Source organism: Paenibacillus canaveralius (assembly GCF_047238265.1).
Lineage (GTDB): Bacteria > Bacillota > Bacilli > Paenibacillales > NBRC-103111 > Paenibacillus_F.
This window is the reverse complement of the sequence record NZ_JBDFMM010000001.1, coordinates 1,468,776-1,692,500: the sequence shown is the minus strand read 5'-3', so window position 1 is coordinate 1,692,500 and position 223,725 is coordinate 1,468,776. Positions and strand designations below refer to the sequence as shown.

General features: G+C 54.9%; 221 protein-coding genes, 2 tRNA genes, 1 other RNA gene, 5 pseudogenes and 1 riboswitch (1 of these 230 cut by a window edge). Of the genes and pseudogenes, 86 read left to right on the top strand and 143 right to left on the bottom strand.

Going from position 1 to position 223,725, the window contains the following annotated elements:
* A pseudogene (nagA, locus tag ABC395_RS07900) lies at nt 1-531 on the bottom strand (N-acetylglucosamine-6-phosphate deacetylase) (its annotated part extends 383 nt beyond the left edge of the window); the annotation flags it as partial.
* Between the two features lie 313 nt (nt 532-844).
* Here nagA and ABC395_RS07895 point away from each other — a divergent pair.
* Nucleotides 845-2,734 (top strand): leucine-rich repeat domain-containing protein, encoded by a 1,890-nt coding sequence (locus tag ABC395_RS07895; RefSeq protein WP_413002087.1) that lies wholly within the window; start codon nt 845-847, stop codon nt 2,732-2,734.
* 147 nt (nt 2,735-2,881) lie between these two features.
* Here ABC395_RS07895 and ABC395_RS07890 read toward each other — a convergent pair whose 3' ends face one another.
* Both ABC395_RS07890 and ABC395_RS07885 read right to left on the bottom strand, forming a co-directional pair.
* Nucleotides 2,882-3,724, bottom strand: a complete 843-nt coding sequence (locus ABC395_RS07890; protein ID WP_413002085.1) for an aldo/keto reductase — start codon at nt 3,722-3,724, stop codon at nt 2,882-2,884.
* 554 nt (nt 3,725-4,278) lie between these two features.
* Nucleotides 4,279-6,903 (bottom strand): adenosylcobalamin-dependent ribonucleoside-diphosphate reductase, encoded by a 2,625-nt coding sequence (locus tag ABC395_RS07885; RefSeq protein WP_413002084.1) that lies wholly within the window; start codon nt 6,901-6,903, stop codon nt 4,279-4,281.
* Nucleotides 6,904-7,442: 539 nt separating this feature from the next.
* Between ABC395_RS07885 and dat the strand changes: the two genes are divergently transcribed.
* Entirely contained in the window at nt 7,443-8,282 is an 840-nt protein-coding gene (gene dat / locus ABC395_RS07880) for a D-amino-acid transaminase (protein WP_413002082.1), read from the top strand.
* 256 nt (nt 8,283-8,538) lie between these two features.
* Here the strand turns inward: dat and ABC395_RS07875 are convergent, their stop codons facing one another.
* Nucleotides 8,539-9,357, bottom strand: a complete 819-nt coding sequence (locus ABC395_RS07875; protein ID WP_413002081.1) for an AAC(3) family N-acetyltransferase — start codon at nt 9,355-9,357, stop codon at nt 8,539-8,541.
* Between the two features lie 33 nt (nt 9,358-9,390).
* Nucleotides 9,391-10,233 (bottom strand): lipoate--protein ligase family protein, encoded by an 843-nt coding sequence (locus tag ABC395_RS07870; protein ID WP_413002079.1) that lies wholly within the window; start codon nt 10,231-10,233, stop codon nt 9,391-9,393.
* Between the two features lie 339 nt (nt 10,234-10,572).
* Here ABC395_RS07870 and ABC395_RS07865 point away from each other — a divergent pair, with 339 nt between their 5' ends.
* The 3 genes from ABC395_RS07865 to ABC395_RS07855 all read left to right on the top strand — a co-directional run bounded on the left by ABC395_RS07865 (nt 10,573) and on the right by ABC395_RS07855 (nt 14,597).
* Nucleotides 10,573-12,372 carry a DEAD/DEAH box helicase gene (locus ABC395_RS07865; RefSeq protein ID WP_413002078.1) on the top strand — a complete coding sequence of 600 codons (1,800 nt, stop codon included), beginning with the start codon at nt 10,573-10,575 and terminating at the stop codon, nt 12,370-12,372.
* Nucleotides 12,353-13,393: a YqhG family protein gene (locus tag ABC395_RS07860; RefSeq protein ID WP_413002077.1), complete on the top strand. Its 1,041-nt coding sequence runs from the start codon at nt 12,353-12,355 to the stop codon at nt 13,391-13,393. Before ABC395_RS07865 ends, ABC395_RS07860 begins: the two co-directional genes overlap by 20 nt.
* Before the next feature lie 115 nt (nt 13,394-13,508).
* The gene (locus tag ABC395_RS07855; RefSeq protein WP_413002075.1) at nt 13,509-14,597 is read left to right on the top strand and encodes a hypothetical protein; all 1,089 of its coding nucleotides are present in this window, start codon (nt 13,509-13,511) and stop codon (nt 14,595-14,597) included.
* A 157-nt stretch (nt 14,598-14,754) separates the two neighbouring features.
* On the opposite strand, the gene ABC395_RS07850 is transcribed toward ABC395_RS07855, so the two are convergent.
* The 7 genes from ABC395_RS07850 to ABC395_RS07820 form a co-directional block, all read right to left on the bottom strand.
* Entirely contained in the window at nt 14,755-14,955 is a 201-nt protein-coding gene (locus tag ABC395_RS07850; protein WP_413002073.1) for a YqzE family protein, read from the bottom strand.
* A gap of 344 nt (nt 14,956-15,299) precedes the next feature.
* Nucleotides 15,300-15,953, bottom strand: a complete 654-nt coding sequence (locus ABC395_RS07845) for a Bax inhibitor-1/YccA family protein (RefSeq protein WP_103997670.1) — start codon at nt 15,951-15,953, stop codon at nt 15,300-15,302.
* Nucleotides 15,954-16,127: 174 nt separating this feature from the next.
* Nucleotides 16,128-16,211, bottom strand: a tRNA-Leu gene (locus tag ABC395_RS07840).
* A 156-nt stretch (nt 16,212-16,367) separates the two neighbouring features.
* Nucleotides 16,368-17,054, bottom strand: a complete 687-nt coding sequence (locus tag ABC395_RS07835; RefSeq protein WP_413002071.1) for a YidC/Oxa1 family membrane protein insertase — start codon at nt 17,052-17,054, stop codon at nt 16,368-16,370.
* The gene (locus tag ABC395_RS07830; protein ID WP_413002069.1) at nt 16,984-17,352 is read right to left on the bottom strand and encodes a hypothetical protein; all 369 of its coding nucleotides are present in this window, start codon (nt 17,350-17,352) and stop codon (nt 16,984-16,986) included. The genes ABC395_RS07835 and ABC395_RS07830 overlap by 71 nt, the downstream gene beginning before the upstream one ends.
* Nucleotides 17,353-17,696: 344 nt before the next feature.
* The gene (locus ABC395_RS07825) at nt 17,697-18,632 is read right to left on the bottom strand and encodes an adenosylcobinamide amidohydrolase (protein ID WP_413002068.1); all 936 of its coding nucleotides are present in this window, start codon (nt 18,630-18,632) and stop codon (nt 17,697-17,699) included.
* Nucleotides 18,633-18,636: 4 nt separating this feature from the next.
* Nucleotides 18,637-18,885 carry a hypothetical protein gene (locus ABC395_RS07820; protein ID WP_103997685.1) on the bottom strand — a complete coding sequence of 83 codons (249 nt, stop codon included), beginning with the start codon at nt 18,883-18,885 and terminating at the stop codon, nt 18,637-18,639.
* A 279-nt stretch (nt 18,886-19,164) separates the two neighbouring features.
* Here ABC395_RS07820 and ABC395_RS07815 point away from each other — a divergent pair, with 279 nt between their 5' ends.
* Nucleotides 19,165-19,476, top strand: a complete 312-nt coding sequence (locus ABC395_RS07815) for a hypothetical protein (protein WP_009674764.1) — start codon at nt 19,165-19,167, stop codon at nt 19,474-19,476.
* A gap of 47 nt (nt 19,477-19,523) precedes the next feature.
* On the opposite strand, the gene ABC395_RS07810 is transcribed toward ABC395_RS07815, so the two are convergent.
* Nucleotides 19,524-19,850 carry a hypothetical protein gene (locus ABC395_RS07810; RefSeq protein WP_103997667.1) on the bottom strand — a complete coding sequence of 109 codons (327 nt, stop codon included), beginning with the start codon at nt 19,848-19,850 and terminating at the stop codon, nt 19,524-19,526.
* 99 nt (nt 19,851-19,949) lie between these two features.
* Nucleotides 19,950-20,522 carry a xanthine phosphoribosyltransferase gene (locus ABC395_RS07805; RefSeq protein WP_413002066.1) on the bottom strand — a complete coding sequence of 191 codons (573 nt, stop codon included), beginning with the start codon at nt 20,520-20,522 and terminating at the stop codon, nt 19,950-19,952.
* Between the two features lie 341 nt (nt 20,523-20,863).
* Here ABC395_RS07805 and ABC395_RS07800 point away from each other — a divergent pair, with 341 nt between their 5' ends.
* The gene (locus ABC395_RS07800) at nt 20,864-21,520 is read left to right on the top strand and encodes a hypothetical protein (RefSeq protein WP_413002064.1); all 657 of its coding nucleotides are present in this window, start codon (nt 20,864-20,866) and stop codon (nt 21,518-21,520) included.
* Between the two features lie 51 nt (nt 21,521-21,571).
* Here ABC395_RS07800 and ABC395_RS07795 read toward each other — a convergent pair whose 3' ends face one another.
* On the bottom strand, nt 21,572-22,183 hold the full coding sequence (locus tag ABC395_RS07795) for a DedA family protein (protein WP_413002062.1): 612 nt from the start codon (nt 22,181-22,183) through the stop codon (nt 21,572-21,574).
* A 109-nt stretch (nt 22,184-22,292) separates the two neighbouring features.
* Here ABC395_RS07795 and ABC395_RS07790 point away from each other — a divergent pair, with 109 nt between their 5' ends.
* On the top strand, nt 22,293-23,183 hold the full coding sequence (locus ABC395_RS07790; RefSeq protein ID WP_459564675.1) for a YkvI family membrane protein: 891 nt from the start codon (nt 22,293-22,295) through the stop codon (nt 23,181-23,183).
* Between the two features lie 89 nt (nt 23,184-23,272).
* Here ABC395_RS07790 and ABC395_RS07785 read toward each other — a convergent pair whose 3' ends face one another.
* The 5 genes from ABC395_RS07785 to ABC395_RS07765 form a co-directional block, all read right to left on the bottom strand.
* Nucleotides 23,273-23,599 (bottom strand): hypothetical protein, encoded by a 327-nt coding sequence (locus ABC395_RS07785; protein WP_413002061.1) that lies wholly within the window; start codon nt 23,597-23,599, stop codon nt 23,273-23,275.
* A 121-nt stretch (nt 23,600-23,720) separates the two neighbouring features.
* On the bottom strand, nt 23,721-24,245 hold the full coding sequence (locus ABC395_RS07780; RefSeq protein WP_413002059.1) for a hypothetical protein: 525 nt from the start codon (nt 24,243-24,245) through the stop codon (nt 23,721-23,723).
* 199 nt (nt 24,246-24,444) lie between these two features.
* Nucleotides 24,445-25,419, bottom strand: a complete 975-nt coding sequence (locus tag ABC395_RS07775) for an ROK family protein (protein WP_413002057.1) — start codon at nt 25,417-25,419, stop codon at nt 24,445-24,447.
* 18 nt (nt 25,420-25,437) lie between these two features.
* Nucleotides 25,438-26,226 carry a DeoR/GlpR family DNA-binding transcription regulator gene (locus ABC395_RS07770; RefSeq protein ID WP_413002055.1) on the bottom strand — a complete coding sequence of 263 codons (789 nt, stop codon included), beginning with the start codon at nt 26,224-26,226 and terminating at the stop codon, nt 25,438-25,440.
* A 24-nt stretch (nt 26,227-26,250) separates the two neighbouring features.
* A complete protein-coding gene (locus ABC395_RS07765) occupies nt 26,251-27,309 on the bottom strand; it encodes an SIS domain-containing protein (protein WP_413002053.1) in 1,059 nt (352 codons plus the stop codon).
* Between the two features lie 91 nt (nt 27,310-27,400).
* Between ABC395_RS07765 and fba the strand changes: the two genes are divergently transcribed.
* The 5 genes from fba to ABC395_RS07740 all read left to right on the top strand — a co-directional run bounded on the left by fba (nt 27,401) and on the right by ABC395_RS07740 (nt 33,530).
* Nucleotides 27,401-28,270 (top strand): class II fructose-1,6-bisphosphate aldolase, encoded by an 870-nt coding sequence (gene fba / locus ABC395_RS07760; protein WP_413002051.1) that lies wholly within the window; start codon nt 27,401-27,403, stop codon nt 28,268-28,270.
* A 24-nt stretch (nt 28,271-28,294) separates the two neighbouring features.
* The gene (gene pfkB, locus ABC395_RS07755; protein ID WP_413002049.1) at nt 28,295-29,224 is read left to right on the top strand and encodes a 1-phosphofructokinase; all 930 of its coding nucleotides are present in this window, start codon (nt 28,295-28,297) and stop codon (nt 29,222-29,224) included.
* 642 nt (nt 29,225-29,866) lie between these two features.
* Nucleotides 29,867-31,378, top strand: a complete 1,512-nt coding sequence (locus ABC395_RS07750; protein ID WP_413002047.1) for a spore germination protein — start codon at nt 29,867-29,869, stop codon at nt 31,376-31,378.
* The gene (locus ABC395_RS07745) at nt 31,375-32,463 is read left to right on the top strand and encodes a GerAB/ArcD/ProY family transporter (RefSeq protein WP_413002045.1); all 1,089 of its coding nucleotides are present in this window, start codon (nt 31,375-31,377) and stop codon (nt 32,461-32,463) included. The genes ABC395_RS07750 and ABC395_RS07745 overlap by 4 nt, the downstream gene beginning before the upstream one ends.
* A complete protein-coding gene (locus ABC395_RS07740; protein WP_413002043.1) occupies nt 32,460-33,530 on the top strand; it encodes a Ger(x)C family spore germination protein in 1,071 nt (356 codons plus the stop codon). The genes ABC395_RS07745 and ABC395_RS07740 overlap by 4 nt, the downstream gene beginning before the upstream one ends.
* 78 nt (nt 33,531-33,608) lie before the next feature.
* On the opposite strand, the gene ABC395_RS07735 is transcribed toward ABC395_RS07740, so the two are convergent.
* Together ABC395_RS07735 and ABC395_RS07730 are read right to left on the bottom strand one after the other, a co-directional pair.
* Nucleotides 33,609-36,983 (bottom strand): AAA family ATPase, encoded by a 3,375-nt coding sequence (locus ABC395_RS07735; RefSeq protein WP_413002041.1) that lies wholly within the window; start codon nt 36,981-36,983, stop codon nt 33,609-33,611.
* Nucleotides 36,980-38,167 carry a metallophosphoesterase family protein gene (locus ABC395_RS07730; RefSeq protein WP_413006810.1) on the bottom strand — a complete coding sequence of 396 codons (1,188 nt, stop codon included), beginning with the start codon at nt 38,165-38,167 and terminating at the stop codon, nt 36,980-36,982. Before ABC395_RS07730 ends, ABC395_RS07735 begins: the two co-directional genes overlap by 4 nt.
* Here ABC395_RS07730 and ABC395_RS07725 point away from each other — a divergent pair.
* Nucleotides 38,151-38,318, top strand: coding sequence for a hypothetical protein (locus tag ABC395_RS07725; RefSeq protein ID WP_413006809.1), 168 nt, complete (start codon nt 38,151-38,153; stop codon nt 38,316-38,318). The two genes, ABC395_RS07730 and ABC395_RS07725, sit on opposite strands and share 17 nt — an antisense overlap.
* On the opposite strand, the pseudogene ABC395_RS07720 reads toward ABC395_RS07725, so the two are convergent.
* Nucleotides 38,271-38,375: pseudogene (locus ABC395_RS07720) on the bottom strand (hypothetical protein); the annotation flags it as partial. The gene ABC395_RS07725 and the pseudogene ABC395_RS07720 sit on opposite strands and share 48 nt — an antisense overlap.
* A gap of 100 nt (nt 38,376-38,475) precedes the next feature.
* Complete coding sequence (locus ABC395_RS07715) at nt 38,476-39,600, bottom strand: glycosyltransferase family 4 protein (protein ID WP_413002039.1); 1,125 nt, start codon at nt 39,598-39,600, stop codon at nt 38,476-38,478.
* Between the two features lie 278 nt (nt 39,601-39,878).
* Here ABC395_RS07715 and ABC395_RS07710 point away from each other — a divergent pair, with 278 nt between their 5' ends.
* Nucleotides 39,879-41,006 carry a GGDEF domain-containing protein gene (locus ABC395_RS07710; protein ID WP_413002037.1) on the top strand — a complete coding sequence of 376 codons (1,128 nt, stop codon included), beginning with the start codon at nt 39,879-39,881 and terminating at the stop codon, nt 41,004-41,006.
* Between the two features lie 90 nt (nt 41,007-41,096).
* Here the strand turns inward: ABC395_RS07710 and ABC395_RS07705 are convergent, their stop codons facing one another.
* Entirely contained in the window at nt 41,097-41,303 is a 207-nt protein-coding gene (locus tag ABC395_RS07705; protein WP_413006704.1) for a helix-turn-helix domain-containing protein, read from the bottom strand.
* A gap of 156 nt (nt 41,304-41,459) precedes the next feature.
* Between ABC395_RS07705 and ABC395_RS07700 the strand changes: the two genes are divergently transcribed.
* Nucleotides 41,460-41,870, top strand: a complete 411-nt coding sequence (locus ABC395_RS07700) for a helix-turn-helix domain-containing protein (protein ID WP_413002035.1) — start codon at nt 41,460-41,462, stop codon at nt 41,868-41,870.
* Nucleotides 41,871-42,130: 260 nt separating this feature from the next.
* Nucleotides 42,131-42,538: a helix-turn-helix domain-containing protein gene (locus tag ABC395_RS07695; RefSeq protein WP_413002033.1), complete on the top strand. Its 408-nt coding sequence runs from the start codon at nt 42,131-42,133 to the stop codon at nt 42,536-42,538.
* A gap of 107 nt (nt 42,539-42,645) precedes the next feature.
* Here the strand turns inward: ABC395_RS07695 and ABC395_RS07690 are convergent, their stop codons facing one another.
* A complete protein-coding gene (locus ABC395_RS07690; protein ID WP_413002031.1) occupies nt 42,646-42,915 on the bottom strand; it encodes a hypothetical protein in 270 nt (89 codons plus the stop codon).
* A gap of 356 nt (nt 42,916-43,271) precedes the next feature.
* Here ABC395_RS07690 and ABC395_RS07685 point away from each other — a divergent pair, with 356 nt between their 5' ends.
* The gene (locus ABC395_RS07685; protein WP_413002029.1) at nt 43,272-43,904 is read left to right on the top strand and encodes a nitroreductase family protein; all 633 of its coding nucleotides are present in this window, start codon (nt 43,272-43,274) and stop codon (nt 43,902-43,904) included.
* Nucleotides 43,905-44,058: 154 nt separating this feature from the next.
* Nucleotides 44,059-44,376 (top strand): thioredoxin, encoded by a 318-nt coding sequence (gene trxA / locus ABC395_RS07680; protein WP_413002027.1) that lies wholly within the window; start codon nt 44,059-44,061, stop codon nt 44,374-44,376.
* 135 nt (nt 44,377-44,511) lie between these two features.
* Here the strand turns inward: trxA and ABC395_RS07675 are convergent, their stop codons facing one another.
* The 4 genes from ABC395_RS07675 to ABC395_RS07660 all read right to left on the bottom strand — a co-directional run bounded on the left by ABC395_RS07675 (nt 44,512) and on the right by ABC395_RS07660 (nt 49,027).
* The gene (locus tag ABC395_RS07675; protein WP_413002025.1) at nt 44,512-45,546 is read right to left on the bottom strand and encodes a hypothetical protein; all 1,035 of its coding nucleotides are present in this window, start codon (nt 45,544-45,546) and stop codon (nt 44,512-44,514) included.
* Nucleotides 45,547-45,774: 228 nt separating this feature from the next.
* The gene (locus ABC395_RS07670) at nt 45,775-47,289 is read right to left on the bottom strand and encodes an MDR family MFS transporter (protein ID WP_413002023.1); all 1,515 of its coding nucleotides are present in this window, start codon (nt 47,287-47,289) and stop codon (nt 45,775-45,777) included.
* 56 nt (nt 47,290-47,345) lie between these two features.
* The gene (locus tag ABC395_RS07665) at nt 47,346-48,161 is read right to left on the bottom strand and encodes a Cof-type HAD-IIB family hydrolase (protein WP_413002021.1); all 816 of its coding nucleotides are present in this window, start codon (nt 48,159-48,161) and stop codon (nt 47,346-47,348) included.
* 80 nt (nt 48,162-48,241) lie between these two features.
* Nucleotides 48,242-49,027, bottom strand: a complete 786-nt coding sequence (locus ABC395_RS07660) for a pseudouridine synthase (protein WP_413006703.1) — start codon at nt 49,025-49,027, stop codon at nt 48,242-48,244.
* A gap of 357 nt (nt 49,028-49,384) precedes the next feature.
* Between ABC395_RS07660 and ABC395_RS07655 the strand changes: the two genes are divergently transcribed.
* Nucleotides 49,385-49,894, top strand: a complete 510-nt coding sequence (locus tag ABC395_RS07655; protein ID WP_413002019.1) for a thioredoxin family protein — start codon at nt 49,385-49,387, stop codon at nt 49,892-49,894.
* Between the two features lie 65 nt (nt 49,895-49,959).
* Here ABC395_RS07655 and ABC395_RS07650 read toward each other — a convergent pair whose 3' ends face one another.
* The 4 genes and pseudogenes from ABC395_RS07650 to ABC395_RS07635 all read right to left on the bottom strand — a co-directional run bounded on the left by ABC395_RS07650 (nt 49,960) and on the right by ABC395_RS07635 (nt 53,341).
* A complete protein-coding gene (locus tag ABC395_RS07650; RefSeq protein WP_413002017.1) occupies nt 49,960-50,583 on the bottom strand; it encodes an ABC-2 transporter permease in 624 nt (207 codons plus the stop codon).
* Nucleotides 50,567-51,442, bottom strand: coding sequence for an ABC transporter ATP-binding protein (locus tag ABC395_RS07645; RefSeq protein ID WP_413002015.1), 876 nt, complete (start codon nt 51,440-51,442; stop codon nt 50,567-50,569). Before ABC395_RS07645 ends, ABC395_RS07650 begins: the two co-directional genes overlap by 17 nt.
* A complete protein-coding gene (locus ABC395_RS07640) occupies nt 51,439-51,825 on the bottom strand; it encodes a GntR family transcriptional regulator (protein ID WP_413002013.1) in 387 nt (128 codons plus the stop codon). The genes ABC395_RS07645 and ABC395_RS07640 overlap by 4 nt, the downstream gene beginning before the upstream one ends.
* Before the next feature lie 156 nt (nt 51,826-51,981).
* Nucleotides 51,982-53,341, bottom strand: a pseudogene (locus tag ABC395_RS07635) (aminotransferase-like domain-containing protein).
* Between the two features lie 133 nt (nt 53,342-53,474).
* Between ABC395_RS07635 and ABC395_RS07630 the strand changes: the two are divergent.
* Entirely contained in the window at nt 53,475-54,419 is a 945-nt protein-coding gene (locus ABC395_RS07630; RefSeq protein WP_413002011.1) for a DMT family transporter, read from the top strand.
* A gap of 171 nt (nt 54,420-54,590) precedes the next feature.
* Here the strand turns inward: ABC395_RS07630 and ABC395_RS07625 are convergent, their stop codons facing one another.
* The 7 genes and pseudogenes from ABC395_RS07625 to ABC395_RS07595 form a co-directional block, all read right to left on the bottom strand.
* Nucleotides 54,591-55,073, bottom strand: a complete 483-nt coding sequence (locus tag ABC395_RS07625; RefSeq protein WP_413002009.1) for a GNAT family N-acetyltransferase — start codon at nt 55,071-55,073, stop codon at nt 54,591-54,593.
* Nucleotides 55,074-55,395: 322 nt separating this feature from the next.
* Nucleotides 55,396-55,815, bottom strand: a complete 420-nt coding sequence (locus ABC395_RS07620) for a DUF309 domain-containing protein (protein WP_413002008.1) — start codon at nt 55,813-55,815, stop codon at nt 55,396-55,398.
* A 1-nt stretch (nt 55,816) separates the two neighbouring features.
* Nucleotides 55,817-56,621, bottom strand: a pseudogene (yjbM, locus tag ABC395_RS07615) (GTP diphosphokinase).
* Between the two features lie 21 nt (nt 56,622-56,642).
* On the bottom strand, nt 56,643-57,746 hold the full coding sequence (locus ABC395_RS07610) for a quinone-dependent dihydroorotate dehydrogenase (RefSeq protein WP_413002006.1): 1,104 nt from the start codon (nt 57,744-57,746) through the stop codon (nt 56,643-56,645).
* 387 nt (nt 57,747-58,133) lie between these two features.
* Entirely contained in the window at nt 58,134-59,135 is a 1,002-nt protein-coding gene (locus ABC395_RS07605; RefSeq protein WP_413002004.1) for a L,D-transpeptidase, read from the bottom strand.
* A gap of 705 nt (nt 59,136-59,840) precedes the next feature.
* Nucleotides 59,841-60,077 (bottom strand): ferredoxin, encoded by a 237-nt coding sequence (locus tag ABC395_RS07600; protein ID WP_009674781.1) that lies wholly within the window; start codon nt 60,075-60,077, stop codon nt 59,841-59,843.
* Nucleotides 60,078-60,236: 159 nt separating this feature from the next.
* Nucleotides 60,237-61,517, bottom strand: a complete 1,281-nt coding sequence (locus ABC395_RS07595; RefSeq protein WP_413006702.1) for a DNA polymerase IV — start codon at nt 61,515-61,517, stop codon at nt 60,237-60,239.
* Between the two features lie 258 nt (nt 61,518-61,775).
* Between ABC395_RS07595 and cimA the strand changes: the two genes are divergently transcribed.
* The gene (gene cimA, locus ABC395_RS07590) at nt 61,776-63,392 is read left to right on the top strand and encodes a citramalate synthase (protein ID WP_413002002.1); all 1,617 of its coding nucleotides are present in this window, start codon (nt 61,776-61,778) and stop codon (nt 63,390-63,392) included.
* A 138-nt stretch (nt 63,393-63,530) separates the two neighbouring features.
* On the opposite strand, the gene ABC395_RS07585 is transcribed toward cimA, so the two are convergent.
* Nucleotides 63,531-64,067, bottom strand: a complete 537-nt coding sequence (locus tag ABC395_RS07585) for a TlpA family protein disulfide reductase (RefSeq protein WP_413002000.1) — start codon at nt 64,065-64,067, stop codon at nt 63,531-63,533.
* A 183-nt stretch (nt 64,068-64,250) separates the two neighbouring features.
* Between ABC395_RS07585 and ABC395_RS07580 the strand changes: the two genes are divergently transcribed.
* Both ABC395_RS07580 and ABC395_RS07575 read left to right on the top strand, forming a co-directional pair.
* Nucleotides 64,251-65,555 (top strand): MFS transporter, encoded by a 1,305-nt coding sequence (locus ABC395_RS07580; RefSeq protein ID WP_413001998.1) that lies wholly within the window; start codon nt 64,251-64,253, stop codon nt 65,553-65,555.
* A 42-nt stretch (nt 65,556-65,597) separates the two neighbouring features.
* Nucleotides 65,598-66,245 (top strand): M67 family metallopeptidase, encoded by a 648-nt coding sequence (locus ABC395_RS07575; protein ID WP_413006701.1) that lies wholly within the window; start codon nt 65,598-65,600, stop codon nt 66,243-66,245.
* Between the two features lie 90 nt (nt 66,246-66,335).
* Here the strand turns inward: ABC395_RS07575 and ABC395_RS07570 are convergent, their stop codons facing one another.
* The 3 genes from ABC395_RS07570 to ABC395_RS07560 are packed head-to-tail and all read right to left on the bottom strand — an operon-like array spanning nt 66,336 to nt 69,676.
* Nucleotides 66,336-67,064 (bottom strand): exonuclease domain-containing protein, encoded by a 729-nt coding sequence (locus ABC395_RS07570; protein WP_413001997.1) that lies wholly within the window; start codon nt 67,062-67,064, stop codon nt 66,336-66,338.
* Nucleotides 67,065-67,084: 20 nt separating this feature from the next.
* Complete coding sequence (locus ABC395_RS07565) at nt 67,085-68,209, bottom strand: DUF294 nucleotidyltransferase-like domain-containing protein (protein ID WP_413001995.1); 1,125 nt, start codon at nt 68,207-68,209, stop codon at nt 67,085-67,087.
* 42 nt (nt 68,210-68,251) lie between these two features.
* Nucleotides 68,252-69,676, bottom strand: coding sequence for an ammonium transporter (locus ABC395_RS07560; RefSeq protein ID WP_413001993.1), 1,425 nt, complete (start codon nt 69,674-69,676; stop codon nt 68,252-68,254).
* 306 nt (nt 69,677-69,982) lie between these two features.
* On the opposite strand from ABC395_RS07560, the gene ABC395_RS07555 reads away from it, so the two are divergent.
* Together ABC395_RS07555 and ABC395_RS07550 are read left to right on the top strand one after the other, a co-directional pair.
* Entirely contained in the window at nt 69,983-70,414 is a 432-nt protein-coding gene (locus tag ABC395_RS07555) for a helix-turn-helix domain-containing protein (RefSeq protein ID WP_009674805.1), read from the top strand.
* A gap of 40 nt (nt 70,415-70,454) precedes the next feature.
* A complete protein-coding gene (locus ABC395_RS07550; RefSeq protein ID WP_103997622.1) occupies nt 70,455-71,141 on the top strand; it encodes a zinc metallopeptidase in 687 nt (228 codons plus the stop codon).
* 127 nt (nt 71,142-71,268) lie between these two features.
* Here the strand turns inward: ABC395_RS07550 and gltC are convergent, their stop codons facing one another.
* Nucleotides 71,269-72,198: a glutamate biosynthesis transcriptional regulator GltC gene (gene gltC / locus ABC395_RS07545; RefSeq protein ID WP_413001990.1), complete on the bottom strand. Its 930-nt coding sequence runs from the start codon at nt 72,196-72,198 to the stop codon at nt 71,269-71,271.
* A gap of 184 nt (nt 72,199-72,382) precedes the next feature.
* On the opposite strand from gltC, the gene tpx reads away from it, so the two are divergent.
* On the top strand, nt 72,383-72,901 hold the full coding sequence (gene tpx, locus ABC395_RS07540; protein WP_103997621.1) for a thiol peroxidase: 519 nt from the start codon (nt 72,383-72,385) through the stop codon (nt 72,899-72,901).
* 103 nt (nt 72,902-73,004) lie between these two features.
* Here the strand turns inward: tpx and ABC395_RS07535 are convergent, their stop codons facing one another.
* The 4 genes from ABC395_RS07535 to ABC395_RS07520 all read right to left on the bottom strand — a co-directional run bounded on the left by ABC395_RS07535 (nt 73,005) and on the right by ABC395_RS07520 (nt 75,601).
* A complete protein-coding gene (locus ABC395_RS07535) occupies nt 73,005-73,415 on the bottom strand; it encodes a DUF1499 domain-containing protein (RefSeq protein ID WP_103997620.1) in 411 nt (136 codons plus the stop codon).
* A gap of 231 nt (nt 73,416-73,646) precedes the next feature.
* On the bottom strand, nt 73,647-74,303 hold the full coding sequence (fsa, locus tag ABC395_RS07530; RefSeq protein ID WP_413001988.1) for a fructose-6-phosphate aldolase: 657 nt from the start codon (nt 74,301-74,303) through the stop codon (nt 73,647-73,649).
* 204 nt (nt 74,304-74,507) lie between these two features.
* Nucleotides 74,508-74,688: non-coding RNA, 6S RNA (gene ssrS, locus ABC395_RS07525), on the bottom strand.
* A 109-nt stretch (nt 74,689-74,797) separates the two neighbouring features.
* Nucleotides 74,798-75,601 carry a YesL family protein gene (locus ABC395_RS07520; RefSeq protein ID WP_413001986.1) on the bottom strand — a complete coding sequence of 268 codons (804 nt, stop codon included), beginning with the start codon at nt 75,599-75,601 and terminating at the stop codon, nt 74,798-74,800.
* 139 nt (nt 75,602-75,740) lie between these two features.
* Between ABC395_RS07520 and ABC395_RS07515 the strand changes: the two genes are divergently transcribed.
* On the top strand, nt 75,741-75,833 hold the full coding sequence (locus ABC395_RS07515; protein WP_103997617.1) for a sporulation protein YjcZ: 93 nt from the start codon (nt 75,741-75,743) through the stop codon (nt 75,831-75,833).
* 93 nt (nt 75,834-75,926) lie between these two features.
* On the opposite strand, the gene cshA is transcribed toward ABC395_RS07515, so the two are convergent.
* Entirely contained in the window at nt 75,927-77,537 is a 1,611-nt protein-coding gene (gene cshA / locus ABC395_RS07510; protein ID WP_413001984.1) for a degradosome RNA helicase CshA, read from the bottom strand.
* Nucleotides 77,538-77,838: 301 nt separating this feature from the next.
* Here cshA and ABC395_RS07505 point away from each other — a divergent pair, with 301 nt between their 5' ends.
* From ABC395_RS07505 to tatA, 6 genes are all read left to right on the top strand, one after another.
* On the top strand, nt 77,839-78,372 hold the full coding sequence (locus ABC395_RS07505; protein ID WP_103997615.1) for a DUF4178 domain-containing protein: 534 nt from the start codon (nt 77,839-77,841) through the stop codon (nt 78,370-78,372).
* A 153-nt stretch (nt 78,373-78,525) separates the two neighbouring features.
* On the top strand, nt 78,526-79,239 hold the full coding sequence (locus ABC395_RS07500) for a DUF4247 domain-containing protein (RefSeq protein ID WP_413001982.1): 714 nt from the start codon (nt 78,526-78,528) through the stop codon (nt 79,237-79,239).
* Nucleotides 79,240-79,481: 242 nt separating this feature from the next.
* Entirely contained in the window at nt 79,482-79,898 is a 417-nt protein-coding gene (locus tag ABC395_RS07495; RefSeq protein WP_413001980.1) for a DUF2188 domain-containing protein, read from the top strand.
* A gap of 159 nt (nt 79,899-80,057) precedes the next feature.
* Nucleotides 80,058-80,879 carry a YitT family protein gene (locus tag ABC395_RS07490; protein WP_413001978.1) on the top strand — a complete coding sequence of 274 codons (822 nt, stop codon included), beginning with the start codon at nt 80,058-80,060 and terminating at the stop codon, nt 80,877-80,879.
* 156 nt (nt 80,880-81,035) lie between these two features.
* Nucleotides 81,036-81,224, top strand: a complete 189-nt coding sequence (locus ABC395_RS07485) for a hypothetical protein (RefSeq protein ID WP_413001976.1) — start codon at nt 81,036-81,038, stop codon at nt 81,222-81,224.
* Between the two features lie 130 nt (nt 81,225-81,354).
* Nucleotides 81,355-81,576 carry a twin-arginine translocase TatA/TatE family subunit gene (tatA, locus tag ABC395_RS07480; protein WP_413001974.1) on the top strand — a complete coding sequence of 74 codons (222 nt, stop codon included), beginning with the start codon at nt 81,355-81,357 and terminating at the stop codon, nt 81,574-81,576.
* Nucleotides 81,577-81,738: 162 nt separating this feature from the next.
* Here tatA and ABC395_RS07475 read toward each other — a convergent pair whose 3' ends face one another.
* Genes ABC395_RS07475 through ABC395_RS07465 form a run of 3 tightly spaced genes read right to left on the bottom strand, consistent with a single transcriptional unit; the run spans nt 81,739 to nt 83,441 of the window.
* Entirely contained in the window at nt 81,739-82,635 is an 897-nt protein-coding gene (locus ABC395_RS07475) for an aldo/keto reductase (RefSeq protein ID WP_413001973.1), read from the bottom strand.
* A gap of 26 nt (nt 82,636-82,661) precedes the next feature.
* Nucleotides 82,662-83,204, bottom strand: a complete 543-nt coding sequence (locus tag ABC395_RS07470) for an NADPH-dependent FMN reductase (protein WP_413001971.1) — start codon at nt 83,202-83,204, stop codon at nt 82,662-82,664.
* Nucleotides 83,205-83,222: 18 nt separating this feature from the next.
* Nucleotides 83,223-83,441 carry a DUF3906 family protein gene (locus ABC395_RS07465; RefSeq protein ID WP_009675021.1) on the bottom strand — a complete coding sequence of 73 codons (219 nt, stop codon included), beginning with the start codon at nt 83,439-83,441 and terminating at the stop codon, nt 83,223-83,225.
* Between the two features lie 212 nt (nt 83,442-83,653).
* Here ABC395_RS07465 and ABC395_RS07460 point away from each other — a divergent pair, with 212 nt between their 5' ends.
* Complete coding sequence (locus ABC395_RS07460; protein WP_413001968.1) at nt 83,654-84,610, top strand: D-2-hydroxyacid dehydrogenase; 957 nt, start codon at nt 83,654-83,656, stop codon at nt 84,608-84,610.
* Between the two features lie 155 nt (nt 84,611-84,765).
* Here the strand turns inward: ABC395_RS07460 and pfkA are convergent, their stop codons facing one another.
* The 4 genes from pfkA to ABC395_RS07440 form a co-directional block, all read right to left on the bottom strand.
* The gene (gene pfkA / locus ABC395_RS07455; RefSeq protein ID WP_413001967.1) at nt 84,766-85,734 is read right to left on the bottom strand and encodes a 6-phosphofructokinase; all 969 of its coding nucleotides are present in this window, start codon (nt 85,732-85,734) and stop codon (nt 84,766-84,768) included.
* A gap of 42 nt (nt 85,735-85,776) precedes the next feature.
* Entirely contained in the window at nt 85,777-86,802 is a 1,026-nt protein-coding gene (locus ABC395_RS07450) for a tetraprenyl-beta-curcumene synthase family protein (protein WP_413006700.1), read from the bottom strand.
* Between the two features lie 37 nt (nt 86,803-86,839).
* Nucleotides 86,840-87,469, bottom strand: a complete 630-nt coding sequence (locus tag ABC395_RS07445) for a hypothetical protein (RefSeq protein ID WP_413001965.1) — start codon at nt 87,467-87,469, stop codon at nt 86,840-86,842.
* A gap of 176 nt (nt 87,470-87,645) precedes the next feature.
* The gene (locus tag ABC395_RS07440; protein WP_413001963.1) at nt 87,646-87,960 is read right to left on the bottom strand and encodes a hypothetical protein; all 315 of its coding nucleotides are present in this window, start codon (nt 87,958-87,960) and stop codon (nt 87,646-87,648) included.
* Nucleotides 87,961-88,377: 417 nt separating this feature from the next.
* Here ABC395_RS07440 and ABC395_RS07435 point away from each other — a divergent pair, with 417 nt between their 5' ends.
* The 7 genes from ABC395_RS07435 to ABC395_RS07405 all read left to right on the top strand — a co-directional run bounded on the left by ABC395_RS07435 (nt 88,378) and on the right by ABC395_RS07405 (nt 94,622).
* Nucleotides 88,378-89,571: an MFS transporter gene (locus tag ABC395_RS07435; protein WP_413001961.1), complete on the top strand. Its 1,194-nt coding sequence runs from the start codon at nt 88,378-88,380 to the stop codon at nt 89,569-89,571.
* Nucleotides 89,564-90,346 (top strand): ABC transporter ATP-binding protein, encoded by a 783-nt coding sequence (locus ABC395_RS07430; RefSeq protein ID WP_413001959.1) that lies wholly within the window; start codon nt 89,564-89,566, stop codon nt 90,344-90,346. Before ABC395_RS07435 ends, ABC395_RS07430 begins: the two co-directional genes overlap by 8 nt.
* Nucleotides 90,343-91,740: an ABC transporter permease gene (locus ABC395_RS07425; RefSeq protein ID WP_413001958.1), complete on the top strand. Its 1,398-nt coding sequence runs from the start codon at nt 90,343-90,345 to the stop codon at nt 91,738-91,740. Before ABC395_RS07430 ends, ABC395_RS07425 begins: the two co-directional genes overlap by 4 nt.
* A gap of 17 nt (nt 91,741-91,757) precedes the next feature.
* A complete protein-coding gene (locus ABC395_RS07420) occupies nt 91,758-92,468 on the top strand; it encodes an efflux RND transporter periplasmic adaptor subunit (RefSeq protein WP_413001956.1) in 711 nt (236 codons plus the stop codon).
* Entirely contained in the window at nt 92,440-92,853 is a 414-nt protein-coding gene (locus ABC395_RS07415; RefSeq protein WP_413001954.1) for an efflux RND transporter periplasmic adaptor subunit, read from the top strand. The genes ABC395_RS07420 and ABC395_RS07415 overlap by 29 nt, the downstream gene beginning before the upstream one ends.
* 142 nt (nt 92,854-92,995) lie before the next feature.
* Nucleotides 92,996-93,643 (top strand): nitroreductase family protein, encoded by a 648-nt coding sequence (locus tag ABC395_RS07410; RefSeq protein WP_413001952.1) that lies wholly within the window; start codon nt 92,996-92,998, stop codon nt 93,641-93,643.
* A 157-nt stretch (nt 93,644-93,800) separates the two neighbouring features.
* Nucleotides 93,801-94,622 carry a GNAT family N-acetyltransferase gene (locus tag ABC395_RS07405; protein WP_413001950.1) on the top strand — a complete coding sequence of 274 codons (822 nt, stop codon included), beginning with the start codon at nt 93,801-93,803 and terminating at the stop codon, nt 94,620-94,622.
* 212 nt (nt 94,623-94,834) lie between these two features.
* Here the strand turns inward: ABC395_RS07405 and ABC395_RS07400 are convergent, their stop codons facing one another.
* Nucleotides 94,835-97,078: an MMPL family transporter gene (locus tag ABC395_RS07400; RefSeq protein WP_413001948.1), complete on the bottom strand. Its 2,244-nt coding sequence runs from the start codon at nt 97,076-97,078 to the stop codon at nt 94,835-94,837.
* Nucleotides 97,079-97,338: 260 nt separating this feature from the next.
* Here ABC395_RS07400 and ABC395_RS07395 point away from each other — a divergent pair, with 260 nt between their 5' ends.
* A complete protein-coding gene (locus ABC395_RS07395; RefSeq protein WP_413001946.1) occupies nt 97,339-97,968 on the top strand; it encodes a TetR/AcrR family transcriptional regulator in 630 nt (209 codons plus the stop codon).
* 110 nt (nt 97,969-98,078) lie between these two features.
* Here ABC395_RS07395 and ABC395_RS07390 read toward each other — a convergent pair whose 3' ends face one another.
* Both ABC395_RS07390 and ABC395_RS07385 read right to left on the bottom strand, forming a co-directional pair.
* Nucleotides 98,079-98,276, bottom strand: a complete 198-nt coding sequence (locus ABC395_RS07390) for a cold shock domain-containing protein (RefSeq protein WP_009675016.1) — start codon at nt 98,274-98,276, stop codon at nt 98,079-98,081.
* Nucleotides 98,277-98,364: 88 nt separating this feature from the next.
* Entirely contained in the window at nt 98,365-99,081 is a 717-nt protein-coding gene (locus tag ABC395_RS07385) for a class I SAM-dependent methyltransferase (RefSeq protein ID WP_413001944.1), read from the bottom strand.
* Nucleotides 99,082-99,348: 267 nt separating this feature from the next.
* Between ABC395_RS07385 and ABC395_RS07380 the strand changes: the two genes are divergently transcribed.
* The 5 genes from ABC395_RS07380 (at nt 99,349) to ABC395_RS07360 (ending at nt 103,597) form a co-directional block, all read left to right on the top strand.
* Nucleotides 99,349-99,591, top strand: a complete 243-nt coding sequence (locus ABC395_RS07380) for a hypothetical protein (protein ID WP_413001942.1) — start codon at nt 99,349-99,351, stop codon at nt 99,589-99,591.
* A gap of 325 nt (nt 99,592-99,916) precedes the next feature.
* Nucleotides 99,917-100,753, top strand: coding sequence for a TerC family protein (locus ABC395_RS07375; protein WP_413001941.1), 837 nt, complete (start codon nt 99,917-99,919; stop codon nt 100,751-100,753).
* A gap of 160 nt (nt 100,754-100,913) precedes the next feature.
* On the top strand, nt 100,914-101,102 hold the full coding sequence (locus ABC395_RS07370) for a hypothetical protein (RefSeq protein ID WP_042230884.1): 189 nt from the start codon (nt 100,914-100,916) through the stop codon (nt 101,100-101,102).
* 235 nt (nt 101,103-101,337) lie between these two features.
* Entirely contained in the window at nt 101,338-103,128 is a 1,791-nt protein-coding gene (gene pepF, locus ABC395_RS07365; RefSeq protein ID WP_413001938.1) for an oligoendopeptidase F, read from the top strand.
* A gap of 79 nt (nt 103,129-103,207) precedes the next feature.
* A complete protein-coding gene (locus ABC395_RS07360) occupies nt 103,208-103,597 on the top strand; it encodes a LapA family protein (protein WP_413001936.1) in 390 nt (129 codons plus the stop codon).
* 104 nt (nt 103,598-103,701) lie between these two features.
* Here ABC395_RS07360 and ABC395_RS07355 read toward each other — a convergent pair whose 3' ends face one another.
* Nucleotides 103,702-104,595 (bottom strand): DUF92 domain-containing protein, encoded by an 894-nt coding sequence (locus ABC395_RS07355; protein WP_413001934.1) that lies wholly within the window; start codon nt 104,593-104,595, stop codon nt 103,702-103,704.
* 162 nt (nt 104,596-104,757) lie between these two features.
* On the opposite strand from ABC395_RS07355, the gene ABC395_RS07350 reads away from it, so the two are divergent.
* Nucleotides 104,758-105,090: a hypothetical protein gene (locus ABC395_RS07350; RefSeq protein WP_413001932.1), complete on the top strand. Its 333-nt coding sequence runs from the start codon at nt 104,758-104,760 to the stop codon at nt 105,088-105,090.
* Nucleotides 105,091-105,171: 81 nt separating this feature from the next.
* On the opposite strand, the gene ABC395_RS07345 is transcribed toward ABC395_RS07350, so the two are convergent.
* From ABC395_RS07345 to ABC395_RS07335, 3 genes are all read right to left on the bottom strand, one after another.
* Nucleotides 105,172-106,497, bottom strand: a complete 1,326-nt coding sequence (locus ABC395_RS07345) for a CapA family protein (protein WP_413001930.1) — start codon at nt 106,495-106,497, stop codon at nt 105,172-105,174.
* 46 nt (nt 106,498-106,543) lie between these two features.
* Entirely contained in the window at nt 106,544-107,170 is a 627-nt protein-coding gene (locus ABC395_RS07340) for a fumarylacetoacetate hydrolase family protein (protein WP_413001929.1), read from the bottom strand.
* A 154-nt stretch (nt 107,171-107,324) separates the two neighbouring features.
* Entirely contained in the window at nt 107,325-108,608 is a 1,284-nt protein-coding gene (locus tag ABC395_RS07335; protein WP_413001927.1) for a spore coat protein, read from the bottom strand.
* A gap of 244 nt (nt 108,609-108,852) precedes the next feature.
* On the opposite strand from ABC395_RS07335, the gene ABC395_RS07330 reads away from it, so the two are divergent.
* The gene (locus ABC395_RS07330; protein WP_413001925.1) at nt 108,853-110,067 is read left to right on the top strand and encodes an MFS transporter; all 1,215 of its coding nucleotides are present in this window, start codon (nt 108,853-108,855) and stop codon (nt 110,065-110,067) included.
* Between the two features lie 195 nt (nt 110,068-110,262).
* On the opposite strand, the gene ABC395_RS07325 is transcribed toward ABC395_RS07330, so the two are convergent.
* The gene (locus tag ABC395_RS07325) at nt 110,263-110,937 is read right to left on the bottom strand and encodes an O-methyltransferase (protein WP_413001923.1); all 675 of its coding nucleotides are present in this window, start codon (nt 110,935-110,937) and stop codon (nt 110,263-110,265) included.
* 273 nt (nt 110,938-111,210) lie between these two features.
* On the opposite strand from ABC395_RS07325, the gene ABC395_RS07320 reads away from it, so the two are divergent.
* Nucleotides 111,211-112,371, top strand: coding sequence for a THUMP domain-containing class I SAM-dependent RNA methyltransferase (locus ABC395_RS07320; protein ID WP_413001921.1), 1,161 nt, complete (start codon nt 111,211-111,213; stop codon nt 112,369-112,371).
* Nucleotides 112,372-112,836: 465 nt separating this feature from the next.
* Nucleotides 112,837-113,061 carry a hypothetical protein gene (locus ABC395_RS07315; protein ID WP_413001920.1) on the top strand — a complete coding sequence of 75 codons (225 nt, stop codon included), beginning with the start codon at nt 112,837-112,839 and terminating at the stop codon, nt 113,059-113,061.
* A gap of 209 nt (nt 113,062-113,270) precedes the next feature.
* Here the strand turns inward: ABC395_RS07315 and ABC395_RS07310 are convergent, their stop codons facing one another.
* From ABC395_RS07310 to ABC395_RS07300, 3 genes are all read right to left on the bottom strand, one after another.
* Nucleotides 113,271-114,500, bottom strand: a complete 1,230-nt coding sequence (locus ABC395_RS07310; RefSeq protein ID WP_413001918.1) for an MDR family MFS transporter — start codon at nt 114,498-114,500, stop codon at nt 113,271-113,273.
* Between the two features lie 317 nt (nt 114,501-114,817).
* Nucleotides 114,818-115,765, bottom strand: coding sequence for an aminopeptidase (locus ABC395_RS07305; protein WP_413006699.1), 948 nt, complete (start codon nt 115,763-115,765; stop codon nt 114,818-114,820).
* A gap of 133 nt (nt 115,766-115,898) precedes the next feature.
* Nucleotides 115,899-116,834 (bottom strand): GNAT family N-acetyltransferase, encoded by a 936-nt coding sequence (locus ABC395_RS07300; protein WP_413001916.1) that lies wholly within the window; start codon nt 116,832-116,834, stop codon nt 115,899-115,901.
* 237 nt (nt 116,835-117,071) lie between these two features.
* On the opposite strand from ABC395_RS07300, the gene ABC395_RS07295 reads away from it, so the two are divergent.
* Nucleotides 117,072-117,977, top strand: a complete 906-nt coding sequence (locus ABC395_RS07295) for a TIGR01777 family oxidoreductase (RefSeq protein WP_413001915.1) — start codon at nt 117,072-117,074, stop codon at nt 117,975-117,977.
* 62 nt (nt 117,978-118,039) lie between these two features.
* Here ABC395_RS07295 and ABC395_RS07290 read toward each other — a convergent pair whose 3' ends face one another.
* Together ABC395_RS07290 and ABC395_RS07285 are read right to left on the bottom strand one after the other, a co-directional pair.
* Nucleotides 118,040-118,261 carry a YuzB family protein gene (locus tag ABC395_RS07290; protein ID WP_413001913.1) on the bottom strand — a complete coding sequence of 74 codons (222 nt, stop codon included), beginning with the start codon at nt 118,259-118,261 and terminating at the stop codon, nt 118,040-118,042.
* Nucleotides 118,261-118,563 (bottom strand): iron-sulfur cluster assembly accessory protein, encoded by a 303-nt coding sequence (locus ABC395_RS07285; RefSeq protein WP_413001911.1) that lies wholly within the window; start codon nt 118,561-118,563, stop codon nt 118,261-118,263. The genes ABC395_RS07290 and ABC395_RS07285 overlap by 1 nt, the downstream gene beginning before the upstream one ends.
* A gap of 108 nt (nt 118,564-118,671) precedes the next feature.
* Here ABC395_RS07285 and fosB point away from each other — a divergent pair, with 108 nt between their 5' ends.
* The 6 genes from fosB to ABC395_RS07255 all read left to right on the top strand — a co-directional run bounded on the left by fosB (nt 118,672) and on the right by ABC395_RS07255 (nt 123,044).
* Nucleotides 118,672-119,106, top strand: a complete 435-nt coding sequence (gene fosB, locus ABC395_RS07280; protein ID WP_413001909.1) for a metallothiol transferase FosB — start codon at nt 118,672-118,674, stop codon at nt 119,104-119,106.
* 316 nt (nt 119,107-119,422) lie between these two features.
* Nucleotides 119,423-120,169: a type I methionyl aminopeptidase gene (gene map, locus ABC395_RS07275; RefSeq protein WP_413001907.1), complete on the top strand. Its 747-nt coding sequence runs from the start codon at nt 119,423-119,425 to the stop codon at nt 120,167-120,169.
* A gap of 180 nt (nt 120,170-120,349) precedes the next feature.
* A complete protein-coding gene (gene ytvI / locus ABC395_RS07270; RefSeq protein WP_413001905.1) occupies nt 120,350-121,456 on the top strand; it encodes a sporulation integral membrane protein YtvI in 1,107 nt (368 codons plus the stop codon).
* Between the two features lie 137 nt (nt 121,457-121,593).
* A complete protein-coding gene (gene lepB, locus ABC395_RS07265; protein ID WP_413001903.1) occupies nt 121,594-122,148 on the top strand; it encodes a signal peptidase I in 555 nt (184 codons plus the stop codon).
* Between the two features lie 208 nt (nt 122,149-122,356).
* Nucleotides 122,357-122,536 carry a hypothetical protein gene (locus ABC395_RS07260; protein WP_103997304.1) on the top strand — a complete coding sequence of 60 codons (180 nt, stop codon included), beginning with the start codon at nt 122,357-122,359 and terminating at the stop codon, nt 122,534-122,536.
* Between the two features lie 304 nt (nt 122,537-122,840).
* Nucleotides 122,841-123,044, top strand: a complete 204-nt coding sequence (locus ABC395_RS07255; RefSeq protein ID WP_413001901.1) for a DUF2524 domain-containing protein — start codon at nt 122,841-122,843, stop codon at nt 123,042-123,044.
* Nucleotides 123,045-123,295: 251 nt separating this feature from the next.
* Here ABC395_RS07255 and ABC395_RS07250 read toward each other — a convergent pair whose 3' ends face one another.
* The 6 genes from ABC395_RS07250 to ABC395_RS07225 form a co-directional block, all read right to left on the bottom strand.
* Entirely contained in the window at nt 123,296-123,529 is a 234-nt protein-coding gene (locus ABC395_RS07250; protein WP_103997307.1) for a hypothetical protein, read from the bottom strand.
* A 248-nt stretch (nt 123,530-123,777) separates the two neighbouring features.
* Nucleotides 123,778-124,281 (bottom strand): hypothetical protein, encoded by a 504-nt coding sequence (locus tag ABC395_RS07245; RefSeq protein ID WP_413001899.1) that lies wholly within the window; start codon nt 124,279-124,281, stop codon nt 123,778-123,780.
* 254 nt (nt 124,282-124,535) lie between these two features.
* Complete coding sequence (locus ABC395_RS07240) at nt 124,536-124,745, bottom strand: hypothetical protein (RefSeq protein WP_413001897.1); 210 nt, start codon at nt 124,743-124,745, stop codon at nt 124,536-124,538.
* Nucleotides 124,746-124,842: 97 nt separating this feature from the next.
* Complete coding sequence (locus ABC395_RS07235) at nt 124,843-126,045, bottom strand: M14 family zinc carboxypeptidase (protein ID WP_413001896.1); 1,203 nt, start codon at nt 126,043-126,045, stop codon at nt 124,843-124,845.
* Between the two features lie 209 nt (nt 126,046-126,254).
* A complete protein-coding gene (gene racE, locus ABC395_RS07230) occupies nt 126,255-127,064 on the bottom strand; it encodes a glutamate racemase (RefSeq protein ID WP_413001895.1) in 810 nt (269 codons plus the stop codon).
* 208 nt (nt 127,065-127,272) lie between these two features.
* A complete protein-coding gene (locus tag ABC395_RS07225) occupies nt 127,273-128,001 on the bottom strand; it encodes a polysaccharide deacetylase family protein (protein ID WP_413001893.1) in 729 nt (242 codons plus the stop codon).
* Here ABC395_RS07225 and ABC395_RS07220 point away from each other — a divergent pair.
* Nucleotides 127,991-128,332, top strand: a complete 342-nt coding sequence (locus ABC395_RS07220) for a hypothetical protein (RefSeq protein ID WP_413001891.1) — start codon at nt 127,991-127,993, stop codon at nt 128,330-128,332. The two genes, ABC395_RS07225 and ABC395_RS07220, sit on opposite strands and share 11 nt — an antisense overlap.
* A 148-nt stretch (nt 128,333-128,480) precedes the next feature.
* The gene (locus ABC395_RS07215; RefSeq protein ID WP_413001889.1) at nt 128,481-129,932 is read left to right on the top strand and encodes a YcdB/YcdC domain-containing protein; all 1,452 of its coding nucleotides are present in this window, start codon (nt 128,481-128,483) and stop codon (nt 129,930-129,932) included.
* A gap of 193 nt (nt 129,933-130,125) precedes the next feature.
* Here the strand turns inward: ABC395_RS07215 and ABC395_RS07210 are convergent, their stop codons facing one another.
* From ABC395_RS07210 to ABC395_RS07170, 9 genes are all read right to left on the bottom strand, one after another.
* A complete protein-coding gene (locus tag ABC395_RS07210; RefSeq protein WP_413001887.1) occupies nt 130,126-131,364 on the bottom strand; it encodes an acyltransferase family protein in 1,239 nt (412 codons plus the stop codon).
* Between the two features lie 57 nt (nt 131,365-131,421).
* Nucleotides 131,422-132,468, bottom strand: a complete 1,047-nt coding sequence (locus tag ABC395_RS07205) for a Gfo/Idh/MocA family protein (protein WP_413001886.1) — start codon at nt 132,466-132,468, stop codon at nt 131,422-131,424.
* Between the two features lie 201 nt (nt 132,469-132,669).
* The gene (locus ABC395_RS07200; RefSeq protein WP_413006698.1) at nt 132,670-132,933 is read right to left on the bottom strand and encodes a TIM barrel protein; all 264 of its coding nucleotides are present in this window, start codon (nt 132,931-132,933) and stop codon (nt 132,670-132,672) included.
* Complete coding sequence (locus ABC395_RS07195; protein ID WP_413001884.1) at nt 132,863-133,519, bottom strand: sugar phosphate isomerase/epimerase family protein; 657 nt, start codon at nt 133,517-133,519, stop codon at nt 132,863-132,865. The genes ABC395_RS07200 and ABC395_RS07195 overlap by 71 nt, the downstream gene beginning before the upstream one ends.
* Before the next feature lie 71 nt (nt 133,520-133,590).
* On the bottom strand, nt 133,591-134,505 hold the full coding sequence (locus ABC395_RS07190; protein WP_413001882.1) for a carbohydrate ABC transporter permease: 915 nt from the start codon (nt 134,503-134,505) through the stop codon (nt 133,591-133,593).
* Nucleotides 134,506-135,450, bottom strand: a complete 945-nt coding sequence (locus ABC395_RS07185; RefSeq protein ID WP_413001880.1) for a carbohydrate ABC transporter permease — start codon at nt 135,448-135,450, stop codon at nt 134,506-134,508.
* 180 nt (nt 135,451-135,630) lie between these two features.
* Complete coding sequence (locus ABC395_RS07180) at nt 135,631-136,893, bottom strand: ABC transporter substrate-binding protein (protein WP_413001878.1); 1,263 nt, start codon at nt 136,891-136,893, stop codon at nt 135,631-135,633.
* A gap of 358 nt (nt 136,894-137,251) precedes the next feature.
* Nucleotides 137,252-138,553, bottom strand: a complete 1,302-nt coding sequence (gene melA / locus ABC395_RS07175; RefSeq protein ID WP_413001876.1) for an alpha-glucosidase/alpha-galactosidase — start codon at nt 138,551-138,553, stop codon at nt 137,252-137,254.
* A gap of 148 nt (nt 138,554-138,701) precedes the next feature.
* Nucleotides 138,702-139,136 carry a disulfide oxidoreductase gene (locus ABC395_RS07170; protein WP_413001874.1) on the bottom strand — a complete coding sequence of 145 codons (435 nt, stop codon included), beginning with the start codon at nt 139,134-139,136 and terminating at the stop codon, nt 138,702-138,704.
* Between the two features lie 111 nt (nt 139,137-139,247).
* Between ABC395_RS07170 and ABC395_RS07165 the strand changes: the two genes are divergently transcribed.
* Together ABC395_RS07165 and ABC395_RS07160 are read left to right on the top strand one after the other, a co-directional pair.
* Complete coding sequence (locus ABC395_RS07165) at nt 139,248-140,108, top strand: AraC family transcriptional regulator (RefSeq protein ID WP_413001872.1); 861 nt, start codon at nt 139,248-139,250, stop codon at nt 140,106-140,108.
* 551 nt (nt 140,109-140,659) lie between these two features.
* Nucleotides 140,660-141,235: a GNAT family N-acetyltransferase gene (locus tag ABC395_RS07160; RefSeq protein WP_413001870.1), complete on the top strand. Its 576-nt coding sequence runs from the start codon at nt 140,660-140,662 to the stop codon at nt 141,233-141,235.
* Between the two features lie 243 nt (nt 141,236-141,478).
* Here ABC395_RS07160 and ABC395_RS07155 read toward each other — a convergent pair whose 3' ends face one another.
* From ABC395_RS07155 to ABC395_RS07145, 3 genes are all read right to left on the bottom strand, one after another.
* Nucleotides 141,479-142,792: an ABC transporter substrate-binding protein gene (locus ABC395_RS07155; protein WP_413001868.1), complete on the bottom strand. Its 1,314-nt coding sequence runs from the start codon at nt 142,790-142,792 to the stop codon at nt 141,479-141,481.
* Between the two features lie 174 nt (nt 142,793-142,966).
* Entirely contained in the window at nt 142,967-143,803 is an 837-nt protein-coding gene (locus tag ABC395_RS07150) for a carbohydrate ABC transporter permease (protein WP_413001867.1), read from the bottom strand.
* On the bottom strand, nt 143,800-144,684 hold the full coding sequence (locus ABC395_RS07145; RefSeq protein WP_103997326.1) for a carbohydrate ABC transporter permease: 885 nt from the start codon (nt 144,682-144,684) through the stop codon (nt 143,800-143,802). The genes ABC395_RS07150 and ABC395_RS07145 overlap by 4 nt, the downstream gene beginning before the upstream one ends.
* A gap of 235 nt (nt 144,685-144,919) precedes the next feature.
* Here ABC395_RS07145 and ABC395_RS07140 point away from each other — a divergent pair, with 235 nt between their 5' ends.
* Both ABC395_RS07140 and ABC395_RS07135 read left to right on the top strand, forming a co-directional pair.
* Nucleotides 144,920-146,737 (top strand): cache domain-containing sensor histidine kinase, encoded by a 1,818-nt coding sequence (locus tag ABC395_RS07140; RefSeq protein WP_413001865.1) that lies wholly within the window; start codon nt 144,920-144,922, stop codon nt 146,735-146,737.
* A complete protein-coding gene (locus ABC395_RS07135) occupies nt 146,734-148,359 on the top strand; it encodes a response regulator (protein ID WP_413001863.1) in 1,626 nt (541 codons plus the stop codon). Before ABC395_RS07140 ends, ABC395_RS07135 begins: the two co-directional genes overlap by 4 nt.
* Before the next feature lie 129 nt (nt 148,360-148,488).
* On the opposite strand, the gene ABC395_RS07130 is transcribed toward ABC395_RS07135, so the two are convergent.
* From ABC395_RS07130 to selD, 4 genes are all read right to left on the bottom strand, one after another.
* Nucleotides 148,489-148,830: a YtxH domain-containing protein gene (locus tag ABC395_RS07130; RefSeq protein WP_413001861.1), complete on the bottom strand. Its 342-nt coding sequence runs from the start codon at nt 148,828-148,830 to the stop codon at nt 148,489-148,491.
* A gap of 249 nt (nt 148,831-149,079) precedes the next feature.
* On the bottom strand, nt 149,080-149,601 hold the full coding sequence (locus ABC395_RS07125) for a DUF948 domain-containing protein (RefSeq protein WP_413001860.1): 522 nt from the start codon (nt 149,599-149,601) through the stop codon (nt 149,080-149,082).
* Nucleotides 149,602-149,791: 190 nt separating this feature from the next.
* Nucleotides 149,792-150,862 carry a tRNA 2-selenouridine(34) synthase MnmH gene (gene mnmH, locus ABC395_RS07120; protein ID WP_413001858.1) on the bottom strand — a complete coding sequence of 357 codons (1,071 nt, stop codon included), beginning with the start codon at nt 150,860-150,862 and terminating at the stop codon, nt 149,792-149,794.
* A 39-nt stretch (nt 150,863-150,901) separates the two neighbouring features.
* Nucleotides 150,902-151,963, bottom strand: a complete 1,062-nt coding sequence (gene selD, locus ABC395_RS07115) for a selenide, water dikinase SelD (protein ID WP_413001856.1) — start codon at nt 151,961-151,963, stop codon at nt 150,902-150,904.
* Between the two features lie 448 nt (nt 151,964-152,411).
* Here selD and ABC395_RS07110 point away from each other — a divergent pair.
* Together ABC395_RS07110 and ABC395_RS07105 are read left to right on the top strand one after the other, a co-directional pair.
* Nucleotides 152,412-153,072: pseudogene (locus tag ABC395_RS07110) on the top strand (bifunctional 4-hydroxy-2-oxoglutarate aldolase/2-dehydro-3-deoxy-phosphogluconate aldolase).
* A complete protein-coding gene (locus ABC395_RS07105; protein WP_413001854.1) occupies nt 153,060-153,845 on the top strand; it encodes an MBL fold metallo-hydrolase in 786 nt (261 codons plus the stop codon). The pseudogene ABC395_RS07110 and the gene ABC395_RS07105 overlap by 13 nt, the downstream one beginning before the upstream one ends.
* A gap of 117 nt (nt 153,846-153,962) precedes the next feature.
* Here ABC395_RS07105 and ABC395_RS07100 read toward each other — a convergent pair whose 3' ends face one another.
* The 4 genes from ABC395_RS07100 to ABC395_RS07085 form a co-directional block, all read right to left on the bottom strand.
* Nucleotides 153,963-154,601 (bottom strand): helix-turn-helix transcriptional regulator, encoded by a 639-nt coding sequence (locus tag ABC395_RS07100; protein ID WP_413001852.1) that lies wholly within the window; start codon nt 154,599-154,601, stop codon nt 153,963-153,965.
* A 111-nt stretch (nt 154,602-154,712) separates the two neighbouring features.
* Complete coding sequence (locus ABC395_RS07095; protein WP_413001851.1) at nt 154,713-155,144, bottom strand: DUF86 domain-containing protein; 432 nt, start codon at nt 155,142-155,144, stop codon at nt 154,713-154,715.
* A 5-nt stretch (nt 155,145-155,149) separates the two neighbouring features.
* Complete coding sequence (locus ABC395_RS07090) at nt 155,150-155,374, bottom strand: hypothetical protein (RefSeq protein ID WP_413001850.1); 225 nt, start codon at nt 155,372-155,374, stop codon at nt 155,150-155,152.
* Nucleotides 155,375-155,445: 71 nt separating this feature from the next.
* Complete coding sequence (locus tag ABC395_RS07085) at nt 155,446-156,111, bottom strand: tetratricopeptide repeat protein (RefSeq protein ID WP_413001849.1); 666 nt, start codon at nt 156,109-156,111, stop codon at nt 155,446-155,448.
* Nucleotides 156,112-156,313: 202 nt separating this feature from the next.
* Here ABC395_RS07085 and ABC395_RS07080 point away from each other — a divergent pair, with 202 nt between their 5' ends.
* Nucleotides 156,314-156,607: a hypothetical protein gene (locus ABC395_RS07080; RefSeq protein WP_413001847.1), complete on the top strand. Its 294-nt coding sequence runs from the start codon at nt 156,314-156,316 to the stop codon at nt 156,605-156,607.
* Between the two features lie 131 nt (nt 156,608-156,738).
* Here ABC395_RS07080 and ABC395_RS07075 read toward each other — a convergent pair whose 3' ends face one another.
* The 3 genes from ABC395_RS07075 to ABC395_RS07065 all read right to left on the bottom strand — a co-directional run bounded on the left by ABC395_RS07075 (nt 156,739) and on the right by ABC395_RS07065 (nt 158,085).
* On the bottom strand, nt 156,739-157,104 hold the full coding sequence (locus ABC395_RS07075; protein WP_413001845.1) for a hypothetical protein: 366 nt from the start codon (nt 157,102-157,104) through the stop codon (nt 156,739-156,741).
* 65 nt (nt 157,105-157,169) lie between these two features.
* Nucleotides 157,170-157,673 carry a VanZ family protein gene (locus ABC395_RS07070; protein ID WP_413001843.1) on the bottom strand — a complete coding sequence of 168 codons (504 nt, stop codon included), beginning with the start codon at nt 157,671-157,673 and terminating at the stop codon, nt 157,170-157,172.
* 64 nt (nt 157,674-157,737) lie between these two features.
* Nucleotides 157,738-158,085, bottom strand: a complete 348-nt coding sequence (locus ABC395_RS07065) for a hypothetical protein (RefSeq protein WP_413006697.1) — start codon at nt 158,083-158,085, stop codon at nt 157,738-157,740.
* A gap of 191 nt (nt 158,086-158,276) precedes the next feature.
* Here ABC395_RS07065 and ABC395_RS07060 point away from each other — a divergent pair.
* Nucleotides 158,277-158,349: transfer RNA gene (locus ABC395_RS07060), tRNA-Ala, on the top strand.
* 321 nt (nt 158,350-158,670) lie between these two features.
* On the opposite strand, the gene ABC395_RS07055 is transcribed toward ABC395_RS07060, so the two are convergent.
* The 4 genes from ABC395_RS07055 to ABC395_RS07040 all read right to left on the bottom strand — a co-directional run bounded on the left by ABC395_RS07055 (nt 158,671) and on the right by ABC395_RS07040 (nt 162,474).
* On the bottom strand, nt 158,671-159,651 hold the full coding sequence (locus ABC395_RS07055) for a BtrH N-terminal domain-containing protein (RefSeq protein WP_413001841.1): 981 nt from the start codon (nt 159,649-159,651) through the stop codon (nt 158,671-158,673).
* On the bottom strand, nt 159,635-160,207 hold the full coding sequence (locus ABC395_RS07050) for a PadR family transcriptional regulator (RefSeq protein ID WP_413001839.1): 573 nt from the start codon (nt 160,205-160,207) through the stop codon (nt 159,635-159,637). Before ABC395_RS07050 ends, ABC395_RS07055 begins: the two co-directional genes overlap by 17 nt.
* A gap of 223 nt (nt 160,208-160,430) precedes the next feature.
* A complete protein-coding gene (locus tag ABC395_RS07045) occupies nt 160,431-161,291 on the bottom strand; it encodes an Rpn family recombination-promoting nuclease/putative transposase (RefSeq protein ID WP_413001838.1) in 861 nt (286 codons plus the stop codon).
* A gap of 181 nt (nt 161,292-161,472) precedes the next feature.
* Nucleotides 161,473-162,474 carry an oxidoreductase gene (locus ABC395_RS07040; RefSeq protein ID WP_413001836.1) on the bottom strand — a complete coding sequence of 334 codons (1,002 nt, stop codon included), beginning with the start codon at nt 162,472-162,474 and terminating at the stop codon, nt 161,473-161,475.
* A gap of 146 nt (nt 162,475-162,620) precedes the next feature.
* Here ABC395_RS07040 and ABC395_RS07035 point away from each other — a divergent pair, with 146 nt between their 5' ends.
* Together ABC395_RS07035 and ABC395_RS07030 are read left to right on the top strand one after the other, a co-directional pair.
* The gene (locus ABC395_RS07035; RefSeq protein WP_413001834.1) at nt 162,621-163,055 is read left to right on the top strand and encodes an Lrp/AsnC family transcriptional regulator; all 435 of its coding nucleotides are present in this window, start codon (nt 162,621-162,623) and stop codon (nt 163,053-163,055) included.
* Nucleotides 163,056-163,469: 414 nt separating this feature from the next.
* On the top strand, nt 163,470-164,126 hold the full coding sequence (locus ABC395_RS07030; RefSeq protein ID WP_413001832.1) for a FusB/FusC family EF-G-binding protein: 657 nt from the start codon (nt 163,470-163,472) through the stop codon (nt 164,124-164,126).
* Nucleotides 164,127-164,285: 159 nt separating this feature from the next.
* Here ABC395_RS07030 and ABC395_RS07025 read toward each other — a convergent pair whose 3' ends face one another.
* A complete protein-coding gene (locus ABC395_RS07025) occupies nt 164,286-164,621 on the bottom strand; it encodes a ribosomal protein L7/L12 (RefSeq protein ID WP_413001830.1) in 336 nt (111 codons plus the stop codon).
* A 186-nt stretch (nt 164,622-164,807) separates the two neighbouring features.
* Here ABC395_RS07025 and ABC395_RS07020 point away from each other — a divergent pair, with 186 nt between their 5' ends.
* Complete coding sequence (locus ABC395_RS07020) at nt 164,808-165,260, top strand: DUF441 domain-containing protein (protein WP_413001829.1); 453 nt, start codon at nt 164,808-164,810, stop codon at nt 165,258-165,260.
* A 107-nt stretch (nt 165,261-165,367) separates the two neighbouring features.
* Here the strand turns inward: ABC395_RS07020 and ABC395_RS07015 are convergent, their stop codons facing one another.
* The 4 genes from ABC395_RS07015 to nrdR all read right to left on the bottom strand — a co-directional run bounded on the left by ABC395_RS07015 (nt 165,368) and on the right by nrdR (nt 167,483).
* Nucleotides 165,368-166,015 (bottom strand): FMN-dependent NADH-azoreductase, encoded by a 648-nt coding sequence (locus ABC395_RS07015; RefSeq protein WP_413001827.1) that lies wholly within the window; start codon nt 166,013-166,015, stop codon nt 165,368-165,370.
* A 189-nt stretch (nt 166,016-166,204) separates the two neighbouring features.
* Complete coding sequence (locus ABC395_RS07010; RefSeq protein WP_413001826.1) at nt 166,205-166,408, bottom strand: YuzF family protein; 204 nt, start codon at nt 166,406-166,408, stop codon at nt 166,205-166,207.
* 34 nt (nt 166,409-166,442) lie between these two features.
* Complete coding sequence (locus ABC395_RS07005) at nt 166,443-166,814, bottom strand: hypothetical protein (protein WP_413001824.1); 372 nt, start codon at nt 166,812-166,814, stop codon at nt 166,443-166,445.
* Nucleotides 166,815-167,000: 186 nt separating this feature from the next.
* The gene (gene nrdR, locus ABC395_RS07000; protein WP_103997350.1) at nt 167,001-167,483 is read right to left on the bottom strand and encodes a transcriptional regulator NrdR; all 483 of its coding nucleotides are present in this window, start codon (nt 167,481-167,483) and stop codon (nt 167,001-167,003) included.
* A 109-nt stretch (nt 167,484-167,592) separates the two neighbouring features.
* Here nrdR and ABC395_RS06995 point away from each other — a divergent pair, with 109 nt between their 5' ends.
* Entirely contained in the window at nt 167,593-167,823 is a 231-nt protein-coding gene (locus ABC395_RS06995) for an alpha/beta-type small acid-soluble spore protein (protein ID WP_413001822.1), read from the top strand.
* A gap of 69 nt (nt 167,824-167,892) precedes the next feature.
* Here the strand turns inward: ABC395_RS06995 and ABC395_RS06990 are convergent, their stop codons facing one another.
* From ABC395_RS06990 to polA, 5 genes are all read right to left on the bottom strand, one after another.
* Nucleotides 167,893-168,471, bottom strand: coding sequence for a lytic transglycosylase domain-containing protein (locus ABC395_RS06990; protein ID WP_413001820.1), 579 nt, complete (start codon nt 168,469-168,471; stop codon nt 167,893-167,895).
* A complete protein-coding gene (gene coaE, locus ABC395_RS06985) occupies nt 168,471-169,064 on the bottom strand; it encodes a dephospho-CoA kinase (protein WP_413001818.1) in 594 nt (197 codons plus the stop codon). The genes ABC395_RS06990 and coaE overlap by 1 nt, the downstream gene beginning before the upstream one ends.
* A gap of 43 nt (nt 169,065-169,107) precedes the next feature.
* Nucleotides 169,108-169,878 carry an MntP/YtaF family protein gene (locus ABC395_RS06980; RefSeq protein WP_413001816.1) on the bottom strand — a complete coding sequence of 257 codons (771 nt, stop codon included), beginning with the start codon at nt 169,876-169,878 and terminating at the stop codon, nt 169,108-169,110.
* A gap of 63 nt (nt 169,879-169,941) precedes the next feature.
* Nucleotides 169,942-170,802 carry a DNA-formamidopyrimidine glycosylase gene (gene mutM, locus ABC395_RS06975; RefSeq protein WP_413001814.1) on the bottom strand — a complete coding sequence of 287 codons (861 nt, stop codon included), beginning with the start codon at nt 170,800-170,802 and terminating at the stop codon, nt 169,942-169,944.
* Between the two features lie 46 nt (nt 170,803-170,848).
* The gene (gene polA / locus ABC395_RS06970; RefSeq protein WP_413001812.1) at nt 170,849-173,515 is read right to left on the bottom strand and encodes a DNA polymerase I; all 2,667 of its coding nucleotides are present in this window, start codon (nt 173,513-173,515) and stop codon (nt 170,849-170,851) included.
* Nucleotides 173,516-173,723: 208 nt separating this feature from the next.
* On the opposite strand from polA, the gene ABC395_RS06965 reads away from it, so the two are divergent.
* Nucleotides 173,724-174,473 carry an HAD family hydrolase gene (locus tag ABC395_RS06965; protein WP_413001810.1) on the top strand — a complete coding sequence of 250 codons (750 nt, stop codon included), beginning with the start codon at nt 173,724-173,726 and terminating at the stop codon, nt 174,471-174,473.
* Nucleotides 174,474-174,906: 433 nt separating this feature from the next.
* On the opposite strand, the gene phoU is transcribed toward ABC395_RS06965, so the two are convergent.
* The 5 genes from phoU to ABC395_RS06940 all read right to left on the bottom strand — a co-directional run bounded on the left by phoU (nt 174,907) and on the right by ABC395_RS06940 (nt 179,262).
* A complete protein-coding gene (phoU, locus tag ABC395_RS06960) occupies nt 174,907-175,566 on the bottom strand; it encodes a phosphate signaling complex protein PhoU (RefSeq protein ID WP_009671365.1) in 660 nt (219 codons plus the stop codon).
* A 16-nt stretch (nt 175,567-175,582) separates the two neighbouring features.
* Entirely contained in the window at nt 175,583-176,350 is a 768-nt protein-coding gene (pstB, locus tag ABC395_RS06955; RefSeq protein ID WP_103997399.1) for a phosphate ABC transporter ATP-binding protein PstB, read from the bottom strand.
* A 17-nt stretch (nt 176,351-176,367) separates the two neighbouring features.
* Complete coding sequence (gene pstA / locus ABC395_RS06950) at nt 176,368-177,225, bottom strand: phosphate ABC transporter permease PstA (protein ID WP_413001807.1); 858 nt, start codon at nt 177,223-177,225, stop codon at nt 176,368-176,370.
* A complete protein-coding gene (pstC, locus tag ABC395_RS06945; protein ID WP_413006696.1) occupies nt 177,222-178,088 on the bottom strand; it encodes a phosphate ABC transporter permease subunit PstC in 867 nt (288 codons plus the stop codon). Before pstC ends, pstA begins: the two co-directional genes overlap by 4 nt.
* Before the next feature lie 277 nt (nt 178,089-178,365).
* Nucleotides 178,366-179,262, bottom strand: a complete 897-nt coding sequence (locus tag ABC395_RS06940) for a phosphate ABC transporter substrate-binding protein (RefSeq protein ID WP_413001805.1) — start codon at nt 179,260-179,262, stop codon at nt 178,366-178,368.
* 275 nt (nt 179,263-179,537) lie between these two features.
* Between ABC395_RS06940 and ABC395_RS06935 the strand changes: the two genes are divergently transcribed.
* Both ABC395_RS06935 and ABC395_RS06930 read left to right on the top strand, forming a co-directional pair.
* Complete coding sequence (locus ABC395_RS06935) at nt 179,538-181,265, top strand: methyl-accepting chemotaxis protein (RefSeq protein ID WP_413001803.1); 1,728 nt, start codon at nt 179,538-179,540, stop codon at nt 181,263-181,265.
* Between the two features lie 514 nt (nt 181,266-181,779).
* Nucleotides 181,780-185,766: a glycosyl hydrolase family 18 protein gene (locus ABC395_RS06930; protein WP_413001801.1), complete on the top strand. Its 3,987-nt coding sequence runs from the start codon at nt 181,780-181,782 to the stop codon at nt 185,764-185,766.
* Nucleotides 185,767-185,847: 81 nt separating this feature from the next.
* Here the strand turns inward: ABC395_RS06930 and ABC395_RS06925 are convergent, their stop codons facing one another.
* Both ABC395_RS06925 and ABC395_RS06920 read right to left on the bottom strand, forming a co-directional pair.
* Nucleotides 185,848-187,176, bottom strand: a complete 1,329-nt coding sequence (locus ABC395_RS06925; RefSeq protein ID WP_413001799.1) for an ABC transporter substrate-binding protein — start codon at nt 187,174-187,176, stop codon at nt 185,848-185,850.
* 24 nt (nt 187,177-187,200) lie between these two features.
* Entirely contained in the window at nt 187,201-189,888 is a 2,688-nt protein-coding gene (locus tag ABC395_RS06920) for an EAL domain-containing protein (protein ID WP_413001797.1), read from the bottom strand.
* Nucleotides 189,889-190,017: 129 nt separating this feature from the next.
* Nucleotides 190,018-190,099: riboswitch (cyclic di-GMP riboswitch) on the bottom strand.
* Nucleotides 190,100-190,846: 747 nt separating this feature from the next.
* On the opposite strand from ABC395_RS06920, the gene ABC395_RS06915 reads away from it, so the two are divergent.
* From ABC395_RS06915 to ABC395_RS06890, 6 genes are all read left to right on the top strand, one after another.
* Nucleotides 190,847-192,391, top strand: coding sequence for a catalase (locus tag ABC395_RS06915; protein ID WP_413006695.1), 1,545 nt, complete (start codon nt 190,847-190,849; stop codon nt 192,389-192,391).
* A gap of 511 nt (nt 192,392-192,902) precedes the next feature.
* Nucleotides 192,903-193,802, top strand: coding sequence for an oxygen-dependent tRNA uridine(34) hydroxylase TrhO (gene trhO / locus ABC395_RS06910; protein WP_413001795.1), 900 nt, complete (start codon nt 192,903-192,905; stop codon nt 193,800-193,802).
* 169 nt (nt 193,803-193,971) lie between these two features.
* A complete protein-coding gene (locus ABC395_RS06905; RefSeq protein ID WP_413001793.1) occupies nt 193,972-194,895 on the top strand; it encodes a Gfo/Idh/MocA family protein in 924 nt (307 codons plus the stop codon).
* A gap of 272 nt (nt 194,896-195,167) precedes the next feature.
* Nucleotides 195,168-195,719, top strand: coding sequence for a GNAT family N-acetyltransferase (locus tag ABC395_RS06900; protein WP_413001791.1), 552 nt, complete (start codon nt 195,168-195,170; stop codon nt 195,717-195,719).
* A gap of 139 nt (nt 195,720-195,858) precedes the next feature.
* Nucleotides 195,859-196,866 carry a TIR domain-containing protein gene (locus ABC395_RS06895; protein WP_413001789.1) on the top strand — a complete coding sequence of 336 codons (1,008 nt, stop codon included), beginning with the start codon at nt 195,859-195,861 and terminating at the stop codon, nt 196,864-196,866.
* A 1-nt stretch (nt 196,867) separates the two neighbouring features.
* Entirely contained in the window at nt 196,868-197,068 is a 201-nt protein-coding gene (locus ABC395_RS06890) for a hypothetical protein (RefSeq protein ID WP_413001787.1), read from the top strand.
* A gap of 449 nt (nt 197,069-197,517) precedes the next feature.
* Here ABC395_RS06890 and ABC395_RS06885 read toward each other — a convergent pair whose 3' ends face one another.
* The 5 genes from ABC395_RS06885 to fucU form a co-directional block, all read right to left on the bottom strand.
* A complete protein-coding gene (locus tag ABC395_RS06885) occupies nt 197,518-198,048 on the bottom strand; it encodes a DinB family protein (protein ID WP_413001785.1) in 531 nt (176 codons plus the stop codon).
* A 344-nt stretch (nt 198,049-198,392) separates the two neighbouring features.
* Nucleotides 198,393-199,055, bottom strand: coding sequence for a class II aldolase/adducin family protein (locus ABC395_RS06880; protein WP_413001783.1), 663 nt, complete (start codon nt 199,053-199,055; stop codon nt 198,393-198,395).
* A complete protein-coding gene (locus tag ABC395_RS06875; protein WP_413001781.1) occupies nt 199,048-200,568 on the bottom strand; it encodes a rhamnulokinase in 1,521 nt (506 codons plus the stop codon). The genes ABC395_RS06880 and ABC395_RS06875 overlap by 8 nt, the downstream gene beginning before the upstream one ends.
* 26 nt (nt 200,569-200,594) lie before the next feature.
* Nucleotides 200,595-202,385, bottom strand: coding sequence for an L-fucose isomerase (locus ABC395_RS06870; RefSeq protein WP_413001779.1), 1,791 nt, complete (start codon nt 202,383-202,385; stop codon nt 200,595-200,597).
* Nucleotides 202,386-202,451: 66 nt separating this feature from the next.
* A complete protein-coding gene (gene fucU / locus ABC395_RS06865; RefSeq protein ID WP_413001777.1) occupies nt 202,452-202,877 on the bottom strand; it encodes an L-fucose mutarotase in 426 nt (141 codons plus the stop codon).
* A 126-nt stretch (nt 202,878-203,003) separates the two neighbouring features.
* Between fucU and ABC395_RS06860 the strand changes: the two genes are divergently transcribed.
* Complete coding sequence (locus tag ABC395_RS06860; protein WP_413001775.1) at nt 203,004-204,032, top strand: LacI family DNA-binding transcriptional regulator; 1,029 nt, start codon at nt 203,004-203,006, stop codon at nt 204,030-204,032.
* Here ABC395_RS06860 and ABC395_RS06855 read toward each other — a convergent pair.
* Together ABC395_RS06855 and ABC395_RS06850 are read right to left on the bottom strand one after the other, a co-directional pair.
* Nucleotides 204,027-205,082 (bottom strand): CotH kinase family protein, encoded by a 1,056-nt coding sequence (locus tag ABC395_RS06855; RefSeq protein ID WP_413001773.1) that lies wholly within the window; start codon nt 205,080-205,082, stop codon nt 204,027-204,029. The two genes, ABC395_RS06860 and ABC395_RS06855, sit on opposite strands and share 6 nt — an antisense overlap.
* A gap of 118 nt (nt 205,083-205,200) precedes the next feature.
* A complete protein-coding gene (locus tag ABC395_RS06850; RefSeq protein ID WP_413001771.1) occupies nt 205,201-205,743 on the bottom strand; it encodes a hypothetical protein in 543 nt (180 codons plus the stop codon).
* Nucleotides 205,744-206,137: 394 nt separating this feature from the next.
* On the opposite strand from ABC395_RS06850, the gene ABC395_RS06845 reads away from it, so the two are divergent.
* The gene (locus ABC395_RS06845) at nt 206,138-206,896 is read left to right on the top strand and encodes a hypothetical protein (RefSeq protein ID WP_413001770.1); all 759 of its coding nucleotides are present in this window, start codon (nt 206,138-206,140) and stop codon (nt 206,894-206,896) included.
* 163 nt (nt 206,897-207,059) lie between these two features.
* Entirely contained in the window at nt 207,060-207,725 is a 666-nt protein-coding gene (locus tag ABC395_RS06840; RefSeq protein ID WP_103997379.1) for a DUF2642 domain-containing protein, read from the top strand.
* Nucleotides 207,726-207,901: 176 nt separating this feature from the next.
* Here ABC395_RS06840 and ABC395_RS06835 read toward each other — a convergent pair whose 3' ends face one another.
* Genes ABC395_RS06835 through ABC395_RS06825 form a run of 3 tightly spaced genes read right to left on the bottom strand, consistent with a single transcriptional unit; the run spans nt 207,902 to nt 210,273 of the window.
* Nucleotides 207,902-208,768, bottom strand: coding sequence for a MetQ/NlpA family ABC transporter substrate-binding protein (locus ABC395_RS06835; protein ID WP_413001769.1), 867 nt, complete (start codon nt 208,766-208,768; stop codon nt 207,902-207,904).
* 54 nt (nt 208,769-208,822) lie between these two features.
* A complete protein-coding gene (locus ABC395_RS06830; protein ID WP_413001767.1) occupies nt 208,823-209,491 on the bottom strand; it encodes a methionine ABC transporter permease in 669 nt (222 codons plus the stop codon).
* On the bottom strand, nt 209,488-210,273 hold the full coding sequence (locus tag ABC395_RS06825; protein WP_413001766.1) for a methionine ABC transporter ATP-binding protein: 786 nt from the start codon (nt 210,271-210,273) through the stop codon (nt 209,488-209,490). Before ABC395_RS06825 ends, ABC395_RS06830 begins: the two co-directional genes overlap by 4 nt.
* 276 nt (nt 210,274-210,549) lie before the next feature.
* Here ABC395_RS06825 and ABC395_RS06820 point away from each other — a divergent pair, with 276 nt between their 5' ends.
* A complete protein-coding gene (locus ABC395_RS06820; RefSeq protein ID WP_413001764.1) occupies nt 210,550-211,899 on the top strand; it encodes an LLM class flavin-dependent oxidoreductase in 1,350 nt (449 codons plus the stop codon).
* A 427-nt stretch (nt 211,900-212,326) separates the two neighbouring features.
* On the opposite strand, the gene cysK is transcribed toward ABC395_RS06820, so the two are convergent.
* The 12 genes from cysK to ABC395_RS06760 form a co-directional block, all read right to left on the bottom strand.
* Nucleotides 212,327-213,292 (bottom strand): cysteine synthase A, encoded by a 966-nt coding sequence (gene cysK, locus ABC395_RS06815; protein ID WP_413001763.1) that lies wholly within the window; start codon nt 213,290-213,292, stop codon nt 212,327-212,329.
* Between the two features lie 34 nt (nt 213,293-213,326).
* Nucleotides 213,327-214,031: an OsmC family protein gene (locus ABC395_RS06810; protein WP_413001761.1), complete on the bottom strand. Its 705-nt coding sequence runs from the start codon at nt 214,029-214,031 to the stop codon at nt 213,327-213,329.
* 72 nt (nt 214,032-214,103) lie between these two features.
* Entirely contained in the window at nt 214,104-215,429 is a 1,326-nt protein-coding gene (locus ABC395_RS06805) for an LLM class flavin-dependent oxidoreductase (protein ID WP_413001759.1), read from the bottom strand.
* 24 nt (nt 215,430-215,453) lie between these two features.
* Nucleotides 215,454-215,936: a DinB family protein gene (locus tag ABC395_RS06800; protein WP_413001758.1), complete on the bottom strand. Its 483-nt coding sequence runs from the start codon at nt 215,934-215,936 to the stop codon at nt 215,454-215,456.
* A 20-nt stretch (nt 215,937-215,956) separates the two neighbouring features.
* Nucleotides 215,957-217,117 (bottom strand): N-methyl-L-tryptophan oxidase, encoded by a 1,161-nt coding sequence (gene solA, locus ABC395_RS06795; protein WP_413001756.1) that lies wholly within the window; start codon nt 217,115-217,117, stop codon nt 215,957-215,959.
* Nucleotides 217,114-218,307: an amidohydrolase gene (locus ABC395_RS06790; RefSeq protein ID WP_413001755.1), complete on the bottom strand. Its 1,194-nt coding sequence runs from the start codon at nt 218,305-218,307 to the stop codon at nt 217,114-217,116. Before ABC395_RS06790 ends, solA begins: the two co-directional genes overlap by 4 nt.
* 88 nt (nt 218,308-218,395) lie before the next feature.
* On the bottom strand, nt 218,396-219,451 hold the full coding sequence (locus ABC395_RS06785) for an LLM class flavin-dependent oxidoreductase (RefSeq protein ID WP_413001753.1): 1,056 nt from the start codon (nt 219,449-219,451) through the stop codon (nt 218,396-218,398).
* A gap of 336 nt (nt 219,452-219,787) precedes the next feature.
* Nucleotides 219,788-220,540 (bottom strand): amino acid ABC transporter ATP-binding protein, encoded by a 753-nt coding sequence (locus ABC395_RS06780; RefSeq protein ID WP_413001751.1) that lies wholly within the window; start codon nt 220,538-220,540, stop codon nt 219,788-219,790.
* A complete protein-coding gene (locus ABC395_RS06775) occupies nt 220,537-221,247 on the bottom strand; it encodes an amino acid ABC transporter permease (protein WP_413001750.1) in 711 nt (236 codons plus the stop codon). The genes ABC395_RS06780 and ABC395_RS06775 overlap by 4 nt, the downstream gene beginning before the upstream one ends.
* Nucleotides 221,237-222,019, bottom strand: a complete 783-nt coding sequence (locus tag ABC395_RS06770) for an amino acid ABC transporter permease (protein ID WP_413001748.1) — start codon at nt 222,017-222,019, stop codon at nt 221,237-221,239. Before ABC395_RS06770 ends, ABC395_RS06775 begins: the two co-directional genes overlap by 11 nt.
* A 33-nt stretch (nt 222,020-222,052) precedes the next feature.
* The gene (locus ABC395_RS06765; protein WP_413001746.1) at nt 222,053-222,922 is read right to left on the bottom strand and encodes a transporter substrate-binding domain-containing protein; all 870 of its coding nucleotides are present in this window, start codon (nt 222,920-222,922) and stop codon (nt 222,053-222,055) included.
* 209 nt (nt 222,923-223,131) lie between these two features.
* A complete protein-coding gene (locus ABC395_RS06760) occupies nt 223,132-223,671 on the bottom strand; it encodes a GNAT family N-acetyltransferase (RefSeq protein ID WP_413001744.1) in 540 nt (179 codons plus the stop codon).
* Nucleotides 223,672-223,725: the final 54 nt, after the last annotated feature.

Sequence of the window (223,725 nt, the reverse complement as noted above, 5' to 3'; positions counted from 1 at the left end):
GATGACCGGATGCAAATGAACCCCGTCAACGGATGGCCTGCAGGCTGACATGCCCTTCTTCAAAAGCGGCCACGACAAGCCCCGGGTCACGGTAATGAATGGGCCGCATGCCGTTGAAGCAGTGAGTCACGTGGCTAGCCCCCGCCGAAAAAGCCGCCTTGGCCTCCTCATATGTCGCATCCGAATGGGCGATGGCGACGACAACCTCCTGCTCTTTTAAAAACTGGAGGAGTTCCATCCCGCCCGGAAGCTCCGGTGCGATCGTCACCATTTTAATCAGGCCCTCCGCCTCACGGAAAATGGATTTCATTTCTTCGACATTAGGATGCCGCAAAAATTTCTCGTTCTGCATTCCTTTTCTCTTGGGATTGAGATAAGGCCCTTCCAGATGGATGCCGGCGATCTTTGCTCCCGCTTCCCTTCCGATGACTTGTTTTACACGCGAAATCATCCGGAACAGTCTTCCAGGGTCGACGTGACCGAAGTCACTAAAAAGGAGGTACAGCCCGTTGCCGCGAATGTTCTGGAAACATTTCTTGATTTACCAAGTTGTTAGACTTTAGAACTACATAGTGATAATTAAAAGTATGAACGGGAAAACAATAATGGGTAGGGGAAGGATTCTCCCAACCGGCTTTCTTTATGTATTATCTTATCGCTGTTGCGATCGAACGAAGAAAGCATAGATGGGCTCATGATTTAAGGCAGTTCTTAAATATTATTTAATTCTGACAGAAGGAGATAACCGAATACCAATAGAAACTAGATTACCGAGAGATCTGGTTGTTTTGGTTGAAATCATTAAGAAAAATGAAACTTGAGGTTATCTATGGGAGGGAATTATTTGAAAAGAGCCGGTTTTGTCTCTTGGTTGTTAAGTATGGTGCTTTTGTCGGTTTTAATTTTCCCGATAAAAATCTTTGCTGCTGAATCCCCTGAAGTAGAAATCGAGGATTTCGCACTTGAAAACGTGATCAGAAAAGAACTTCATAAAAATGAAGGTCCGATAACGGTAAGGGACATGGAAAGCCTGAAAACGATAGGGCCCGCTGATTGGCAGGGTATTAAGACGCTAAAAGGCTTAGAATACGCCAAAAATTTGGTGGAAGTTAAACTAATGCAAAATAAAATCGAAAACATCTATGCTTTAAGCGGATTAACAAAGCTGGAGAAGATTAACTTGAGGCAAAATCAAATCAGTGACATTCACGCTCTCCGCAATCTTCCCTCTTTAGTTAATCTGGATATCAGTCAGAACCATATTACAGACGTAAGCCCTCTTAGAAATTTAAAGGAACTGAAAGTACTTAACTTATCTGAAAATCAGCTGCAAAATATTGATCCATTAGAGAATCTTGAAAACTTATCCGCTTTTGACGCCTACAAGAATCAAATTCAGGATATATCCTCCATGCGTAATTTCAAAAAATTACTTTCTACTAATTTGCAAGAAAATAAAATCTCAGATATTTCGCCTTTACGTAATCTGTCTAATCTTGATTTCATAGGCCTTAAATACAATCGGGTTAAAGATTTGAGTCCATTAAAAAATCTAACTCATCTGACCGGCCTTGAATTGACTGGAAATCCGGTTGAAGATTTGAGTATCCTTAAACATTTTCCTAAGCTTAATTTGTTAAGTATCGGTTCTCTTCATATTTCCGATCTAAACTTTCTCGAAAACCATCCCGATCTGAAATGGCTCCAGCTTGAAAACAATCAAATAACCGATATAAGAAGCCTTCAAAAGCTTACTGACTTACAGGATCTTGATCTTTCGAATAATCAGATTTCGGATGTTTCTCCTTTGTCTCAAGCGAATAATCTCGAGTTATTAAGAATTAACCAAAATCGGATTTCAAACATTATACCTATTGTTCAATTACCAAAATTGTCGTTGTTATCGCTTAACGGCAATTCCATTACCGATCCGGAATCTTTGAGCAGCTTACCTGAATTACGTTCTCTATATTTAGGGTCAAACGGAATTGCTTCGCTTCAATTTCTGAAAAGCTTGCCTCCGCTCGCTCTGCTCTCTCTGGACGGAAATTTTATTAGTGATCTGCGTGGACTAGAGGCTCAAAATGAGATCTATCAACTTGATTTAAGCAATAACCAACTTACCGATCTTAGTCCGATTAAATCGCTGAAAATGTTAGATGTCTTGTATTTGGATGGCAATGCTCTTTCGGATATATCCGCACTATCTCAAATAACTCCGAGAAAGATCTCATTGAACAATAATCAAATCCAAGATATACGTTCACTGGATAACCAAACCGATCTGTGGGAAATTTATTTGGCCAACAATCCGTTAAATAAAGGATCCATAAGTAAACTCGAAGATAGAGCTTTACGAGGAGCGGCGGTTTCCTACGGTGAACGAATTTTTGTAAAAATCAATGACGAAGCTCAAGACTATACACAAGAGGAAGCTCCGCAGAATATATCCGGCTCTGTTTATGTCCCCATGAGAAAAATCTTTGAAGCGTTAGGCGCTGATGTTACTTGGGACAGTAACACGCAAACCGTGACGGCTCAAAAATTGGATATCTCTTTAAAATTACAAATCGGATCGAATAAAGCTATAGTAAACGGAAAAGGCACGCTCTTGGAATCTCCCATACAGATAGTGAACGGATCTACTTTGGTTCCTGTAAGAATGGTAAGCGAAACATTGGGAGCACAAGTACAATGGAACTCCAATACAAAAACAGTCCATATCAGACAATAGGCTGGTTAAGAAACAAAAATTTTTAAACATCCTCGTCCATAGGTAAACTAAAACAAGCTGACGCCGATGAAGTATCGACGCCAGCTTGGCTTTTTTCATTTTCCTTTAACGAGTCTTGATCCTACATTTTTAACAAGTTTTTCTTTATTAAAAATCAAAATTGTCCGGGTCTGGACCTACACGGTGATTTTGATTCAATTCATCAATAAGTTTCATATCTTCCGTGCTCAGTTCAAAATCAAAGATGGCGGCATTTTCTACAATACGATGCTCTTTGGTTGATTTTGGAATCGTAATAATACCGTTCTGTACATCCCAGCGTAAAATCACTTGGGCTACGGATTTATTGTATTTGGCAGCAAGGGTAGTCAAAACTTCATTGTCTAAGAGTTCGCCTTGCATTAACGGAGACCAAGCTTCCAATTGAATGCCATGTTTTTCACAAAACGTCCCAAGCTCTTTTTGGGTTAAACGCGGATGACATTCCACCTGGTTGATAACCGGTTTAATTTCTGCGTCTTTCAACAAGTTCTCAAGATGGTGAATTTGGAAATTACTTACCCCGATCGCTTTTACCCGGCCTTCTTTATAAAGGGTTTCTAACGCACGCCATGCTTCTTTGTATTTACCTTCCACTGGCCAATGAATTAGATACAGATCCAAATACTCCAACCCGAGTTTTTTTAGGCTTGTTTCGTAAGCCGCAATTGTCGAATCATATCCGAGATCAGCATTCCATACTTTTGACGTGACAAATACCTCTTCTCTTGAGATACCTGCTTCTTGTAATCCTTCACGGATACCTTGACCTACTCCTTCTTCATTTCCATAAATCGCTGCCGTATCGATACTCCGGTAACCATGCTTGATAGCTGTTTTGACAGCATTTACGAGCTCCGGACCTTCTTCTACTTTAAATACTCCAAGGCCGAATCCCGGCATGTTTACACCATTGTGCAGAGTCACTGTATCTTGTAAATTCTTTATCATTAAAATCCCTCCTAAACCGAGTTATTTATCTATTAAAATTTTGTCTCTCCTTGCCGGCAAAACCTATTATGTTACAGGCTAGCCCAAAAGAAAAGTACGTACTTTTTTGTGCTATAGGTACTTAAAAGTTCCCTTTCCTATTCAATTTCCGGCAATTCCATTTGGAGGGAAATGTTCCAATAAAAAATCCAACTCTCGCCTTCATGCACGTACCGGGTCTGCAGCTATATATTGTTCAATTTGCCGGTAAATATGTACCTTGGTCTATAGACATTGCTTCTGCGAGACTGCGTTTGATATTGCATGAACGAGGAGAATACGTATTGCCGCATTCCCCTCCCATGAAATCAGTGATTGTAAGAGATGTGATCATATGATCATCGAATTTTGGGACTAAAATTCGAGATATTAAACCAGGAAAAGTAGAGTCTGCCAATAATAGTACGCGTTTGGACGATAAAAAAGGAATACTTGAGCCGAGGCTTCAAGTATTCCCGAGAGAGTAGCGGGGGCAAAATGCAATAATAAAGCAGCCCCGCCTACAAGTATGATTTTTACGAGCAGCGGCTGTATCCACAGTTCGTGCAGTTTTTGCAGCCTTCGCTGTTCACGAGCGAGGCGGAACCGCAGGACGGGCACAGGTCAAGCGACGTCAGCCCGGCGGGCGCGGCACCCGCGGAAGGCGCAGCATGACTAAGAGCAGCAGGCTCTTCATGCATGACTTCTTTCGTGGCCGTCACGTAAGCCTCCGCTCCCGTTTCGCCGGCCATCGCTTCCTCATGCATTTCCAGCGCTTTGGCGACCGCATCGGCGATGGACTCGACGCGGTTGGCGCCGAAGCCGATGGCACCCGAACCGCCGATGCCTTTGAGATGCTTGATCAGCAGGTTCACTTTGTTCCCGTGGTCGCCGTAGCGCAGGAACAAGGAACAGACGCGGCCGAGCGCTTCCGCCATGGCGAAGACGTCGGAGCCCGCTTTTCCCACGTTCAAGAAAATTTCGCTCGGCGAGCCGTTCATGTCGTTGATCGTAATATACGCCATACCGAACGGCGTGTTGATTTTATAGGTCGCGCCGCGCAAAATTTGCGGACGGCGTTTATATTCTTTATCGAAGACGTTGCCGGAAAGAGCATCGGTCTGAACGACTGACGGTTCCTGGGCAATTGCCACGGCCGGAGGAGTCTCGATCGGCACTTCAGGAGCAGGAACGGCCGCTTCGGCCTTCGTCTGGTCCTTCTTATCCTTGTCCGCTCCCGTGCTGAGTACCTGTACGTCACGGCTGCCGTCGCGGTAGATGGTCACGCCCTTGCACCCCAGATCGAACGCAAGCTCGTACAGCCGCTCGGTTTCTTCAACCGTGAAATCGGCCGGACAGTTCGCCGTCTTGGAGATGGAGCTGTCTACCCAGCGCTGGATAGCGGCTTGAACGCGGATATGATCCTCGGCGGACAACGTCATGGAGGTCACGAAATAATCGGGCAAGTCCTGATCCTTGTTGGCGTCCTTCCATTCCTGCGCAATCGGCACGAACTGCTTATCGTAGCCGAGGCGGCTTTGGCGGAAATATTCGAAGGCAAAATAAGGCTCGATACCGGTGGATGTTCCCACCATCGTTCCCGTGCTTCCCGTCGGCGCCTGCGTAATAACGGTCACGTTGCGCATGCCGTTTTTGCGGACGGATTCCGTCACTTCCGGATAAACCTCATGCATGTTCTTCATAAAACCGCTCTGCAGGAATTTCTCGGTGTCGAAGTGTTTGAAAGAGCCCTTCTCCCCCGCAATTTCAGAGGAAGCCAGGTATGCTTCGCGTGCCATAAAGCCGTAGATTTTATCCAGGAACTCGAGAGATTCCGGGCTGCCGTAACGGATGCGCAGCTTGATCATCAGCTCGGCCAAGCCCATCGTTCCGAGCCCGACACGGCGTTCGCCCTGCTGGTTCTCACGGTTTTCCTCGAAGTGGTAAGGCGTCTTGTCGATGACGTTGTCCAGAAAACGGGTGGAATAACGGACGGTTTTGCCCAGCTCGTCCCAAGCGACATCGTCATTCTCCTCGTCGTAAAACTTGGACAGGTTAACGGCGGACAAGTTGCATACGCCCCAGGCCGGAAGCCCCTGCTCTCCGCAAGGATTGGTACAAATGATCGGGTTGAAGTACCAGCTGTTGGACATCTGATTGTAGTACTCCATAAACACGACGCCCGGCTCCGCGGAACGCCATGCGGATTCGATGATCGTGTGCCAGACTTCGCGGGCTTTTACGGTACGGTACACTTTTACGGCTTTTCCGAGTTTTTTCCACTCATTGAGATCGCCGTTCCAAACTTCATCGTATTCCGGATCTGTCGTATCCGGGAACACGAGATCCCAATCCAGGTCCTCTTTTACGGCTTTCATGAAACCGTTGCTAACGCAAACGGAAAGATTGGCGTTCGTAATCTGGCCCATCGTCGATTTAACGGTGATAAAATCAAGCAGATCCGGATGCCAGTCGTTGATCATAAGCATCAGGGCACCGCGGCGGCTGCCGCCCTGCTCGATCAGACCGGTCGTATAGCTGAAAAGGCCTCCCCATGATACGGAGCCGCTGGAAGAACCATTCACGCCTTTGACGATCGCGCGACGCGGACGAAGAGACGACAGGTTAATACCGACGCCGCCGCCGCGGGACATAATTTCCGTCATCTCGGACAAAGTCGCCATAATGCCGCCGCGGCTGTCATGCGGAGACGGAATGACATAGCAGTTGAACAGCGTCAACTCGTCGCTGGCATCCGCGCCTGCCGCGATACGGCCGCCGGGAACAAGCTTCCAATCGTCCAGGATGTAACGGAATTTTTCCGTCCATTCCTTCTGTTTTTCCGGTGTCGCTTCTACGGAAGCCATCGCCTTGGCCAGGCGGTCCCACAGCTCATCCGGCGTTTTTTCTATATTAAGAGTTAATCTGTCGATGTTCGACTCGATCGTTTCACCGCTGCGCAGCTTAACGGTCACATTACGTCCATCGCGTGCCGTGATTTCCCCGACTTCCTTGGCCGGAAATTTCGGGTCGTCCTTGGTCAGGACAAGCACCACGTCTCCGACTTTCGTATTGTTCGTGTCCGCATCTTTTAACGCGTAACGATCCAAAAAGATTTTCTCGCTCAAACCTTCCAAACTTTTCCGCTGCATCGTCTTCAAAACGGCAACACCCTCCCAAATCAATGTACCTGCACCGGGAACCCGCACCACTGCGCGTAATTCGCGGTATGTACGTAAGCACTATATATAGTGTCCTTAAAAGATTATACAACACTAGATATTGTGTTACGAATAAACTACGAATGAATTCAACGGGATAATAAAATCCATGAGCTTGTTTTCTCGCTTTTTCTTCGCCTTGCTCTTTATTTCGTTCGCGGTAGTTTTATAAAAAACGACATTTTTCGACAATTTGAAGCGAAAAAAGTACGAGTCCCAGCGCTTAACCGACAACCCTTATGAAAATGTGTTCCTGCCGGTTTCCGTGCATACAGACCAACGGCTTGTTATTGTGTAAGGTATTCTTTCCCCTATATACTATAAACAGATCCGCCGAAAAAAGAAACGGACGTTCGCCAGTTGGGTAATTTTTCGTATTATCCGTACATAAGCTCAACCAACAGGCGCACGACCCGGCCACAACAGCGCTCTACGCATATTCTGGCGTTAGAAAGATGACTTAAAGGAGATCATACCCGATGATGCTTTTCGGAAATCAGCTTGTACCGGACGAAGAAGTCCGGATTTCTCCCCTGGACCGGGGTTATTACTTCGGGGATGGAGTCTACGAAGTATTCCGTATTTACGAGGGACGGCTTTTTGAAGTTCAGGGGCATATGGAACGTTTCAGCCGCAGCATGTCGGAAGTCCGGATCGGACTTCCATATCCGCTTGAAGAGCTGGAGAAGCTTCTGGACCGGCTTGTGAAGGCTGCCGGAATTCCCGAAGGAGTCGCTTATGTGCAGATCACACGCGGCCCGGCACCCCGTTCTCACCCGTTTCCGGGCGCGGCCGAACCGGTCGTGACGGGCTGGTGCTCCCCGTTTTACCGTCCGCTGAAAGATCTCGAAAGCGGGATCTCCGCCATCGTCAGGGAAGACATCCGCTGGCACCGCTGCGACATCAAATCACTGAACCTGCTCCCTAACGTGCTGCTGAAGCAGGAGGCTCTTGACAGCGGAGCGGGAGAAGTGATTTTCAACCGCGGCGGCATCATCACCGAAGCCAGCGCGTCCAACGTGATGATCGTTAAAGACGGTGCCGTGAAAACACATCCCGCCGATCATCATATCCTGCGGGGCGTCACCCGCACGCTCGTTCTCCGGCTCGCCGAGGAGCTGGGCATTGCCGTGCGCGAGGAAGCTTTCACGGCCGAGGAACTCGCAGCGGCCGAGGAAGTCTTCATCACGAGCACGGGCTCCGAAGTCATGCCGGTCGTTCTGCTGGACGGCTCTCCCATCGGAGACGGCAGGCCCGGCCCCGTTACCAGACGGCTCCAGCAGGCCTTCGAAGCGACGATTCCCGCCGGAAGCCGCTGATACCACCCGGACGCCAAAAGCCTCCAAACCGCACTCTCTAGTGGGTTTGGAGGCTTTTTTGAACGGCTGGCGGGAAGCGGAGTCCGGCGCAGCAGCGCTAAGACCGCCGGTTCGGTCGGCGCCTTTGATGCGCATCCGGCCTGCCCGCCTTGTTGCCGGGACTGCCCTTGGCGCGCGAATGCCGATTCCCGCCGGGTAACCGTGCAGCGCGAAAGCGCGGCGTCGCTCCGCGTTAAGCGGGCGGCGGCACTTGTCGCTACCGATTAAGGCTCAGCCATGCGACCGCATAATCGACAAGCGGACGCTGCGGCATCAAGGCCGCTTCGGCCGAGCCCACTCTACCGCGGATGACCGGCGAGTGCCCGACTTCGAAATCCGCGCCCGCCCGCTCAAAATCGTCCGAGTCGATTCCGACATCCGGAAATTCCACCCATCGGCGGACGCCTTCTCCATCAAGAACGGGAGCCCCGTTCTTGATTTCCTTTTTGGAAGCATACGCCGCCCGGTATTCCGCCAGATGGATGGACGTGTTGGAGTCGTGGCCGACTCCCAGCAGCAGCACATGACCATCCAGCTCGTACAGCCGGGCAAGCGGGGAACCCTCACCGAGCCCGTAAGCCAGGGAATGGCCCCCGGTCAGCTTCTGCGCCTGCGGTCCGGCCGCCGCAAACGAAACCTGGGGATGATTGCTGCGGAGAACACCCGGGTACGTTCTGAACGCTTCCGGCACGGCTCCCATAAAATACGTGCGGGTCTCTTCCGCTTTGTAGGCCGGCATCGAGCTGCGGATGACCTCCCACCATTCCTCCGGCACGGGCGGATTGCTCCAAGCCGAAGGCTCCGACAAATCACCGCTGTGCGTGGGCATCATCAGCGTACCCTCCTTGCCCAGTGCGTCACGTAGAGCGGTTATGACCGCCTGCGTGCCCCCGCATACCCAGCCGAGTGAGCTTAGGGAGGAATGCACCAGGAGGGTCATCCCCTCCTTCACACCGAGTTTTCGCAAATCCTCCGCGAGGCTTTCCGCCGTATGCGGACGCTTCCCCGTCCGTTTTATAATCGTCTTGATCGACATCGCACACTCACCTCATTACAAAAATTACCGCCGCTACCGCTTCAGATTCCATTCGCCGGTGCTGTATTTATCGCGCGCAAGCTCTTGCGCAAGCTCCAGCTCGTACGGAGTCAGCTCTCCGTCTTCAAGCTCAATGCCCATGCCTTCGGCCACGCCGGCGCGGAATGCGGTCTCCACGTCTCCCAGCGTTACCGGGGCAAGCCCCGCAGTCCGGAGCAGATCGTTGATCGCTACCGCCTTCTGCACAAAGCTCTGCTTCATCCGCTCCGCAATCCGCTCGTTGGAGAAAAGCAGCAGGCCGAACAACTGCTCGACGTCCAGTTCCAGCAAAATGGAGCCATGCTGAAGCACGACATTCTTCTGCCGCACTTGCGCGCTTCCCGCGACTTTGCGGCCTTCCACCACAAGCTCGTACCACGAAGGTGAATCGAAGCAGGCCGCCGAACCCAGCGACTCGTATTTGCGCTTCTCTTCTTCGGTTGCCAGATTGACCATCTCGGCCGCCAGCCCCAGCTTGCGGAATCCGAGCAGCAGTCCTTCGCTGAGAACACGGTATGCTTCCGTTACGCTCGTCGGAATTCCCGGATAGCGCTCCGAAACGATGATGCTGTAAGTAAGTTCGGCGTCGTGAAGTACCGCCCGTCCGCCCGTCGGACGGCGTACGAATCCGAGACCTTCGCCGGCGACTTTGTCCAGATCGATCTCCTTCCGCGCTTTCTGAAAATAACCGATGGAGAGCGCTGCCGGCCCCCAGCCGTAAAAACGGACCGTAGGCGGGACCCTGCCTTCGCTGTGGGCGATGAGAATCGCCTCGTCAATCGCCATATTTTCAGCCGCCGTCCGGTTGCCCGTATGCATATACCGCCATGTTGTCATGTTCCTCTTCCCTTCTTATCAAAAACGCCGGGCGTGGAGAACCCCTCCCGTACGCGTTGTTTATGAATGCCCCATCATTCCTTTATCATAGCACAGGAGTTCTCCCGATTACATTCGATAGAGCTTCCGCTGAAGTTATAAATGCCCCGGTAAACCGCGGGAGTCCCGGAAATACGAACCCGTTATGAAACCTCCTTCTTTGGATCATACTAGTTACAAAGTTGCAGGCCGGCCGTGCCGGACCGCTATCATTTTTAAGCGGCAAGATAACGAGGGGCACAGGGGACGAAATCAAGCGCCCCGGATAAGGCCCATTTTCGAGAAGGAGGCAGAGCCTAGATGAACAACCAGACAACGGAGCACATCCGCCCTATTCATGAAGGGCTGAGCATGCACACGGATCGGGAATGGTTTCTGGACTGGGAGTCGCGTGTCGTCCGCAACGGCCCCTGGGATAACTGGACCTTGTACCAGCTCGCTTACGAGGCGGAAAAATCCAACCTGATCCACTCCTTCGACGAGCTCCTGTGCCTGAAACATGTAAACGGGATCGAACCCATGACCCACCAGATCGAAACGGCCAAGAAAGTGCTGTACGACATGCGCGGACGGGCCATTCTGGCCGACGAAGTCGGACTGGGCAAAACGATCGAAGCCGGACTCATTTTAAAAGAATACATGATCCGCGGTCTTGTCCGCAAAGCGCTCATTCTGGTTCCCGCCTCGCTTGTCCTGCAATGGGTCCGTGAGCTCAATCAGAAATTCGGGATCGCGGCGGCCGCCCAGAAAAAATCGTATATGTGGCAGACGTGCGACGTGATTGTCGCCTCCATGGACACCGCCAAGCGTGATCCGCACCGGGAAATCGTACTCGGTCTGGATTACGACATGCTTATCGTGGACGAAGCCCATAAGCTGAAAAACAAAAAGACGACCAACTACCAGTTCGTCGGAGAGCTCCGGAAAAAATACTGCCTCCTGCTGACCGCCACGCCCGTACAGAACGATCTTAAAGAACTGTACAATCTGATTAATCTGCTGAAACCCGGTCAACTCGGGGCTCATACGAATTTTCAGGCTAACTTTGTTATGGCCAAAAGGATGCCGAAAAACGAAGGCGTTCTCCAGCAGGAGCTATCCAAAATTATGATCCGCAACAGGCGCGGGGACGGAAATGTCGAGTTTAAAAAACGGATCGTGAAAAATATTACGCTTACGCTTTCTCCCGAGGAGCAGGCGCTTTACGACGGCGTCACGGATTTTATCCGGAGCCAGTATGAACAAAATCAGGGCCAGACGAGCAATACGCTTGCGCTTGTTACCCTTCAAAGGGAAGTGTGCAGTTCCCGTGACGCGGTTTTTATCACCCTGGTCAACATGTTCAAAAAAACGGAAGAAAACTCTCCGGTCCGGGCCAAAATATGGGAGCTGGTCGAACGCATCCGCAGCATTCAGGCGAACACGAAAGCCGAAACCGTTCTGAATCTGATCCGGGAAATCAATGACAAAGTGATCATTTTTACCGAATACCGGGCGTCCCAGGAGTACTTGCTGAATTATTTAAGAGAAAATAAAATCACGGCCGTCCCTTACCGCGGGGGAATGAACCGGGGCAAAAAAGACTGGATGATGGACCTGTTCCGCACCCGGGTACAGGTGCTGGTCGCTACAGAAGCGGGCGGCGAAGGAATCAACCTTCAGTTCTGCCATCATATGATCAACTTTGATCTGCCCTGGAATCCCATGCGTGTAGAACAGCGGATCGGACGGGTACACCGGCTGGGTCAGACGGACGACGTAAGAATTTACAACCTTTCTACCCGTAATACGATCGAAGAGCATATTCTGAACCTGCTGCACGAAAAAATCAATATGTTCGAGCTGGTCATCGGCGAACTCGATTCGATTCTGGAGCGGCTGGAGAAAAAATCGACCTCGCTGGAAAGCTCGCTCTTCAAAATGATGATGGAGTCGCGTTCCGATGAAGACATGCGCCGGCAGATCGACCGGCTTGGCGATTCGCTGTCCGGCATCCGTGAGGAGCTGGAGCCCGAAAACGAAAGGAAAGCCAAAATCGGTTCCATACTCAGCGCCATCGGGCAGAATGTCGGGGTGAACCATGAATACCGCCCAGGTTGAACGCTTTGTCATGCGGTTTCTGGAAGCGTACAACTGCCGCATTATCGAAAAAACGAAGCACGCCGTCATCGTGAACCTCTCTCCGGAAGCGGATAAAGAACTTACCGGCCGCTCCTACTATTGGAGCTTCGTCGAGCGCACCGGAGTCGAACCCGAAACGATGACTTACCGTTTCGTGTTCGATCCGGAAGGGGATGCGGCAGCCGCGGCGGCGTCCCGTCCCGTACCGGCCGGTCCCCGGAACGGGCAGCCGGGGGCCTCTCCCGTGCCGGGAGCCGGTCCGGGGGCTTCCGCCGGTGCCGGTCCGGCCGCCAGCGGGGGAAGCCCGCCCGAAGCGATCCGCTCCGCGGACAGCATCCTCGGGCGGTACTTCGGCACGGCCCCCGCTCCGCCCATCGGCCGGGTCCCCCGCGACGAGGTTACGTTCGGCAGCCGCCGCCTGCAGCAGCTCTTCGCGACCGCCTTGAACAACGGGCGGTTCACCCGGTTGTTCGAGGCTCCGCCGCCGGCACCCGGCAGCCCGGTGCCGGCCCGCTCCGCTCCTCTCACCTACTGCACCTGGATGAATGTAAACTACAAGGTGGAGTATGCCTGCGATATGAAGCGCAGCGAGGTCCACTCCTTGGCCATTCAAATGACGACGGGAGAAATACGCGAGGAGTTTCATCCTTCCATGCTGACAAAGAAGCTCGCGCCGAAACTGCCCGCCAATATTCATCTGCTCGGCGATAACTTGACCCTGTCGAGAGCCGCCTCGATCCTGGAAGATTACCTGGAGCAGAAAATCCGCCGCACCGACCACCGCTGGGCGGACCGCGCCAATCAGGTGCTGGCCGAAGAGCATCAGCTCGTCCGCTTGTATTACGAAGGCATGCTTGCGGCAGCCGAGCCGGAAGCCCGGGAAGAGCTGGAAACCCGCTATGCGGCCCGGCAGGCGGAGGTAGACTGGCAGTACCGGCCGAGAGTGCATGTTTCCGTCATCAATTGCGGATTATTTCATTTAAGGGCGGAGGAAAGGTGAAGATGCGACGAAAGTCGCTAAAAGTTCCTATGGGCCCGCCTACACGTTTTAACAAACTTTTTATCAGGATTGCTTTACACTAGATTTATAGAATGAACGGCAGGCAGGTGAACGAATGAACCGCAAAGCTCTATGGACGGCAGCGCTTCTGGCGCTTGTTGTCTGGCTATCTGCCGGGCCCCCTTCTTTCTCGCAGGGTGAATCCCTCTTCGCAACTGAAGCTGGAGAAGTCTTTGACAGCTTGGAAACACGAACCGAGCCCGAAACCGGACAAGCCTATTTGGACAAAAGGTACACGGTTCTTCCCGGAATCAGACCTGCCGATGTTCTGGCGGACGTTTCGTCCGGTCAGCGGTCTGGTAGTGCTTCAGGCGCATCAAGCAAGAGCCCCGATAAGGTGCTGAACGAACATATTGTCCGCTGGATCGACAGTCTTGCCTCACAAAAAGGCTTCGAATCCTGGAGCCGCGCCCGATGGACAGTCGCTCCTCTCGGACCGGGCACGCACGGCTGGATCGTCCTGTTGACGGACGACGACGGACTTGAAGCAGGCTATCTGATCGTTTCAGCCGCCGAGAACGGCACCCTGCAGCTTATCGAATACGGAACGGGCGAACATCCCCTGTTCAGCACCCGGACGCTGTACCGCATCTTGGTGCAGCATGCCATCATCCCTTCATCCATGTCCTATAAAACTTGGCTGGATACTTCGGAAGCAAGGCTGCAGCGTTTTTATACGGATGCCTTCCATGCGGTCTGGACCGTTCCTGCCGGGAACAATCGTATTCTCATCGATGCCAAAACCGGCGAAATCCGGACCTTCCGGAATTATTCGCCCGCCAGCGCTTCAAGTTTGCTCAGGCTGCATGGCGCAGCCTTTGAACTTATACCCGGAACGCCGCTTGAGGTCCCGCCGCACGATCCTTACGAAGAGATCAGCTGGCTGACCCGTAACGCGCTCCCTATCCGTTCGTACGAAGAGTTGATTCCTTACCTTGCGGCCGGCAAGTCACTGACCTTCGTCTGTGAATGCTTCGACGGCAGACTTACGCTGCCGCTCTCCGTAACGGGCGCGCTGCGCTGGACAGGCGGTGCCGCTTTTATCGCCTTCGAGCAGGAAGGCAGGCGTTACGTGCTTCTGGGCGCCGCGGTTTCGCTGGGAAAGTTTTACCCGACTGACGGTATCTCCTCCTCTTTCCCATAGAAAAGCTTCCCCGGGTTCCCGGAACGGTTTACCGTTTCCTTGAGGAACCTGAGGAAGCTTCTTTTTTTGATATATGCTCTGAATTCTCAATTTCCCGGCAGCGGCACAGGCGAATTCCACATCGCTTTTTTGTTTCAAAGTAAAGCATGCAGAACATTCAGTCTCTGTTCCGGCGTTTTACGGCCTTCACGAGCATGGAGAGAGAGAGGGGAATCATTCCGAACCAGTGGACCGACCAGCTTTCTCTGGTTTCCTTTTGCCGGACGCGCGCTTCCTTTCGTACTTGTCTTGGAGTTTCTATATAGTGAACCACCTGCTCCGTTATATATTTCACAAGTTCTTCTCCGCCTTTTGCCATTGTCAGGTCTCCTTTTCCGCGTAAGGAATGCGATTCTTTAGGTCTAGTATTTCCCGGCTGCCTTTCCGTAAAACCCGCCACGCGCACATTCACGGGACAGGTCTCTTGCAACTCCCCTTCCCCGATGATCCAGACAGCCATCCAAGCAGATCTCGAACACCGTAAGCAATACGGAAACCTTTATCCAGGGATGAGCAAAACGGATCTGGCCCGCAAGTGTAAAATCGCCTGCCATAAAGCCAAAGACAAATAGAGGGAGCTGCCGAGAAGCGGCGCACAAAAAAACGGCTAACGCTCTCAGAGCATCAGCCGTTTTAGGTCTATGTGGTGTGAGCCGTAAGGCCTCAATCGCGGCTGATGCCGACAATCGAAGCGATAAAACGCAGAATATACAGGAACAGGTTAATGAAGTCGAGATACAGATTCAGTGCGGCGAGGGGGACTTCTTCCGCTGCAACGCCTTCGCGGTATTGAGCGACATCATACAGCACCCAGCCGCTGAAGATCAGAATTCCGCCGACGGACAGCAGCAGATTCAGGGTCGAACCGAAGTTGACGAACAGGGAGAGCACACCCATCAGCACAAGGCCGATTGTTGCGGCGAACAGAAATCCTCCCAGGAAGCTGAAGTCCTTTTCGGAACGGGCCGCGTACCAGGCAAGTCCCCCGAATATAACGGCCGTGGCCAGAAAAGCGCCGGACACAAGGTTGGCACCGATCAGCGAACCGTACGACATAATGACCGGGTACATGGTTACGCCCGAAATGGCCGTAAAGGTGTACAGGAACCCGTAACCGATGTTTTTGCCGCGCATACGGACCACGATGGCCGCGACGATCATGACGAGCTCAACGACAATAAACAGCGGGACGATCGACGGCGGGACGATCATGGCACCCGCCAGCATGCCTACGAACGAGATCAGCAGAGAAAGCGCAAAGGTCCGCAGAATGTGTGATAAAGATCCTTGATGGGAATACGTCATCGTTCTTTCCAAATTACAACACTCCTTTTCAATTACTACCCATTTTCCACTTATTTATAAATCGTTATACGAAAAAGGCCGGGCATCCGTTTCATTTTAAAGAAGGTTTTTTTCTTAAAAACTTAAAAAACAAAAAAGCCACCTGCTCCGGTTGACCGGTAGCCAGTGGCTTTCCTGTTTTGCTGATGCGGTCGAGAGGACTCGAACCTCCACGGCTGTTACACCACTAGAACCTGAATCTAGCGCGTCTGCCAATTCCGCCACGACCGCGTGCTTTGTAAGAACGAGATTAAATATATCATGCCCCAAAACGTTTGTCAAACAAATTATTAATCTTTTTTTGAGAAAATCCGACGGAATACATTTTGACCAAAATAAAGAAAGGAAAACCTCTAAGAGGCTTTCCTGTTTTCCTTCAGCTGCGTTTTAATCGTTTACCGTTTCCGGGGCCGGAATTCCTTTATGGAGCAGTTTCTGACCGATGGAAGAGCGGAAAAACAACCGTTCCAGTATCGTAATGACCCCGCTTCCCGCCCAGTATAGGACGAGGGCGGCCGGAGAGCGCCACATTACCGCTAATGAAACGGCCGTGATGACAAGCGGCATTCCCGCCTTAAGCAGCGCTGGCTGAGATGCCGTCTGATCCGGAACGAGGCTGATCAGCATCCCCAGCCATCCGACTATCCCGTACAGTACGGGAAGCGCGTGCGACGGATCGGGCACACCCAGCATTTGCATCCATGGAATCAGCATGGAAGTCATCTGGGCGCCATGCTGAGCAAAATACGGATATAGGCTCATGAAAATGGGCATCTGAATTAGTCCTGCCGCGAATGCAAGCCCAGGTTTGATTCCATAGCGGGAATACAGCCGGAGCATCTCCTCGCCCAGTTTGCCGGATTGGTCCGCATACCGCTCCCGGAGCTGCCGGATGGCCGGCTGCATTCGAATTTGTCTCACCTGCTGCCGGGCGCTGAGCAAATTTAAACGGAATAACAGACTGCGTACAAGCAGGGCAAGCAGCAGGATCGCCAGCCCCCAATCAGTCGTAAAGGCGGCTAAAGCGTTTAGAATAAGGTCCAATAAAGAAATAATAGGTTGTAAAAGTGACATGAAGAATTCCCCCGTTTTTGTGATAGCGGCCATACTGGCAGTAACTTGCAACGCTACAACGGGAGGAATCCGGTTCACCGGAATGATGATCGCTCCGGGCAGGGATTTTCCGCCGGGTCCTGAGTAATCCGAATCGGATCGGCCGGATGAGTACCGGCGCACCGCTCTTGTCCGAAGAGAGCTGCGGAACGGGGAATGCAACGGCTTTGAGAGGGGTCAGCGAAATCCACTCACCCAGCCACCAGCAGGTAAACCCGAGTGCCAGAAACAGCACCGGAATATCCAAACTCCATTCCAAGGCAATCCCCCTCTCTTTTTCTTCATGATACGGCCGGAGTGCTCAGCGGTTTCAGAAACTTCGGCTCACGTACCGAAAAGAGGTTCAGGCTTATTTACGCTTACTTCATACTTATTACCGGGCTTTTTCATACATGCGACGGTCAAAAAGAAACAGCGACATCCAAGGAAAGGATGCGCTGTATGCCGGGACGAAACCTTACGTTTCGTTTCTTATCATTGTGTATCGGCGAACCGCCGCGTAGGGCGGACTGATGTGTGACGTTGGGCTGCGGCCTGCCACGTCATGAGACGCCGCCGGAACGGCAAGCCGTGAGCCGCAGGCTGTGTTAGGCGGCCCTTACCCTACGGGAGCGCCAAGGCCTTCTTGTAAGCCAAGCCGGACTGCATGGCGGCGTCGTACACCGTGCGGCCGATCATGTGGCCGAGGTAAGTGGCCGTTCCGGCGTAGCGGTGAAGACGGCCTCTCTGCGTGGCTGCGATCAGCACGGCGTCCGTCGTCGTGCCCGTCGCCCCGCTGCCGTCCTTGAGCGCGACGCCGAGGTCCTGGAGAGCCGCCGCCTTCGCTTCGGTGGCGGTAATGACGGCGTTGACCATAGCCTCATCGGTCAACTCGCCCTCCACGGCCACGATAATATTGATCGTGCCGGGAAAAAGCGCCGAAGCCGGAAGCCCGCGTCCGGCCCGCGCCATGTTGGAATAGCCGACGGTCACCCAGGCACTGACGGCTATTCCGGTGTCCGCCGCGGAAGCGGCCGCGGATTCCGCTGCGCCCGTGTCAGCGGCGGCCGGAAGCCGCATTCCTCCGGTCACCGGGGTGCCCGGCTTTGCATCAGACGTACCGGGGAGACGGTGTGCTTCCCGGCCGTTTTCGGCGAAATCATCCGGCTCACCTTCGGACGTACCCAAAGAATCGAATCCAATTTCGCCGGCTACTGTCACGGGAACAGGATCGTCCATTCGAAGATGACTTTCACCGAGGCCGCTCATATGTACGGAAGTAAGCAGGCAGGCGGTTTCCTCGCTGTTCAGACCGACCGTCCCCAGAAATTCATTCATCTCCGCGACCGGATCGCCGCAGGCATACGTTTTATCCACCTTGCGGTTGATGATATTGCGGTGGTACCCGAAACCGCCGCCCCAGGGTGCGGAGCTTAACGTCCTCAGAGGTAAATGAGCCTCCAGCAGAAGATAGCTTCCCGCTCCGCCTTCGTTTACGCCTGCGGTTATTCCTGCGGCCGGGCGGCTTTCCGAGTAGATGAGTGATTGCCGATTGTTCAACGGATCAGGCCTCCTCACCCTCATTAGTTTCCCGGGGCAGCGTATACTCGGCGGGACGACTTTCCGTATAAGGCTGATAGACATACTTTCTATCCAGCTGAACCAGCTTGCGGCTGCGTTTGCGAATGGCGACGGACGACTCGTTCCATGCCACCACATAGCCTCGTATATCGTTGCGCGGATCCGCATCCCTGACGATTCTGAGCAGGGTGCCGTCAATCCGGTATCGGTCTAACTGCTCGTCGCTGATCATGACAAGCCCTCCTTTTGCTCCAAAAAATTTCCTGGGCAATTGTATCTTAAGCCTGCTCCCCCGCAAAAGGCAAAGCCGGCATCCCTACTAGCATACACAAAAGCCGGCGGCAAGCCAAGAAGCCCTTAGATCGGATGGAACCGCCTGATTCATTTTTTTCGGGCTCCGGGTAATAAAATCTGCAGCCTGCGTGGTTTTAGAAGCCGGCTAGTTGGGCAATCCTTTTAAGATGAAGGGGTAAAACCTGCGGTCAGGCTTATATGAAGGGAGCGAAAAGCGATGGACGGCAAAAAAACATTTTACGTCAGCGTAGGTTCCAAACAAATCGTCGACGAAGCGGACGAGATCAACTTCGATTTCGAAATAAAGGCAACGGATGAGGAAATCGACAAACTGGCCGAGCTTTTCGAGGTTATAGACGAGTCGGACGAACAGACGCATTTCCGGGCTCTCCTGCCTTTTAAGGAATATCACAAGGATAAAGAAAACGACGCCTACGACTATGATCTCAAGCAGATCTACCAGACGCTTTACAATTTGGGGACGGAAGAAACCCGCAAACATATCGAAGAAATGAATGTGTTGAATTAAAAAAAGACCTGCCGGCTTCCCGGCAGGTCTTGCTTATGAGGAACACGTCAGCCGACGTGTTCTTTGGAATCCGTATTTTCAAACCAGCAATCCAATACTTTGCTCGACATGACGCGTTTCTTGATATAATCGACCTGCTGAACCGTAAACTGGGATTCCCATGGAACGGAAAGTTCCATAAAGAATTTGACCACCGTAAGAAGTTCAGACCATGCCACGTATCGTTTATACCAGAAAAATTGAGGGTGTTCAATCATATACGGGTACAAATCATCAAACTCGGTGTGTTTGCAGTCTAGGGCGCGTTCGAAATGGTTCTTCGCTTCGGACAGCTTCTCCAGCAAATATTCGGCTGGAATTTGCTCATTTCCCATAGCGATCCCTCCTCTCCAGTTACCTTCCTCTATTATATCGAATTTACCCCTTCCAGGAAAGCATTGAAGCAGAATGAAAATGTTTTCATAAAATAACGGTCAATCTGCGAACACAATATGTCCTTGTTCAAGGGAAGTTATCGTTACGAGAGACTCCGTACGGATCCCCTGTTCACGGATCGCCCGGCCTCCGGCTTGAAACGCCTTCTCTACCGCGATACCGACTCCGACCAGTTCGGCTCCCGAGCGCTCCACAATTCGGATCAGGCCCCTGGCCGCATCGCCGTTGGCGATTATGTCGTCTATGATTAAAATCCGGTCGTTTGCGGTTATATATTGGGAAGAAACCATAATATCCGTCACGATTCCTTTGGTGAAGGACGGTACGCGTTCACAATAAGTATCCTCGCCCATAGTCACCGACTTTTTGCGTCTGGCGAAAATAAACGGGATGCCCAGTTCGCTGGCGACGGCAAAAGAAAGCGGGATTCCGGACGATTCGACAGTCAGCACTTTGGTAGGCGAGCTTTCTACAAAGCGCCGTGCGAATTCCCTGCCCATTTCCTTAATCAATGCAGGATCGACTTGATGATTCAAGATGGCATCCAATTTAACGACTTGGTCGGAAACGACGCTTCCGGCTTCTAAGATACGTTGTTTCAACAGTTCCATAGCTTCTCCTCCACCTTTGAATATGTGTTAACGTACCACAAGCCAAACATAGGTTTCAAGTCCCATTTTACGCCTTAGGTCCTTTCTCCCGGAACTTTTCGGCCCTTTGACCAGTCTGTATAAATAGCGGGACATCAACTCCTACTTCCTGCCGCCGGCAGAACGAGAAAAGCCGGCTTAAAACGTGCAAAGCAGATTACGGAGGCGTTACACCGGCGTCAGTCTCCGCTATCCCCTCATCTAAGCCGATATGAAATTTGAACGAATCGTCCCTAGGGCGTATGATAAGGAATGTCGCTCCGCGTCCGGAACCGGTGCGGCAGAAGAAAGGAACGATTGCAATGAAGAACAAACTCCGCAGAGCAGCGATGATCGGTCTTCTGATCTCCGTTCTGCCGGCGGCGGCGGGCTGTGAAGCTGTACATACGTTTTGGGGGAAAGAACCTGCCGGCTCCTCCGCAAATCAGGCACAATCTGACGGAAACGCGCAGCCTTCGCCTTCCGGTGCAGCCGGACAAACACCGGTTCCCGACCGCCCGGCTGCCGTTTCTTCCAACGAAAATACGGAAGGGCCGGTCAAAGCCAAGCCGGTGGTTACTCCGGAGAATACATACCGTGCCAGCAATCCGGCCTTGATGGGCGTTACGCTGGGAACGCCCAAAGACGAGGTCCTGAACCTCTTCGGGAAAGCGAAGAACATGTTCGTCATGGATGAGGATCCCCAGTCCGTCACGGTATACGAATACGGGTCCTTCTCCGTCGGCTTTAATGTGTTCGACCGCCTCGAGTTCGTCCAGATTCAATCGGCCGATATCGATCCCGGGCTGGGCGGGCTTCGTCTCGGACAATCCGCCGATGAGGCCGCGAACGTTCTGGGCAAGCCCGACAACCGCACGGATTACGTGCTGACCTATAAAGCCCGCAACACCGTATTGAAGCTGGATCTTGACCCGGAAAGCCATGTGATTCAATCGATCAAATTGTTCCCGGCCAGCTAAGCGCCGGTGCAAGAACAGTTAAAAACCCGCAGCCCTAAGGCCGGCGGGTTTTTAACTGTTCTTTTTTCTTTTTTTGCGGATGAGATAGAAAATAAGAAAACCGACTGCCGCGGCAACGGCAAGCCATAAGAGACAGATGCCGAGGTACGAGTGAATCCCCTTTAGCACCGCTTCAAAATTGGCCCCGATAAAATGTCCGAGCGAAAGAAACGTACAGCACCACAGCAAAGCGCCCGATCCCGCAAAAAGCAGATAACGCCAGAGGGTAATTCCGCTGACTCCCGCCAGATAACAGGTAAAATGCCGGAGCCCCGGAACGAAATAGCCGAAAAAGACGGCCCACATGCCGTATTTCTGAAACCAAAGTTCCGTACGGGTGATCCGCTCCTGCTTGATGCGCACCCACTTTCCGATTTTGTAAAGGAAGGGTTTGCCGAGCCGGAGTCCGACCGTATAGGAAATCAGCATCCCCGTCATCGTCCCCAGGTAGGAGACGATAAGCGAATGCGTAAAATTCAACGGACCGTTGTCCATCGTGAGAGAGCCGACAAACGTCATCAGCGTCTCGTCGGGAATCGGCAGGCCGACTATGCCGGCGGCAAGCAGAGCGTAAAGAGCCGTATACCCGTAATTGGAAATCAGCTCAAAGATCGTTTCTTTCACTACATAACACTCCTAACGGGGTTGTTCCTGCGCGTTTCTTATGTTGCTGTCATGCCCGTCCGGTCCGAAACATACCTTGTACTAGTACGAAACGTGAAGGGTGAGAACAATGGCTTCTAAAACATGGACGCAAACCGCACAGGTTGCTTTTACGTATGTCGGGACGGTCGTGGGAGCGGGTTTTGCCTCAGGTCAGGAGATCCTGCAGTTTTTTACCCGCTACGGCGCGGCGGCTTCCTTGACCATCGCGCTCGCGAGCGTCTTATTCGTATGGCTGGGCATCAAAATGATGCTTATGGCGCACGATGTCCGGGCGGAGTCATACGAAGATTTGAATATCGCTTTATTCGGCCCGAAACTCGGCGGATGGATCAGTTTGTTCACTTTATTCGTTCTTTTCGGGATCTCGTCGGTCATGCTGGCCGGCGGAGGCACGGTTTTCTCCGAGCACTTGTCCCTGCCCTTCCAGAGCGGATTGCTCGTCACCGCGGTCCTGTCCTATGCGGTAATCACACGCGGTATCGGTGCGATTATGGCGGTAAACACAATCGTCGTGCCGGTTATGGCCGCATTCAGTCTTATTCTGGTGCTTTACACAAACAAGCTCCCCACTTCGCAGGCATGGCTGACCCTCGGCACCGACCATTCGCCGCTCAGCGCCTGGACCGCGCCCCTGCTCTACGTCGGCTTTAACCTCGCTACCGCCCAAGCGGTTCTCGTGCCGCTCGGCGCTCAAATCAAAGACCGGCGCGTACTCTTCCGGGGCGCTCTGCTCGGCGGGATCGGAATCGGCCTGCTGCTCTTCGCCGCGCATTATGCCCTGAGCGCGCAGATGCCGGGAATCCGCCAGTTCGGCATTCCGATGGCCCGGATTATGAACGGGATGGGAACTTTCATCCCTTTAGCGTATCTTCTTGTCATCTATGGTGAAATCTTTACGACGTATCTTTCCAATACTTACGGGCTTACCCTGCAGCGCTGCAGCAGCGGACGGGCCTGAGCCGCAGAACCGTTCTTCTCCTGCTTATCGTGCTCAGTTATGTCGTCAGCCTGATCGGCTTTAAGCCGCTACTTGCGGCGCTTTATCCGTTATTCGGCCTTGTCAGCTCGGTGTGGCTGGCCGTGATGATGTGGAAAAGCCGCGCCGCCTGAGGAGCGCCATGCCCGGACCGTCAGAAGCAGACGGCCAAAGCTCATCAGCATACCCAGAAACACGAACAAAAATCCGCACAGCAAATAGCCGATATGATAATCGGGAAAAGCATCCGCATCGCGCAGTACCGCAACAAGATCGGCAAGAAGCATCACCATTCCGATCGCAGTAAGCGCAAACTGCCCGTAATCAAGCGGGGTTATCCGCTGCAAAAATTCCGCCGTATGACCGGGAGCGGCACTCCGCAGATCCCGTTTCCGCATCCGGTGCAGCATCCAGGCGGTATATGCGGAAGCAGCGGTGACGAAAAAACCAAAAAAGGCTGTAAAAACGGCCAGAATCGTAAATAATTGAATTGGAATCCTCTCCCTTATGGCAGGCTGTTCAGCCGAATGATAAAAGTTTCGACACGGCCCAGACCGTACACGCCGCGGCGGCGGCTGGCAGAACCCAATTTATTAGGGCCGCGGCCCGCCGTCCGGGCAGCGGAGTCGACCGCCACAGAAGCTCCATAAGCCGGCTGTTCTCCCCGGCAAGTTGAGCCGCCTGCGTTTCCGGTTTCGCCGGAACTACCGGTCCGGACGGAGGACACTCTTCGCGGTACGTGCTTTCGCCGGAAACAGCCGCAGGGAAAGGATTGCTCGCAAGTTCTATAGACTCAGACGCTTCCGCAGCTTGCATCCCTTCAACTTGTTCGGTCCGGGAATGCGCATGATCGGCCGCAATCTTTCTTTTGTCGCTTGTATGTGATGAGTTTGTCGAATGAATGTGCTCCCGCTTCGGTCCGGAGTTCTTCTCTTTCTGCGCGGAGCCTTTTCCTTTTCCGGTACGGATACGGCCTTTATGGCGTCCGACCTGATAAGTAATTTCCCGTTCTCCGGGTTTTGCCGGCTTTTTCTTCTCAGACAAGTGTCTGTCCCCCCAGTTCCTCGGAACCTCTTCGTACCGGTCTTCTATTTAGACGACGATTACGGCAGACAAGTTGTGCCGCAGCAAAAAAAAGACCTTTCCGTCCTACTTCGACATAGGGAAAGGTCTTTCCTGTTTTTTACATGCTTAAATAATGACTTTATACCTAGAAAAATCTCGAATATCTCCGAAAAAAGGCTTAGACGATTCCTGCCGCGCGGTTAGCGGCGAAAGCCGCGCTGCCGATGACGCCGCCGTCGTCGATAAGGGTGCCGGGATGGATGGTGAGACGTTCCCAGTAGCCTTTGTAAACGGACTTCTGAAGTTCTTCGCGCATAGGCTTGAACAGACGCTCGCCGGCCAGGGATGCTCCCCCTCCGATAATCAACGCGTCGGGGCTGTACATGGTTACGGCATATGAAAGTCCGCGGCCCAGCAGCTTGCCGGTATGGTTCATAACCTCGATTGCCAGGCGGTCGCCTTCGTCATACGCGCGGGATACGTCCGCGGCCGTAACGGAAGCCGCTTCCTCACCCGGGAACCACTCGGCCAGGATGCTCTCGCGGCCTGCCGCAAGCGCTTCCCTGACCTGGCGGACGATACCCGTGGCGGATGCGATCGTTTCGAGACAGCCGACGAGTCCGCAGCCGCAAGGCGTCGTTTCCGCATCGTCGACGCGAATATGTCCGATTTCGCCGGCCATGAAGCCGCCGCCGTAATACAACTGGCCGTTATTGACCAAGCCGGCCGACATCCCGGTCCCGAGCGTAATTCCGAGCACATGCTCGTAGCCGCGGCCAGGTCCCTTCATGGCTTCGCCGTAGACGTACATGCGGACGTCATTGTCGATAAAGACCGGGACGCCCAGTCTTGCTCCGAGCTGGTCGGATACCGGCACTTCGCTCCAGCGGAGATTGCTGGCGAATACGCACACGCCGCGAACCGGATCGATAAAGCCCGGCGTTCCGATTCCGACCGCTTTCAACTGCCCGAACGCAATATTCTGCTCTCCGAGCAGCGTTTCCACCATAACCGCAATCTTTTCCAGCACATAGTCGCTGCCTTTGGCCGCTTCCGTAGGCTGTTTGCTTTTGGCGAGGACGTTAAATTCCTCATCCAACAAGCCGCACACAATATTCGTTCCTCCGAGATCAACGCCGATGAAAAAGCTCATTCCCGTCCGTCCTTTCCCTTATGCGTTCGCATACAAAGTGGTAATGCCGTGCTGCTCAAGAACCTTCTCCATGTCAGGTTCCAACCTCGCGTCTGTCACACACACGTTTACGTCCGCAAGCGGAGCTATGGAGAACAAGGAGGCTTTCCCCACCTTGGTATGGTCAAACACTGCTATCGTATGCTGGGTGCGGCTCATCAACAGACGGGCTGTCTGGGCTTCGAGCTCGGAGAATGTCGTTATGCCTTTGTCCGCGGAAACGCCGTCCACACCGAGAAAGAGCTTCTCGATGTTGAGATGCTCGATCGTCTTCTCGGCCAGCGGCCCGCTGAGCTCGAAGCTTTTGCTGCGCATGACGCCGCCGACGACGACCACCTGCAGACCTTCGCTGTCGGCCAGTTCCATGGCGATATTAACGGCATTAGTCACGACCGTAATCCCTTGGCGCTGCTTCAGTTCGCGGGCAATAAGGAAGGTTGTGGTGCCGCCGGTCAGGCAGACGCTGTCCCCTTCCTCGATAAGGCCGGCCGCCCTGCGGGCAATCGCTTCCTTCTCCAGCCAGAGCTGCTGCTTTTTCTCGGCGAACGAGGTTTCGCGGACCGCCGTGAGGCCCTCGAAAAGGGCTCCGCCGATGGTGCGGACAACCTCGCCTTTTTTCTCCAGAAGGTCCAAATCACGTCTTGCCGTCGCTTCCGAACATTGAAAATGCCCGATGATCTCCCCAATGGTAATGCGCCCCTGCTGCTTGAGGATCGTCATAATCTGCTGGCGCCTGAGATCTCCTTTGGAAGGAGTCGTATCATTCATTTCAACTGTCACTCCGTCACAAGGTTAAATTTCGACGAACTGGGTAAGGTTACGCGGATCGTCCGGATTCAGCCCGCGTTTCATCGCGTTGTAATAGCCGTTGTACTGGACAGCGGGCAAATACAATACGCTGCGCGCTTCATCGCTGATCGCGGCTCCGCCGAGTTCCAGAACCAGATCCGCAAAATCCGTGTCTTCCCCGCGCTCCGCGGTCAGAAGCAGGATCGTCGCCCCGTATTCCTTCAGCTCCCTGGCTACCTTCAGCTCATAATCGCGGGCGGACTGTGAAAGCAGGAAGCAGACAAGCGTACCCGAGTCGACGATGGATTTGGGACCGTGTCTGAACTCAAGCGTGCCGTACGCTTCCGTCCACGTATACGTCATTTCCTTCAGCTTGAGGCAGGCTTCAAGCGCCAAACCTCCGAGTGCTCCGAGTCCGAGATAGACCGTTTTGTTGAAGTCGTGCGCCGACACCCATTCTTTGATGCCCGTATCCGAGGCTTTGACCAGTTCTTCGTCTAATTCTAACACAGTTTTAAGCTCTTGTAAGTATGCCTCGCTGCCCGCCGCCATCGCGATTGCGGCCTGCATCATAAAGGTCATGGAGCTGAGCGATTTGCTCATCACCGTGCTCTTCTCTTTGCCCAGCGGAGAAAGCAGACATTCCGTCATCCCGAACAATTTGCTCGTCTCGTGGCAGGTAATGCCGCACGTATCGATATGAGCCGCATTTTTGACGGAATCAAGCGCAAGAAGTACCTCGTGGGATTCTCCCGAACGCGATACGCCTACAATCAGAAGCTTCTTCTCTCTCGGGAGGGTAGCGTCGCGGAGCAGGAAAATGTCGGAGGAAGGCTGTGCGGATGCGCTGCGTCCGGTCCATTTGCGGAACGTCGCCGCCATCGTGATCGACTGATAGTAAGAAGAGCCCGATCCGATAAAAACGACTTCCTCGTATTGATCGTTTCTTATATAACGGCTCACCCAGTCGGACTGCTTCTGGAGCTGATCCCACGCGGCCTGGAGAGCGGCGGACTGGGCACTGATTTCGGTGTAGGTTAATTGGCCTTGAACGTTTGACATCTTCTAATTTCCTCCCTTATAATCAACTTAATGACATTATAAATCATTATTTTGATCGTTTCAATCATTTTATACGAAGGGGTTTTTCAAAATGGCTCATTTGATTTCTTCTACGCACCTGCTTCAAACGGCCCGTCAAAACGGTTACGGCATTACGGCCTTTAACGTGCACACGCTGGAAATGCTGCAGGCCGTCGTTGAGGCGGCCGAGGAGCTTCAGGCTCCGCTGATTCTGCAAACCACGGTCGGCACGGTGAAGCACCTGGGCCCCGACTATATCGTTGCGGCCGCAGCCGCCGCCGCCAAACGGTCTTCCGTCCCCATCGCGCTTCATCTCGATCATTGCACGGATTACGAGCTTATCGTACAATGCATCCGGGAAGGCTATACATCGGTTATGATTGACGCTTCCATGCATCCGTTCGAAGAAAACGTACGGCAGACGCGGGAAGTCGTGAAAGTCGCCCGGGCGGCCGGCGTAAACGTGGAAGCGGAGCTTGGCAAAGTGGGCGGCGTCGAAGACGATATCGTCGTTGCCGACGAGGATGCCCTCCTCGCCGATCCCGACGAATGCGTACGCTTCGTAGAGCTGACCGGCGTGCCGACGCTTGCCCCGGCCATCGGAACCGCTCACGGCATTTACAAAGGCGAACCGAACATCGCATTCGGCAAGCTGGAAGAAATCTACCGCAAAGTGAGCCTTCCTCTCGTTCTGCACGGCGGCTCCGGCATACCGGAAGAGCAGGTCAAACGGTGCGTATCGCTCGGCATGGCCAAGATGAATGTCGCTACGGAGCTGCGCATTGCTTTCTCCGATGCCATCAAGAAAGTCTTCCAGGCCAACCCGGATGAAAACGACCCGCGTAAATATATGGTTCCGGCCAAAGCGGCCGTCAAAGAACTGGCTCAGACGAAAATGCGCCTTACCGGCTGCGTAGGCCGCGCCAAAGATTTCATTTAATTCAGTCAAGACAGGAGAACCCGGATGATTACCACCGTGACCCTCAATGCGGCAATCGATAAAACCTACCAAGTAAAAAACTTCGAAATGGACCGGGTTTCCCGCGTATCGGACATGATCGCCGTCCCCGGCGGCAAAGGAATCAATGTCGCCCGGGTGGCGCGTCTGCTCGGCGAACCCGTCACGGCCGCCGGTTTCGTGGCCGGCTTCAACGGACGGTTTATCCGCAGCGGGCTCGACGCGGAAGGCATTCCTCATGACTTCACGGAAGTCCCGGGAGAATCCCGCCTCTGCCTCACCGTCCTGGATGCGGATAACGGCACGCAGACGGAGCTGCTGGAACCCGGACCCGCCATCGCCGAAAGCTCTCTTCAGTCCCTGAAGCAGAAGGTGAAGGCGCTCGCGGCGAGGTCCACGCACGTGTGCTTCTCCGGCAGTCTCCCGCTCGGATGCCCTCCCACGCTTTATGCGGAGCTGATCGCGCTTGCAAGAGAAGCGGGCGCCGAGGCCGTCCTCGACGCGAGCGGCGACGCCCTGGCTGCCGGGCTCGAAGCGATGCCCCTGCTCATTAAGCCCAATGAGCATGAAATCGTGCGGCTGCTCGGCAAGCCCGCTTCCTCCGACGACGAGCTGGCCGCCTGCATCCGGGAACTGATGCAGCGCGGAATCCGGCATGTCGTCGTTTCGCTCGGCGCGCGCGGAGCCCTCGCGGGCAGCGGCGGCCGCGTGCGGCGGGTCGCCATCCCGGCGATCCGGGCCGTAAACCCCGTCGGCAGCGGCGACGCGATGGTGGCCGGCATGGTTACGGCTCTCCGCCGGGGAAGCAGCGACTCCGACGCGGTCCGATTCGGCGCGGCATGCGGAAGCGCCAACGCCCTGCAGATGCAGGCGGGAGTCGTCACCGCGGAAGATGTCGAGCGGATCTACCGCTCCGTCACGGTGACGGATTACTGATCCGGGCGGCTGGTGCGGGCGGTCGAAACAGCCTGCTGGTGCGATCTGCTGATGCGGCCTGCTGATACAGTCTGCTGGCGCGGTCTGCTGATGCGGAAGACCGATACAGTCTGCATGCCACCGCGGATATGTCGACCGGTGCAGTTTGCTCATGCGACCGGCTGATACGTCGGCGTATACGTCCGCCGATGCGGATTGCCGGTGCAGTCTACCTTCTACTGATGCGACCTGCCGATATAATCTGCTAATAAGGGCTGCCCATGCGGCCTGCCGATGCAGTCTGCCTATTCGGTCTACCCATGCGACCTGCCGGATCCAGTCTGCTCACGCGACCGGCTGATACGGCCTGCCGATGCCGACGGACGCATGAGAAACCGGCTGCTGTCCCGTTCCATGCTCGGCGCCCGACCACCCGGCCCGGCACACTCAACAAACAGGCGTATTCCCCCGCAGCGGGAGAATACGCCTGTTTTGTGTATGCCGATACCGTCGGAATGGTCTTCAGGCAACCTCCGATACGCCGCCCGCCCTTTCCCGTCTGTCCGTTGCCGTCCCCCTTCCTCCGATTCGGGTTCCGCATGGTAATTTTCCGGTGATCTGGGAAGTCTAACCTTAAAGCTCTAGCACGAGTGGAGGGAGATTATGACCGACCAGAACGACAGCCGGAAGCCTCATGGACATCCTACGCTTCCGGCGGCGCCTACACTGAACGCCGACCAGTGGGACATCCCCCTTGCCGCTGACACGGACGCGGTTATTCAGCTTTTCCAGGAGCTTCTGCCGACCGACGAATTTCAGTGGATTCTTACGGACAACGGCAATTCCGGCTGTATGTATATCAGTACCGCGATCGACAAAAGCCTGTTTCAAAATGACGTCGCCCCGCGTCTAAGCCGCTGGGAATCGCAGCCGGACGACTGGCCGACCCTTTTCCCGACGGGAACCGAGATCCGGAACGTATCGGACGCTTTGAAGCGCATGCTTCAGGGAGACGTCATTCTGCTTCATAACCGGATGCCGCACAGCGCGCTCTCGTTCCCGGTGCCTTTTCAAAAAGGACGCGCCATTGAGCCCCCCAAAGTCGAACGGGTGATCCTCGGTCCTCAGGAATCGTTCGTGGAGGATATCGACGTTAACCTTGGGCTCCTGAGAAGACGAATGCGGGATCCCAACCTGATCGTTCATTACTATGAGGTAGGAGAAAGGTCCAAAACGACCGTAGCCGTAGTATATCTGAACGATGTCGCCCGGCAGGAGTGGGTGGACGAGATCGAATCCAAAATTGAAGGCATCCAGACGGATTCCGTCGTGCTGATGAAAGAATTGATGGAATTCGTAAGCGGCCCTAATCTGACTCCCTTCCCTTTATATGAAAAAAGCGAGCTGCCGGCGCGTTCGGCCCTGAATCTCCTCAAAGGAAGAATCGGGATTCTCATGGACGGTTCTCCCTTTATCGCTTTCCTGCCGAATACCGTGCTCACCAGCTTTATCGGGGGGGAAGCGGTCATGCAAGGCTCGCTTATTCCGACATTCGTCCGGCTTGTCCGGATTCTAGCTTTTGTCATCGCCATTTACGCGCCTGCCGTCTATCTGGCCCTGGTTACGGTAGACTCGTCCATTCTTCCGACCGTATTCGCCATCTCCATCGCCCAGGATCAGGCCGGAATCCCTTATACAAGCCTGTTTGAAACGCTGATGATGATGATCGTCATGGATGTGCTTAACGAGGGGATGACCTACGTCCCCGGCAATGTCGGCTCCGCTTTGAATGTCGTCGGAAGCCTGATTATCGGCCAAGCGGCGGCCCAGGCGGGATTGACCAGCAAATTTATGATTATCGTCGCCTCCATTTCCGCAGTGGGAGCCTATATCGCTTCGTATCAGATCTCTTATGCGGCGCGCCTGTGGAAATACCCGTTTATATTGGCGGCGGGACTGTTCGGTTTTTACGGAATCACCGTGTGTTCCGTCCTGCTGCTAGGGCATCTCGCCTCTACCAAGTCGCTCAGTATCCCGTACACGGCGCCTTTCAGCCCGCTCAGCCTAAAAGCGATCCGGATGCAGTTTTTCAGGCCGAGCGCGCAGAAGTTGAAGGACCGGGACCCGGTCTTTAAACCGGCGGACAAACACAGCCAGAGAGGGGATTCGTCATGACCAAGCCGAGCATCTCGGGGCTTCAATGGTTCGTCATACTGGCAGTTGCCTCGATTGCGATGGGTCCCCTGAGATTCCCGGCTTATTTGTCCCAGCAGATGGATCAGCACGGCTGGGTGCTGCTTCTGCTTGCGCTGGCCATTTCCTTGTGGAACACCTATGTCGCGGTCCGCTTATCGAGCCGGCATCCTCGCAGCGATATCGGGGAGTGGTCCCGGCTCTACCTCGGCAAATTTTTATCGGCCGTATATGTCGGCTGCATTGCCGTTTACTTTTTCATCTGGGGGGATCTGACTTTCGGTGAACACTGGCTGCTGGTTTCCTATCTACAGTTGAAATATACGCCGGTTTACACGATCGTGCTCCTTGTTATGCCCGTGGTGCTTTACATGGTTTGGAAAGGGACAGAAGCCTGGGCGCGGCTTTTTCTGCTGCTCGGCTTTGTGATGGCAGTCTGGCTGCTCAGCATCAACTTGCCCCAGCTGCGCAACATGGATGTCACCAACCTGCTGCCGCTCGGAAATCTCGGCCTGCCGAGGCTGCTCGGCAAAAATATGTTGACGATTTTCTACCTGTTTAAAGGCTTCGCCGTCCTCTATTTTCTGTATCCTTACATCCGGTCGGATAAAAATCTGCTTCGTCTGTCGGCAGCCGCTACCGTTACGGCCGGGGCCGAAGTTATGCTATCCTATCTGCTGCCCATTATGGTCTTCGGTTACGAGACCGCCAAAACGTTCACTTTCCCGTATCAGGAGTCGATGGAAACCGTGCCTTTTCTCCTTCTTCCTTTTGAAAAGCTCAGCTTCCTGGCCCCTCTGTTTTTCGTGCTGGTGAACATCATGATTCTGATCGTTTGCGTAACCTGCTGCTCCCAGGCGCTTTGCAGGCTTTTCAACACCCGGCGGATCAAACGGATGTATGTGATCGTCTCGGTCCTCATGTCTCTCGCTTTTCTCCGGACTCTGACCGTGAACGAAGTCGATCGGCTGGTCTACATCACCGCGCTCGTGTTCGGCATTATTTTCGTCCTGATTCCCAATTACATGTGGATCGTCAGCCTTTTCAGAAAGGAGAAGACGGGATGAGAAAATGGCTGCTTGTTCTCATGCTTGTGACCGGAGCCGCAGCGCTTGCCGGATGTTTGAGCATTTCGGAGATCAGGGAACAGTCCTTTATCGTCGGGATGGGAATCGACCGTGCGGATGATGGCGAGCTCGAAATCAGCATGATGGAAATCGACATGGACGGAATGAAAAGCGGAGGCAGTGAGGGCAGCTCCGGCGGAAAAGCACCCAAATATATTATCCGTCAAGCGACCGGATCGAATATTCCCGACTGCCTGAGGCAGATCCGGACACGCCTGCAAAAAGAGCTGTCCCTCGATAAAGTCAGCTTTATCATGTTCAGCGACACAATCGCCAGAGAAGGCATCTATCCCTATATGGATTTTCTGGTGAGATCGCCGAACATCGACCAGACGGTTCATATGTTCGTCACCACCGACAAAGTAAGCGAACTGTTCCGGAAAGATAACGGGGGTCTGACGAATTTTTCGACCAAAGGCTACGCGTTTGTCCCGACCTTTCTCGCCAGCCGCCTCTGGCAGGTGAACAAAGCGGTCATGAGCCCTCTGCACAGCATCCATCTCAACCGCTTCAGCTATGAAAATAACGAATTAAACTTTATGGGTGAAAGCTTTCTCCGCCGGGACCGGCTTCTTTATCATTTGAACGGAATCGAGTCCAGAGAGTTCAACGTGCTCGTAAACCGGCAGGGAAAAGAAGTCATTCTGCATGCCGATCCCGGGAAACGCAACGCTCTGCAAATTAAAGAAGTCCGGCGGAAAACGGAGATCACCCGTAAACAGGCCACTTTCATTTACTTTATTCAAGCCACTATCCTGGAAAGCAAGGACCACAGTCCGTACCTTCATGTGGACGACATCGAAAAAGAAGGCAGCCGGCTCTGGGAGAAAAACTTCACGAGACTGCTGAACGGCACCAAAGAGCAGGGCCTCGATATTCTCGGGATCGGCGAGCAATTCCGGATGAGAGGCTGGGATACGGCAAACTGGGAAGAACAAATCAAAAAACTGGAAGTTAAAGTCCGTATCCATCTCAAAGTTCTTTCTCCCGAAGGCAAAAGAGAATAGAACGTATCCATGCAGGACACATACGATGAAAAGCCAAAAAGACCCTTCTTTTAGAGAAGAAGGGTCTTTCGCTGTCTCTTAAACATTAAGCACACCTGCCGCGGGAGCAGTCCTTCTCACCGCGTCTCTTACATGCTCATGGCAAGTAAAAAGCAAAACCTGCCGATTACCGCCGAGCTGCCCGATAATCCGCAGCGCCCCTTCCATCCGCTCCTTGTCGAAATTGACGAAAATATCGTCAAAAACGAGCGGCAGGGAAGCTCCGCCGGTAAATTCTTCGACGAGTGCGAATCTCATCGACAAGTATAGCTGCTCCGCCGTTCCGCGGCTCAGCTTCGATGAATCCACCTGACGCCCGTCCGGCCGTACGGCATAGAGCCGCTGCTGACCGAACGGCGCGACCACCTGTGTGAACCGGCCGCCCGTCATTGCCGCAAAGCAGGCCGAAGCCCGGCGGAGCACGCCCGGCTGGCGCTCGCGTTCACAGCGTTCACGCGTCCGCTTCACGAGCAGGGCGGCCATCGCGAGCACCGCGTATTTGCCGCCGAGCTCCCGCACCTCGGCCAGCTGCTCCTCGGTGCGCTGGAGCAGATCCCCGCGCTCGCTCCCGCCTTCGAGCTTCTCCAGCTCGCCGGCCAGGCGGCCGCGCCTGTCGCGCAATCGGTTCGCCTCGGCCTCCAGGCCGCTCAGACGGCCCGACAGCTCGTCCTCGCGCGAAGCGAGGCTCCCTTCGTCGGCACCGGCCAAGGCCTCATCGAGCCGCTCCCGCCGGGCGACGCCGGCATGCGCATCGAGCGCGCCGGAGAGAAGCCGCGCTTCGGCGGCGAGCCCGGCACGGCGCTCCTGGAGGGCCGCCTGGCGGAGGAGCTCCTCTTCGCCGGCGGCCTGCGCTTCGCTCAGAAGCGCTTGCAGCCGGCCGGCCGCGTGCCGCGCCTTCTGCGCGGCAGCCGTCTCCCGGCGGCGGAGATCCGCGGCTTCGGCCGCCATACGCTCGCGCCTTGCGAGCAGTTCGCGCTGCTCCGCAAGACGCTCGGCCCGGCGCCGCAGTCCCAGCAGCGGGTCCGCCGCCTCGGCGGCGCCCAGCAGCCGGACCGTACGCGCCTCGAACGCGGCGGATGAAGCATGCAGGGCGGCCAGCTTCGCCTCGCAGCCGGCAAGGCGCTGGAGCAGGTCATGCCCGCGGGCGATCAGCTGCAGCGAATCCAGCGCCGCTTCGGGAGACAGGTGCGCCCGCAGCTTGCGCTCACGCAGCCAGGCGCTCCAGCTCTCCTGTCCGGCCGCCGCCCGTTCCTCCAGCGAGCGCATACGGGCCGATGCCGCCTCCTGCTGTTTCTCCAGCGACTGAATGCTCTGTTTCAGCTCTTCCAGCTTGGCCCGGCGGCGCTCCATTTCGGAGCGGTGCTGCGCCCACAAATCGGTGCCGGTCAGCCAGCTTTCCAGCTCCCGTTCCAGCCAGTTCAGCGTCTCGGGCCAGGACGGCAGCGGCATCCGGCCCGCAGCGGCAGCTTCATCGGATAAGCCGGGCGCACCGGGCGCACGGGCTGCTGCGGCTTCTCGGCTTCCCGCTCCGCTGCCGCCCAGAAGAAGTGCCAGATTTTGCTGAAGCCGCTGCCGGAGAGCCGCCATGTCTGCCTCCAGGCGGGCATCGGCGCCGTCTGCCGCAGCGTCCGCTTCGCCCGGCTGTGCGGCAGCGGACAACCACGCGCCGGAGGAGGCCGCTCTTCCCCTCCGGGTACGCCCCCTTCCCTCCGTCCGGGATTCCGGCGGAAGGGTATGCGGGCTGCGCCCGTTTTCGCGGACGCCGTCACGCGAACTCAGCATCAACCAGGCCGTACCGGCTGCCAGCACGGCGAATACGGCGGCAGCGGCAGCCTTCTGTCCGCTGACGAGCAGCGCCGCGGGCAGAAGAATCGCGACCGCCGCCGCGGCGTAAGCGGTCTTTTTCCTTAAACGCTCGGATTCGCCCCGGCCTCTGTCCGACCAGGCTCCGAACTCCGCCTGTCTGCGGCGTTCTTCTTCCCGGAGCCGTTCCCGTTGATCTCCTTCGCTTTTCAGCACTCTCCACTCCGCGTAATCGGCGGATAAACGCCGCAGAAGCCCAGATTCCGCGGCAGTCCTTGCTCCCGGCGCGTCTTCCCGGAGTCCCGACAGCGTCAGCCATTCGCCCCATTCCAGCTGGCGCTCCGCAAGCTCGCCCTGCTGCTCTTCCAGGCGGCCGAATACCCGGCTCAGTTCGCTGTCGAGCAGTGCTCTCTCCCCGTCCCATTTGGCGAAAGCATCCCGCGCTTCCCGGATATGCTCTTTCATGCCGACCGATACGGGGAAATCGGCCAGATCCTGCCGCGTCCACTGCTCATCGAGCTGCCGCAGAAGACCCGCCAGCGCGTCGCTCAGCTGAGTTCTCTCCGTCTCCGCGGAAGCCGCCGCAAGCTGCCCGCTGCGGTACGAACCCGCCTCTTCTTCAAGGGCGGACAGTTCGGCCGCGTCTTCGAGCAGCTCTTCGCTGAGGGGCAGGACTTCGAGAGCCCGCAGAAGCGCTGCGCTCTCTTCCTCGTACTGACGCCGCTCATTCTCGAATTCGTCCCGTTCCTGACGGATGGCTTCATACCGTGCGGCGGCATGCAGCGGAAATCCTGGAATTTCACGGATTTCCCCTATCTCTTCCTGAATCCGGCGCAGTTTCAGCCACGGCTCGAAGGCCTTCACGCAGCGCCGGGTCCATTCCAGCTCTGCGGCCGTCTCCGCCCGGGCGGAGTCCAGCTCGTGCAGCCGGTCTCCGAGGCGGTTCCATTCCGCCGTCGCTTCTTCGTACCGGCTGATCTCGTCGGCGGAACGGCTCCGGCTGGAGCGGAGCTCCTCGTACGCCCGGATGCTGCGGTTCAGCTCCTGGGTCCGGCCTCTGGGCCTGAACAAGGCGTCGGCCCGGGCGGCGAGTTTGCGCTCCGCTTCCACTACGGCGCTCCCGCTCACGCCGAAGCCCGCTCCGTAAAGGTAGCCGCCGATGTCGTCTCCCTGGAGAGTCCGCAGCTCTTGAAGCTCGCCCAGCCCGAAGGCGAACAAGCTCCGGAAGAGCTCCGCGGACAATCCCCCGAGCAGCTGCCGGAGAAGTTCCTCACCGCCTATCGCGCCCCCTTCGAGCGTTACTTTGACGGCCCCGGCTGCGGGAGGGCGTCCCGGACCGCCGTGATCCGCGTAGCGTTCGATCAGGACGGTCCGGCCCTGCTTGTCCTCCAGCAGCAGCGCGCCTCCGTGGGGACCTCCGCCTTCGGGCTCATACCGGTCGGCCGCCTGCGCGCGCGTAGGAAACCCGAACAGGACGGCGCGGATGAAACCGAGCAGAGTGCTTTTTCCCGCCTCATTGGGCCCGTACAGCACGGTAACGGGCGAATCGAACCGGTATGTACGGTCGTGCAGGGAGCCGAACCCGCGGACTCTTATTTCGCGGATCATCATTTGCTGCCCCTCCCCTCCGGCATCAGCTGATCGACGGCGAGTTCCCGCGCCGCCTCCAGCCATTCCCCTATGTCAACGGGAAGCCCGTCGGCTCCCGCAAAAAGCCTGGAGGCTCCGTTCTGGCCCAGCAGGGGACCAAGTGCCTCTCCCGCGAATTCCCTCAGCTTTGTCTCATCCGCCGCCAGCTCTTCCGCCAACCGGAGGAGGTCGCCTATGAAGCTTTCCTCCCGGAGAAGCCCTTCAAAATCGATATCCTGCCCGGTCCGGGCTTCTACAGATTCAATCCAGACGAAAGGAGGGTGCGCTTCCACATTGCGGGAGACATCGCCGGAGAAAGATTCCCCACGATAGGAGTCCGGGGCTTCTTCCTTGCTGTACTCACCAGGGAACGGCGCTTCCGTATGACCGCCGCCCGCTCCGAAGCTGCTTGTGCCGATGCCGTATCCGCCGGCCGAACGTCCCGCCAGCGCCAGAAGCTCGCTCTCGCGGAGTTCCCGGAGCAGGTCGGAGAGGGTGCTCCCCGTTTGCAGCTTCAAATGAAGAGGTCCCCGGCCTTCCAGAATGATCCGGGCGACGGACGGTCTGCCCTCGGCCTTCTCCCTGACCCGGGCCAGCAGATCCTGCAGGCTTTCCTGCAGTTCCTGTTCCGAGCCGATGCCCGCGATAGAGAGAGATTCCTCCTGCCATCGTACCCCGTCGAGCGCGTGAAAATCCAAAACAGGGCTTCCGTCCTCATCCACAGTCACGATATAGCACCCTCGCGGGCCGCATTCCCTTATGCTCCTGCCCTGTATGTTGCCGGGATAGACGACGGCGGGTTTCGCGTCCATGAGAATTTCTCTCGTATGGATGTGGCCCAGAGCCCAGTAGTCGATTCCCCGCCCTGTAAGATCTGCTCTGCTGCAGGGCGCGTAGTTGTCATAGCCCGGGTGTCCGTCTACATTCGTATGAAGAAGAGCCACCTGAAAAACCGAAGCGTCCCCGCCCCGGAAACGCAGGGCTAGGTTTTCCGTTACGGCTGCGGACGCATACGAGATGCCGTGAACTTCTGCGATAAGCCCGCGGTTTTCCTTCACGATCCGCACCGTCTCGACCTTGTCCGCCGGAAATACGTGTGCGCCCGCCGGCCAATCCAGGGACGCTCCCCGGCCGTCGAGCGGATCGTGGTTGCCGTGGATAATCAAGGCGGGAATTCCCGCCCGCTCCAGCTCCGCAAGGGCGCTGCGGAAGCGCAAGCTGAGCCCGGAGGGAACGGTCGCCGGCGTCGTAAATATCGCCGCTGAAAACAGCGAAATCGACCTTCTCCCGGACCGCCAGCCGGACGAGACGGCTTAACGCTCCGAAGGTCGATTCCCGGATCACTCCGCGGATCCGGTCGGGAACCGAGTTCATTCCCTTGAACGGACTGTCGAGGTGAAGGTCGGCGGCATGGAGAAATTTCAGCGCCTTCATGCGTCCGCCTCCTTCGTCTGTCTTATACAGGTATGCCGCTTCATTTCCCGTACCTCTCATACACTCCGCGCAGTTGACGGATGACACGGTTCAGCGAGTACGATTTCTTCGCTTTCTCGGAAGCCGCACGGGCCAGCTGATACCGGTAGGTCGGATCGACCACGACCTTCTCCAGCGCCTGGCCGAGCGCGGAAGCATCCCCCGGTTCTACGAGCAGACCGTTGCGTCCGTTCTCGATCTGCTCGGCAATCCCTCCAACATTGGTGCCCACGAGGGCAAGGAGGCAAAGAGCCGCCTCCGCGAATACGGAGCCGAACGCTTCGGCCTTCGATGGGAGGACGAAAATATCGAAGAACGGCATAAACTCTTCCGGATGAAGCATGTACCCGTAAAAAATAATATCTTCATATAAGTTCAACTGCTTCGCCAATTCTTCCAGTTCAGTCCGTGAAGGGCCGTCGCCGATAATATGGAGGACGAAAGGATGTCCCCGCTCCTTGAGCATCGCGCACGCCTGAAGAAGCGTTTCGAGCCCTTTGGCCGGAACGAGACGGCAGACCGTAATGAGCTGAGCCACTTCGTTCTCGTGGGAAATCGGCCGGAAACGCTTCTCGTCGTAACCGTTGGGAATAACCCCGATCCGGTCGGGGTCCTGGATATATTCGCTTATATAGCCTTTAAATGAGTTCGAAACCGTTAAAATCTGATCCAGCCGCGCTTCCATTTCACCGTATATCGACGTCAGAAAGAGCTGTTCGGGACCGCCTTCCTCTATTTTTCCGTTCAGCAGAAGCTCTCCCTCGTAGCTGGAGTGAACCGTTACGATGACGGTCGTGTCCGGAAATACTTCCTTGATAGCGAGCGCGGCAATCGGATGATGGGCGTGAATCAGATCGTAACTCTTGCGGATACGAAGCTTTGTCCACCATACGTAGTCTTTGTAAGTCTGGATATATTTGTCCACGACCGGATTTCCCGCATAGCGGGTCCAATCGAACGTGCTGAAGGTAACAGGCTCGGTTCCCTTGCCCCTGACCCTTCTGGGAAGGGAAAACAGTTCCATGTCCCAGCCTCTTTTATTAAATTTTTCGGTGATATACGGGACCATGGAAGAAACTCCGCCCGGCTGCTCCGGCGGGAAGAATAACGCTTGCAAAATGTTCATCGGTGCACACTCCTGATCCTCCGTCCGCTCTTGCGGCGCAAATCCGGCTTACAGCATCATACGCTCAGCCTTTTCTTATTGTACCTTCTGCCCGGCCAATAGAAAAGAGAACACGTCCCGTCCTGCCAGGACGGCATTTCAGACTTCGGGGAAATTTCCGAAAAAAGTTGTTCTTGTCCCCGCCCTATTTTGCTATAATGAAGTCGCCTGAAATGCGAACGTACATTTGAATCCGGACCCCGCAGGACGGGACGGACAACTTCGGAGGAATGTTGAACTTGTGGAACGATCCGATTGAAACATGGGGTCCGGAAACGGCCAGCTCCATGATGCTAGTCATTATTACCCTGATGATTTTCATTTCAGGAAGGCTTTACTATACGCGCAGGAAAAAAGGCTATCTCTCGATGACCGTTTCGCTCATCCTTATGCTCGTCCACAACCTCCTGCGGATTTACTGGCAGGCCTCAGGCCAGCTTCAGGGGATGTCCGGCTTTGCGGACAGTCTTCTGCAGGCGGTTACTTTTGTACTCGTCAATCTGGGCATTTATCAGCTGTATAATCCGACGCGGCGGCGTCATTATTTATCGTTTTACGGCTTGATCGCGGTCGCTCTCGGCGTTTCCGCTTTTCATTTTTATCCGCCGTCCGGCGGAAGCCCCGAGCAGGCCGCGCTGCTGGCCGATCTGCCGCTGGAGCTGTATATGTTCGTGCTGATCTTTTTGTGCGCTTACACCATTACGCCTCTGATCGGGCAGCAGGGAAAATTCCAGGCCGTGATGACCTTGTATTTCGCCAGACAAACGGCACACATGGTCAACCTTTACCTGTTTCAGGGGGATCAGAAATGGCTGATGCTGGCGGAATGGTTTATTCCGGTGATCTACGCGACGATTCTTTTTTTCCTGCTGTTCGACCGGGTCGTCGAGCTTATGCAGGCGATTTACCAATCCTCGATCACCGACGGACTGACCAAAGTGTATAACCGCAAATATTTCGATAAACGGGTTTCGCAGTACATACGGCTGAATTTGACCGTTTCCGTCCTGTTCAGCGACATAGACAATTTCAAAAAGCTCAACGATACCAAGGGCCATCACATGGGAGACGAGATGCTCAAGCAGGTAGCGAGCATCATGCGTCAGGAAGCGGACGAAAGCGGTATCGTGGGACGGTACGGCGGCGAGGAGCTGGTCATTCTGCTGACCGATCCCGATGTCAAACCCGCCGAGCTCGCGGAGAGAATCCGCAAGCGCATCGAAGAAGAGACCATCGTCACGGTCAGCATGGGTTTCAGCACGTACAAGAAAGGCCTTACGGGAGACAAGCTGATCAAACAGGCCGACGAAGCGATGTACAAGGCCAAAACGACCGGGAAGAACAAAGTAGTCAAATTCGGCGCCTGACTCTTCCCCGCCCGGTTTTCCGGCAGGAAAAACAAGGCACGGCAGGTGATAACGAAAAGGAGCGGCCTCTGGCAAGACCGCCCCTTCTCCTCACTGAATATGGAACAGCTCCTCAACCTGCTTTCCGAGAACGATACTTAGACGCTTGGCCGCTCCGGGACCGACCGATTTCATCGAACGCTCCAGCAAGCTGATGTACGCATGGCTTAATCCCGTCTGTTTGGCAAGCTCCCGCTGGGTCAGCCCCAGGGTCATTCTTCTGCGGATAAATTCATCCGATTTGGCGATAATTCTCATCAAAAATCACGGCTCCCATTTCCTAATTAATTCCATAGTAGCATTATAATTTACTATTGTAAACACCAATATTTACTATAGTTGATATTATCTCTTCTTTCTTTTACCCCCGATTGAAAAACCACATTTTCCCTGCTATGATAAGCATGTTAACTAATGTTTACCAGAAATGCGGGTGCTGCAATTATGTATTTCTATGACAAGCTTAAAGATCTCCGCAAGCTCAAAGGCTACACGATCCGCGAACTGGCGGACCGTTCCGGCGTATCGGCCGCATACATTTCCCAGCTTGAGAACGGCAACCGTAATATCCCGTCACCCGATGTGCTCATGAAGCTGTCCGAAGGCTTAAATATTCCTTACGCCGAGTTGATGAAAATTGCCGGGTATCTCGACGAACCGGATAGAAGCGTGGACAAGCCCAAGGCCCCGGTCAATCTGCGCCGGTTTCTTCATGACAACGACCTGACTTTCGACGGCATCGAACTGACGGAACAGGATAAAGAATGGGTGGACCGTATACTCAGCGCCCTGTTCTGGAAAGAACGGAACAACCGCAAGGAATAATCCTTATCCACCTTTCATATCCGAACTTACCTAAGCAAATCAGACAACCCGCGGGGGCCGAATCGTCCCTGCGGGTTTATTTTTGGTGGTGCCGGCTTGTTCCGGCACCGTCAGCCTGCCCGGCACACACCTACTCCGACAAACGGAGTTGGCCTCCCGGAACGGAGGTTCATTGCGGTCCGGCGGCCCGTTTTGGAAGCTTGACCCAATTTTCCCTTTGAAAAACCACATTTTCCCTGCTATGATAAGCATGTTAACTAATGTTTACCAGAAATGCGGGTGCTGCAATGTATTTCTATGACAAGCTTAAAGATCTCCGCAAGCTCAAAGGCTATACGATCCGCGAACTGGCGGACCGTTCCGGCGTATCGGCCGCTTATATTTCCCAGCTTGAGAACGGCAACCGAAATATCCCTTCACCGGATGTGCTCATGAAGCTGTCCGAAGGCTTGAATATCCCTTACGCCGATCTGATGAAAATTGCCGGATACCTCGACGAACCGGACAAAGGCACGGACAAGTCCAAAGCCCCGGTCAATCTGCGCCGGTTTCTTCATGACAATGACCTGATCTTCGACGGCATCGAGCTGACGGCGCAGGACAAGGAATGGGTAGAACGCATGCTCAGCGCCCTGTTCTGGAAAGAACGGAACAGCCGCAACGGATAATTCTAGGCAGCTGCCTCCCGTGACTTCCGGCCTTACATAAGCAAATCAAACAACCCGCGGGAGCCCGAGTCCCTGCGGGTTTAATTGGTTTATATGATTCCCGGCCGCTAAGCGATTGAATTGGGTTTAGCCCGCCCGCCGAGATTTGCCTGTATCTCCTGAATCCGATCGTTCTCCTGCCGCAGCTTGTCCTCTATACGTTCCGTCAAATGAGCGATCTGTTCTGCAACACTGTCCGGCACTTCAACTTCGGGCAGAGACTTGATAATATACAGCAGACACTGCAGCGTATCTTCCATCACTTCTTTTTTGCGGCTTGCGATTACGACCTCCGCCAGAAAGATAAGGTGCGTCAGTTCATTTTGCAGGACACTCATTCAGGTTCCACTTCCTTCCACTTCCGATTATGACTGAAATTGTCGAATGTGAAAAGTTGCTCTTGACAGTTTTAACTGTAATATTTATTATACTAGATATAGCGTAACTAATTTAGTTACAGTTTAGTCCACCCAGACGGCATCCGTTATGCCCGGATATCCGTCCTTCTGCCGGCGGGCCTGTCAGGTTCCCCATTTTCGCCGGACGGCCGGCAGCCCGCTTTTTTTCATTTTTTGACCGGAACATGTTTGGCCTGAAAAAATTGACTACGCGGAGCAAGCGGAAACCAGACTTGTTTTCCGTAAAACCGCACACATTACCTATAACGTCGCGAACCGTCAAAAGGAGGATATTTATGACCCAACAGCTTTTTCCCGAAACCCTGAAAACCATTGCGGAGCGTCACTCCGTAAAATCGTACGATCCGGATTTCGTATTCCCCGAGGAGCATAAGGAACTCATCCTGAACGCGGCCAATCAGGCGCCGTCCTCCTGGAATCTGCAGCACTGGAAATTCCTCGTGATCGAAGATCCGGCCGCCAAGCAGCGTCTGCTCCCCATCGCAAACAACCAGAAGCAGATCGCGGAAAGCTCCTTTGTCGTCGCCGTCCTGGGCGACCTGCAGGCGAACCTGAACGCCGAAACGATCTACGGAGCGGCTGTTGAAAACGGGTTTTTGACGCCGGAAATCAAGAATACGCTCGTGTCGCAAATTAACGGCGCCTACGCAAGCGGCGGCAGCATCCCCCGGGATGAAGCGATCCGCAACGCCTCGTTCGCGTCCATGCAGCTTATGCTCGCGGCTAAAGCGCTGGGCTACGACACATGCCCGATGGGCGGATTCAATCCGGCCGCGTTCGTACAGGAGTTTAACGTTCCCGAGCGTTACATCCCTACTCTGCTGATTTCCGTCGGCAAAGCGGCGAAACCGGCTTATGCTTCCGGACGCTTCCCTCTGGAGCAAGTTGTCGTCAAAAATTCGTTCTGACCTGTTTACCCGGCAGCCCGAACCGTTTAAAGACACACAGATCCAACCCCGTTTGATCCCATTTGGGGCGGGCGTGCTCTACGGCTTTGCGCATCATAGTTAACGCGTGAGTCAACCGTCTTACACTCAAAATTTCACACATGGAGGGATTCCTATGTCTTTGCTAAACGTATCCGATCAAACTTTCCAAGAAACGCTGGATAACAACAACCTCGTTCTCGTAGATTTCTGGGCGCCATGGTGCGGTCCCTGCAAAATGCAGAGCCCGATCCTGGACCAGTTGACGGAAGAAGCCGGCGAAGCGGTAACGATCGCCAAAATCAACGTCGACGACAACCCCGAAACGGCTTCGAAATTCGGCGTGATGAGCATTCCTACTTTGAAGCTGTTTAAAAACGGCAGCGAAGTCAAAACAATGGTAGGCGTTCAATCGCTTCAAACTTTGCAAGAACTGGTTAACCAAAACAAGTAATTGTCCCGATTGTCCGGCAGCTTTCCCCCCAAAGCCCGGCAAAATAAAAAAAGAGGTCCTTTTCGTCATCCGGCGAAGAGGACCTCTTTTTTTTACATGCAAAACGCGGAACGCGAACGCCGCGCCGTATCGTTATCAAACCGTAACATTTTCGAACAAAAGTTCATCGATCAGCTTGTTGCGGTACAGCATGGACAGATGCAGCGAATCGTAATCCTGCTCCTTGTCCAGCTCCTCCATCAGCAGCCGGGCAATTTCCTGCCGCTGGCGGGAATCGTCGGTTTGCCGGAAATCGATAAATCCAGTCAGCTGGTCCTCGCTTACGTCAATAGTGGCCGTTCCGATCGGAATGCCGCCGTATTCCTGCTCGTAAATCTCATAGGTCAGCGTATCCCCGTCGTCCCTTGCCAGAATGATCGAGTATTCGTCTTCTCCGCCGTCGAGCTCGCTCAGCTCGTCCGCCTCTTCCAGCGAGATTTCGATCGAATCCACGATTTCCCCGTCAAAGCGGCTGTGGAACAAAAAGTTTTCGGTTTCTTCTTCCTGAAAATCGGCGACGATCAGATTCGACGCAAGTTCCATCTCTTCCTCAAGCGGATCGAATACCCAGTCGAGCATACAGACGGCTTCGCTGCCGTAGATCCGGCATGACGCTTCCGCAACCAGACGGGAGCCCGGATCAAAAAGCTGGTATTCCACCCGGCCCCGCGTATCTTCCAGGAGCACCAGCTCGTAATCCGGTTCGGCATCGTAGGCATCCTCTTCCATGGAGATGTCATCGAGTTCTTCTTCGTCGTAGTCTCCGTATACGGAGTCGTCACCGGCCCACTCCGCCGTCGTTTCATCGTCCTCATAGTCCACCGCCGGGGAGTTCTCCGGAAGCAGCGGAGTACCGATAATATGGTCGTAGCTGCCATAAGTCAGTACAACGTCGCATTCCCGGATATTCATCGCATCGACCAGCCATTGGATATGGTTGCGCACGAATGCGTCCACTTCTCTTTTGCCGGCAGGGGATAAAACGGCATCTTCAAGCTGAATACCCCCGGTCATCCGGTCCCCCTCGCGGTACACCAAACTGATAATTCCGGCAAAACGGCCGTCCACCAAGATTTCCGTCACTTCTCCGCCCGCCGTTTTGAGGTCGGGTCTTAGTACTAGCTGGGCCATTCGCTCTGCCTCCCTTATCGGTATTTTCCGGACGATGCAGCAAGTTCTGGCCAGGCCAAAACGGCTTACCCGGAAGATTCTGCTCCTAGCGTACCCGGATTCCCGGAAATATATGTGACAAGCGGGAGGCGGGCCCATAGCAAAAAAGGCCAACCCGGAGTCTGCGAAGCAGTCGGGTTGGCCTTTTTGATCTGTCTGAACGAAAATGATCCGATCAAGCCGTTACATTTATTGCGGGGTTTCCGCTGCCGGTGACGGCTCCGGCTCGTCTTCGACCTTAAACCGTTTCGGCAGCAGCAGCGTAAGCACGATGCCGATGGCCACCAGAACGAGCAGGGACCAGAAGATGCGGCTCAAGCTGAACGCGAACAAATCGCGGATGCCCGCCATCGTTTCCGGCGAGAACGCGGAACGTCCGTGGGCGTCCAGCGCTTTGTTGAGGTCGATGCCTCCGACCTCTTCGGGATGGGCCTGCTGATACGAATGCAGCGAGGTGTTGTAGAGCATCCCGAACACCGCGATCCCCAGCGTCTGGCCCAGCGTACGGATGAACGTGTGCGAGGACATGGCGGCTCCGCGCAGCTTCCAGCCCACGGCGGACTGCATCGTGATCGTATACGCCGTGAAGGCGAAGCCGAAGCCGATCCCGAACAGCGCCGTGTACACTTCAAGCGCCCATCCCGGAGTCGCGGACGTCATCAGGGCCAGGGCGACGGAACCCGCCGTGATTCCCCCGACGCCGATCAGGACGGCTGTTCTTACGCCCAGGCGTACGAAGCCTCTTCCCGCCAGGGCTGCGCCGACGGTCCAGCAGATGGACAGCGGGATCAGCGCGAAGCCCGAGCCGGTTGCTCCGCCGCCGTTCACGCTCTGCACCCACAGCGGCAAATAAATCGTGACCGCCACGAGGATCGCGCTGAGAATGAAGCCCGACGAGTTGATGAGCGTAAGAAGCCGGTCCTTGAACAGGTCAAGCGGCAGCATCGGCTCCGGTGATTTTTTTTCGACCCTGATAAAAATAAACAGGAAGACGACGGAGACGAGCAGCAGGCCGAGAATGACAGGCGAGCTCCAGGCATACTGGACGCCGCCGCTTAGCAGGGCATAGATCAGTGCCGTCATACTGACCGTGAACGTCACGATGCCCGGATAATCGATCGGCCGCTTCGTTTTTTCCAAATTTTCGTGCAGGTAGGCGGAAATAAGCAGCATGGAAATAATACCGAACGGAATGTTGAAATAGAAAATCCATCTCCACGACACATAATCGACCATAAGACCGCCGGCCAGTGGTCCGAGTATGCCCGAAAGCCCCCAGATGCCGCTGATCCAGCCCTGGATCTTCGCACGTTCTTCGAACGAATAAATATCCCCGACGATAATCATCGTAACGGGGAGAATGGCACCGGCGCCGATCCCCTGGACCGCCCGGAAGAAGATCATCATTTCCATGGATTGCGCGATTCCGCACAAGGTCGAGCCGATCAGGAACAAACCGGTTCCGATCATAAAAATTTTCTTGCGTCCGTACAAATCGGACAACTTGCCGAATATCGGGGTAGAAACCGCCGTCGTGAGCAGGTAAATGGAAATTACCCAGCTCATCAAGTCCAGACCGCCCAAATCGCCGACGATTCGGGGAATGGCGGTCGACACGATCGTGCCTTCAATGGAAGACAGGAAGGTCACGACCATGATCGCCAGCAGGACTTTCGTTTTGTCGGTGTTACCGTTCCGAGTCATGGGCAGCACCGCCTTTTCTTTTAGTAGTCAACCGCCCGGGATGTCCGTTCAATCGTTTAATCGCGGCGGACCGCTTGCAGGACGTGCGTTTCCAGCGCTTGCGCCACGCCGTCTTCATTGTTGGACGCGGTAATTCGGTCCGCCTGCTCCAGAACGCCTGCCGGAGAATTGGCCATCGCGATTCCGAGACCCGCGAAGGAGATCATCTCCAGGTCGTTATAGTAATTGCCGATGGCAAGCACTTCGTCCGGAAGGACCCCGAGACTTGTGCACAAGCTGCGCAGCGCGTTGCCTTTCGTCGCATCCGCGTGCATCACATCGATAAAGTGATCCCCGCTGCGGATCATGCGGAGATCGCCGTACAGCCGGGAAACCGACCATTCCCGCTCCACGCGGTCCATAACGGCAGGATCCGCGCTGTAAAGCGTAAATTTGACGAGCGGGACCGTCAGAGCCGTAACGTCCGCAACGAGATGCGGAGTGACGAAAAACTTTTTGTACATCGCCTCTTCGACCTCGGTCAAACGCTCCAGGTACATGTCAAAAGGGGCGCACATGTCGAAGTGGACTCCGTGCTCGCGGCAGTAAGCGATCATAGGGGCGATTTGGCTCACCTGAAAGGCATACTGGTGAATCAGTTCCAGCCCGGGAGACTGAACGGTGGCGCCGCCGTTGTGCGTAATAACCGTCCCTTCCAGTCCCAGTTCCTCCAGAACCGGAATGGCGCTTGCCGGCCCGCGGCCCGTACAGAGCACGATAGAGCTTCCCTGCTCATGCGCACGGCGCACGGTTTCCCGGGTCCGTTCGGTAAGGAGATAGTCGTCATTCAGAAGCGTGCCGTCAACATCCAGGGCGATCAGTTTGTAAGTCATGGGGCAGGTCTCCTTTCCACTCCGTTGTCATCTGGTATTAGTACTAGCTATGCCGTGCCTTCCAGCGTCTCCGCTTCGTCTCACTTTTGTAAATCGTCGCGGGCACCGGTGGGGGAATCAAGCGAAGGCTTGCCCTGAAGCAGATCCAGTTCTTCCGGGGTCAACTCCCGGTACTCGCCCCGTCCCAAAGCGGGATCGAGCTGAAGGGGCCCCATCGAGACGCGCTTCAAATAAACGACCCGCTTGCCTACCGCCTGGAACATCCGTTTCACTTGATGAAACTTCCCTTCCTGAATGGTCAGCTCAATCTCCGAGCGCGCCGGTTCGGCGGATGTATCGCATGACAGAACGCGAAGCTGTGCCGGCATCGTCACATACCCGTCATCCAGCTCGACGCCCGCCTCAAACGCCCGCTTGTCGCTATCCCCGACCGCTCCTTCTACTTTGGCGTAGTACGTTTTCGACACGTGTTTGCGCGGAGAAAGGAGATTGTGGGCCAGTTTGCCGTCGTTGGTAAGCAGCAGAAGCCCTTCCGTATCTTTATCCAGCCTGCCGACGGGAAATACGTCAAAAGGCGCATAAGTATCGCCGAGCAGGTCCACTACCGTGCGGTCCCGGTTATCTTCCGTAGCGGAAACGACGCCCTGCGGCTTATTCAGAAGAAGATAGACGAATTCACGGTAAACGATTTTTTCCCCGCTTACGGTGATCTCGTCCCCCTCCGGGTCCACCTGGATTCCGCTGTCTTTAACCCGGATGCCGTTCACTTCGATGAGGCCGTTTTTGACCGACTTTTTCAAATCGGACCGTGAACCGTAGCCGAGATTGGCCAGCACCTTGTCGAGCCTCTGTGTTTTTCTTTTAATCGCCCTTCCGCCTCCTTCCAGGCAATAATTGATGGATCCTGCATGTGTTTGCTGCTTTTCCGCCCTATGAATAAAAGCCCTCTCGCCTCCTTGAATCGGGGCCGGGGCATGTTCGGTAAACTGCCTTTTATGCGAATCGGGGTCATCGTTCGAAGCGTTCGGGTAAAGCATACCGGGCGGAATTAGTGCGGCTCCCCGTATTATAGACTATTCCGGGCCTGCTTGCACCTTCGGTCTGACAAAAAAACAGGAATTCTTTCACGATTTTCTCATTTTTTCATGAAATACAAGCAGGATTTGCGCTCTTTCGTCTCGAAATTATTCTAGCTAAACAAGTAACCTTACAAGGAGTGAATTATGAAAAAATTAGCGATTTACTTAGGCATTATCGTTGTCCTTTTCGCCGCTATCTTCATGCTCACGAAATCTTCCAACAAGGGCAGCGACGAAGCGGCCAACAAGCTGTACGGCGTATCCGCCTCCAAGCTGAAACCGGCCACTCAGAAACTGCTCGAAGATCCGAATTACCAGAACCTGATCAAACCCGAAGAGCTCGACAAACGCATCGCGAACAAAGAAAGCTTCTTCTTGTACTACTACGGCGCGGATTGTCCTCACTGTAAAGTAACGACGCCCGTACTTGTCCCGCTGCAGCAAGAGCTTGGAATCGACGTAAAGCAGTTTAACCTGCTTGAATTCCAGGACGGCTGGAAAAAATACAACATCGAATTCACGCCTACACTCGTATACTACAAAGACGGCGTAGAGGTAGAACGCATGGTCGGCGGCGTGCCGGAAAACGGCGCAACCGAAGGCAACACGCCTGCGAAGTTCAAAGAATTTTTCCTTAAACATAACGGCAAGTAAATCAAAGAAGCAGCGGAGCTTATCCGCTGCTTTTTTTAGTGCGCTCGCAATTTCGGGCCTGCCGGTTAAAAATCTTTCTTCTTCATGATTCCAAGTGAAATTACATAGGACACGAGAAGTGCCGCAACTCCCGCCGCCGCGATACATATGCCCGCCGCGGGGGAAGGAAGCCCCCATTTGTCCGTCGCACCCACAACAAAGCCCAGCATCGAAGTCGCCAGAAACAGCAGAATCATCATGATGACGCTGATCATTTGCTGATGTCTGTCGCCGAGCCAGTAGTGCAGCGGAAGATAAATCGCCGCATAAACGAAGAGCATCACGCCGAGGAGGCCGGAAGTTCCCCAGGAGAAAGAGGAGGCGGCGCCCGTTCCCTGTATAAGAGCGGTTACGGTGCTTACGGCGAAACCGATCGCGACGCCCAGGACACCGAACACGATTACGCTCATGTACCTGGCCCGCACAAGGTCCGAACGCTTCACTGGAAGACTGCCCAGCAGGAGGAAATTGCGGTTCTTCACGTCATGATTGGCCGATATGAACAACAGCATGATGGAGGGAACAAGCTGAACCAGTACTCCGCCCATCGAAGAACTGGAGAAATAGAAGGCAAAGAAAATGACATAGACCCCCATTATCAGAAGTTCTCTTCTCATCACACGGAAATCTTTGCTAAGCAGTGCCAGCATGGCTGTTCCCTCCTTTGACCGTGTAGACCATAATGTCTTCCAGCGTGGCAGGCTCGATGACCGCATAGCCTCCGAACAGCTTTTCCGCCTGCAAGCGGTTATAAACCAGGCCCTGGAAGCCTACGGACGTTTCCCGGATGGAAACGAACTGCTTGCGGATGTCCGCATCGAGCAGCTCCGTCCCTCCTTTTACGACGGCATACCGGTCCTGGACGTTATCCTTGCTCTCGCTGAATACGAGCTTCCCCCGGTTCATAAAGGCGATGTAATCCGCGACGCGGTCCAAATCCGTCGTAATGTGCGTGGAGAACAGAATCGTATGCTGTTCATCCTGCATCAGATCGGCCAGCAGATCGAGCAGCTCGTGCCGGAAGACGGGATCGAGCCCCGCTGTCGGTTCGTCCATCACCAGAAGCTTGGCGCCGTGGGATAAGGCCGCGGCCAAGCCGAATTTCATCTTCATGCCTTTGGATAAGTCGGAAATCTTCTTGCCGGCCGGGAGCTCGAACTGCTCCACATACGTTTGAAACTGTGCCTCGTCCCATTTCCGGTAAAAAGAAGCGAGCATCCGGCCGGTCTGGCGGACGGTCAAATGCTCGTAAAAGTGGCTTTCGTCCGATACGAAACCGATCGTTTCCTTAATCTCCTTCTCCCGCTGCGGCATCTCCATTCCTTCTATAAAGACGCGCCCCTGTTCCGGGATAACGAGATGGAGCAAAATTTTGATCAGGGTGCTTTTACCCGCGCCGTTAGGCCCGATCAGACCCGTGATGTATCCTTTCGGAACCGTAAAGGACAAGTCCTGAATGTTGAAGTTGGGATACGTTTTGGAAATATGCTGAAATTCCACCGCATTCATCGAATGTCTTCCTCCTCTTCATACAGCGCTTTGACGGTCTCGACCGTTTCTTCCACGGTTATTCCCAGGTGCTTCGCTTCCCGGACGGCTTCCGCCAATTTCGCTTCGAACTGCTTCAGCTGCTGTTCCCGGATATATTCCCGGTTAAGACCGGAGACGAAGGAGCCTTTACCGACGACAGAGTCAATCAGTCCTTCCTTCTCCAGCTCCTCGTAAGCTCGCTTCGTAGTGATTACACTGATTTGCAGGTCTTTGGCCAGCTGCCGGATCGACGGCAGACCTTCACCGGGAAGCAGCTCCCCCTGCAGAATTTGGCGCTGAATCTGCTGTCGGATCTGCTCATAGATCGGCTCGCCTGAACTCTGCGAAAGAATAATGTTCATAGTTCACCCGCTTCGCGTCTGATCTGTTTATATTGTATATGTATAATATATACACTATATACAATAGTGTCAATGCTCTTTTGAGCCTATAAAAAAACGGCAGACCGCTTGGTGCAGTCTCCGTTTTTTACCTGACGGCCGCCGTTGCAGGAGGCATTAGCGGCTTCCGTAACGTCCCAGCTCTTCCATGAGCAGCCGGACCCCTTTTTGAATTTCATCCTCTCCCACTTGGGAGACATTCAGCTTTAAATAATTGTCGCGCGGAAAATCCGGCAGATAGTGCTTGCCGATCGGTTCGATCACCACCGATTTTTTGCGCAGCCTCTCCGTCAGTCTGTGTTTGGGGTACGGACGCGTTCAGCAAAAGGTGCGTATGGACGGGAGATTGCTCCTCCCCTTCCGCGATCCCCCGCACCGCACCGCGTGCAAGCGGCCCATACTCCGCAAGCATTCGCCGGAGCACCCGCGACCTGGCCGCGTAAGCGGCTTTGATTTTGTGCTTGTGACGTTCGAACATGCCGCTTCTCAGGTAAATTTCCAGCGCTCCCTGGGAAATCATCGAGCTGTCGATGTCGGCAATCCGTTTGTAGCGGCTGAAGAGGTCCACAAGGTTTTCGGGAATAACCGCCATGCCGATGCGGAGACCCGGGAACATGATTTTGGAAAAGCTTTTCAAATAAATCACGCGCGCCCCTCCATCGTAAGCATGAATCGGATCGGCTTTGCCGTCCGGCTCCAAGTCGGCCAGATAGTCGTCCTCCACCACATAAACATCGTACTTGCGGGCAAGGGCCGCGATTTTCTTCTTTACTTCCGTACGGTACGAGCTGCCTAGCGGGGCGTGAAACCTCGGCATCGTATAAAAGAACTTGACCGGCTCCGTCCGGAAAAGCCGCTCCAGCTCGTCCAGATCGATGCCTTCCCGCGTACGCCGTATTCCCATGACCGGAACTCCGTGCGTCACGAGCTGTTCGATGAACAGGTGGTAGCCGGGCTGCTCGATCAGCACTTTCGTTTTCCCGTTCGGGAAAGGAAGCGCGGCCAGAATGGCCAGCGCCTGCTGCACCCCGGATACGACAAACAGGTTCGGGACGTTCGCAAACACCTGATAATCCGCAAGCAGCTTCTGCATTCTTACAAGCAGCGCGGGCAGTCCTTGCGGCGTTCCATATACAAACAAATCGTTTTTGTACGTATCGATCGCTTTGTTTATGCAGTGCTGGAAATCGAGATATGGGAAAAAGGCCGGATCCGGGGCCGAAACGGCAAAGTTGATATCGTCAGCCGGAACCGGAACGGAATCACAGGACATTTTAACGACGAAATATCCGCTTTTGGGCATGGAATAGACCAGATGCCGGCGCTCCAGTTCCTCCAGCGCACGAATAACGGTGCTTTTGTTGACCCGGTAGCTTTCGGAAAGCTGCCTGATGGAGGGAAGTTTGCCGCCTTCCTTGTAGCGCCGGTCCGCGATCTGCCGTTCCAGATCGGTTAAAATTTCTTCATATTTGTGCATGGCTCTTCTCCGTTTCAATCTGTACCGGTACAGATCATCTTTTTCACCATTGTAGCACAAGTACAATCCCCTTAAAATCTAAGTAAGGACCTTAATAAAACGCTCTGCATGCAAGCTCAAGGAATAGATCGCCATGAAAACCGCACCGCTTACCAAAGCTTATTTTTCCGCCGTACTGTACGCTCTGATCATCGGCTTCTCCTTTATATTCGTAAAAACCGCCCTCGTTTCCACGGGGCCCTTCGACCTGCTGGCTCACCGGTTTACGATTTCTCTGGCCGCCCTGCTCGTGTGCCTTGCGATCAGCGGAAAGCGGCTGAACATCCGGAAGCGGGATTATTTAGCCATCCTCCCGATGGCCGTGCTGTATCCCGTTCTGTTTTTTGCTTTTCAAACCTTCGGTCTGGTACAGACGTCGGCTGCCGAAGCCGGAATCATTCAAGCCGCAGCTCCCGTGTTCACCATGATGCTCGCTTCGGTTATGCTGAAGGAACGAACAAGCATGCGGCAAAAGCTGTTCATCGCCCTCTCGGTGGCAGGCGGCGTTTATATTTTCGCCATGAAGGGGCTGGATTTTCGCACACTGAACGGGGCCGGACTGTTCCTGATTCTGCTGTCCGCTCTTTCTTCCGCCGGATACAGCGTGCTCGCGAGAAAATTAAGCCGCAGCTACTCGCCGCTCGACCTGACGTTCGTATCGCTGCTTTTCGGCTTTATCGCGTTTAACGGATTCGCGGTCATCCGCCGCACCGCCCAAGCCACGCTTCCGCTCTATTTCGAGCCATTCGGCGATCTCACGTTCACCGTCTCGGTTGTTTTTCTCGGCGTACTGTCCTCGCTGGCGAGTTCATTCCTGTCCAACTACGCGCTCTCGCAAATGGAGGCTTTTAAAATCAGCATTTTCAGCCAGTTGGCCACAATCGTTACCATGGCGGCCGGCGTAGTCATTTTGCATGAGAAATTGGCGTATTTCCACCTGATCGGCGCCGCCCTGATGATTGCCGGTGTGGTCGGCGTATGCCTGCCCGCTTCTCCCCGGAAAATGTCCGGACAGCCGGCAAAAAAATCGGATGCTTAATTCCGCGGATTTCGCGGATTTCACAGACACCGCCGACTCTGCAGACTCCACAAAATCCGCCGGCAAAACAAAAAGGCCGTGACACTCACGGCCTTTTCTTCGTCTTCCTTGCTACGGATTGCCCGCTTCCGGCCGGCTGCGAGGTACCGGCTCCTTGTCCCGAATCCCGCCTTAAAGAGAGACGCGCATATGTATGCCCGCCAAACACTCCCCGTCCGGTCCCGTTTTTTCCGACACGTCAAAAGGGCGGAAACCCAGCTTCGTATACAAAAGAAGCGCGGGTGTGTTCGTGTTATGGCAGATAAGGTTGAGATAAGGGGCATCAAACTCCCGTTTCGCTTTGTCCATCATCGTCCGGATCAGATGGGAGGACGCTCCTTTCCCCCGGTAGCCCGGCGCCACAATCACGTTTCCGAGCCAGCATTCCGTCCCCCGGATGCAGTCGTACAAATTGGCGTATGCGGCGATTTCCCCGCCTTCGGCCGTTATGACAGTCGGGCAAAACCGGGTTTTCAGCGTTTCGCGAATCTGCTCCGGCGTTAACGGATACACGCCCTTCGGATACATATAAAACAGCTCTCCCGCATGCCGGGGCAGCCCGCTTATCACATCAAGATCGTCTGGCAACAAAGGTCTGCTCTGATAATCCGCCATTCTTACCCCCTCCTCTTCTTATGTATCCTATCGCACCGCGAACCTCGCACCTCGTACCGGCTACCACGTACCACGTACCGAGTACCACGTACGCGTAAACCTTTGCCGGAGAACCCCGCTGTCCCGCCCGTTCCCGTTCTCTGTCCCCGCTTGCAAAAAAACCGGCCGGGCTTTATGCCTGCCGGTTCCTTTTCCGCCGCTTCGTTCAATACCCGAGCCGCCTATAAAATGCAATCCAGTCAACGAAACGGGCCGCTGCACAAAAACTATTCGAAGCCGGAAATCATCATCGTAACTTGCGCATGATGCCTGCCGGTAATCATCATGCTTCCCCGCTGTCCGTTTCCGGTCCCGCTTGAAACTGCCTGACCCGTCCCGCAAGATCCTCATCCACGATGCGGATATCCAGCGGATAAGGGTCGAACGGTCCCGCGCAGTGATTCCGGAGCTTGACGAGATACTCCCCCGCATCCCGCAGCAGCAGAGCGAGGTCTATTCCGAGCAGCCTGTCCGGGTACCCCCGCAGCTTCGCGATCCCCGATTCCATCAGTTTAACGGCTCCCGATACGTTAGCGTTCTCATGATGATACAGCCCTACGGCAATCTGGAGCAGCCCCTGGTAAAACGGCTTCCGGCCTTCCTCCAGCCAAAGGGTTTCCATCACTTCATGACATTCGTAGTAATCCCGGTTCACATTGAATTCGCGTAAAAAAGCGATGTACAAAGGATCGTAGGGACGCAAATCAGCGCTCCCCTTTTTTCGCCCGCTTGATGGCTTCCTGGATTTCATCCTGGAGTTCGCGCATGGCCCGCGTATCGTCCTTTTCGAAAATTTCGTTGAACCGCATCTGGAATTGAACGGCTTCCCGAACCCGGTGATAGAAGTACAGCACCTGAATGCAGTTCAGAATAACGGTAACCAGATTCGAATTATCTTCGAACAGCTTCTGCGCTTCGACGATTTCGCCGCGGATGTTGGACATCTCCTGGTCCAGCAGATAAGCGGCTTCGGCCGCCCGGCTTAGTCTCGTACGCACTTCCTCCGGGAGCATGCTTTCCTTGTATTTATAATTCAGGGAATGCTCGATGGTCGCCCAGAAATTCATCGCCAACGTACGCAGCTCGAATTTCGCCAAGCACCTTTTTCATCCCCAGAGAGGTTTGCACCGGGTATTCGATAATAATATGAAAGCTGCGATAACCGCTTTCCTTCTTGTTGGCGATATAATCTTTCTCGTACAGCACTTTCATATCCTTACGCTGGTGGATCAGCTCGCGCATCGTTTCAATATCTTCCACGAACTGGCACATGATGCGGATGCCCGCGATATCCTCGATGCCGGTTTCAAGTTCGTCCATCGGCACGTTCAGCTTTTTGGCTTTATCCAAGATGCTGGAGATTTTTTTAACACGCCCGGTCACGAATTCGATCGGAGAATATTCCTCGCGGTTTTTGAGTTCCGCCCGGAGCGTTTTGAATTTAATTTTGAGTTCCTCTACGGTCTGTTCATAAGGAAACAGAAATTTCTTCCAATCTCTTCCATCCATAAGAACTGCCTCCACTTCCGGTCAAAGTCGACGTTGATCTGCCCCGATCGCCTCGGAAATATGGGTAAAGCCGTCTTTTTTAAGCAGGGTCGACAAACCTTCATTCAATTTCTTCAAAAGGCCCGGGCCTTCGTATATAAGCGCCGTATATACCTCGACGAGGCTCGCTCCCGCCCGGATTTTGTCGTAGGCATCCTGCGCGGTGAAAATCCCGCCGGAACCGATAATCGGGATGCGTCCCTCCGTCATCCGGTACACGCGCGAAATAAGCTCGGTCGACCGGTTTGTCAGCGGACGTCCGCTCAGGCCCCCTGCCTGATCCCGGTTGGGATGATTCAAACCGTCGCGTCCAAGCGTCGTATTCGAAACGATAATTCCGGAAACCCCGCTGCCGCCGATGACGGCAATCGTATTTTCAAGCTCGGCATCGGTCAGGTCGGGCGCGATTTTGACGAGAACCGGCTTGGCTGCGCCGCCGTTCCGTTCGTGTTGAATCTTCATCTCGCCCGTGACCGCATGAAGCAATCTCTGCAGATCATTGCCATGCTGCAAATTACGCAGATCCGGCGTATTCGGTGAAGAGATATTAACGACGAAAAAATCGCCGTGCCCGTACAAAGTCCGGATGCAGGAGCGGTAATCTTCCTCCGCCTGCTCGTTGGGCGTCGTCTTGTTCTTCCCGATGTTGACCGCCACCGGAATCGGACGGCTGCCGAGCCGGCTCAAATTTTGCGCCATCGCCTCCGCGCCGATATTGTTGAAGCCCATCCGGTTGATCAGGGCTTCATCCTGCGGAAGCCTGAACAGCCGCGGCTTGTCGTTGCCGCTCTGCGGCTTCGGGGTAACGGTACCCACTTCCATAAATCCGAATCCCATTCTGGAGAACCCTTCCACCGCCTGGGCGTTCTTATCCAGACCGGCAGCAAGTCCTACCGGATTCGGGAACGCGATTCCCCACAGCGTGCTGTGCAGCTCGGGAGCATGCCCGGACCCCCAGGCAGCGCCGATAACGGATGTCAGTCCGGGAATTTTGGCAGCCGTTTTAAGTCCGTTAATCGTCAAATGGTGCGCCTTCTCCGCGTCCAGACGAAACAGGACCGGCTTGGCGATCTTCTTGTATACCATACAGTTGACACTCCGTTCCTCAGTACTCTCATCTGTCAGTTTATCGCGTTCCACGCGAGAATGCAAAGATTTTTACCCGTACAGAAACCTGTGACGATGGTGTATAACTCCCTTTAAACCGCATTAAACACGAACGAAATATATTATAGCATAAAAATCGTTCGCTTTATCACTCAATCCGTACAAATGTTTGGTTATTTGGACCTCTAATTGCGGCAGAACCTATTTATATAAACCGGATCGTTTTAATCGGTTTTAAAAAAGGCGAATTCAAGCCGCGCTTCCTCGTCTCCCGTACAACGGAGAATTTGCTCTCTCATGACAAAAAGCGCCTTTCCCGCACAAAGCAGGGAAGGCGCTTTCGCATCCGTCCTATACGGACGGGATTTAATCCAGCCAGCGGTACACTTTACCGGGATTGGCCTCCTGAACCTCCGCAGGAAGCTTGAAAGCTCCCTTCGGGCCGAATCCGGCCCCGGGTGCCCCGCTTCCTTTGGCTGCACCCGCGCCGCCCGGGCCGTCTCCGACCAGCCCCGCGGGGAGCAGCCCGCTGCCGATGGTGACTTTCGTCCCTTTCGGCGCCATATCGAAAAGCTCCTCCACGTCTTCCTGCTTCATCCGGATGCAGCCCAGCGATTCGTCCTTGCCGATCGAGGACGGGTGCCTGGTCCCGTGGATCGCATAGTCCGTGTCGGACAGCGTCATCCCCCGCGTGCCGAACTCGCCTTTCGTCCGCCCCTTGGGATTGCGGACTTTTTCGGAGACGGCGAATTCGCCGAGCGGCGTCCGCGCGCCTCCGAGACCGACCTCGTAGCTCCGCACGACGGTCCGGCCGCTCACCAGCGCCAGCCGGTGCAGCTTCGTGTCCACGACGATGGCCAGCGGCTCCCGCAGCGCCGCCTCCGCGGCGGCGGAAGTGGCGGGCGGCTTCGCGCCCGAAGCCGCTTCCGTGCCGGCTGCCCCGCCTGCGGCCCCTCCGCCCGCGGCAGCCGCCTCCCGTACAAGCGGGAACGCTTCCCGCATGTACGGCGTCAATCCCGACATCACGTTGTCGGGATACGGTCTCAGCAGCTCCTCCGGGCGCTCCGGCAGCTTTCCGCTCATCGCGCGGTAAGCCTCCATCGCCGAGCGCAGCACGAGGAGCTGCTCCTGGCGCTGCCGCCAGGCTCCGGCGGGCTCCGCGAAGCGGCCCGGGTCGTCCGGGCGGCAGTTGCAGGCGGCGGCGTCGAAATAGGCGATCGCCGCCGCCTCGCCGGGCCCGCCGCTTGCGACCGCCAGGAGCGGCTTCAGCGGCCGGTGCCAGGCGATCCAGCCGCCTCCGGGCCCGTCCGCGCCCTGCGCGGACAGGAGGACGGCTTCGCCGCCTGCCCGCCTGTCGCGCAGCAGCATCCGCTCGAGCGCTCCGCTCGCGGATTTTTCTGCGGCGGAGGAGTTCTCCGCCGCCAGGTAGACGCGGAGTCTCCCCGTCCGCAGCGGGGAGCTCCGCCGTTGCGGCGGCGCTTCCGCCGAGGCGCCCGTCTCCTGCGTCCGGCCCCGCCGGGGAAGGCAGCAGCGCGATTAGGGCCAGCAGGGCGGCCGTAAGCGCGGCTTTTCTGCGGCGGCTCCGCTTCGCCGCCGTCTTCAGCTCCTGCGGCCAGGGTACGGAGGAATCGAGCGCCGACCAGTCGACGGTTATTTTCCGCTTCTCGAACGCTTCATAGATTTCCCCCGACTGCGCGTAACAGTAAGCCGCTTTCCCCCTGTCCCCCCGGGCCGCATACTCTCTGCCGAGCAAGTACCACGCCATCCGCTGGTCGGGATGATCCCGGACATATTCTTTCAGGTAAACCCGGTCTTCAATGGGATTGTGCCGCAAAAATCGGGCCAGTTTCTCGTCCGGTTTTTCTGTGCTCACTTTTTTCACCGCCTGCTTTAAGGATTACCGGTGCTTCTTTTCCTTTTATCGGCAGGAGAACTCCTTCCGTTGAATTTCCTTCTAAAAAGGTTTCTTTTCCTGTTCTTTTCTCTCTTTATTGCGTTTTTTCGACATTAACAGACAAAAAAGCCCTGTTTCCTATAGGGAAACAAGGCTTTATTTGTATAAAGAAAGAGAGCTTACATATTGAAAGGAGTATCGGCCACTTTGATCGAATCGGTCGGGCAGCCGTCTTGCGCATCCTGCAGATCGTCGTACAGATCTTCCGGAATTTCGGTTACGCCGTGGTTACCGTCGTTTTCGTAAATCACTTCCGCAATACCCTCGTCATCGTAGTCGTAAATATCTGGAGCAGTTGCGCCGCAAGCTCCGCACGCAATGCAGGTGTCTTTTTCCACCCATGTATACTTAGCCATATATGAATTCCTCCTCTAATAGTCCTCCATTGTCCACTATAATATAAAGTATTCGAAAGTTCAACGGAAAGTACAAGTGGAAAGCCAGCCGCCGCGCGGTGTCCGGCTCTTCCCCTTTAAGATTTCATTCCGGGCCTGATGTTATTCGGCTTCCGTCTTTTATAACGGGAATGAATCTCCGTCGGGGTCCTTCTGCAATGAAGTTCCTCTCCGTTTGCGGTTGCGGATATGCGCCGAAGGATTGTCTCCGATCATCCCCGCGGTTAGCACCGCATCTTCGCCGAACTTATCCCGGAGCGCGTCCATGATTTCGCTGAGCTTATCCTTCTTCGGCTGCTGCTCGTAACTGAACAGATCGAGCTGGATGGCCGCCTCCTCCTTCGGAGTCAGGTTCTGGCCCGTGATGCCAAGCAGGCGGATCGGCTTTTCCGGCTCCCAGTGCCGCTCGAACAGCTCGCACGCGGCTTTGTACAAATCCTCGTGATGATCTGTCGGAACGGGAAGCGTCACATTCCTCGTGATCGTCTTCATATCGGGGTCCCGGATCGTGATCTGCACGGTCGAAGCCATCAGCTTCTGGTGCCTGAGCCGGCGTCCGACCTGATCCGCCAGATTCAGGAAAACACGGAACACTTCCTTGCGGTCCGTATAATTGTAAGGAAGCGTCGTCGTATGGCCGACCGATTTATTCGGCTCGCGCTCCGGGTTTACTTCCGAACGCGAGATGCCGTTGGCGGCCTGCTTGAGAGCGGGCCCGCTAATGCCGAACGACTTGCGGAGAAGCCCTTCGTCGGCGGCCGCCAATTGGCCGATCGTGTGAATCTGCAGCTTTTGCAGCTTCTCTGCCGTCTTTCTGCCGATGCCGTACAATTCTCCGCACGGCCGGTCCCACAGCACCTTCGGCACGTCCCGCAGACGAAGCACGAACAACCCGTTCGGCTTTTTCATATCGGAAGCCATCTTGGCCAGAAGCTTATTGGGCGCCACGCCGACCGAACAGGGCAGTCCGAGCTCTTCGCGTATCCGGGTCTGAATCTCCTCCGCGATCTGAAGCGGGGTTCCGAACTGTTTGGAACCCGTTATGTCCACATAACATTCATCAATGGACATGGTCTCGACCATCGGTGAATAATCATAGACTATACGGCGGAAACCGCGGGAAAACTGCCGGTACAAATCGAAGTTCGGCTTGATGAGCACCAGCTCCGGACAAAGCCTCATCGCCTGCCGGACAAGCATACCCGTTTTGACGCCGCGCGCCCTGGCGGGATAGGAGGAGGTTACGATGATGCCTTTGCGCTGCTCGACGCTGCCCGACACCGCGATCGGCTTGCCCCGGTACAGTTCGGGCTCCATGACTTCGTGTACGGAACAGTAAAACGCGTTCATATCGATATGTAAAATGACTCGTCCGTTTTTGGGATACCCTTCCTGGGCCATCATCTTCGTCCCCTCCTTCCCGCGGGACGCGTTAAGTCCCGAATTGTGTATCAAAAAGCACGTACGGCGCACTTTGTCCTCGTTATTTCTTCACATTCTTAGTCTATTCCTGTACGCCTGCGGAATCAAGAACGGCTATCGTCCAAAATTTGCGAAAATTCATTCTTTATGGGTGAAATTATGGTATAATCGTGCATTATACATTCGAGAAAACATTCGAAAAATGAACAGCCACACGTTTAGAGGGGGAGCACCGAAATGTCCGATTCAATCAAAATCTTTGACACTACGCTTCGTGACGGAACCCAGGGCGAGGGAATCAGCCTGTCCGTGGAGGACAAACTGAAAATTGCCCAGAAGCTCGACGAGCTGGGCGTTCATTATATAGAAGGCGGCTGGCCCGGAAGCAACGGCAAAGACATTGAGTTTTTTAACCGTGTTCAGGAACTGAATCTTAAGCATGCGAAAGTAACGGCATTCGGCAGCACCCGCCGCAAGAACACCAGGGCCGAAGAAGATCCCAATCTGACGACGCTGGTGGCGTCGGGCGTTAAAGTCGCGACGATTTTCGGAAAATCGTGGGATTTTCACGTACACACCGCCATCCAGACGACACTGGAAGAAAACCTGGCGATGATTTTCGATTCCGTCCGCTATCTCAAGAGCTGCGGTCTTGAAGTGATTTACGACGGCGAACATTTTTTTGACGGCTACAAAAATAATCCCGACTACGCGATCCGGACGATCCGTCAGGCGCAGGAAGCCGGTGCGGACTGGATCGTGCTTTGCGATACGAACGGCGGATCGATGCCGGAGGAGATTTTCGAGATCGTCACGGAAGTCAAGAAACAGATCACGACTCCCGTCGGCATCCACGCCCACAACGACTGCGAGCTGGGCGTCGCCAACTCCCTGGCAGCCGTAAGGGCCGGCGCCCGTCAAGTTCAGGGCACGATGAACGGATACGGCGAGCGCTGCGGCAACGCGAATCTGTGCTCCGTCATTCCGAATCTGCAGCTTAAGCTCGGCTTCACCTGCATTTCCGATGAGCAGCTGGAATCGCTGGGCCCCGTCGCCCGTTACGTCAGCGAGATCGCGAACATGCACATGCCGATGAACCAGCCTTACGTCGGCAGCGCGGCTTTCGCCCACAAAGGCGGCATCCACGTGTCCGCGATCCTCAAGCACGCGAGCACGTACGAGCATATCGTTCCCGAGAAGGTCGGCAACAAGCAGCGCGTGCTCGTTTCGGAGCTGGCGGGACAGAGCAATCTCGTGTCGAAGGCGGCCGAGCTCGGCCTCAACCTGGAGCAGCAGGACGGCAAGGCGAAAGAAATCATTTCGCGCATCAAAGACCTCGAACACGAGGGATACCAGTTCGAAGGTGCGGATGCTTCGCTTGAACTGATGATGCGTGAAGCTGCCGGCGAGCTTCAGGAGCCGTTCGTGCTGGAATCGTTCAAAATTTTCGTGGAAAAATCGGCGGATCGCCCGGTCAGTTCCGAAGCTTTCGTCAAGGTGAACGTGCACGGCGAATCGATGTATACCGCCGCGGAAGGCGACGGTCCCGTCAACGCGCTCGATAACGCGCTGCGTAAAGCGCTGCTGCCTTTCTACCCGGACATTCACAAAATGCACCTGTCCGACTATAAAGTGCGCGTACTTGACGACAAAGGAGCTACCGCTTCCAAAGTCCGCGTTCTCATCGAATCCCGCAATTTCGAGAACGAATGGAATACCGTCGGCGTTTCCTCCAATATTATCGAAGCCAGCTGGCATGCGCTTGTGGACAGCTTCCGGTATGCGTTAATCGGCAAGTCCTGCGTTGAGAGAGAATCGCTCGATCCAAGACCGGTCGGTCTTGTGAACCATTAATTAATATACCTTACACAAAGATAAGCCCCGTTTCTGCCGTGCCGGCCAGCCTGGCCTTTACACACGGATCCGAAACGGGGCTTTTTTTGCGTTGCGAAAAATCGTGACGGGATTAAACGCCTCAGATTCCCTTACCTTCTAGCTCGCCTTAATCAAAGCCTTGATTTTCTTCTCCCATTCCGCCTTCGGAAGAAGGTTTACCACTTCTTGAACGACTCCGTTTCTGTCTACGAGAAAGCTCGTCGGGATGGCCAGGAACTTGAACGATTCCGAAACTTTACCGGGCTCATCGAGCAGCACCGGAAAATTGATGCCGTACTCCTTGGCGAAAGCCCTCGCCTTTTGCTCGTCATCCTGACTCGTAACATTTATCGCCACCAGGTCCACTTTGTCCCCGTATTTTGTTTGAAGATCAATCAAATCCGGCACTTCCATCTTGCACGGTCCGCACCAGGATGCCCAAAAATTCAAAATAAGCGGCTTATCACGCGCTCCACCGACCTCGTAAAGCTTACCCTCCAAGTCAGGCAGGCTGAAGGAAGGCACAAGCATGCCCGGCCGGGGTCCCGTTTGGGTAGGCGCAGCCGTTTGTTTTTCGTCTTTTTTGCCCATTTGCACAAGTATTGCCGCGGCCAGAAGAAACACGATGGCCAGAATCGCTGCATTCCGTTTCAAATTCAGCCCTCTTTTCCGCATCATTCGCTTTTTATTCTATCACACGGGAAGCTCAAAATCAGGTACATACACGGTCAGTATCCCCAACTTTATCCGATTCCAACATTATGAACGGCTTAAATAGTATGATCTTCCGACCCGGGGAAACCCTATCCGTACCAAGTCAGAAGAGAGGTCAACCACATGGAAAAATCGAAATCCCGAGGGCTTGACATCATTTTCGAGAGTGATCAGAACGACGACTATCAGTTTACCGCCGAACAGACGGCTGAAGGCGGCAAACAAGAAGGCGGCGGCAAAGGCCGGCTTCTCGAATTTATGGCTATTGCAACCGTACCGCTGGTGCTGGTGCTCGGCAACTCGATGCTGGTCCCTATTCTCCCCCAACTGGAGACCGAACTGGGCATTACCCAATTCCAGAGCAGTCTGGTCATCACTCTGTTTTCGATAACCGCAGGACTGATCATCCCTATCTCGGGCTATTTATCCGACCGGTTTACAAGGAAATCGGTGATCATCCCGTCTTTAATTATTTATGGGGCGGCCGGAGTTTTAGCGGCGTTCGGAGCCATCTGGAAATCCTATACGATCCTGATTATAGCCAGAGCCATTCAAGGAATCGGCGCAGCCGGAACGGCCCCCATCGCGATGGCGCTCGTCGGCGATTTATATAAAGGGGGAACGGAGAGCAAAGCCCTTGGCCTGACGGAAGCATCCAACGGGTTCGGCAAGGTGCTCAGTCCCATCCTCGGTTCTCTGCTTGCCCTTATCGTCTGGTATATGCCTTTTTTCGCCTTTCCCGTCTTTTGTGTTCTGGCCCTGCTGGCCATGATGTTTCTCATTCACGAACCTAAAAGCAAGAAGGAACCGACGAAGCTGAAGCCTTATCTTCACAAAATCGGGACCATTCTGAAAGATAAGGGACGCTGGCTGATCACTTCGTTTTTCGCGGGCTCACTTGCGCTTTTTATCTTGTTCGGCGTCTTGTTTTATCTGTCCAACATCCTGGAAGAGCCTCCCTACAATATTGATGGCGTCAAAAAAGGGCTCATCCTGGCAATTCCGCTTCTGGGCATGGTCATTACCTCTTACACAACCGGAGCTCTGATCAAGAAAAACGGCACCCTGATGCGCTGGCTGATCAACATCGGCCTGTTAACGATGACGCTCTCCCTGGCATCCACGATTTTCGCTTTCCAGAACTTGTATCTGTTTATCGGGCTGCTTACCCTGAGCGCTATCGGTACCGGGCTGCTACTCCCCTGTCTCAACACGATGATCACCGGATCCGTGGAAAAAAGCGAACGCGGTATGATCACGTCCATTTACAACAGCCTCCGGTTCATCGGTGTGGCCTTCGGTCCGCCCATTTTCGGCTGGCTGATGGATAAATCCGACCGGCTCATTTTTATTACCGTCGCCTCTTTGGCCGGCGTGACGCTTCTTCTCGTGTTTTTCCTTGTTAAGCCGCAGGGAAAAATCAGCTGATCCGTTGAGTGCGGCATGGGATTTCGCTATAATTAGCGCATGATGAACGTGAAACGGTTAACCGAAATCAAAGTAAGCCCATCCCTGTACGCGGAGTGGCTGGAGCGTTTCGGTAAATTTCCCGGTGAAGAAGCGTGCGGATTCGTCTATGGCAAAATTCGCAGACAGACCGCCTATGTCTCCTCTTTTGTGTGGGTTCCGAATGTTTCGGAGCGCCCCTCCCGTTCTTTCCGTATGTCTCCCTCCGATATTATGATTCATTTAGGCGGCGGAAAAGCAGGAAATGACCGGCGGGCAGAGGCTTCGGAAGCTCCCGTACTGCTGGGACTGTTCCACTCCCACCCCCGTACGCCCGCTACGCCGTCTCTCGAAGACATTTCAGCCTTTAGGCTGTGGCCGGAGGTGGCCTCTTTCTGGATTGTCTCCCTCGAGCGTCCCGTCCCCCGGATCGCAGTTTACGCTTGGGAGGAACCGCAGGAGAGCGGTAACGGTGCTTCGCCCGTCCCATCGGGAACGTCTGTACCCGCCGGTAAGGCCGCTGCGGGGCAGATCGCAATTGGCAGTCCCTCCGGCACGGGCTGGCCCGACCGGATTGAACAGCGTGAGGCAAGGATTCCGTCTGACGGGACCGATCAAACACCAAGTCTCTCAACGCTCCGTACAATCCCGCTTTATGTAGAAGCGTTATGAACCAAACAAAGCAAGCAGGTACTCGCGGCTTTCCGCAATCCTGCTTGCTTTGTTCGTTTACGCGCCTTTATGATCATTATTTTTTAGATCCTAAGTTTTACTGAGCCGCGCATACAGATCGCCAAGCGTATCCACGCCCATTTCACGGATGTCTTCCAGAAACTTCTTCCACAACTCGGCGGTCATCAGAGAGTCGTCCAGTGCGTGATGTCTTCTCAGTACAGGAAGCTTGTAAGCCTCAAGCAAAGAATCGAGGGTATACTCTTTACGCCGGGGCATCAGCCATTTGGCCACCATCATCGAATCCAATACACGGTGGGAGAGGCTGACTTTGGAAGTTTTCCAGAGCGCCGCATTCAAAAACGCTCTGTCATGGGCCGAGCCGTGCGCCAGCAAAACCCTCGCGCCGACAAACTCGAAAAATTCACGCAGGGCTGAAATCAGGTCCGGCGCTTCGGCCGTCTCCGCCGTTCGGATTCCCGTCAGTTCTTCGATATGTGGGGGAATCGGCCGGTTGGGATTCACGAGGGTGTAAAACGTCTTTTCTTCGAGCAGGTTCCCGGTCATCGATACCGCGCCGATCGAAATGATCTCGTCCGCCGACGAGGAGAAGCCCGTTGTTTCCAGATCAAAAACAACCACTTTGAGATTGTGCAGATGTGTGTCCAGCAGCGAGTGTCTGCGCTGATCCTTCAGAAGCTGGCGGATAAACGCCATCTGCTGGGCATTGCGCGGGTTAAACACCGATGTAATCGCCGGGGTCAGTCCGCCCATCTTGTAAAGCCTCCACATACCGCCGCCGGGACCGCTCTCTTTCATCGTTTTACTCCTTTCCCTTCCTATTGCCCGGCATAACCGCGCGGCTTGCCTTCGGAAGCAACCCTGCCTTTCGCGGAATCCCGCACCTTCCGGACAACCTTCCGCTGAAGCGATCTGCCGAATTTAAGGCCGTTTTTCAGTTCCTTCCGGCATTCGCGGGTCAGCTTCTCGGCTGGCAGTATGCCCACAGTCGCGAAATGTCCGTTTTTCCTGTAAAAAGGCGTCATCAGTCTCATTTTCATTGAGCTCAGAAACACTTCGCGGCAAGCGGTGCCGGCCTCTTCCGAGAGAGCCCCTCTTTCCATGAGCGCTGTTATTCTTTTGAGAGTAGAGGAGTGGGATACGCCATTCTCCAGGGCCAGCAGACGAACCGCGTTCACCAGCGGGATATAAAGCCCGTATTTGATGTCTACACCTCCCGCGTAAGGTCCATACCGCTCCGTCACCAGACGCCCCAGGAGGCCCATGGGCACTTTGTGGTGCAGTGTGTTAGCCAGCAGCGGCTGAAGCAGTCCGGGGCTGCGGGAAATGGTCTCCAGGAAGGCCTGTTTAAGCCTTTCTGCCAGAACTTCGCTGCCGTATACACATCTCAAGTCAGCCGCGATCAGCAAATAACGGACATTTTCCCAAACGGGCTCCGCAAACCAGCCGCCGAGCTGTTCTTTCCAGCCGGACTCGCTTCTTCTCCACATCGAGTTCTCGGCAAGCACCCTCCCCGTGCACGGAGGGTATCCTGCCAGCTCCAAGCCTTGGCGGATAAGCTGTGCCAGCTTGCTGAAATATCCGTCCGCCGCAGCTTCCATCCCTTCCGGCGGATCTTCATATACCAGTCCGTTGTCCTGGTCGCTCCACGGCGTCTGTTCCTCCCGTCCGCCGCTTCCCATAAGCAGGAACGCGTAAGGGAGCGGGCGCTCCCCCGCTCCTTCCGCCGCCAGGCGGTTTTCCGCCAATGAAACCATTTTCCGGATCAGGGTATCGTGTGTAAAGTTCAGCTCCTTGTACATTAAAACCGTCGTTCCCCCGCCGGATTCTTTACTGAACAAATCCTGCATATCCGCGCGGATCAAAGCCAGTTCATCCGAACCTTCGGCACGGTTGATCCGAGTGCGAAGCATCTGCCAGGCCGAGCCGATTGTCAGTTCCATGACGATTATCTCCTTAGATGAGTCGGGTCCGGGACGGGCTCATTAAACCGGTACCGAACGGCCGCCTTCATTGGACTGTTTTGCCGATGAGTGCGCTTCGATAGCGTGATTCATCTGCTCCGGATACCCGTAAGTCCCGTGCTCTGCCAGATCCAGTCCCATGATTTCTTCTTCTTCCGTAACGCGCAATCCCGTCGTCACCTTAATCAGTCCGAGAACGATGAAAGAAATGGCAAGAACGAAGATCAGTGCGCCCGCAACTCCGATAAATTGCACCCACAGCTGTTGAAAACCGCCCCCGTAGAACAAGCCCGCTCCGCCTACGTTGACCGTTTTGGCCAGCTCCGGCGTGGCGAAAAACCCTGTGGACAGCGTGCCCCAAATCCCCGCGATCCCGTGCACGGAAAATGCGTAGACCGGATCGTCGATGCCTTTCTTTTCGAACCAGATCGCCGTAAAGAAAGTGACTCCTCCCGCAATGGCTCCGACAGCGATCGACGCCAGAGGCGTAACGAAGGCGCAGGAAGCCGTAATCGCGACTAGTGCCGCGAGCACTCCGTTCAGCATGCTCGGTATATCGGATTTGCCGAAATAAATCCACGACACCACCATAGCGGCCACGCCGCCCGCCGCCGCCGCGAGGTTAGTCGTCAGGGCGATATAGCCGAAGAACCCGTCTCCCATCGCGCTGAGCGTGCTGCCCGGGTTAAACCCGAACCATCCGATCCAGATGATGATGACGCCAAGCACGGAAAGCACCTGGTTGTGTCCCGGGATCTTATTGGGTGAGCCGTCTTTATTGAATTTTCCGATACGCGGTTTCAGAAGGATGGTTGCCACCAGTGCGGCAGTGGCTCCCTGCAGATGCACAACCGTGGAGCCCGCAAAGTCCTGCATGCCGATTTTGGACAGCCAGCCTCCGCCCCACACCCAGTGAGCCACGACCGGATAAATCACCACGGTGAAAAGCAGGCCGAAAATAAAGTAAACCGGCAGCTTGGCGCGTTCGGCGAAGCCTCCCCACGCGATTGCGAGGGAAACACCCGCAAAGGCCAACTGGAATAAAAACTTGATCGTGATCGGAACATCCGAAGCGCTCAGGGAAACGAATGCGTCGGCGTTGACCCCGTCCATGAAAAAACCGGTCAGACCGAACAGGTTGTTGTTGAACAATCCGGACCCGTCTCCGAAGGCAAGACCGAAACCGAACGCCCAGAATGCGATTGCGCAGATTCCGAAAGTAAGAATGGTTTTACCCGCCACGTGACCGGCATTTTTCATCCGGGTCGAGCCTGCTTCCAGCAGAGCGAAACCGGCCTGCATAAAGACGACCAGCATAGCGGCGACCAGCACCCACACCGAGTTGATAGCGGCCTGCAATTGTTCGGGTGTCGGCCCTTCCGCAAACGCCAGAGTCGGGAAAACCATACTGAGCAGCGCTAACCCGATCAGTGTCTTTTTAATCATAGATACCAGCCCTTTCGTGTTAGATTTATTAACATACAGTTTGATTATTGTCATTATACGCGAACATTTCTCAGGATTACAATAGGTTTTGTTCACTTTCCCATGATTTTTTAGGTGAAAATCCATGGATTTTCTAATAATTTTAATTTAATTATCATAATGTGTTATGTATATGTAATGTATGTTTATGTTCATCAAAATGTCAAAAGCATTACGTTTGACTGTACGGTTTAGGATCGGGTATCATTAGGCTGAGGTAAATACGTGCGAACATTAAATTTTAAAGGAGGGGCAAATCATGGGGATATGAAGCTTCATAGAATCGGAGAATTGTCCCGGTTGGCGGGAGTCAGCCCCAGGACGATCGATTATTACACCAAGCTGGGTCTGATTCATCCCGAGAAAAGATCGGACACCAATTACCGCCTGTATTCGGATGAAACCTTGCTGCGGCTCAAACGTATTGAAGAAATGAAAAAAGAGAAATATACGTTGGAAGAAATCCGTACAACGATGCTGAAACTGGACAAAGCGGCCCACGACGAACATGTGACCGATAAGCTGACATCCTATCAGGTGCTGCTCGGCCAACTGCAGAAAGAAATCAAGGAACTTGATCCTATGATTCAGCAGTTAAAACCGAATCAGCTTAAGAAGATTTATAATCTGATCACTCAGCCTACCGCCGCATGCGTCGAAGCACTGCTCTACCTGCTCGGCAAAGGTCCCTTTACGTAACGGATCCCCGCGACTATCTTGACTTTGGAGGTCTGCAGCTATGTTTTTTCATCCTATGGATTTTCTTATTTTCATCGCATTCGGCTTATCCATATGGGCTTCGTTCCGGGTACGCGGCACGTTCAACCGGTGGTCTCAAGTACCCGTTCAATCCGGTATGACCGGATACGAGGCGGCCCGCCGCATGCTCGATGCGGAAGGACTCTACGATGTACCGATCGAGCCGGTTCCGGGAGCTCTTTCGGACCACTACGATCCCATCTCCAGAACGGTGCGTCTTTCCGAACCTGTCTACTATGAGAGCACCATCTCGGCCGTTTCGGTAGCTTGTCACGAAGTAGGCCACGCGATCCAGCACCAGGTACATTATCCGATGCTGGTTGCACGCCACAAGATGTTCCCGGTCGTCAATTTCGCTTCCGGCGTAGCTCCGCTTCTGCTTATCGCAGGCCTTATTTTTCAGCAGTTTGATGTTCTGCTTCTTCTGGGTATCATCTTCTTCTCCGCCGCCGTACTTTTCCAGCTCGTGACCCTGCCGGTCGAGTTCAATGCCAGCAACCGGGCCCGCGAGCTTATGATCGCAGGCGGTTTTATCACTAACGAAGAAGAGCAGGGCGTAGCCAAAGTGCTTAACGCGGCCGCCTTGACTTATGTGGCTGCGGCCCTTATCTCGCTGCTTGAGCTCGTTAAGTATGTCATGATTTTCAACAGCCGTTCCGACGATTAACGCGGCTGTAACATTTCGGCACAGCTTTCGCTGTACACTCAAAAAGCTTTCGTCTTCAACGACGAAAGCTTTTTTCTGTTTATAAGAGGAAAATCAGCCGTTATCCGCAGGGGGTGCCGATAAGGGGCTAATTTTCATACAATTCGTCCTTGGTCTTGCTCGGATTAAAACCCGCGGCAGGCTGAAATTCCATCAGAAACCGGCTGAAAAGCTCGGTCACGAGGGGAAGCTTCTCGTCCCTGCGGCGGATAACGCCTACGGTACGCGTCACTTTCGGATCAACCTTCACTACACACGGCTCGATATGCGTCGAATAACGCAGCGCCAGCTCGGGAAGAAGACTAACGCCCATCCCCGCTGCGACAAGCCCGCGGATCGTGTCCGTTTCCTCCCCCTCGAATTCGATCTTCGGCACGAACCCTGCCTTCAGGCAGGCGTTCATAACGATCGGACGAAGCGAATACTGCTCGCCGAACATGACAAACGGCTCCTCCTTAAGCTGCTCCAGCCGGATGCTTTTGCGGCCGGCCAGCGCATGGTTAGGCGGAAGCACCGCCAGCAGTTCCTCCGTAAGCATCACTTCTCCCTTCACAAGCTCGTGCGTCTCCGGACACGGCGATATGATCGCAAGATCGATTTCGCCTTCCGTAACGTCACGAATAAGACTCGTGTACGTCCCCTGCTTTAAGCGGAATTTAACGTTGGGATGTTCTTTCTTGAAGCGGGATATAAACGCGGGAAGAATAGAAACGGATACGCTATGGGGAAAACCGACCCGGATCTCCCCGCCTTCGGGGTCCAGAAATTCACGGACTTCCCCCACCGCGCGTTCCAAATCGGTCAAAATGTGTTCCGCCCGGCTCAGAAACAGCCTTCCCGCTGGAGTCAGCTGCAGATTGCGGCCTTTCTGGACAAACAAGCGTACACCAAGCTCCTCCTCCAACTGGCGGATTTGCCGGCTTACGGCAGACTGGGCCACGTGAAGCTCTTCGGCCGCCTGCGTCATATGCTGTTTTCTGGCCACTTTCACGAAATACTGCAGTTGTCGTAACTCCACGTGTTCCTCCCCCATAGCAGGTACTTCCATCTCTACCTATTATAGCCGATTTGGGGGTTGCCGAGAACCGCTTCCGCATGACCTTTCGGCTCAAGAAGGTTGGACAACCCCTCGAACGCGAGGGTATAATAGGGAGGGCTGGAATTTCCAGTTCTTTTCGGATAATCGATAAGGAGGAATACATATGACACAAGAACGCAAGGGTGCAGCCACATTCAAGGGCAACCCGATCACACTCGTCGGCCCTGAACTTAAAGCGGGCGATGCAGCACCGGATTTCAAACTGAACAAAGACCTCCTGAACGAAGTTTCCCTTTCGGATTATGCCGGCAAGGTGAAGCTGATCAGCGTGGTACCTTCCATCGATACGGGCGTATGTGACGCTCAAACCCGCCGTTTTAACGAAGAAGCCGCCAAGCTCGGCGATAATGTAGCCGTTCTCACAGTCAGCGTCGATCTTCCGTTCGCGCAAGCCCGCTGGTGCGGTGCGGCAGGCATCGACCAGGTCGTCCTGCTGTCCGACTACAAAGCAAAGTCCTTCGGACAAGCTTACGGCGTTCTGATTCAAGAACTCCAGCTCGACATGCGTTCCATCTTCGTCATTGATGCCAATGACAAGATCCAGTATGTGGAGTATCTTGGTGAAATGACCGAGCACCCGAACTACGAGGCTGCAATCGAAGCGGTTAAGAAGCTCGTATAAGTCTCCCGGACAAAAAAAAAGAAAACAGCACAGGAATCGATGGGCTCATCGAATCCTCTGCTGTTTTTTTATGCCTGCGAAGCCGCCTTCAAGCACTCAAGCGTTAGCGACTGATTTTGTAAGCTGCCAGCTTTTTGTCCAGCTGCTTGTAAATATCCAGGATGGTCCGGTAATTGGAACCGAGGTCCCCCATGTTGCCGCGGGAAGCCGAATAAATATCAATAGCCGTTGTCGTCGGATTAACCTCAAACAAAGTAATCGTAATATCTTGAGTACGTCCGAGAGCCGTACGCTTTTCCACCACAATCTCTCCGACATTCTTCACTTCGTGGAGAAGTTTGTAGCCGGGTGTTTTTTTGATCATTCCGACCGTTTCTTCCCACACCTGGTCTTTGGATAATTTGTAGTAACGGGTTTTTAATTCCGGATCTTTGGCTTTCTCACCGGTTGTCTCGAAACTGCGAAGCAAACCGACTAACGTTCGTTTCAAAGTCGTTCCCCCTTCATGAAGCATATCCAAACTGCTTGCCAAACCACACTAAAAACAATCTTACCATTCTTTGCAGGGAAGCAAAAGAGGAGAACGGCAAAAACCGGGCATAAATCCCTGGGCATTTTATTGAACAGCGGCTAAATAACCAATTTAATCCATCCTTACCGCATTTATATGATAAAAAGCCTCTCCGCAGAGAGGCTTCTAATTTACACGGGGTCATAATCCATCTAAATGTGCACCCCTGATTTTTTAAAAAGTTTTCTGATTGGCGCCTTCCCAGTCTTTCATAAACCGTTCCACTCCGGCATCCGTCAGCGGATGCTTCATCATAGCTTCGATCACTTTGAACGGCACCGTGGCGATATGAGAGCCTAATAGGGCCGCCTCGATCACATGCGTGGAATGACGCACGCTTGCCGCGATAATTTGTGTCGGCAGCTCGTGTACGGTAATAATCTGGCTCACTTCTTCAATCAGGTGCATGCCTACCTGGTTAATGTCGTCCAGCCGTCCGATAAACGGGGATACATAGGTAGCTCCCGCGCGTGCCGCCAGAAGCGCCTGTGTGGAACTGAAAACAAGGGTCACGTTGGTTTTAATGCCTTGGTCGCTGAAACGCTTCGTCGCTTTGAGACCGTCTGCGGTCATCGGTACCTTAATCACGATTCCGCTGCCGATTTTCGCAAGTTTCTCGCCCTGTTGGACCATTCCTTCCACATCCGTGGCGACCACTTCGGCACTGATCGGCAGATCGCCTACGATGTCTACGATTTCCTTAAGGGTCTCAAAAAAATCGCGTCCCTCTTTGGCAATCAGAGACGGATTCGTCGTGATTCCGGAAATAACCCCCAGCTCGTGCGCTTCTTTAATCTCGTTTACATTGGCCGTATCAAGAAACAGCTTCATACACGATCCACCACTTTCGGCAAAATTTTTGATCTCTATGTACATTCACATTCCACTTTTTTACCATAGCATAAAAATGGTCCTAATACAAAAAGGGTCCGTTCCTGTAGCTTCTCTTTAAATTACCCTTTTTGGGCTAAAATAAAAACAGCCCCTTTTACGGAGCTGTGTCTTTTTTTAAGATTTTACATGCATGAGAACATAAAAAAACCCGCAAATGCCGTCCGGTTTAATAGTTTCAAACCTGCTTTAGCAGGTGGGTGATCGCAGAAGCGTTTTTGAAGTCCCTTTTCGGGGGCATGTCAGCCGCGCTTCAATATGGATCTCCCGAGAAACAATCATTGGTTTAAAACAAAAGAAACCGAAACGTACATCGCAGGATTTTGTTTGTATCCCTATTATAAGACAATCGCGAACCGGATTCAACTGGAATCGACTGTCTTTTGTAAGAATAGGTCTATCGCTTCAGAATGCCGTTGAAAAGGGGACTAGGGCTACAGTTTGTCAGACTCTTTCTTTGTCGAATCGTCTACACGGACAGCCGCCGTATCCAGCTCCGCCTGCCCGTTCTCTTCCTCCTGCCGTTCGCGTTCAGCCTCTTCCAGCGCCTCCTGCTTGCGTTTGATTTTCTCAAAGCTCCGGTTGAACTGCCAGAACGAAAAAGTCGCGCTGACGCTGCCGGCGAAAAATACGAGCAGGAAACTGAAGCGGAAACTGATGATCACGATCGCCACGTTTCCGATAATCGTCATCACGCTTGTCACGGGATTGCCTATGGTCAGCAGGATCGCGTTCTTAATGATTTGCACAATCTTCATATGAAGATGGGACATGATACAGAAGAAATTGAAATAAGCGCCGATCAGCAAAATCCCCATGGCCAGGAACATATAGGACAGAAGGGAAAGCGCGCTGTCGAGCCCCGCGTAAAAACGGTAACTCACGAACAGAATCACGGCGAATAAGACGAAGGCGATGCCTCCGATCATGCTTTGCAGAAAGTTTTCTTTGTAGCCGCGGAAGAAGGTCTTGAACAGAGGCACATCCTCATCCCCGGTCACCCACTTACGGGCTACCGTGAACATCGCAGCCGTAGAAGGAAACAGTGTAAACGGTGCCAATATACCCATTAAAACAAGCGATTGCACCATAATATCCGCTTGGCCCGAAGTAAGCCCGGCTAATGCAAAAAAGAAAAACGGAATGCTGCAAAGAATCCACAGCAGATTAATGGCGGACAGCCTCATGATCCATTCGGAAATCCGGTAAAAGCCGCCCATTAGTCCTCTAAATTCCAAACCCTTGTCCCCCTCTGTAGATGTTAATCTTATTATAGCCTATTTTGTAGAGCATAGGTAGCCGCCCTTTCTTTTCTTCCCCGCGGGCATATTCTGTTAAGGTAGTACGGCTTCAAATTATTCACGAGGAGGAGATTACATGTCTGGTGTTGGCGGTGCTTTTACTTCCACAGGTGCGATTCTGGTACTCTTCATTCTGCTGGTTATCATCACTCGTTCTTTCCTCTACTAATCATACCCGAACAAATCCGTACGAATTAATTTAACGCGAATCTCCAAAAAAAATGACGACCCGTCGGGGTCGTCATTTTGATATTGGAATCAGTTAAGCGTTGGAATCTTCACTGCGGCGGGAGCTGCCGGAACGGTCGCGATTGTAATCGGAACCGCCGCTGCGGGAGCCGTATCCGCCACCGGAACGGCTGTCACGGTCACGGTCGCGGTAATCGCGTCCGCCGTCTCTTCCCCGGGAAGAGGAAGAAGAACCATAGCGCGATCCGCCTTGGCCGGAGCGGGAGCCGTAGCCTCCGCCGGAACGGCCGTCGCCTCTGCGGTCGCTGCCGTAGTTGAACTTGCGTCCGGAGCTGCGCACATCGACGCGGCGCTTCTTGGCACGGATCGGATCTTCCGGAGTCAGCTCGACGGATACTTCCTTCTTCTCACCGCCGGTAAGAAGCTGAAGAGCCGCCGACAGCAGGTTGACGGAATCATATTCCTCAAGAAGCTGGATAGCTACGCCTTTGAATTCGTTGTGCTTTTCTTCTTGAAGCAGGTTGATGATGCGTTCTGCCGTTACCTTCTGCTTGCCTTCCATAGCCTCGGCCGGGCTCGGCATAGGCTTCTTAGGAATGCGGTGACGGGTTACTTTCTCGATGAAGTGCAGGTGATCGATCTCACGCGGCGTTACGAACGTCCAAGCCGTTCCTTCTTTACCCGCGCGGCCCGTACGGCCGATCCGGTGAACGTAGCTTTCCGGATCCTGCGGAAGGTCGAAGTTAACGACGTGAGTTACGCCGGAAACGTCGAGACCGCGCGCCGCCACGTCCGTAGCGACAAGCACTTCGATGCTGCCGTCACGGAATTTGCGCATGACGTTGTCACGCTGGTTCTGGGACAAGTCGCCGTGCAGGCCTTCAGCGGCATAACCGCGCTTCTGCAGGGCTTCCGCCAGCTCGTCTACACGGCGCTTCGTACGTCCGAATACGATCGCCAGTTCCGGGGATTCCATGTCGATAAGACGGCTGAGCGCTTCGAATTTCTGCTTCTCATGCACTTCGATGTAAGCCTGGTCGATAAGCGGAGCGCTTACGTGCTTAGGAATAACCGATACATGCTGAGGATTCGTCAGGAACTGTTGAGCCAGCTTCTGAATGTTAGGAGGCATCGTTGCCGAGAAGAGCATCGTGTGACGCTCTGCAGGCACAAGGCTCAGGATGGACTGGATGTCATCCATGAAGCCCATGTCGAGCATTTCGTCCGCTTCGTCGAGAACGACGGTTTTAACGTCTTCAAGCTTGATCGTTTTACGGTTGATGTGGTCAAGCAGACGTCCCGGCGTACCGATGATGATTTGAGGTCTCTTCTTCAGCGCGCGGATTTGCTTGCCGATATCTTGTCCGCCGTAGATCGGCAGGGAGCGGATGCCTTTGAAGCGTCCGAGTTTGCTTACTTCTTCCGCAACCTGAATGGCAAGTTCACGCGTCGGGCACATGATGAGTGCAACGATTTTCTCTTCGCTTGGCTCGATTTTGCTTACGAGAGGAATACCGAAAGCGGCCGTTTTACCCGTACCGGTCTGCGCCTGGCCGATCAGATCATGTCCTTCAATCGCAAGCGGAATCGTTTTCTCCTGAATCGGGGTCGATTCTTCGAAACCCATTTCTGTAATTGCTTTGATTACTTTTGCATCTAAATCAAATTCTGAAAAATTTTTCAATCCGTTCATTCTCCTTTTATCCGATGAAGATCTCTCTTCTTTTATATACCCTTAAGCACGACTTTTCTTCCTTAATATCCGTTCATCCGTGCGGAAACCCTATCCCGAATTGCCCTTATCCTAATTCGTAGAGCCGCCCTTAAGAATATCTCGACTAGTATAACATATTTTACTCAAGCTTTTCCAGTGACTATTTGCCCATGTGCAGGGAGGAAGAGGGTCTGCCATCGAAACCTTAATCGCTTTTCATCGTATATAATGGACAGAAGAACACCAGATTAAACGTAAGGAGCGTCCCTTTATGTCTATATTCAAACGCGTAGGTAACATCATCCGCAGCAACAAACAGCAGGAACCGGTCAGACAAGCGAATCCTTTCGAGGAATCCCGCGTCGGCGATATCGTCAACGTGGATCTCGAGGAGTACGTCGTTTCCGGGAAAGTCATTTATTTCGACCGGGGTTTCGAGCCTCACCGCTATGCGTATTATCTTCAGAGCGGCAAAGACGTCCGCTGCCTGCTCATCGAGAAAGGCCGTTCTTACGAGTGCTTCCTTTGCGATTTCATGGAAGGGGCACTCGACGATCCGAACGACGTACCTTCCCGGCTTGAGCTTGACGGAGAGGACACGTTTGAACTGGAGCATCACCGCAGCGACGTGACCCGTTCGGAAGGCAACACCGATTTCCGCAGCGGCGACGAAGTCATGATCTGGAGATACTTCGGACCTGACGACCGCTATTTCTTCCTGCAATGGCAGGACGGCAAATTCGTCGCCATGCAGGGCGAACGCACGCCGGCCTCGCAGGTCAAGTTTATGCGGGCGACGCTTTAACGTCCGGCGGGCGGCGGAAAATTCGCTTCGTTGTTCCGGCGGCAACCGGCGCTGAGGCTGCAGACGGCCGCACAGACAGCCTGTGCGGCTTCTCCAGTTAAACGGAGGCTTCTGTTTTTGATCCCCCTTCAGCCTTCAGGAGGTGCCTTCCGCTTGAACAAATGGACATCATGGATTTCCTGCCTGCTAGTATTTGTTCTGCTCGCGGGCTGCGCCCCCAACGCCAGCGATTTCGTCCGGCAGGAATATAATCTGACCAGCGCCGACGGATCGGGCAGCAATTTATCGAAAGTATACACCGCGGAGAATAAGGATGTACCCGCAGTGGCCAAGGAACTCGCCGCACGGGAGAAGCCGCGCGAGATCAGCAAGGAATCGCAGGATCAGATGTTTTTGCTCTATCCCGACAAGGTCATCAACCTGCAGCGGGACGAGCAGAACCCGGCGAACACCCTGGTCCAGGTGGATACTATCCAGTATGCCAGGGAACATTACTCGCCCTCCTTCCTGCAAACCTTCCTGACCGTCGCCATGCTCCAGTCCGTTCTTGGCGGCGGGTTTTTCAATAGCCGTGGAATCAGCGATTACCGCGGCTACCGCTCCACCCCGACCTACCGGGGGACACCCGGCGGCTATTCCCCGGGCACCGGTACGGGCACGGGCACGACCAAACCGCCCGTAACGTCGGACCGCGAAGGATCGTTCCGCACACCTGGCAGCCCGTCCGGTACGACCGGCGGGATCGGGGCCGGTACGGGAGCCGGCGACCGCCGCGGAGAGATCACGAAGCCCGGGCGCATCAAACGCGGGATCGGGACAAGGCCCGGAACCAGCGGGCGGTCCGGATCGTTCAAGAGGCGGCGGTAGGACGGCCGCGGCACGATTCATGCATTCGAAATCTTTTCCGGCACTGGTCCGGGAAAAAGCAAGCCGTGCGGCTGTCCGCTGAACAGCCGCACGGCTTTTTAGCATGGTGGCTGACACCTTTTCGTGAAGCCGAGCACCGCGCGCTGGATTTTCGCACGGTGCAAACCTTCTGGTTAATCCTTCCGCCATCCGGGTAAGAGAACAACGAGCATGCATGAAGCATTCCGGAAGGAGGATCGATCATGCCTTGGACCAAAAACGACTATCCGCCCTCAATGAAAAATTTACCCGAGCGGGTGCGCAAGAAAGCCGTTGAAATCGCAAACGCCCTGCTCGGCGAAGGATACGAGGAAGGCCGCGCCATCGCGATTGCTACCGCGAAAGCGGAGGAATGGGATGACAACCATCCCGACCACCGGAGCGGCGGCGAAAGCGGAACGGAAGGACGGGCTTCTTCCTCTCACTCCTCACCGCTCCATGTCGTACCCGACGGTGACGGCTGGGCCGTTAAAGCCGAGGGTGAAGACAAACCCCGCTATGAAGCGGACACGAAAAGCGATGCGGTCAAGAAAGCCGACAAGCTTGCTTCCGACGCCAACACGAGAGCCGTTATCCACAAGAAAGACGGCACCGTTCAGAACTCGCACAATTACTCTTAAACTGCACAAACGGACCGGCTGAAAGTAACCTGAGCGGCGGAATGACAGGTTTATTTTCGAAAAGGTCCGTTTTTTTATTAACCTCCGGTCAATTCCTCTTGATGTTTATCCCGGATGAGTGGTACTTTTAATCTGCATACTACTTCTTGAGGTGATCGTGTGGACAAAAAAGGGATTTCCATCGCGGTTGTACTACTCGGCGCGGCGCTTGTCGCGTTCGGCTTTAACATGTTTCTTATTCCGCACGAACTCCTGAGCGGCGGAGTATCCGGTATTGCGATGGTAATCGGATATTTGACGAACATGGATATTTCCATTCTATATTTCGTTCTGAATCTGCCCTTGATCATCTGGGGACTCGTCATCATCGGGCGCCGGTTCATTGTGCTCAGTCTCGCGTCCGTTATCGCCACGACTTGGTTCATGCAGCTGATTCCGGTCCGCGGGCTGGTGCAGGAACCGATTCTCGGGGCCGTATTCGGCGGCGTGCTTGTCGGAATCGGCGCCGGGATTACGATGCGGGCAGGCGGCTCAACGGGCGGCTTTGACATCGTGGGCTCCATTTTGACGCGCAAGCGGGATTTTCCTCTCGGCCAGATGCTGTTCGCTTTGAACGGCGGCGTTATTTTTATGCTGGGGTACGCTAAAAATAACTGGGACCTCGCCCTCTTCTCGATGCTGTCCATTTATATTGCCGGCAAGGTAATCGATACGATTCATATCCGTCATATAAAAGTGACCGCCTTTATCGTGACGAAACAAAGAGAAGCGCTTCTGGAGAAGCTTCTCGTGATCCCGCGCGGGGTGACCGTTATCCGTACCGAAGGGGCTTACACGAATCAGGAACAGAGCCTCCTGATGACGGTAACGACGCGGTACGAACTCGTCGGCCTGCAGAAAATCATTAAAGAAACCGACCCTAAGGCGTTCGTGAACGTGGTCGAAACGGTCGGTGTCTTTGGTGAATTCCGCCGTCAATAGAGCCGGATTTCATCCGCGGCAATCCAGGATGTGCCCATGCAACCCGCGGTTCTTTATGGTATAATGAAAGAAGGCTTCCGCTTGGCTTCATTTCGGTTTACGAATCATATTTCCGCTTAGTTTTCTCATCAAATCCGGATAGGAAGGATGATGGAAATGGAAACCGTAAAACTGTCTCATATCGTGAAGACTTACACCCCGGAGCTTTATACGTTTTTAACGCGTACGGAACTCAATTCCGAAATCGTCCTCGTGAACGGACTTCAGTCTCTGGACCAGGAAGATGTAATTGAAATTGTACAGTTTAGCATAAACGAGAACCGCAAAAACGCTCTCCTTCAATAAGGAGGGCGTTTTTTTCATATATTCACAAAAAAGTAGCAAATGAACTGGATTGGTGTCCCATTACATGGTATGATAAGGGCACGATTGAATAGCCTGGTTGCATGCCGGCATCGAATTGGAGGTGCATGTAATGAATTTTTTCTCTCCATGGCATTTACTGCTCGTTGTTCTAGTTGCTTTACTGCTTTTCGGACCAAGCAAACTGCCTGAACTTGGACGCGGCTTCGGACGTATGTTCAGAGAATTCAAGGACGCGACTAACGGTCTCGTTTCCGACGAATCGAACCAAGCGGCTCCGGCGCGTAAAGAAGTTAACACTACTTCTTCCGTTGAAGAAGAAGCGCGGAAATAGTTGCACACCCCCACTTTATACACAGAAGACTCCGCGTCAACGCATGCAGGGTCTTTTTTATTTGAACTGAAAAAGGACCGGCGAGAGAGTTCTCCTGCCGGTCTTTTTTTTGCGAGAAGCTTTTGCAGATTGTAAGATCCGGGTGAATCGTTCCGGCGCTGTTCAGCGCAAGCCGTGCCAGTTCCCCTTGGATGCCTGCTGCCAGCGGCCCCTGATTTCGGCGATCGCTTCGATCGGAAGCGGCCCCCTGGAGAGGAATGCCGCATTCTCCTCCCATCGTCCCGGACGCGTAGTTCCCACGATGGCCGTATGGACACCGGGCACCGAGAGGGTAAACCGGAGCGCATAAGCGATGGCTTCGGGCACGGCTTCATTCAGAAAATGATACCGCAGCTGCTTCAAGCGCTCCCAATACTCGTGGTGATAGCTGTCGGCAGGCTTCTCTCCCGTCCGCCAGGCGGCGTTAGCAAGGGGCCTCTTCGCGATGACGCCCATCTCCCGCTGCCGGGCTTCCGGAATCGTCAGCTCGATCGCCTCCTGATCCGCTATGCTGAGCGACGTCTGGAGCGTGTCGAACAACCCCGTCCGCACGGCGTAGAGCGCGGCCTGCCCGTCTCCGCTGCAGCCGATAAAGCGCGTCTTCCCCTGCTGCTTGAATTTCTGCAGAAGCTCGATCACTTCTCCCCGGCGCAAAATCTCCTCCGGGCAGCTGTGAAGCTGGAGCAGGTCCACATAGTCGGTATTCAACCGCTTCAGGCTGCGGTCGATGCTTTTTTCAAGCATCTTCAAATCCCAGTCGTCTTCTTGAAAACCGGCCCCGTGGCCGATTTTTGTAAACAGGCTGAATTCGGACCGTCTGTGCGAGACGGCTTTTCCGATCAATTCCTCGGAATCTTTGTAGCACTCTCCGGTATCGATGACGGTAAGACCCGCGTCCAAGGCATCGCCCAGCAGCTTTTCGACCGTTCTCAGCTCAATGCCCTGGAACCCGATTTCGGCGCCTCCGAATCCCAGCGGGCTTACCTGCAGGCCAGTCCGGCCCAAAACTCTATTTTCCATTCCGGTGTCTGACTCTCCTTTCAATCTTAAACGGATTTACGGAAAGTCTCCGTCATGGACAGGAAGTAAGTGACCGTCCTGAGAATACGCTCGCGGATTTGGATCGTTTCAGGCTCGCCCTGCCCGTTAAACGCCCGGCCCGCACCCCCGATGGAAATCCATTCGGGACAGTTAATGCCGTGAAGGTTGCGTACAACCGTCTGGAGCTGCTGAAGCGAGCTGACTCCGACCGCTCCGCCCGCGGAACTCATCGAAAGCACGACTTTGCCGTCCACGTATTGGGCGTCCATGTGGTCAAGCGCGTTTTTCAGCACACCGCTCATGGCTCCGTGGTATTCCGGCGTAGCCAGAACGATGCCATCCGCTTCCATAACCGCTTTTTTCATATGTACGAGATTCTCGTCCTCGACTACGCTCGGATCCGGGCTGTAGAGCGGGACAGGCTGTTTGTACAGGTCGACCAGGGTCACTTCCGCCCCTTTTTCCGTCAATACCTGCCCGACATAGGCGCTTAATAACGTCGTGCTCGCCCCTTCACGATTGCTGCCGCTAATAATTACGATTTTCATTTTACGCTCCCCCTCTTCTTAAACCGGACTCTCGACGGCGGATTCGATCACATACCCCGCGCCGTTTCCAACCCGTTTCTTCTCAATGATCGTCGTCTGCACGACTTCAGGCGCCACTGTGAAATGGCGGACAAGATGACCTTCTACCGCATCGAACGCTTTCGCGTCCGTTTCGGCCACAACAATTAGATAAGCCAGGCTTTCTTTGAGCTCCAGCTCTACTTTGTATAGGAACACCTTTATACCCTCCTTCTCCCACCGATTAACTCGGCATCTCTGCAAGATTCCCTTTATGTTACCAAATTGTCAAGGATTTGCCTAGATGGGCCCCGACTCTCTTTCGGCTCTCTTTCGGCTCTCTTTCGGCTCTCTTTCGGCTCTCTTCCGGCTCTCTTTGGTTTTCTTCTCCACCTGTTTTGTTTAAAATAAAGGAAAGGAGCTGACCGCCTATGCTGAACATAACGGCCATAACCAAAATGGACTTGACGTATTTGCAAGAGCATCTGCCCGAAGATCTGAAGAATGCCGTCTCTCTGGAGCAGTTTCCGACTGCCGAAGAAGCGGGCGACAGACTCGCTTCCACGGACATTCTTCTCACTTCCGGAGCTTTTCAAGACGACTGGCTCCCTCAAATGCCCAAGCTGCGCTGGTTCCAGACCCTCTCGGCCGGTGTCGACAAGCTGCCCCTGCAGAAGCTGGAAGCGAAAGGCATCCAGGTCACCAACATGAGCGGTGTCCACTCTATCCAAATGAGCGAATATGCGCTGTCGGTCATGCTCGATTTTGTCCGCCGGACGCACACACTCCTGGAAAACCGGAAGAACAAGGAGTGGGACCACCGGATTCGTACCGGAGAGCTTCACGGCCAGACGCTGGGCGTTATCGGCACGGGAGCGATCGGTTCCGAGGTAGCCCGCAAGGCGAAGGCTTTCGACATGAAGGTTATCGGCTACAGCCGATCCGGCCGGGACAGGGACCATTTCGATGAAGTGAGAAAAGGACGGGGCGGACTTCAGTCTCTTCTCCGCGAATCCGATTTCGTCGTCGTCATCGTTCCCGCCACCGCCGAGACGGAAAACCTGATCGGGGCCGGAGAACTGGCCCTCATGAAGCCGTCGGCGTTTCTCGTCAATATGGCCCGCGGCAGCGTAATCGACGAAACGGCCCTGATCGAATCGCTGCGGCAGGGAACACTTGCCGGCGCCGCGCTGGACGTGTTCCGGGAGGAACCTCTTCCCGCGGATTCCCCGCTCTGGGAGATGGAGCAGGTTGCCGTCACGCCTCATATCGCGGGAAACACGCCGAAATATGTGGAGCGCTGTGCGGAAATCTTATTTCCGAACATCCGCCTTTTCATCGAAAATAAGCCGCTGATCAACCGGATCGATCCGGGCCACGGCTATTAATCGCGGTTTTGCACCGGATCTCTGCCGGATAGGACGGCATTAGGGCCGCATTCATCACAAAAAGCCTTCCTTCCCCATATGCCCTCAGGGCACCGGAGAAGGAAGGCTTTTGTATAAGGAGACGTCCCGGCACGCCGGTCATCTGCATCGCCGGATTACTGCGACAGGCGGAGCGCAAGGTTGTAAAGCTCCATGTTGAACGGACGTTTCGTGTTCACGACAAGATCGATATCCGTCGCGACGAGCTCGCCCTTGATCACGCCGCAGGATTTGCCGGAATCGCCTTCGATAAGTCTGCGTACGGCGAAGTCTCCGAGGCGGCTTGCCAGAATACGGTCCGTATGGGTCGGCGTTCCGCCGCGCTGAATGTGGCCGAGGACGGTTACGCGGGCATCGATGCCGTTATGCTCCATGATCTGGCGTGCGATATCGTCGCCTTTGCCGGCGCCTTCCGCAACGAGAATAATGCTGTGACGCTTGCCGTGGGCGAAGTTATCGCTCATCCGCTTCGCGATTTCCTGGCAGTCGTGAGGCACTTCGGGCACAAGGATAGTCTCGGCGCCGCTCGCGAGGCCCGCGTACAGGGCGATTTCGCCGCAGTGGCGGCCCATGACTTCGACCACCGAAGAGCGCTCATGCGAAGTCATCGTATCGCGCAGCTTGTTAATCGCGTCTACGACGATGCTTACAGCCGTGTCGAATCCGATAGTGAAGTCGGTGAACGCAATGTCATTGTCGATGGTTCCCGGAAGACCCATCGTTTTGATTCCAAGCTTGCTCAGCTTGTTCGCCCCTTGATAAGAACCGTCTCCGCCGATAACGATCAGACCGTCGATGCCTCTCTTGCGGAGATTTTCCGCCCCGAGCTGCTGACCTTCCGGCGTCATGAATTCTTTGGAACGGGCCGTCTGCAGAATCGTTCCTCCGCGCTGGATAATGTCTCCTACGCTTCTGAGGTCCATTTCCGTTATGTCGTTATTAATCAGCCCCTGGTAGCCGCGCTGGACACCGAATACCTTCACACCGTGATAAAGGGCGCTGCGCACGACGGCGCGTACGGCTGCGTTCATCCCTTGGGAGTCGCCGCCGCTTGTAAGAACTGCGATGGATTTAACTGCTGTCATTAAAGTTCCTCCTTGCTTATCTATGAGCAATATAATGAGAGATCAGGACGTTTTGCGGATCACAAGGCTGTTTATCCAGAAAAACAATCGGCTGATCGTACTGTCTTTCATCAAATTCCGGGAAATTTGCCGGACGACCGGCTGGTCTTTCACTTTAGGATCGGACAAATAAAGGGCAAGCAGCCCTTCGATAACCATCCGGTGGAACGCGGCGTCTTCCAGCTTCGAAGTGCCTTCCTTGGCCTGTTCGGCCACATAAGCGATCCGCCGGATCGTTTCATCCATATCCCCGTAGTAAAAGCAGAAATTCAAATCTCCGCCGACACGGTCTTCTTCCTGGTCGATGAGATAATCAAGCAGAATATGAAGTCCGCATACGTAAGGAAAATAGGCGCTTTTGATCCCATCCACCCGCTGCCGGTCCAGATTGCGGTCGGAAGCCGCCGCGAACAGCATAAACATGCCGAGCGTCGATCCGGTGGCTGCCGAAAACTCGTTCCAAGTCAAATCCGGGTAGTTCGCGCTGTGTCCGGACCACCAGTCCAGCAGAGCTTGTTCGCGTAATTCGGGGGAAATGTGCTTGTATACCTGCAAATCGCAATACAGCCCCACAAGCGAACGGACCGCATCGGCCGCCAGCCCGTAGGAAGGAAGCTCGGCGATCCTTTGCTGGCAGGTCTGCACGAGTTTGACCAGATAGCCGTTGTCTTCTTTCTCAAGGCGGTAGGCATAATAATCGTGAATGGGAGCCGCCGGGTCAACCGCATCCAGCATGGATTGATGCAGCATCCTGAAATCCTGCGGGTCCAGCGAAGTGCTGCGGTCGCATAAGTTATCCAGATAATCGCTGATGGTCTGGAACGCGACAATCAGTGAAATGAGCACCTGCCTCATTGGCAAATTGATTACCGCATAAATGGCGCCGCCCTGGCAGTGAAACTGTTTGGATGTCATGCTGGCAATCGCCTGCGTCCGCAGTTCCTCGTCCGGAATCCGCTCGGCTTCGCGGCGCCAGCCCTCCAATTCCCGTTTAACGCCCGGAAGAACATATTTGTACACCCGGTACATCAGGCCCAAAGGCCCCCGGGGAACGTTTAAAGATGGTTTATTCGGCAAGTTCAACGAGTTCTCCTCCATCACACTGGCGATAGCAGTAAGCAAGCAGCAGTTTGAATTCCAGGTATTGGATATGGGTGAGCCAGGCTTCGATGTCGGGATTCTGCAGCAGGGTAACCTGAAGCTCGACGGCATCCGCAAATACGGAGGAATTCCATTCCGGAGAAGTAACAAGAACGTCAATCTTCGCTTTCATCGCTTCATGCTCTAACGCCCGCAGCCCCGGCTGGCGGTCCAGAAAGGACCGGACCTCGTTGACCAGGTCGGTATGAATCGGATGGTTGCCCGCGTCCTGCAGCCAATACTTCGCGTTGCTGTAGTCGCCTTCCATCCGGTGCATCAGCCCGTGCCAATAGCTTCCGGTTTCATTTGTAATGGACTGGGAAATTTCATGACTGTTGTCAAGACTCTCATTTAACAGATAGAGTCCCGATTTTAGCGCCAGTGCATAAGGTTCTTTATCTGGATTGTCTCCGCTTAAAGCGGAAACCTGAAGTTTGTCGATCCGGACATCGATCAGCGAATCCCATTCTTCGATCGGGTACAGCGAAGGCTGTCTTCCGAGCAGAGGTTTGGCGATCAGTCTGATCCACGACGGCTTCTCATTTTCTGTTGGCACCTCGAGCACTCCTTCCTGCGGCTCAGACCTGGCGCTTCAGATCCAATCTCAATTTTTCTTTCTATCTTACCAGAATTACGGAGCATTTACACCTTGTCTCCTACCGCCGTCTTGAAGCGGCAAGATCCCGTGCATATCCGTGCAGAGAGAAAATCACCGGAAGGAACCCTCTGCCGTTAACCGTGTATCTTGCTTTCCACTTCCTGATTCGTCCGGAACCAGAGATGCAGATCGTTAATGGCACTGGCCAGATCGGCGATCTGCGAATTAAGCGTACATGAAGCCGGAAAATCGTCCTCGATGTTCAGCCTGTTCTGTTTGGCGATAATTTGCCCTTCAAGCTGCTTGATCCGGTCCGGGATCGTTCCGCGTATTTGTTCCCATTCAAGCAGAATAGTTTCTCTTTCCTCCAGAGAATACTCTTCCCACTCCTTATCGAACTCGGGGACCGCTATTCCCAATCGCTCGTCAAAAATAAAACGGCAGGTCACAAGGCACCCCCTTCAGCTTAATCCGGCGCGTTGTCTGATAATCTTAAGTTCTAATGTATCACGAGGCACCGTGACCTTTCCACTACAAGTTAACGGTAATTTGCGCCCTGCCGTTACCCGCATCCTACTCCAACCCGGTTATACCGGATATGACTTTTGTCATGGATCCGGACGGTGATAGGAGTCTTTCGGCTATGGTACCGTTCTTAACGGCTTTTTTCGGGGCTATGCCACCGGATTTGTTCATATATGAGCAACCGGCCTAAGCAGCCGCCCCTATTCTCCTTGCCACTGCCGATAACGATCGAATGCTCAATTGCGCCTCCGCCTCCGGCGTCCGTATACTGAATGGAGAGAATACGGGACGCCCCTAAGGCGTCCTCTGTTTTTTACAGAACAATGAAGCAGGTGGATGCGTTGAAAAAACAAAATGATTTCGTCCTTCGCGGATTTACGTTTTCCTATTATATGATGATGGCCGTTATCGCCTCGTTCTTCCCGCTTTATTTCGATTCGCGGGGCTATTCCAAAGCCGAGATCGGACTGCTGTACTCCATCGGACCGATGGTCAGCATCTTCGCCAACCTCGTCTGGGGATTCGCAAGCGACCGGCTGCAAAAAATCAAGCCGATTATGATCACCCTGTACGTGGGTCAGCTTGTTTTCGTCGTCTCCATGTTCGGAACCGATTCCTTTACCGTTCTTTACGCCCTGATGGCGGGATTTTACTTCTTCCAGCAGCCCGCCCAATCCCTGAATGACAGCCAGCTTCTGCTGCACGCCAGCCAGACGGGAAAGAGCTATTCCTCCTTCCGGATATTCGGCTCCATCGGCTTCGCTTTCTCGGCGCTTTTTTTCGGGCTCCTTATAAAAGAAACTAATATCGGCCTTACTTCGTCTATTAGTATAGCGGTTATTGTCATCGGGCTGATTTTCACCCTCGGCCTGGTCGATACACGGGTTGCTTACAGCAAAATGGACTTTAAGGGCATGGGAAAAGTGATCGGTTCGCCCCGGCTGCTGATTTTCCTCCTGCTCGTCCTTATCATGTCGATTTCGCATCGGATCAATGACGGCTTTCTGGCTCTGCATCTGCGAGAGCTGGGAGCCTCGGACATGACGGTCGGTACGGCGATGATGGTTTCGTCGCTAAGCGAAATTCCGGTGTTTTTTCTGCTGGGCAAATATGGGAACCGATACAAAGAGCTGCCGCTTCTGGCCATTGCCGGGTTTATGTACGCCATCCGCTTCCTGATCGTCAGCCTGTCGGATCATACCGGCTGGGTTCTGCTTGCGCAGACTATGCACAGCGTGACCTTCGGCATTTTCTTCGTCACGGCGCTGCGCTATCTCGCCCAGATCATCCCGGATGAGTACAGAGCGTCCGGCCAGGCTATTTTCGCCGTTACGTGGTCCGGCCTTGCGGGAATCATCAGCGGAAGATTCGGCGGCCTGATCTATGCGGATTACGGAAGCACGGTCCTCTACGGAATCGGATCGGGCCTTGCCGTTGCGGCTGCGGCCGGATTCCTCGTGTTCCATGCCCGTTTGAACGCGCTGGAAGCCAGATTAACTGCTATTTCAACGAAAAAGGAGGATTCGCATGCTTGAGGTAAGCGGGCTTTCGCATACCTTTCAAAGCGGTACGGAACAGTCCCAGGTGTTGAAAGACATCAATTTTACCGTGAACAAAGGAGAAATCGTAGCCCTACTCGGAAGCTCCGGCTCCGGTAAATCCACGCTGCTCAACCTGATGGCGGGACTTATGAAGCCGACGGAGGGCAGCATTCTCATCGCCGGCCAGCCGATCGAGCGCATGAGCGAAAACAAGCTCGCCGAATTCCGGCGCCATCATATCGGATTTATTTTTCAATCCTATGAGCTCATCTCCCATTTGACCGTCCGGGAGAACGTCGAGCTTCCGCTCGTCTTTCAAAGCGTCAGGCCCGGCGAGCGGCGCGAGCGCGCCATGAGTCTGCTTACGCAGGTCGGACTGGCGGAGAAGACGGAACTCTTCCCTTCCCAACTGTCCGGCGGACAGCAGCAGCGCGTATCGATTGCGCGTTCGCTGATCACCCGGCCTCCCGTCGTCTTTGCGGACGAGCCTACGGGGAATCTGGACACCAAAACCGAGAAGGAGATCATCGACCTGCTGCTCGAATTAAACCGCACGCTTCAGCTTACGTTCATTATCGTCACGCATGAACGCGAAGTGGCGGCCAGAACACAGCGGGTCATTCAACTGAAAGACGGCCGGCTAGTCGAAGACAGCGATTATCTGCACGGCGAAGAAGAAACGGCGGCGGCACTGGCCGGTGAAGCTCCTGAGGCGCTCACAGAGGGTACCGCATTCCGTTCAGAGCCAGCCGGAGGTGAGCGGCCATGAAGATACGCGATTACATGGGGCTGGGCTGGGACCAGCTCAAACGGCGGAAGGTCGTCACCGCTCTGTGCGCGCTCGGAATCTCTATCGGGTCCGCCGCTATCGTCGTCGCCCTGGCCGTAGGGGAATCGGCTTCCCATTACAGCGAGCAGCAGATGAAAGCGTACCTGAAAACCGATGAGATTACGATCAGGAGCGACCAAAGTCAGGAACAGGGGTCAGGAGACTCCGCTCCGGACAAATCCGGATCCGCAGCCGGTTCCATTACAAATCAGAAGCTCGATCTGATCCGCACGCTGCCGCACGTCAAAGCCGTCGCCAGTTTTCAGCAGGTCGGACACTTCTTCTTTAAGGTCGACGACGGCAAAATCGGCAATTTCGAGCTGGTCGCCACGGACTTGGATACGCTCGAAAAGTTCGGACACGAGTTCCAGCAGGGCGGTCCCTCCGATATCGAAAACACGATTATTTTGAGCCCCGGCGCCACCATGGGACTTCTCGACGAAGAAACCATGAAAAACCGGGAGCGTCAAATGCGGGCGAATCAGAACGATCCGTCCGTCTGGGAAACGTTCCGCGAATTCGATAAAATTCCGACATCCCTTTACCAGAAAAAAATTACGCTCACCATGGAACACCCTGGCGCTTCGGCTGGCAAAGCTCAGGCACAAATTCCCGTGCGGGTCGCAGGCGTCTTGAAAAAAGGGGAAAGTATGCCCAATAACATGGTGATGTATGACAAAAAAGGATACATATCCCATGCTTTGGCCAAACAAATCCGCGAAGCCGTCAAAGCTTCCGCACCGCCGGACAGCGAAACCGCCAAGCGGATGGGCTCAGGCGAATCTTACTCGGAGGTACTGGTCAAAGTCGACAATTCGAGCCAGATACAAACCGTCGACAAACAGATTCAGAAGCTCCGGCTGAATACCCAGAACAATCTTCACCAGGAAGAAAGAATGCAGGGAGAATTCGTGATCATCCGGGTCGTCTTTCTCGGCGTCGGGCTGTTCGTCCTGTTCATCGCCTCCATTTCCATTGTAGTTGCCATGACGATGTCCACGTACCAGAGACGACGGCAGATCGGCATCATGAAGGTGCTCGGAGCGAACCTGAGGCAGATCCGGAATATGTTCATCGTAGAGTCGGCGCTTCTGGGGCTGCTGGGCGGAATTCTCGGCATTATGCTGTCCTACTGGGTCGTCTGGGGCATTAACGCCCTGACCTTCATGATGGGCAAAAATTCTGCGGGCGACGACACCCAGATCTTATTCATCTCCACGTGGATTCTTCCCGTCGGTCTCTTCTTTGCCATTATGACCGGGGTTCTCTCGGGGATATATCCAGCAGTCAAAGCGTCCAAAACCGACGCCCTTACGGCAATCAAACGCGAATAGGAGTGAAAACGGTAACGATGAAGAAAAAAGTGTGGGCAGTGGCGGCGGCGGTTGTCGTCATAGGAATCAGCGTGTTCTTATACATAAAAAGCCATCCTCAAACAGGGCCCGATCCCGCCGATATGGCGATGAACAATCCCCTGTCTTTTAAAGTCACCCGTGAAGAACTGATCGGCTCTATTGAAGTGAAGGGCAAATCGTCTTATGAAAAAGAAACCTGGGTGCACGCCCCGTTTAGCGGGGATATCGTAAAGTGGAATGTAACCGACGGCGCCCAGGTCAAAAAGGGCGACTCTCTTTTCATTCTCGACAGTGCGGCAATCGATGCCGAAATCGTTCAGATGCAGGCCAATCTGAGAAAACAAGACCTGGAATCGCAGCTCGCCAAATTCCAGGAACGCTCCGCCGAAGCTCCCGCAGGTTCCGGCGAATCGGGCGGCATGTCGGAAGCGGATGCCAAGAAACGCTATGTCGATGCCGAAAGCGCCAAAATCCAGGCACAGCTTAATACCATGAACCGCGAGACGGCCCAGACCCAGTTGAGTGAAAAACAAAAGATGCTTGCCAAAGCGAATTTTAAAGCACCGGAAAGCGGTATTTTCCTTTTCGAGGATTCTTCTAAAATTCCGCAGGCGCTTCAAGCCAATAACCGGATCGGCAAAATTGTCGATTTGTCCAAGCTGGAGTCTGCTCTGCTATGTGGGAGAATTCGATGTTTTCCAAATTAAGCCGGATATGCCCGTTGTGGTCAAGATCGACGCCCTCCCCGACGTTCCGCTGAAAGGTAAAGTCAAGCAAGTGTCCAAATTCGCCAAAACGGGAACGGAAGCTGCCGCCTCGGCGACAGCCCAGTTTGAGGTTATCGTCTCTTTGGAACCCAACGACCGGCTTATCGCGGGCCTCAGTTTGACGGGAACCATCGAAACGGCCCGCAAGGCAGACGCACTTGTCGTTCCTACCCTTGCCGTACAGCGCGATAAAGACAAACATTTCGTTATGCTTGAAACTCCGGGCGGCGTGGAGCGCAAAGAAATTGCGATCGGCATGGAAACCGCCGATAAAACCGAAGTGGTCAGCGGCTTGAACGAAGGAGACACCGTCGTCCTTCAATAACAATGCGGACGGAACGGAACGCCTGTCCATCATCGGCTCTCCCTATGCAAACTTCCGGATTTGGACTATAATTAGGAGAAGATATTAGTACCAAGTCTTAAGGACAGTATCCAGGAACCAGCGGAAAGTAGGGACTGTACGCATGAACTATGAAGATTTCAAATCCATCGTGCTCGAAAGACGGAGCGTCCGGAAATTCACGCAAGACCCTGTCTCGGTGGAGGACGTACGCGAACTGATTGACTGCGCCAGATTCGCACCGAGCGATACCAACTCACAAACATGGAAATTTATTGCCGTCATGAACGGTGAACTCATCAAAACCATCGAAGACGTAACATGGGAAGAACTTCACAAACGGGCAGCCGCTGCCGAAGAACGCGGGCTGGCCCGCGAAAGCCGCCTTCTCGTCAAATCTTTCGGACCGTATGCGACCGCGTTCTCGGGCGCGCCCGTGCTCATTATTTGCCTGGCCACTCCTTATGAGTCCAAATTCCGTGCGCGTATTTTCGATCCGATCGGACTTGTCGAAAACTCCGTATGGGATGAAGAGGGAATCAAAAGTTCCTGCCTCGCGGCCCAGAACCTGATGCTGGCGGCTCATGCGCGCGGCTTGGCGACTTGTCCCATGACAGGGCCGGTCCTCCTTGCCCAGCACAGGCTGCGCGAGCTTCTCCCGATCCCGCAGGAAGCGCAGGTCAATATGGTCATCGCTCTCGGTCATCCCCAGGAGCGTCCGGGCAAGCTGGCCCGTAAAGAAGTGGACGAGATTCTCGAAATTATCAGCTGACCGGACCCGGCGCAGCAAAACCTTTAAAGCCTCCCTTTCCAAGCCGGAAACCGGGAGGCTTTCTTTTCGGCCTTTTGTTTTTCGGTTTTTCTTTTCGGCTTTTCTTTTCGGTTTTTACATTTAATTCTATGTTAACGAACTACCGGAGGCGGTCATTATGGCACAATTACCCGTACTTACAGCAGAACTTGCAAAACGTCTGGAACAGGCGGAAACCGCCTTCTGGACCTCGCGCATAGAAGCTATCGGCAGCCGCGAAGGCAATCCGATGGGCGTTCATACGGCGCGGTTCGGACAGACAAGCGCGGTTTGCACGGAGGGGATGCCCTGGCCCTTGTTTAACACCGTCAGAGGCCTGGGCCCCGAAGATGTCGGAGAGCTCGGAAAGATTCTTCATTTTTACGCGGAATACGGCCGTTCCTGCACGTTTGAACTCACTCCCGGCAAGACGGATAAGTCCGTTACTTACGCTCTGGCACGGCAAGGCTTTTATCAGGAAGGCTTTCATGCTTATATGTACGGCCTGCCTGAGCCTATCGCTCCCGTACTTCCGCCTCACATCCGCATCGAACCGATAACGTCGGCCGACCGGTTCGACCTTTACGGGGAACTGCACTGCGTGGGGACGGGAATGGATGTAAGCGCGAAGCAGCATTTTATCGATAACAACATCGTGCTGCTTAACCGGCCGGGATGGCATGTGTACGTGGGCTACGTGAACGATGAGCCCGCCGGAGTCAGCGTGATGCACATCGACGGCGATATCGCCTCCTTCACCCTGGCCGCGACAGTACCGCAGCACAGAAGCCGCGGCCTGCACAGCGCCATGCTTCAGGTGCGCATGCATGAGGCTGCCAAACGGGGCTGCCGCCTCACGGCCGCTCAGGCCTCCTTCGGCAGCGTGAGCCAGAACAACATGGAGCGTGCCGGAATGAGGCTCGCCTATACGCGCGCCGTCTGGAGCGCTCTGGGCGAGTAGCCTCGCTCGGCGGCGGGTCTCGCTCGGCGGCGGGTCTCGCTCGGCGGCGGGTCTCGCTCGGCGGCGGGTCCCGCTCGGCGGCGGGTCCCGCTCGGCGGCGGGTCCCGCTCGGCGGCGGGTCCCGCTCGGCGGCGGGTCCCGCTCGGCGGCGGGTCTCGCTCGGCACAAAAAAAGAGAGCAGATCGGCTAAAGCCGCTGCTCTCTTTTTTGTGTCAATTACCCGGCCGCATGCCGCTCCGCTCGTCTGCCGCCATTCCAGGCTTGCCCGGCCAGAAGGCCGCTCTGCCGAGCAGAAGCGTAATCGTCGGCACAAGAAACGGACGGACGATAAACGTGTCCAGCAGAACGCCGACCGCACAAATGACGCCGAACTGCACGAGTACTTGAATCGGCAGCACGGACAGAACCGCAAACGTACCTGCGAGAATCAGTCCCGCCGAAGTGATCACGCTGCTGGTCGAGCTGACGCCTATCCGGATCGCTTCTTTCAGCTTATGCGTTTTGCTTGCTTTCCAGATACCCGATACCATGAAAATATTGTAGTCTTCACCCAAAGCGACAAGGAACACGAACGCATAAAGCGGAATCAGTCCCTGAATCGCTTCGGTACCGAAGAACGTGTGCAAAATAAGCCAGCCGGCTCCAAGAGCCGAGAAGTAAGACAACAGGACCGTCGCCATCAGATACACCATCGCTACGAGCGAGCGGAGATAAACCAGGAGCAGCAGCGCGATAATTCCGATTACAATCGGTATGACTACCTTCGTGTCTTTGCTCGTCACTTTCTCGGTATCGTACTGCTCGGCGGTTTGTCCCGAGACTCGGACAAGGGAAGCGGTGTCCGTAACTCCCGCATCTTTGAGGGAAGCTTCCGCCGCCGCGTAAAGATCCGGAATGTGATGAATCGATTCCAGTTCGAACGGATCATCCTTGAACAGCACATCGTATGCGATGATGTCAGGATTTGTTTTTCCTTTTACAGGCTCCGAGACGGAGTCCACGAAAGAGAGCTCCTTCAGTCTGGCTCCCGCGTCCACATTTTTCCCGTCCGTATCCACCATTACTTTGGCCGGAGCCAGAGTGCCCGGGGAATAGTGTTCCGAGAGAAGCGTGAAGCCTTCTCTGGACGACATCGTCTCCGGAAAAGAAGAAAGCAGATTAAACGTATATTTGATCTGGGACGAAAAACCCGCCAGCACAATCAGTACGACCAGACTTACCGCCAGAATCGTCTTCGGCTTCCGCGTCACCATATCCCCTAATATTTCGCTCATACGGCCTACGGCACGCTGCCCGCGGACGGGTTTTCCGCGCTTCGCTTCCTTAGCGGCTCTCTGTTCCGGCGTCAGCGGAGCAAAAGGATAGAAAGATTTCCGTCCGAGTATGCCCAGAATCGCCGGTACGAGCGTCAGGCTCGCTGCGGCCATAATAAATATCGCCAGACTGAACGGAATGGCAAACCGGTGATTGGCCCCGTATTTGGCGAAAAGCAGCGCCAGCATCGAAACGATAACCGTCAGCCCGCTCATGCCGATCGCGCCCCCCGAACCGAGCAGCGCTTCTTTCAAGGCAAGATGCTTGTTATCATGCTCCAGAAGCGCCGTCCGGTAACGGGTTGCAAAAAACAGACAATAGTCCGTTCCCGCCCCGAAAAGCAATACCGTCATGATGGAGATCGACTGAGCGTCCACCACGATCCAGCCAAGCTGCGCCAGCTTCCCGAGAATCGGGGAAATAACGCCGTACGCGAACGCAACCCCGACAAGCGGGACGATTGCCATAACCGGCGACCGGTACAGCAGAATAAGCAGTACGAGCACGAGAATGACCGTTGCCATCAGCAGCGAAAAATCCGCTCCTTTGAACAAGTCGTTCGCATCCATGGAGATCCCGACGGGACCGGTAATACGCGCGATCAAGCCGTCCCCTTTCAAATCTTTAACGGCAAAAGGATCGCTTCCCGTTACGGAGGCCGTTATCTCTTTGAGTGTTGCCGCGCTTTCTTTCAACACTTTGGTCTCCGTTTTTTCTTTAAACGAGACGGGTAACACGATTGTGGTTCCGTCCTTGCTCACGGACTGCTTCAAAGCCGGCAGCGGCACTTTGTCAAAAGGGGCCACCGAAGTCTGTTCCGGAAGCGGCGATGCCGCCAGCTGGCCCGCTATTTTTTGCAAAGCCCCGAGATCTCCTTCGGTCAGCCCCGCCTGCCGGTAAAAGACAACCAGCGCCGGTATGCCGCCGTTTGCGGGAAACTGCTCTTTCTCAAGCGCCGCGGCCTGTACGGAGAGCGAATCCGCCGGAAACTGATCCGCCCCGTTATTCTCCTGGCTGTTGACACCTGGCCACAGGACGCTGAGCAGAACGGTCAGCACGATCCAAACCGCTACCGTAACCCACTTGCTTCTGGGACCCGCCACCTTGGAAAGCATTCCCTCCATTAAGGACGATGATTTCATTGACACATTCTCTCCTTTTATCCGGATATTTAAAAGCCCTAAGTACCTTCCCTGTAGCGGAAATCTTTCATGTCCGTTATAATTATATATACTGGTCAGTTAATTAATCAACCAAAAGTTTTCCGGTTCCCGCTTCTACCCCGTTTTTTAGAGCCGCTAGACTATTCCTTAAGGCGCATTAAAGGAGATCACTTCCCGGTTTGTGGTATAATACTTTTTAATGAGCTTCTCAGATTCCCGTTTTGAAAGGATCACTGCCTATGTCTTCAACTTCCCGAAAACCTCCCGGAAGGCCCCGTTCCAGCGAACAGGCGGCCCCTGTTTCCGACCGGATTCTCCAAATAGCCATGCACGAATTTATCCGCAGCGGATATGATGCCGTTTCCATGGATGATATAGCAAAAGCGAGCGGCGTCACTAAGGCGTCCGTTTATTATTATTTTCCGTCCAAAGCCGTACTCCTCACCGAGTCGACGATCCGGCTTATGAATGTGGTGCGGGCGGCCACGCTGAAAATTCTCCAGAAACCTCTTCCTCTCCGGGAACGGCTGCTGGAAGTAACCTATAATCATCTTCAAGCCACGACGAGCTTCGATTTCGAAGGCTTTATGAACAAAATCGAAACCGTACTTACTCCGGAGCAGACGGAAAATATGCGAAAAGCCGAGCATCAGCTTCTGGAAGCTCTGGCCGATGCCTTCGCAGACGCCTCCGAACAGGGCGAAATCGGCACCGCGGATTCCTGGCTCGCGGCGCGTTCTTACATGGCCCTGCTTATGGTCGGACACAGCAAACAGCCTGACGGTACGTTTACCTATCCCGACAAGCGGCTCGCCGCCGATAAAATCGTCGGTATGCTCTGGAGCGGCATCGGAACCGATCCGTCATGAGCCGTTAGGTACGAATTTAGACCGCAAAAAAGACAGTTCCCAATCTTTCGATCGGGAGCTGTCTTGGTTTGCTATGACACTATTTATAAGAAGGTGGTTATCCCTGGATCTTATAACTTGGTGACGTTAGCTGCTTGAGGACCGCGGTTACCATCCGTGATCTCGAATTCTACTTCTTGGCCTTCGTCAAGAGTTTTGAATCCATCGCCTTGAATAGCGGAAAAATGAACGAATACGTCTTCGCCGCCTTCTACTTGGATGAAGCCATAGCCCTTCTCTGCGTTAAACCATTTAACTGTACCTTTCAAGTGAACAACCTCCTAAATGTATCGCCATCTATGGCGAATATCGATATTATATCATCCTTTGTCTGCCAGTTCAACTGCCAGAAAGGCGTCAATCTGCAACTTTGTGCAAAGTCAAGTAGTCCTTCGAACCCGGGATAAAAGCGAGCCGCGTCGGCCTATATTCGGCGGTGACGCCCTCTGCGGCGAGCTCTTCCAGCAGTGCGGGAAGCTGAGGATACGGCTCTCCGCCGAACGTCAGCAGCGGATATATCCGCACTTCTCCGCCCGGTTTACAAACCCTCAGCAGTTCTTTCATCGCCTGGAGGTGAAATTCCGGGCTGAACTGCTCCCCGTACAGAAACAGGAAGTGGCTGCACAGCACAAGATCGAACTCCCCTTCCGGGTGAGGAAGCTCCGGCAGCGAAGCCGCCGTATATCTCTCTTCGCGGGAAACCGGGTTTGCGTAATCGGCGGCGAAATCCGCGAATGATCGATTGCGCAGTTCCTTCAGAAGCTCCGGGTCCCCGTAGAAATCCCACTTGTACATGTGCCTTCTCTCCGTCAGCTTGGCAATAAACCGGTCGATCTCCTCCAGGCCCAGCCCTTCGATTTCCGAAGGCTCCATTGCATACAGGGGATCTGCCGCGCAGGCGTTGATTCCCCTGCGGGATGCCTCCACCGTAAACGCCGAAGCGCCGGCGCCGGTATCCAGCACGCGCTTGCCCCTCAGCTTTCCGGGCTCCAGATCGAACATACGGACGTATTCCTCAAAATTGCGGCATGTCATAGCGACACCCGTCTGGTCATAAAAGCGTTTTGTCTTCATCTCAACTGCACTCTCCTCTTCTCGGCTCATCTCGGCTAACCTGATTTGCCGTCCCCTGTGGACGGCGCTTTACGGACAAGTGGCGGCGGCTCTCTGTATGCCCCATCCATCTTTTTCCATAAAGATTGAAAGTATTGTAGCATCTCCGCCCGGTTTAGGCTAGTGAAATTTTCAATTCCTTATGCTAAAGTAAGATGCAAGCGGTTGGGGCATTCTTACCTTTATATTCGTCCCTCATCCTTCAAACCAGATTAAAGGAGAATTCTCATGTCACACGTGATAAAAAAACATATCATCTTCAAAAGAGACAAATGGAATATGGTTACGGTCGAAGTGAACGGTTCCCGGCTTGTCGCCAGGGAAATTTCGGATCAATGGGGTGAAGACACCCATACTTTTCTCAGCCGGCCGGCCTTGATGCAGTGGGCTCAGGATAGATTCCCGCGGGAGCGTTTCGAAGGAACCGATGAAGAATATGACGCCATGATGGAAGCTTTCCGCAACGTCTGAATCAGGCGAACAAATGTCTTGACGTTTTTGCGGCAGGCGCGGTATACTGAGCACAGAAAACTAAATGTACGGGACAGTCAAAGGGGAGTAGCTTCTACAGTAAAGTCGTCAGTTCGGGTTGGATAACAACAGCCCCGGCTTTATTGGCAACGTGAGTTGTTAGCAAGACCTTTGCCAGCACGCTGGTAAAGGTCTTTTCTTCTTCGCTGGAGAAAAATGCCTTTACCGGTTAATTCGGTAAGGCATTTTTTTTGTAGGCTGCTGCCGAATTAGAAGTCCCTGACTTGCAAACCCTATTTCAAGATGAAGGAGTGAACTCACTATCATGGACTGGTTCTCAACAGCATCCTTACTAACCCTGCTCAACATCATTATCATCGACTTGGTGTTGGCGGGAGACAACGCCATCGTCATCGGGATGGCCGCCAAAAACGTACCGAAGAACCTGCAGAAGCGGGTCATCCTTTGGGGGACTGCAGGTGCGGTCGGTATCCGCGTAATCGCGACCGTCCTCGTTGTGTATCTGCTTCAAATTCCCGGACTGCTCTTCGTCGGCGGTCTGCTGCTCGTCTGGATCGCGCTCAAGCTCCTCACGGATAAAAGCGATCATGACAATATCGCGGCTAAAAATACAGTCGGAGCTGCGATCACTACCATTATCGCGGCCGACGCGGCAATGGGCATCGACAATGTGATCGCGATCGCGGGTGCGGCTCACGGGCATATCGGTCTCGTCATTATCGGACTGTTGGTCAGCGTGCCGATCGTCGTCTGGGGAAGCACGATCTTCATCAAGGTCGTCGACCGGTTTCCGATCGTCATGTACATCGGCTCCGGTGTGCTCGCCTATACCGCTGCCAAAATGCTGACGGAAGAAAAATTCATCATGCACGATTATTTCTCCGCTAATCCGCTTGTAAAATGGCTCTTTATCGCCGTTGTTATCGTCGGGGTGCTCGTGACCGGTTACGTCGTGAAAATGTCGGGATACTCCGTTAAAATCAACGACCGCGGCCAGCTTACCCTTCCCAAGCATGTGGGCCACCAAGCCAACATTGCACCGGAAGACCGGTTCACCGTACAGTCGGACCCGAGCGGCCGTCTCGTCTTCGTCAAGGTGGGACCGGATAACGATCCGAAGTCCGTTAAATCCGCCGGCTGACAACCCGTTTCCGTATACCGAGAAACTACCGGACCCGCCCCTTTCCGCTGAAAGGCTGGCGGGTTTTGCGCGTCAGCCGGAAAAGAGGGAAATCGGCCGCATGAGGCGAAGTTGTATGACATACTAGTAAAAATGCTTAATGGCAAGAGGTGAACGTATTTTGGGAATTTCAAATGATGCACTTCTCTTTATCATCGCGGGTTTCGCTTTCGCACTGCTTGTGCTGTACTCCCGCAACCGCATACCGGAACAGCTGCGCAGGCCGATGGCCATTTTCGCGCTGATTCTGGTGGTCTGCTCTTTTTCGCTGGTGGTCGTATCTCTCTTCAAGTTAGGAATGGCGGGGTAAACGCGGGCGAATTTACTTCGCAAACGCATTCCCCTATAATGATAATTAATCTTCCGATCGGTCATACTAGACGGGATTCCCGAAAAGTCCACTGGGAAAATCCGTCTGGGGAGCGTGAAACCGTATGCGCCTCTTACCGATCGCCCTTATGGCCGGATTGCTCGCGTCCACGCTGGTTCCCGGCAGCGGCGCACATCCGGCCGCCAATCCGAAATCATCTGTCAGGAGGGTTCCCATGAACCAAATTCCCGTTCGTAAAGACGTCCCGGCCGAACACCGCTGGAAGCTGGAGGATCTTTTCACCAATCAAGAAGCCTGGAACAAAGAATACAACGAAACGAAGGAAGCGCTCGGTAAAATCGGCCAATTCCACGGCAAGTTAAGCGATCCTGCCGCTGTGAAGCAATGCTTCGAGCTGGAGGACGACATTTCCCTACATACCGAAAGACTTTACGTATATTCCAACATGAAGCATCACGAGGATATGACGGACCCTACTTACCAGGCTCTGTCGGATAAAGCCCAGAAGCTCAGCGTGGAAGTGAGCCAGGCGCTTTCTTTCATCTCTCCCGAAATCGTCAGCCTCTCCGAGGAGCAGTTAAAGGCGCTTGTGGAGAACAAGGATCTGGCGCCATACAAAACGACGCTGGAAGAAATGATCCGCCAGAAGCCGCACGTGCTGTCCAAAGAGGAAGAAGCCCTGCTGGCGATGGCCGGCAATATGTCCGGCGCTCCGAGCAACATTTTCGGCATGATCAACAATGCGGACATGAAATTCCCTAAAGTGAAGAACGAGAACGGCGAGGAAGCCGAGCTGACGCACGGCAGCTACATCCAGTTCCTCGAAAGCCGCGACCGTGAGGTGCGCGAGCAAGCTTTCAAAGCCGTTTACGAGACGTATGCCAAGCAGAAAAACACGATAGCCGCAACGCTTTCGTCCAACATCAACAAGAACATCTTTTATTCGCAGGCGCGGAAATATCCGTCCGTTCTGGAGATGTCCCTGTTCGGCGACAACATCAAACCGGAAGTATACACGAATCTGATCGATACGATTCACGAATCGCTTCCGCTTCTTCAGCGCTACATGAAGCTGCGCAAGAAGCTGCTCAAAGTCGACGAGCTTCACATGTACGACCTGTTCGTGCCGCTTGTAGACGATCTCAAGATGAAAATCACCTACGACGAGGCGAAAGAAACGATCAAGGAAAGCCTGGCTCCGCTCGGCAAATCCTATGTGGAAACGCTGGAAAAAGGCTACAAGGACGGCTGGATCGATATTTACGAAAACCAGAACAAACGCAGCGGCGCTTACAGCTGGGGCGCTTACGGCACGCACCCGTACGTTTTGCTCAACCACAAAGAGAACCTGAACAGCATGTTTACGCTGGCGCATGAAATGGGTCATGCCATCCATTCCTATCTGTCGGACGAAAATCAGCCGTACCGGGACGCCCAGTACACGATTTTCCTCGCCGAAGTAGCTTCCACGCTCAACGAAGCGCTTCTGATGGACTACCTGCTGAAACATACGGACGATCCGAAGAAGAAGCTGTACCTGCTTACTTACTATGCCGATCAGTTCCGTACGACTGTGTTCCGCCAGACCATGTTCGCCGAGTTTGAGAAAATCACGCATGAGAAGATGGAAAAGGGCGAATCGCTTACGGCACAGGAATTCAGCAAAATCTACTATGATTTGAATACCCTCTATCATGGTAAAGACATGGTAGTGGATAAAGATATCGAAATGGAATGGGCGCGTATTCCCCACTTCTATAACAGCTTCTATGTGTATAAATATGCGACGGGCTTCTCCGCTGCCACGAGTTTCTCCAAACAGATCCTCGACGAAGGCCAGCCTGCCGTGGAACGCTATCTCGGCTTCCTGAAAAGCGGCGGAAGCGACTATTCCATCAACATTCTGAAAAAAGCCGGCGTGGATATGTCAACTCCAGAACCGATCAAGCAGGCGATGAGCGTATTCGCTTCCGTGCTTGATCAGATGGAAGAGCTGACGAAGTAATCCGCGCGGACTTTACCCGGAGCAAAGGCCGATGAATGAGTTTCACGGCCTTTTTCCCGGTCTAAAGGAGAGATTTTTTATGAAATCGAACCGTATTCAATGGCTGCTGATCGGCGCTCTTATTTTCGCTCTCATTACGACCGTTTTCGCGGTCGTGAACATGGACCGGGTGCGTGTCAATTTCGTGTTTATGGAAACGAACGCGCCCCTCATTTTGGTCATCGTCATTTCCACCGTACTCGGCGGGCTTATCGTCGGCTTGTTCGGAATTTTGCGTCAGGTCCAGATGCAGAAGGAAATCAAGGAGCTGCGCAAACAGCTGAACGGCTCCACCGTTCCGGCCGATGCCGAAATCGTGCCGGGCACAGCCGCCGCGGAAGCCGCTTCCGCTTCTTACGAAGATCGTCTGCCGGGCGAGGAATCTGCCGTCAAGAAAGAATTCGGCAAGCATAACTCAGGCGCACTGTAAAACAACCGAAAAACCTCCATCCGGATTGCCTTAAAGGCTGACGGAATGGAGGTTTTTTTGTTGGCTTTGCCGCGTGGTGCGGGGGGTTGCCGCAGGCAGGCTGTTCACAGCCAGCCTGCGAGCAGAGCCGCCGCAAGCGCAGCGCCGCCGCCGAAGAGCGAACCGATGACGTTCACGGCATCGTTCGTCATCCAGGCGAAGCCCCGCAGCGGCTCGGCGGGCCGGCCGCAGTGGGAGCCGCGCTCGATGTCGCGGCCGCATACGGCGCAGCGGTACATCGCCTGCCACTTCGCGCCGATCAGCGAATCGGACAGCGATCCGGCGAGGCCGCCGGCAAGACCCGCCGCGAGCAGCGGCAGCAGCGTCTCCAGCGGGTGCTGCGCCGCGGCGGTCAGCACGGCCGCCGCCTGCTGGCCCGCTGCCGCCGCGCCGGCGTCAGCGGCTCCGGTGACCGCGCCGCTCCCCAGCCTGGCGAGCAGCCACGCCGCAGCGCCGATGAAAAGCCCGCCCGCGCACGTCGCAAGCAGACCGAGCGCAGTGACGCCGCCCGATGTGCCGGGGGCGACTTTTCGGCCCGTCAGGATGGAGCGGGGTGCGGTCCGGCTCAGTCCGCCGATTTCCGTGGCCCAGGTGTCGGCCGTGACGGCGGCCATCACGCCTACGAAAGCGGCCCACCATGCCGGATGAGGAGCGGCCACCGAGCCGATGCAGAGCAGAAGGCCCAGCCCCCCGTTTGCGGCCACTTGGCCCGCGTCTCTGTTGCCGCCCTTCGCGTAGCCGGATTCGATGGCCGCCTTGCGCTTCTGCTTGTACTTGGACAGCAGCGTCGAAGCGACAAAAAACGCGATAAGGGTTCCGAACCAGGCTGCCGATCCGAGTGCATACATAAGCGTTCCCAAGACCACCGCCGCGGTCGCGCCCGAGACGGTCAAGGAGCGCTTCGAATAAGCGGCCCCCGCCACCAGAACGCTTCCCAGCAGCCCTATCCATATATCCATTCCCGACATCTCCTCATCTCCCCTTCTTTCACCTTAAGATCTCTAATAAGTTCTCCCTCACAAGTCCGCGCCTGCGGACCGCGGGTTTCGTTTTCCGTATTTCGGGTAAAAATAAACATAGATCCCGTATCACACATTCGTTTCTGAGGGGAGATTTTAATCATGGAAAACAACCAAAACAAATCGAACGAGGATATCAACCCGATTACGGATGAAAATAAGCACAACCCTTACACCAATCAAAAGAATAATGTCCGTCAATATGAAAATGAAGACCTTAAATCCGTAAAAGAGCATGAATATCATGACGCCAAGCAAAATTCCGCGGATCGCGATATTCACGAGGTCATGAACGGCTCGATGGCGCCGGATATGGATGAAATCAAACAGCTCGGCAAAGACATGGATGGCATGAAAACCAACGAGGATCTTACGGAAGAAGGTCTTCTTCCCGATCCGATCCAGAACGAGCGCGAAGAAGAAGCTTCCCGCTGATTTCTGTCCATTTCCATTATGGCAAAAATCGTTCATTCACGCAAAACACACCCCCTTTAGGGAGGTGTGTTTTCTGCTTTGTCAGGAAGCGGGCTCGACGGCTTTGCCGCGTATCCTGACGCCATAAGAGACGGATTGGAGAAATTCCAACTGCTTTTTGTCGTAAGCCGCGTCCCGTTTTACGATCTGATCTTTTTGAATGTAATAAGGGTTAAATTCCGCCGTTATTTTTCCTTTGACCAGTTTTAAGGTAAGAAGTCCGGTGTCCGCTTTCGCGTCTTTCACATAATCGGGGAACAAAAAGTTGCCGATGGAGTATGCGATCGGCTTGCCTTTGTAAAATTCGAATCCCTGCAGAACGTGCACGTGGCTGCCGATGATCCCGTCCGCTCCCGCATCGATCATTTCTTTGGCAAAAGTCCGCTGCCACTCTTCCGGTTTGTGGTTTTTCTCCACTCCCCAGTGCATGTAAACAAACACGTAATCGGCGTCCTTCGCTTCCTTGCGGATGACCGGCAGAACGGCGGATTTATCGTAAGCCTGGGCGATACCGGGCGTATCGGGACCCGCAAACCAGTCCCGGGTCGGAATGAACCGGGAAAACGCGAGAAATTTGATCCTGGCCCCGTTGATTTCAACGGTCTTTGCTTTGTACGCTTCCGCGGCATTGCGGCCGCCTCCGATATAGGGCAGACCCGCCTGTTTCAAATGATTCAGCGTGTCCAGGAAGCCCTGCCTGCCGAAGTCGAGCACATGATTGTTTGCTATGGAAACGAGATCGAACCCCGCATTTTTCAACCCTTTAAGGGACGGCGGATCCGATTTGAAATTATAAAGCTGGTTCGTATCCTTCTCCGTCGCGTCGGTCACGGACGTTTCCAGATTCACGAAAGCGTAATCCGCCTTGGAAACTTCCCCTTTCACGAACTGAAAGGGATAATCCGGGCCCTTCTTCCGGATCGTTTCCTTTACGGACCAATCCATCAGTGCGTCTCCGGCAAAGACGAGATTGACGGCGGTATGATCTCCCGCCTTTTTGCGTACGGAGGGTTCAGGTTCGGGCGAAACCTGCGGTTTGCCTGCTCCCTTGGCACTCCCGTCGGCAGCCGCCTTATCCCCAGCTTTGGCTTCCGGTTTGCCGGCCGGCTCGTCAGGGACGGTCTCCGCGGATTCTTCCGGCTTATCGGGTGCCGGTGATGCGGCGGGAGCGGGTGTTTTTGCGGGAGCCGGAACCGTAGAAGGAGATGGCCGGTCAGCTCCGTTCGCCTCGGAGGGAGGCTGCTCCAAAGCAATGGCCGGCTGCAGTGAGGCCGCGTCCATTTTTATTTTGACAAACAGCAGTCCTGATACGAGAACGGCGCTGAAGACGGCGGACACGATAAGCAGTGTCAGTCGCTGATTCTTCATCGGTCTCCTCTGCTTTCCGCTGCAGGACAGTTCATCCTATCCCTCCCTACAGCTTGACTTTACAGCGGCCCGCGGTTTCCCCGCCCCAGAGAAGTTCGAACACATCCCCGTCCGCGCAGGCTCCGACACCGGCAGGCGTACCGGTATAAATCAGGTCTCCGGCTCCGAGGCCGTAGTTTGTGCCCACATAATCGACGATAGCCTGAAGCGGGAAGATCATATCCTCAACGTGGCCCTGCTGAACGGTCTCGCCGTTGCGTACCGTCTTGAATTCCGTCTTTTCCAGTTCTGCGGCACCCGGGAAAGGACGAAGCGGGCCCAGAGCGGCGGAGTTCAAAAATCCTTTGGCGGCCAGCCAAGGATGGCCTTTTTTCTTCAAGACGCTTTGAACGTCACGGAGGGTGAAATCAATGCCCAGACCGAAGGAATCGACAAGTTCATCCACAGTCATCCCCGGTGAGTAGGACTCCGAAATATGAATAACGAGCTCTCCCTCGTAGTGAATTTCTCCTTTGCCTTGAGGCATCTCGAGCACATCGTCTTCCATTGCGGCAAGCGCATGGGTCGGTTTCGTAAAAATCATCGGCTCTTCCGGAACGTCATTGCCCAGCTCGGCGGCATGCAGCTTATAGTTGCGTCCTACACAGTAAATGTTGCGTACAGTTTCCGTCATCGGTCACTCAACTCCCCGTTCTGAATAAGGGCACACATGGAAAAAAGGCCCTCTAGCGATTATAAACGTTCCGCCAGGGGGCCTCAAGGAGAACACCGGTTTAAACTGAATTTATTGGCGGCATTCCGGCTGTAAAAGTTCCGCCGCCCGCCTCTTACTGAACCGGATTGGACGATGAATCGCCCGCTTTGGAAGTCAGCACGCCGCTGTCCGTCTCGTCCGTTTTCTCGTCCTGCCCGCTTCTTTGCGGGCTGACGGGCGGTTGGGCATGAGAAGCTTGCTTGCTTCCCGCGGAGGAAGAGCCGTAGCCGGTTGTATGCTGCTGCGTGCCGCTGTGCTGCTGGATTCCGCTTCCGGTTTGCGGCTGGTAATTGCGGTCACCCGAGTACGGGGAATTCTGCGCCTGGGAACCGCCCAGGTTGGTTCCATGCAGGCCGGACGCCTGAGTGTACGACGCGTTTTGCGTCTGATACAGCGCCTGGTGGCCCGCACTCTCATACCCGTATGCGGAACCGTAGCCGGACGCAGTTCCTCCCGAGTACGAAGCAGGCTGGGTGGAACCGTAGGCATTCGGCTGCCGGCCTTGTCCCCTGTATGCCGCACCGCCGTATGAGGAAGAAGGATAGCCTGCTTCCGTTCTGCCGTAAGCGGAGTAACCGCCGTTATCACGCTGTGCGCCGCTGTAACCGCCGTTATAGCCGGAGGCGCCTGGCTGCTGACTTTGAGGCTGATGGGTTAGCGGCGTATAGCTTTGCTGCTGGCTGCCTCCCGCACCCGGGTAGCCGTATAAGTGATTTTGAGCGTATTCGGGAGCATGGGCGAATTCCTGGGCGTAGCCGTAGCCTTGAGCGTATCCTTGGTCATAGTGTCCCGCCGTGTGGCCCAAATCCGCTTCATGCACCGGCTGGAACGTGTGCAGGTACGTTTTGGCCGTATGATCGTGAAGGGTCGGCACCTGATATTGTCCTTGGCTGTTCATGAACAGAAACACTTCATAGGCGTGATCCGCAGCCGCGTCGGCTGCCGTTAGAAGCATCCGGCGTACGTTAGGATCGGCACATTCCAGCGCGGCCGTCATCTGATTTTTCGCGCTGTTTTTGTGGCAGCAGAGCATCGCGGATAAAATCTGCTCGTCATTGAAAGAGCCGTCCGTTACGGGTGCAACCGGTGCAGGATGGCGCAATCCGTACAAAATATCCTGTACGGAAACGAACGGCGGCTGGCCGTAGGGAGCTTGTCCCCGCGCGGCGCTGTAGTCATGCGTATAGGCGACCAGCTCGTTATAGTGCTGCGCGCCCGCTTGAAGATGGTGCTCGGCGATCGCTCTTACCTGCGGATGCCGGGCCTGTCGGGCGTAGAAAGAAAAATGCTGGATCATATTTATTTTTTCGGTCAGCACTTCGTGGACCTCTAGCGTTTCGTGGGCTCCGAACGGCATGAAAAAACAGCTCCTTTTGTAAGTTCCTTTACGCTTACAATTCCCTTTCCATGGGAAATTTATGCATAGAAGGTTTGTCGCCTCCACCTTACTTTGGTTAAAGATAAGGTAAGGACTACAGATGCGTACGGAGAGCCCCTACTGAGCCGAAGGGAAAAATATTTTCTTTTTGTGATATAATAAGGGGATGAATTCCAGGACGGCGCAAAAGCAAGGCATAGACAACTAGAAATGGGGGGATTCCATGATCAATTGGAGAGTAAACTTGGCGGTTTTGTGGGTCGGACAGTTCTTCGTAATGGCGGGCATGACCATGATCATGCCGTTTCTGCCTTTATATCTCAAAGAGATGGGCCTGCAGGACGCGCAGGAAATCGCGACTTGGACAGGCATTATTTTTGCCGGCAACTTCGTCACCTCCTTCCTGTTCCAGCCGTTTTGGGGAGGAATGGCCGACCGTTACGGGCGCAAAGTGATGCTCCTGCGCTCCGGCTTCGGAATGGCGGCCGTCATGACGACGATGGGTTTTGCGCATGCGCCGTGGGTACTCCTGCTGCTGAGGCTCGTGAACGGCACGATCTCGGGATACGCTCCCGCTTCCGTCGCCCTGATGTCGACGAACACGCCGCGCGAGCATATCGGATTCGCGATGGGAACGCTCCAGTCGGGCGCCGTCGCCGGCTCCATTCTCGGCCCGTTTATCGGCGGTCTGCTGGCCGAGCTTATCGGCTTCCGTTACATTTTCTATGTAACCGGAGCCATGCTCTTTATCGCTTCGATGGTGACGATGCTGCTGGTCAAGGAGAAATTCAATGCGGCCGAAGCCAAAAAGCAGCCGAAAATATCGGTCATGCAGGGCTATAAAGATCTGAGGCCGATCCGCCAGCTGCCGACGCTGTATTCGATCACCTTCGTGATCCAGTTCTCCATCCAATGCTCCATGCCGCTGATGGCCCTCTTCGTCGAGGAGCTCCACGGCTCGGGAGAGCTGCTCGCCTTCTACGCGGGACTTGTCGCGTCCATTACCGGGTTTTCGAACATGGTGGCAGCCCCGCTGCTCGGAAAATTGTCGGACAGGATCGGCCCGCAGCGCATCCTGTTCGTCTCGCTGATCGGCGCCGCCATTTTCTTCATCCCGCAGGCCTTCGTGCAGAACGTCTGGCAGCTGATGGCGGCCCGGTTCTGCCTCGGGATTTTTATCGGCGGCCTTCTGCCGACGGTCAATTCCCTGATCCGGACGTACACGCCGGTCGGAATGGAAAGCCGCTCGTACAGCTTCAACACGAGCGCCCTGGCTCTCGGCAACATGCTGGGACCTGTTATCGGCGGCGCCCTGTCCGGCTTCCTGAACATCCGCGAACTGTTCCTGTTCGCGACCGTCATGCTTGCCATTAACGCGGCCTGGTCTTACCGCACGCTGCTCGGCAAGCATAAGATTTCGGACGGCACGCTATCGTAGACGGCCGTGACGCTTGTCAGGCCCCTCGCGGACCGGCCTGGCCTCCGGGTAATTGAAGGGTATTCCGGGATTCCGTCCGCGCCACGGCAAACAAAAAGAACGATCCTCGTCCGGCTGTGTCCGGAGGGATCGTTCTTTTTGTGTTTGGCGAAACTCTTTCGTGTGCGGAAGGTACGCGCAAACGCCGGCGGAGTCTTATTTTACACGTGCCACCGCAAGTCCGTCATAAGCGGGAAGCATCGTGCTTTCCAGACGCGGATCGGAAGCGAAGCGCCGGTTGAACTCTCTCATCGCTTCAACCGATTTCTTCGTAACGGCCGCATCGACGGTCCGCCCCCGCATCAAAATATTATCTCCTATGATGATGGCGCCCGGATTGGCCAGTTCGATGGCATAATCCAAATAAACCGGGTAATTTACTTTATCCGCATCGATAAAGAAGAAGTCGAACTTCGCGCCTTCCTCCTTCAGCGCGGCCAGACTTTCGACGGCATCGGCCACCCGGTACCCCACCTTGTCCCCGAAGCCCGCCTTCGTTACGTTCTGCCGTGCCGTTTCCGCAAAAGCGGCGTTTACTTCCAGGGAGAGCACCTTCCCGCCGTCAGCCAGTCCTCTGGCCAAACAAATGGCGCTGTAGCCGCCCAAGGCTCCGATTTCGAGTACCCGCCCGGCACCCGTCAGTCCCACCAGCATGGTGAGAAGCCGTCCGTAACCGGGCGCAACCGAGATATCGGGCATGTTGTTGTCGCGGATAGCCTCTTTAACAAGCGCCAGCGCTTCGTCTTCGGCGTACAGAGCCTCTAAGTATTGTTCGGGCCCTACAGCCGCTTTTTCCAAATCCTCGTTCGTTTCATCCGTTAGTTTTCCCACGGATCATTCCTCTTTTCTGCCTATGTATTCAGAAACTGCCTTGCCTGGATGAGCAGCTCTGGAACAGCCGGATTGTCGGCCAAATCAAATGTACCGAGCGATAGATGAACTCCTTCTTGCGTACGGCGTCTAACCGTGAGGTCATTGTATATGAAAAAACAAGCGCATTCAACCGTCCGGAGGCTGATTTCGCCAAGATTGGCATTTGTCTCCCGCGCCTCTTTCGCCTATACTTAGAAATTACACGGACACCACCCGAAAGGAAATGAAAGCATGGCTAAATTGGATTTGATCGCCACCTGTCCCATGGGGCTGGAAGCGATCGTAGCAAGAGAGGTCAAAGAGCTCGGCTACGAGGATGTCACCGTCGAGAACGGACGGGTTACGTTTACCGGGGACGAAACGGCGATTTGCCGGACGAACCTGTGGCTTCGTACCGCCGACCGTATTCTTGTCAAAATGGGGCAATTTGAAGCACGGACTTTCGATGATTTGTTTGAAGGCACCAAAGCACTCGACTGGCCCGCCTGGATTCCCGAATACGGCGAATTCCCCGTAGAGGGCCGTTCCCATAAATCACAGCTTTCCAGCGTCCCGGCCTGCCAGGGAATCGTTAAAAAAGCCGTCGTTGAGAAAATGAAAGAACGCTACCGGACGGACTGGTTCGAAGAAGACGGTCCCCGCTATGTGATCGAGGTCGCTCTCCTTAACGATATCGCCACGCTGACTATCGATACGACGGGCCCGAGCCTGCATAAGCGGGGATACCGGAAGCTTGTGACGGAAGCTCCGCTCAAGGAAACGATGGCTGCGGCTCTGGTAAACCTGAGCCGCTGGAAGCCCGATCGTCCTCTCTATGATCCGTTCTGCGGATCCGGCACGATTCTGATCGAAGCCGCCATGTCGGGCTGGAATATCGCGCCCGGCCTGCGCCGCTCCTTCCCCTCGGAGGAATGGGACATCATCGGCCGTGACCGCTGGGAGCAGGCCCGAGAAGAGGCGTATGATTCCCTGAACGACGACATTCCTCTGGAGATAGCGGGCTCCGACATCGATCCGAAAGCGATCGAGGTCGCGCAGGCGGCCGCCAAAGCGGCGGGCCTCTCCAAGGAACTGAAATTTTACGTGGAGCCGGTAGCCAAAGCAAGACCGCGCAGCGACTTCGGCTGCCTGATCACCAACCCGCCTTACGGCGAACGGCTCGGCGAGCAGAAGGAAGTGGAGCGCGTGCTTCGCCAGCTCGGACAGCTGACGGGCTCGCTGCATACGTGGAGCACGTTCGTCCTGTCCCCGAGCAAGCAGCTGGAGCATTATTTTACCCGTCCGGCCGACAAGCGCCGCAAGCTGTTTAACGGACGGATCGAATGCCAGCTGTATCAATATTTCGGACCGCTGCCTCCGCGCCGCCGGAATACGGAATCTGCGGAACAATAGCGGAGAGCCGCATCTGCCAGGTAAACCGAACCCCCGGTTCATTCGATTATCGAATGAGCCGGGGGTTTATTGGTTCCGCACGCTTTTATTCCATAGCCGGATTTTATCCGCAAGACTTGGTTGATACCTTCATGCGAGGCCGCAAGGCCCGGCCGGGAGCCGCGGGCGTCGGCAGGAATATAATACCCGTCCCTCTGCATCAAGACGGCAAAGCTTGCGGAACTCCCAGTCTGCGGCATAATCTGCGCTGAATATCATCCTGATTGCTCCGGCCCGGAGAACCAGGCCTATATACTCATAAATCCCATAAAAAGACTTTGAATTAAAACATATTTGATAAATTTTTGATAAATTCTTCCCATTTTCCTTTGAATATGGTACTATTTTCATAGGAAATAGTACCCAATCTTTTATGGACTATTCAATTGTTTATAGGGGGAACCGCTATGCAAGGTTTAATGGCGCTTGTTTTATTTTTTATCTCGATGCTCACGTTCGCAGTCTCTCATTCATTCGAAGTCGAGAGACCGGAGCCGGCGGTTCCGCTTTCTGCATCGTCCGCTGTTCCGCAAAACGGCTGCCGTCGTTTCCGTACTCGCGTTTCTTCTGGCGGTCGTAGTCAGCCCCAAAGCGGACAACAGTGTGCAGACCGAGGGAAAGCTTACAACAGCGGCCGTTCCGGTCCGTTAACGTCCCGGAAATCAGGAGTAAACACCGCTCACCGGCTCCGCTTCAACCCATAACGAGACAATTCAAAAACGGCCTCCAGCCGCATGTATGCGGACGGAAAGGCCGTTTTTTTAATAGAATAAGTCTAAATAGGCGGCACATTCGCTTTACAACCAGGGTTGCCACGATCATTCAACGCAGCAGCGTGCGCCGGGGTACCGCGCACCGTATCAAACGGTTCGGGTTGCCGTTCCGTATTCGCTTTCTACCCGTTTTGTAAGAAGGTGGCTTCCGCGCCAATATAAAAACGAGCTCATGACCGTAACGACCGCCATAACCAGAAACATATGGCCGCCGATCGAGGCAAGCAGGAGACCGCCGATCCAAGGTCCGACAAAATGCCCGAGACTGGTGAGGGTCTGCGCCCCGAAATACGTGCCTCGCATATGGTCCGGAGCGATTTTGTCCATAAGCATCGTCGACGCCGGGAAATTGAGCGTCTCCCCTATGGTGAAAACGACCATTGAAGCGATAAGCAGCAGCCAGTGGTTCGAAAGCGCGAAGCCGACGTCCCCGAGTGCGAACAGGATATTCCCCACGACGATCGCCGTGAGCGGAGATTTCCGGTCCGCCAGCTTGGACAACGGAATCTGGAGCACGATTACGGTGACGGCATTGACGCTCATCATCACCGCAAACAGCTTGACCCCCTGGGCAAAATTTTCGTTCACGTACTGCGACAGCGTAATGGACATCTGGGAATAACCGACCGCGCCGATCATCCCGCCCAGGAGCTGGTAGCGCAAAATCATGTCCTTGCGGACCACTCTCCATGCGGCGGCGAACGTTACCCTTTCCTTGACTTCCTTCGATACGGTCTGGACCTTGAATTTTCTCATCATGACGACGAGGAAGATTCCGTAGAACAAATATACGATCCCTGTAAGAAGAAAAGGCAGCGAGCCTTTCACCATTCCGAAGGCCGCGCCCAGCAGAGGACCTACCGCGACTCCGACATTGATCGCCAGATAGCGGAGCGAGTACACCTGCAGCCGTTTTTCCTTTTCGGTCAAATCCGCCATGAGAGCCTGGGAAACCGGCTCGTAGAACGAACGGCACAGACCGCTGACCAGATTAAGCAGAAGAAACAGCAAAGGATGCGTAACCAGCGAAAAGCCGACAAAAACGGCGGCCCATGTAAAAAGCGCCCCCTGCATGACCGCCTTGCGGCCGATCCGGTCCGAGAGCGTCCCTCCGATAAAACCGCCCACCGTCCCCGCCAGTGAACTAGCGCCGATCACAAGACCGATCATTCCTTTACTCATATCCGTAGTGGCAACGAGATAAAGCGCCAGAAACGGCATACTCATGGATGAAGCTGCCCGCGCCATCACTGTACCGAACAGAAGCGTGTGCACGAGCGGATGATACGAAGTTAAAAAATGCCGTATTCGATTCAAGCCAATCAGTCTCCTTCCGAACATTTCCGGGTATCCGGCCGACCGGGTAACCAGGAAGGCATTCGTTTACCTTCGGTCAATTGTTGTATATTTTTGTTATTATACACGACAATTCGTCCAGCACAACAAAAAAAATCTTGCCGTCCGGTAAGGACAGCAAGATCAAGAACGAGGGCTCGGGGCCCTTCCGCCCGTTTGGGGATTTTAAGCCGTTCGCATGGGCGATCGCCAGGTCAGGCGGACTGTACATGGCGTACGTTACGGGCTCGCCTGACAAACGGCGCCCGGACACGAACTTTCTTTCCCGGTCAGACGGATCATACGAGCAGGCGCCCGTTTTCCAAAATCAGCTCGCCGTCGATATACACGCGCGGTGACAGCACCATGAGGTCGATGTGGACGCCGGCCGCTACGGTTCCGCCGAACGTATTGTTGCTTCCGAAGGCCACATGGATCGTGCCGTATACCTTCTCGTCCTCAAGCACGACGCCGGTGATCCGGGCTTTGTCGTTCGTGCCGATGCCGAACTCGCCCAGCAGCCGGCCGTCCCCGCCGCCAAGCATGGCAAGCAGAGCCTCGCCCTGCTCCCCGTCCGCTCCGACAAGGCGGCCGTTCTCCACGGTCAGCGTGAGCGGGGACGTTACCTTGCCCAGACCGGCAATGGAACCGTCCACGAGCAGCGTGCCCGAGGCGGACCCTTCCACCGGGGCGATATAGCCTTCTCCCGAAGGGAGGTTGCCCGATTCGCCCGGATTCAGATAGACGCCCGTGCTGGGCACGCCCGGTCTGCCTTCGATCGAGAAAGAGAGCGCCGTATGCTCCTTCTCGATCGTAACCCGGCTTCCGGCCGTCAGCCGGGCAGTCACGCGCTCGGTCAGCTCGCGCACTTGAGCGTAGTCGGCCGATATCGCCCCTTCACGGAACATATCTTCCGTGATGGTCGGCATTGTCGCCACGCGCGTGCCGTTTGCGGCCGCATCCTTGCGTGCGCCCGTATGCGTCAGCGAGTGCTGGGTCAGGCAGACGGCCACGTCCGCCTCGCGCATCGCCGCAGCGACCGGAGCCGGAGGCTCCTGGCCGGATTTCTCGCGGTGCTTCATGACGACGAGGGAGGCGTCGGCTCCCAGTTCCAATCCGGCCTGATGCACATGCTCGGCAAGCTCTTTCTTATAGTCGTCGGCCACGACGACAAGCAGCTCGCCCGGCTTAACGCCAAGGCTGGACTGCAGCAGCGATTTACTGATCTCGATTAGGGAACGGTCCATACTCATCGTTAACAATCTCCTTTAAGTCATCCTGATTGTCCGGCGGCGGAATAACTCGGTGGACGGCCAAGGTCTGCTTCCGCATCCTGTACGCCGTGAGCTTTCCGCCGGCCGAAACTGTCCTGCTATCGTATCACGCCCGTCCTTCTTCCGTCATGTCCCGGGTCATCCAGAACAGCTCGTGGACCGTTTGAAATCCTCTCTCCTCCAGCAGCCGGAGCAGGTCCGTCCGGCTCGAAGCGATATGAGACGCGCTGAAAGAAGCTCCTCCGTGACCGTCCAGAACGGCCTCCAGCAGAGTTCTGAGCACCGACTCGGGGTCCCCGTTTTCGGGAGAGGCCTCGCACTGGTAAAGAGTAACGCCGGCAAAATTGCCCGAAGCTCCGTAGACGCGCTTGTAGAGAGCGTAGCCGGCCGGCTTGCCGTTTTCGAACGCGATCAGCGACTCTCCCGCCGTTAAACTGGCCCAATGCGCCTGCCAGGCTCCCAGAGCCGGATAGAACGTCAGGAGACCCGCGTCTCTGGCAGTGCCGTGCCGCAGCGTATACCGCGAGGCGGCACCGATCCGCTCAACGCCCAAGGTTAGACGGCCATCTCCGCGTCCCCCCTGCACGCCCGCATCCGCCTCTCCTCCCGCTTTCCTGAGCACCAGCAGCGTGTCACGGGTAACGTATCCCTCGCTTTCGTAGAGGGCGATGGCCGGAGCATTACTCGCAAACGCTTCGATCGTAGCCGTATCGACGCCTTCTTTGGCGTAAATGCCGAGAGAGACTTCGATCAGCTTGCGGCCGACTCCTTGCCCCCGGTAAGCCGGAATGATTCCCGTGCCCCCGTTCCAGGAAATTTTGCGGCCTCCGACCGTGCGAATTCCGTTCAGAACAAAGCCGACCGGCCGTTCGCCGTCAAAAGCGACAACGGAATGTCGGGGCGACAACTGCTCGTAAGCCTGTCTTGTCATAAAGGCTTCCGGATCGGTGGTCATATCGACCAAATATCCCGAAAATCCTTCGTTCCATACCTGAACGGCCTGGTCCAAGCTGCACTCGGTTAATTTGCGGATCGCGATCATGTCTCTTCATCCTCCTCTTCCCTATGTATACAGCTATTGTACACCATCGATAATCCGGGTAAAAACCGCTTTCGGCTCTTTCTTCGTTCCGGGCGGCCCGCGCTTTTGCGTTCAAAAGTACTAGCTTTGTCCCGGCGCAGGTCCGCAAAGGTCCCTGAAAAGTTCCGCCCTGAGCAGGTTTGTGGAAAAAAACGGTTCGTCATATAATGGAAATTAGAGAGAAGGAGGAGAAAGCTCATGCGAATTGTCATCAGCGGAGGAACCGGGTTTATCGGCGGCCACCTTATCGCCCATTTCAAAAAGCTGGGAGAGGAACTCATTCTCGTTTCCCGTTCGGCTTCCGGGCATTCTTATGCGGGCGTCCAAACCGTGACCTGGTCGGAGATCGAGCATAATCCCCGGTATCTTGAAGGCATTGACGCCTGGATCAATCTGGCCGGCGCCACCATTAATCAGCGCTGGAGCGAAACCGCCAAGCGCCAGATACTCGCTTCCCGCCTGAAAACGACGGCGGCTGTCGCCTCAGCCCTTAAAGCCTTGGATAACAAGCCCGCGGTAGTCGTAAACGCTTCGGCTATGGCGATTTACGGCACATCCGAAACTCATACATACGATGAATTCAGTCCCGTCCGCGCCGACGATTTCCTCTCGGAAGTCGTGAAAGAATGGGAGGAGGCCGCGGACCGGATACCTGCCGAACGGATCGTCAAAATCCGTACGGGTCTCGTGCTCGGAAGCGACGGAGGGGCCTTCCCGAAAATGGCCCTTCCGTTCAAATTCGGCGCGGGCGGCCGGATCGGCAGCGGCAACCAGTGGATGTCGTGGATCCATATCGCGGATATGGTCGCTTTGATCGACGCCTGTATCCGCAATGACGAAATTTCGGGTCCCGTAAACGCCACGGCCCCCCATCCGGTCCGCAACCGGGAATTCGCCCAGACGCTGGGCGGCGTTCTGCGGCGGCCTCATGTCCTGCCCCTCCCCGCCTTCGCCTTGAAGCTGGTTCTGGGGGAGCTTTCCATGCTTCTGCTGGAAGGCCAGCGTGTGGTTCCCCGCAAGCTGCTGGAGCATGAATTCCGCTTCCGCTTTCCGAAGCTGGAAGAAGCGCTTCTTGATCTGACCGGCGCCAAAAGCCCCGCTTAATCAACCGGAAGCCGGTTTGGACGCAACAAAAAACGGCCCGGTTCCCCGGGCCGTTTCTTTGGCTACTTCACAAACTTCTTCGCGTGCTCGATCACTTCGTCTTCGGTCGGCGCTTTGATATAACGGCCGTTAATAAAAACGAATGCGTAGCGGGCGCAAGGTCCGCAGTATGATTTGCAGCCGACTTTGACTTCGGCATCCGATGCAAGCTTCTGAAGCTTAGGCAGTGCCGTTTTCACCCGCATATGCTTGCATTTATCGCAAATCCGGATATCGTTAGCCATTAATGATCCCCGTGATTGCCTTTGCTCGGATTCGTAATCATGAATCCTTCTTGCGGAATGTAGAAGTAATCGATACGGATACCGTCGAGCAGCGGCTCGTCTTTCTCCAGTAGGACGTCAATCCCCTTATCGGTAGAAACGACTACATCTTTATCCGTTTGTGTATCGAGACCAAGCGCATAGTGAGCGTGATCGCCGTGGTTGTGGCTTACCTGGACGCGGACCAGAAGACCCTGGTTCTCTTCCTTCTCCAGTTCGAGTTTCAAAACTTTGGCTGCGTTGCGCGAAATTTTGACGTTCATAGTGTAGTCACATCTCCTGAAAAGTTATCATTCTTTCTTTTAATCTTTATTGTAAAGAAAGCTTCGCATGAAATCAACAAGAAGTCGCAAGCCGGAGGAGGCAAAGCCGTGACAATTCGCGGTATCAACCATATACTCGTTTCCGTTTCCGACCTGGAGCGGTCGATCCGATTCTACCGGGAGGTGCTCGGCGCCACGCTTCTCGTTAAAGGCCGCTCTCTTGCCTATTTCGATCTCGGAGGGCTTTGGCTTGCTCTGAATACCGAGCCGGATATCCCGCGGAGCGAAATCCGCCAGTCCTATACACATGTCGCCTTTACGGTCGACGAGGAGGATCTGCCCGCCCTGGAAGCGAAGCTTGCCGCCTGCGGGGCCCTTCTTCCGGGCCGGGAGCGGGACAGCCGGGACAAAAACTCCCTCTACTTCGAAGATCCCGACGGGCACAAATTCGAATTTCACACCGGCACGCTTCAAGACAGACTGGACTATTACCGGGCGGAAAAAGGACACATGCAGTTTTACGGCGATCCGCCGACGGAGTAAAAACTCCGATAAAGAGGGCACCGCTTGCGGCTTCCGGGATAACGGGGCCGCGCCGCATGACGGACCCCCGCATAATCTGATTGTGCGGCAGCGAAAATTCGCCACGCCCGATTTGAATTTTATGCGGTAATTTTATACTATGGAATTTAGGCTTTCTCACGGGCTTTGGAAAGCTTTTTAAGCTACGCTGACCTTTATCGGGGATGTCAATCGCACCAAGCGGCGTCTTTTTTTGACCCGAACGAAACTAGAAGCTGCCGAAAGGTCATACTGATGGAATATACAAATAATTCGGCAGAGGAGATGGATCACTCTTATGGTAACGATTAAGACCAAAGACGAAATTGAAAAAATGCACCGTGCCGGCAGACTGCTGGCGGCTTGCCACCGCGAAATCGCGAAAATGATCCGTCCGGGCGTAACCACCTGGGAAATCGACCAGTTCACGGAACAATTCCTGCATGAGAACGGCGCCACGCCTGAACAGAAAGGGTACAAAGGGTACCAGTATGCGACCTGCGCTTCCGTAAACGATGTCATCTGCCACGGCTTTCCGAAGAAGGAACCGCTGAACAACGGGGATATCGTGACCATCGATATGGTTGTCAACCTGGACGGCTGGCTCGCGGATTCCGCCTGGTCCTATGCGGTCGGCACGGTTTCCGAAGAAGCCGGCAATCTGCTTGAGACGACGAAGGAATCGCTGTACAAAGGCATCGAGCAGGCGGTGATCGGCAACCGGATCGGCGATATCGCCCACGCGATTCAAGTGTTCGCGGAGGAACGCGGCTATTCGGTCGTCCGCGACTTCACGGGCCACGGAATCGGCCAGAAGATGCACGAGGAGCCCCAGGTGCCCCACTACGGCCCGGCCGGCCGCGGCACGAGGCTCAAGGAAGGCATGGTGCTGACGATCGAGCCGATGCTCAATACGGGCATGTACTTCGCCACTGTCGATCTCGACGGCTGGACCGCCCGTACGGTGGACGGAAGCCTGTCCGCCCAGTATGAGCACACCATCGCCATCACACAGGACGGACCGCTCATTCTGACTGCGCAGTAACCGCGGTTTTTCTTCAGCCGGGAGGCTGACGGGCAGCATGCCTGAAGCTTGCGTCCTGTCCGTCTCCCGGCTGTTTTTTTACCCTACATAACCTGCCAGAGCATGGCAAACCTGCCCGGCAACTACCCTGTTATCCCCCACACGTCCTGCCAGCGGCCATAACGATTACGGAGGAATGCTATGATATCGTTTTATAAACGGTACTACAAAACCATCCTGGATATTGGGCTGATCGTCCTCACCGTTTTTCTGTCCATGAAATTGTTCAGCTTTATTTACTCGATCGCCACGCCGATTTTCTGGGCTTTCATCATTTTTGCCATGATCGAGCCACTCGCCCGCTTCCTGCACCGCAGGGGACTCAAAAAAATGCTCGCGACGACGATATCGACGCTTCTTTTCATCCTCGTCATACTTGCCGTCTTTACCGGAGCGGGATTTCTGTTTACGAACCAGATCGACAATCTGGTTACGGCCCTTCCTAAGTATACCCAGATGCTTCAGGAGCAAATTACAAAACGTACGATCGATCTGCAAAACAGCATCGAGGCGCTTCCTCCCGATGTGATCGAGAAATCCAGGGAAATCGCCAATCAGATGGCGACGAAAGCGACAAGCTTCGCCACGAATTTCCTGAAAACCCTGCTTAATTTTTTGACCAGCGGCGTCATGGGACTCGTTACTTCTTTTTCGACTTTTATGCTGAATTTCGTTGCCGGTGTCATCCTGGCCTTCTTCCTTTCCCTTGAAATCGACTGGTGGAAAAAGACCGCACGCGAAAAAACGCCCAAAACGTTCCGCAAAGCGTTCGATTTTCTACGCGAGAACGTCATCAAAGGCATCGTAAGCTACCTGAAATCCCAGCTTATTCTCATTTCCATCACGTTCGTCATGGTTTTGGTCTCGCTCATGATTCTCGGCGTCCACAACGCCTTTACGATTTCGCTGCTGGCCGCTTTCTTCGATGTGCTGCCGCTGCTCGGCGTCTCGACTCTGTTCGTGCCGTGGATCGTGTATCATTTCATCGCGGGAAGCACGATGACGGGCATCTGGCTCACCGTCGTGCTGGCCGTAGTCGTTCTTGTCCGGCAGGTGCTGGAGCCCAAGATTACGGGCGAATCGCTCGGAGTATCCGCTTTTACGATGCTCTCCTTTATGATCATTTCCCTGTCTCTATTCGGGGTTGCGGGCGTTATTCTTTCCCCGATCCTCATTATTCTGATCAAAGCGCTGTACGACCAGGGCTATCTGCGCAAATGGATTCGTACTCCCGACGATGAATATTAGTCCCGCCCGGTAACAAAAGCTTTAACAAGGAAGAGGCCGGAGCGGCCTCTTTTTTTTGTCTAGGCGTGAACAGCCGTGATATACTCAAGCTAAGAGAGATTTAAGAGATTTGTAAACCGGAAGGCAGGGAATTTGCGATGAACAAGGTGGCAAAAGAAATCGGAGGCTGGGCGCTTTCCCTCGGAATCGCGTTCGTCATTGCACTCGTTATCGGAATCTTCGGTATTCAGCCGACCAAGGTGCTGGGCCATTCGATGGACCCGACGCTATCCGACCAGGAACGTATTTACGTATCGAAATTGTCGCACACGCTGGGCTACGAGCCGGACTACGGAGACATCGTCATTATCGACAGCCGCGTAAGCCGGGAGCGTACGCTGAAAGACGACATTATGGAACACCCCCTGTTTTCGCTGCTGAGCGGTAAAGCGGACGATAACCTGTATGTCAAACGCGTCATCGGCAAAGCCGGAGATAAGCTCCAGTTCAAAGACAACAAGGTATACCGCAACGGGCAGGCTCTGGACGAGCCCTATCTCAACGAAACGATGCTGTATGAATCCAACGAGGAAATTACCGTCCCCGCGGGCCATGTATTCGTGATGGGAGACAACCGCAACAACAGCAAAGACAGCCGCGATATCGGCCCCGTTCCGCTGGATCACGTGCTGGGCATCAAGATAAACGGTTAAGTACCCGATTAAAAGACAGAGTTTTCCGGCCGTACGGAAGCTCTGTTTTTTTCCTTTTATTGTGGGCGGCCTATTGAGTGACCTTACATCATGTGTTATATTAAAAAGGCGGAGTACGAATACTTTCCGCCTTTCCACCCGGCAACATTCATCGCTTCCGAAATCGGGCATCAGCACCCCTAATCTTGATTGACAAGGAGTGAAGTACATGAATGCCAATCTGCACATTCCCCAAGGGGACGATACGATTCTTGTTGAAATGACCGTTAAGGAAGCAATGGCGCTCTCTGGACAGAAGTTTAACTCGGACCATAAGGTGGAAACCGAAGCCATCAAGAAAGTCAAAAAAAGTCTGGAGAACCGTCTGATCTCGGGCGTTTCACAGTAATTTTTTAAAACCGGCCTTGAAAGGGGTTACATCCCCGTTCAGGGTCTTTTTTATGGGTTTTAGGGTCCTCGCGAAGGAGGTCCGGCATCCCGAAAACCGTATAATTAATCCGCCGCGCCGCATACTAATCTTCGTGCACGTGCTCTGTCATGACCAATCCGACCGGACAGGGGGTGATGTCAGTGTCTCACAAACAGCAGGGCCACGCCCGCCAAAACACGACGACCCGCACTTCCGACCGCAAGAACAGCAGCGGCAAAAGCAAATAAGTCCATTCATCCTTGAAACAGGGAGGCAGCGGCCGATGATTGAAAATCTCGAAAGCAATTACGATTGCGCCCACGCGGGTCTGGACCTGCACCAGTTGAAGGAAGAGCTGAACGACCTCAGAATCAGCATGATTCCGGGTTCTCTCGTTCATAACGAGAAAGTGAACCGTCTGGAAAACCAGATCCGGTTTATCGAGAACAAGTGCTCCATTCACCACGGAGATTCCGATTCCCTGTAAAAGCCTTCTTATTGTTTGCTTCGTTATTTAATAATGGATTTATTCATGCCGTTTACCGGCTTCTCAGGTACGCAAAAAAAGCCGCGGTCACGGGCGGGGCTGAACCCCTTCCCGCGAGACCGCGGCTTACAAACGTCTCTTCCTGGATATTCAGTCCGATACCGGGCAAACTCTCCGATGTAAGACTTCCAGGCTGTCTCTATGGTGTATAGTGGAATTAGGCTTTCTTCCGCCTAACGGATTTCTGTTTATCAGGCCTGCGGATATTTGCGCTCCATCCAGCCCGTGAACCAGTTGGCCAGCATCATCGTGACCGCTATATCGTCAATCGGCATAAACGGCAGAACGTCGGGAAGTACCCAGTACAGCAGCGCCGGAACTACAAAGAGCAGTTTGCTGCCGATCGGCACGTTCGGAGACATGAGCAGTTTTCCCGCACGCTTGAATACATGGCTCCAGTGGCGGAGTGACAAAAGTTTTTTCACACGGGTTCCCTCCTTAGGGTGGGCCTGATCCGTTAACGGCAAACGGCAAGCTGAGCCGCGTTCCCGCCTGCGACGGAAGTCCCTAATAGCCTATACGCAATCCGGCATATATCGTTTCAGTCTGATTCCTGCGTCTGCTGCGTATATCTCCTCTTACCCGAAATCGCCGCGGAAAGAACAAAGAGCATCCCGCATAAGCCGATGCTCAGTCCTCAAATCTCTTTACATTCGTTTCTCAACTGTGCGGTTCACCGGATTGCAGTCTCGCTTGTCACGGCATCCGAATCGCCGAACCGGATGTTCAATTCCACGTTCACGGGGACATGACTCCTGATTTTAAGAAACAGGCTGAGCCGCTCCAAAATCTGCGCAACCTCTTCGGCCGGGTAAGTTCCGTTTACATTGTAGCGGAAGTTGTCCGAGATCGACAAGGCGGGGGCCGAAACGGCCGGACGATTGTCTGCCTGAACAGATTCGGGGAGACGCCGGAAGTCGGACGGTTCGGAAGGCCGCTCCAGCGATCTGCTCTGGGAGCGGTAATTTGTATAGCCCATAAACTTGTTGGACGTTCTGACTGTATCGTTGTAGATGTTCAATTTTTTCAAAATGGTATAGTAGGTTGCCGCATTATTAAGCTTCCATGCCGACGTAATTTCGCCTACGGAATAATCTTCTTTCCACTGATTAATTAACCGTATTTGCTCCTCACGTTCCAACTCCTTGAACTGGTCGAGTGGCAGAATCCCGGACATACTATTCCTCCTATTCGGATTGGTCTTACTCTTTATCATAAAACAAAATTAATTAAACTTCAAAAACCTTTATACCTATAATCTCTACTAGTTTACCATTAAAATGCATAATTCATACAATTACTTTATATAGGTATCTTTTACCATTTTAAGTCATGCAAAATAAACCGAAATATGCCCGGACGCGTGTCCGGGCCTGAGTCTTCGGGATCAGTCGGTTTGTTTTCGGGTCGAATCGGCCCGCTTTTATAGGCTTACGAGAGTTTTCTCCGCGTCAGTATACACGGTACGCCTTTACCGAGCGCACCGGGCCGGGACATCCGCTCCAAATACAACAGTCCCCTTGCGCATTGCTGTTTACAAGAAGCACAGGCGGATGATTCGACAATCCTCATCGTATACTGCACCCTTCCGGAGGATTCGATCTTCTTGCCGCCTTTTCCTTTACCGCTCTTGCCCGCCATCGTCATTCCCTCCCCCTATACGCCTGGTTCAGTATATGGGAACCGCTTACGGAGGGATTGGACGTTTGTACCGGGGAGGAGGCGGCTCTCTTCCCCGTTACAGAGCGAGAGCCCGGACAAGGAGCCGGGCGGCTTCTTCGTAAAGCTGCGGAAACTGCTCCAGCGGAAGCGGATTGGTTCCGCTTCCGAGCTCGACGGTGAATCCCGGACGCCGGAATTCGTAGATGAACCAGTCCTTGAACCCCGCATCGCTGCCCCGCAGCTTCACGCTCTTACAGCCGCTCGCCCGCTGAAGCTTCTGGGCCAGAAATTCCGCGTCTTCCGGTTCATAGTCCCGGTAGTTCCAATATATTTCGCGCCCCTGCGTATGGAGGGCGATGACGTGAGCAAAGCTGCGGCTGTGGGTGAAGTCAGCGACGGCTGCCGCTTCGGGCTCCGTCAGCGGAGCCTCGCCCGTATAATCGCGCGGGCCCGGGCCGGGTACCGCGCGGCGGGCCCGCTCCTCTTCCCAGAAGGCGGGGAACTGATCGTTCAGATCGACGCCGTTGATGTTCGCTTTCCACCGGCGGAAATCAAAAGAACCTCCGTTCCACTCATGGAGGGAAGCGAAAAGGGGATGCGCCGGGTAGATGCCCCCGAGCACGAGCTCGACTCCGTCGGGATTCACCATCGGCACGATCCATAAGCTCGTCTCGCGGAACAATTCCGCCGCTTCGGAGCCGTGAATGTTTCCGCCCTGGCGGACAGCCTCCGCGTAGTCTTCGAGAAATTTCACGGCAGCCAGCGAAGTGATCCATTCGTTAGCGTGAAACGATGCGTTGACCTGGATTTCCCGGCTTCCGGTGCCGATTCGTATGGCAGGTATTTTCCGGCCTAGAACACTTTTTCCGATGCATATTTCCTCCAGAAACAGGTATCGTTCCTTCAGAAGCGACAGATCCCGGAGCATTTCGGGATAGCCGTATTCCTCGGTCGTGCGCACCACTGTCCTGTCGCGGACAGCCGGCACATCGATCGTAACGCCGGAGCGGAGCATATCCGGATCAAGGAAGGTATTGGCCTTCCAGAGCTCTTCCCGCGATAATCCGAAGCGCAGCGACACGCTCTCCCAGGCGTCTCCGGGCTGAACCGTATATTGATGATCGAGTTTGGCGGGGATCAGGACAATTTGTCCGGGAATGACATACTCGTGAAGACTGAGCTGCGGGTTCGCAGCCATAAGGGAGACCGAATTGACGGCATACAATCTGGCAATCCGCTGCAGCGTCTCCCCCTGCTGAACGACGTGGCGAAACGGCATACCACTCATACCTCCTCAGGACAAGGCAAAGAGAAGCCGCTTTTCTTCACGCGCGCGCTTCCCTGTGCCGGGTTGTGAGTATATGTCTATGCCCCCTCTCCCTTCTTCATGTCCCGGGCATGCAAAAGGACCGGCAGTTCCGCCCGTTTCAGCTTCGAATACGGCGGAACTTACCGGTCCTGTCGTTTTGACTGCATAAAGATTACGGTCTAGACGAAAGTCGGCACCTGCCACACAACCGGGGTGGCAAGCAGCTGTTCGTGAAGCCAGGAGCCCGTAATCCGGTGGAACATCTCGGCATCGCCGCTGCAGAAAAACTGGTGCACCGGAATGTCTTTGGTCGTCGCCAGCATTCCCCGGTGATAAAGAATCGTGCTGATTTCCCGGGCAGTCTCATCCGCGGAAGAGATCAGCGTCACGTCCGGATGGACCACGCTGGTGATCGCTTCCGTCAGGAACGGATAGTGCGTACAGCCCAGAATGAGACAATCCATCGGCTTGTCGAGCAGCGGCTGAAGGGAATCGCGCACGGTATCGACCGCTTCTTCGGAATAGTACAATCCCCGCTCCACGAGCGGCACCAATGCCGGACATGCCAGCGAGTGAACCTGGATCGTGGGCGAGATCGTCTTCAGCGCCTGCTCGTACGCTTTGCTCCGGATCGTGCCTTCCGTGCCGATAACGCCGACAATGCCGCTTCGCGTCGTTTTGATCGCGGCGCGGGCTCCCGGCGAAATAACGCCCAGCACGGGGATATCCAGCCGTCCGCGGATTTGCTCCAGCGCGACCGCCGTCGCGGTATTGCAGGCGATCACGATCATTTTAGGGTTAAATTGGATCAGGTAATCCACAATTTGATTCGTAAACGTGAGAACTTCGTCGGCGGGTCTGGGACCGTAAGGGGTCCTGGCCGTGTCGCCGAAATAAATCACTTTTTCCTGCGGAAGCTGTCGCATTACTTCTTTTACAACAGTTAATCCTCCGACTCCGGAGTCTAGGATGGCTATCGCTTGCTGCACACTTATACGCTTCCTTTGCGAATGAAATGATTGCTTGTAAATACATGGATAGAATATGATTGCCCAAGCCGAAATGTACCTAGGTATCATACCAGATTTCCGTTTCGGTGCCAACGAAAGCAGCTCCGGAGCGGCATGTGCCCGGAGTCTGCAGGACCGGCTGGGTAAAGGCCCGGGCGAGATCCCGGCGCTTTCGGCACACAAAGTGTCAGCGCTTGATCTCACTTACCAGACCGAAGGAGTAGCCGGCTTTTTTTACGTCTTTCAAAATACGGTCCAGTGCTTCCATGTTTTCTTTAGAGCCTTGGTGCATGAGGATAATATTCCCCGGGTGCAGGTTGTTCATAATATCGTTGTAAGGGTCTTCGGCTCCGTTCGCACGGGGCTCCCAGTCACGCATCGCGGTGGACCAGAATACGGAGGTATAGCCCATGTCCGAAGCGAGACCGAGCAGATGCGGGCTGTATTTTCCGTACGGGAAACGGAAATATTTGAAGACTTCCTGCCCCGTAATGCTTTTGTACAGCTTTTCGAAATCGGTAATTTCTTTGCGCACCTGCTCGTCGCTCAGCGTATTCATATCTTTGTGCGTCATCGTATGGTTAGCCACGAGATGGCCGTCCGCCGCCAACTGTTTAATAAAATCGGGATGAGCCTTGACGTTGCTGCCCGAAATGAAGAAGTTTGCCTTCACATTGTTCTCTTTGAGTGTCTTCAAAAGTTTCGCGGTGTCCCCCATCGGGCCGCCGTTGTCTATAGTCAGGTAAACGTTCTTGCCCTGTCCGACCCATACGGCTTTCTCCTTGGCAGTGAAAGTTTTCGTTTCTTTCGGAAAATCCGGCACCTGGCCCTTCGGCTTCTTCATGTAATACCAGGACAGAGCCTGGCGGCTTCCGCCGGTCTCGCCCTTCGGCTGCGAAGACGGTTTGGCGTTCACCGCGGAGCCGGACGGCTTTGCCGAGGGGGACGGTGCCGACGACGATGGAGCCTTAACCGAAGACGAAGGCGCGGGAGAAGCTGCCGGGGACGCCGGTGCGGACGGAGAAGCGGACGGCTTTTCGCTGCCTGCCGGCGTTTTTTGCGGCGCCGTTGACGGCGCCTTGTTCGGGGCTTTGGTCGGAGCCTCGGAAGGGCTGGCGGCCGGCGCCTGGGATTGGACAGGACTTCCCGAATTTGATACGTTGGAATTGCCTGCGCACCCGGCCAGTATTCCGGAAAGCAGCAGAACGGCGGACGCCGCAGCGGTTTTTTTCATGGAATCACCTTGATTTCCTAAAATGTGAGGCTAATCTTCCCAATTCGACGGCGGGTTGTGGAATCCTTGCTTAAAACTATGTTTTCCATGTAAAAGAGTACAACTATTTCCGCCGCAAAATCAGGGACCTTACAGGTCCCCCCGGCAAAGGGGCGATCGGGATGCTTATCGACGAACTTAGGCAAAAAGCAGCGGCGGCCGGTTCCGTACCGGCCCACTTCAACTTGATTATCGAGGATATGCGGGAGGGAGAAGAAGGCGGAACGCAGGCCATGTTCGTGTGGCAGGAGCCGTCCGGCGAGAGCGGAATTTCCGTCACCCTCGACGAGGACGGCCGGCTGCTCTCCTACTCCGTGGACGAAGAGTTGTGCCAAGAAGGATCTACGCTTGGCGAAGAGGCTTTAGGCGAGCGGGCACGTTCTTTTTTCCATGCCCAACGACCGGAAGATGCCGGCCGGTTTCATTTGACGAAATCCCATATCGGAGAGGCTAGGGCTTTCTTCGAATGGACGCAGACCGCCCTCGATCTGCCGCTTCCTCAGACAGGCGCTTATGTCCACCTTACCTTATCGGGAGAAATAACGGGATTTACCTACAAAGGGACGGCAGCCGAGCCTCCTCTTCCCGCTTCCCTGGCACAGCCCGAACAGCTCCGGCGGCACATAGCCGAATCCGTGGAGATGAACCTTACGATCGCCAAACTCCACCCCGCACTCTGCGCGGACGGCGATAACCGGCTTCATCTCGTTTATCGGCCGGAGCCCGGCTTCCTGCGTTACGATGCCGGGACGGGTGCCGCGCGGACTGCCGAGGAGCCGGAAGAGGAGGAAGCTTACACGGCATTCGATTTATCCCCCGAGGAGAGCGGTGATTCGAACAGCAGTCTTGAAGAGCTGATCGGCATTCCCACCTATCCCCTCGTAAAAGACAGGGAGAGGGATATGGACGAGCACCTCCACGGCATCGTCTGGCATGCCGCGGACCGGGAGGAGAACCCGGCGGATCTCTCCCTGGATGCCTTTTTCCGCAGACGCATGGAAGGAACGGTGAAAGCGGTCGCCGATAAGGATACCGGCCGCCTGCACTCCTTTATCTGGATGGTCCGCAGGCCGGGGGAGCTTGCCCTCTCCTATGAAGACTGCCTGGACCGGGCGGTCGCCTTTCTCCGTAAAGCTATGCGCGACTGGCATGGAGTCCCGGGTCTTGCTTTTTATCTTCAGGAAAAAAGCGCCGGGGATGCCGAGTCTGAAACGGAAGGCCAGCTCCGGTACTTCTTCACGTGGCAGCTTCGCTTCCGGGACATTCCCCTGTATCTGCAGTTCGTCACGGTATGCGTGAATGCTTCCACCGGTCATGTGGACCGGTTCTCGGGCCCTGACTGGAGTCCCGAAGAAATCCGGAATCTTACTCCGTCGGTGAAGTTAAGTGCCGATGCAGCTCTCAGGCTCTATGCGGAGGCTGTGAGCTTCCGGCTTGAATGGGAGCGGGACTATGATTCCGGATCGCCGGGAAATGCCTACAATCTCCTGTACACGCCTGTTCTAAAAGGCAGCGGGGGAAGCCGGATCGCTTTTATCGAGGCCGGAAGCGGAGAGCTTGTGGCCCATAAGTAAAGATTGAAACAGCGAAAAGCCGGCTCCCTTGTTTAGGGAGCCGGCTTTTCCGTGCTCTTTGGGACCGACCGATGTGCGGATGGGCGGGAGTGGGCCCGATTACCGCTCCCTCATCCGCTTCGGTCACCGGGCCGACGATGGGAACGGTCAGGCACGCATAGCCGCGGTCAGCGGCGGATTCCGGAATTCGGATTCAGGAGTCGGGGTCCGGGCTCCCGGCGCGTGTACGCCCCGCAAGCCGGACTTCCGCTTCCGGCGCGGCATTTTTCACACCCCTGCCGGCAGCCCTTCGACTGCGCGCTGCGAAACGTATCCGGGACAGCAGGCCGACAACCGGCTTATCGATCAGACGGTACATCAAATGGGCCAGCGCAAATACGAGCGGGAGCGAAACGAGCGTGGTCACAGCGATGTTCAGCCCGTAAGACAGCCGGCCTTCAAGGAGCAGAAACAGCAGGCACGAGAAGCTGCAAAGCACGGCGAAATGAACGAGATAGAGCGAAAAAGACAGCTTACCGAGATAAGCCATCGGCCTGCCGGCGAACAGCTTCTGCCCCGTCCGGCTGTTCAGCAGCGCGAGCAGTACCAGAGCCGCTCCAGCCGTCCGGTAGGTCACGGCCCCGGGGAATCCTTCCGGACTGAGCGGAAGCCAGGCGTAAACGCTCCCCTGCCAGCTCACATACGGAACCGAACCGAGGTAAAGGCCGAGCAGCCCGATCGCCGCAGGAAAAAATCCGGGACGGAGCGCGGTCAGATTCCGGCCGGCCCCGGCCGATAAATCGCTGAGCAGCATTCCCAGCACGAAGCCTAGATAATAGGAATCCCGGAAAAACCACAAGCCTGCGGCGTAACAGACAAACCGGAAACGGGACTTGCCGAAGGCCAGAAGCAGGCCGTAAACGAGAAAGGAACCGAACAGCTCGTAGGTCATCGTCCAGAGTACGGGGTTGTAAGCCAGGCCATATCCGAAAAACGTATGGATAAAGCCCTGCTCCAGCAGTTCCGCGAACGAAGGAATCGTCGTGTACGGGTCGGGCATCGTGGCCCGCGTGTAGCCCCGCGCCTCGGCGTAAAAATTCCAGTCCAGCTTCATAAGCGCGTATGCGGGAAGCAGCGAGAAGACGGCGGGAATCGCGAGTCGGAAATATCTTCGGAGGAGCGCGGCCGCCACAACCGAGCGTCTGCGGTACCGGAAAAAGCGGAAGCTCAGGACGAATCCGCTTAAAACGAAGAAAAGGCAGACCGCGAAATTGCCGTTGAAAAAAAGATTAAGCGGCGTACGCGGAATCCACTGGTCGAACGCAAAGTGGGAAACCTGCGCCCGGGCTTCGAACATGGACGGCAGAAACACTTGAAGATAATGGGCCAAAACGACGACCAGAGCGGCCGCACCGCGCAACCCGTCCAGATACGTGATTTTCGGCCCGGTCATGGCAGCCTCGTATCTGCCTGTACCCGGCTGTACCGGGCTCCGTAAGGGTGCACCGGGCTACAGCCGGATCGGCCCGCCGGACTCCGAGGAAAGCCGGATGGCTTCCAGCATTCCGACGACTTCGCACCCCTGCGCCGCATCCGAAAGCGGCCGGCGTCTTGTACGTACACAATCGACAAAATGGTCGATCTCCGCCTTGTAGTAGTCCACGGACGGAACGGAAAGCTTGTGTTCCACCGGAAAGCCGTTCACTTCCGTGAATACGCTCAGAGGCTCAAGACTTCCCCCGCCTTCCGTGCCGTAAAGCTCCACCTTGACGGCGTCATCCTGGCTGCCGTTGACCGCCCAGCTTGCCTCGACGGTGAGAACGGCGCCGTTTTTGAACGTGATAAAAGCGGTACCCAGATCTTCCACGTCGTAGACGCCTTCCGATTTGTTGATATCCGAATGAGCCGTATATGCCGCTATCCCCTTCGTCGAGTACGGAGCGATTTTGCGGAACAGCCTGCCGGTAACCGATTCGGGCTGAGGACAGCCCATCATCCACCAGGCCAGGTCCAGCACATGGACGCCGATGTCCATCATCGGTCCGCCGCCGGAGTACCGGCTGTCCGTGAACCAGCCCTCGGGCACACCGCGCTGCCGCAGGACTTTGGTCTTCGCGTAGTAGATGCTGCCGAGCCTGCCCGAAACGGCCATGCCCTGCAGCGCCTGCGCATCGGCGCGGTACCGGTGGCTCATGCCGACCATGACGATCCGGTCGCTCTCCGCCGCCTTGTCGCGGAGTCGCCCGGCTTCGTCGCGGTTCATGGCCATCGGCTTCTCGACAAGCACGTCGAGTCCGCGCTCCAGCGCCAGCAGCGACAGCGCCACATGGCTGTCGTTGAACGTGCAGATGCTTACCGCATCGAGCCGCTCGGCGTTCAGCATCTCCTCGGCCGACGCGTACGAAGCCGTTCCGTATTCGGCGGCGGTTTTGTCGGCCCTGGCTTTGTCGATATCGGCGACGGCCGCAAGTTCCACGCCGGGATGCTCCTTGTAATGCTTCAAATGAAACATGTGGGCAATGGACCCGGCCCCGATAACTCCAACGCGAATGCTCATCGTTTTGTTCGCTCCTTTGCTTGTGGGCTGGCCGGCAGGCCTCGCGGTTTCAACCCGCTGCCCGTTCCGGACCCGTTTACGGTTCTCCCTCTCCTCGATCTATTTCAGATGCCGTGGCGCTTACCCGAATCCGCGCATAACCGGCCGGTAAACGCGCTGTCCTCGCGAGTACGATCCTCGCGCTCCCCCTCTGCCTGCGGCTTATTCCCGCTTGAGAAGCTCCAGCTGCTCATGCACGTAGTCAAGTGCTCTCACGGAGCCTTCCGCCGGCTCCTCCTGTCCCTCGAACTCGACCGTGAGCCAGCCGTCGTACCCGCTCGCCGCCAGCTCCCGGAAAATAAACGGCAGATCCACGCCGCCTTCGCCCGCTATCCGGCCCGCATAGGGCGTGCCGTCAAGGGCGGTTATGCTCCCCGCCGCCCCCGGCTCCGTCCGGAGAAAATCCTTGACGTGGACATGCCCCACCAAGTCCCGCAGCTCTCTGGACGGCAGAGGAGGGGTCCTGACCCACCAGCAGAAAATTGCCGGTGTCGAATGTGCTGAGCAGAGCCGGCGATCCCACCTCCCGGATAATCGCCGACACCTGGTCGCTGCGGCCCGCGAAAAGCCCGTGGTTTTCCAGGCACAGCACCTTGCCCTTCTCTTCCGCATAAGCGGCCGCCGCCTTCAGCCCTTCCAGCACGTAGCCCATGCCTTCGTCCACGGGCATCTTGTCGTCCGGCCGGTCTCCGGAGAAAACCCGGACGACGGGCGCTCCGAAATGGACCGCCATGTCGACGGCCTCCTTCACTTCCCGGAGCTGGGCGGCCCGTTCTTCCGCATCGGCCGATACGAAGTTATTGCAGGCGCAGAAGCACGCCACCTTCAGTCCCAGCTCATCCAGCGCCCGGTCGATCTCGGGCAGCTCCCGTTCCCTGTCCTTCCAGAAGACGGATAGGAGCTCCACTCCTTCCGCTTTCGTCCCGGCGGCGAACCGGAGAAAATCGGTGACGCCCCATTTTCCCCCGTACCAATACGTATGAACGCTCCACATGCTCAGGCTGATTCTCATCGCCAATTTTCCCCTCCCAAGTTGTTCTCTGCGCGATCTGCAAAATCTCCGCAACTGTGGACCTAGACGCCTTATTTAAAACCCGAAAGCGTGGAACCGGCTTTCATAAAATATTTTTGCCCGAAAAAATACAGGACGACCATCGGAATCGTAAAAATGGCGGAAGCGGCCATAAGCAGCTCCCACTGAGCGCCGTGATCCTGAAGAAATCCCTGCAGCCCGACCGTAATGGTCCATTTCGTATTGTCGTTCAAATAAATGAGGGGGCCCATAAAGTCGGTATAAGTCCCGACGAAGGTGAACAAGGCAATCGTCATCAGCGGCGGCTTCAGCAGAGGCACGATGATCTGCCCGTACGTCCGCAGCTCGGATGCGCCGTCCATTTTGGCCGCCTCGCACAGCTCGCCCGGAAGCCCCATCATAAACTGCCGCAGCAGGAAAATGTAAAACGGAGCGCCGAAAAAGCTGCCGATCGTCAGCGGAAGAAACGTATTGATCCAGCCCAGCTTCGCGAAAATGATGTAGACCGGTATCATCTGGACCTGGGCCGGCAAAATCATTGTCGCTACGACCAGCGAAAAAATAATCCCCCTTCCGCGCCACGGAATTTTCGTGATGGAATAAGCGACAAGCGGTGCGGAGAAAAGCTGGCCGGCAATGTTGATGACGCACAGGAGCAGCGTATTGCCCATGTACAGGAAGAACGGAATCGATCCGATGGCGTTCCCGTAGTTGCTCCACTGCCACTTTTCCGGGAAGACGGCGGGCGGAACCTGAAAAATTTCCGTCGGGTTCTTAAGCGAGGTCAGGAGGAGCCAGATGAACGGAAACAGGAAAATAAGGCCGAGCAGCGACAGGGCCGCATGCGGCAGGATCGTCCGGCGGAAGACGAGAAGCGGGTCTTTGCGGCTTTTTTTCGGCACCCCGGCAGGCATGCCCGGCACGGCGCTCCTGCCGCCTTCTTGAAGGCTCGCGGAAGTTTTCATTTAATCACCTCCGTAATACACCCAGCGTGCGGACGTTTTCAACACGAGAACGGTCATAAGGACGACAATAACGAAGAGGATCCAGGCCAAGGCGGACGCGTAGCCCATTTTCAGATACATGAAGGCGGTCTGATACAAATAGACGGCGTAGAACATGAGGGAATGGTCCGGGCCTCCCAAGGCGCCTCCCTGGTTGCCTCCCGTCAGAATGAACGATTCCGTGAAGATCTGAAACGACCCGATCAGGCCCATAATGAGCTGAAACAGGATAACCGGAGAAAGCCCGGGCAGTGTGATATGCCGGAATCGCTGCCATACGTTCGCCCCGTCAATCGAAGCCGCTTCGTAAAACGGCTGGGGAATCCCCTGCAGCGCCGCCAAAAAGATGAGCGAGCCCGCTCCGGAGCCCCACAAGCCCATGAGAATCAGGGAAGGCTTCGTAAAACGCGGATCAAGCAGCCAGGCAGGGTCGGGAAGATGCAGCGCCCGGAGCAGCATGTTAATCAGCCCGTAGTCCGGATTAAGCAGCCACGTCCAAAGGATCGCACTCGCCACCACGGGGATCACCGCCGGCAAATAATAGACCGTCCGGTAAAAGGCGATCCCCTTCACTTTTACGTTCAGCAGCAGAGCGATCATCAGCGAGCTGAGCAGACCGACCGGCATGGAGATAAACGCCATGAAGAACGTGTTGCGCAGCGATTTGTAGAACGTCTCGTCTTTTAAAATTTCCGTATAATTTTGCAGGCCCACCCACTGGGGGGAGTTGAACAAGTCATAGCTCGTGAAGCTGAAATACAAGGAACCGAAAAACGGATACAGGGTAAACGCGAGAAATCCGATAATCCAGGGCAGAGCGAAGGCGAGCCCGACCCGGAAATCCCGTCTGGCTTTACGGGAGCGCGGAGGACGGCGGGTACGGGAAGGCATCGTATCGGAGCTCATGACGGATCTCCTTTCGACAATATCGGCCCTTCGCCTGTAGGCAGACGGCAAGGCCGGAATAGCGCCGCTTCCTTTCCCTGAGTGGCAGGAGGCGGCGGTTCCAACGTGCACAAGCGGAGCGGCAGTTTCGGTAAGTAAGCGCTTGCAAATCAATGACGCAAAGTCTTATTTGCTTGCCGGTCACTTCCCTACTAGAGGCTGGATTTTCTCCTTGATCTGTTTAAGTCCTTCGTCCACCCCGACTTTTCCACGGAGGATGTCGTTGTACTTTTTCGTGATTTCGTCCATATATTCGTTCATAAAAGGCAGCGCCGGAAACGACTTGAGGTTGGGACTCTTCGCATACTCGGTATATTCCTTAAAACCGGGAACGCTGTCATACGTCTTGTCGTCGAGCGATGAGAGCCTCGTCGGCAGGTTGCCGAGCGCAGCCGTGAATTTGACCATCTGTTGTTTTTCCGTCAACCACTTCAGGAACGTCCAGGACTGGTCCGGATGCTTGGCGCCCTTGGGGATGTAAAAGACGCTGGTGGAGATGCTGCCCGCGTTTTTCAGCTCCGGCTTATCCTCGCTGTAAGGGATCGGCGCGATGCCGTAGTTCAGGCCCGGCGCATACTGCTTAATAAACGTCGGCAGCCATTCCCCGTCCAGGGCCATCGCGTATTTCCCCGAGAAAAACGGGTTCTGCGAAGACTGGTACTTGCCGAGAGACGCGGAGAAACGGTCGAGATTTTCGGTGCCGTACTTATCCCACAGCTCTTTGGAAAGCAGGATGGCCTGCTTGAAGCCCGGATCGTCCGGCGTGACTTCCTTCTTGCCCGGGTCCCAGAACTTGCCGCCGAACACTTGCGTAAAAGTATATGCGTCCGCTCCGGGCCATAAACCCAGCCGGTCAAGCCTTCCGCCCTCCTGGACAACGCTTAATTTTTCCGCGTAGGTTTTCAGTTCGTCGATCGTCTTGGGCGGACCGTCGTAGCCCGCTTCCTTCAGGATATCTTTGTTGTAGTAGAGCATGCTGAAATGCATCGCAATCGGGAGCGCATAGGTTTTGCCTTCGTATTGGGAAGTGGAGAGGGCCGAGGGAATAAAGTCTGTAAGATCGATCCCGTCTTTCTTGATGTAATCGTCCAGGGGAATCATCGCGCCTTTGACGCCCCAGGAAGCGACGTTCTGGCCGAATTGAGATGCAAGATCGGGGGGATTGCCGCCGGTAATGGCAGTCAGCTGCTTCTGGTAATCACTCTGGCTCAGGCCTTTCACTTCAATGCCTTTATGAGTGTCGTTAAATTCCTTGATCAGTTTCTCCAGCGCTTGAGCTTCCGGTCCGGTCCAGCCGTACCAGAAATTGAGCACCGTTTTTCCGCCGCCCCCTGCGGAACACCCCGACAGGGCGGCCGCCGACGCCAAAATGGCAGCCAGCATACCTGCTGTGAATTTACGCATACCTGGACCTCCTCGTGAATAAATGAACGTGATCCTTCCAGCATGGCGAATCCTTTATGCAGTTTTCGTCCTCCTTTTCGCAGCACTCGAACTTAAGATGGAGCTATCATAGCACCCTCAAAATCAAAAGGAAACAACTTTTTTTATTCATAATTTAGACGGAAATAATTTTCAAAATATCGTCGAACGGTGCGTAAAAAATGAATACCCGGACATCTGGCAGAGAGCCGAAAGGGGGACTTCGGGAGGAGAGGCCGAGCGTATTTTTGCCTGATAATCGGAGCCTGTGTCGGAAACTATTTTTTGCGCGGAAAAAAAGGGCCGGATTCCATGGAAAAGAATTCCGGTCCCTTCTTCGTCAGTTCGTATAAGCAGGCAGCCAGTCTCCGTGCGCTTCGATCAGCTCGTCACAGAGCGCCACGATATCGTCGATGGAAAGCTCCGCAGATGTGTGAGGGTCCAGCAGGGCCGCATGATAAATATGCTCCTTCTTGCGGGTAACGGCCGCTTCGATCGTCAGCAGCTGGGTGTTGATATTGGTGCGGTTCAGCGCCGCCAGCTGAGGAGGCAGATCGCCGATATACGTAGGCGTAATGCCGCTCGCGTCGACCAGGCACGGCACTTCCACGCACGCTTCCTTGGGCAGATTGGTGATCAGGCCGGTGTTCATCACGTTGCCCCCGATCTTGAACGGGACGTTCGTCTCCATCGCCTCGATCATATAGGAAGCATACTCGCCGGACCGTTTGTGCTCCAGCTGCGGGTTGTTGACGAGCTCGGCACGGAGGTTTTTCCAGCGCTCGATCTGGTTCACGCATCTGCGGGGGTATTCGTCCAGAGGGATATTGAATGTCTCGATGAGCTCCGGATAATTCCGTTTGATAAAATACGGATGGTACTCCGCGTTGTGCTCGGACGACTCCGTTACATAATATCCGAACCGGAACATAAGCTCGAAACGCACCATGTCGTGGTGCTTTTCTTTCTGCTTTTCCTTCGCAAGACGCTTGATTTCAGGATACAAGTCTTTGCCGTCCTTCGTCACTTCAAGCAGCCAGGCCATATGGTTGATGCCCGCGATTTTGGACTGTACGCCTTCGGGATCGAGTCCCAGATGCTTGAACATATACGGGATGCATGCCTGGACGCTGTGGCACAGGCCGACCGTTCTGACGCCTCCGTGTGTATTAAGCACGTTCGTGAGCACGGCCATCGGATTCGTATAATTGAAGAACCAGGCGTCCGGACACACCTCCCGGATGTCCCGGGCAAAGTCGAGCACGACCGGGATCGTGCGCAGGTTGCGGAAAATGCCGCCTATTCCGACCGTATCGGCAATTGTCTGGCGCAGGCCGTACTTCTTCGGAATTTCAAAATCCGTAATCGTACACGGATCGTAGCCGCCGACCTGGATCGCGTTAATGACCACCTTCGCTCCCCGGAGCGCTTCCCTGCGGTCGGCATAAGCCTTGATCCGGCACGTGCTCCCGACCGTATTTTTGATATGATTCAGCATCGTCTCGGAGTCGCGCAGCCGCTCCCCGTCGATATCGAACAGGGCGAGCTCGTATCCCTGCAGCGCTTCCGTTACCATGCAATCTCCCAATATGTTTTTGGCGAATACTGTGCTTCCCGCACCCATGAACGTGATTTTGGACATCTTCTCTCATCTCCCGGATAGAAAAAGTGGAATGCCTATACCTAGCACTATACCGTCTTAAGGCGGCACCGCACATGGAGACATCCCACTTTCGTATGGAGATTTGTAGTTTGAACCGGGGCCCGCCGATAATCCGGAACGGACCGTCTTATCTTTCTTTGCGCATTTGAGCCCACAGAAGACCGAGAATCACGGTGATCAGCGTAAAAGCGGTGAAGGCCAGTAGCGGAATCGTAATAAATCCGAGCCAGTCGATATAATCCTGATCGCATGCGACGATGCCGCATTTGGAAGCCGCCTCTTTAAAGAGAGACGTTTTTTGCATAAGATAGTGATAAAGGGAGATGCCCATTCCCCATACGGAAAACGGCAGCGCGTAAATAACCTGCTTGTTATCCTTGCGGGTTGCGGCGATTCCCAGAATCAGCACGAGCGGATACATCAGTATACGCTGGTACCAGCACAGCTTGCACGGCGTAAAATCCATGATTTCCGAGAAATAGAGGCTGCCGAGCGTAGCAACCACGGAAATGGCCCAGGCCATGTGAAGGGCGTTATTTTTTAGAAACGAGTTCGATTTCAATACGGTACTGCTCCTCTCTCGGCTCAATCTTGACCAGCTTGTTTTATTATAAAAAATGAAGCGTCCGAAGTCTATCGTCTTCCGTTCTTCTATCGTGATTGGAGGCTTATCATGCTTAAACCGTTTCACTCCGTGTCGGTCAATCCCTATAACGGCAAAGGAGAGCTGTTCGTCCTGTTCGCGGGTCACGGCCAGACCGCTCCGCGCCACGAAGTCGGTCCGCAGATGCTCGATTACTACCTGATTCATACCGTGGAATCCGGAAAAGGCCGCTTCAGCTGCCTCGGCAAAGAATATGAGCTCGGGCCGGGCGACACCTTCGTGATCTTCCCGGGCGAAGTCGTCACGTACGCCTCGGACACGCGCGAACCTTGGCGCTACAGGTGGATCGGCTTCAAGGGCTCTTCCGCCGACGACCTGCTCATCCGCCTCGGCATCACGGCGCAGAGGCCGGTCGTTCACGCGGCGGGACTTTCCCGCCTGCCGGTCTTCCTGCGCCGGGCCGAGCGTGCGCTGCGGGAAGCCGGCCCGGCCTGCGACCTGGAGGCGGAGGGCGAGCTGCGGCTGCTGCTCGGGAAGCTTGCCGCGCATGCCGATGTCCCCCGCCGCAGAGGCGAAGAAACCGACGCCGGGCGGCAGCAGGTCGACCGCGCCGTAAGGTGGCTGCAGCTACAGTACGCCCAGCCGGTGACCATCGAGCAGCTTGCGCAGCACATGGGCTACCACCGCACGTACTTGTCGAAGCTGTTCCGGCAGCATACGGGCCTCACGCCGACGCAGTTTCTGCTCAAAATCCGGATGGAGCGGGCCAAGCTTCTCATGACGGAAGGCTCGACGATCGAGCAGATCGCCTACTCCGTCGGCTTCTCCGATCCGCTCTATTTCTCGAAGCAGTTCAAGAAATGGTTCGGCTGCACGCCTTCCGAATACCGTACCAAGCACGGCCGTCTTGCCTACGACTGCTCCAGATAGAGAAGGCAGAGCAAGTCCGGGGAAAAGGCGCAGGTCCGGAGCGGACGTATGACGAAAGACGGCGGGAGACGGCAGTAGCGGCAACTTCGTCTAACGGCACTGTCGTCTTGACGCAGGCCGCTGCGCTGAGGGCGGGGCGTTTTGGCGCCCCCGTCAGGCGAGGCTGCGCCGCACCGGCTGTGCTCCGGGAGACGCACAGCCGGTGCGGGCGGCGGGCGTCTGCGCATACTCCCGCACGCAGGCAGACGGCCGCCGCTCCGCCAGCCGGTGTGCCGCCGCTCCTCCGCGGCTTGAGACCAGCGGATAGGGCAGCTTCGGGGGCTCGCCTGTCGCTTTCCTTCGAGCGCGGTGCAGCCTGTTGTCTTCCTCTCGGGATGCCCCTATCCCCGCACATGCCGCAACTGTCTATGCTGCCGGGCGGATAGTACGGCACGTCCGAATCACACGGCAACCGGCCCGCCGGTATGGCGGCAGCGTTTATAGCTCCTTGCTCACTCACACGATTTTGCGCCCATATAACCGAATACACAGACGGAAAGGAATCCAGACCAATGAACAGCAAATCCCTGCTTGCTCCCGGCGGCCGCTTCGAAACCGGCCGCCTGTATCTCCGGCTGCTCGCGCCGGAGGATGCCTCCGCGCTGCTGGACTACCGGCAGCGCAACCGCGCCGCGCACGCTCCGTGGGAGCCGGTGCGCGGCGAAGAGTTCTTCACGGCCGAAGCGCAGCTCGCGGCTATCCGCAGATTCGAAGACGAATCCGCTGGCGACCGCGCCTACAGCTTCGGCGTGTTCCATCAGCCGGACGGCCTCCTCATCGGAACGGTCCGGCTGAGCAATATCGGCCGCGGTCCGTTCCAGAGCGCATACGCCGGCTACAGCATCGACGCGGCGTACGGCGGCCGCGGCCTGATGACCGAGGCGCTGCGCGAATGTCTGCGCATCGCCTTCGGCCCCCTCGGCCTGCACCGGGTGCAGGCCGCAATCATCCCCCGCAATACGCGTTCGCTGCGCGTGGCGGAGAAATGCGGCTTCGTGGAGATCGGCCTCAGTCCGCGGTATTTGAACATCGCCGGCGTATGGGAGGATCACATCTTGTTTGCGCTTACAATTGAAGGTTTCGCATGAATTTGTCTGGAGCTTCTCTCCGACAAATCATACATTTTTTTCTAGTTCCACTGCAATTATCTTACAAAAACGGACAAGTTTCAAGCGTTTGCCCGGGCTTCCGCTTCTATGTTCTATAGGTGAAAAAATCCATATTAACTGATAATAGTAGCGTAAAAAACCACACTCTTCTTGGCCTTTAAAACGTCGAAAAAAGCCCGGTCATCCGCTTGGAGCGAATGCCGGGCTTTTCCTCGTATTCCTTTATTTCTTCAAGCTGTCCCAAGATTTCTGGAATTCTTGGAGCATTTGATCTTTACTGATTTGCTTGCCTACGTATCCCTGCATGGTATCGCCGAACTTCTTGGAAGTCGCTTCTCCGCCAGGGAATTTGAACCAGTTCCAGGAAAGCGTTTTGCCGTCTTTCGCGTATTTCATAATGTCGGCGGCAAGAGGGCCTACGACTTTTTCGTCCACGGAGATGGTTTTGAAAGCCGGGATGAATTTGAACTCGTTGGTGATGTACTTTTTACCCATTTCGGACGTAACGAGCCAGTTCAGGAACTTTTTCGCCTCATCCTTGTTCGCGGAGTTCTTGTTGATTACCCAGTTGTTCGGCACGCCCACGAGCAGTTTGTCGTTCGCGGCGGCATCGTCAGAGATCGGCATCGGAAGGAAGCCGATGTTGATGTTCGGATTCGTTTTGGAAATTTGAACCTGGGTCCAGTTCCCCTGCTGCGTCATAGCGGCTTTGCCGGTTGCAAACTCCGTCACTTGCGTGTTGTAATCGGTTTGCAGCGGGTTTTTGTTGCCGTATTTGAGCGTCAGGTCAAACAGTTTTACCCAGTTGTCGAAAACGGTATTGCCCGGAATTTTTTGCGAGCCGTCGTTCAGGCCTTTAATGAATTTGTCGGGATCCGGCTGGTTCGCAAACGGAACGTTCACGAAGTGGTTGCCGAGTACCCACCACTCGCCATAGCCGTTCACGAACGGCGTAATGCCTGCAGCCTGCAGTTTCTTGGCCGCGTCTTCAAGCTGCGTCAGGGTCTTCGGAAGCTCGGTAATGCCCGCTTTCTGGAACAGATCTTTGTTGTAGATATAGCCGTAGCCTTCGAGACCTACCGGCATGCCGTAAATTTTGCCGTCTTTGGAGATCGGATCGCCCGCACCCTGCGCCAGATCTTTGACCCATGGCTGATCGGACAGATCTTCCAGATGCTCCTGCCATACATCCAGATCGGAGTTACCGCCGTTGTTGAAAATGTCGGGTTTATCGCCGGAGTTGAATTTCGCTTTCAGTGCCGCGCCGTAGTCCGCACCGCCGCCGACCGTCTGGACTTCGATTTTGACGCCGGTTTCTTTCTCGTATTCGGCAATCAGCTTGGAAAGAGCCTCGGCGATTTCAACTTTGAACTGGAACATTTTGAGCGTGACGTTTTTCTTCTCGCCGCCCGCCGCCGGGGAACCCGCCGGAGACGCTCCGCCCTGCCCTTCGTCTTTATTGCCGCAGCCTGCGAGCAAACCGCCTACCAGAGCGGTGGTCAAACCTACCGCGATCCATTTTTTATTTGTGGTCATGAAAGAAAACCTCCCTTTTCTAGTGCAAACCTGGTTTCTTGTCTAAGCCTGATCGATCGGTGCTGCTCTATGCGGTAAACCCCGGTATCGGGATAATCGCCGTTCTCTGGTGATGCGAAACGTGTCTGTTAGGGCGAAAAATGCCGGGTTCCGGCCGAAAGTAAGCCGGGTGGCTCAGCCCTTGACGGAGCCGGCCGTGATGCCTTCGATAATGTGTTTTTGCAGCAGCAGGAAGAAGATAATGATCGGCAGAACGCCCAGCGTGAGCGCCGCCATCGCGAGATCCCACTGCTTCGTATATTGGCCGAAGAACGCGTAAGTGGCGAGCGGAATCGTATGCAGCTTCGTATTCGTCAGAACGAGGGACGGAAGCAGGTAATCGTTCCAGATCCACAAGCTGTTAAGCAGAATCACGGTTACCGCGATAGGCTTCAGCAGCGGAAATACGATCCGCCAGAAAATGCTGAACCATCCGCAGCCGTCCACCGTAGCCGATTCCTCGATTTCCTTCGGAATGCTTTTGATAAATCCGTGGAACAGGAAGACGTTCAGGGAAACCCCGAAGCCGAAATAGCAGACGACAAGTCCGAGCCGGCTGTCCATCAGCCCCAGGTTGTTCGCAACCTTCACCAGGGGAATCATAATGGACTGGAACGGGATGACCATGGCCGCCACGAACAGCAGGAACAGCACATTATTCAGCTTCGAAGGTTTGCGGACGAACCGGTAAGCCGACATAGAGGCGAAAATAACGAGCCCGATGTTCGACAGCACCGTAATCATCAGCGAGTTGCCCATCACCTGCGGGAAGTGGATGATATCCACGACTCTGGAGTAGTTATCCAGGCTGAACGATTTCGGTAGCGAGGCCGTATTTTGCAGCAGCTCCGCAAACGGTTTAAATGAATTCACAAGGACGAAGTAGAACGGGACAAGGAATAGAATGCCCAGCAAAGCCGTAAGAATTTCCAGGATAAAAGTGCGCGCCGTATACTTGTTTCCGCTGCTCATGATTCCACCTCTTTCCGCTTCGTGTAGGAAACCTGGATGAGGGAGATCAGAGCGACCACGAAAAAGAAGATCAGCGCTTTCGCGGTACCGAGACCGAGCCGGTTATTACGGAAAGCTTCCTGGTAGATGTTCAAAGCTACCGATTCCGTGGAGTTGAACGGTCCGCCTTTGGTCAGGGACAAGTTCAGGTCGAACATTTTAAACGCCCAGGAGATTGTCAGGAACAGACAGACCGTGAATGCCGGCATAATCAGCGGCATCGTTACGCTGCGCAGCAGCTGCCATCTTCCCGCTCCGTCGATCGTGGCCGCTTCCATCAGGTCCTTGGGCACATTGGCGAGTGCCGCGATGTAGATGACCATCAGGTAACCCGCACCCTGCCATACCGATACGATGACGATTCCCCAGAAGGCCGTAGGCGCATCACCCAGCCATGGAAGATTGAAGAAGGAGATTCCCGTCATCTCTCCGATCGAGGCGAAGCCTTTTACGAAAATAAACTGCCAGATAAAACCGAGCAGCAGCCCCCCGATAACGTTCGGCATAAAAAATACGGTCCGCAGAACGTTGCGCGTTTTGAACGCTTTCGTGAGGAGCAGAGCCAGGACAAACCCGACCAGATTCGTTAAAATAATCATGGCTGCCGAAAACCGGATCGTAAACCAGAAAGCGTTATGGAAATCGGTATCCTCGAAAATGATCCGTTTGAAGTTGTCCAAACCGATAAATTTAACCCCTTCGCTGACTCCGTTCCATTCCGTAAAGGCGTAGTAGAGGCTCATCAGAAACGGAACGACGACAATCAGGGTGAAGAATAAAAGCGCCGGTCCGACAAATACCCATTGCTGGAGCCAGTCGTGCGTTTTGGAGCGAGTGGTCAAGTTTCCCTCCCCCTTTCTGTGCAATCGCTTTCAAATATGTCTTTTTATGATTTATACTGTGATTGTAATTCAGTTTAGCGGCGTTAAACACACCTCAGATTGCTCCTTTGGTGGACTATTTTGCGCTGAGGGCAAAACTTTCGCCCGTGTATTTGCACGCCCGGCATCCTGATGTACACTTACTATGCCGACAAGAAGCCGGCACGACCACTAAGCAGCGACAGGGGGAATTGCGATGCGGTCCAGACTCCGCAACAAACTGATCGCCTTTATTCTGGCGGCGACGATCCTGCCGATCGCGACTTCCATTCTCGTCTCTCACTTCTATACGAAGTCCAAGCTGGAAGACAAGGCGATCCGGGACAATCTGAATCTGATTCACCAGGGAAAGCTCAATCTGGATACCTACCTCCAGAGCGTCGAGCAGAATATGAAGCTTCTCTACCATAATACCGTGATGCTCGAAATACTGGAGAACCGGACGGACAACTTCTTTTCCGAATCCCGTCTGTTTCTGACGGAACAGGAAATGCTGCGTTCCATGCAGACGCTGAAATATGCGTCGCAGGATGTGCGGCAGGTTTACTTATATGTGGAACAAGCGCGCAAATCATACCTTTTATCGGAAAACAGGCTCGTACGGACCGATCAGGGAGCCGCGCCGTTCAAACCGGATATACGCCGGGAAGAAAGCCGGATTACGCCTCCCCATCCCATGTCCGCCTACGGCAAGCAATTTTTCAGCTATTCGTCCGGAGACGTGTTTACTTACCAGACGGCCTTGACCAATATCGTGGATAACATTCCGCTCGGCTCTCTGTCCCTGGATTTCTCGCCGGATACGATCAAATCGATCTGCGACGAGCTGTACACCAGAGGAAGCGAAGAGCTTTATATTATCGGGCCGTCCGGTGAAATTATGTACCAGGCCCACCCCGATCCCGAAGAAATCAAGAAACCCGTGCCTTGGCTCCAGGAGCTGAACCAATCGGCAGCCGGCGCGGAACGCGGTTATTTCCGTTCGGAGGATGCCTCCTACAACGGCATACACATTTACGAGACCATTCGTGCGCCCGGCGGAAGCTGGCTGCTCGTCAAAGGAATTCCGGACTCCGTCCTGTACAAAAGCCAGCGGGAGCTCACCGGCATCTGGACGCTCGTCGGCGTTATTTTTCTGGGACTGGCTACCGTTGTGACGATCTACGTCTCGCTGCGGATGACGGCGCCCATCTCCGCGCTGATCGGCTATATGAACAAAATCGAGTCGGGAAACATGAACGTGGACATCCGGGTCAAAGCCGACGACGAGCTCGGCATACTTGCCAGACGTTTCCGTTCGATGATGCATACCATCAATGAACTGATTCTCCGGGAATATAAGCTGGAAGTCGCGAATAAAACGAATGAGCTCAAAGCGCTGCAGGCCCAGATTAATCCGCATTTCATCAACAATGCTCTGCAGTCGATCGCCGCCCGTTCCCTCCAGAAGGGGGACCGCGAGGTATATTCCCTGATTTCCTCGCTCGGCAAAATGATGCGGTACAGCATGAAAACGGAAGAAACGATCGTTCCGTTAAAAAGCGAATGGGATTACGCGAAGTCCTATATCAAGCTTCAAAAGCAGCGCTTCCGGGACCAGTTTGAAGCGGAAATGGAACTCGAACCCGGACTCGAAACGATTCTCGTGCCCAAAATGGTTATTCAGCCCCTCGTGGAAAACTATTTCAAGCACGGATTCGACGGCAGCCGGAGCGATAATATCGTCCGCATCGTCTGCCGTTCCTCCTCCGCCCGCAGCCTCCTTGAAATCGAGGTTTCCGATAACGGGCTCGGCATCGGAGAGAACGAGCTTACCGCTCTGCGGGCGGACCTGGAAGCCTGCATGGCGGAAATGGGCGAGCCGGGAAACCATATCGGCCTGGCCAACGTGCTTTCCCGCCTCAAGCTTTATTACAGGGAGCAGACCACCATGGAAATCGGCCGGGGAGAAGACGGCGGATTCCGCGTCTTGCTGGCGATACCGATTATGCAGGAAGAAGGTGAACCCGAATGAAGGCGCTGATCATCGATGACGAAGCTCATGTCCGCGAGACGATCCGGCTGCTTGTGGACTGGAAGCAGTACGACATTACCGAAGTGCTGGAGGCTTCATCCGGCGAGGAAGGCATCCGGCTGATGCATGACGAGAAGCCCCAGCTTGTCTTTACCGACATCATGATGCCGGGCCTGACGGGGCTTGACGTGCTCAGCCGGATCGCCGAAAGCGGCATTCCGGCCAAAGCGATCGTCATCAGCGGCTATGACGATTTCACTTATGTGCGCAGCGCCCTCCAGTTCGGAAGCTTCGACTATCTGCTGAAGCCGATCGACGAAGAGGAGCTGGAGGAAGCGGTCGGACGCGCTGTCGCGGCTTGGCGCAGCGAAGAGAACGAACGCGCCCGGCGGCTCCAGTCGGAGACCAAGGCGAACCTGTACAAACCGATGCTGGCCGACAAGAGCTTCGTTCAACTGCTGCTCGATCCCGAGCAGTATCCCCTTCACGTGGAAACACTGGAGCGTGAATTTGGCATCGGCCGGGACCAGAAGCAGGTGCTTGCCGCCGTCGTCTCCCTCCAGCCGCTGGATGCGCGGCTGCAGGCGAAGTTCGAGAACGCGATGGATCTGCTTTTGTTTGCGGTTACGAACATCTGCAGCGAATTTATGAGCAAAAGCAATCTCGGCCTCGCGTTCCGCCACTGGCACCGTCATGCGGCCGTTCTGCTCTTCTTCGACCGCTTCCATCAGGCGGGTCCGATCCTGGAAGAGATCAACGCGGGCCTGTACGCCGCCCTGCGCGGGCACTTCCACCTCGGCTACGGAACGGTCCAGCCGTTTCCCTCGGGGATTCAGCGCACGTTCCACGAAGCGGAGACGGCCCTTCAGCTGCGCAATCTCCGGGAGCAGGATATCTTCCTGCATCCCTATCACGTGCGCAGACAGGCCCTCGGCACTTTGCAGGCGCCGCTGGCCGCCTTCGAAGACGAGCTGACGCTGGCGGTCCGGATGAACGACCTGGCGGGTATCCGCCGCGCACTGGAGCAGTGGGAGCTGCAAATCCGCAAGCTCCCGTATATCCACACCCGCCAGCTGGAAATGTGGTGGCAGGAGTTTACCCTGCTGCACAGCCGATTGCTGCTGGAGAACGAGGTGGACGAGGACGGCGAGGAACAGTTGGGAACGGCGGACGATTTATCGTTCTGCCTGCCGCTCGACGAGAACGGAAAGCCCGATCCCACCGTCTGGACGAAGCGGATGGAGTCGATTCTGACCGGCATCGCCCGGTTCCTGCTGCGGGGCGACCGGAATCCGGTTATCCGCAGCATCGAGAAATACGTGCGGCTTCATTACCGCGAACAGATTCTGCTCGACGATTTGTCCGAAAGATTCCATCTCAGCCCAAGTCATATCTCCCGTTCGTTCAAGACCGAATTCGGAGAAAATTTATCGGATTACGTGACGCGTCTGCGCATTAACAAAGCCAAGCTGCTGCTGGCCGATCCCGAGCTAAAGATCAATACCGTCGCGGAAGCGGTCGGCTATCAGGACGAGAAATATTTCAGCCGCGCTTTCAAAAAAAGCGAAGGCATCTCCCCGAATCTGTTCCGCAAGCGGAACGCGTGCCCCGCGGCGGAATGAGAGGGCGACTCGGCCACTCCGTACAAGTGCCTTCATCCGGGTTCCATGCCGCATACTTGCAATAGAATCCATATTTTAATCCACAAAGAAGCGGCGGCCCATAAGCGGGCCGCCGCTGTTCTTTGGTTTTTATTTTCCGAGAATGACCAGATCCGGAGCCGCGTCGGAAGCCTCGATTTCGTCCGCCGCCAGCCTGCCCGGAATTTGGCTTTCTCCGCTTTTAAAAGAACGGATTCCTTCCGCCGCGCTGAGCGTGACTTCTTTCGCCTTGCCGACGAGCTCGGAAGTTTTCTCCCCTACGTTACGTGCGATTGCCTGCGTTTTCTCCGAGACATTGGCCGCCTGCACGGCAATATCCGAACGCAGTTCCTTGCCGGATTTAGGTGCCAAAAGCAGCGCCGTTACCGCGCCTGCCACACTTCCCAACAACGCTCCGAACACCAGATCTTTCGTTCTTGTCGAGTTAGCCATTGTACCATCTCTCCTTTAAAATTGGTGTGGTCTTTCCGGACCGCGCAAAACGTTATCCGGCAGTCCGGCCTTCAAGTGCATCCGTTCTCTGCCGATCGGCAGTCTAGTCCTTGCGTCAGCGGGGCACTGCGTCAGCGGTCTGACACTTTGGTCTGCGGCTTACGGCATGCCTGCCTTCGGCTTTTGGCTTCAGTCAAACCGCGTGGTTGGAGCTTCGGGCGACTGGTCCGTATCCGCGCATCTACGCTACTACAGACCTCCCGGGGAAACGCCTTTTCCCCGAGGGTCCGGGGACGGAGCGCCTGAACCCGCTGAAGGTGCGGAAGATTCCGCGGCGGCTTCGCTTCTGCTTTTCTGCCACCGGCGCCACAGTTCGATTCCCGCAGCCGTCCAGTCGGCGGCTTCCGCAATCCGGTTCTGCCGGGTATGTACAGCGTGCTGTACCTTCAGAACCGACTGCGCCAGGGCGGACGCCGCGCTGCCGACTGCTTCCGCGCCTTCATGCAGAGCGTTGCCGAATTTCCCGGCTCCGTCTAGTACTCCCCCGGCGGTGCGAAGGTGCGACCGTGTCTCCGCGGCGAGCTCCCTCGTCTCTTCCAGAAGCTCCGCCGTCCGGTCCGCCGTCTCTTCCAGCTTCAGCACGGACCGGTCCAGCGCTTCCTCCAGCCGGATCAGCGACTGCCTGAACGCCTGAAGCGCCAGCACCGCCTGCCAGACCAGGATCGCAAATGCGATTGCCGCACCGACGGCGGACAATTCGATCCACGTCATCCTTTCGCCACCTCCGCTGATAGTGTGCCCCGCTGCGGCTGTCTGTCTTCTAGACGAATGCCCAGGGGATACTACAGTATAAGCGTATCTCCCGTTTTTGACACAGCTTCCGGAAGAAAAATGGGGAAAAACGTAAAAACACCCGTCCATCCCGCACAAAAACGAGAGGAACGGGTGCATCAGCCGAACGTCAGACGGCGCTCGATGATTGGATTTTAGGACGGTAACCCGGAAAAAGCTCTTTGAGCCGGGCCGTAACCAGACGGAAAGCCTCGTCCGTATCCGCAGCCTGCAGCGTTACGGTTTCCTGCTCATAGTTTTGAGCGGCATGCGCATAGCGGGGGTCGTAATAATGCTCCAGCATCAGAGCGACCGCCTCGCCGAACCGGTCTTCTTTTAAATACTGCTCAATGGCGGCCGCAATGGGCGAATGGATCCGCTTTTTAATGAGCTGATACGCATCGATACATTCTTCTTTATGCAAAGCCGGCTGATAGTCCGCCACAATATTGGCCACACGGCGCTCCATCGGAATCTCCAGGAAAAGAGGGATTCCCGCTTCCTTGGCATTGAACAGGAAATCGGGCATTACCACCTTCCCGACGCGTTTGCTCTCCGCTTCCACGAGAACGAACGGCTGTTCATTGACCTCCATCAGTTCATGAACCAGTCTCGACTCGAACGTCTTCTGATTGCTGGGACGAAGTCCGATCTGGCCGAAAATAGAGCCCCGGTGCTGCGCCATCGTCTCCAGATCCAGTACCGGATATCCCGCTACTTTCAGCTTCTGAAGCAGCTCGGTTTTGCCCGAACCCGTCGGACCGCCGATCACGACACAAGCCGGTTTGAACTCGAACGTTTCCAGCTTCTCATGGGTCCATTTGCGGTAAGAACGGATGCCGCCCGACAGCCTGTACATCTGAATTCCCATCAGGGATGTCACCGTCGCGGCCGTTTTGCTCCGCATTCCCCCGCGCCAGCAGAAGACGGCCTTCTGCCCGGGAATTTCCTCGAACTGCTTAATAAACGACGGCAGCTTGGCCGAAAAAATCTCCAGGCCCTTCTCTTTCGCTGCCTGAACGCTCACCTGTTTATAAATGGTGCCGACTTCCTTGCGTTCCTCGTTGTCGAACACCGGGATATTGCTGCTCCCTGGGATGGTGAATTCCTCGAATTCGCCCTCCGAGCGCACATCGATCAGCTGGATGCCCCGCTGCTCCTGCAGCTCAAGCAGTTGTTCAACCGTTATATCACGAAACATTGCTGCAAACACTCCTTTATTATGCCGGAAAACAGGCTGTTAACGGACGGTCTTCGCGACGGCAATCCGTCCCGGATGGTCGGCCGTCGTTTCGCCGATCATCGCCGCTTCGACGCCTGCGGCCAGCAGCCGGGCGAGCAGCTCGTCCGCATCCCCGGCTGCCGCCGAAATAAGCAACCCGCCGGATGTCACCGCGTCGCACAGCATCCACTGGCCGATTTGATCGATAGACGGATCGAAATCGACCGTATCCTGTACGTGCGCGAAATTGTTCTTCGTGCCGCCCGGTACGAAGCCGGCTTCGGCCAGCTCGCGCACGCGTGGAAGAAACGGCACGTCATTGGCGCCGATCCGCACGCCCACACCGCTGCCTTTGGCAACCTCGGACGCGTGTCCGAGGAGCCCGAAGCCGGTGACGTCCGTGCACGCGTGCACCTCGAAGCCGTCCATGACTTCGGCGGCCGTTTTGTTCAGCGTCGCCATCACCGACGTGACGCGCCGCACTTCTTCCTCGTTGAGCTGATCTTTTTTGATGGACGTCGTCAAAATGCCCACGCCGATCGGCTTCGTAAGAATGAGCTTGTCCCCAGGCTTCGCCCCCGCATTGGTCCGCACCCGGTCCGGATGAATCAGTCCCGTTACGGCAAGGCCGAATTTCGGCTCGTTATCGTCGATGGAATGGCCTCCCACAAGCGTTGCGCCGGCTTCCTGGACTTTATCGGCCGCCCCTCTCAAGATATCGGTAAGCACCTGCTTGTCGAGCGTTTTGATCGGAAAAGCCACGATATTCAGCACGGTCAGCGGCTTGCCGCCCATGGCGTAAATATCGCTGATCGCGTTCGCTGCCGCTACCTGTCCGAACGAATAAGGATCATCTACAATCGGAGTAAAAAAATCGACGGTCTGCACGAGAGCCAGATCATCGCTAAGTTTATATACGCCCGCATCGTCGCTCGTATCCAGACCGACTAGCAGATTCGGATTCGGCAGCGGAGCCGGCATCCCCCTCAGAACCTGGGACAGATCGGCCGGACCGATTTTACAGCCGCAGCCTCCTTTGCTGGAGAGGGAAGTTAATTTGACGGGTTGAGATTCTTTCATGGGGTTCACCCTTTTCACACAGAATGGTTGACGCGCTTCTTCTATTGTATACCAAGCTTGCGGTTTCTTAAAATAATCATGTCCTTTTGGGTAGGTCTTGCTGACCGTAATTGTTGATAACACTTGTTGACCATCCTTGTTTAATCTTCTTGATTCTACAAGCAGAGGAGATGGGAAAGGTTGCACTTCCATCGTCGGTCTATCGGTCAAAGCGGAACAGGTGGCCGTTGACGTACGTACCTGTTCGTTCTGGTTGTTTGCTTTTAGCGTTTGCTCTTATCGTTTGCTTTTGCCGTTTGCTTTTGCCGTTTGCTTTTGCCGTTTGCTTTTGCCTTCTTCTGCCTATCATTCTCCACTGGTGCTCATGACGGCATGCCTTTTCATATGATAACATGAAGCTATACGGGAGACTCTCCCGCTCAAACAACCGAAAGCGAAGTGAACGACTGTGGAACGTGAACAGGGACTCCAGGAGCTGGAGCGCACCCGTCTTATCGCCATCCTCCGGGGCGTCAAACCGGGACAAATTATCCGTACGGCCGAAGCGATGCTCGAAGGCGGTGTTACCGTCCTCGAAGTCACGCTTAATACGCCGGGAGCACTGGATATGATCCGGGAAACTGAGAAGCAGGCTCGGCGGCCGCATGTTTATCGGGGCGGGCACTGTGCTGGATTTGGAGGACGCCAGGCAGGCCGTCGAAGCCGGTGCTTCTTTCCTCGTCACCCCGAACACCGACGAGGCCGTAATCGCCTATTCTGTATCGCAGGGCATCCCGATTTTCCCCGGCGCAATGACGCCGACTGAGATCGTCCGGGCCTGGAAAGCAGGCGCACAGGCCGTCAAAGTATTCCCAAGCACCGGACTGGGCCTCACCTACATACGCGAGTTGATGGGACCGCTTGACCGGGTGCCCATGGTCGCCGTCGGCGGCGTCACGGCCGGCAATATCGGCGAATATTTGCAGGCGGGCTGCTATGCGGCCGGCGTGGGCAGTTCCTTGTGCAAGCTCGCCGATATCGATGCGGGCCGCTTCGATGTGATCACGGCGAACGCACGACGGTTTACAGGAGCTGTAGCCGAGTGGAGGGAAGCCGCATGGACTTCCTGACGTTCCTCGGCACGGGCGACTCGATGGGCGTCCCCCGCGCCTACTGCGGCTGCGGCGTCTGCACGGAAGCCCGGACGACCGGGGTCAATCGCAGGCTGCGCTCGTCCGCACTGCTGGACAGCGGCACGGCCGAGGGCAGGCTGCTCCTCGACTGCGGGCCGAACTGGGGCCTGCAAATGGAGCGGGCAGGTCTTAGAGACCTGCGCCATGTGCTAATCACCCATGCGCATTATGACCATATCGGCGGCCTGCCGGAGTACGCCGATCTCTGCCGCTGGCTGGGCATCCGGGGCAAGGTATATGCCGCCGCGGAAGTCGTCGACCGGATCCGCGCCATCTTTCCCTGGATCGACCGCAACCTCGATTATATCGCGGTTGATAATGGTTTCTCCTTCGGCGGCTGGGAAATCCGCCTATGGAAGGTAACGCATGGGGCAAACGGGTTTTCCTTTGCCCTGCGGTTCGACCGCAAGGAGAGCTTCAGCTTCGTGTACTGCCCCGATTCCATCGGCTTGAACGAACAGGAGATAGCTCCTATGCGAGGTGTTGATCTCCTTGTGCTCGGGACGAGCTTCTACAAGGAAGAAGGGGCCGGCCGCTCCGTCTATGATGTGACGGAGGCGCTTGAGCTGCTGCGGGATGTGAAGCCTTCCCGCACTGTTTTCACGCATCTGTCGCATGGAATCGACCTGCTGGAGGACTATGCGCTCCCTGCAGGCGTCAAGTTCGCTCAAGCCGGGCTGAGTCTTGCTCTGTCCCACGATTCCGAATGACAGCAGGCTTCTGCGGCTCCTCTATACCGGTAAAAAAAGAAGCCCGCCCGGATGTCCGCAAGGACAGGGCTGGCTTCTTCTTTTCATTTTAAAGCGGCCGATTCCGCAAAGCGGAAGCTACATGCTCTCCGCCCGGCGGATCTGATACACGCACTTGGTTCCGCCCTTGGCCAAACATTCGGTGCGTTCGACCGGCGTTCCGAGCAGTTCCTGGAACAAGGCAAGCTCACATTGACAGGCCTGCTGGTATTGGTCCGCAACCTGGGAGATGGGGCAATTATGCTCATTTAGAATATAACCCCCGTTCTCACCCTGCTCCAGACTTACCATATAGCCGTTGTCGTTCTGAATCCGGGCCAATTCGGCGACCTTCTCCGGGAAAGACTTGCCTTCCATCCGGGAGCCGTAACGCTCCGAAAGCTTGTCTTTGCGCCTTTGAAACAGCCGCGTCAGCTTCCCTTCGCCTTCCTCCGCGACCAGCTCCTCCAGAAGATCCAGAGTCAGCGCGTTGTATTTCTTGGGAAATAAATCATCCGCTTCTTTCGTGAGCGAATACATATGCAAAGGCCTGCCCATTGCCTGGCGTGCCAGCTTTGATTCGATATAACCATCTCGATCCAGCGTGTTTAAATGGCGTCTGACGGCCATCTCCGTAATCCCAAGCTCCTTGGCAAGTTCCCCTACACTGAGAGGGCCCCGGGTCCTGAGCAGAGATAACACGATTTTGCGGGTCGACAGCTCTGCGTCGCGATACATGAGAATCACCTGCCTGATGCCTAGATAGTCTCATTGTATCGTAACCTTTGGCATAAGTAAATTATGAAACACAAAAGTATAAAAACACCGGGACACGTCTCTCCCCGGTTGTCAGATCATTTCTTTCTCGATAAAAGCTTCTACCGAACGGGTGAAGTCCGGGAGAATGACAGGCAGCTCTTTCAGCAGAGGATGAACCCCTTCTCTGGAAAACGTATCGTACTCCTGAACGAGAGGTCTGCGAAGCTTCACCAGCGACAGCAAAGCCGCTGTCGTTTCTTCCGAAAACACTTTTTCCGTGCCCAAAATGTCGATAATGTCCTCATAGCTGCTTGCGTCCCGCATCAGAAAGCCGTCAATGAGCAGGCTGCCCACATCCGTGACCGTTTCGATCGCCAGATGAAGAACGCGCTCCTGGGCCAGATACGTGATCAGGCGCTTGTCGCCGTTTGAGAATGACTGCTCCAGCTCGGTGCAGCCTGTGAGCAGTTCGGGTACGAAAGCGAGTTTTTGCTTGATTTGATCCACATTAACATAATACATGGCGGTTATTTCCGCCTCCTTTTCTTGCTCCATTTCGACCAGGCCAGCATAACGACGAACATAACCACAACGATTATGACCAGAAGTACGCTCTGCATCAGATATTCCATGCTGAGCTTGGACTCTCCGCTATTTCCGGCGGCCGCTGCAATATACATTAGATCCATCTGTGTTCCAGTACCTTTCTTGTCGGCTTGAGCCGCTTTGTTCACTCCACTAAGTGTAGCCAACCCCCTGCGCCCCCGTCAAGCGGAGCCGCAGGCTTCCGGGCGGGCGGCTTCGAAGCGCCTTGCTCCGGGGATTACTTAAAGCGGGCGAGGATGGCCCATCGGCGCTGTTTCCGCCTGCTGTATTTGGGCAGAGATTTGTATACCTCGACGGATTCCCGGAAAGCTTCCTTCGCTTTGTCGGTCCGTCCGAGTTTGCCGTAAAGCAGTCCGAGCCGGTAGTAGGCCTCCACCGAAGAAGACTGCTCGTCTCTGAAACGCTCCAGCATTTCCACAGCCTGACGGGGTTCGGTTTCCGCGAGCGCTTCGCCCATTTGCAGGTAAGGATCGCCGTATTTGACGCGGGGGTTGAGCTCCAGCGCTTTATTCATGTAAGTCAAGCCCTCCTGCAGCTGGTCCATTTTCAGCAGACACAGGCCGATTTCATAGGAAACGTCCGCCGATTCGGACATGACCGGCTCCACTTCGCGCAAATAGACGAGCGCCTCGCGATATTTCCTCTTGTCGATCAGCAGACGCGCCAGTTCAAGCTTCGAGGAAGCGTGATGGGGATTCGCGCGGAGCTCCTGCCTCAGCTGCGAGATACGCCGGTTTCTTTTCAAGGGCCGCAGCAGACTCGGGGAAAGACCGATAAAACGGCGGTCGATGACATACAAAAGAACGAGCAGAATGATCAATGCAAGCAGAGGACTCCGGGTTATGTAGAGCAAGAGCGAGAACAGAAAAAATTTCCCAAGCAAACCTATCTCTCCTTCCGGCCTTTTCTTTCGCACTTTATCGTACCATATTTTTCAAAAAACCTCATGAAATTGTTTGTGTGACATTGTTGTGACAGCCATATGCGGGGCCGGGACATTTTTCCTGGAGGAGGTGTGTGCAGGGGGCCTCTTTTTAGTATAATTAGACTCAGCATTCTCACGCAGAAAGGATTTCGGTCTGACTATGAATGAACAACAAGCGCGTAAATGGAGTGTTATGCGGCGCAAGGGTCCGGGCATGTACGTTATGCTCAACTTCGCACTCCCGGTAGGACTCCTGCTGACGGCTCTGGTTTCGCTTCTGGAATACTCGCTGGCGGGCGAGCTGATCGGGATCTGGCTGCCGATCCGGCTGATCGTGTTCTGTTTTCTCGGTTTCTTTATCGGAATGTTCCGCTGGCAGACGGTGGACAAGAAGTATCAGCAGGTTGCGCCCAAGTACGGATTGCCCGTTCAATTGGAAAAAAACTCGAAGTAAACCTCAGCTGGGGGTACTTGTACCGCGCGGTGCTGGAACAAAAAAGATCGCTTCTTCGTCATCCGGACGGAAAAGCGATCTTTTTTACAAGCCGGAATTTGGGAAAGGCCGGGCGGAATCGCCCCTCACATTTAAGAGAAGCCTTCCTCAAGCTCGCGCTTGACGTCCCCGTGTTCCAGCAGACTTGCTTCAAGCTGGTCTTTTTGCAGCCCGTACAGATTGGTTGAGCTGTAAAACAGCTCGGCGGTAATGTCCTCATACGCGTCATGCAGATTGTTGTTGTACCAGTCCAGAGCCAAATCGGCGTCGTTGCGGTAAACCGGGCCCAGCTTGAAGGACGCTTCTCCGGTATTGTCCGGGGCCGATGCCCCATAGGGCTTTTCAAACTTGGCCAGCAGCGGCTTGTCAAAGCCCTCTACCGCAAATTCGACATCGGCTACTTGAGTGTCTTTGTGGTTTGTAATCCGGGTTACTCTGGCGTGCTTAATGTTGGTCATCGCTCTCTCTCTCCTGTCTTTGGCATCCTATCCTTTAGAAGGTAGTATGCCCGGAGGAGCCTATTTTATCGGCCTCGAACGTTGCCGGACCGGATCAGCCGGACGGCCGCGAAAACGGCCATAACCAGCAGCACGCCCGCGCTGTCCATTCCCACGTCAATGGCGTGTCCCGTACGCCCCGGTACGAAGCTCTGATGCCACTCGTCGGATGCCGCATACAGCACGGACAGCAAACCGCCGGTCAGCCATGCGGTCCGGAATGGCCTTTTCATCGCCAGCAGCGTGCGGATCCAGAGAAAAGCGAGCAGAGCGAATTCCGATACGTGTCCCGCTTTACGGATGATGAATTCGGCGAAATCATACGGCTTTTTGTACGTGACCAGCCCGCCGTCGTAAGTAAATTCCACCTGCGGAATCCACTGCCGGAGCACATCTTCCTGAACCAGATCACGAAAAAAAGGCCGCATATCCTGTTCCTGGTACGTCTCGGCGGATTTTGCGAAAATAAAAGTCATCCAGACCAGCGTCGCGGCCAGCCACCAGCCATACGTGCGTAAACGCGGCTTCATGTCTTTGTGCCAGCCTCCTTACACGAGCTGCCTGATAATCTCCCAACTGCCGAGCAGCGGACTATCAGGTGTCCCCGTATTCTTCTTCGTAAGTTTTTTTGCGTTTTTTGGCCCCTTCGCCCGATGCTTTTCTTCCGATACTCACCAGTGCGAAAAAGTCGATGATGATGACATTTAAATAGCCCAGCAGGAAAAACGCGTTATGAAACAGCACACTGTAGGCGTCATCCGTAATACGGGCCCACCAAAGGCAGACCAAAACCGTCATCACCGTATTGAAAAGGGTCGAAATTCCGAAGGAAAGCCATAGTTTACGGGTGCGCCGCATCAGGACGATGCCCATGATCAGCGTGATTCCGAATATCAGGATCGTAAACACCCAGTAGAGCGTATTATTCGACAATAGGACCACTCCTGCCAAAAATTACGTTCCGGCGGAACGCATACTGACCTAAGGGTAGCATGAAAACGCGGAGGTTTACAACAAAGACGGATCGGCGAATACGTCAAAAAAAGTACTTTTTCGGCGGTCTGAAACTTTCATGCGGCTTGTCTTGCTTTGAGCCCGGGATCTATGTATAATACAAATCACGGGTATAATACGGGGCCTTAGCTCAGCTGGGAGAGCGCATCGCTGGCAGCGATGAGGTCAGGGGTTCGATCCCCCTAGGCTCCATATAAAACAAAAAGCATTCTTCGGAGTGCTTTTTGTTTTTGGAGCCAGCGGGGCCGAACCCCGAGGTTCAGTCCGCGCGCACAAAGTGAGTGAATAAGCTTCGAAGCCATACGTCCAACGAAGGAGCACGGCGTTTGAATCTACCACTAGGATGCTGCGCCGAGTTAGCTTCGTCAGCCGTTTCAATCAGAGATTCGAACATCCCCCTAGGCTCCATATAAACAAAAAAAGCACTCTTCGGAGTGCTTTTTTGTCTATATGGAGCCAGCGGGGCCGAACCCCGGGGGTTCAGTCCGCACGCACGGGTTTGGAGAGAGGTATTCACAACAATAATTCCACGGCTGTGCGCTCTTTATCCGCTATCTCAAGTAAAAGCTTCGACGCTCGCAATAGCTCTTGATAGTCACCTGTTCTGCCCGCACGGTCGATCGACGCAGAAACACTGACCCACATCGGAGCTATTTCCGAAAACAAACTATGGGCTTGTTCGATTTTCCGCTCTTCCAACAGATCGGCGCATTCTCTCAAAAAATCCCGATACAAATTCCGAAACAAAGCACCGCCGGTGCCCGCCCGCTCCATCAGCAACGCGGTCAGACATAGATCATGTTCGATATTGTTGCTGCGGGAAGGCCATTTCGAGATTTCATCGCTCATTTTTATGATGCCTTTATTGCCAATATTGCGAATGGGTGGGTTTAGATAGTCATACGCATTCTTGGACAAGGATTCGCGTATAGCGGGAACGAGCGGAGGTAATTCGCCGACTGGTTCGAGTGTAAAAGAACGATTTCGGGAACTCATGGGCCCCTTTGCGTTTCTGGCCGCGGCCAAACTGGTCAAGCTCGTTTTCACCTGTCCGCCCTGTTGTCTAGTGTCCGCCATGTAGGCGTGTTCTTCACTGAAGCCGTGTAAGACCGCATAGTGACCGGCAAAATGCACTTTGTTCGTGAAATAATCTAAGTAATAGGAGTCTAATTTCAGCCCAACCGGAATTCCGCGTTCGATGCAACCCCGTACGTTCTTCCAAGCCTTGTCGACGGACGACGTTTCTTGAATTTTGACGGTCAAATCAAGCCGGTTGGCGAGGTTGTCAATCAATGCGTCAGGTTTTACCCTTCCTCCGATAAACGGAAATTCCATTCCCTTCGAGTCCCAATAGATGAATCCAAGCCCTTGCCCGAGTCCGAAAAGCATCGGTTCAGTTAGTTGGACCCCAGCATGCTGCAGTAAATTGCCGATGGCGGTCGTCTCGCAATGTTCGCCCTGATAAGGAACAAAACCTTCAATGATTTTTGTCATGTAACCCTCTCTCTTCCGACAATTCATTTATTAGACGGACAACAAACGCCTGCTCGTTCTCGATTAAACTTATCGGATGCAAGAACAGTGCCCTTACGTTCAGCGGCATAGTGACACCGCCTTGTGATTCGTACTTTTGGTTAATGTTCATCGAAATTTGTGCAAGGAAATCCAGCCGTTTCCGTAAAGCAATGATAGCCTCGTCTTTCCCTATATGAGGCAAAGCAGCCAAACCGAGATCGAAGCGGTTGTCGCGTTCCCTTGTTGAAGATAGGCTGTCAAGGATTTCATTTCTCAACTTGGCCATACCAGCATCGGTGAGGGAAAACCGGGTCGGCATGGGTCCCTTGCCGGATTTCCCGTCGGATTCATCGGGTACGATCCAACCTTTATCGTTCAATTTCTTCAGTCCTGTATAGATCGAAGTCGTACCGATATTAGCCCATTCTCTATAGCCCCGCTGATCGACTAGCTTCTTGATATCGTACCCGGAAGCTTGACGACATTCCGCGAACATTTGCAGGAGCATGAATTCGACATTCGAAATTGTGTGCATGGAGGCCCCCCTATATTTTTTATTACATGCATGTAATATAACATCTATGTAATATAAGATCAATAACAGAGACTGCCGGATAAAAAATACAAGCGCGTATTGCGCTACCATGGCTCCATATAACAAAAAAAGCACTCTACGGAGTGCTTTTTTTTGTCTTACATAATAGTTGTACATAAGACTTTTTGAAACGCCGGCTCTTTTGGCCTAGAGTTCATTCCCTCTATTGTACCGATTTCAACGATTCCACTTCAGCTTCAGATAAACCGCTGGCTTTGGCGATGACTGAAACCTGCAAACCCAGATCAAGCATATTTTTAGCGATTTCGACGGCTTTCTTATGTTCGCCTTTAGCCATGCCCTTAGCCATGCCCTTTTCCGTCGCCCATTCGATCATGGATGCTTCATCGTGCAAATACTTTTGCCGTTCTTCATATAATCGGCGGGCTTCCCGGTCCTGGCTAAGAAACTCCAGCGTATCCATGGCTTTTTTCAAAGTCGGTTCATTCATCTGCAGCACCTCCCAATTGGATTTATCCACACCTTTCAAGAACAGCAGCCAATTGATCAGACCGCCTTCAACCGGAGCCGACTTATCGTCCAGCTTGGAAAGCTCCATAAAATGGACTTCGATATCGTCACACAACTCCAGCCCCGTGTGATCTTCCCTCAAGTGAAAAACATTATGATACCGGTCATTGGAAATAAACGAGTAGTTTAAAATATTTATCGTGACGCACTTCTTCAATTCCTTGTAGGTTTGACCTTCCTGCAGCTGTCCGGAGTAACGCTTGCTCCAGTAATAGAGCGTCCTTTTTTCGATATCATATTTGTTAAAAAGCTGCATCTCGATGTTAATCAGTTGACCTTCGGCCGTTTTCGCCCAAATGTCAAAGATGGATTGCTTATCGAGCGGAGCATCCTTTTCCGTATAAGGATTAAGCAGAACGACCTCGGTCAACGGCGGCTCGCCGGACTCCGCAAAAGTGCGGTTCAAAAAGGTCAGCAGGACATCTTTATTTTCTTCACTGCCAAAAATCCGTTTAAAAACAAAATCGTTCCGGGGATCCAGTAAATCCGGCATACGGTTATCCAACTCCGTTTCTTTTTATTATACCATGCTTGGCTTGCTTTTTTGCATGATTCCGGCATTTTTCCCACTATTAGCGTTCTATCGTCAAAATAAAAAAGCACTCTGTCGCGAGTGCCTTTTTAGCTGGGAACGTTTTGTCGTATAGTTTCACTTGTCGCCCGGTCCGCTCCTCTTACCCGACATTTCCCGCCGTTTCCCCGACCCTCAACAACCCTTCCGCGTAATCCGGATTTTCCAAAAGAGGGCGGCCGATCGCGATAACGTCCGCTAAACCGTCCTCAAGGATGCGATCGGCCAGGCTCCGTGTATAAATTTTCCCGACGGCAATGACCGGTATCTTGAAATGCTGCTTAATCGCGGCCGCATGAGGCAGCTGATACGCGGTGTAGACGTCACTCGGCTGCACAGGAAGAAGCCCGCCCGAAGACACGTGGATCGCGTCCAGCCCGGACTCCAGCGGCTTTAACATACGGGCCCATTCTTCCGGGATCAGTCCTCCTTCACTGTAGTCGGTGGCCGAAATCCGGACGATGACCGGATAGTCTCTGCCGACCTCTTCCCGGACCGCACTGAGAACTTCCCGCAAAAACCTCGCTCTGTTCTCGGGACTTCCTCCATAGGCATCGGTCCGCTTATTGGACAAAGGCGATAAGAACTGGTGAATCAGAAAACCGTGCGCGGCATGAAGCTCAATTCCGTCAAAACCCGCTTCTTTGCTGCGTTTTGCCGCGATACGATACTCTTCGATGATGCTTCGGATGCCTTCCGCCGTTAGCTCTTGGGGCGTGCCGTATTGATCGTCGAATGCAATCGCACTCGGCGCGACCAACGTCGTCGTAACATCCGGCGACGATTTCCTGCCCCCGTGCGACAGCTGTATAAAGACGGGGGTTTGGCGGGCATGAACAGCCTCCGTCACTTTGCACAGCGGCCCCACGTGCCGTTCCGTATAGATGCCGATGTCGTTTGCCCACAGTCTTCCGTTCGGAGACACGGCCGTGGATTCCAAAATGACGAGGCCCACATGCTTCGCTCTCCGACCGTAATGCTCTATGTGATGTCCGGTCGCAAACGCTTCGGGAGTTCCTTTATACTGCTGCAGCGGCGCCATGATCAGCCGGTTTTGTAAAGTGATTCCGCCGATAGTTACCGGATCATTTAATCTCATTGTCATCTCTCATTCTCCTTCGCGATTGATTAATGACATTTTATAATGGTTTTCCCATTCTTCACATAGTATCATTAAGCGATATAAGCCCGTATAACTAAATTATGAAGTTTTATGATCTCTTAAACCTTTAATACTGAGGTGAACGATTTATGGATGTGATTGACTCGAAAATTTTATCTTTGATGCACGAGAACGCACGGATTCCGATCTCCGAGATGAGCCGGATAATCGCCATGTCGCAGCCGGCCGTAACCGAAAGACTGCGCAAATTAGAAGAACAAGGAGTTATTACGGGCTACCGCGCCAAGCTTTCGCCTCCGAAGCTCGGCAAGCAGACAACGGCATTCGTTTTGTTCAAAACGACCGACTGCAAAGGCTTCGCCGCTTTCAGCGAAAAATCCCCGGAGATTGTCGATCTCTACCGGATCAGCGGGGAGTACAACTTTTTAATGAAAGTGTTAAGCGAAACGACGGAATCGTTGACCGGCTTTCTCGATGAATGCAGCGCCTACGGATTTTCAACGACCTTAATCGTGCTTTCGACCGCTTTTGAGGATAAAAGCCTCATAGGAAGCGGCCTGTAAGTTAGCCTAATCGTAAAAATGCCCGGCTCATACAGTCCCGGAATGGTTCGAGCAGTTAACTGCATCCCATCGTTCAAGCCGGATCATCCAGTACGCCGCTCTTTGGCGTTTTGTTTAAGTGTAACGGTCCCAATCCCGGTTTTTCGGCACTTGGTAAATTCTTTTTATAGATGATTTCGGCATTGCAACGATGCCCGTGTGACTTTATAATGGTCGGGTAAGAGGAGGTCGGTACAAATGGCAAATCACTTTGCCGGTACAAGATACGGCTCATGCGAAGCCTGATTATGGGGCGATACTTTGCATGGGCGGACAGTTCACGATAACATTGTCGCCCGAAACAGCTTATATCGTTTCTAATAATGGGCTTTGCACTTATTTTTTAGCTTGAACAAAAAATAAGGGGCTGAAAGCATGATTCAACCATTCATTAGAAACCATCAATATAATGTCATTAAAAAGCAGAGTCTTCTGCTGCAGAAAACCCACGAAACCGTTTCCGATCCGAAAGTCGTGGCATCGGTAAAAGCCAGCGCTCCGTTCAAACTGCTTGAAGCATTTCCGGACGCAGACGGCATTCAAAAACAACTTCTTGAAAAGATCTCGGGACTGCGCACCGCAGAAGATTTCAAGCATTATCCCGAATCGCTGGAATCCTACTTGGCACCGTTTCCGGCATTGACGGCAAAGCAGATCGCCAAGCTTTTTCCGAAAAACAAGAAACTGAAGATACCCGACTTGTCCCAAATCGACTACCGCTATGTCACCTACTTGGGCTGGACCGATATCGCGACGAATAAGTTGTTTCTTATCTATCCGTTGAACGGGAAACTGGTCGGAATCGAAGGAAGATATACACCGGCGAACAAAGGCGTATGCTTTCTGTGCAACAAGCACGAGGAAGTCGCGTTGTTTACCGCGGTAACGAAATCAAGGCCCGCGAAGGCCTCTTCCGATTACTACAAGGCAATCGGGAACTACCTGTGTGTGGACAGTACCGTCTGCAACGAGAACATCACGAACGTCACCGCCCTCGACAAATTTGTCCGGGAAGTGGTTGGCGAGTCGTAAACAAGTGCCCGTAAGCATGGAAAAAGGCGCAGCGGATCAGACATTCCGCAGCGTAATAGGTAAGCGCAAAGCTAAGAGCCTGCCGGTAACGGCAGGCTTTGTTGATTTCCCGGGAAACGCCGCCGCACTGGCAGGGCAGGGCGGGATCACGCCTGTAACCTAGCCGCGCTCCAGATTTTCCACATAATCCTTGGCCTCTTTCAATCCGATCCCTAATTCCATTCTCACTAGTTTGATCGCTTTGATTTTATCGCCCTGTGCGAGCATATGCTGCACTCTTTCGTCAAGAAGGGAGTTTTGTGCCGAAGCCGACTTATCGGGCCGAGGGTCCTCTGCCGGTTTTAACCGGTTCACCGTCGTACCTTCCGCCCGCCCTTTCAGCCATTCCAGATCGGATTGGATATCGTTAATCCGGCTTTGCAGGCTGAACACTTTAATGAGCAGAAGAAGAGCGAGAATGAGTGCCCCGACCGCTACCATTTCAATCGTTTCCATGGAAATTGCTCCTTTCACAGGGGGCCCGTTTGGATAACCCGCCCTCGTATAGGGAATTATACCATATCCCTTCAAGCAACTTATCACAGCGGTAAGCGGCTTCCTTTTTACCGGTCCCTTCCTTGTTGATGCGGCTTGAATGCTATACAATGGAAACAAAAAAAAGACCCAAAGGGGAATCCGACGATGGCCCAAGTGGACATGCCTTCCATCCTGCTGCTCGGTTTGGCCCTTCTCGGGCTGCTCAGCAGCAATTCGACCGTTACGATTGCCATGCTCGTTCTCCTGCTTCTGCGGGTGATGAATGTACATCAGGCCTTTCCCTTTTTGGAAAAGTACGGACTTACGATCGGCGTCGTCGTTCTCACCATTGGTGTAATGACGCCGATTGCCAGCGGCAAAATGCCCGTCCAGACTATTCTCCAGTCCTTTATGCACTGGAAATCGCTTCTGGCGGTCCTTATCGGAATCGCCGTTGCTTACCTGGGCGGCCGGGGCGCTCTTCTCATGACGAACCAGCCGAATGTCGTGGCCGGGCTGCTTATCGGTACCGTCCTCGGCGTTGCCCTGTTCCGCGGCGTTCCCGTGGGCCCTCTGATTGCGGCAGGACTGCTCTCACTTCTCATCGGCAAGGGCTGAGATGAACCTGTACACGGTTCCCTTCGTTAAGGCCGCATCAAACGCAAAAAAACTGCCCTTCGCAAGAGGGCAGTTTTTTGTTTATGGGAACACCGCAAGAGGGAAGCTTATACTCGCGATGGGGTTTTCGCAAACTTAGCGGCTGCTTCCGCCGCTCTCGCTTTGGCACCCTGCACAAGCTCCTGCGCTTTGTCCGGATAAGCCGCAATCCCTTCCACATAGACATGCTCGTAGTCCGTAATTCCGACGAATGCCATAATTCCCCGCAGGTATTTGTCGGTAAATTCAAAGTCCGCGGCCGGGCCTTCGGAATAAATGCCTCCGCGCGCCTGAATGTGAACGACTTTTTTGCCGTTCATCAAGCCTTCGGGACCGTTTGCCGTATAGCGGAACGTTTTACCCGCGATCGCAATGTTGTCGATGTACGCTTTCAGCATGGGCGGGTAACTCAAGTTCCACATCGGAGTGACGAACACGTAGCCGTCGGCGGACAAAAACTGCTCCAACACTTCATTCATCCGGTTGATAGCAGCCGCTTCCGTGTCGTTCAGCGCTTCTCCCGCACGCAGTTTATCCCAGCCGTTCAGGACATCGGCGTCGATCAGAGGAATATGATCTTCGTACACATCCACCCGTTCCACTACAAGCCCGGGATTCTCCCGGACGGCCGCCTCAAGAAAATGTTCCCCGACCTGAAGACCGTAAGAGCGGTCAACGCTTCTTGGATTCGCAGTGATATATAATAATTTGTTCATTTTGATTTCCTCCTAGTCTGATTTCGAAAAATTCGTTCTCGCTAACTTGTATTCAATAACTTACTTTATGTAAGTATATTAGCACGACCACTTTCTTTTGTAAAGCAGCTATATTAAAATTTTTAACTATAACTACTTGCCCATAAAAAAACCGCCGGTATCCGGCGGATGTTATGCTCCGATAAAGTTTTACTCCGGCATGACCCAAATAATTTGAGCCGTCCGGATAAAAAATCTCTTGCCGTCCTCTTGAACCACCACATGATCCGGTTTCACATCCGCCAGAACGCCCCGGCTGCTGCCGCGAACCGTTTCCACCACCACACCCCGGCCGACAATCGTTCTGAGCGTCTGATACACATAAGGATCGATCATGAAAAAAGGCTGCGGCACCGCTACCGGAGCGCCTCCGGAAGGTACACCCGCTTCAAGAGCGCCGAAGCCATTCTGCCCCGGTGCCCCGCCGGCCGATCCAGAGAAGCCTCCCTGAGGGAAAGGAGCCGCCCCCGAGACTGCCCGTTTGAAATCCCGGAGGATATCCAGCCTGACCGGACCAGCCGCCGTCTGTTGAACCGAAGCTCTCCGGGTAAGCCCCCTGCGGCGGATAAGTTCCGGGCAGCCCTCCCTGCGGCTGCCCCTGACTGCCCTGGAGCTGATTGATCCCTCCGCCGAAAGGTGCCCCCTGAAGCGGATAATCCGGCAGCTGCGCCTGCCCCTGCGTGATCTTCGTGTAATCCGTAACCTCGGGTTTCCCCAATCCCCACGGGACTCCCTGACCGTTTCCTTGTGTAATCGACATGTCGTCGCCTCCTTTGCCTTTTCACCCTGAAACATATGGCCGCTGAGCCGCCGATATGCCTGTTGACCTTCGGCTAATTGGCGGGAATTAGGGGCATATGCCCGTCCTTCGTCCATTTTCTCGGCAAAACGGCAAAAAAGCTTTCCTCTTATGAAAGAAGAAAGCCATGCCGGCATGTACGAACCTCTAGCCGTCCGGCTTCAAAGCGTTCAGATTCGTTTTGCCTAAAATCTGTTCCAGTTCCTTCAGGAACATGTTGATATCTTTAAACTGCCTGTACACCGACGCAAAGCGGATATAAGCCACTTCGTCGACCGGGTAAAGCTGCTCCATCACCAGTTCTCCGATCCTCATGCTGTCCACTTCGGCATGCGCCATGTTCCGGACCTGCATTTCAACCTCGGAAACGATCTGTTCCAGCCGGTCCACGGAAACCGGACGTTTCTCGCAGGCTCTGATTAACCCGCGCAAAATCTTGTCGCGGTTAAATTCTTCGCGGCTGCCGTCTTTTTTGATTACGATAAGAGGCGTTTCCTCCACCATCTCAAACGTTGTAAACCGCCGCTGGCACTTCTCGCATTCTCTGCGCCGGCGGATCGACTTGTTATCGTTGGCCGACCGCGAGTCCAGCACTTTCGTTCCGTTGTGCTCGCAAAACGGGCATTTCATCGGGACTTCCTCCTCTCGGTCCGGTTTATTTTCCTCCCAGATGTTGCTTGTTATCAAGCTTACAAAAACGCACATAATAGTTCTACCAACGACAAGGAGGTGAACAGAAATGGGTGCAGGACAATCTCGCAACAGTAACGTACTGGTTGTTCCACAAGCTAACCAAGCTTTGGATCAGCTGAAATACGAAGTTGCCCAAGAGCTTGGTATTGCGATTCCTCAAGACGGTTACTACGGTAACATGGCTACTCGTGACACGGGTGCAATCGGGGGTCACATTACTCGCAGACTGGTGCAAATCGCCGAACAACAACTGGCCGGTCAAGGCCAAACCCGCTAACTTTAGCGGAACCCAAGCAAGACCGAAGTATCGGACCCGGCGGCTACACCCGCCGGCTCCGGTGCTTCTTTATTTGGTTCCGGCGCTTTGATTCCATTCCTCGCCGTAAAGCTTCTTAAATTTTTGCTGATAGTAAAGCACTCTTTGTACATAATGCCGGGTTTCGCCGAACGGGATCTTGTTGATGGTCTCTTCCGTCCCGTCCCAGACTCCGTTGTTCTTCCACTTGCTGACGTTGCCCTGACCCGCGTTATAAGCGGCGATGGAGTAGAGCCAGTTTCCCTTGTACTGCTTGTTCAGCCACGCCAAATACCAGGAGCCGAGCTGGATATTGTGTTTCGGATCGCGGAAATCGGCCGATTTCGTATTGGATGTTTCCCGGATCCATTCCGCCGTATCGGGCATAAGCTGCATAATGCCCACGGCTCCTTTTTTGGACTCCCGATCGTGGTTGAAGTTCGTCTCCACTTTGATAATGGCGGCGATCAGAAAAGGATCGACCTGATACTGGGAAGCATTCTGCCGGATTTCTTCACGATAGTGAATGGGATATATCATCTGCCCGATAAAGAGTCCGTTGCTGAACAGAAGAAACACAAATCCGAGCAGCAGCAGGGCGAATACCCGCTTTTTCCGCAGAAGCTTCATTACAGCCCCCTTTGAAGCCAGAAACGTTCGACAAGCCTCTCCGTCTGCTCCAAGGTCCCCGAATTGTCGATACAAATATCCGCGAGCTCTTTTTTGCGTTCAATGGGCCACTGGGCCGCAAGCCGGGTTTCCGCCTGTTCCAAGGTGAGCCCGTCCCGCTCCATCAGTCTCCTCAGCTGAACTTCTCTCGGCACATAAACGACCATAACGAACGAGAACATGCTTTGCAGTCCCGATTCATAGAGCAAAGGCACGTCCACCACGACAAGCTTGTCCGGAAATTCACGCTCCGAGGCGGCCATTCTTTCTTTCATGAGCGCGCGGATCGACGGATGCAAAAGCTCCTCGAGCGCTTTCCGCGCTTCTTCGTTTCCGAAAACCGTCTCACCCAGTTTTTTACGGTGAAGCGAGCCGTCCGGCAGCAGTATATCTTGTCCGAAACGCGCGGCGACCTGTGCCAGAACGGGGCTCCCCGGTTCTACCACTTCGCGCGCGATCCGGTCCGCGTCTATAAGAATCGCGCCGCGGCGGACAAGCATGGCCGAGACCGTGCTTTTGCCGCAGGCGATACCTCCCGTGAGTCCTATATTCATTTCACTCGACTCCCACGTCAATCACATTTTTTAAGAATAACAGCTACAGCAGTTTCGATATGCCCATCAGGATCAAGACGACTCCCGGCAGCACCGACACTTTACGGATCCAGCCGAGCCCTGAATACTTGTAGCCGATTTTCAGGCCGAAGTAAATAAACAGCCCGCTCGTTACCACGATTACCGCCGAAGTCAGCAGCGGGGTGTATCCGATCAAAGCGGCTCCGATTCCCGCGCCGAAAGCGTCAAGGGACAGCGCGATGCCGAGCAGCGTCGCTTCCGAAGAAGAGATGTTGCCTGACCGGTCCACGTCGGCCGCCGAAGGCGTACGCAAAATCTGAATCACGAGTCCCAGTCGCTTGATCTCGATCGAGAACATCCGCGGCTCCCGCTCCGGTTTTATTCCTGACGCCGCAGGCTCGCGGACCGCAACCGGACTCGACGGAAAAACGGCTTCAAGCCGGACCTTTCCGGCCGGTACCGCCGCCGTTTCGTTCACCGTCCCTGTATGTTCCTTTTCTTCACTGTCTCTGTCACTGCCCTGCTTCTGTGCCAGAAACTGAACGAGCGCCCAGATTCCGATGCCGATCAGAATGACTGCACCAAGCATCCCGGCATAGTGCGGAGACAAGTACTTCGACAGCCATACACCTAAACTCATCGAAATGCAGATAATGATTCCCGAACAAAGGGAAATGATCGCGAGGGACGGGAGCGGGATGCGGATTTTACGCAAACCGTACATCATCCCCACCCCGAAACCGTCCAAACTGACGGCCAGAGCCAGAATCAACAGAGAAAAAAATGGAAGCACGCCTCATTCCTCCTACCTGCGTTCTCTACTCACTTATCATATGGAGGGGTAGGAGGAGTTGTGCTAAAGCCGCTTCTTCGGCGTGCTGCGCGTTTTCTTGAGAGGCTGGCATTTCAGGCAGAAATGCGTGCCCCTCCCGCCGACGACCGTTTTCTCGATGAGGCTGCCGCAGTTTACGCAGGGCTTGCCGTTACGGCCGTAAATGTTCAGGGAATGCTGGAAATTTCCCGATTCGCCTTGACCGTTTACATACGATTTGATGGAAGAACCCCCGGCTTCGACCGAGCTTTTGAGGGTATGGACAATCGCTTCGTGAAGTCTCTGAAGCTCGGTGCGGGTGAGCGATGCCGCCTCTCTCTCGGGATGAATCCCCGCCAGAAAAAGCGCCTCGTCTACATAAATATTACCGAGTCCGACAATGTATGCTTGATTGAGCAGCAGCGGTTTGATCTTCGTGCTCCGCTTGCCGATGGCCTGACGGAACGCGTCGAACGTAAAGGACTCGTCCAGCGGCTCGATCCCCAGCTTATGAAGAGGCTTGCTGTTCAGATCTTCCTCTCCCGCGAAAAGATGCATCGTGCCGAACTGCCGCACATCGCGGTATCTGAGTTCGGTCCCGTCCGTAAAACGGAAAATCACATGCGTGTGAGGTTCCACCTCGTCTGAAGCTTCATAAAGGCCGTAACGGCCTTCCATCCGCAGGTGGGACACTAACACGCCGTCATCCAGCAGGAAGCGCAAAAACTTGCCTCTGCGGCTCATACCCTGAATCGTCTGGCCTTCGAGGAGGTCGGCGAACATTTGGGGCTCTTCGGGTTTTTGAATAATCCGTTTCAGGCGGACTTCCACTTCTTGAATCGTCTTGCCGACGACCAGTCGGCTGAGAGTCCGCCGTACGGTTTCCACCTCCGGTAATTCCGGCATGGCGTTTCACCTCGGTTCATGCTGTGTTTTCACCATTTCACTCTTCTTATTTCGCTTCGTACCAGTTGTAACCGTCATCCACCTCGGCGAGCAGAGGCACGTCCAGCGCAAGCGCGCCTTCCATAACTTCCGGCACGATGCGGCGCATCGTTTCAAGCTCTTCGGGCGGAACTTCGAAAATCAGTTCGTCATGTACTTGAAGAAGCATCCGGCTTTTCAAGCCTTCCGCTTTAAGGCGCTCGTCCATTTGCACCATGGCAAGCTTGATGATATCAGCCGCCGTTCCTTGAATCGGCGTATTCATTGCCGTTCTTTCCGCGAAAGAACGGAGGTTAAAGTTAGAAGCCGTAATTTCCGGCAAATACCGGCGCCGCTGAAGCAGTGTCGTCACGTACCCCTGTTCGCGGGCCTGCTGCACAATATCGTCCATATACTTGCGGACACCCTGGAAAACGGCGAAATACTGCTCGATAAACTGGCTGGCTTCCTTACGGGTGATGGCCAGGTTCTGGGAAAGCCCGTAATCGCTAATTCCGTATACGATGCCGAAGTTGACGGCCTTCGCCGAGCGGCGCATATTCGCGTCCACTTCGGATTCGGAGACACCGAATACATCCATGGCCGTTTTCGTGTGAATATCCATATTATTCGTAAAAGCTTCCTTGAGGTTCTCGTCTCCCGAAATGTGCGCGAGCACCCGCAGCTCGATCTGCGAATAGTCCGCGGCCAGAATGGACCAGCCCGGCTCCGAAGGCACGAAAACCTTGCGGATTTTGCGCCCTTCCTCCAGCCGGATCGGGATATTCTGCAGGTTCGGATACTGGCTGCTGAGCCGGCCCGTGGCCGCGATCGTCTGCCTGTAGTACGTATGAACCTTGCCGGTTTCCTTGCGCACCTCTTTCAGCAGCCCTTCCACATATGTGGACTGGAGCTTGGCAAGCTGCCGGTAATGGAGAATGCCCTGCACGATTTCATGGTAAGGGGCCAGCTTCTCCAGCACCTCGGCATCCGTGGAGTACCCGGTCTTCGTTTTCTTCTGAACCGGAAGCTGCAATTTCTCAAACAACACTTCCCCCAGCTGTTTCGGGGAGTTGATATTGAATTCCATCCCGGCGTGGCGGTAAATCTCCGTCATCGTCCGGTCGATCTGCACGGCGAGCTCGTCGCCGAGCTGCTTCAGCCCGGCCGTATCGACCTTGATGCCGCGCAGCTCCATATCCGCGAGTACGCCCGAGAGCGGAAGCTCCAGCTCGTAGTAGAGCTGCTTCATATCCGCCTGCTCCAGCTTCTCGCGAAGCGAGACGTCCAGGCGGGAGATGCGGTCGGCCTTGCGGACGAGATGCTCCGCGACGGCCTCGGGCTCCGGCAGGCGGAACTTCGCGCCTTTGCCGAAGACCGCTTCGTCCGGCGCTACATGAAGCGCGCCGTATTTGTCCGCGATGCCGCTGAGCGTCAGCGACGACTCCGTCGGATCGAGCAGATACGCCGCGAGCATGACGTCGAACGTCACGCCGGACAGCGTGATGCCGTTCCAGGCGAGCACGAGCTCCGCGCGGTGGCGGTCCCACGTGCTCTTCGGAGCACGCTCGTCCGCCAGCCAGGCGCGCAGCGCTTCCGCTCCGGGAGCGGTCAGCACGGCCGCGGGCACGTAGTAGCCCGCCTCCGGCGTGTGAAACGCCGCCCCGACCAGCTCAGCCGTGTGGGCATTGTCCCCCACGGCCTCGACATGCAGCGCGCTTACGTCTTTCAGCGCGCCGGTCAGGTCTGCGATGTTGTCCGCGTCTATGAGGCGGACAACCAGCTCTTCCGCGGGGCCGGGCTCCGCCTCCTCAGGGGAGGCCGCTTCCCCGGCGCCGGAGAAGTCCAGCCTCTCGAGCAGCGACTTGAACTCCAGCTTGCGGAACATGGCCGCAAGCTCGGGCGTTTCGAAGCCGGAGAAGGCGAGGCCGCTCCAGTCCGTATCCATCGGCACTTCGCGGTAAATGGTCGCGATTTCTTTGCTCATCCGGGCGGAGTCCGCATGGTCGCGGATCTTTTCCTTCATCTTGCCCTTCATCTCGTCCGCATGTTCCAGGACGGATTCGACGGAACCGTACTCGTGCAGCAGCTTAAGGGCCGTTTTCTCCCCTACGCCGGGGATACCCGGAATATTATCGGAAGAGTCGCCCATCAGACCCTTCAGGTCGATGATCTGGGCCGGAACGAGCCCGTACTTCGCTTTGATTTCCGCCGGATCGTAACGGTCCACTTCACTGATGCCTTTGCGTGTGAGGGCAACCGTCACACGGTCTGATACGAGCTGCAGCATATCCTTGTCGCCGGTAACGACCAGCACGTCCTTGCCTTCCTGCTCCGCCGATTTGGTCAGCGTGCCGATAATATCGTCCGCTTCATAGCCTTCCAGCTCGAACTGGCGGATGCCGAAAGCGTTCATCAGTTCTTTAATAAGAGGAAACTGTTCGGAAAGCTCCGGCGGCGTTTTGGCTCGCCCGCCCTTGTATTCCGTGTAATCTTTATGTCGGAACGTCACTTTGCCCGCATCGAAAGCCACGAGAAAATGCGTCGGTTTTTCTTCTTCAATCAGTCTGAGGAGCATCGTTGTAAATCCGTAAACGGCGTTCGTATGAAGACCGGCGGAATTGCTCAGCAGAGGCAGCGCGTAGAAGGCGCGGCTCGCGATACTGTTTCCATCAATAACGATCAATTTTTCCATCTTACACCCCGAATTTTGGACATATACGTTCATGATAGCACAGGCTGGACGAATATGAAAAAGTTTCAGCCCGGTAATTTTTGAGCCTATCCTTCCGGGCTTGCGGTGATGTTCTCCGCTCTCTCCACATAGACTGATAATACGATGCAAAGCCGGCGCGTCCGGTGTTTTCAGCTGGATTCCGTCCGGCGAGGGAAGGAGGACCGAAATGAGTCCCTTTTTTTTTCCGGCTCCCAAGAAAATGATTTTTTTCGATATGAACAATACATTGGTCGACCGCAGGCAGTGCTTCGATTCGGCATTCACGGAGGTACTGGGAGACTACACCGGAAGATGGGAACAGGAAGACGGGGCGGCTTCCCCCGAAGATGCGCTTCAGATTTACAAGCAGGAGTGGCAGAAACTGCGGAAGCTGCGCCCCCGGGGTCACCGTCCCAGCGAAGAAATGCGGATAGCCTGCCTGGAAAAGGCGCTGGACGCTTTTCCCATATCGGTGAACGAAACGTTTGCCAAAGGCTTTTTCGAGCAGATTGAAGAAACCGAAGGAAACTACGTCCGGCTTTTTCCCGGCGTCGAAGAAACGCTGTCGTCTCTGGGCGAACGCTACAAGCTCGCGGTTATCAGCAACGGCAGCCGCAAAAGGCTGGAGAGGGACATCGGGCGGCTCCGGCTGTCCTCCTTTTTCCCCGAAGAACTCCTCTTCAGCTCCACGAAAGACGGGCCGCGCAAGCCGCACCCGGGTTTGTACCGGACCGCCTTGAAAGAAACCGGCATAGCTCCCGGCCAGGGCGTCATGGTCGGCAACTCCTGGAAAAACGACATTATCGGCTCCACCAGATGCGGACTGGATGCTGTCTGGATTTATCCGCCCCACGTGAAAAAGATTTCCCAGCGGAAAGTCGGCCGCCAGAAGGTCATTATCGTTCGTTCCGTCAAACAGCTGGTTCATGTGCTTTAGCCCCGGCTTATTATGCCCCGCCCCGGCTGTTGACCGGAAATTTCATGAAAACACGCGCAAAGCCGCCCCGAGGGGCGGTTTTTGGTTTAGTCGGCCTTGCAAGTATGCTCGAAGTTTGCGTAGCAAGTGCGTGCGTGTACAGATTGGGAAAATTATCCTGATAAGGGGTCCTGTTCCTGCTCTTGCTCTTGCTTCAGCTCTTGCTTCAGCTCTTGCTTCAGCTCCTGCTTCTGCTCCAGCCTCTCCCTCCCCATGCTTACAAAGAAACAGCCTGCCGGACAAGGTCCCGGCAAGCTGTTTCGATTCTTGCATCTTTGTATCACAGGGCTGACTGCGTCCGTCTCCCGTGCCGTTCGCCGCCTTTGCACAGCTGCACGCCAAGCACGGTGCTTCATTGCGCGCGGGCCCGGCAGCGGACGGCTTTGCGGCCGCTCTACACGTTCAGGTCTTTTCTTTTGCCCGTGACCATGTAGATCACGCTTTCGCCGATGTTCGTCACATGGTCGGCCACCCGCTCCAAATAATGGGCCACCATGATCAGATGCGTCAGCTGGCGGTTGCGCGTGAAGTCCGCGTTCATCATTCCGATGACGTCCGTCATGATCCGGCTGAAAATTTTGTCTACCTGATCGTCTTTCTCCGCCAGCGAGGCGGCCATATGAACGTTGCGGTTCATATAAGCGACCAGGCTTTCGCGAAGCATCTCTTTGGAGATTTCGGCCATTTGGGGAATATCGATCAATTCCTTGGCCAGCGTCTCCCCGGACAAGCGGATCGTAATCTTCGCGATGTCCACGGCATGGTCGGCTATGCGCTCCAGATCCGTCGCTATGCTGAGCGCCGTGCCGATAATCCGCAGATCGCCCGCCATAGGCTGCTGCAGCGCGATCAGCTTCAGGCACATTTCTTCGATGCGGAGCGTCAGCTCATCCACCGCGTCGTCGTCCTCGACCGTGCGGCGGGCGAGATCCGTATCCAGTCGGGTCAGCGCTTCGACAGCCTGATGAATGGAGTTTTCAACCATGGAGCCTAAATCGAGCAGTTCGTTCTGCAAATCGTCAATCGAATGTTGAAAATTAAGGCGATTATTCATTGAAGCCCCCTTAGAGTTAACCGAAACGGCCGGTGATGTAATCTTCGGTGCGCTGATCGTTCGGATTAGTGAAAATCTTGTCGGTCTGATCGGTCTCAACGAGAATCCCGTTGAGGAAGAAAGACGTGCGGTCGGAGATACGCGCGGCCTGCTGCATGTTGTGCGTCACGATAATGATCGTGTAGCGCTCCTTCAGCGTCTGCGTGAGCTCCTCCACCTTCAAGGTGGAAATCGGATCGAGCGCCGAGGTCGGTTCGTCCATCAGCAGCACTTCGGGCTCGACCGCCAGCAGACGGGCGATGCACAGACGCTGCTGCTGACCGCCGGACAAGCCCAGGGCCGACTTGTTTAGGCGGTCCTTCACTTCGTCCCAGAGGGCGGACTGTCTCAGGCTGCGTTCCACGATTTCGTCGAGAACGGCACGCTTTTTCTGACCGTGAATGCGCGGTCCGTAAGCAATGTTATCGTAGATGCTCATCGGGAACGGGTTCGGGCGCTGGAAAACCATGCCCACACGCTTGCGCAGAGACACGATGTCGCTCTCTGAAGAGTAGATATCTTGTCCGTCCACCTTAATGGACCCGTTTATTCTTACGCTGTCGATCAGATCGTTCATCCGGTTGAGCGTGCGCAGAAAAGTCGATTTCCCGCAGCCCGAAGGTCCGATCAGAGCGGACACGGTATTCGGGGCAATGTCCAGATCAATGCTGTGCAGGGCCTGGTTGTCCCCGTAAAAAAGGTCCAGCCCGTTTACTTTTATTTTGGTATCGGTCGCAATAGTCATGGCAGGAGCTGTCAAGGTTATTTCCCTCCCGTAAGTCTTTTTTGGATGATTCGGCTAGGTATGCCGATAAGCAGGTTGAAAATCAATACGACTACAAGAAGGAGCGCCGCGCTGCCTTCCGCGATTTTTTTCGCATCCGGCACGATGGCTTCCGCCTGGATGTACCACAAATGCGTGGAGAGCGTTTCGCCCATCGTCAGCGGATTGAAATCCGGGAAATGACGGGATACGGAAAGACCCGACGTATAAATCAGGATGGCCGATTCACCGAGCGCGCGGCCGGCTACGAGCGTAATGCCGGTGATCAGGCTCGGCAGTGCGGAAGGAATCAGCACTTTGCGGATCGCCTGCCATTTGGTCGAGCCGAGCGCCAGACTCGCTTCCCAGTACGATTCGGGAACGGTGCGTATCGATTCCTCCGTCACCCGGACAAGAACCGGCAGATTCAGCAGCGCCAAAGCGAGGGAACCGCTCAGAATCGATATTTTAAAATTCATCAAGTCCACGAACAACAGAAATCCGAACAAACCGAATACGATGGAAGGTACGGAAGACAGCGTTTCGACGGACATGCGGACAATTTCGGTAAAACGTGATTTTCTGGCGTACACCGCCAGGTAAATCCCCGCTCCAAGGCCCACCGGCAGGGAGAACAGCAGAGAGAGAAACAAAATATAGAACGAGTTGAATAGCTGCGGTCCGACGCCGCCGCCTGCCACGATATCCTCCGGCTTGCCCGTGACGAAATCCCAGGTAAGATGCGGCAGTCCCGCACCGAGAATCCGGATCAGGAACCAGGCCAGGATCAGCAGGATAAAGATGCCGGTTGCCCAGAAGAACAGCGTGGCGATCCGGTCAGTCGTTTTACTGTTCATTTCACTTCACTCCTTCTTGATACGACACGAATGATGAGAATAAGCAGCAGCGAAGTGATCAGCAGAACAAAAGCCATCAAATACAGCGCGTTGTTCCAGGTCGATCCGTAGTTCGTGTTCCCCATGTCTTTCACGATTGCCGTCGTCAGAACCGTGGTCGAGTCAATCAGTGACTTGGGCATCTGCGGCGAGTTTCCGATGACCATGAATACCGCCATCGTCTCACCGATGGCCCGTCCGATTCCCAGCACCACGCCGGTGAGAATCCCCGGCCGGGCCGCGGGAAGCAGTACGCGCCAAATCGTCTGCCAGCGGGTGGCTCCAAGCGCCAGAGACGCTTCTTCCAGGCGCGGAGGCAGTGCGCGGATCGCGTCCTCCGAGATGGACAGGATGGTCGGCAGAATCATAATCGCGAGGATGATTCCCGCCGGTAAAATCCCGTATCCTGTCCCGTTCACCACTTTTCCGATAAAAGGCACGATGACCGTAAGGCCGATCAGGCCGTATACGACCGACGGAATGCCCACGAACAGGTCCGTTGCCGGACGCATGATCTCTCTCACCCATTTCGGCGCGATCTTAGCCATGAAGACGGCTCCCGCAACGGCGAGTGGGACCGCAAGTATAATGGCGAGCATCGTTAACAGAAAAGTACTGAACAGGAACGGAAACGCTCCGAATTTGTCCGCGCTTGGCGTCCAGTCTGTCGAAAAAAAGAATTCAATCGGGCTGACGCCCGAGAAGGTGCGCATGCCTTGTACACCGACAAACAAAATAATCGAAAATATGACAATCGAGACGAGTGCCGCACTGCCGACAAACAGCAGCTTCATCACGCTGTCCTGCCGTTTTTGCAGTTTCATCCAGCGCGTGGGTCCTTTCTGGCTTTGGCGGTTCTGCCGGCTCTGCTCCTTCGTCTTCGTTGTTTGCTGAGCGTAAGTGTTCACAAACGGGAAGCCCCCTTCAATCGGAATGCGTGCATGATCGGTAAGCACAAAGTACTAAATGATTCTTCTTAATCATAGGCCCTGTTTGTAAATACAAAATTAATCAATTGTAAAGCCCGTGTAAATTTTGCGGCAAATAAAAAGATGCCCCGAAGTTGATAAGCTTCAGGACATCCCATGGGGTCTATACGTCTTATTTTTTCAGAAGGTCAGCCGGAAGGAACTTCAGTTCTTCCACTTTTTTCGTTTGGAACTCAGGGCTCATGATGTAATCAAGGAAAGCTTTAGTAGCGCCGGTAGGCTCGCCTTTCGTGTACATGCGCTCGGTTCCGTACAGCTTGTAGCTGCCGTCTTTGATCGTTTCTTTGGCAAAAGCGACGTTGTCGAATTTCAAAGCTTTAACGGTGTTGTCCAGGTACGGCGTGTCGATGTAACCGATGGAGCCGGACTGGCTGCCTACGGCCGTTTTAACGGCACCCGTGCTTTCTTGAACGACGCCTTCTTTTGTAAAGTCTTTGCCGTCCAGCACGATTTGCTGAACAAGCTTACGGGAACCGGAAGCGTCCGGACGGTGAACGACGTTAATCGGAGCGTCCTTGCCGCCTACCTCTTTCCAGTTTTTGATTTTACCCATGAAAATATCGGCTGCCTGCTGTTTCGTCAAACCTTCGAGGCCAACGTCAGGATTTACGATAAGTGCGAACGGAGCGATTGCAACCACGTGTTCTTTCAGGTTCTTGTCTTTGTATTCGTCGCCTGCGGCCACGTCGGAGTTCCCGATATTCGAAATACCGTCCGCTACGTCCTTAAGACCTTTGCCGGAACCGCCGGCCGTCGGGTTGATCGTAACTTTCGGATTCTTTTCCATGAACAGCTTCGCCGCTTCTTTCACGAGCGGGAGAAGAGCGCTGGAACCGGAAGCCGTAACCGTTCCGGAAATTTCTTGAGCCGCCGTTGTTTCGGCAGGCTTGTTCGATGTTGCGGGACTACCTGCGTTTGTGTCTGTCTTTCCGCAGCCAGCCAAAACCCCCAGAGTAAGTACTGCAGCTAGCGAGATGGATAACCCTTTTTTCGACATGAACTTCAACATGTTGTACATGTCCTCCTTTGACGTTTCTTTCTTTGTTTTTGTTTCCTAGGACATCGTAACAAGCGAATGTAAACTGCAAGTCGTCCAAACGTAAATTTCATGTAAAACTTTTTGCGGGCTGCCGCTCCCTTTTCGCCCTCCTTTGAAATGAGCCTATTTAACTCCCGTTTTACAAAACCCTTCACGTTCTCTAATACTGAAGACTTATAGTTAAGGCGACTATAGACCTATATAAAGGTTAACTTTCAAACCAAGAGACCTATCGGAGGGTGAACATGAGGAACTTCTTCTATTTAACTACAATGAAACGCAAATTGATCGCCAGCTTCGGGGTTCTGATGCTGCTGTTTGTGGCCATGGCCTTTTTCCTCGTTCATCAAATCAGTAAAATCAACACGCAAATCGCGCTGCAGAACGAACGGGTCGCCATGAAAACGACCGCGCTGGAGCTGAAAGAAACGGTTCAGGAGCTGAGCATTATCGCTTCAGGACTGGAGCTTTCCAAAGATCCTTCCTATATAGAGAGGTACGAGCAGACGAGAACGGTGTACAACCGTCTTCTTGAAGTAATTAAGGGAACCGTTCGGAACGAAGAGGAAAAGGCGTGGCGCGGAGGACTTATCGTCGCTTCCGCGGATTATATCAACAATTTCGACGCGGCCGCCAAGCTCGTCCAGGAAAAGAAAGTCAGCCCCAAAGAGATGGAGCTGAGCATGCTTCATTATTACGGCGAAGGGCAGACGCTGCGCGAAACGATCTTCAAGCTGGTCGACAAGTTTTACGTCGCCTTCTCGGCCGATGCGCAGGCAGCAGTCGACGACTCCCAGAAAGTCATCGCCCAGACCGTGACCGTCGCCGTCGCCGCGGCCGTCCTCGTTCTTCTCGCTTCCGCGGGTGTCGCCGTCCTGCTCATCCGCTCCTTCCTCATTCCGGTGCGCAAGCTCCAGGAAGCGGTCGCGCGCATGGCATCCGGCGACCTGCGGCATGAAATCGGAAGCCGCGCAGGGGATGAGCTGGGTGAGCTCAGCCGCAGCTTCGACCGGATGACCGCCCAGGTCCGCGGGATGCTCGAACACACGAGCGGAATCGCGACGGCGCTGGCCGGGCAGTCGGTCACCTTCCGCCGGGTGTCCACCGACACGGCGGCGGCCAACGCGGACATCGTCCAGGCGATGTCCGCCATCGCGCGCGGCGCTTCCGAGCAGGCGGCGGATTCCGAGCATGCCTCCACCTCCGTCGCCGGGCTCGAAAGCGAGACGCGCGAGATCGCCGAATACGCGGCGGTGATGAGCCAGGCGAGCCGGGAAGCCGCGGAGGTCACCGTACGCGGCTCCCGCTCCGTGCACTCGCTGGAGGAAGCCAGCGGCGCCACGCGGCGCGTTCTCGGGCAGGTGCAGGAAGCGATGGCGACGCTTGCGGGCGATTCCCGCCGCATCGGCACCATCCTTGACGCGATTACCGAGATCGCGTCAAGGACGCACCTGCTGGCGCTGAACGCCGCCATCGAGGCGGCCGCCGCCGGCTCCAGCGGGCGCGGCTTCGCCGTCATCGCCGCGGAAGTGCGCCAGCTCGCGCAGCAGTCGAGCGACGAAGCCCGCCGCGCCGCGGGGACGATCGCATCCGTGGAGAGCCGGATGCGCGAGATGCAGGCCCGCGTCACGGACGCGAAGCGCCACGCGGACGCCCAGGAGCTGACCGTCCGCGAATCGCTCGGCTCGTTCGGGGCGATCGAACGCGCGATGGAAGTCGTGACGAATCAGATTCAATTCGTCAACGGCCGCATTGAGCGTTCCCTGCACAGCAGCGCGCAGCTGGTCGGCACGATCCGCCACATGGCGGAAATTGCCGAGCAGACGTCCGCGGGCGTGCAGGAGGTAACCTCGGCGTCGACCGAGAACGACGCCTCCATCCGGAGCATCGCCGTGCAGGCCGACGAGATGAACGGACTCGCGGAAAGCCTGTACCGCGAGATCAACAAGTTCAAGATCGGCGAAGCTTCGTAAACGCCGGATAAACAACCGGAGAGCACCCCGTCATGGCGGTGCTTTTTTACATATCGGGGGCACGTTTGCGGGGTTTTCCGTTTCTGTACGGGGTTATAGTCTGCCGCCTGCGAATCGCACCGGTTTCTAATTGACCTTTGTTCAGGCCGAGAGTCCGTTTCTTGTAAAAAAAGGGCGGATAATAGAGAAAATTCTCCCTCATCGTCTAATGTTACCCCTTTTGCTTCCCTTCATTTTCCTTGATACTGAAACTAGTTAACCGGTTGCATCACGAGAAGAAGAATCCTTGTCTTTCGATTTTTTATGACCGGTCTGCCGCCTATGTCAAAGTCAGTCAAGGCCGGTCGTTCAACCTTACACTCTTCTTCTCCATTCCGACGGTTATCTCTTAAGGAGGTGCGTACTGCCAGGAACCGAACCCATACGGAACATTCCGGATGCTGTTTAAGTTCTATGGACCCCTGTTATTGAAAGCGTTATCATATTTTCCTATCCGAAAAGGAGGCTTTACTTAATGAACCAGAAAACCCCACAATCTGCCAAAGCCCGGCGCTCCAAATCACCGGCCCGGATCGCACTCGGCATCCTGCTGATCGTTACCCTCATCGTGTCTTTATTCCCGTTCCTGGGTTTAGGCGCGCAGAAAGCGTCGGCGGCGGAGTCTTATAAAGTCGTGGGCTATTACCCTTCATGGGCCGCTTACGGCCGCAACTATAACGTAGCCGATGTGGATGCTTCCAAAGTTACGCACATCAATTACGCTTTCGCCGACATTTGCTGGGACGGCAAGCACGGCAATCCGGACCCGACCGGTCCGAACCCGCAAACTTGGGCCTGCCAAGACGCTGCGGGCGCCAACATTAACGTTCCGAACGGCACGATCGTTCTCGGCGATCCTTGGATCGATACCCAGAAGAGCTTTCCCGGAGACACTTGGGACGAGCCTGTCCGCGGTAACCTGAAACAGCTGATCAAGCTGAAACAAGCCAACCCGAACCTCAAGACGATCATCTCCGTAGGCGGCTGGTCCTGGTCCAACCGTTTCTCCGATGTAGCCGCGAGCGCCGCAACGCGTGAAGTGTTTGCGAACTCCGCGGTCGACTTCATCCGCAAATATCAGTTCGACGGCGTCGACCTTGACTGGGAGTACCCGGTTGGCGGCGGTCTTGCGGGCAACTCCGCCCGTCCCGAAGATAAGCAGAACTACACGCTGCTCCTTCAAAAAATCCGCGAGAAGCTGGACGCGGCAGGCACGGCCGACAACAAGAAATATTTCCTGACGATCGCATCCGGCGCAGGTCCTTCTTATGTTGCCAACACCGAGCTCGGCAATATGGCCAAGTATCTCGACTGGATCAACATTATGACGTATGACTTTAACGGCGGCTGGCAGACAATCAGCGCCCACAACGCACCTCTTTATGCCGATCCGGCCGCAACCGCCGCAGGCGTACCGAATGCGGACACGTTCAACGTGGAGAAAGGCGTACAAGGGCACATCAACGCAGGCGTACCGGCCAGCAAAATCGTCCTCGGCCTCGCTTTCTACGGTCGCGGCTGGAGCGGCTGCAAAAACACGGCTAACGGCGAATACCAGCAGTGTGCAGGTCTTGCGACTACCGGAACGTGGGAGAAAGGCTCCTTCGACTTCTACGATCTGGAAGCCAACTATATCAACAAGAACGGCTATACCCGCTACTGGAATAACACGGCAAAAGTTCCGTTCCTCTACAACGCTACGAACGGCACGTTCATTTCTTACGACGACGCCGAATCCATCGGGTATAAAACAAGCTTCATCAAGTCCAAAGGTCTTGGCGGCGGCATGCTCTGGGAATTCAGCGGCGACCGCAACAAGACGCTTCTGAAGAAAGTCACGGCGGATCTGTCAGGTTCCGCACCGGTCGGCGACACGATTGCCCCTTCCGTACCGGCCAACCTGAAATCGACGGCTAAAACGTCCACAAGCGTTACGCTTTCCTGGAACGCTTCGACGGACAATGTCGGCGTAACGGGCTACACCGTAACTTACGGCACCAAAACGGTAGATGTAACGACGACAAACGCAACGATCACGGGTCTGACGCCAAGCACGGCTTACTCCTTCACCGTTAAAGCGAAGGACGCGGCGGGCAACGTGTCCGCGGCAAGCACAGCCGTTTCCGTAACTACCGATGCAAGCTCCGGCGGCGGAACGGATACGACGGCACCGACGGCTCCGGCCAACCTGGCCGTAACCGCCAAAACGTCGACCAGCGTAACACTGGGCTGGACGGCTTCCACCGACAATGTGGGCGTAACCGGCTACACCGTAACTTACGGCAGCACGAGCGTGAACGTTACCGGCACGACCGCAACGATCAGCGGCCTGACGGCCGGCACCGCTTATACGTTCAGCGTAAAAGCGAAAGACGCGGCGGGCAACCTCTCCGCAGCGGCAACCGTTTCGGCTACGACGGACAGCGGCTCCGGCGGCTCCGTTTGCCCGGCGGCTTGGGACACAAGCAAATCGTACACCGGCGGACAACGCGTCTCCTATAACGGCAAAATTTATGAAGCAAAATGGTGGACACAGGGCGAACGCCCGGATTCTTCCAGCCAATACGGCGTATGGAAATATATCAGCGATTGCGGGGCGGGAGCGGGATCTCCCGCTTCTGTTTCTTCCGGCGCAGCTCTTGCCTCTAACCTGATCGCAGGCGCGGGCGCGGCTAATCCGGCCATCACTCCCGGAAGCTCCGCCGCAAGCGCGGCTTCGCCTTCTTCTCTGCCTGCAAGCACGAAAGTACTCGTCGGCTACTGGCATAACTTCGATAACGGTTCCGGCTTCATCCGTCTGCGCGACATTTCCCCCAAATTTGACGTGATCAACGTTTCCTTCGCCGAGCCTGTAGGCGGATCGACGACGGGAACGATCGGATTCACGCCTTACAACTACACAGATGCGGACTTCAAAGCCGATGTCGCTTATCTGCAAAGCCAAGGCAAAAAAGTCATCATTTCCATCGGCGGCGCGAACGGCCAAGTTCAGTTAACGACAGCCGGCGCACGCAACAATTTCGTAAGCTCCATGAAATCCATTATTTCCAAATATGGCTTTGACGGTCTGGATATCGACTTCGAAGGACATTCCCTGTACCTGAACCCGGGAGATGCCGATTTCAAAAATCCGACGACTCCGGTTATCACGAACCTGATTTCGGCTATCCGCGAGCTGCATGATTCCTTCGGCGACAAATTCATGCTGACCATGGCTCCGGAAACGTTTTTCGTTCAGCTCGGCTACTCCTTCTACGGAGGCACATGCAGCGGCTGCGATACGCGTGCGGGAGCTTACCTGCCCGTCATTTACGGCGTTCGCGACATTTTAGACTGGCTGCAGGTTCAGCTCTACAACTCCGGTCCTATCACGGGACTTGACGATCAGTACCACACGATGGGCGTAGCCGACTTCCACGTGGCTATGACCGATATGCTGCTTACGGGTTTCCCGATCGCCAAAAATCCGAACTCCGTCTTCCCGGCTCTGCGTCCGGATCAAGTCGTCGTCGGACTTCCGGCTAACGGCAACGCGGGGGGCGGCTTCACAAGCGTCTCCGAAGTGCATAAAGCGCTGGACTACCTGATGAAAGGCAAAGCGTTCGGTTCCTACACCCTCCGCGGTTCCGTTCAACCGGGACTGAGAGGCCTGATGACCTGGTCCATCAACTGGGATAAGTTCAACAACTTCGAGTTCTCCAACAGCCACCGCGCTTATCTGGACAGCTTCGGCACGGGAACGCCCGTCGATACGCAGGCGCCTTCCGTTCCGGGTAACCTCCGTTCTTCCAACGTAACGGCTACCGGCGTCACGCTCACATGGAACGCATCCACGGATAATACCGGCGTAACCGGCTATGAGGTTTATCAAGGCACGGCCAAAATCGCCGATACGACCGGCACGACTTATAACGTCGGCAATCTTACGGCAAACACGGCCTACACGTTTACCGTGAAAGCGAAAGACGCGGCAGGCAACGTATCCGCGGCAAGCACTCCTCTGGCCGTTACAACGGCTAACGGCGGCGGCTCCGGTGACACGTCCGCCCCTACCGCGCCAACGGCACTGAAAGTAACGGCGAAATCCGCGAACAGCGTCAGCCTCGGCTGGACCGCTTCCACGGATAATGTAGGCGTAACGGGTTACACCGTTTCGTACGGCACCAGCACCGTGAACGTCACAGGTACGACAGCCGTCATCACGGGACTGACCGCGAACACGGCGTATACGTTCACCGTGAAAGCCAAAGACGCGGCAGGCAATGTATCCGCAGCCGCTTCCATCCAAGCGACGACGGATCCTGTGTCTCCCGGAGGCCCTGCTCCATGGGCGGCCGGCGTCAGCTACAAGGTTAACGACGAAGTCACTTACAGCGGCTCGACTTATATTTGCCGTCAGCCGCACACTTCCCTGCAAGGTTGGGAACCTTCCAACGTGCCGGCTCTCTGGACTAAAAAGTAATCCCGCGGAAGGCATACCGTCTTCCTGACCGGAACGGCAAAACAGCAGCTCCGCCCCGTATCGACGGGCGGGCTGCTGTTTTTATTTTTTCTTCATCGTATCCAATAAAATCTGCTTCTCTTTCGACAGGGATTGTTCGATTTTATCCCGTGCGTCCGCGATAATCTGTTTGGTGTCCAGCCTTTTCTCGATGCCGCTTGCGATCTCGCTTTCCCAAATTTCCTGGGCTTTGGCGTCGAGCGGCGTGGAAGGAAATTCCCTTACCCGGGTCATCAAATCCTCATGAAGCGCATATGTTTTCTGTCCGCCCAGGAACGAATTGGTAGCCGCCAATTCCTTCGCATTGCCGCGGGCGGGCAAATAGGCCGGAACCGCTCCGCTGAGTCCTTCCTTGCTGTATTCGGTAACGGCGAACTCAATGAATTTCCAGCCCATCTCTTTGTTGGCCCCGTTCGAAGGGAGAAGAAAATTCGTGCTGTTCTGCCAGCCGTACAAGCCGAAAGGAAGTCTCGTTTCGCGCCATTTTCCGGCCGTCTCGGGCGCCCAGGCCTTAATCTGTTCGACTCCCCATGTGCCGAAATACATCATGGCGATCGTTCCGTCCTGGACTGCCTTCCGCCCCATATCACCCCATACGTCCAAATGGGCCTCCAAACCGAAATCGTTGACTTTTTTGGCGATGTCTACCGCCTTGTGAAACGCTTCGTTGTAGCGCATAAAATTCATCTTGCGGTCAAAAATGCCTTCGGAACGCTCGAAGAGCTGGACCGTTTCATTCACCCATTGCGTCAAATAAATGTTATGCTCACGCAGCTTTTTGGCCATGTTCAGCCAGTTTGCGGGGTCTTCCATATACTTGGCAAGTTCCTCGGGTTCGGAAGGAAACCCGTACTGCCTCATAATGTCCTCCCGGTAGTAGGTGACGGTAGGCGCCGTGGACAGCGGAAGGCCAATCAGCTCGCTACCGTCCGCCGACATGCCGCTTTCCCACAGGGACGGGCTGAAATCATTCCGGTATTTCCCCGCCTGATAAGGAGGCTTGAGCAAATCCTCCAGACCTTCAATCGCGGAAAAATTGCCGAAATCGGTGCTGTCGACCATCATAACGTCCGGCGGCTTCCCGTCGGCCAGCGCTTGCAGGTAGGCTCCCACATATTCGGAGTAAGGAATGATCTTTATGTCTATGCTCAATTCCGGATAGCTTTCTTTAAACTTGTCCGCCATGGGCTCGATTCCGCCGTAATGGGTCCATACCGTCAACCGGTTCGGAACTGCCGTTTTTCCCGTGGAAGGAGCCGGCTTTTCGGCGGGAGCGGATGAAGCGGGAATGAGCGGTTCGGACCGGAAGCAGCCCGTGGTGGTTACTATGAACAAGAGCAGCAGCATGAAAATTTTGGTAAGTTTGACCACAACTCGTTTCCTCCCGTCGTATAGCTAATTTGAATGCACCCCGGCAAAAAGTCCGGCATAATTTCCTCTTTGGAGAAGACTTGAAAACTCCCAGGCCGGCAAAGGTTTGCTAAAATAGTAGCCTTGGAGCTCGTCGCACCGGCACTGGGCAAAGTAGGCCGTTTCCTCGGCCGTTTCGACCCCCTCCGCCACAACGGTCATATTCATGCTGTGAGCCAGCTCGATGATAGCTTTGGCTACGGCCGCTTTTTTGGGTTCCCCGCCGATATCCCGGATAAAAGAACGATCCAGCTTTACATGTGAAATCGGCAGCCGCTGAAGCTGGTTAAGGGAAGAGTATCCGGTCCCGAAATCGTCGATCGAGAGCTGAATGCCGCGCTCCCGGATCCGGTTAATGATTCCGATGACCTGTTCGACATTCTCGATAAATACTCCTTCGGTTATTTCCAGAGTCAGATAGCATTCTTCCAGTCCCGATTGTTCCAGCGCGTTTTGAATCATATCCAGCAGGTTCGTCTGGGAAAAATGCAGAGCCGAAATGTTTACGGCAACCGGCACTTTGGGAAGACCCTCATCCTGCCACGCCTTGTTTTGACGGCAGGCTTCCTTCAAAACCCATTCGTCGATTTTGTAAATAATCCCCGATCTTTCGGCCAGGGGGATAAATTTATCGGGCGAAATGCGGCCCAGTTCCGGATGCTCCCAGCGCACCAGTGCCTCGACTCCGCTGATCGCGCCGGTAGCCGTATCGACTTTCGGCTGATAGTGCAGCACAAGCTGATTGTTCGCAATCGCTTCCTGAATGCCGTTCTCGATCATCATTTCTTCGGAAAAACGGATTTTCAATTCTTCTTCGTAGAATTGATGATTGTTGCTGCAGCCGATGGACTTGGCGAAATACATGGCCATATCCGCGTTTTTGACGATGGTGTCCATCGTATCGCCGTCTCGCGGGAACATGCTGATGCCGATGCTGACCGAGCTGTACAGGGACGATTCCATCAGCCTGACGGGTTCGTCGAGTGCCTCGAACATGCTGCGCGCCACGGCCGTCGCTTTCGCGTCATCGGCATCTTCAATGACCATGACGAACTCGTCTCCGCCGATCCGGAACAGCTTGCACGATTCGGTAACGCTGCGGGCGAACCGGTCGCCGATCTCTTTGAGCAGCAGATCGCCGATGTCATGGCCCAGCGTATCGTTAATCTGCTTGAAGCGGTTTAAATCGGCGAACATAACCGCCACCTGCTTGGGCGTATGTGCCGCCTCCGTAAGCATGCTCTGCAGGTAGGTTGTAAAATACAACCGGTTGGGAAGCCCCGTGAGGATATCGTAAAAAGCAAGCTGATGCAGTTTTTCCTCCGAAAGACGAAGCTTGTCCGTCTGCTCCTGCAGGCGCTGGTTCATGTTCTGCGATTGATGAAACATACTCAGCAGGTTCAGCGACATCTGCCTGAAGTTATAGGTGAGCGAGGTAATCTCCGAAACGCGGCTGCTCGGCCACTCGATTTCCTTCATCTGCTTTAATTTTTCCGGCAGGTCCGTTGTGGAGGTCGCCAGTTTGGAAAGCCCTTGAATCAGCACACGGCTTAAGTACAAGGCGGTGATGGCGGCGGCTGCCGCAAATAAGAGCAGATACCAGAGCTGCGACAAGTACTGGGAAAACACACTCACCTGGTAATGCCGGATTGGAATGTCTATGTACACGTGCAGGGGCAGTCTGGCGACCGCATTGTCGTAGATATAACTGCCCTCCCGCCACTGATGGGCAGGCAAAGCGGCATGCTCACGGCCGGGAAGGACCTGGTAAAAGTTATCGTCCAGTCCCACAACATTATTGCCGCTCTTCCAGTCATAAACCTGGTTCAGCCTGTAGCTCTGTCGATCGGCCGCCAAAACTTTGTTGGACCGGTCCGTAATGACGATCCTGAACAACTGTTCCGAGGTGTACTTATTCACCAGTTCCTGCAGATACCCCACTTGTATCAGTCCCTTGAGTCTGATACCCAGAATATCCTCGGCTCCCCACTGGTTCAGCTCCTGGTTAATGCTGTTCGCCGTGTTTATCGCAAGCTGCCTGGAGTTCTGGATCGACAGCTTCTCGGAATACCAGCTGTTCATCACGATATAAAGGAGCGACGGCAGGGCGACGGCCATAATCGAAAGGTGAAACAAAACTTTGCTGTAGGAGTACGTCCTTTCCCGCTCTTTGACGAGACCGAACCAGTGAAAAAGAGGCAGGTATTTCAGTAAAATATCGGCGATAAGCGCGTTAAACAGCCCGTTTGACAGCGTTATCAGAAGCATCAGGATCAGTTCGTCCGATACGAATTTATAGAATCCGTAATAAATGACGATCATAAGCGGGAGCCCGATGAGGAGCCAGTAAATACTGTCCCAGGTAAGGAGCTTCCCCGGTTTTTTCCGGTTTAGGAGGCCGACCGCCGCAAGTTCAAGAAGGCCGATCCATTCGAATGTAGGATGATGTAGAAAGAAAAAGGAGAACAACTGGGTAACGACGCCGGCCAGGAGGCCCAGACGGACGCCGAACAACGATATGGCGAACAGGAGAAAAATGCTGGAAAACGAGAAGGCGATTCCGTAGATAAGATGAAGCCTGCTTGCTTCAAAAAGCAGAGCTAATGCGATACAGAGCAGATATCCCAGTATTAATCGGGCTTTGTTTTGTAAAAGGGACTGAATAGTTTTCACACGCTGTCCTCCATTTCTGCCGAAAAGTACGAATGTGAGCACTGCCCCTTGTCCGAACTTACTTCATGGATTACGGCAAAAATAAAAGACCGCTTACAAAACAGCAGCCTCCACTTCCACTCATCCAACTTCGGTAACCCGGCTGTCTAGCTGCGCTTTAGACCCGTGGCTTTGCGTCCTATGCTTTCGCGATAGTTTGCCTTTATCGAGTTATTCAACTAAAGATTCATTAGTTAATAATTTCGACGCACTAGGTCCTTCTCCTCTTTTTTACAACAAAAAAATAGGGCAAAAGTCACAGTTATTTAAAAAAAATTTACTATCAGACGTATCAGACTGAGTATTCATCCTTTTAACGGGATAATTTTCTTATTTACTCCACCGGAAAAGCCGCTCTCTTTCTCTTTGGAAACGCTCTATTCCTTATCACCGGCAAGTTTGTTCCCTGACCGCTTTAAACTCTTTCAGTATCCCTAGCGTGGGACCGCTTACATTTCAGCTGCAAAAAACTGTTTTTCCTGAACGTTCGGACCCTTGCTTTTATTATAGTAGGTATTTCCAAAGATTACCGCACTTTTTTCCTGTAACTTTATGAAATCAAGCTCCATATTCTGCCGGCAAAACCAAGGAAGCATTCTCCTTTCCATTCGCAGCCTAATTCCTCACTGTTAGCGCACCATTGGCACGGTTTGTTGTTGTCTGCCGTTTCAATTCCTGCTTCGGCCCCCTTCTAGTTTACTGTTTCAATTTACTGTTTCCGGTTGCTCTTTGGTTTGCCGTTTCGGGTTTGTTTCGGCACTAAACCGCATTATGCATAGTTTCGGCCGTCTCTGAAAATAATGGAAACAGCCTAACAAAGCAGGAGGAACTTCACATGAATGACGAAATCAACAACGGCACGGCTGTCACGGGAGTCGGCGGCCCCGCCGATCGAAGGCTCGCCGAAGGCGAACAGGAAATGACGCTGACCAACCGGCAGGGTCATCCGATTACCGATAATCAGAATATCCGCACGGTCGGAAACCGCGGTCCTTCTACATTAGAAAATTACCATTTTCTCGAAAAAATTTCCCATTTCGACCGCGAGAAAATTCCCGAGCGTGTTGTACATGCCCGCGGCGCCGGCGCGCACGGTTATTTTGAAGCGTACGGTAAAGTCGGCGAAGAACCCGTCGCCAAGTATACCCGTGCCAAGCTTTTTCAGAAAGCCGGTAAACAAACGCCGGTATTTGTCCGTTTTTCGACTGTCGTTCACGGCGTTCATTCACCCGAAACACTTCGGGATCCGCGCGGCTTTGCCGTCAAATTTTATACGGAAGACGGAAACTGGGACCTCGTCGGCAACAACCTGAAAATCTTTTTTATCCGCGACCCGCTCAAATTCCCGGACATGGTTCACGCTTTCCGCCCGGACCCGGTTTCCGGTATTCAAAATATGGAGAGAATGTTCGACTTCCTCTCCAACTCCCCGGAAGCGACACATATGGTTACGTTCCTGTTCTCGCCTTGGGGGATTCCCGCCAACTACAGGGAAATGCAGGGCTCCGGCGTCAATACGTACAAATGGGTCAATGCGGACGGCGAGGGTGTGCTGATCAAGTACCACTGGGAACCGATCAATAACGGCATCCGCAACCTTACCCAGAACGAAGCGAATGAAATCCAGGGTAAAAACTACAGCCACGCTACCCAGGATCTGTACGAAGCGATCGAACGCGGCGACTACCCCGAATGGGAGCTCAGCGTTCAAATTCTGAGCGATGACGAGCATCCCGAGCTCGATTTCGATCCGCTTGATCCGACCAAGCTGTGGGATCACGAGAAGTTCCCGTTTCTGCCGGTCGGCAAAATGGTCTTGAACAAAAACCCCGAGAACTACTTCGCGGAAGTTGAACAAGCCGCCTTCGGTACGGGCGTCCTCGTGGACGGGCTGGACTTCTCCGACGACAAGCTCCTCCAGGGGCGCACTTTCTCCTACTCGGATACGCAGCGCCACCGGGTCGGGACCAACTACCTGCAGCTGCCGGTCAACGCTCCGAAGAAGCATGTCGCAACGAACCAGCGTGACGGTCAGATGACATACTTCGTGGACCGGGCGTCCGGACAAAACCCTCATGTCAACTACGAGCCTTCTTCGCTCGGCGGACTCCAGGAAGCGCCGCCCCGCGGCCGGGAACACGAACCCGCTTACAATGCCAAGCTGGTCCGTGAGAAAATCGACCGGCCGAACGATTTCGGACAGGCCGGAGACACGTACCGGAAGTTTGAGCAGTGGGAAAAAGACGAGCTGATCTCCAATCTCGTCAACAATCTCAAGATCTGTAGACCCGTCATCCGGGACAAAATGGTAGAATATTTCACCCAGGCGGATGCGGAATACGGGCGCCGCGTAGCGGAGGAGTTGAGCAAGGCTGCTGCCTCGTCCGAGCATATGGGAACCGTCGAAAACCGGGAAGGCGCGGATAAAGCGGAACAATCCGGCCGTAAAACGGACGGCTATTAAGATGGACGGACGCGAGTGCTAAGTAAAACGGGGAACAGGAAAAACTGTTCTCCGGTTTGTGTTTTTGTGCTGGAAGCCGCGTGTTTGCTTTAGGTGTCTGGTCTTTGGTGTCTGGTCTTTGGTGTCTGGTCTTTGGTGTCTAGTGTTTGCTCTCGGTGTTTGCTCTCGGTGTCTGGTCCTGAGTGCTTGCTGCTTGGTCATACTTTGGCAGTCTTTCGTTCTTTCCTTTGGGGCCTCTTCTCAGCCACTTTTGCCGTTTATGTCGGCAGTATTTTGCACATAACTAATAATAGAAGCTTTATTTTTGCACACGGCAAAATATCCTATCACTTTCCACTTCCATTTAGGAAACATACAGGTTTACTAAGTCGGGAATATCTTCTATAATAGATGCATGAATCCTCAAGTTACTCCTCAACAACGGTAGGAAAGGGCGCTCCCTTTTCTACCGTTGTTGATTGAACGCAGCCTTTTCTTCTTAAAACTTCAGATTAGACAGGTGGTATTTACCATGAACGATACGCAGCAGCCTTATCGCATTTTGCTTTACTATAAATTCGTCCCGATTGCAAATCCCGAAGAATTCGCCGCCGAGCACCGGAAATACTGCAAAAATCTCGGTCTGAAAGGCCGCATTCTGATTGCCGCCGAAGGCATCAACGGGACTGTGTCCGGTACGGTCGAGCAGACGGAGCAGTATATGGCGGATATGCATGCCAACCCTCTTTTTGCCGATATGGTGTTCAAAACCGATCCGTCCGATGAGCATGCTTTCAGAAAAATGTTCGTCCGCTACAAAAAAGAACTGGTCACCTTCCGTTACGAGGAAGAGCTGGACCCTAACGTGATCAGCGGAAAAAGATTGTCTCCGGCCGAGTTCCACGAGCAGCTCCAAAACGAAGACGTCATCGTCCTCGACGGCCGCAGCAACTATGAGTACGACTTGGGCCACTTCCGCAACGCGATCCGTCCCGATGTGGAAGCGTTCCGCGAGTTCCCCGACTGGATCCGGGAGAACATGGCCGATCTTAAGGACAAACCGATCCTTACGTACTGTACGGGCGGAATCCGCTGCGAGAAGCTGACCGGCTTCCTGATCAAGGAAGGCTTCAAAGATGTCGCGCAGCTCGAAGGCGGCATCGTTACTTACGGGCAGGACCCGGAAGTGAAAGGAAGACTTTTCGACGGCAAATGTTACGTCTTCGACGAGCGCATTTCGGTACCGATCAATCATACCGATGAAGATATTATCGTGGGCAAATGCCATCACTGCGGCAAGCCTGCCGACACGTTCATCAACTGCGCGAACGACTTCTGTCATCTCCAGCACATCTGCTGCCCGGAATGCGAAGAAGAGCACAGCGGCTGCTGCTCGGACAAATGCGAGGAACTCGTTCTTTCCGCGCGTTAAGCGGCTTCCAGGAAGGCGCATGACAGACCTGACTGAAGCGGACCGAAGCGCCGCCGAGAAAACCCCGGACCGTCTCCGTCAAGGAGACCGGCCCGGGGTTTTCTTTTTTGCGGGAAAGAGCTGCGGAGTTCCGCTATAATGGAAAGAGAACCTACGAGGAGGAGACTTTATGCGCATTGGTATTATCGGGCTAGGCGATATCGCCCGCAAAGCTTATTTGCCGGTGATTACCGCAAGAAACGATGTGGAGCTTATTTTCTGCACGCGGAATACCGCCACCCTGGAGCAGCTTGCTTCCACTTACCGGATAAGCGAAACCGTCACGGAGGTCGGCGAGCTGATCAGCCGGGGCATCCGCGCGGCATTCGTCCATTCATCCACGGAATCCCATGCGGAGATAACGAAGCAGCTTCTGCAAAACGGCGTTCACGTTTATGTGGACAAGCCTATCGCCTATACATACGAGGAGTCGTTGGAGCTTACGGAGCTTGCCGAAGAAAAGGGCCTTATTCTGATGGTCGGCTTCAACCGGCGCTTCGCCCCCCTCTACGTCTCCGTTAAAGAAAAATCGTCACCGAACCTGATTCTGATGCAAAAAAACCGTCCCCACTCCCCCGATTTTGCGCGCCGGTTCATCCTCGACGATTTTATTCATGTCGTCGATACGCTCCGCTACCTGGTGCCGGGAGACGTCCGGGAAGTTAACGTCACCTCCCATCAGCAGGACGGCAAACTGTACCATGTGATGCTCCAGCTCAGCGGCGACGGCTATACGGCCGTCGGTATCATGAACCGGGACAGCGGCAGCAGCGAAGAAACCGTGGAAGTGATCGGCGGCGGCCGCAAATGGTCGGTGAAAGATCTCAATACCGCTGTAGAGCTGGCGGACGGCGGCGAGCAGCATTACAAATTCAACGATTGGGACCCCGTCCTGCACCGCCGTGGTTTCCATGCCGTCATCGATCATTTTATCCGGACGGTAAAAGAGGGCAGACAGCCCGTACAGTCAACGCGGGATGCGCTCGAAACCCACCGCCTCTGCGAGGAGATCGTCAAGGAACTTGAAAAACAGGGAGTATCCGCCTGGGGGTAAGACGCCCGATTTCCCGGCGGATCGTCGGAACGGCAGGTCTTTTAACTGACGCCTGTTCTCTTATCCGGCGTTTGAAATCCTCCTGTTTCGTTTGAACGAATCCGTTTTCGCTTAAACTAAGAAAGAGTGCCTCCCCTTTCGGGAGGCGGCGCTCTTTCTTTTTGTTTCTCAAACAGACTCGCCTTCTTTACCGGCTTCCTTATGTTGTTCTGTCCTTCTCATTCAGCACGCCGAGAGTTTCTATATTTCCGGACCGGAGGTACTCCTGACACATGAACATCATCACGACCACACAGTGGAACGAAGAGCTTTGGCGGGAAGCGGAGCCCCTGTACAACGAGGCTTTCCCCGATCACGGAAGGAAGCCCATCCCGATCATCCGTCAGATGTTCGAAAGGAAGCTCTGCTTCCTTCATCTCGGCATTACCCGAGGTAAGACCGCCGCTATGGCGATTACCGGAGAGCTCCCGTCGGTCGGGGCGCTTCTGATCGACTACATCGCGGTCCGTCAGGAGTGCCGGGGGCAGGGCACCGGACGGCATTTTATAGAAGAGCTTAAAAATTGGACCCGCGAGGAGCGCGGCCTCAGCGGCATGCTGATCGAAGCGGAGGCGGGCGATGGGCCCGGCCACCGGAGCCGGCGGCGTTTCTGGGAAGCCTGCGGGTTTCATTTGACGGACTACGTTCACGAATACAGCTGGGTGCCGGAGAGCTACCAGGCGATGTATGTGAATTTAAGCCCCGAAGGAAAGCTCCCCGCCGACGGCCGGCTTCTTTTTGAGTGCATCACCGACTTTCATAAAAGGTCGTATCAGCGCAAATAATCGGCTTAGGCATAGGCATAGGCGGATCGTCTCCCGCTGCTCCTCCTGGACCTCGTCCTACTTCTGCCGCATGGACAAATGAACTCCCGTGCGCTATTTTTAAAGAAGCAGGCGACTTTTTTGGTAAAAAGGAGTACGTATGAACCAACAACGGAAACCGAAAGTGTTTATCGGTTCTTCCAGAGAAGCGATTCCTATCGCGGAAGGTGTATTGGAAAACCTCTCCCCCGTCGCGCAGGTAAACCCCTGGTTTGCCGGTGCTTTCAACCCCGGGCGGTACACCATGGAAGATTTGGATAAACAGGTGCAAAGCAACGATTTCGCTCTTTTCATTCTATCGACGGACGACGTCGTTCAAATCCGCGGCAAGCAGTATGCTTCGGCCAGAGACAATACGATTTTCGAAATGGGGCTTTTTATGAGCCGCCTGGGCAGGGAACGCGTCTTCTTCCTTCTGCCGGATCATATTCCTGAAAGCGTTAACGAAACGGCTGTGGGCGGGCTGCGGACCCCCTCGGACTTGTTCGGGGTCAATGCCCTGACGTTCGAAATCCGTACCGAACCCGATGAGTGGGTTCAAGCAACGGCCGCGGCCTGCAGCACCGTAAAAAGAAAAATGCGCGAATTGGGCTGCCTGTCGGAGCAGCCGTCAGTCTCCCAGCTCGCACGCATTCTTCGTCTTTTTCGTACCCTGTTAAAAGGGGCTGCTTTCAAACCGGAGGAAGAAGATTTCCTCCAGACGCTGAGCGAAGGAATCCGGATCTCCTACACGTGTCCGCCCCAGTTTACGGTTAAAGGCGTCACGATTCACATCGCGGAGCAGGACGAGTGGATCAAGCAGGTGGCAGGCACCTCCAACATCGGCATGATGAACCGGATTTATCCCCTGACGGCCAATGAAAATCTGGGTCCCGGAGACAAGCGCATCCTTGTGGTGGACGCTCATTTGAACAACAGAGTCACGATGAATCTGCACTCCTCTTCCATTGAAAATGAATATTTGATATGTTATCCTTTAGCTAAGAAGGTTGTGCTGACCGTGCATATGATCGGTCAGGATACATTAAGCTCGGAGCAGTTGAATAAGATAACCGTCCTGAACGGACAATTGATCAGTTCGGTAAACGATTTATTGGGAGGGGAATAAGATGAAACCGGTCAGAAACAGATCGAACAGCGGATTAAAGCGTCGTCGATCCACCAAATCCGCCGGCAAAGTCACGGCCCAGCGGAACTCATCGGGTCATATTTATTCCATCGGTCCTTCCGTGGACGGGAAAGAGCAGTCTTTCCAGCTTCTTCTGGAGAAAGAAGCCGTGTACGAAACTCCCGTCTATCTTCAAGGCTGATGCCTTACAGAATGAAAAAACCGCTCCTTTCATGGCGAAGGAGCGGTTTTTTTGCCGTTCGGGCGTACGTGTATTCGTGCGCCCCAGTTCGGGGGTATCCGTTTGTCCGTGTATTCGTGCACCTCAGTTCCGGGTATCCGTTGGTCCGCATATTTGTCACCTTAGTTCGGGGTATCCGTTTACCCTGATACCGGTAACCCGTCTATCCGTGTATGGTGCATCCGGGTACCCGGTTATCCCGATTTGGCAATGGCCGGCGGCAGTATAAAACTGTGGAAACACTGAGGTAAGTAAGATGTTGCAATGGTTGGATGGTTGGATGGTTTCGATGGTTCGATTTCAATGGCTGGATGTTTCGATGCGAGGATGGCATACGGATACATTCGTTTCTGGATGAACGGAATCGCAGAAGCCCGCTCTCCGTCCCCTCGTCCGGCATCGCTTATCCGTTAATCCGAATGTACCCCTCGGATCCGTTTCAACTGATGGATATGCCCCCACTCGTGGACCGCGCTAAACTGCAGCCACTGGCAGGCATTCAGCTCCACCCCGAGTGGATGCCGGGACACCAGACTGTTCGTCTCTCTTGCGGCCAATAGCGGCAAAAGCGCTTTTAGCCTGCCGCGAACCTCCGCAAGCCGGTCCAGCCCGTCTTCATACGCCACTTTTCCGGTAGGAAATGCGGACGGCGGAGATGTTTTTGGCGTGCCGAGAAGCCCTTTTTGCTCGAACAGCGCCATGACGTCCACGAGCTTCCGGTCCTCAGGCTCGGATGGACGGACAGCTTCGCCACTCAGCAGCCTACCGATTTCGGCGATGACCTGCTCTTCCACGATGCTCAGGTGCTCGATGATCTGGGCCGGGTTCCAGCCGCCTTCATACTCGCTTAGGTGCCGTTCTTCCGGCCCGAAAGCGTCCAGCGCCGCCAGAAGCTCCCGTCTTTTTTTGTCCAGAAAGGGTTCCAGCTCGGAAAAAATCATGCGTCCCGCCTCCTTGTTTATAAACGCTCTTCTCTCCCCATCATAGCGCGTTCCCGCGTTTTCTTCATCCGCCTTATGAAGGACTTTCATTTATTTACGTAAAAATGCACCGCCAATCGCAGCGACCGGTATACACACGGGGTGGTTTCCGGTATCCGCTAAATGGAGGTGCGTTCAAGCGGCTGCCCGCTTTTTGCACGATTGATTTCGATGCGCCGAACAGGCTGCCCGCGCTTTGCATGTATCAGCCGGCGGCACTGAGCCTAAAGCCATCCGGGGACCGCCATCCGGCAAAAAGCCGGACAGCGTCCGGACAATAGCCGAACAGCGGCCTGTCTCCGAAGCTACTCTTTCATATTTTGAAGCAGCTGAACCCGGTAAGCTTCGCTTTCCAGCCCCTGAATCTCTTTGTATTCCTCTTCCGTCAGCCTTCTGGGCTCTCCGACCGATTTGGCGATCATATAAATTTTCACGCTCTCTTCCATCACTTCGGTCCGGTAGTAAGCTTCCCGGAGATTTTTGCCCGTGGTCACCAGACCGTGATTTTTAAGCAGCATAGAGCTGTAACGGTCCGCTTTCTCCGCCACAAGATGAGCGAGTTTGTCCGTCGTGGGCACCACGTAAGGAATGAACGCGACATCTCCTACGAGAGCCGCCTGATCCGGAAAAAGCATAGGCAGCTCGTCGCCCACGAGCGTCAGGGCAATGCAGTAGGCGGGATGCGTATGCACGATAGCCTGAAGCAGGGGATTCACCCGGTAGCAGAACAGATGCATGAGCACTTCGGATGAAGGACGGAAAGCGGTATCTCCGATTTCTCCGGTAGGAATATGGACCGGCACCCATTGATGCGGCTCGATATCTTCCAGCGCAAATCCGCTGGGTGACAAGTACATATAATCCCCGTGCCGTGCGCTGATGTTGCCTCCGGGGCCGACCACGAGACCTTTCGCTACGCTTTTGGCGGCGTACTTCGTCAATTCTTCTCTGATTTTCCGTTCAGTCATTTCCGGTCACGCTCCTCTCGGGATGATGGGATGTAATCTTCCTGTAGCGCGCATAAGCGTCCTGCCACCGGCCGGTGTCCTCGGGAGAATACAAATCCGGCGGAAACGAGGCCAGCACGACCTGCCGCATTTCGTCGCGGGTATGCAGCTCGCCGCGGGCCTTCGCCTGCATGAGCAGGCTGCCGACGGCGGTCGCCTCGACGGGCCCCGCGATGACGCACCGGCCGGTGACATTCGCCGTCAGCTGGCAGAGCAGCCGGTTGCGGATGCCTCCGCCGACCATATGGACGGCGTCCAGCCTGCGGCCCAGCAGCTCCTCGATTTCGTGCAGAGTCTGGCAAAATTTCATCGCCAGACTTTCCACGATGCAGCGGATCATCTGCGCCTTCGTCTGCGGAACGGGCTGGCCGGTCTGCGCACAGCGGATGCGGATGCGCTCCGGCATGTTCCCCGGCGCCAGGAAGAAGGGGTCTTCCGGATCAACGTACGCTGCCGCCGCTTCTTCTCCCGCCGCCATCGCCTGCATGTCCGCGAAGGTGAGCGCTTCGCCTTCCAATTCCCAGAACCGGCGGCATTCCTGGAGAAGCCACAGGCCCATGATGTTCTTCTGCAGCCGGATGCGTCCGTCCGCTCCGCCTTCATTCGTGAAGGCGAGTTTCCGGCTCCGTTCGGTGATGACGGGCCGGTCCGTCTCTACCCCCATCAGCGACCAGGTGCCGCAGCTGATAAACGCATAGCTCCCGCCGGCCTGCGCGGGGACGGACATTACGGCCGAAGCCGTGTCATGCGAAGCTGCCGCCACGACCGGGAAGCTGCGCATCTGCAGCTCCTCGGCCAATGCGGCGCGCAGGCTGCCGGCGGTTGTACCCGGCATCACGACGGGAGGGAACATCGCCCGCGGATGCGGAAGCAGGGCAAGCACTTCTTCATCCCAGCCGCGCAGCTGCGGGTCGAGCAGGCCGGACGTGCTGGCGATGGTGTATTCCGCCGAAATTTCTCCGCACAAATAATAGCGGAACAAATCGGGCATGAACAGCATCCGCACATCCTCGCCGGCCAGACATGCACCCTCCCCTTCCGCCTCCAGCTGAAACAGCGTGTTGATGGACTGGGTCTGGATGCCTGTGCGCCGGTACAGTTCTTCTTCCGGCATCCGGCCCAGCACGCGCTTCATCGCGGACTCGTTTCGTGAGTCCCGGTAGTGGTATGGATTACCCAGCAGCCTGCCCCTCCCGTCCACCAGCCCGTAATCCACGCCCCACGTGTCTACGGCAAGCGAAGCGGGAGCCTCCCCCGTAAACGGCTTGCAGGCACGGATGCCTTGCAGCATCTCGTGAAACAGCCTCAGAAAATCCCAGTGAAGACCGCCGCCAAGCCTGACGGGATCATTGGAAAAGCGGTGGATTTCCTCAACAGCCAGGCGCGATCCGTTGTAAGTACCGAGGACCGTCCGTCCGCTGCTCGCTCCGAAATCCACAGCCAGCATGTGAAGGCCGTTCTTTTCTACTCCCATGAAAAGTCTCCCTTCCTGTCCGGCTTCTAGTTATACAACGGACCGAAGTTTGCGCATGCGCGGAAGTCCGCCGCTTCTTCGTCCCGGGTCCCGAAAGAGCTCCATACGCGCGGCCGGAATATATTTTTCTCATCGACGTTGTGCATGGAAACGGGAATTCTCAGCATCGATGCCAGCGTGAGGAGATCGGCTCCGATGTGCCCGTAAGAGATGGAACCGTGATTGGAGCCCCAGTTGTCCATCACGGAATACACGTCGCGGAAAGAACCTTCCCCTGTCAGCATCGGCGCGAACCACGTCGTCGGCCACGTGGGATCGGTCCGCTTATCCAGCGCGTCGTGCACGTGCTCCGGCAGATCGACGGTGTAGCCCTCGGCAAGCTGAAGCACGGGACCGAGACCCTTCACCAGATTGATCCGGGACATCGTGACGGGCATTCCGCCCTTCGTCAGGAAGTCCGACGAGTAGCCGCCTCCCCGGAAATACTCCACGGCCGCGGGCCGCCAGGACGTTTCGCCGAGGCACTTGCCCACCTCTTCCTCCGTAATCTCCCAATAAGGCTTCATGGCGGGCGCACCGTCCCGGGATTGCTGCCCCGTACCGTCCAGTGCGGCCGGACCGGAATTGATGAGATGAAGAACCCCTTGCTCCGCGGCGCCTTCCAGTGTATAACCCGTTACCCTCTTCACCGATTCGGGGCTCCAGTAGGTCCGGACGTCCGCGAAAATTTGGGCGGTATGCGTCAGAAGATATCCCATCAGCATCGCAACGCCGTTTAAACTGTCGTTCTCTGTGGCTACGAGATAGGGCGCCCTTCTTCCGTTCCAGTCAAAAGAGCTGTTCAGAATCGCTTCCATGAAATCCCCGTTCGGAAAATGATCCGTCCAGTGGCGCTGACCCTGGAAGCCGGACAAGATCGCGTTATGCCCCATCGCTTCCTCACCGAAACCGAGCTCGGCCAGCTTAGGGTTTCCGGTCATCAGATCTCGGACGATCAGGGACATTTTGACGACGGTTTCCCAATCCTTGTCTTTACGTTCCCGCGAAGTTTGGATGGCGGCAGGATTGTTGTCGGGGCCTTCCTTGCAGTTGTCCTTCACCCAGGCGAGAGCGATCCCGAACTCCTCCTTGTCGTAGATCTCTTCCTCCATCCGGCGGACCAGCTCCGACATATCCACATATTCATTGCGCATGCCGAGATAATTCTGGAAAAGTTCTTCATTGACGATCGAACCCGCAATTCCCATGGACACGGAGCCGACGGACAAGTAAGAGGTTCCTTTCATTACCGCCACGGCCAGTGCCGCTCTTCCAAAACGGAGCAGCTTCTCCCTCACGTCTTCCGGAATGTCGGACGTGCCCGCGTCCTGCACATCCTTGCCATAAATGCCGAACGCCGGAATCCCTTTCTGCGCATGGGCCGAAAGCACGGCGGCCAAATAAACGGCGCCCGGACGCTCCGTCCCGTTGAAGCCCCAAATCGCATTCGGAATGGAGGCGTTCATATCCATCGTCTCGGTTCCGTAGCACCAGCAAGGAGTCACGGTGACGGTTACGCCCACGCCCGACCGCGCGAATTTGTCCGCAGCCGCGGCCGCTTCCGCCACGCCGCCGATGCATGTGTCGGCAATGACGCATTCCACCGGCGTTCCGTCGGGATAGCGCAAATGATCGCTGAGCAGAGCGGCCGCCGCCTTGGCCATGTTCATCGTCTGTTCCTCAAGCGATTCGCGTACCCCTTTGCGGCGTCCGTCGATGGTCGGACGAATACCTATTTTCGGGAATGGACGGCTCCATCTGTGTTCACGGTTGTTCATTTGATCTTCCTCCTCGTTAGAGTTATCGATAAACCATTGTCTATAAAGGGATCTTACTCAGACCAATCAAGTAACTACACCTTTTCTTAAAATAACGTTGGCATATAAAGCGCTTTCACTAGTGGCGGCAATGGCATAAGCTTCCTTAGCCCGTTCGTAGAAAGCGAATCGCTCCAGCTGTCCGATCTTGACGGCAGGGAGATGCTTTCCGATCACTTCGGCATACGTTTCCCAAATTACCGGCTGAACCGGATCGCCCGGAACGACTGCCATAAGCGTAACCGGCTGATCTCCGTATGTATCGAGCGGAAATAAGGCAAGAACCGCCTCCAACAGCTCAGGCACGCCGTGACCGTCGCAGCGGACGAGACGTCTGGCATGGCTCGCCGCCGGAAAGTTGCCGTCCCCCAGGACGATTTCGTCACCGTGGCCCATTTCCATCAGCACTTTCAGGAGTTCCGGCGAAAGAATGGATGGAATTCCTTTCAGCATCCGTTTGTCTCCTCTCTGTAATTCAAATAGAGTTACCGATAACACAAAATTAACAGCTGCCTCTCTTGCTGTCAACGATTTTCTTTTATACAATTAATTCACTTAAGCATGAAAAGGTGATAACGATTGATTACAATCTATGATATAGCCGAAAAGGCAAATGTTTCCGCCATGACCGTTTCCAGAGTTATCAATAACTCGGGAAGAATCAGCGAGGCGACGCGCAAGCGCGTACGCAAGGTGATGGAGGAGCTGAATTATATCCCCAATTCCATGGCACGCGGCCTCGTGCTGCAAAAAACGAAGCTGCTGTCGCTGCTGATCACGGATATTACGAATCCTTTCTACACGACGATTGCGCGGGGAGCCGAGGACACGGCGAAGCGGTCCGGCTACAAGCTTCTGTTCGGCAACAGCGACGAGGATTACGGCAAGGAAAAAGATTATGTCGAAATGATCCTATCGACCCGGGTGGACGGCGTCCTGTTCGCGCCTACCGGAGACGCTTCCCTTGATCAGCTGCGCCAGCTGCAAAAGCACGGCATTCCGTTCGTGATTCTGGACCGTGAAGTTCCCGGGATCGAAACGGATGTCGTCTTGGGCGACAGTAAAGAAGGAGCGAGAAAACTTGTCGAGCATCTGATCGGCCTCGGGCACCGGCGCATCGCTCTGGTCAACGGTTCGCCCGATGTTTCCACGGCCCGGCTCAGGTATACCGGCTACAGGGAAGCTCATCTGCTCGCCGGACTGCCGCTCGACGATAGCCTGATCGTGTCGCTGAATTACCGCGAGTTTCAGGACGAAGCCTCGCTGCAGGCGCTGCTCGCGCTCCCTTCCCCGCCGACGGCGATTTTCGCGGCCAACAACCTGCTCGCCGTAGGAATTATTCAAGCGCTCCGCCAGAGAGGCTTGTCCGTGCCGGGAGAGATGTCGGTCGTCTGCTTCGACGATTTCGGTCCGGCCGAAACCGTCAATCCTTTTCTGACCGTAGCCTCCCAGCCCGCCTACCAGTTCGGAGCCCTCGGCATGCAGCTTCTGATCGAACGGATCGAGAACGGCCCCGGTTCGGAGAGCCGCAAAATCATGCTGCCCTCCGAACTTCTCGTCCGTTCCTCGACCCGGGCATGGACCGGCGGTTCCCCCGCTGATTTATAACAGCCGGATTCCTTCCCGGATATCCTGCCGCCGGTCCCGGATATACCGCTCGATCACGTCAGGCTCCGAACGGAACAAGGACAGGCCGTTTTGGCGTCCGGGGTCTTTATATACGTCCCGGGCGATGTGTCCGTGCATCTCGTACACAACCGGCATGATCCGTTCCTTTGTAAACGCCGTATCCGTAAGCTGCTTCAGAAGAGCTTTATACCGCTGCCGCGCCTCCTTGCTTTCCAGCACTTTTTCGGTCAAATCGTTATAGCCCGTGATCCTGACGAGATTACTGCTCACTCTTTTCCCGTAACAATTGCGTCCCCAGGTGCCCTCATAATCCCAAGGAATCATCCGGTACTTTCCGGTCGGTTTGTGCTCGTAGATCGCGTAATTGTGCTCAAATCCGTCATAATTCCCCGTCATCACGGCTCCGGCCAGCCATCGCAAGTAATTGTCGAGATCCACGTGCTTCTCCAGAAAAACCTTCAGCCGGTCTCCCTTCAGAGCATGCAGGGACTGGATGAACGCCTTCATCTTCTCCCGGTCCCCACCCGTTCCGATAATGAGATCATATCCGGCAAACAGGGTCTTTTTGCGCTTGCGGGTATCCGGATCTTTCAGTGAAAAGTTCGCCCGGTCGTTGCTCGCATACATAAGAGACTTCATAAGAATGCCCCTCCGCCGGAAAAAAGACCGCTTAACCGCCTCGATCAGCACATACACGCCTTCGTTTCTGCCGTCGATCGTCAGCACGACATGGCGGGTATGCGGACTCGGCACGCCTATCATCCGGAAAAAACGGAACGACAGCGCGTTGCGGATCAGTGAAGGATCGTCGTATTCCGCATTCAGATGATAGGTCCTGCCCTTTATCCGGAGTTCATACGATTTCTTCGCATATTCACGGGTATGCCCGCCGCGGTATCCGATTCGGATAGGGATGCTGCCGCTCCCGTCCGATAGAATCGCCGGTACGAACCGGCTGCTCCACACGTTTTGCCGCAGTTTACGGTCCGCTCCGGAACCGACAGTTAGTTGAAAATGAGGAAGCGACATAAGATTCTTCCGCCTTTCGCTATAAGAAAACAGCCTATCCGTCGGGATAGGCTGTTCTCGTTACGTTACCTTATGCGAAGTGCAGGTGTGGCGGCACGGCGGTTGCCTTACTTCTGCCTCATTCGGCGGTGCGGTCGGAATGTTTAGCAGCCTTTCGATTTGCCTCCCGTACGGCCATGCGTGCGGTTGCCGCCTGTGCGGCCTCCAGTCCGGTTGCCTCCCGTACGGACATGCGTACGTTTGCCTCCTGTGCGGCCTCCTGTCCGGTTGCCTCCCGTATGACCATGCGTATGGTTGCCCCCTGTGCGGCCTCCAGTCCGGTTGCCTCCCGTATGACCATGCGTGCGGTTGCCTCCCGTATGGCCTCCAGTCCGGTTGCCTCCCGTATGACCATGCGTACGGTTGCCCCCCGTGCGGCCTCCTGTCCGGTTGCCTCCCGTATGACCATGCGTACGGTTGCCTCCTGTACGGCCTCCAGTCCGGTTGCCTCCCGTATGACCATGCGTACGGTTGCCTCCTGTACGCCCTCCTGTCCGGTTGCCTCCCGTATGACCATGCGTACGGTTGCCTCCTGTACGGCCTCCAGTCCGATTACCCCCTGTGCGGCCTCCCGTACGGTTGCCTCCTGAGCGGCCATGCGAACGGTGTCCATGCGAGCCATGAGGTCCTCTCAAGCTCGTAACCGCCTGAGCTTGCTCGTCGCTGGCCCACCAGTCTTCGAATAAATCCGGAAATTCTGTCATGTGATGTTCCTCCTTCTATTAAGATAGTACATCTTATGAAGGTGCTTTCCGGTTGGTATGGTTATTGGTACTCGCTTGTTCGAATTGAGAGTTTGTCCTCTAGCATTTGTTCTAGCACCACAAGCGGAATCAAAAAAAAATAGATAGACAACCAGTACCGTTTCTTATCCGGCACATATAAATAGATACCAGATAGAGCTAAATGACAAATGAAAGGAGGCGATGACCTCACGGTGCCGGCAAGTATTAAAAAGAAGCGCATGAACAAAGCTTTCCAACCACAAACCAACAACTTGAGAGGGGAACACCAACATGTCCGTTAACGAACTGGGTTACGTTGTGAATCTGATTGGAGAAGAAGTTAAAATCAACCGGGGCGGTCCCGATTCCGTAACGGGAAAACTGATCAATGTTCATACCGATTATTTATCCTTGCAAACCAATGAGGGAGTCATTTACATTAACGCCTCTCATATCAAAAGCGTAACGGAAAGCGCGGGAAAAACCGAATATCCGAGTTACGCGAATGTCGTTTCGGCCTATGATTTTCAGGAACTGCTCAAAAAATTCCATCAAAAATTCGTTAGAATCAACCGCGGCGGCCCCGAAAAGATCGAAGGCGTCATCGCTGAAGTCAAACAAGATTACCTCGTATTGGTCGTAAACAACGAAGTCGTCCGGATCTCGCTTTTCCACATTAAAAGCATCGGCATCGCTTCCTCGAGTAAAAGCGGCGGCAATCAGAAGAACCAGAGCAAAGGCGGCCAAAACAACGGCAACCAGTCCCGCGGTAACCAAACTCGTGGCAACCAAACTCGCGGTAACCAAACCCGCGGTAACCAAACTCGCGGCAACCAGACTCACGGTAACCAAACCCGCGGCAACCAAACCCGCGGCAACCAAACCCGCGGCAACCAGACTCGCGGCAACCAGACCCGCGGTAACCAAACCCGCGGCAACCAGACTCGCGGCAACCAAACCCGCGGCAACCAGACTCGCGGCAACCAATCTCACCGCAATCACACAAAAGGATTCACAGGCAGCGGCAATCCGTTCCGTTTATTTTTCTAAATGCGTGATCACCCCTCGTTTCAGCCTCCCCCGATTCAAAAAGCGGCGGCCGCTCACCGGCCGCCTCCACTTCCGTTTTTACGGAACTTCGCGCTATCAACTTCTGTTCATATAGACATGCTGTCCCCGAAATCTTTGCAGGACTAGGAAAGGAGGAAATGCGATGAAGCTTCTGCACTCTTTCCTGGGTAAACTTGTCGATGTCGGCTTATCCGGAAAAAAACTGCCCCTCCGGGGTTCCCTTATAGATGTGGGCAACGATATTATCGTTCTCCACAACGGAAGCCAGTTCACGTATATTCCCACTCTTCATCTTCAATACATGACCTTGGCGGAAGATCCGACCGCCGTCGATCCCGCTCCCCAGCCTGAACTTCCATTCGATCATTCCGAAATTGCATACCGCAAAATTTTAATGAACGCCAAAGGCATTTTCAGCGAAATTTCCATCAGCGGCTCTCAGTCTTTGCACGGATACGTCACGAGCATTATGAATGATTTCTTCGTTTTCTTCTCCCCCGTTTACCGCACGGTATACATTTCATTGGAACATGTGAAAAGCATAACCCCGTATATTTCCAACACGACGCCCTATTCCCTCGGTCAGGACCGATTTCCTCTTCACCCCACGGGTACGACGCTGTCAAGAACGTTCGAACAGCAGCTCAAAAAACTGGTCGGCGAATTAGTCGTCTTTAATCTGGGGGAAGCCCCCAATAAAATCGGCCGCCTTAACGTGGCGGAAAACAACATGCTGGAGCTTGTTACGGCGAACGGCCAGCAGCTCTTCATGCACATGAGCCATGTCAAATCGGTACATCTGCCCTAATCTTGACCGTCATCCAGTCGCGTATAACGCGGCTTTTTTAATGCCTTGCTTTTCCGAAACACGCGGATGCCGGTTATTCCCCCCTTACTTCCTTCAGCACGCTAAATAAGACACGGCAGCCTGTATACAGGTCTGACGCGTCTTATTTTTCGGATATACGGTTATGGCCCCGTCAGTTAAAAAGCCGGCACAACGGCAACGCCGTATTTGTCCTGGATAAATTTTTTTACTTCAGAACTGGTAAGCGCCGCATCGAGCTTTTTGATATCGTCCCGGCTCTCATCGCCTTTGCGGACAACGATCACATTCGCGTAAGGAGAGTTGGCGTCCTCCCGGAATAAGGCCGACTTGGGGTCAAGCTTGGCTTCGAGAACGAGATTCGTGTTGATAACGGCACCGTCCAAATCGGGCAGCGCCCTCGGAAGCGTAGCGGAGTCCGTTTCGAAAAACTTCAGGTTTTTCGGGTTGTCCACGATATCCTTCGGCGTGGCTTCGTAGGTGGTCAGTCCGTCCTTCAGCTTGATAAGCCCCTGCTGCTGCAGAAGAACCAGCGCCCGGTATTCGTTGGAGGGATTGTTCGGAATACCGATTTTCGCGCCGTCTTTGATCTCATCCTTAGACTTCAGCTTGCTCGAATAAAACCCGATCGGTTCCACATGAACCTTGGCAGTCACCGCAAAATCAAAGCCCTTCTCTTTTTTGACCGAATCCAAGTACGGCACGTGCTGAAAATAGTTCGCGTCAATCTGTTTGTCTTTCAAAGCCGGATTCAACTGGCCTTCGTCATCGAACACTTTAATGTCCAGATGGATTCCCTGCTCTTTCAATTTCGGCTTTACGACCTCCAAAATTTCCGCATGCGGCACGGCTGCCGCTCCGACGGTGAGCTTCACTTCTTTGGCGGGTTCCTTGGACGCTCCCGGCGTACTTCCGGTTTTCTCCGAAGCGGCAGCCTCTCCTTTGCCTTGGCTGCCGCACCCGGCGGCCGTCAACGTGACAGCCAGCAGAATGGCGGCAATAGCACTTAGTCGTGTAGATATCATGTAATACGCCTTCTTTCTTCTATGTAATGGATAAAAAAACATAACGGCCGACTCTTACTCCAGTTTGTAACGCTTGCGGATGATCGATTTGGCGATAGAGTCGCCGGACCACTGAATAATCTGGACGATCACAATAATGAGAATAACCGTGGCGATCAGGATATCTTCCCGGAACCGCTGATAACCGAACCGGATGGCAAGGCTGCCGAGGCCGCCCGCCCCTATGGCGCCCGCTACCGCCGTAAATTCCGTGATCGCGATGACGCCGATCGTTACCGCCCGGATCAAGGCCGGAAGCGCCTCCGGGATCAGTACGCGGAGTATGATGGTCCACGGCGAGGCGCCGACCGATTTGGCCGCTTCGATTTTGCCGGAGCTGACTTCTTTCAGCGAATTTTCGATAATCCGCCCCAGAAACGGAGCGGCTCCGATCGAAAGGGACACAATCGCCGCCGTCGGTCCGAGGGTCGTGCCGACAATGAGCCGTGCGAGCGGAAGAAGCAGCACGATCAGAATGATGAACGGCAGAGATCTTACCGCGTTGATGGCGGTACCGATCACTTTATGCAGCTTCGGCGCCGCAAGAATGCCTCCTTTTTCCGTAACCACTAAAGTAATGCCGAGCGCACTGCCCAGTAGAAAAGCGAACAGGGAAGACCAGACGACCATGAACAGCGTCTCCTGCAACCCTTCGACCAGCAGGTCGACCAAATCGTCTCTCATATGCCTGCCCCCGCTCCTTCAAGGACCGTCCGCTCTCTGCGGTAATGGTCGATAATGCTGACGAATCTTCTTGCGGTATCGCTCTCCGGCTGGAGAAAGAACTTATCCACGGTTCCGGTCTCTACAATTCTACCTTTTTCTATGACCGCCATATTGCGGCAAATGTGCTGGAGAACATCCAGTTCGTGCGTGATCAGCACAATCGTCAAGTTGAGCTGGCGGTTAATGTCTTTGAGCAGCTCCAGCGTCGAATACGTCGTTTGCGGGTCAAGCGCCGAGGTCGCTTCATCGCTTAGAAGGACGTCTGGTTCGTTCACCAGCGCCCGGGCAATGCCGACCCGCTGTTTCTGGCCTCCGCTGAGCTGGGACGGGTAGACATTCTCTTTGTCCCCCAGCCGCACCAGGTCCAGAATCTCTCTTACTCTCTCGTTCAGAACCGGTTTCGGAACGCCCGCCACTTTAAGAGGAAACGCCACGTTCTGGAACACCGTTTGGGAATCGAGCAGATTAAACTGCTGAAAAATCATGCCGATTTTCCGGCGGGCCATCCGCAGCTCCTTCTCGTCCAGGTCGGTGATGCGCAGCCCCTCGATTTCCACCGTGCCCGAATCGGGCTCCTCCAGACGGTTGAGGCAGCGGATTAACGTCGATTTCCCCGCCCCGCTAAATCCGATAATGCCGAAAATATCCCCCTTTTGTATGCGCAGATTGATGTTTTCCAGGGCCGTTACGGGCCCGTCGGCGCTTTTGTACGACTTGTTCAGATTTTCTACGAGGATCATGTGCTACACCTGCCCGGAATTTTTTTCAATAAAAAAAACCAAGCCCATCTTACCGGCCGTCCGGTAAAGAGCTTAGTTTCCAGTGATCTGGTCAACTAACGACTTATGAAGTTATTTCCGACTAAACCAATGTCTTTTGTATAATTTATCTCAGCTTTTCTCTCTTGTCAACCGCCTTTTGAGAATAAAAAACGAGGATTGACGGCCTCCTGAGCTTGATGTTAATGTTTAACATATTATTCCTATGAAAAAACTAGGTTATAAGGAGGAATCCCTTTGACAGCCAAAAGACAAATCAAGCTATCCGCCTACCTCGTAGGCACCGGAATGCATGTCGCCTCATGGAAACATCCGAATGCGCAGAGAAGCGCCAGTATCTCTATCGACTACTACAAAGAACTCGCCCGGACGGCCGAACGCGGCAAGTTCGATATCGCTTTTATCGCGGACAGTCTCGCCATCAACGAGGATTCCCATCCGAATATTCTGAACCGTTTCGAGCCGGTTACCCTCATCACGGCGCTTGCGGGCGCCACATCCAAAATCGGCGTCGTCGCCACTGCCTCCACTTCCTACATCGAGCCGTTCAATCTGGCACGTTCCCTGCTGTCCGTCGATCAGATCAGCAAAGGCCGGGCGGGCTGGAATATCGTGACGACACGCGATCTGTCCGGCAGCACGGCCCGGAATTTCGGAGCGCAGGATCATCTGGAGCACGGCTTCCGTTACAAAAGAGCGGAGGAATTCGTCGAGGTAGTGACGGGGCTGTGGGATTCTTGGGAGGACGATGCCTTTGTTCAGGACAAGGAAAGCGGTGTTTTCTTTCATCCGGATAAAATGCACCGTCTTAACCATCAAGGCGAATTTTTCTCCGTCGAGGGGCCGCTGAATATCGCGCGTTCCCCCCAGGGGTATCCGGTGCTGGTACAGGCGGGGACCTCGGAATCCGGCCAGCAGTTCGCCGCCAAGCGGGCGGAAGTGATTTTCTCCATCAAGTACAGCAAACAGGAAGCCCGAGAGTTTTACGACACGTTCAAAAGCAAAGCCGCCTCTTTCGGCCGGTCACCTGATGAGGTCGTCATTTTGCAGGGGATTTTTCCGGTAATCGGTTCCACCCAGGAAGAAGCGGACGAGAAATACAGGCAGCTCGAATCGTATATTTCCGAGGCGACAGGTTTCAGCTTCCTGAAAAACTATTTCCCGGATGTCAATTTCGCGGGCTTGACGCTGGAATCGCGAGCCGCCGATGCGGGACTGGACCGCCTCCGGCTCGATAAATCCGATTACCGGAAGCACCAGCCCGTCATCGCCCGGGAGAATCCGACGCTTCGTGAAGTCTACTCGCTTCTAACGGGCTCTTTCAGCCGGGAAGACTGGGTCGGCACCCCGGAGAAAATTGCGGATACGCTCGAAGAGTGGTTTACGGAGCGCGCAGCCGACGGCTTTATGCTCATGGCTCCGCTTCTGCCGGACGGGCTTCACGATTTCGTGGAGAAAGTCGTGCCGCTTCTTCAGCGGCGAGGATTGTTCCGTACGGAGTATACCGGAGATACGCTCAGGGAGCACCTCGGTCTTCGCGTGCCCGAGAACCGCTACTCCCGGGTAGAAGAAGCTTTCCAACCGTAAGCCGTCACTTGCAAGCCCGCCGGAAGGCGGCCGCCTGTGCCTTGGCGGGCTTTGACGGTGGGCTGCGGCCGCCGCAAACGCACCAAAAGGAGCCCCGATTGTTCGGGCTCCTTTGGTGCGTCCGCGCTCGATCGGGGCTCGCTTCGGCGAGTTCGGGCAGTTGCGTCTCGCTTGTTCCCGGCCGGTTCATACCGGGGATGAGAGCTGCGACAGCACCCGGACCACGGCGGGTTGCATGGCGGTATACCGGTGTGCCGGGAAACAGGGGACGACCGCACAGAACGGCAGTACGGCGGCACATCAGCATGACGCAATGCCCGATGTGTCCCGTATCCTATCGCACCAGTACGGCGCCTCCGATATACGGCTGCACGCCGGCATGCCGCCTATACGGCGTATGTAAGCACACCGGTACGCCGCTGCGGAATCAAGCATCGTAAAGCCCCGTGCTTAAATATCGCTCCCCCGTATCAGGAGCGATGCAAAGCACCTTTTTTCCTCTTCCGAGCTTCTTGGCAATCCGTATGCCCGCCCATACGGCCGCTCCCGAAGAAGGCCCGAGAAGAAGCCCCTCCCGGCGGGCAAGCTCCCTGGCCGTTTCGTGCGCGTCCTCGTCCCCGACCTGCAACACCTCGTCGTAGAGCCGCGTATTGAGGACCGGCGGAATAAAGCTGGGGCTGATCCCCGGAATACGGTGAATCCCCGGTTCGCCGCCGGAAAGCAAAGGCGAGCAGCTCGATTCGACGACATAAATGCGTAAATCCGGCAGTCTGGATTTAAGCGCCTCTCCCGTGCCCGTTATCGTGCCGCCGGTGCCCGAGGTACATACGAAAGCGTCCAGCCTCCCCTGCATTTGCTCCCCTATTTCCGCAGCGGTCGTAAACCGGTGAACGTCGGCATTGCCTGCGTTCTCGAACTGGACGGGAACGAAGCTTCCGGAAATCCGGCGTTCCAGTTCCTTCGCCCTGCGGAGACCGCCTTCGATCTTTTCTTCGGCCGGGTAAATGACGACTTCCGCCCCGTATGCCTGCAAGATTCCCGCCCGCTCCGAAGACATATTATCGGACATGATCACGATAAGCTTGTAGCCCTTGACCGCCGCTACCATCGCCATGCCTATGCCCGTGTTGCCGCTTGTCACTTCGATAATCGTGCCTCCGGGGAGCAGCCTGCCGTCCCGTTCCGCCTGCTCGATCATATGCCGGGCTGCACGGTCTTTTACGCTTCCGCCGGGGTTGAACGACTCCAGCTTGACATAAAGTTCGGCGTCGTTCTCATCCGACAGCCGCCGGATACGGACGGCCGGAGTATTCCCGATGAGCTCCAGTACGCTGCCCGCCATTGCGGGACTATATCTGAAACCCTCCACCTCTTCCCGGTCTCTTGCAGACATGAAAGATGCCTCCTCCCGCCTCGGGGTCGTGATATCAGCTTCCGACCGTCACTTCTCCCGCTTCTCCGCTGCCGGAGGAATGCAGAACCTTGCCCGTTATTTCCTGAGGTCTCTGCAGCAGATTCAAGATGGGGCAGACTTCCTCGACCCCCCGGTGAAGCTCGGCGATTTCTTCCTTGGAAGCGGCCGACTCGATGTGCAGCGTGTAGCGGATGTTGTGAGGCCAGAAGGGGATTTCCTCGTAACCGTCTTTCCCGGCAAACTTGTGGAGCTCGCCTTCAACCTCTACTTCGAGCGACTCCAGCGGGACTCCGCGCAGGGCGGCCTGAATCAGCGTGATGTGCGTCAGGCAGCTTCCGAGAACGCCGAGCTGAATCTCCGCCGAATTCGGTCCGAGATCGAAGCCGGCAAAATCCGGCAGGCTGTCGCTGAGAATCTGGAAATTCCGGATCCGGATTTCCCTTACGCCGCTCCTGTCCTTCGCTCTTACCTTTGCCTTCAGCACGTCCGAAGGCTGATTCGCGACTCTTTTGCGCTCCTCTTCGCGCTGTTCCAGAGACTCCTTTTTGGCGGCCAAATAATCGTTTAACTGGCTCATAACGCTCACTCCCGTTCCTATGGATTGAACTGCCGTTCCCTGCCTGGCCCCGCCCGCCCTGAAGAATACTTTGGGAAAACGGGTCAGGTTACGATTGCCCTGCGAGCGGATTCCTCCGCCCATCGCACCCATCTTGCGCATATGATCTGTCCAGCTCTACCCAGTTCTGCGCAGCAACGCCACTGTCGACTCTGTCAACGCTGTCTACCCAGCTCACACCGTCTCCGGCTGTTTCGTATACCGGTTGGCCGGTACCGAAAGCCCCAGGTTGCCCCGGAGCGTATCGCTTTCGTACTCCGTCCGGAAAATGCCCCGCTGCTGGAGGATCGGAACGACATGATCGACGAAATCCTCCAGACCGTTCGGTACGGCGGCGGAAAGCATAAACCCGTCCACGGCGCCCGCTTCAAAATACTCCTGGATAAGATCGGCGACCTTCTCCGGCGTTCCGACAAAGCGCCCTTTAGGCGTAGCGGCCTGAAGAGCCACCTGACGAAGCGTAAGGTTCTTCTCTTTCGCTTCCTCCTTGATTTTGTCCGTCCCGCTCTGGAAGCTGTTCTTGCCGAGATCGCCGAGTTCCGGGAACGGCTCATCCAGCGGATACTGCGAGAAATCGTGATGCTCGAAAAACCGCCCCAAATAATCGAGCGCCGTTTCGATCGTCACGAGGTCCGCCACCTCCTGATATTTGCGTTCGGCTTCCTCCTCAGTCGACCCGATAATCGGCCCGATCCCCGGGAAAATAAGCACTTCCTCCGGAGAGCGCCCGTGCGACGCCGCCCTTTCCTTCACTTCCTTGTAGAAACGGACGGCGTCCTCCAGATTTTCCTGCCCGGCGAAAATGGCGTCCGCCACTTTAGCCGCATAGTTTTTGCCCACTTCGGAGGCTCCCGCCTGAAAAATAACCGGCTGCCCCTGTCTGGAGCGGGCAATATTCAGCGGCCCCCGGACAGAGAAAAATTGTCCCCGGTGATTCAGAGTGTGCAGCTTTTCGGGATCGAAAAATACGCCGGACTCCTTATCACGAACGAATGCGTCGTCTTCCCAGGAATCCCACAGCCCTTTCGTCACTTCCAGGTATTCTTCCGCGATTTTATAGCGCAGATCGTGCTCCGGATGCGGTTTGCCGTAGTTTAACGCGGAGCCTTCAAGCGGAGAAGTGACGACGTTCCAACCCGCACGACCTCCGCTGATGGCGTCGAGAGAAGCGAACTGCCGGGCGACCGTAAACGGTTCGCTGTACGAGGTCGACAAAGTTCCGACAAGACCGATATGTGTGCTCACGGCAGCCAAAGCGCTCAGAATCGTAATCGGTTCGAAACGGTTCAGGAAATGCGGAATCGACTTCTCATTGATATACAAGCCGTCGGCGATGAAGATCAGATCGAACTTGCCCGCTTCCGCCTTCCGCACCCATTTTTTGTACAGCTCGAAATTCACGCTCGCGTCCGGCTGCGCATCGGGGTGCCTCCACATCGCCGGATTACCGCCGACCCCATGCAGAAGCGCGCCCAGCTTCAACTGTCTTTTTTTACTCATGTTCCTTCTCCCCTTCCGCTCTTGTCACACCGCCGCTACCACGGATTTGATCCGTTCGATTTGCGCCAGATGGGTTTGCACGTGCGCCGTAAAAGCATTCACGACAGACGCCAAAGTGACGCTTTCCCCTTTGAAATTGACACCGGTTTTCTCCCAGTCCGCTTCGGTAAGCCGCCGGAACAAAACCGCGTTATACTGCAGCAGCGCCGCATAAGCGTCCAAAATATCGGAAACGCCGCTTTCGTTCGCCCGCTGTCCTTCCACCCACGGGTCCTGAGCGAATCCCGGCAGGATTTTATCCGCACCCGCCAAAATTTCGCGGATGCGGAATGAAACCACGATATTGTGGTCGGCCAGATGCGCCAGCACCTCCGTAATGCTCCATTTTCCCGGAGCTTCTTTCCGCTTGAGCTGCTCTTCGTTCAGTCCTGCGATCGCCAGTTTTAATTGATCGTATACCGATAAGTAAAGTTGGATATCAACGTTTAAAATGCCTGAACCGCTCATTTTTAGTCCTCCTTATGGAGTCATCCGGAAACCAGGGGACCCGGTGACCCTTGTGTAAAACGCGTCAATGCAAACGGTCCGATATCGAACGGCGTCCGTCCGTACAGCGTCAAATCGGCGAGAATCTCTCCGACGACACTCGAAAATTTGAACCCGTGGCCGGAAAATCCCCCCGCCAGAAGAACGGACGGATAAGCCGGGTGACGGTCGATAATAAACTGCTCATCGGGCGAAAGCTCGTATTTGCAGACGGCTCCCCGGTTCAAGCGGCCTGCCGCCTGTGGCATATAAGCTTCCAGCGCCCGGCGCAGATCTCCTTCGTCCTCCTCGTAACGGCCGAAAGGCTCCAGCGCCTCTCCCGCCGTCCATTCCACGCCGGTGTCGTGTCTGCCGATCTTGACCCCCGCGCCGCCGATGTCCGGAAAGCCGTAGTAGCCTCCTTCGCCGCCGCCGATCGTGAAGCCCGGGAAACGTCCCGCATCGAACAAGGGCCGTTTCGGCTGAAACCAGCCAACCGCTTTGCGGACCGCCCGGACGGGCAGCTTCACGAACGGCTCCAGCGTCCGGAACCAGGCGCCGGTCGCGAGGATCGCCTGCTGCGCGTGGTACACGCCCTGGTCCGTATGGACGGCGACGCCGCCCTCCCGGGCGTAGAGCTGGCGCACAGGCGTATCCGGCAGCAGGCGGGCTCCCGCCTCCTCGGCCAGCCTCCGGTAGGCGGCGACGCACTTCTCGCTGAACAGATAGCCGGCGTCCGGCTCATACATCCCGGCGAAATGCTCCGGAAGCTCGAAGCCCGGCCACCGGCGGCCGATCTCCGCTGCATCCAGCAGCTCGACGCGGACGCCCAGCTTCCGGGCGTCTTCGGCCCGGCTGCGGAACGCGTCCGCACCCGCGATGTTGATCACGCCGGACGGGACCGCCAGCTCCGTGCCGGTCTCCGCCTGGAGCTCATCCCAGAGCTCCTGGGCGCGAAGCGCCATCGTGATGTAGGCGGGGCCTCCGCTGTAAGCGTGGCGGATAAGCCGGGGCTCTCCGTGATGGCTGCCTTCCCCGTGCGGCGGGTTGAACGCGTCGATAAGCAGCGTCCGCGCCCCCTGCTTCGCCAGGTGATAGCCCGCGCTCATGCCCATCGAGCCCGCCCCGACCACGATGACGTCATACGTCATCCCGCCGTTCACCCGTTCTCTCCGCTTGCGGACCGCTCCGAGAATTGAAGGAGCGCCCGGCCGGCAAGCTCTGAGAAAAATCGCGCGCTCACCGGCAGTGCCGCTTCATCCAGATCGAACGCCGGATGATGCCACTCGTGCGGTCCGTCCGTCCCGACGAAGACGAACAGCCCGGGGACTTCCCGCTGATAGAAGGCGAAGTCTTCTCCCGCCGGAGACGGTATCGGCGGAACCGCGTTATAGCCGAGAGCGTCCGCCGTGCTTCGCGCAAGTGCGGCCAGCCCGGCCGAGTTGTTCACGGGTGGCGGTCCCTGGATCCAGCGGAGCGACGCTTTCGTCCCGCTGGCTGTCGCTACTCCCTCGACAACTTCGCGAAAGCGCGCCAGCACGCGGTTCCGGACGCCTTCGTCGAAGGTGCGGATCGTGCCTTCCAGCAGCGCTTTCTCCGGGATGACGTTCCAGGCGGTGCCGCTGTGCAGCTTCGTTACGCTGACGACCGCGCTGTCCAGCGAGCTGATGTTGCGGCTTACGATGGACTGGACCGCCGAAACAATTTGCGCGGACGCCACGATCGGATCGCTTCCGGCTTCGGGCAGTGCCGCATGCGAGCCCCGGCCCTCTATCTCGGCAATGAAGCCGTCTGCGGCCGCCATCAGGGGGCCTTCCTTGATGCCGAACGTCCCGACCGGAAGATCCGGCTTGTTATGCAGCCCGAACACGGCCTTCACGTTTTCCAGCGCCCCGCTGGCAATCACTTTGAGAGCGCCGCTCGCTTTCTCCTCGGCCGGCTGGAAAAGGAAGCGGACCGTTCCCGGCAGCTCCTCTTCCTTCTGCTTGAGCAAATAAGCCGCCCCGAGAACCGCCGCCGTGTGAAAATCGTGCCCGCAGGCGTGCATTTTCCCCTGAATTTTGGACGCGTAAGGAAGGCCGGTCTCTTCCTGGATCGGCAGCGCGTCAATATCCGCGCGGATAGCGACCACCGGGCCCGGACGCAGCCCTCCCACTTCGGCAATCAGCCCGGTCCGCAGGGAATAAGGGGCGATGCGGATGCCGGCTTCCTCCAGCCAGGCTTTAATAAAAGCCGTCGTTTCGAATTCTTCGTGAGACAGCTCGGGATTCTCGTGCAGATGGCGCCGGACCGCGACGAGTCTTGCGGCCAGTTCTTCCTGCCGCTCCTGCTGCGCCAGCGTTTCGCTAGTCATGGCTATCGTCCTCCTTTTTGACTGAAACTCCTTAAAGCTGCTTAAATAATGTGATCAGGCCGAATGCAACGATACGGAGAGAACGATCTTAAGCCTCGACCGATACGGGCTCTCCGGACGCTGCCTTGTCCACAGACGTGTCCTCGCCCGACAAAGCTTCGATCAGCAGCTCGAATGAGCGTATCCGCTTCGCAAAATCTCTGACCGCGGTCAAAACGATAAATTCGTCCACGCCGGTCGCCCGCTGCAGCTCCAGCAGCTCTTTCTTCACGGTTTCGATCGTTCCTTTCGTCACCGTGGGTTCCTTTACCTCAATCGTGAAGTTCTCACTGCTCTGCTTCCCGAATTCCTCCGCATGTTCCAAGGTGCTGACCGTAATCGTCCGGCCGCTCTCCAGACGGATTTTGACCAGCTTGTGATCTCCAGCCAGCTCATCCGCTTCTTCCTCGCTCCCGGCCGCAATGACGGACAAAGCGAGTATGGCCGCCGGTTGCGCGCCGTCCGCGTAATTGAACTCGCTCCGGTACGTTCCGATGGCTTCCACGGCCGTCTGCGGATCTCCGCTGATAAACAGCGAGAACACGTATGGCAGACCCAGCTCCGCAGCGATCCGGGCGCTTCCCGTGCTCGCTCCGAGCACGTAAAGATCCGCGGGCCGCTCCGCTACCGGATTCGCACGGAGTCCGGCCAGCGGGTGATCTTCTTCCAGCCGGTTGTGCAAAAATTTGCGGAGCTCGACGATTTTGTCCGTCAGGGAGTCGGGGTCCACGACGTTTTTCTGCAGCGCCTGCGTCGATCTCGGCAGACCTCCGGGAGCGCGGCCGATCCCCAGATCGATCCTGCCGGGTCCAAGCGCCGAGAGCACGTTGAAGTTTTCCGCCACCTTGTACGGGCTGTAATGCTGAAGCATGACGCCTCCCGATCCGAGCCGGATGCGTTCGGTTTTGGCCAGCAGATGGGAGATCAGCACCTCCGGTGAAGAACCGGCGACATGCGCGGAATCGTGATGCTCCGCCACCCAGAAGCGGTGGTAGCCGAGCTCCTCCGCCCGCCGGGCCAGAGCAACGGTCCGCTCGAAAGCCTCCGTCCCGGTGTCGCCTTCGTAGATAGGGGTCTGGTCCAGAATACTCAATTTAATGGCCATCTCTTGCTTCCTCCTTGTAAGAAACGGATTCCATCCGTACAGACAGGACTGTCTTTGCAGGTACGGTTTTGCTATTACGGTATTGCAGGTACGGTTTACAGTTACGTCTTATAGTTACGTCTTATAGTTACGTCTTATAGTTACGTCTTATAGTTACGTCTTATAGTTACGTCTTATAGTTACGTCTTATAGTTACGTCTTACAGTTACGCCTTACAGTTACGCCTTACAGTTACGCCTTACAGTTACGCCTTACAGTTACGCCTTATAGTTACGTCTTTGCACTTGCGGTTTTGCACTTGCGTTTTCGCGGGTCCGTCTTTTCCGGCCCCCCGTTTTAGATGGAATAGCTCAGTTCGGGCGTGATCCGCTTCAGAAATTGCCGGGTCCGCTCTTCTTTCGGCGCGTTGAACAGCTCTCCCGGCGGACCTTCCTCGACGATTACCCCGCCGTCCATAAAGACGACATGATTGGATACTTCTCTGGCGAATCCCATTTCATGCGTCACGACAATCATCGTAATGCCCTCTTTGGCGATTTTGCGGATGACCGCGAGCACTTCGCCGACCAGCTCGGGGTCCAGGGCCGAGGTCGGTTCGTCGAACAGGATGACTTCCGGATTCAGCGCCAGTGCCCGCGCGATTCCGACGCGCTGCTGCTGACCGCCGGACAATTGGCTCGGATAGGCGTCCAGCTTCCCGGATAATCCCACTTTCAGAAGCACTTCCGCGCTTCGCGCGCGCGCCTCGTCTTTCGGAAGCTTCTGCGCGACGACCAGTCCTTCCATCACATTTTCCAGAACGGTCTTGTGTTTGAACAAATTGTACTGCTGGAACACCATGGCCGTTTTTTTGCGCAGCGTGTGAATATCTTTGCGGCCCGAGCGTTTGCAGTCGACGGTAAAATCTCCGATCGTCACCTCGCCGGCGTTCGGCTTTTCCAAGAAATTGATGCACCGCAGCAGCGTCGTTTTGCCCGAGCCGCTCGGTCCCAGGATAACGACGACTTCCCCTTTATGCACGGTCAGGTCGATGCTTTTGAGCACTTCCTGCTTCCCGAACGATTTTTGAATGCCGGTCAGTTTGATCATGCCACTCCACCCCGATTGTAAAGAGTAAACCGCTTCTCCAGAGCGGACGATGCCTTTTCCACCAGGACCGTAATCCCCCAAAACAGGAGGGCGGCCGCTATATAAGCTTCGAAAAACTTCCAGTTCGTAGACGCCACAATGTTGGCCTGGGCGTTGATTTCCACCACCGAGATGGTAAAAGCGAGCGTAGTCGCATGCAGCATGGAAATGACGGAATTCGTCAAATTGGGCAGGCTGACCGCAAAAGCCTGAGGAAAGACGATACGCCGCAGCGCCTGCGGAGTCGTCAGTCCGACGGCGTAAGCCGCCTCGATCTGCCCCCGGTCCACTGCCCCGATGCCCGCCCGGACCACTTCGGACATATAAGCTCCCGCCGTGATGGAGAAGGCGATGATCACGAAAGCGACAAGCGGGATGGAACCCGAGTTAAAGGACCATCCGTAACGGTCCGCTAGCGTATCCAGCACGGCCGGAAGTCCGAAATAAACGAGGAACAAGTGCATCAGCATCGGCGTTCCCCGGATAAAGGTCACGTAGGCAACCGCCGCCTGATACAGGACCGGCACCCGGTAAATGCGCACCAGCGCAATGGCCGTGCCGATCAGCAGCCCGCCCAGAACGGAGACGGCCGTAACATACAGGGTGACCGGCAGAGCCGACAGCAGGCTCAGAAAAGCCGTGCCGATGAAGGAAGGATCAAGGTTCATAGCCCGGCGCCTCCTTTTTGATTCCCGGCTGGAGCCGTCTGAAAATGTTCGGGCGCGCAGCCGTTTTGCCGGCCGTGTCCGCCAGCGGCCTGCTGTGGCGCAGCAGCCTTTTCTCGGCGGCATCGAAGCCTTTCTGCAAAATAAAGCTGATGACGAAATAAATAAGCGACAGCGCGATATAAATTTCGATAAAATGCTGCGTGGCTGTGCCCAGTGTCTCGGATTTGCCCGTCATTTCCATAACGCCGAGCGTAAAAGCGAGCGAAGAGTCTTTCAGGTTGCCGATGACCAGGTTGCCGAAAACGGGCAGCGCGATCCCGAGCGCCTGCGGCATGACGATCCGGATGAATGCCTCGTACCCGTTCATGCCGACCGCGTAGGCCGCCTCCACCTGCCCCCGGTCGACGGCCGCCACCGCCGACCGGATCATCTCGCAGACGTAGGCGCCCGTATGCAGCGAATAGGTGAGAATAACAAACAGCAGCACCGGCGTTTTGGATACGTCCACCTGGACGATTTTCAATAGTTCCGGCAGTCCGTAATAAATCAGGAACAACTGGATGAGAATCGGCGTCCCCCGGAAGAAGGACACGTAAACCTGACTGATCCGCCTTAGAACGGGCACGTTATACAACCGGGGCAAAGCGATAAGAAACCCGATGATCAGCCCCAGCAGGATGGAGCTTCCCACGATCAGCAGCGTAATGTGCAGATAGGAAAGCAGCTTCGGAATAAAGAAGAAGATATAGTCCGCCTCGAATCTTCTGCCCATGATACCACCTCTCTCGTACGAACCTTCGGGTTCTTATTTCTTCTGCGTGCCCACGTTCGAGAAGTCCTGTCCGAGCCACTGGACGCTCAGCTTGGACAGCGTGCCGTCCGCCTTCACTTCCTTGATCGCCTGATCGATCCGGTCGGCCAGCTTTCCGTCCGTTTTGCGGAATACATACAGCACATCCGACTCCGTGAGCGGCTCGCCGACCGTTTTCAACGCGACCTTGCCGTCTTTGTCCGTATAGTTGCGGAGGGCGAAATCCGACGTTACGGTGGCGTCGATGCGCCCTTTGCGGATTTTGTCCACCAGATCGTTGGCCGTGGCGTTGTCGTACACGATCTCGATGGCGTTATTGTTTTTCTTGTTGTATTCCTGAAGGATGTACGCTTCGTTGCTTGTCGCACCGGTGCGGACTTTTTTGCCTTTCAGATCGTCAATGGTTTTGATGGTATTGTTATTGATCTCGACGGCGACTTTGTTCAGGAAAATGCTGTACGGCTCTTTATTGAACAAATATTTCTGTTCGCGCTCCGGATTTTTCTCCATTTGATGGGCGATCAAGTCGATCTTGTTCGTTTCCAGGCTGAGCAGCAGACTCTGGAACTCCATCGTTTTGAATTCGAACTCGTATTCCGGTATCCGCTTGTCGAGCTCTTTGATCAGCTCCACGTCAAATCCCGTCAGCTTCCCGTTCTGGTCGATAAAGCACACCTGCGGGAATTTGGTCCCGGTACCGACAATGACCTTCTTGGCCTGGGCCGCCGGGCTTTCCCCCGGTTTGCCCGTCACCGCAGGCGTCGTTCCTCCGCCCGTTTCAACGGTTTTGCCGCAGCCGGCAGCCACTGCCGCCAGCACTAAAATTCCCGCTCCGGCCAACCATTTGTTTACCTGTTTCTTCATTAGACTTGCTCCCCCGCTTCATTATGGATAATTAAAACTATATGGTGATCGTCCAGCCCCGATTTGTTGTGCGAACCATGCGGCGTATATTTCTTGCGGCTGAAGGTCTGCCTGTATCGTCGAGCTTTGTAAGCATGTCTTTCAGATTCCCTGCACATGCTTTGTCTTTGCCGACCGCCTGGCCTGCGGCTCTTATGTAACGGACTTCTCTAGGAAGCCGTAAAAAAGGCGGATTCGTGCAGTTCCAGCCGGTAGCTCTTCACAAGAACCTCGCCGTTATGGAACTCCTTGTCAAACGCGCGCCGGAATCCCAGCCGCTCATACAGGCTCACGGCGGATGCCATCATATCGGACGTATGAAGATGAAGCGTGGACGATCCTAGCTCCAGAGAGCGCCTCGCGCTTTCTTTAATGAGCTCCGTCGCGATGCCTCTTCCGCGCGCTTCCGGCGATACGGACAAATAGCGGATAATCGGCGTATAGATTTCCAGCTCCGGTCTGCCGTAAGCGGCCTCCGAGGAAACGAAAAGCTGGACGGTGCCGACGATTTTCCCTTCCGCCTCGGCTACGAGCCGTGCGACGGGATTGCCTTTGTCGGCGGCCGCGCCGATATCTTCGCGGTACTGCTGCCATCTTTGCGCGGACATGACGTCGGCATACTGCAGATAAGCTTCAAGCATCACCGTGCGGACCGCCTCGCGGTCCGCCTCTGCCGCTTCACGGATGACGATGGAGGGTGAGCTTCCCATTGTTCTGACACTCCTTTTTCTCCCAGGTGTGGAACTGCGCGTATCAACGCAAAA

Bases quoted from the DNA above. Each gene is read 5' to 3' on its own strand.
- ABC395_RS07095 (WP_413001851.1), bottom strand. From the start codon at position 155,144: ATGTATTATGTTAATGTGGATCAAATCAAGCAAAAACTCGCTTTCGTA.
- fsa (WP_413001988.1), bottom strand. From the start codon at position 74,303: ATGAAGCTGTTTCTTGATACGGCCAATGTAAACGAGATTAAAGAAGCG.
- ABC395_RS07860 (WP_413002077.1), top strand. From the start codon at position 12,353: ATGAATACCGCCCAGGTTGAACGCTTTGTCATGCGGTTTCTGGAAGCG.
- ABC395_RS06890 (WP_413001787.1), top strand. From the start codon at position 196,868: ATGAAACCGGTCAGAAACAGATCGAACAGCGGATTAAAGCGTCGTCGA.
- ABC395_RS07240 (WP_413001897.1), bottom strand. From the start codon at position 124,745: ATGGCGGGCAAGAGCGGTAAAGGAAAAGGCGGCAAGAAGATCGAATCC.
- cimA (WP_413002002.1), top strand. From the start codon at position 61,776: ATGTCCGATTCAATCAAAATCTTTGACACTACGCTTCGTGACGGAACC.
- ABC395_RS06875 (WP_413001781.1), bottom strand. From the start codon at position 200,568: ATGGGAGTAGAAAAGAACGGCCTTCACATGCTGGCTGTGGATTTCGGA.
- ABC395_RS07470 (WP_413001971.1), bottom strand. From the start codon at position 83,204: ATGAAAATCGTAATTATTAGCGGCAGCAATCGTGAAGGGGCGAGCACG.
- ABC395_RS07560 (WP_413001993.1), bottom strand. From the start codon at position 69,676: ATGATTAAAAAGACACTGATCGGGTTAGCGCTGCTCAGTATGGTTTTC.
- ABC395_RS06880 (WP_413001783.1), bottom strand. From the start codon at position 199,055: ATGACTGAACGGAAAATCAGAGAAGAATTGACGAAGTACGCCGCCAAA.
- ABC395_RS07690 (WP_413002031.1), bottom strand. From the start codon at position 42,915: ATGAGTGTCCTGCAAAATGAACTGACGCACCTTATCTTTCTGGCGGAG.
- ABC395_RS07165 (WP_413001872.1), top strand. From the start codon at position 139,248: ATGCTTAAACCGTTTCACTCCGTGTCGGTCAATCCCTATAACGGCAAA.
- ABC395_RS07835 (WP_413002071.1), bottom strand. From the start codon at position 17,054: ATGTCACTTTTACAACCTATTATTTCTTTATTGGACCTTATTCTAAAC.
- ABC395_RS07075 (WP_413001845.1), bottom strand. From the start codon at position 157,104: ATGACCAACATTAAGCACGCCAGAGTAACCCGGATTACAAACCACAAA.
- ABC395_RS07215 (WP_413001889.1), top strand. From the start codon at position 128,481: ATGCTTATCGACGAACTTAGGCAAAAAGCAGCGGCGGCCGGTTCCGTA.
- dat (WP_413002082.1), top strand. From the start codon at position 7,443: ATGATGCTTTTCGGAAATCAGCTTGTACCGGACGAAGAAGTCCGGATT.
- ABC395_RS07515 (WP_103997617.1), top strand. From the start codon at position 75,741: ATGTCTGGTGTTGGCGGTGCTTTTACTTCCACAGGTGCGATTCTGGTA.
- ABC395_RS07285 (WP_413001911.1), bottom strand. From the start codon at position 118,563: ATGAACGTCAAAATTTCGCGCAACGCAGCCAAAGTTTTGAAACTCGAA.
- pstC (WP_413006696.1), bottom strand. From the start codon at position 178,088: ATGAAACTGCAAAAACGGCAGGACAGCGTGATGAAGCTGCTGTTTGTC.
- ABC395_RS06760 (WP_413001744.1), bottom strand. From the start codon at position 223,671: ATGGGAAGCTCACCCTCCATCGTCATCCGTGAAGCGGCAGAGGCGGAC.
- ABC395_RS07210 (WP_413001887.1), bottom strand. From the start codon at position 131,364: ATGACCGGGCCGAAAATCACGTATCTGGACGGGTTGCGCGGTGCGGCC.
- ABC395_RS07195 (WP_413001884.1), bottom strand. From the start codon at position 133,519: ATGAGAATCAGCCTGAGCATGTGGAGCGTTCATACGTATTGGTACGGG.
- ABC395_RS06850 (WP_413001771.1), bottom strand. From the start codon at position 205,743: ATGGCTCGCATGGACACCGTTCGCATGGCCGCTCAGGAGGCAACCGTA.
- ABC395_RS07430 (WP_413001959.1), top strand. From the start codon at position 89,564: ATGCTTGAGGTAAGCGGGCTTTCGCATACCTTTCAAAGCGGTACGGAA.
- ABC395_RS07670 (WP_413002023.1), bottom strand. From the start codon at position 47,289: ATGACTCGGAACGGTAACACCGACAAAACGAAAGTCCTGCTGGCGATC.
- ABC395_RS06895 (WP_413001789.1), top strand. From the start codon at position 195,859: ATGAACCAACAACGGAAACCGAAAGTGTTTATCGGTTCTTCCAGAGAA.
- tpx (WP_103997621.1), top strand. From the start codon at position 72,383: ATGACACAAGAACGCAAGGGTGCAGCCACATTCAAGGGCAACCCGATC.
- ABC395_RS07750 (WP_413002047.1), top strand. From the start codon at position 29,867: ATGACCGACCAGAACGACAGCCGGAAGCCTCATGGACATCCTACGCTT.
- ABC395_RS07685 (WP_413002029.1), top strand. From the start codon at position 43,272: ATGACCCAACAGCTTTTTCCCGAAACCCTGAAAACCATTGCGGAGCGT.
- ABC395_RS07735 (WP_413002041.1), bottom strand. From the start codon at position 36,983: ATGATGATCCGCGAAATAAGAGTCCGCGGGTTCGGCTCCCTGCACGAC.
- ABC395_RS07205 (WP_413001886.1), bottom strand. From the start codon at position 132,468: ATGAGCATTCGCGTTGGAGTTATCGGGGCCGGGTCCATTGCCCACATG.
- ABC395_RS07740 (WP_413002043.1), top strand. From the start codon at position 32,460: ATGAGAAAATGGCTGCTTGTTCTCATGCTTGTGACCGGAGCCGCAGCG.
- ABC395_RS07410 (WP_413001952.1), top strand. From the start codon at position 92,996: ATGAACTATGAAGATTTCAAATCCATCGTGCTCGAAAGACGGAGCGTC.
- ABC395_RS07050 (WP_413001839.1), bottom strand. From the start codon at position 160,207: ATGCACACAATTTCGAATGTCGAATTCATGCTCCTGCAAATGTTCGCG.
- ABC395_RS07805 (WP_413002066.1), bottom strand. From the start codon at position 20,522: ATGGAACTGTTGAAACAACGTATCTTAGAAGCCGGAAGCGTCGTTTCC.
- pstB (WP_103997399.1), bottom strand. From the start codon at position 176,350: ATGACTATTGCGACCGATACCAAAATAAAAGTAAACGGGCTGGACCTT.
- ABC395_RS07395 (WP_413001946.1), top strand. From the start codon at position 97,339: ATGTCTTCAACTTCCCGAAAACCTCCCGGAAGGCCCCGTTCCAGCGAA.
- cysK (WP_413001763.1), bottom strand. From the start codon at position 213,292: ATGTCTGCAAGAGACCGGGAAGAGGTGGAGGGTTTCAGATATAGTCCC.
- ABC395_RS07475 (WP_413001973.1), bottom strand. From the start codon at position 82,635: ATGGAAAATAGAGTTTTGGGCCGGACTGGCCTGCAGGTAAGCCCGCTG.
- ABC395_RS06790 (WP_413001755.1), bottom strand. From the start codon at position 218,307: ATGACTAGCGAAACGCTGGCGCAGCAGGAGCGGCAGGAAGAACTGGCC.
- ABC395_RS07565 (WP_413001995.1), bottom strand. From the start codon at position 68,209: ATGGAACTGACAATCGGCTCGGCCTGGCAGATGCTTCGCACTCGGATC.
- ABC395_RS06900 (WP_413001791.1), top strand. From the start codon at position 195,168: ATGAACATCATCACGACCACACAGTGGAACGAAGAGCTTTGGCGGGAA.
- ABC395_RS06780 (WP_413001751.1), bottom strand. From the start codon at position 220,540: ATGATCAAACTGACCGGCATTCAAAAATCGTTCGGGAAGCAGGAAGTG.
- ABC395_RS06995 (WP_413001822.1), top strand. From the start codon at position 167,593: ATGGGTGCAGGACAATCTCGCAACAGTAACGTACTGGTTGTTCCACAA.
- ABC395_RS07020 (WP_413001829.1), top strand. From the start codon at position 164,808: ATGGCCCAAGTGGACATGCCTTCCATCCTGCTGCTCGGTTTGGCCCTT.
- ABC395_RS07305 (WP_413006699.1), bottom strand. From the start codon at position 115,765: ATGGACCGTTCCCTAATCGAGATCAGTAAATCGCTGCTGCAGTCCAGC.
- ytvI (WP_413001905.1), top strand. From the start codon at position 120,350: ATGATATCGTTTTATAAACGGTACTACAAAACCATCCTGGATATTGGG.
- ABC395_RS07855 (WP_413002075.1), top strand. From the start codon at position 13,509: ATGAACCGCAAAGCTCTATGGACGGCAGCGCTTCTGGCGCTTGTTGTC.
- ABC395_RS07575 (WP_413006701.1), top strand. From the start codon at position 65,598: ATGAACGTGAAACGGTTAACCGAAATCAAAGTAAGCCCATCCCTGTAC.
- ABC395_RS07125 (WP_413001860.1), bottom strand. From the start codon at position 149,601: ATGACGTGGATCGAATTGTCCGCCGTCGGTGCGGCAATCGCATTTGCG.
- ABC395_RS07800 (WP_413002064.1), top strand. From the start codon at position 20,864: ATGAAGAACAAACTCCGCAGAGCAGCGATGATCGGTCTTCTGATCTCC.
- ABC395_RS07360 (WP_413001936.1), top strand. From the start codon at position 103,208: ATGAAATCGAACCGTATTCAATGGCTGCTGATCGGCGCTCTTATTTTC.
- ABC395_RS07605 (WP_413002004.1), bottom strand. From the start codon at position 59,135: ATGCTGCTGCGCGACAGGCGGGCAGGCGGCGAAGCCGTCCTCCTGTCC.
- pepF (WP_413001938.1), top strand. From the start codon at position 101,338: ATGAACCAAATTCCCGTTCGTAAAGACGTCCCGGCCGAACACCGCTGG.
- ABC395_RS06770 (WP_413001748.1), bottom strand. From the start codon at position 222,019: ATGGGCAGAAGATTCGAGGCGGACTATATCTTCTTCTTTATTCCGAAG.
- ABC395_RS07785 (WP_413002061.1), bottom strand. From the start codon at position 23,599: ATGCGGAAACGGGATCTGCGGAGTGCCGCTCCCGGTCATACGGCGGAA.
- ABC395_RS07875 (WP_413002081.1), bottom strand. From the start codon at position 9,357: ATGTCGATCAAGACGATTATAAAACGGACGGGGAAGCGTCCGCATACG.
- ABC395_RS07380 (WP_413001942.1), top strand. From the start codon at position 99,349: ATGTCACACGTGATAAAAAAACATATCATCTTCAAAAGAGACAAATGG.
- ABC395_RS07640 (WP_413002013.1), bottom strand. From the start codon at position 51,825: ATGAACATTATTCTTTCGCAGAGTTCAGGCGAGCCGATCTATGAGCAG.
- ABC395_RS07655 (WP_413002019.1), top strand. From the start codon at position 49,385: ATGAAAAAATTAGCGATTTACTTAGGCATTATCGTTGTCCTTTTCGCC.
- ABC395_RS07870 (WP_413002079.1), bottom strand. From the start codon at position 10,233: ATGACAACATGGCGGTATATGCATACGGGCAACCGGACGGCGGCTGAA.
- ABC395_RS07550 (WP_103997622.1), top strand. From the start codon at position 70,455: ATGTTTTTTCATCCTATGGATTTTCTTATTTTCATCGCATTCGGCTTA.
- ABC395_RS07330 (WP_413001925.1), top strand. From the start codon at position 108,853: ATGATCAATTGGAGAGTAAACTTGGCGGTTTTGTGGGTCGGACAGTTC.
- pstA (WP_413001807.1), bottom strand. From the start codon at position 177,225: ATGAACAGTAAAACGACTGACCGGATCGCCACGCTGTTCTTCTGGGCA.
- ABC395_RS07450 (WP_413006700.1), bottom strand. From the start codon at position 86,802: ATGTACCGGGTGTACAAATATGTTCTTCCGGGCGTTAAACGGGAATTG.
- ABC395_RS07340 (WP_413001929.1), bottom strand. From the start codon at position 107,170: ATGACGGAAACTGTACGCAACATTTACTGTGTAGGACGCAACTATAAG.
- ABC395_RS07035 (WP_413001834.1), top strand. From the start codon at position 162,621: ATGGATGTGATTGACTCGAAAATTTTATCTTTGATGCACGAGAACGCA.
- ABC395_RS07235 (WP_413001896.1), bottom strand. From the start codon at position 126,045: ATGCCGTTTCGCCACGTCGTTCAGCAGGGGGAGACGCTGCAGCGGATT.
- ABC395_RS07135 (WP_413001863.1), top strand. From the start codon at position 146,734: ATGAAGGCGCTGATCATCGATGACGAAGCTCATGTCCGCGAGACGATC.
- ABC395_RS07260 (WP_103997304.1), top strand. From the start codon at position 122,357: ATGAATGCCAATCTGCACATTCCCCAAGGGGACGATACGATTCTTGTT.
- ABC395_RS06935 (WP_413001803.1), top strand. From the start codon at position 179,538: ATGAGGAACTTCTTCTATTTAACTACAATGAAACGCAAATTGATCGCC.
- ABC395_RS06990 (WP_413001820.1), bottom strand. From the start codon at position 168,471: ATGAAGCTTCTGCGGAAAAAGCGGGTATTCGCCCTGCTGCTGCTCGGA.
- ABC395_RS07150 (WP_413001867.1), bottom strand. From the start codon at position 143,803: ATGAGCAGCGGAAACAAGTATACGGCGCGCACTTTTATCCTGGAAATT.
- ABC395_RS07345 (WP_413001930.1), bottom strand. From the start codon at position 106,497: ATGAAGAATCAGCGACTGACACTGCTTATCGTGTCCGCCGTCTTCAGC.
- ABC395_RS07535 (WP_103997620.1), bottom strand. From the start codon at position 73,415: ATGCTTCATGAAGGGGGAACGACTTTGAAACGAACGTTAGTCGGTTTG.
- ABC395_RS07335 (WP_413001927.1), bottom strand. From the start codon at position 108,608: ATGCCGTTCGGAGCCCACGAAACGCTAGAGGTCCACGAAGTGCTGACC.
- ABC395_RS07775 (WP_413002057.1), bottom strand. From the start codon at position 25,419: ATGAGCTTTTTCATCGGCGTTGATCTCGGAGGAACGAATATTGTGTGC.
- ABC395_RS07625 (WP_413002009.1), bottom strand. From the start codon at position 55,073: ATGGCGGATTATCAGAGCAGACCTTTGTTGCCAGACGATCTTGATGTG.
- ABC395_RS07770 (WP_413002055.1), bottom strand. From the start codon at position 26,226: ATGAATGATACGACTCCTTCCAAAGGAGATCTCAGGCGCCAGCAGATT.
- ABC395_RS06800 (WP_413001758.1), bottom strand. From the start codon at position 215,936: ATGAGCGGTTCAGGCATTTTAAACGTTGATATCCAACTTTACTTATCG.
- ABC395_RS07350 (WP_413001932.1), top strand. From the start codon at position 104,758: ATGGAAAACAACCAAAACAAATCGAACGAGGATATCAACCCGATTACG.
- ABC395_RS07290 (WP_413001913.1), bottom strand. From the start codon at position 118,261: ATGGCTAACGATATCCGGATTTGCGATAAATGCAAGCATATGCGGGTG.
- ABC395_RS07040 (WP_413001836.1), bottom strand. From the start codon at position 162,474: ATGACAATGAGATTAAATGATCCGGTAACTATCGGCGGAATCACTTTA.
- ABC395_RS07005 (WP_413001824.1), bottom strand. From the start codon at position 166,814: ATGTCGATTACACAAGGAAACGGTCAGGGAGTCCCGTGGGGATTGGGG.
- ABC395_RS07355 (WP_413001934.1), bottom strand. From the start codon at position 104,595: ATGGATATATGGATAGGGCTGCTGGGAAGCGTTCTGGTGGCGGGGGCC.
- ABC395_RS06840 (WP_103997379.1), top strand. From the start codon at position 207,060: ATGAAGCTTCTGCACTCTTTCCTGGGTAAACTTGTCGATGTCGGCTTA.
- ABC395_RS07650 (WP_413002017.1), bottom strand. From the start codon at position 50,583: ATGCTGGCACTGCTTAGCAAAGATTTCCGTGTGATGAGAAGAGAACTT.
- ABC395_RS07320 (WP_413001921.1), top strand. From the start codon at position 111,211: ATGGCTAAATTGGATTTGATCGCCACCTGTCCCATGGGGCTGGAAGCG.
- ABC395_RS07295 (WP_413001915.1), top strand. From the start codon at position 117,072: ATGCGAATTGTCATCAGCGGAGGAACCGGGTTTATCGGCGGCCACCTT.
- ABC395_RS07245 (WP_413001899.1), bottom strand. From the start codon at position 124,281: ATGTCCGGGATTCTGCCACTCGACCAGTTCAAGGAGTTGGAACGTGAG.
- ABC395_RS07505 (WP_103997615.1), top strand. From the start codon at position 77,839: ATGTCTATATTCAAACGCGTAGGTAACATCATCCGCAGCAACAAACAG.
- ABC395_RS07015 (WP_413001827.1), bottom strand. From the start codon at position 166,015: ATGAACAAATTATTATATATCACTGCGAATCCAAGAAGCGTTGACCGC.
- mnmH (WP_413001858.1), bottom strand. From the start codon at position 150,862: ATGTTTCGTGATATAACGGTTGAACAACTGCTTGAGCTGCAGGAGCAG.
- ABC395_RS07400 (WP_413001948.1), bottom strand. From the start codon at position 97,078: ATGAAATCATCGTCCTTAATGGAGGGAATGCTTTCCAAGGTGGCGGGT.
- ABC395_RS07045 (WP_413001838.1), bottom strand. From the start codon at position 161,291: ATGCCGGATTTACTGGATCCCCGGAACGATTTTGTTTTTAAACGGATT.
- ABC395_RS07190 (WP_413001882.1), bottom strand. From the start codon at position 134,505: ATGAAAACTTCCGCGAGCCTTCAAGAAGGCGGCAGGAGCGCCGTGCCG.
- ABC395_RS07595 (WP_413006702.1), bottom strand. From the start codon at position 61,517: ATGGCCCAGGAAGGGTATCCCAAAAACGGACGAGTCATTTTACATATC.
- ABC395_RS06885 (WP_413001785.1), bottom strand. From the start codon at position 198,048: ATGATTTTTTCCGAGCTGGAACCCTTTCTGGACAAAAAAAGACGGGAG.
- ABC395_RS07600 (WP_009674781.1), bottom strand. From the start codon at position 60,077: ATGGCTAAGTATACATGGGTGGAAAAAGACACCTGCATTGCGTGCGGA.
- ABC395_RS07790 (WP_459564675.1), top strand. From the start codon at position 22,293: ATGGCTTCTAAAACATGGACGCAAACCGCACAGGTTGCTTTTACGTAT.
- ABC395_RS06765 (WP_413001746.1), bottom strand. From the start codon at position 222,922: ATGAAGAAACAGGTAAACAAATGGTTGGCCGGAGCGGGAATTTTAGTG.
- ABC395_RS06835 (WP_413001769.1), bottom strand. From the start codon at position 208,768: ATGATATCTACACGACTAAGTGCTATTGCCGCCATTCTGCTGGCTGTC.
- ABC395_RS07495 (WP_413001980.1), top strand. From the start codon at position 79,482: ATGCCTTGGACCAAAAACGACTATCCGCCCTCAATGAAAAATTTACCC.
- ABC395_RS07715 (WP_413002039.1), bottom strand. From the start codon at position 39,600: ATGAACATTTTGCAAGCGTTATTCTTCCCGCCGGAGCAGCCGGGCGGA.
- fba (WP_413002051.1), top strand. From the start codon at position 27,401: ATGGCTCATTTGATTTCTTCTACGCACCTGCTTCAAACGGCCCGTCAA.
- ABC395_RS07030 (WP_413001832.1), top strand. From the start codon at position 163,470: ATGATTCAACCATTCATTAGAAACCATCAATATAATGTCATTAAAAAG.
- ABC395_RS07890 (WP_413002085.1), bottom strand. From the start codon at position 3,724: ATGATAAAGAATTTACAAGATACAGTGACTCTGCACAATGGTGTAAAC.
- ABC395_RS07580 (WP_413001998.1), top strand. From the start codon at position 64,251: ATGGAAAAATCGAAATCCCGAGGGCTTGACATCATTTTCGAGAGTGAT.
- ABC395_RS06965 (WP_413001810.1), top strand. From the start codon at position 173,724: ATGAGTCCCTTTTTTTTTCCGGCTCCCAAGAAAATGATTTTTTTCGAT.
- ABC395_RS07080 (WP_413001847.1), top strand. From the start codon at position 156,314: ATGAATGAACAACAAGCGCGTAAATGGAGTGTTATGCGGCGCAAGGGT.
- ABC395_RS07100 (WP_413001852.1), bottom strand. From the start codon at position 154,601: ATGTATCGCGACGCAGAGCTGTCGACCCGCAAAATCGTGTTATCTCTG.
- ABC395_RS07665 (WP_413002021.1), bottom strand. From the start codon at position 48,161: ATGACTTACAAACTGATCGCCCTGGATGTTGACGGCACGCTTCTGAAT.
- trxA (WP_413002027.1), top strand. From the start codon at position 44,059: ATGTCTTTGCTAAACGTATCCGATCAAACTTTCCAAGAAACGCTGGAT.
- map (WP_413001907.1), top strand. From the start codon at position 119,423: ATGGTAACGATTAAGACCAAAGACGAAATTGAAAAAATGCACCGTGCC.
- ABC395_RS06775 (WP_413001750.1), bottom strand. From the start codon at position 221,247: ATGAACCTTGATCCTTCCTTCATCGGCACGGCTTTTCTGAGCCTGCTG.
- ABC395_RS06845 (WP_413001770.1), top strand. From the start codon at position 206,138: ATGTCCGTTAACGAACTGGGTTACGTTGTGAATCTGATTGGAGAAGAA.
- tatA (WP_413001974.1), top strand. From the start codon at position 81,355: ATGAATTTTTTCTCTCCATGGCATTTACTGCTCGTTGTTCTAGTTGCT.
- ABC395_RS07865 (WP_413002078.1), top strand. From the start codon at position 10,573: ATGAACAACCAGACAACGGAGCACATCCGCCCTATTCATGAAGGGCTG.
- ABC395_RS07815 (WP_009674764.1), top strand. From the start codon at position 19,165: ATGGACGGCAAAAAAACATTTTACGTCAGCGTAGGTTCCAAACAAATC.
- ABC395_RS06830 (WP_413001767.1), bottom strand. From the start codon at position 209,491: ATGAGAGACGATTTGGTCGACCTGCTGGTCGAAGGGTTGCAGGAGACG.
- ABC395_RS07180 (WP_413001878.1), bottom strand. From the start codon at position 136,893: ATGCGTAAATTCACAGCAGGTATGCTGGCTGCCATTTTGGCGTCGGCG.
- ABC395_RS07705 (WP_413006704.1), bottom strand. From the start codon at position 41,303: ATGAGAATTATCGCCAAATCGGATGAATTTATCCGCAGAAGAATGACC.
- melA (WP_413001876.1), bottom strand. From the start codon at position 138,553: ATGTCCAAAATCACGTTCATGGGTGCGGGAAGCACAGTATTCGCCAAA.
- ABC395_RS07820 (WP_103997685.1), bottom strand. From the start codon at position 18,885: ATGATCAGCGACGAGCAGTTAGACCGATACCGGATTGACGGCACCCTG.
- ABC395_RS07375 (WP_413001941.1), top strand. From the start codon at position 99,917: ATGGACTGGTTCTCAACAGCATCCTTACTAACCCTGCTCAACATCATT.
- mutM (WP_413001814.1), bottom strand. From the start codon at position 170,802: ATGCCGGAATTACCGGAGGTGGAAACCGTACGGCGGACTCTCAGCCGA.
- lepB (WP_413001903.1), top strand. From the start codon at position 121,594: ATGAACAAGGTGGCAAAAGAAATCGGAGGCTGGGCGCTTTCCCTCGGA.
- ABC395_RS07610 (WP_413002006.1), bottom strand. From the start codon at position 57,746: ATGGTATACAAGAAGATCGCCAAGCCGGTCCTGTTTCGTCTGGACGCG.
- ABC395_RS06930 (WP_413001801.1), top strand. From the start codon at position 181,780: ATGAACCAGAAAACCCCACAATCTGCCAAAGCCCGGCGCTCCAAATCA.
- ABC395_RS07700 (WP_413002035.1), top strand. From the start codon at position 41,460: ATGTTTACCAGAAATGCGGGTGCTGCAATTATGTATTTCTATGACAAG.
- ABC395_RS06940 (WP_413001805.1), bottom strand. From the start codon at position 179,262: ATGTTGAAGTTCATGTCGAAAAAAGGGTTATCCATCTCGCTAGCTGCA.
- ABC395_RS06870 (WP_413001779.1), bottom strand. From the start codon at position 202,385: ATGAACAACCGTGAACACAGATGGAGCCGTCCATTCCCGAAAATAGGT.
- phoU (WP_009671365.1), bottom strand. From the start codon at position 175,566: ATGAATAATCGCCTTAATTTTCAACATTCGATTGACGATTTGCAGAAC.
- trhO (WP_413001795.1), top strand. From the start codon at position 192,903: ATGAACGATACGCAGCAGCCTTATCGCATTTTGCTTTACTATAAATTC.
- ABC395_RS07570 (WP_413001997.1), bottom strand. From the start codon at position 67,064: ATGAAAGAGAGCGGTCCCGGCGGCGGTATGTGGAGGCTTTACAAGATG.
- ABC395_RS07485 (WP_413001976.1), top strand. From the start codon at position 81,036: ATGGAAACCGTAAAACTGTCTCATATCGTGAAGACTTACACCCCGGAG.
- ABC395_RS07645 (WP_413002015.1), bottom strand. From the start codon at position 51,442: ATGAATGCGGTGGAATTTCAGCATATTTCCAAAACGTATCCCAACTTC.
- ABC395_RS07160 (WP_413001870.1), top strand. From the start codon at position 140,660: ATGAACAGCAAATCCCTGCTTGCTCCCGGCGGCCGCTTCGAAACCGGC.
- ABC395_RS07130 (WP_413001861.1), bottom strand. From the start codon at position 148,830: ATGGCTAACTCGACAAGAACGAAAGATCTGGTGTTCGGAGCGTTGTTG.
- ABC395_RS07070 (WP_413001843.1), bottom strand. From the start codon at position 157,673: ATGAAGCCGCGTTTACGCACGTATGGCTGGTGGCTGGCCGCGACGCTG.
- ABC395_RS07140 (WP_413001865.1), top strand. From the start codon at position 144,920: ATGCGGTCCAGACTCCGCAACAAACTGATCGCCTTTATTCTGGCGGCG.
- ABC395_RS07025 (WP_413001830.1), bottom strand. From the start codon at position 164,621: ATGGAAACGATTGAAATGGTAGCGGTCGGGGCACTCATTCTCGCTCTT.
- ABC395_RS07675 (WP_413002025.1), bottom strand. From the start codon at position 45,546: ATGGCCCAGCTAGTACTAAGACCCGACCTCAAAACGGCGGGCGGAGAA.
- ABC395_RS07255 (WP_413001901.1), top strand. From the start codon at position 122,841: ATGATTGAAAATCTCGAAAGCAATTACGATTGCGCCCACGCGGGTCTG.
- ABC395_RS06825 (WP_413001766.1), bottom strand. From the start codon at position 210,273: ATGATCCTCGTAGAAAATCTGAACAAGTCGTACAAAAGCGCCGACGGG.
- ABC395_RS06785 (WP_413001753.1), bottom strand. From the start codon at position 219,451: ATGGCCATTAAATTGAGTATTCTGGACCAGACCCCTATCTACGAAGGC.
- ABC395_RS07555 (WP_009674805.1), top strand. From the start codon at position 69,983: ATGAAGCTTCATAGAATCGGAGAATTGTCCCGGTTGGCGGGAGTCAGC.
- fucU (WP_413001777.1), bottom strand. From the start codon at position 202,877: ATGCTGAAAGGAATTCCATCCATTCTTTCGCCGGAACTCCTGAAAGTG.
- ABC395_RS07155 (WP_413001868.1), bottom strand. From the start codon at position 142,792: ATGACCACAAATAAAAAATGGATCGCGGTAGGTTTGACCACCGCTCTG.
- ABC395_RS07425 (WP_413001958.1), top strand. From the start codon at position 90,343: ATGAAGATACGCGATTACATGGGGCTGGGCTGGGACCAGCTCAAACGG.
- ABC395_RS07300 (WP_413001916.1), bottom strand. From the start codon at position 116,834: ATGATCGCGATCCGCAAATTAACCGAGTGCAGCTTGGACCAGGCCGTT.
- ABC395_RS07460 (WP_413001968.1), top strand. From the start codon at position 83,654: ATGCTGAACATAACGGCCATAACCAAAATGGACTTGACGTATTTGCAA.
- pfkA (WP_413001967.1), bottom strand. From the start codon at position 85,734: ATGACAGCAGTTAAATCCATCGCAGTTCTTACAAGCGGCGGCGACTCC.
- pfkB (WP_413002049.1), top strand. From the start codon at position 28,295: ATGATTACCACCGTGACCCTCAATGCGGCAATCGATAAAACCTACCAA.
- ABC395_RS07695 (WP_413002033.1), top strand. From the start codon at position 42,131: ATGTTTACCAGAAATGCGGGTGCTGCAATGTATTTCTATGACAAGCTT.
- ABC395_RS06805 (WP_413001759.1), bottom strand. From the start codon at position 215,429: ATGAGTAAAAAAAGACAGTTGAAGCTGGGCGCGCTTCTGCATGGGGTC.
- ABC395_RS07105 (WP_413001854.1), top strand. From the start codon at position 153,060: ATGGACTTCCTGACGTTCCTCGGCACGGGCGACTCGATGGGCGTCCCC.
- ABC395_RS07405 (WP_413001950.1), top strand. From the start codon at position 93,801: ATGGCACAATTACCCGTACTTACAGCAGAACTTGCAAAACGTCTGGAA.
- coaE (WP_413001818.1), bottom strand. From the start codon at position 169,064: ATGAATATAGGACTCACGGGAGGTATCGCCTGCGGCAAAAGCACGGTC.
- ABC395_RS07420 (WP_413001956.1), top strand. From the start codon at position 91,758: ATGAAGAAAAAAGTGTGGGCAGTGGCGGCGGCGGTTGTCGTCATAGGA.
- selD (WP_413001856.1), bottom strand. From the start codon at position 151,963: ATGAAAGAATCTCAACCCGTCAAATTAACTTCCCTCTCCAGCAAAGGA.
- ABC395_RS07765 (WP_413002053.1), bottom strand. From the start codon at position 27,309: ATGTCAAACGTTCAAGGCCAATTAACCTACACCGAAATCAGTGCCCAG.
- ABC395_RS07055 (WP_413001841.1), bottom strand. From the start codon at position 159,651: ATGACAAAAATCATTGAAGGTTTTGTTCCTTATCAGGGCGAACATTGC.
- ABC395_RS07850 (WP_413002073.1), bottom strand. From the start codon at position 14,955: ATGGCAAAAGGCGGAGAAGAACTTGTGAAATATATAACGGAGCAGGTG.
- ABC395_RS07745 (WP_413002045.1), top strand. From the start codon at position 31,375: ATGACCAAGCCGAGCATCTCGGGGCTTCAATGGTTCGTCATACTGGCA.
- ABC395_RS06855 (WP_413001773.1), bottom strand. From the start codon at position 205,082: ATGTCGCTTCCTCATTTTCAACTAACTGTCGGTTCCGGAGCGGACCGT.
- ABC395_RS07810 (WP_103997667.1), bottom strand. From the start codon at position 19,850: ATGGGAAATGAGCAAATTCCAGCCGAATATTTGCTGGAGAAGCTGTCC.
- ABC395_RS06915 (WP_413006695.1), top strand. From the start codon at position 190,847: ATGACGCTGACCAACCGGCAGGGTCATCCGATTACCGATAATCAGAAT.
- ABC395_RS07385 (WP_413001944.1), bottom strand. From the start codon at position 99,081: ATGAAGACAAAACGCTTTTATGACCAGACGGGTGTCGCTATGACATGC.
- ABC395_RS06905 (WP_413001793.1), top strand. From the start codon at position 193,972: ATGCGCATTGGTATTATCGGGCTAGGCGATATCGCCCGCAAAGCTTAT.
- ABC395_RS07185 (WP_413001880.1), bottom strand. From the start codon at position 135,450: ATGAGCTCCGATACGATGCCTTCCCGTACCCGCCGTCCTCCGCGCTCC.
- nrdR (WP_103997350.1), bottom strand. From the start codon at position 167,483: ATGAAATGCCCGTTTTGCGAGCACAACGGAACGAAAGTGCTGGACTCG.
- ABC395_RS07630 (WP_413002011.1), top strand. From the start codon at position 53,475: ATGAAAACCGCACCGCTTACCAAAGCTTATTTTTCCGCCGTACTGTAC.
- polA (WP_413001812.1), bottom strand. From the start codon at position 173,515: ATGGAAAAATTGATCGTTATTGATGGAAACAGTATCGCGAGCCGCGCC.
- ABC395_RS06810 (WP_413001761.1), bottom strand. From the start codon at position 214,031: ATGCGCAAGATGGGTGCGATGGGCGGAGGAATCCGCTCGCAGGGCAAT.